Consider the following 230,517-nt stretch of genomic DNA (forward strand, 5'->3'; position numbering starts at 1 on the left):
TGCGCCGTTCGGCGAGGCGGTCGCGCAGGTCGCCGCGCATGTGGTGGTCGGCCAGGTCGCTGTCGGCCCGGGGGTGCGGGCGGACCAGCACCGTGGGGGGGGCGGGGGGGGGGGTCGGGGGGGGGGGGGGGGGGGGGGGGGGGCCGGGGCCCGGGGGGGGGGGGGGGGGGGGGGGGGGGGGGGGGGGGGGGGCGGCCGCCCCCCCCCCCCCCCCCGCCCGTACGGAGAATCAGTGGGTGCTGATGCAGCAGATCGAGCTCTGGTTGCTTGACAGCTCTGCCGCGGGCGCTTCCATCTGCAGGTCCTGCAGGTCGAGGATGGCCTTCATGTCGTTCACCTCCGTTCGCTCACTCACAGGCGACGCACGGTTCCGGGTGCGAGGGCGGTCCGGCGAGCGCCGGCACCGCCGCTCGCGCCGGTGAACCGGTCAGGCGGTGTGGATGCAGCAGATGGAGCTCTTGTTGCTGGACAGCTCCCCCGCGGGCGCCTCCGTCTGCAGGTCCTGCAGGTCGAGGATGGCCTTCATGTCGTTCACCTCCGTTCGGTTTCGAGCTGGAGCACGGCGGTCGCCGGATGCCCGGCGGTCATGAACGGCAGCGGTCCGCCGGGCCTCCCCTCGACCGCCGTGTGGATGGCGAGCAGGACCCCTGCGGATCCCGTCGCCAGGTCTGTGGAGAGCCGCAACATGCCCTCGCCCGGGAAGAACAGCGAGCCCCGGCGTTCGACGAAGTGCCAGAACATGCGGCGCAGGTGAAGGTCGACGCCGGGGTCCTGGCCCTCGCCGAGGTGGCGCAGGCAGGTCATGAGCCCCGTACGCCCGGAGAACAGGCCGGGCAGCACGACGAACTCGGCGCGGCAGGTGGCGTGGATCAGGTCGCGCACTCGCGCGAACTCCGGATCCGCGCGATGGCGGAGGTACTCGTGCAGCGCGACGCCCACGCCGCCGCTGCCGTTGTCCAGGTACGGGAGGATGCGCGACGGTTCGCGCACGTAGAGGCCGCCCAGAGACTCCTTGCACTCCTCCAGGTCGCGCCGCAGCGCCGTGGCGGCGAGGTCGAGCCAGCCGTCGTCGCCGGTGGCCTCGAAGAGCCGTACGAAGAACAGCGCGACCCCGCTGAACCCGTACATCAGGCCGGGACGTTCGGACGGAGCGAGGTGCTCCCCGTCCCCGGCGACGGCGCGGGAGAGCCGCTCGGCGTACTCCAGCGACAGGTCGACCAGGGAGCGGTCACCGGTCCGGCCGGCGAAGTAGAGGACGTTGAGCCCGGCCCCCGCCAGGCCGCCGAACAGGCCGGGCGTGCGCAACGTGCCGCCCATGTCCAGCGCCCGCTCGAAGACGGGCAGCGCCTCGTCCCGGCGCCCTATCCGGTCCAGGGCGAAGGCGATCCCGTGCAGCCCGTTGTAGAAACCCGCGTACGGGAGCGCCGTGCCCCGGCAGGAGCGCACCAGCCACCCCACGTGGTCGGGGAACTCCGGGTAGGAGGCCCGGCCGATCTCCGACAGGGCGTACAGGACTCCGGCGGCGCCGTACGCGAGGTTCGAGCCGCCGGAGCGGAACTGCTGGATGTCGCCCGGGAAGAGCCGGTCCCGGCGTCCGGGCGTCGCGCTCGCGAGAACGCCGGTCACCGCCGAGTCGAACAGGGCGTCCCAGTCGGGGGGCTCGTCGTGCCGTCGCCGGGGGACGTACGGGTCGTTCATGAAGAGCCCGCGGGTGACGGTCCCGGCGAAGTCCGCCGGCACCGGGAACCGGTCGACGATGACGTCGAGCAGGTCGTGCGCCTTGCGCGGATCCCACTGCATCATCGAGGTCAGGGGCAGGAAGACCGCGAGCCGGAGGCACGCCAGCGCGTACTCGTCGACGTCGAAGCCGGTGAGTGAGTCCGGCCCGGCGAAGCCGGTCGCGGCGAGCCCTGGCGTGTAGTCCTCGGAGACGCCGGAGGAGGACTCGAAGTCGACCAGCGCGATGGTGTCGTCGGGGCGGACGATCACGTTCGACGAGTGCAGGTCCCCGTACACCAGGCCCGCGTCGTGCATGTCGCGCAGGGCCGCCTCGACCTGGGCGACGATGTGCAGCACCCACTCGGTGTACTCCGCGATCTCCCGCGCGTCCGGGCTGTGCGAGATCAGCGGATCGCGCAGCCCGCTCGCGCGGAACAGCGTCTCTCCCTCGACGTACTCCATGGCGAGGAAGCTGTGCTCCCAGTACCGCGCGGACTCGACCAGCCGGGGTACGAACGGGCGGCCGGCGAGGAGCCGGAGCGCGCGCTCCTCCCGCGCCATGCGGGTGACCGCGTCATGGCCGTTGCGGTCGAGCCCCGCGTGCGGCCGTGCCTCCTTGAGGACGACACGGTCCCCGGAGCGCAGGTCGTCCGCCAGGTAGACGCCGCCCGCGTTGGAGAAGTGCAGGGCCTCCTCGACGCGGTAGGGGAACTCCTCATCCGACGCGTCGTCGGCCGCCTGCTGCGCCGCGATGAAGCCGGGCACCGTCACCCAGGAGGGGACGCGGAACGACGGCTGCCGCTCGTCGGGGACCAGCCGTCCGTCCGGGTCCTCCACGGCCGGCAGCAGCTCGCCGTCCTCGGAGAGGCAGTAGCGCAGGGTGAAACCGCCGTACCGCACGTGCAGCGGCCCGTCACGCCACCGGAGGTCGCTGAGGATGTACGGCCCGGAGAACCGCGCGAGCTTGCGGCCGAGCTCCTCCAGCGTCGTCCGCAGCTCGTTCTCGTCGCGCGGATAAATGGCGACCAGCTTGCCGCTGGAGCCGCGGTGCGCGTATTTGAAATTGGACATGAGTGTCATCGCGCGGCTGCGCAGGAATTTGAAGGCGACGCCATGGGACACGCAGTGGTCCCAGATGATGTCGATGACCTCCGCCGCCTCGTCGAAGCGCGCGCTGGCGTGGATCTTCCATCCCTGGTCCGGCAGCCGCGCGTCCCGTGGCCGCAGGTAGATCCACTCCCGAAGCCCCTCCCGTACCCAGCCCTCCGGCACGGGGCGGCTCGCCGCCTCGAACAGCATCTTCCCGTCCGGGAGTTTCTCCAGGCTGTCGTAGAAATCGAGATCGGCGAACGTATACAGGGTGTGCGACATGCTTCCCCCGGGACAGTGGCGCGAATTCCGTGTTAATTGGAGATTAGAAGTCGCGCCGGTTCCGGAGCATCGGTCGTTTCATGTAGTTCTGACGCAGAGGGATGGGTCGTTCTACCCACGCGGCGGCGTGGCGAGCCCCCGTTCGAAGGCGTACGCCGCCGCGGCGGTGCGCGACGACAGCCCGAGCTTGGTGAAGATGTTCGACAGGTGCCGGGCGACCGTCTTCTCGCTCAGGCACAGAGCGGTCGCCACCTGGCGGTTGCTGTGCCCGGCGGCGACGTGCCGGAGCACCTCGGCCTCGCGTCCGGTCAGCCCGGCGGGCAGCGGCGCCCGCTCCGCCGCCGCCGGGCGCCCCGCGCCCAGCCGGTCCAACGCGTCGCGCGCCGCGTCCCGTTCCAGGTCCGCCGCGTCGTCGTCACCGAGCGCCTGGTACGCCTCGGCGAGCAGCAGCCGGGTCCGCGCGACGCCGTACGGCGCGTCGAGCTCCTGCCACGACCGCCGCGCGGTCCGCAGGACGGCCAGCGCCTCCTCGGCCTCCCCGCCCGCGAGCAGGACCGCTCCGTGCGCCTGCTCCGCCTCCGCGCGCAGGCCGGAGCTGTCGTAGGCCGCGGCCACCGCCCGCAGCTCCGTACAGGCGGTACGGGCGGTGTTCAGGTCGCCCGTGGCGAGCGCGATCTCCACCTGGGCGACGTGGAGGCGGGCGCGGGCGAGCCGGTCGCGGTTCTCGGCGAGGAGCGCCGCGCGGATCGACGCCGCCGCCGCGTCGGGCCGGCCCTGGTCGAGGCGGAGCAGCGCCAGGCCCGGCTGCGGGTCGCGGCCGTGCTCGTGCGCCCGCCGGAAGGACTCCTCCGCGTCGGCCGGCCGGCCGAGGAGCCGCTGGACCTCACCGGCCTCATAGTGCGCCTCGGCGACCACGCCGACGTGGACGTGCGCCAGGGCGGCCGCCGCGTGGGCCGCCGCGCGCTCGGCCGGCTCCCACGCCCCCTGGAGGCGGAGCACCTGCGCCCGGTGGACGCGGCAGATGCCGCGGTACATCACGGCCTCCGACAGGCTGTCGCACCACCGGCTCGCGGCGCGCGTCCACTCGGCGGCCCGCCGCAGGTCGAACATCTCGTGGCAGGCGTCCATCAGGTTGCAGTAGACCGCTCCGGTCCACAGCGGGTGCAGGTCGTCCGACAGCGCCGTGAGCATCGCCTCGTCGAGCAACGGGAGCCCCTCGCCCGCGCGGCCCTGCTTCACCAGGGCGCGCCCCTCGCCCAGCGTGCCGACCGCGAGCAGGTTCGGATCGCCGAACCGGCGGCCGAGGTCCTGCATCCGCCGGGCGTGCGTGATCGCCTCGTCGTTGCATCCGCGCACCATCGCCGAGGAGATCTCGAAGTAGAGCGGGTAGCCGTGCTCGGCGCACTCCGCCTCGTCGCGCAGCAGGCGGTGCGCCCGGCTCATCCAGCCCGAGCCGATCGCCCCGTCCCCGCGCTCGGTGTGGTGCACCGCCAGGTACATCGCCGACATCGCGGCGCTTCGCCGCCGCGCCTCGCGGCGGTACATCCGGTACGCCTCCGCGAACGCCTCCAGCGACGCGTCGATGTCGCCGATCCACCACGCCGACTCGGCGAGCGCCTGATGGTCGTCGGCCGTCAGCGTGTCACGCGCGCGGGCACGGATGAACCCGTCGCGCGCGTCGGTCCAGGCGCGGCGCCCGAAGGCGGACCGTGCCGCCTCCAGCTCGCCGGCCGCCTCGACCACGACCGCGCCGCCGATCGCCGCGACGCGCGTCCCCCGCAGACGCGCCACGCGAGCCGACCCATTTGACCCCGTTGTCATCTGATCCCCTTGTCCCGGTGATTCGTCCCCTATTCCTTGTGGCGTGACATGCCGCAGGAGAGGTGTGCCACGGCGTGGCACATCGGCGGATCGCGCCGGGTCCTGTCCGCTTGCGGCCAGCACGTACGCGGGCCGGCCGGCGTCGTCCCCGGACCTTGAATGGCACCATGACGGCATGTCGGGGGATGCTCGTCACCTGGTCGGCCGGGTGAGGGAACTCCGCCTGCTCGATGACGTGCTGACCGCGGCCCGCCGTGGCGAAGGCCAGCTGGTCGTGGTCGCCGGGCAGGCGGGAATCGGCAAGACCCGCCTGTGCCGGGAGATCGTCTCCCGCGCCGGGAACGCGGGTTTCGCCGTCGGATGGGGGACCTGCTGGCCCGAGGGCGGAGCTCCGCCGCTGTGGCCGTGGCAGGCCGTCCTCGCCGACCTCGGGCGCGGCGCGGCGGTGGACCTGCTCGGCGACGACCGCGGCGGACCGGTGATCGACCCCGAGCGGTTCGCCCGTTTCGCGGCGATCGGTGCGGAGCTCGCCCGGGCCTGCGACGACTCACCGGTGCTGGTCGTCATCGACGACGTCCACGTCGCGGACCCGGGGGCGGTGCTCCTCGCCCGGTTCCTCGCCCGCGACCTCGCCCGGCGTCCCCTCGTCCTCGTCTTCACCCGCCGTCAGGAGGAGAACGGCCGGCCCTCGACCGCGGGGCTGCTGACCGAACTCGAGGACCAGGCCAGGTCGCTGACCGTACGACCCCTGGACGCCGAGGAGACCGAGCTGTTCCTGCGGTCCCGCGGCTACCGCGACGTCGATCCGGACCTGCGGCACACGCTGTGGCGGCTGACCGGCGGAAACCCGCTGTTCCTCCATCGCGTGATCGCGCTCGGCCCCGCCACGGGCGGCCGGCTGCCTCCCGCCGACGTACGGGAGGCGATCGCCCAGGCCCTGGACCGCCTGGGGGAGAGGGCACGGAGCATCCTCAGCCGGTCGTCGGTACTCGGCTCCTCGCCCCTGGTCGCGCGTGCCGCCGCCGTCGCGGACTGCACGCCGGCGGAGCTGGGCGAGGCGTTGGCCGAGTCCGAGCGCGCGGGCCTGGTCGGCGTCGGCGGGCAGGGCGAGTTCACCTTCACCCACGAGCTCGTACGCGAGGCGCTGCAGGACCTGCTGACCGTCGCCGAGCGGTGCGCGGCGCACGCCAGGGCGGCCGACGTCCTCGCGGGCCCGGCCCAGCACGCCCCTGACCGGCCGTACGGCGCCGCGGGCCGCCGGCAGCTCACGCGCTACGCCCACCACGCGCTGAAGGCGGCGCCCCGTTCGCCCGAGGACGGGCGCCGCGCGATCACGGCCTGCCGGGCCGCCGCGACGGCCATGGTCGGCGGCTTCGACTACGAGCAGGCCGCCGCGCTGCTCGAGTCGGCCGCGGGCGTCCACGAGGAGGCGGGGCTGCCCGATCCGGTCGCGGAGCTGCTGGTCGAGTGGGCGCAGACGCTGCTCCTGTCCGGCCTGCTGACCGACGCCCGGGTGCTGTTCGGCCGGGCGGCCGAAGCCGCGACGGCCGAAGGGGACCCGATCACACTGGGCCGCGCGGCACTGGGCCTCGGCGGCGTCTGGGTGAACGAACACCGCTCCCGGCCCGACCGGGAACGCGTCGCCGCCCTCCAGCGCCGCGCGCTGGCCGGGCTGCCCGCCGAGGAGCGCGAGCTGCGATGCCGTTTCGCCATACGGCTGGCGGCCGAGGCCGTCTACCAGGGCGGGCCGGTCGAACCCGTCCTCGACGCCCTCGCGGAGGCACGGCGGCTCGGCGACGGCGACGTCCTGGCCGAGGCCCTGTCGCTGTGCCACCACGCGCTGCTCACGCCCCGGTACACGCGTACCCGGATGAGGCTGGCCGACGAGCTGATCGCGGTCGCCTCACCGGCGGGCGCGGGCATGCTCGTGCTCATGGGCCTGTGCTGGCGGGCCGTCGACCTGTTCCAGCTCGGCGACCCCCGGGCCTTATCGGCGCTCGCCGAGCTGCGTGAGCGAGCCGACATCCTCAACTGCCGCAGCGTCCTCTACATCGCCGAGGTCATGGGGACGATGCTGCTCATCCGCGCCGGGCGGCTCGACGACGCGGAGAAGAAGGCCGTCGAGTGCTTCGAGCTCGGCAGTGAGGTCGGCGACGCCGACGCGATCGGCTACCTGGGCGCGCACCTGGTCACCATCCGCTGGCTCCAGCAGCGCGACGCGGAGATGCTGAGCGCGATCGAGGACATCGCCGCGTCGCCGACGCTGGTCCCGGCGGAGTTCGCCTTCCGGGCGACCGCGGCCGTCCTCGCCGCCCGCGCGGGCGAGCGTGACAAGGCCCGGCGCATCCTCGACCAGCTCACCGCCTCGGGACTCGCCGCACTGCCGGTGTCGAACACCTGGCTCACCGGGATGCTGACGATCGTGGAGACCGCCTTCCTCCTCGGTGACGCCGCCGTGGCGCGGGAGGGCTATGACCTCCTCACGCCGTACGCGGATCTGCCGGTGATGCCATCGCTGGCGGTGACCTGCTTCGGCTCGGCCGAACGCCCCCTGGGGCTGGCCGCCCTCACCTTCGGCCGCCCGGACCGCGCCGTCGAGCACCTCGAACGCGCGGTGGCCGCCGACCGCCTGCTCGGCAACCGCCCGCTGACCGCGATCGCCCTGGGCGACCTCGCCGAGGCGCTGCTGCGGCGCGCCGGGCCGCGCGACCGCGAGCGGGCCGCCGACCTCCTCACGCAGGCACGGCTCGAGGCCGAGGCGCTCGGGATGACGGCACGCGCGGGTGACTTCGCGACGCGTCTCCGCCGGCTCGGCGAACGCCACGCCACGATCCGGCGGCAGGGGCGCATGTGGGTGCTCTCGCTCGGGGAGCACCAGGCGGTCGTTCCGCACCGCCGCGGCGTCGGTTACCTCGCGCGCCTGCTCACCAGCCCGCACCGGCCCGTCTCCGCGCTCGAACTGGTCGTCGCCGCCGGCGACGCCACCGTCGTCGGGCCGACGCGGCAGCCGATGCTGGACGAGCGGGCGCGGAGGGAATATCGGAGACAGGTGGAGGAGCTGACCCGGCGGATCGCCGAGGCCGGGCCCGCCTCGGCCCAGGAGTCGCGCGCCGAGCTCGACGCGCTGCTCGCCGAGTTGAACCGCACCGCCGCGAAGGGCGGCCGTACCCGGGCGTTCCCCGACCCCCGCGAACGTGCCCGGACCGCCGTACGCAAAGCGATCAAGCGCGCGATCGACGACATCTCCGCCGCGGACGCCACGATCGGCGGCATCCTCCGGTCCTCCATCACGACCGGCGCGGAGTGCTGCTACGCCCCGGACGCCGAACAGCCGCTCACCTGGTCGCCCGGCGACGCCCGTACGCCCTGAGCCCTAAAGGCCGACCAGGACGCTGCTGCTCGGGGTGTGGTCGCCGCCCCGCCAGGTCTCCCACACGTTCTTGCCGGCGGCGGTGTAGAGCTGGGTGAACACGCCGTTCTTGGACACGTCGATGGCCCTGATGCCGCCCTGGGAGATGGTGATCAGCGTGCTGCCGCCGCTGCCTCCGGAGTTCCACCAGTACTGCTGGACGTGGTCGCCGGTCGCCCCGTACAGCTGGTCCGTGCCGTCGCTGTCGACGAACTTCTTCACGACGACGCCGCCGGGAAGGTTGTCCTGCTGCATCGCGCCGGCGCTCCCGCCCCAGCGGTTCTCCCAGATGCCGGCCGAGGTGATGGTGTAGAGCTCGTTGGTGCCGTCGCTCTTGATGATCTTGTCGATGTTCTGGATGTCGTTCTGGCTGATGCCGATGATCACACCGGTCTGCGGCGCCGTCTGACCCGGCTTCCACGCGGTCTCGAAGACCGCGCCGGCCGTGGCCGTGTAGACCTGGTAGATGCCGTCCGCCTGGACGGTCCGCGCGAAGGCGATCGGGTCGTTGATGTTGCTCAACCGGGACGAGTGGATGCCGTCGCCGCCGTCACGCCACCAGTACTCATAGGGGCCGTCGGCGGCCAGCACATAGACGAGATGGGTGAGATGGCCGCCGCCGTCGGTCGACTGGGCGGCGATGACCTTGCGGACGCCGGACAGCCCGCCGATGATCTTGGCGCTGTGCGGGCCGTCGCCGGAGCGCCACCACGTCTCCCAGACGCCGTCGGACACCGCCGTGTACAGGCTCTGCGTGCCGTCGGGGAGCACGATCTTGTCGGCGTCCCTGATGTCGTTCTGCGCGATGGTGATGAGATCGCCGGTGTGCACGCCGTCGCCGCCGTCGTGCCACCAGCTCTCGAGCACGTCCGAGGACGTCACCGAGTACACCTGCTGGGTGCCGTCGCTCTGCGCCGTCTTCTTGACCGTGATGATGGTCTTGCTGTGCACCGGGTCACCGCCGGGCGGTGTGACGCCGGGCGGAATCAGCCAGCCGAGATACGGATAGTTCTGGCGATCGCCGATGGCGAAAACGTGGATGTCGTAATGATTGCGCTCTTCGCTGGAAATGACACTGCCGTCCCCGCGCGAAATGGCCACATGGCCGTCCGGGTTGCCGCTGGTCGCTCCCCAGAACGCGAGCGCACCTTTGGGAGGGTTGGCGTCCCCATCGTGGTGGCCGCCCGTGGAGTTCCAGTACGCCACGGCCGAAGGCGACGAACCCAGGCTCACGCCGGCGCTGGCGTAGGCGTCGGCGACGAACTGCAGGCACTGCCCCTGATAGCTGGACTGCCCGACCTCGGACTGTGCCCAGGCCACCGCGTCCGACGGAACGTCCGCGCGCGCCGGGCCGGCCATGATCGTCACGCCTAAGGCGGCAACGATCAAGGCGACGAGCGCATGGACCGTACGACGAGGCTTCGCGCCTCGCCGATGCGACTGCGACATGTATCCACCCCGGCGACGGACAACAAGGATGTCCACGTGCCCAGACCTTCGCGACCACTCGATCCGGACGCCGGGCCGGCGCAGGCGCTGGCGGCCGAACTGCGGAAGCTGCGTGAAGAGGCGGGGAGCCCGAAGTACCTGCAGATGGCCCGCAGGACCGGGAAGTCCCGTACGGCGCTGGCCGAGGCCGCCGGCGGGGACCACCTGCCGACCTGGGAGACGGTCGCGGCGTTCGTGACCGCCTGCGACGGGGATCCGAACGCCTGGCGCGAAAGGTGGGAGTGGACCCGCGACCACCTCCGCGCGCCGGCGGGCCAGGCCGGCTCCGCTCCGCCCGAGGCTCCGGAACCCGAGGTACGCGAACCGGCCGGCGAAGACGGCGCCGGCCGGCCGGCGGGAAGCCGGGTCGGGCACGCGGTGCCCTATGCCGCGACGGCCGTCGCCGGCGCGGCGATCGCCGCCGCCATGACGGTCGTCGTCGACGGCACGGTGACGCGCCAGACCTCGGCGGCGGTGGAGCGTCCGCCCGGCGCCGTGGTCGTCACGGTGCAGAACAAGGTGGCGCTCGGAAGGAACCGTCTGATCGAGGACACGACACCGGCCTATCTGTCGGCCAGGCCCGTGCCGTCCTGCGCTCGCAACGGGTGCAAGGTCGCCGGCACCGACGTCGGCAGCGGGGCCATGCTGGTCGCCGTCTGCCGTACGCGCGGCACGGAGATGTTCAACTACAACCTTGACTCATCGGAGTCCAGGGAAAATCCGCACCGCGCGGACTCTGCGTTCTGGCACAAGGCCGTCTTCCCCGATGGCCGTTCCGGTTTCCTCTCCGAGGTCTACGTCGCGCCCGCGGACCGAGGAGGAAAGGGGCTCGCGCGATGCGCGGCCTGAGTGCGCCTCTCAGGTGCCGGTCCATTCCGGGCGCCGGCGCTCGACGAACGCGCGGGCGCCCTCCCGGGCGTCGGCCGATGAGCGTACGGCCTCGGTAATCGGCTGCTGGCGGTCGAACGCCTCCGACATCGGCCAGTCGCCGGACTCGTGGATGATCCGCTTGGTCGCCTTCGTCGCCAGCGGGCCGTTGGCGGCGATCGCGCCGGCCAGCTCCAGCGCCGCCGGCAGGGTCTCGCCCGCCGGTACGAGCCGGTTGACCAGCCGTACCTCGTGTGCCTCCGCCGCCGGGATCCGCGCCCCGGTGAGCGCCCATTCCACGGCGAGGTTGAACGGGACGCGGCGGTGCAGCCGCAGCAGGCCGCCGCCCGCGGCGGTCAGGCCCCGGGTCACCTCGGGCAGGCCGAAGACGGCGTCCTCGGCGGCGACGACCAGGTCGCAGGCCAGGACGATCTCGAAGCCGCCACCCAGCGCGTACCCCTCCACGGCCGCGATGATCGGCTTCACCGGAGGCCGGCGGACGATGCCCGCGAAGCCGCGGCCGTCGATCGAGGGCCGCTGGCCGGCGAGGAACGCCTTGAGGTCCATGCCGGCGCAGAACGTCCCGCCGGCGCCGGTGATGACACCGGCGTGAACGTCGTCGCGCGCGTCGAGTTCGTCGAGCGCCCCGGCCACGGCCAGCGCGGTCGGAAGGTCGATCGCGTTGCGCGCCTGGGGGCGGTCGATGGTGATGACGAAGGTCCGGTCGACCTGTTCGGTCCTGACGGGCATCGGGGTTCCTCTCCTGGTCAGCGGGGCTGCATGCGGATCGAGCCGTCCAGCCGGATCGTCTCGCCGTTGAGCATCGGGTTCTCGATGACGTGCGCGGCCAGGGCCGCGAACTCCTGCGGCCGTCCCAGCCGGGAGGGGTTCGGAATCGACTCGGCCAGGCTCCGCCGCACGTCGTCGCCGAGCCGGTTGAGGATCGGGGTGTCGAACAGCCCGGGGGCGATGGTGCACACCCGGATGTGCCGGCTCGCGAGGTCGCGTGCCGCCACGATCGTCATGCCGACCACCCCCGCCTTGGCGGAGGCGTACGGGATCTGGCCGATCTGGCCTTCGTAGGCCGCCACCGAGGCGGTCAGCACGCAGACTCCGCGCTCGCCCTCGACCTCGTCGCCTGCCGCCATGCGCGCGGCGGCGAGGCGGAGCGTGTTGAACGTGCCGATCAGGTTGACCCGGACGATCTCGGTGTAGGTCTCGAGGGAGCCCGGGGTGCCGTCACGGCTCACCAGGCGTAGGGGCCCGCCGCGCCCGGCGCAGTGGACGAGGGCGCGCAGCGGGCCGCGGGCCTCCGCGGTGTCGAGCGCGGCCTCCATCGCCGCGGGGTCGGTCACGTCGGCCGGCGCGAAGGCGGCTCGGGCGCCGAGCCTGTCGGCCACCTCGGCGCCCGCCGACGCCGGCAGGTCGACGAGGACGACGTGGGCCCCCGTTTCGAGCAGGCGTTCCGCCGTCGCCAGGCCGAGCCCGGAGGCACCGCCGGTGACCAGCGCGCTTCCACCGTCGAGTCGCATTCGTCGTCTCCTTCTCGTACCGGAAGCGGGGTCAGCCGAGACGCTCGATGACGGTGGCGTTGGCCATGCCACCGGCCTCGCACATCGTCTGCAGCCCGTAGCGGCCGCCGGTCGCCTCGAGCTGGTTGATCAGGGTGGTCATCAGCCGGCAGCCCGAGGCGCCGAGCGGATGCCCGAGCGCGATGGCGCCACCGCGCGGGTTGAGCCGGTCCTCGTCCACGCCGAACTCCGCCTGCCACGCGAGCGGTACGGAGGCGAAGGCCTCGTTCACCTCGATCGCGTCCATCTGGTCCAGGCTCATCCCGGTCCGCCCCAGCACCTTGCGCGTCGCGGGGATCGGCGCGGTGAGCATGAGCACCGGATCGTCGGCGCACACCGCCGAACCGACGATCCGGGCCCGCGGGCGCAGTCCCAGCGACTCCGCGCGGCCGGCCTCCATGAGCAGCAGGGCGGCGGCGCCGTCGGTGATCTGCGAGGCGTTGCCGGCGGTGACCGTCCAGCGCGCCTCGGGATGGCGGGCGCGCAGCTCCTCGGTCTCGAAGGCCGCGCGCAGACCGGCGAGCCTCTCCAGGGTCGTGTCGGGGCGGATCGTCTCGTCCTCGGTGACCGCACGGCCGTCGGCCGCGGTCACCGCGACGATCTCCGTCGCGAAGCCGCCGCCGGCCGCGGTGGCGTGGGCCCGCTGGTGGGAGCGCAGGGAATACTCGTCCTGGCGTTCGCGGCCGATGTTCCACTTGGCGGCGATCAGCTCCGCCGAGACGCCCTGGGGGACCAGGCCGGGGAACCGCGCCGCGGCGAACTCGCCGAACGGGTCGGAGGACAGCCGCCCCGACCCCATCGGCACGCGGCTCATCGACTCGACCCCCGCGGCCACGCAGACGTCGTACGCCCCGGCGGCGATGCCCTGGGCGGCGAACTCGATCGCCTGCTGGCCGGAGCCGCACTTGCGCTCGATGGTGGTCGAGGGGACGTGCACGGGCAGCCCCGCGCCGAGCCAGGCGAACCGCCCGGGTGTGGCCGACTGCTCGCCGACCTGGCTGACGCAGCCGACCAGCACGTCGTCCACCTGGCCGGGGTCGATGCCGGTGCGCTCCATGAGCCGCAGGAAGACCTGGGCGAGCAGGTCGACGGGGTGCACCGAGGACAGTGCGCCGCCGGCCTTGCCGCGGCCCATCGGCGTGCGGATCGCCTCGACGATGACGATGTCTCTCATGATCGCTCCCTCTGGTCGAAGCGGCGGCCGACGAGCTCGGAGGCGATCCGGATGCGCTGGATCGCGGGGGTGCCGCCGGCGATGGCCCAGCCGTGCGCGTCGCGGTGCAGGCGCTCCAGGCCGTACTCCTCGGTGTAGCCGTTCCCGCCGTGCAGCTGCATGGCCTGGTCGGTGACGCGTTTGGCCATCTCGTTGGCGGCGCACTTGGCGACGGAGACGTCCAGAGTGTCGGGCGCGCCGTCGTCGACGTTCCGCGCGGCGTGTTCGAGGAGCAGGCGGGCGGACCGTACCTGGATGAGCATGTCGGACAGGGTGAGCTGGACGGCCTGGAAGTCGATGATCGGCCGGCCGAACTGGCGCCGCTCCCGGACGTAGTCCACGGTCCGGTCCAGCGCGGCCTGGCCGATCGCCAGGCTCATGGTGGTGTTGCCGAGCCGTTCGATGGAGAAGCAGCCGAACAGGTCGCGGAACCGGCCGGCCCCGACGAGCACGTCCTCCGCGGGCACCGCGACGTCGTCGAAGGCGATGTCGGCGGACGGGATGCCGCGGAAGCCCATCAGCTTCTCCTGCGCGCCGAAGGACACGCCGGGGGCGTCGCGGCCGACGATGACGGCGCCGATGCCCTTGGAGCCGGGCGCGTCGCCCAGCCGGGCGTACACGAGATAGAGCTCGGCCTCACCGCCGCCGGAGATCCAGCGTTTGGTGCCGTTCACCCGATAGCCGCCCTCGTACTCGGTGGCGCGGGTGGCCAGGTCGGTCGCCGCGGAGCCGGCGTCGGGCTCGGAGATCGCCACCGCCATGGTCGTGTCACCGCGGATGATCGAGGGCAGGTAGCGCTCGCACTGCTCCTCGGTGCCGAGCCGGCTCAGGGCCTGGGCCGCGCCGACGTTGGCCTCGAAGACCTGGAAGGCCGCGGGCCGGCAGACCTTCGCGAGCTCCTCGATGACGACGAGGGCGTCACGGACCGACGCGCCGGCGCCGCCGAACCGTTCGGGCAGCGCGATGCCGAGGTAGCCCAGCTCACCGAGGAAACGGCGCTCGTCCACCGGGAAGGGCACCCGGCCGGCATCCCACTCGTCGGCGCGTCCGGCGTACCGCTCGGCCGCGACCTGCGCCGCGACGCGGCGGAGCTCGTCACGCCGCTCCTCCTCCTCGGTACGGGCTGGGGTGCTCATGAGGCCTCCTCATCACGGTGACGGCAGCGGTCAGCGGCCGATCGTAGCCCGAGATTCGGCCAAGCGGAAGATAATTTCACTCAATCGAAAAAGCTGATGGCGTCCGGCGACTAGCAGGCACTTCGTATAAAAATTTAACTGAGTAAAAAAGACTTCCGATTATCTGAACTATCCATTACCGTGACGTTTCGTGCCGAGGTCAGCGTCACGAAAGGGACAAGATGCACGGTCTTGTGTGGGATGGTGACGCGCTGAGCGCCGTCGACGATCTCGAGGTACGCGAGCCTCTCGCCGGAGAGGTGGCCGTGGAGATCGAGGCCGCGGGCCTGTGCCACAGCGATCTGAAGCCGCTCGACGGCGACATCCCCCAGGCGCTCCCGGTCGTGCTCGGCCACGAGGCGTCCGGCGTCGTCGTCGCCTGCGGCCCCGGCGTGGACCTGCCTCCAGGGCAGCGGGTCGTGCTGACGGTGCTCCGCACCTGCGGCGTCTGCCCCGCCTGCCGGTCCGGGCGGCCGACGCTCTGCCGCCGCGACCCGGGCGGTGACACCACCCCGTTCCTCCGCCACGGCGCCCCCGTGCACCAGTTCGTCCGGCTGGGCGCCTTCGCGCGGCGCACCGTCGTCGGCGCGCGGCAGGTGATCCCGGTCCCCGACACGATCCCGGCGGCCACCGCCGCCCTGCTGGGCTGCGCGGCCGTCACCGCCTTCGGCGCCGTCGAGGAACGCGCCAGGGTCACACGCGGGGAGTCGGTCCTGGTGATCGGGGCCGGCGGCATCGGCCTGAGCGTCGTCCAGGCGGCCCGCGCGGCCGGCGCGGGACGGATCGTCGTCGCCGACCAGAACCCGCGCAAGGAGGACATCGCGCTGCGGCTCGGGGCCACCGACTTCTGGGTCACCGGCACCGCCGCCGAGCTCGCGGCCCTCGCCGGGCGGCTCTCCCCGGACGGTTTCGACGCGGTCTTGGAGTGCGTGGGCCGCGCGGACCTGCTGGCGGCCGCCGTCGAGGCGCTGGCGTGGGGCGGCCGTGCCGTGATCGTCGGACTGCCGCCCACCGGCACCCAGGTGACCTTCGGCGTCCGCTCGCTCTTCCACGACCAGACCCTGCTCGGCTGCCGCATGGGCTCGGTCGACCCGCACACGGCCATACCCCGGCTGGCCGAGCGCTACCTCGCCGGTGAGCTGCCCCTCGACCGGCTCGTCACCAAGGTCGTGCCGCTGTCGGAGGGGGCCGAGCTGGTCGCCGCGCTGCGGGCGGGTGAGCTGGACCGTGGTGTCTTCAGCCTGGAAGGGGCGCTGTGATGATCGCCGAGGCGACCGCGTTGATCGCGGGTGAGCCGTACGCGCCGGGTCCCCGGTACGAGACCGTCGACCCGACGACCGAACGCGTCATCGCGACCGTCGCGGACTGCTCCGTGGAGGACGCCGACGTCGCGATACGCGCCGCCGCCGGCGCGGCGCCCGCCTGGGCCGCCCTGCCGCTGGACCGGCGCCGCGAGGCGCTCGGGACGGCCGCGGAACACCTGGACGCGCGCCGCGAGGAACTGGTCGCCCTGGCCGTCGCCGACACGGGCGCACGCCCGCCGGTCGCCCGCGAGACCCAGGTCGGCGCGGCGATCGAACGGCTGAGGTCCTGGTCGCGGATGCCGGCGGAGACGCTGGCGATGGACGGGCCAGGGGAACGCGGCGGCGTCGGCGCCCGGCTGCGCCGCGCCCCGGTGGGCGTCGTGGCGTGCATCAGCCCGTACAACTTCCCGCTGCTGGCGATGGTCGGCAAGGTCGCGCCGGCGCTGTTCGCCGGCAACACGGTGGTCATGAAGCCCGCGCCGCAGGACCCCCTCCTGGTCGTCGCGCTGGCGGAGGCGCTGCGCGACGGGCTCGCCGCCGTGGGCGCGCCCGCCGCCGCGGCCTGCCTGCTGACCGGCGCGAGCGCCGAGCTCGGTGCCGCCCTCGTCCGCCACGACCTCGTACGCGCCGTCTCCTTCACCGGCAGCACGGCCGTCGGCACGCAGATCCACCGGGACGCCGCGCCCGGCATGAAACGCCTCCTGCTCGAACTCGGCGGGAAGGGCGCCTGCCTCGTACGCGAGGACGCGGACCTGGACGCGGTGATCGAGGCGGTCACCCGGACCTGGACGATCCAGTCCGGGCAGGTGTGCCTCACCACGTCCCGGGTCATCGCGGCCGACGGCGTCCACGACGCGCTGGTCGCACGCCTGGGGGAGCGGCTGGCCTCCCTGCGCGTCGGGGATCCGCGCGACCCGGCGACCGACGTGGGCCCGCTCATCTCCGCCGCGCAGCGAGGACGCGTGGAGTCGCTCGTCGACGGCGCCCGGGCGGAGGGCCGCCAGGTGATCCAGGGCGCCCCCGGACCGGACACCGGCTACTTCACCGCCCCCACCCTCGTCCTGGACTGCGTCCCGGAGAACCGGATCATGCAGGAGGAGGTCTTCGGTCCCGTCCTTTGCGTCATGCGCACCCACGACGACGAGGAGGCCGTGGCGGCGGTCAACAGCACCCGGTACGGGTTGTCGGACTACATCTTCTCCGCCGACGTCACCAGGGCCCGCGCCCTCGCGGAGCTGCTCGACTCCGCCCAGGTCGGCATCAACACCGTCCGACGGCACGCCGGCGCCCCGTTCGGCGGCAACCGCGCGAGCGGCGTGGGCCGGTCCGGCGGCCGGTACGCCCTCGACGCGTACACCGACATCCAGACGATCAACGAACCGGCGAGCGGGAGCGATGCGATGGCAGACGGGAACCGCCGTGCTTGAGGTACGCGGCCTCACCGTCGACTTCGGCGGGGTACGGGCCCTGGACGGGGCGACGCTGACCGTGGAGTGCGGCTCGGTCACCGCGCTGATCGGCCCGAACGGCGCCGGCAAGACCACCTTCTTCAACTGCGTCACGGGCCTGTACCCGACCCACGGCGGCAGCGCCACGTGGCGCGGGAAGGAGCTGATCGGGCTGCCCCCGCACGGGATCGCCCGTACCGGCCTGAGCCGTACGTTCCAGAACCTGGCCCTGTTCCCCTCGATGACGGTGCTGGAGAACGTGCTCGTGGGCGCGCACCTGCTCGGCCGCGCCGGTTTCCTGCGCGGCACGCTGCGACCGCCGGGCGTCCGCGCCGAGGAGCGGCGCACGCGGCGCGCGGTCGAGGAGGTCATCGAGGAGATCGGCCTGTCGGAGGTGCGCGACGAGCCGGTCGCCGGCCTGCCGTACGGGACGATGAAGCGGGTCGAGATGGCCCGCGCGCTCGCCTCCGGCCCCGAGCTCCTCCTGCTGGACGAGCCCGCGGCCGGCCTGTCGGACTCGGAGGTGGAGGACCTCCGGCGGCTGATCCTCGGCGTCAGTGAGCGCCGCGACCTCACCGTCCTCCTGGTCGAGCACCACATGGGCCTGGTCATGAGCATGTGCGGGCACGTCGCGGTGATGAACTTCGGCCGGACCATCGCCGAGGGCGCCCCGGCCGAGGTGCAGGCCGATCCCGCCGTCGTCGAGGCCTACCTCGGGGAGTCGGCATGAGCTACCTGAGCGTGTGCGGCCTGACCGCCGGATACGGCCCGGTACGGGTGCTGCGCGAGGTCTCCCTCGATGTCGAGCGCGGGGCCGTCGTCGCCGTCCTCGGCGCCAACGGCGCGGGCAAGACCACCCTGCTGCGGGCGCTGTCGGGCCTGCTTCCCGGCTGCCGAGGCGAGATCACCTTCGACGGGACCTCCCTCATCGGCCGCCGGCCCGAGCGGATCGCCCGGCTCGGCCTGTCCCACGTCCCGGAGGGGCGGGGCACCTTCCCCGAGCTCACCGTCGAGGAGAACCTCGCGGTCGGCGCCCTGCTCAGCCCCGACCGGGCCGCCGTGCGCAAGGACACCGACCGGATGTATGAGCTGTTCCCGCCGCTGGCCGAACGCCGCAGGCAGCCGGCCGGCCTGCTGTCCGGCGGCGAGCAGCAGATGCTGGCGCTCGCTCGCGCGCTGCTGTCCAAGCCGCGCCTGCTGCTGCTGGACGAGCCGTCGATGGGCCTGGCGCCCATGGTCGTACGGCAGATCTTCGAGGTGCTGCGGGTCGTCGCCGACGACGGCCTGACCTGCCTGCTGGTGGAGCAGAACGCGCGGCTGGCGCTGGAGATGGCCGGCTACGCGTACGTCCTCACCGTCGGCTCGATCACCGCGGAGGGACCGGCCGCGGAACTGGCCGGCGACGAGACCATCCGCAAGGCATACCTGGCGCTGTGAGGAGGACGAGATGCGACACCTGATCCAGACGCTCATCGACGGCGTCGCCAGCGGCATGATCTACGGCAGCCTCGCGCTCGCGCTCGTGCTGATCCACCGGGCCACCCGGATCCCCAACTTCGCCCAGGGCGAGATGGCGATGCTGTCCTCCTACATCGCCTGGGAGCTGATCGCCAACGGCGTCCCCTGGGCCGCCGCGGTCGCGATCACCCTGGTCGTGTCGATGGCCGGCGGCTACGGGCTGCAGCGGGGCCTCATCCGCTGGGTCGAGCGAGGCGCCCACCTGACCCAGGTGATGGTGACGCTGGGCGTGCTCATGGTGGTGAACGGCTCGGTCGGCCTGCTGTGGGGCTACTCGCCCAAGACGCTCGACAGCCCGTTCCCCTCCGGCGCGGTGCGGATCGGCGGGATCGTGACGTCCTGGCAGGCGATCGGCATGGTCCTGGTGACCCTCGGGATGCTCCTCCTGCTCTACCTGCTGCTGAGCCGCTCCCGGCTCGGCCTGCGGCTCCGCGCCGCGGCGCAGAACCCCACCTCGGCCCGGCTGGCCGGGATCGACGTCGGGCGCGCGTACGGGATCGGCTGGGGCCTGTCGGCGGTGGTCGGCGCCGCGGCCGGGGTGATGGTCGCCCCGCAGACCGGGCTCGACCCGAACTTCATGTTCCCCGTGCTGCTGTACGCCTTCGCGGGGGCCACGGTCGGCGGCTTCGACTCGCCCGGCGGCGCGGTCCTCGGCGGTGTCCTGGTCGGCGTCGTCGAGGCCCTGACCGCGACGTACGTCGGGTTCATCGGCACCGAGCTGTCCCTCACCGTCGCGCTGGTGACGATCGTCGCGGTGCTCCTCGTCCGCCCGCAGGGCCTGTTCGGCAGGAAAGAGGTGGCGCGGGTATGACCGGGAGCAGGAACGCACTGCTGAGAGCGGCGGCGCTCGTCGCGATGGTCGCGTGCACGTTCACCGTGAGCGACTACGAGCTGAGCCTGTTCGCCCAGGTCGCGCTGACCGCGGTCGCGCTGCTCGGGCTGAACCTCCTGGTCGGCTACTGCGGTCAGCTCTCGCTGGGCCACGGCGCGTTCTACGCCATCGGCGCGTACACGGCCGCGATCCTCATCACCCGTACGAGCGTGGGCTACCTCTGGACGCTGCCGGCCGCCGCCGTGGTCGGCTTCCTCGTCGGGCTGGTCGTCGGGATCCCGGCCGTACGGCTGCGCGGGTTCAGCCTCGCGCTCGTCACGCTGGCGCTCGCGATCGCCCTGCCACAACTGCTGAAACGCTTCGGCAGCGTGACCGGCGGCCAGCTCGGCATCACCGTGCCACGGCCCGCCCCGCCCGGCGGCCTCACGACCGACCAGTGGACCTACCTCATCGCGGTCGTCGTGGTCTTCGTCGTCTTCCTCGGCGTACGCAACCTCGTGTCGAGCCGGATCGGCTCGGCCCTGGTCGCGGTGCGCGACAACGAGCCGGCCGCCGGTGCGATGGGCATCGCGGTCGCCCGTACCAAGGTCATGACGTTCGCGGTCAGCGCCGGCCTCACCAGCCTCGCCGGCGGGCTCGCCACGCTCGTGACCGGATACGTCAGCCCGGACAGCTTCAACATGCTCCTGTCGGTCAACCTCGTCGCCGGCATCGTCCTCGGCGGGCTCGGCACCGTGTGGGGCGCGGTGATCGGCGCGGCGTTCCTGACCTTCCTGCCGCTCTACACCACCGACATCTCCCAGACCGCGCCCGGCATCGTCAACGGCCTGGTCATCATCGCCTTCCTCCTGCTGCTCCCCGACGGCGTGGCGGGCTTCCTGACACGCCACGCGCGGCGCCTCCGTTCCCGGATCGGCACGCCGCGCTCCTCATCCGTCCCAGACTCCGAACCCGACTCCGAACCCGTTCGTACCTGACCCCATCATCGGCGGACCGCGGGTGACCCTTCCGGCACCCGCGGGGGTCAGCCACACCCCGAATCAGAAGTCTCCCCAACAGAAGGGCAGTCCCATGCGCGAACACCTGCGGGTCGGGGCCATGGCCGTCGCGGCCGTCTCGGCACTGGCGCTCTCGGGCTGTGGCCGGTCCTCGGGCGGCGGCTCGGCCGACCCGGGAATCACCGACACGACCGTCAAGCTCGGCGCGTTCTCGCCGCTGTCCGGGCCCGGCGCCGTGGCCAGCACCGCGACCAAGGGCAGCCAGGCGTACTTCAAGTACCTCAACGCCGAGAAGGGTGGCGTCACGTTCGCGGACGGGAAGACCCGCAAGATCGACTACACCGTCTACGACAGCCAGAACTCGCCGGCGGTCGCCCTCCAGGAGACGCGCAAGCTCGTCGAGCGGGACAAGGTGTTCGCCACGTACGGCGACAACGGCACGGCGACGAACCTCGCGGTCCGCGACTACCTCAACCAGCAGAAGACCCCGCAGCTCTTCCTGGTCGGCGGCGCGAGCGCGTTCGGCGCCGACAGCGCGAAGTACCCCTGGACGATGCCCTGGCAGCTCGACTACCTCTCCCAGGGCAAGGCGATGGGCCAGTACCTCGTCAAGACCAAGCCGTCGGCGAAGATCGCGGTCCTCTACCAGAACGACGACTACGGCAAGGACTACGTCAAGGGCTTCAAGGAGGGGCTCGGCGCCAAGGCGAGCCAGATCGTGAAGGAGTCGAGCTATGAGCTCACCGACTCCACGGTCAACAACCAGATCTCCAACCTCAAGGACAGCGGCGCCGACACTTTCGCCGACTTCAGCATCGACAAGTTCACCACTCAGGCGATCAAGCAGTCCGCCGCGCTCGACTGGCATCCGCTGCACCTGCTCGGCAGTTCGGGCACCGCTGTCGTGCCGGCCACCGGCGCGCTCGGCAAGGGCATCATCAGCACCGCCTACCTGAAGGTCGTGACCGACCCGACGCTGGCCACCGACCCGGCCGTCACCGAGTACCGCCGGATCATCGGAAAGTACGCCGGCGCGGGCGTCCCGGCGGACGACCAGGGCGTGGTGTACGGCGTGGCCGAGGCGCAGACGCTGGAGCACGTGCTGGAGCAGACCAAGGCGCCGACCCGCACCGCGCTGATGGACGCCGCCAAGAGCATCAAGGGCTACGTCTGCCCGCTGCTGCTGAACGGCATGACGGTCGACACCTCGCCGACGGACTACTTCCCGCTCCAGCAGAGCCAGGTCCGTGAGTTCGACGGCAAGACCTGGGAGCTCAAGGGAGGCGTCATCGATGCCGCGGCCGGCTGACCTCGCCGGGCGGGTGTGCGTGGTCACCGGTGCCGGACGCGGGCTCGGCCGCGCGTACGCCGGCGACCTGGCCGCGCGCGGCGCGAGCGTCGTGGTCAACGACGTGGGCGCCGCGCTGGACGGGAGCGGCGGCGACGGCTCCCTGGCCGAGTCGGCCGCCGCGGAGATCCGGGCGGCCGGCGGCGAGGCGGTGGCCAGCACCGACGACGTCGGCGACTGGGACGGCGCCGCCGCGCTCATCGACCAGGCGGTCCGGTGCTACGGGCGGCTCGACGTGCTCGTCAACAACGCGGGGATCCTGCGGGACCGGACCATCGCGAAGATGAGCGAGGAGGAGTGGGACTCGGTGCTCCGCGTCCATCTCAAGGCCACCTACGCCACGACTCGCTGGGCGACCCGGCACTGGCGCGATCGCGCCGGTTCCGGGGCCGTCCACGGCCGCCTGATCAACACCACCTCGGTGTCCGGGCTGTTCGGCAATCCCGGGCAGGCCAACTACGCGGCGGCGAAGGCGGGCATCGCGGCGTTCACCACGGTCGCCGCGCTCGAACTGGCCCGCCTCGGCGTCACGGCCAACGCCGTCTCGCCCGGGGCCGCCACCCGCATGACGGCCACCATCCCCGGCCGGACCGGTGGGGAGCAGGACGACCGGCGCTCGCCGCGCTGGGTGGCCGCGGTGGTCGGGTGGCTGGCCTCGCGGAGCTCGGACGGTGTCACGGGGCGCGTCTTCCTCACCTCCGGTCGCCGGCTCGCGGTGGCCGAGGGCTGGCACGTGGGACCGTTCGCGGACCCGGTCGCCGAGCCCGGCGAGGTCGACACGGTGCTCCGCGGCCTGCTGTCGCGGGCCCGGCCGGAGGCCGACCTGTACGGCGGCGAACGGGCCGCGCCGGAGATGGCCGCGGACCCGGCCGGCGGCCGCACGTGACGGAGACGCGCGTCGCGACGCGGCCGTGGTCGAGCCCGCCGCCCGAGCCGGTCCCGACCCCGCAGACGGTTCCATACTGGGAGTTCACCGCGCGGGGGATCCTGGCGCTGCGGCGCTGCCGCTCGTGCGCGGCCGTCTTCCACCGGCCGGTGGGCGGCTGCCCGGAGTGCGGCGCGGAGGAGGCCGCGTGGTTCCCCGCCTCGGGGCGGGCCACGCTGTTCTCGTACGTGATCGTGCACCGGGGCGAGGGCGCCTTCGCCGACCGCGTCCCGTACGCGGTGGCACTGGTCCGGCTCGCCGAGGGCCCGGTCATGGTGACCGGCGTCGTGGACGTCGCGCAGACGCCGGAGGCGCTCCGGCTGGACATGCCGTTGCGGGTCCGCTTCGAGCCCCGGGGCGGGTACGCGCTGCCGGTGTTCGCCCCCGAACCGGAGGCGGGCCCGTGAGCGGTGTGGCGATCGTCGGCGCCGCCGAGACCGACCGGATCGGGTCGGTCCCGGACCGGTCCGCCCTGGAGCTCGCGGTCGAGGCGGGCCGCCGGGCGCTGGCCGACGCCGGCCTGGGAGCCGCCGCCATCGACGGCGTGGCCGGGGCGTCGGTTCCGCAGCAGGTCGCGTACGCCCTCGGGATCGAGCCGCGCTGGATCGACACCACCAACGTCGGCGGGTGCTCGTTCCTGGCGCACGTACGCCACGCGGCGGCGGCGATCCATGCCGGGTACGCGAGCACCGTCCTGATCACCCATGGCGAGTCGGGACGGTCGCGGGTCGGCACGCCGCCACGGCCGCCCGACCCGGCGTCGCTCACCGGGCAGTTCGAGGCGCCGTACGGCGCGCGGGCGCCCTTCACCCGCTTCACATTGCCCGCGCTGCGGTACATGAAGACGTACGGGCTGACCGGGGAGCACCTGGCGGCCGTCGCGGTCGCGCAGCGGCGGTGGGCGGCCCGCAACCCGCGGGCGATGCGGCGGGAGCCGCTCACGGTGGCCGGCGTCCTGGCCTCCCCGCTCGTCGCCTACCCCTTCCACCGCCCGGAGTGCTGCCTGGTCACCGACGGCGGCGGCGCGCTGGTGGTGTCCGCTGCGGAGCGCGCGGGAGACGCCGCGCGGGCGGTGCGGGTGCTCGGCACCGGGGAGAGCCTGGAGGCCCCGCTCGTGGCCGGCATGGCCGACTTCACCTCCTCGGCGGCGGCGCGCCGCGCGGCGGCCGACGCCTTCGGTGAGGCCGGGCTGACGCCCGCCGACGTGGACCACGTCATGTGCTACGACGCGTTCGCGCACCTGCCGATGGTGGGGCTGGAGAGCATGGGCTTCCTGGAACCGGGCGCGGCGGGGGGCTTCTACGCCGGAGGCTGCGCGAGTCCCGGCGGCACGCTGCCGGTGAACACCAACGGCGGCGGCCTGTCCTACACCCACACCGGCATGTACGGGATGTTCGCGATCCAGGAGGCGGTCCGGCAGCTGCGCGGCGAGGCCGCGGCGCAGGTGCCGGGCGTGGAGGTCAGCACCGTGCTCGGATTCGGTGGGATGTTCGCCGCCGCGGCGGTGTTGGTGCTGGCCAGATGGGGTGAGCGGCCCTCGGGCTCCCTTGACCGGGCGACGGCGGCGCGCGTACCGTGACAACCACTGAATAAAATGTGATTTCACTGACTAGAATTGAGAGTGCTCGGATGGTCGAACAGCATGTCGCGGTCGAGACCGACGGTCCGGTCGCGGTCGTCATCCTGGACCGGCCGGAGCGCCGCAACGCCTACACGCCGCTGATGGGCGGGCAGCTCGGCGCGGCGCTCGTCGAACTGGACGCCGACCCGGCGATCCGGGCGATCGTGGTGACCGGGCGGGGCGAGCACTTCAGCGTCGGCGCCGACCTGGACGTCGACTGGCGCGAGCGCGGGGCGCACGACGTCGAGTCCCTGGACGATCCCGCCACGGCGCCGTGGAACCTCGCCACGCCGATCATCGGGGCGATCAACGGCGACGCGATCGGGGTGGCGCTGACCTGGGCCATGCAGTGGGACATCCGCGTCGTCGCCGAGGACGCGCGGCTGGCGTTCTCCTTCAACCGCATCGGGATCATCCCCGACCGCAACTCCACCTGGCTGCTGCCCCGGCTGATCGGCTTCTCGGCCGCCATGGACCTGCTCCTGACCGGGCGCACGATCACCGGATCCGAGGGACACCGCCTCGGCCTGGCCACCCGCCTCGTTCCCGCCGGCGCGGTGCTGGAGGAGGCGGTGGGCATCGCCCGTGACATCGCCGTCCGCTGCGCCCCTGTGTCGGTGAGCGTGACCAAGCGGCTCATGTACGAGTTCCTGGAGGAGACCGACCGGGTGCACGCCTACAACTACGAACGCCGGACCCTCAACTGGGTGCGCACGCTCGGGGAGACCCTGCGCGGCATCGCGGCCTTCAAGTCCCGCGGCGCCCCGAAGTGGGGGACCGAAAAGTCGGTCCGCATCCCGGCGGAGCTGCGATGACGGCGGACGCCCCGGGCATCGGGAGGCTGCTCGCACCGCGCACCGTCGCGGTCCTGGGGTCGCTGTCCCGCGAGAGCGGGCTGGGCGCCCGCACGGTACGCCACCTGCGCGACTCCGGCTTCCCCGGCCGGATCATCACCGCTCGCAGCGCCGAAGAGGTGCCCGGCGAGGTCGACGTCGCCGTGGTCGCGGTGCCGGCGGCGGCCGTCCCGGAGATCGTGGACGGGCTCGACGGCCGCGCGGCCCACATCGTCGTCTACTCCTCCGGTTTCGAGGAGGCCGGCGGCGCCGCGCTGAAGGTCGCCTCGGGCCGTACCCGGATCATCGGGCCGAACTCCGTCGGCCTCTACCACGCGCCGTCCCGCGCCGTGCTCACCTTCGCGGCCGCCTTCGACGACATGACCGAGTGCCGGCACGGCAGCGGCGTGGTCCTCCTTTCCCAGAGCGGGGCCTTCGGCGCCCGGCTGGTGCGCTCGGCCCGCCGGTACGGCCTCGACCTCGACGGGTTCGTCGGCACCGGCAACGAGACCGACTACGGAGCCTGCGACATCGGCGCCGCGCTCGTGGCCGACCCTGAGCACCGGCCGCGCGTCCTGGCGCTCTACCTGGAGAGCGTGCGCGACGGCGGCGCGCTCGAACGCCTGCTGCGCACCGCGGACGAGGCCGGGGTCCCGGTGATCACGCTGCTGGGCGGCTCGTCGGCGGCCGGCGCGGACGCGGCACGCTCCCACACGGCCGCGGTCAGCCCGGACCACGCCGTCGCCACCGAACTCTGCTGCCGGTACGGCGCCGTTCCGGTCACCTCCGACCGCGAGCTGGTCGAGGCGGCGGTCGGGCTGTCGCTGCTCGGGCGGGCCCGAGGCGGGCGCGTCGGCATCATCACCGGCTCCGGCGGCGCCGGCGTCGTCGCCGCCGACATGCTGGCCGCCACCGGGCTGCGGCCGGTGGAGCTGACCGAGCCCACGAGGGACGGCCTCGGCCGGCTGCTCCCGTCGTACGCCTCCACGGCCAACCCGGTCGACGTCACCGCGCAGGTCATCGGCGACACCGCCGCCGTGGCCTCCGTGACGGGCCTGCTGGCCGCCTCCGGTGAGGTCGACTCGGTGCTCGTCATCGGCCGGGCCGAACAGGCGGCGGCCGTCGCCGAGGCCGGCGGCCCGGACGTACCGGTCGTCACCACCGTGCTGGACGGCGACGCGACGAGCGTACGGGCGAGCGTCGCGGCCGGCCTGGCGGTGCTCCCGAGCCTGTCGGCGGCGTGCGCGGCGCTGCACGCGGTCACGCCCTCCGGCGAGCGTACGGACGCCTCGTCCGCGGACGGTCGCCGGCCGCTCACGGACCTTCCCGCGCCGCCGCCCGCCGAGGTCACCGGGACCGACACCGCCGCCGGCCTGCGGTTCGTCGCCGCCGGAGGAGTGCGGGTGGCCCCCTGGCGGGAGGCGTCCGACGTCTCCGAGGCGCTCGCGGCCACGGCCGACCTCGGCGGCCCGATCGTCATGAAGGCCAACCTGCCCGCGGAGGCGCACAAGGCGGCACGCGGTGGCGTACGGCTCGACCTGCGTGCCCCGGACGTCGCGGAGGCGGCCGGGGAACTGCTGCGGCTCGCACCGTCCGTGATCGTCGCCCGGCAGCTGCGCGCGGGGCCGGAACTCATCGTCGGCGTCCGCCGCGACCCTGTCTTCGGCCTGGTCGTGGTGGCCGGGCTCGGCGGCGGCGACGTCGAGCTCATCGGACGCGTCGTGACCGTACCCGCCTCGGTCTCCGCGGACGGACTCGCCGACCGGCTCGCGGCGGAGGTGTTCGACCGGGGCGGCCCCCGCTACCGGCACCTTCCCGCGCTGCTCGCCGGGACCGCCGCCATCTTGGTCGGCCTCGCCCGGCGGTCCGGCCTCGACCTGGTCGAATGCAATCCGCTGGTCGAGATGGACAACGAACTCATCGCACTCGACGCAAGGGTGGTCTCGCCATGACCGAACAGGCCGGCAAGCTCCAGGAATCGTTCTTCGACCCCGAGCTCGACGTGTGGGACCCCGTCCCGCCGCCGGTCGAGCCCGGCGAGGACGGCTCGTGGGGGGAGCTGTCGGCGGAGCAGAGCCGGATCCGCGCACAGGCCAGGGAGGTCGCCGAGCGTGAGCTGCGGCCGTGGGCCCGGTACTGGGACGAGAACGAGGAGTTCCCGGCCCGGTCGCTGAGCGCCGTACGGGAGACCGGGCTGCTCGGCCTGTGCGTGCCGGCCGAGTACGGCGGGCGCGGAATGGGATTGTTCGAGGGCTGCCTGGTCGTGGAGGAGCTGGCACGCGCGTGCCTGTCCAGCGCGATGGCCGTCCAGCCGTTCCTGAACGGGCCGTGGCGCGCGGTGTACGTCCTGGGCGATGACGAGCAGCGCCGGCGGCTGCTGCCCGGCGTCGCCGACGGCACCCGGCACTTCGCGATCGCGATGAGCGAGCCGGGCGCCGGCACGGCAGGCACCGACCTGCGGGCGGAGCTGCGTCCCGACGGGTCGGGGTTCCGGCTGCACGGCGTGAAGAGCTGGGTCACCGGCGGCCGTGAGGCCGACACCACCATCGTGTTCTGCCGCGCGCCGGGCACGGTGGGCCCGTACGGCATCGGCGCCGTCCTCATCGAGGGCCGCCCGGAGGGAATGGCCGAGCCGCACGTCGACCCCAAGATGGGCATCCGCGGCGTGGCCGAGTGCACGCTCCGCTTCGACGGCGTGCGCATCGAGCCCGAGGACGTGCTGGTGATGCCGGAGGCGGGTGCCAAGAAGGGCGCCGAGATCCTGGTCAACCAGTTCAACCCGGAGCGGTGCGGCAACGCCGCGATGTGCACGGGCCTGGCCCAGGCGGCGCTGGAGGCCAGCGTGGGGCACCTGAAGGCGCGGCGGCAGTTCGACCGCCCGCTCGCCGACTTCCAGGGTCTCCAGTGGATGGTCGCCGACATGAGCCTGGACGTCGAGGTCTCCCGGATGCTGGTCTGGCGCGCGGCGCGGGCGAACACCTCGGGCTTCCCGCCGCAGCGCGAGACGGTCATGGCCAAGCTGTACTCCAGCGAGATGGTGCAGCGGGTCACCAACCAGGCCATCCAGATCCACGGCGCGCGGGGCTACTCCCGCCGCTGGCCGGTCGAGCGGCTCTTCCGCGACGGGCGTGGCCTGGCCATGGGCGGCGGCACGGCCGAGGTGATGCGGAACATGCTCGCCGCCATCGCCCTGGAGCGCCGCGTCAGCCAGCGGGTCCCGACCTCATGAGCGAGCGGAGCGAAGGCACGGCGCCCCCGGTCACTCCTCCGGTGAAGGAGTTCCGTGCGCTGCTGGCCGCGAAGCTGCCCGCCGAGTGGGTCGCGGCCGTGGGCGACGGCGACACCGCGCGGATCGAGGAGCTCGCCGCGTCGGAGCTCGGGCCGCCCGCCGTACGCGCGGTGGCCGCGCGCGGCTGGCTCACCCCCGAGTGGCCGGCGGAGTACGGCGGGCGCGGGCTCGCCCCGGACGAGGCCGTGGAGATCCGCCGTGAGCTGCGGCGATGGCGCGTCGGCGACGTCTCCAGCGCGATCGGCACCGCGTGGGTCGGGCCGGCGATCCTGAGGTTCGGCGACGAGCACCTCCGGCGGAGGCTGCTGCCGCGGATCGCCCGCAACGAGGCCCTGTGGTGCCAGCTCTTCAGCGAGTCCGAGGCCGGCTCCGACCTGGCCGGCGTCCGTACGCGAGGGCGCCGGGAGGGGAAGGACTGGATCCTCACCGGCGGGAAGATGTGGACGAGCCGGGCGAACCTGGCGCGCTGGGGCCTGGCGCTAGTGCGCACCGACCCGTCGGCGGCCAAGCACGCCGGCCTCACCTGCTTCTGCGTGGACATGTCCACCCCCGGCCTGTCCATCCACCCGATCCGGCAGATGACCGGGGACCACGAGTTCTTCGAGGTCCGGCTGGACGACTGCGTGGTCCCCGACGCGCTGCGGCTCGGCGCGCCCGGCCAGGGCTGGGAGGTCGTACGCGCCGTGCTCGCCTTCGAGCGGCAGGCGGGCTCGGGCGTGGGCGCCGCGCCGCCGGGATCGGTGGTCGGCCGGGGCGTCGACGAGCTGATCGAGCACGTACGCGGCACGCTCGACCCGGTGCGGGCGGACGAGGTGGTGCGGATCGCCATGGAGAGCCGCCTGGTGGAGCTGAACAACCGGCGTACGGCGACGGAGCGCGCCGCCGGCCGCACGCCGCCCGAGGGCCCGTTCAACAAGATCCTCCAGGCCGAGCACAGCAAGCGGTTGCAGCGGCTCTTCGTCGGCCTCGGCGGCATCGGCGCCGTCGCGCGCGACCCCGGCGACGCCTGGGCGGGCGCCAACAGCTGGGCGTTCCTGCGGGTCCAGGCCAAGACGATCGCCGGCGGCACCTCGGAGGTCCTGCGCGGCCAGCTCGCCGAACGCGTCCTCGGCCTTCCCCGCGACCCCGACCCGACCCGCTCCCTGCCCTGGCAGGACACGGTCTCCGGCGGCGGCACGGAGGCGGGCCGGTGAAGCTGCGCCTGTGCGTCAACTGGCTCCCGATCACGCCCGAGCTGACCCGCGGGCTCGCCCGCCGGGTCGAGCGCGCCGGCCTGTGGGGGCTCGGGATCGGCGACTCGCCGAACTACGGCGAGCTGTACACGGCCTGCGCCGACGCCCTGTCGGCGACCGACGCACTCGCCGTGCTGACCAGCGTCACCAACCCCGTGACCCGGCACGTCTCCGTGCACGTCAGCGCGGCGCGCACCTACGGCGGCCGGCTGGCCATCGGCATGGGGCGGGGCGACTCCGCGGTCCGTACCTTCGGCCTGCGCCCGGCCACGCTCCCCGAGCTCGAACGGACGCTGGAGTCCCTGCGGGAGGCCGTCCCCGAGGCCCCGCTGCTCGTGGCCGCCGGCGGGCCCGCGGCGGCGAGAGTCGCCGGCCGCGCCGCCGGCGGCGTGATCTGCGGCGCCGGGCGCGACCCCCAGGCCCTGGCCGGCCTCGCGGGCGCCGCGCGCGAGGCCGCCGGGCGGCCCGTCGACCGGTGGGCCTCCGTACGCCTGGCCGTGGCCCGCACGCCCGCCGAGGTCCCCGGGCTGCGGAGCCGGATTTTGCCCCGCGCGATCAGCGCGGCGCGGTTCAACTTCGGCCGCGACCTCGCCGGGAAGAACGTCCCGGACGCTCTCCAGGAGGTGCTCACCGCCCGGTTCGCCGCCTACGACTTCGCCTGGCACGGCCGCGCGGGCGGGACGCCCACGGCACGGATGTTCGCCGACCGGCCGGACGTCGAGGAGTACCTGCTCGACCGGTTCGCCGTCGTCGGCACCGCGCAGGACTGCCGCGACCGGCTGGCCGACCTGCACCGGCACGTGGACGGGATCTTCCTGTCCTTGCTGTTCGAGGACGTCCTCGAACAGGCCGACCGCCTCGCGGACCTGTTCACCCCCGACGAACTGGAGACGCTCGGCCGATGATGCTGAACCCGACCGGCGAGCAGCTCGCCTTCAAGGCCGAGGTGCGCCGTTTCCTCGAACGGTCCGCCCCGCTGTCCCGTACGCGCGAGTTCCTGGAGGCCTCACCCGGCTACGACACCGCCGCCTGGGACGGCCTCGGGCGCCTCGGCGCCCAGGGCCTGCTGATCCCCGAGGCGTACGGCGGGGCCGGCGCGGGCGTCGTCGAGGCCGCCCTCACGAGCGAGGAGATGGGCCGGGTCCTGTACGCCTCGCCGTACCTGTCCAGTGCCGTCCTCGCCGCGCGCCTGCTGGCGGGGCTCGGCGACGAGCGGGCGATGAAGGAGCACCTTCCCGGGATCGCCTCCGGGCGCACGGTGGCGACCGTGGCGTTCCTGGACGACCGGGGGCACTGGAACCCCTGCCGGATCGGCGTACGGGCCGAGCCCGCCGGGACCGGCTGGCGGCTCCTGGGCCGGGCGCCCTTCGTCACCGACGCGGCGGCCTCCCTCGTGCTGGTGGTGGCGGCCACGCCCGACGGCCTCGGAGTCTTCGCCGCCGACGGCGCCGGGCGCCGGGTCGAGCCGCTGGAGTGCCTGGACACGACCCAGCCGCTGAGCCGGCTCGATCTGGAGGGCGTGGCCGCCGACCGGATCGGCGCGGACGCCGACGTCGAGGCGGTCATGGACGACGTCGTGCGCGTGGCGCTGGCCTGCGTGACCGCGGCGCAGCTCGGCGGCGCGGAACGGTGCCTGGAGACGGCCGTGGCGTACGCGAAGGCGCGCGTGCAGTTCGGCCGGCCGATCGGGGCGTTCCAGGCGATCAAGCATCGGTGCGCGGACATGTACATCCGGGTGCAGTCCGCCCGCTCGGCAGTGCACCACCTGGTCGAGGCCGTGCGGACGTCGGCGCCCGAGGCCGCGGACGCCGCCCACCTGGCCAAGGCGTACTGCTCGGAGACCGCCTTCGCCTGCGCCACCGACAACGTCCAGATCCACGGCGGCATCGGCTTCACCTGGGAGCACGACGCCCACCTCTACCTCAAGCGGGCCGAGGCGTCCGGGCATCTGCTCGGCGACGCGATCCACCATCGCGGCGCGCTGGCCCGGAGCATGGGCCTCCTGGCGGAGGAGGGCGAATGAGGAGCTTCTCCGCGTACGCGGCCGGCGACCCGTCCCGCGTCGCGATCGTCGACCGCGACGGCAGCCGGATCACCTACGCCGAGCTGGCCGGGCGGGCCGACCGCCTGTCGCGGGCCATCGCCGCGGCGGGCCCGGGCCGTCCCGCGACCGTCGCGGCGCTGCTGCCGAACGCGGCGGTCATGCTGCTGGCCGAGCGGGCCACCCTGCAGCTGCCGACGTACTTCACGCCGGTCAACTGGCACCTCACCGCGGGTGAGGCGGCCTACATCATCCAGGACTCGGCCGCCGAGCTGCTGCTGACCGCGGGGGAGTTCCTGGCGACGGCGCTGGCGGCGGCCGACGAGGCCGGGCTGGCGCGCGAGCGGGTGATCGTCCTCGACGGGGCCGCGCGGGACGGGGCCCGCACGCTGGCCGAGTTCACCGCAGGGCAGCCCGCGACGCCTCCGGCGGGACGCTCCGCCGGGCAGCGCATGCTCTACACGTCGGGCACCACCGGCCGGCCCAAGGGCGTACGCCGGCGGCTGCCCGAGGTCTCGCCCGAGAAGGCGGCCGCGACGGTCCTGGCCCGCGCGGAGCTGTACGGCGCCGCGCACGAGGACGGCACCTACCTGTCGGTCGCCCCGCTCTACCACGCGGCTCCGCTGGCCTACGCGGTACAGTCCCTGGAGGCCGGGCACACCGTGGTGATGCTGCCCAGGTGGGATCCGGCCGAGGCGCTGCGCGCGATCGCCGAACACGGGGTGACCTGGACCTATCTGGTGCCGCTGATGTTCGCCGAGCTGCTGGCCCTCGAACCCGGGGCGCGCGGAGCGTACGACATCGGCTCGCTCCGGTCCGTCGTGCACACCGCGGCCCCGTGCCCCGAACCGCTCAAACGGGCGATGATCGAGTGGTTCGGCCCGATCCTGGCCGAGATCTACGGAGGCACCGAGGGCGGCGCGACCTTCATCGACTCGCGGGACTGGCTGGCCCATCCGGGCAGCGTGGGCCGGGCCAGGGCCGGCGTCCGGCTGAGCGTCCTGGACGAGGCGGGCACGGAGCTCGGCCCCGGAGAGATCGGCACGGTCTACTTCTCCGGGCCGGCCGACTTCGAGTACTGGAACGACCCGGACAAGACCGCCACGACCCGTACCGGCGGCCTGACCACGCTGGGCGACATCGGCTACCTCGACGAGGACGGCTACCTGTTCCTGCGCGACCGGGCCTCCGACGTCATCGTCTCCGGCGGCGTGAACATCTACCCGGCCGAGATCGAGCAGGTCCTCCTGCGGCACCCCGGCGTCGCCGACGTGTGCGTCGTCGGCGCCCCGGACGAGCGGTGGGGCGAACGCGTCTTCGCCGCGGTCGTCCCACGGGACGGCGTGCCGCCCTCGGACGAGCTGGCGCGGTCGATCCAGGACTTCCTGCGCGAGCGCATCGCGGGGTACAAGGTGCCCAGGGACATCGAGTTCCGGTCCTCGGTGCCCCGCTCGGAGGTCGGCAAGCTGCTGCGCCGGGGCGTGCGCGAGGCCCTGTGGCGCGACGCCGGGAGCCGGCTGTGACCCAGGGCGGGCCGGAGATCGCGGTGAACGTCGACCTGACCGCCCCCGCGGCCGCTCTGCGCGGCTACCTGCGGGACGTCGAGGCCGCCGGCGCGGACATGATCTGGGTCCCGGAGGCCTACGGCCGCGACGCGTCCACCGTGCTCGGCTACTGTGCCGCGGTGACCGGTCTCCGCCTCGGCAGCGCGGTCATGAACGTCTTCAGCCGTACGCCCGCGCTGCTCGCGCAGACGGCGGCGTCGCTGGACGAGCTGACCGGCGGGCGCTTCGAACTCGGCCTCGGCGCGTCCGGCCCGCAGGTCGTCGAGGGGTGGCACGGGCTGGCGTTCGAGCGGCCGCTCCTGCGCACCCGCGAGGTGGTCGAGGTGTGCCGGCGGGTCTGGCGCCGCGAGGTCGTCCGGTACGAGGGTGAGACCGTGCGCCTGCCGTACGGCGACGGTCTCGGCAAACCGCTCAAGCTGATGACCCGGCCGGTGCGCGAGGACATCCCGATCTGGCTGGCGGGCCTCGGCCCCCGCAACGTACGGATGATCGCGGAGATCGCGCACGGGTGGCTTCCGTCGCTCTTCATCCCCGAGCGGGCGGCCGGCGTCTGGGGCGCCGCGCTGGCCGAGGGCGGGGCCGCGCGCGACCCGGGCCTGCCGCCCCTCCAGGTCTGCGCGGGCGCCCACGTCGAGGTGACCGGGAGCGGCGCCGCGGCGGCGCTGGAGGCGCGTGACCGGGCGCGCCCGTCGCTCGCCCGCTACGTCGGCGGCATGGGCGCCGCCGCCGCGAACTTCTACAACGACCTGGTCCGCCGGTACGGCTTCGGCGACGCCGCCGAGACGGTCCAGCGCCTCTACCTCGCGGGCCGCACGGACGCCGCGGCCGACGCGCTCCCGGCCGAGCTGGTGGAGGCGCTGACCGTCTGCGGGCCGCCGTCGTACGTGCGCGACCGGCTGGCGGCCTACCGGGAGGCGGGAGTCACGATCTTCCGCGTCAACGTCAACGCGGGCTCGGACGGCGCGCGCGCCGTCGAGCGGATCCGCCGGCTGGCGGCCTGATGATCCTTCGATGTGACGAGGAGACGTCCCATGCGGCGAACCATCTACGGACCGGAGCACCTCGACTTCGCGGGCGTGCTGGACGCGTTCCTGAACAAGCACGTCGTGCCGCACATGACCGAGTGGGAGGAGGCCGGGCAGGTACCCCGGAGCCTCTACCGTGAGGCCGCCGCGCTGGGCGTCGCCGGCATCCAGGCGCCGGTGGAGTACGGCGGCGCCGGCGAGTCGACGTTCCTGTTCAACTGCGTTGTGACCGAGCGGGTCGCCTACCGGCGGGCGACGCTCGGGTCCCTCCGGGTGCACACCGACGTGGTCATGCCCTACATCGTGAAGTACGGCACCGAGGAGCAGCACCGGCGCTGGCTGCCCGGCATGGCCTCCGCCGAGAAGATGACGGCGATCGCGATGACCGAGCCGGGGACCGGCTCCGACCTGGCCGGGATGGCGACGACCGCGCGCCGGGCCGAGGGCGGCTGGGTGCTGAACGGGGCCAAGACCTTCATCACCGGCGGCAGCCAGGCCGACCTGATCGTGGTCGTGGCCCGCACGTCCGAGCCGGAGAACCGGCGCGGCGGGCTGTCGCTGCTCGTGGTCGAGGACGGCATGCCGGGCTTCGCCCGCGGACGCGCGCTCAAGAAGCTCGGCCTGCTCGCCCAGGACACCTCCGAGCTCTTCTTCGACGACGTGTTCGTGCCGGACGAGAACCTCCTCGGTGAGGAGGGGAAGGCCTTCGAGTACCTGACCGGGAACCTCGCCCAAGAGCGGCTGTCGATCGCGGTGAACGCCCAGGCGCAGGCCGTGGCGGCCATCGAGGTGACCACCGAGTACGTCGGCGGGCGCACGGTGTTCGGCCGGAGCCTGTCGGGCTTCCAGAACACGAAGTTCGTGCTGGCGGACCTGGAGACGCAGGTCAGCGCCGGGCAGACCTTCGTCGACCGGGCGATCGCCGACCACGAACGCGGCGAGCTCACCCCCGCCGACGCGGCGAAGGTGAAGCTGTTCTGCTCGGAGCTGCAGGGCCGGGTCACCGACGCGTGCCTGCAGCTGCACGGCGGCTACGGCTACGTCCGTGACTACGACATCTGCCGTCTGTACGCGGACGCCCGTGTGAGCCGCATCTACGGCGGCACCAGCGAGGTGATGAAGTCCATCATCGCCAAGTCGATGGGACTGTGAGGCTCAGCGCGCGGACGGCAGCGACGACGCCGGGACCGTCCCGCCGAACCGCTCGGTGAGGCGGCGGGCGGCCCGCGCGACCTCTTCGGCCGCCGCGTGACCGTGCTCGGGCACCGAGGTGGTCGGGATGGAGACGCCGACCGCGCCGACCGGCCGCCCCCGATGGTCGAAGACCGGGGCGGCGGCCCCCCACACGCCCGGCCAGCGGTCACCGGAGCCGCACGCGTAGCCGATCCGCGCGGTCTCGACCAGCTCTTGGTACAGCGCGCGCCGGTCGGCCGCGCTGAACGCGCGCTTCGCCTGCGTCTTGACGATCTCGTCGACCTCGTTCCTGGGCAGCCAGGCCATCACCGCGTGGCCGGTCATGGTGTCGAGCGTGGCGTAGCGTCCGCCGAGCGTGATGTGCGCGCGTACGGGCTTGTCCGGCTCGGCCTGCGCGACATAGGTGAGCCAGCCGCCCTCGAAGGCGGCGAAGACGACGGTCTCGTCGATGGCCTCGACCAGCTCCCGCAGGGTGCGCTCGGCCAGCTCGCCGGTGCCGGTCGAGTCCTTCACGGCGCATCCCAGCCGCCACATCAGCATGGTGGCCCGCCACTTGCGGTCCTCGTCCTGGGTGACGAACCCCTCGTCGCGCATCAGCCGCAGCATGCGCAGGAGCGTCGGGGGAGTGAGTCCTGTCCGGCCGGACAGCGCGGTGAGCGTCTGCGGCCCTTCCTCGCAGACCGCGATCAGCGCGCGCAGCGTCCGGTTGATCGCTCCGTCGCTCATGATCCCCATTCATTTCACTGAGCGGAGTTAGGTTTCGCTGGGTCATCCTATCGCTCGCCCTCTCTCGTGGCGAGCCGGACGCTCGTGATCGGCCCCGCCGCCGGTCCCCGTTCCACGCTCCGGCCCGGCGTGCCGGTGCCGTCCGGGCCGCGGTCGAAGTCCCCGATTGGCAGTCAGGCGTATTCTTATGTGTGCCATTTCGCGCCTTTAGTCGTTGAAATTTGCGGCGCGATAAGCCGCGTTTTGCCTGGTCGTAGCCACCGGCGTCGACTAGTGTCGGCCTTTTCTATGCCGTGGGCCTATCAAACGGACACGCATTGCGTTAAATATCTGCTTGGCGGGGCTATTGCGGCTCTGACGTTAATCGGGGAGATTCTCCAATGCAGGAACGGCTCATTGCCGCATGGGGACGATATCGCCGTAAGCGGCGCAGATTGCCGCAGCGGGTGACGGGTGGCGTGGCGGCGGTCGTTCTCGCGCTCGGCCCGGCGCAGGTCGCCGCCCGGCCCGTCGCGCACGCCGCCGCGGGCGGGCACCCGAAGCTCACGGTGTCCGCGCCGCGCACGACCCGGTCGGGCAGCGTCACGGTGCGCGGGCGTACCGCCGTCCGGAGCGTGGTCACGGTGTCCGGCGGCGTCCTCCCGGCCATGGCCGTCACCGGGCGCGACGGCACCTTCGCGGTCGAGGTCGGGCTGCGTCCCGGCCGGCGCAACCACCTGACGGTCCGGGCGTCCTCCGGCGGCCGGCGGCCGGCCAGGCGGGTGACGGTCGAGCAGCGGCCCGGCAAGGCCCGCGGACGAGCGACCGGCCGGGTGCTGGACGCCGCGACGCGCCGGCCGGTCGCCGTCGCGACGGCGAGCTACGGCACCCGGACCGCCAGGAGCGGCGGCGACGGCCGGTACACGCTCACCGGACTGCCCGACGGGCGGCTCACGATCGCCGTGCGCGCGCCCGGCCGGCTCGACGGCCTGACGGCGGCCGTGCTGTCCGGCGGCCGGGGACAGGCCGCCGACGCGTCGGTGCAGCGGCGCGCCGCGCCCGTACGGGTGGGGCCGCGCGGCGGCTCGTACTCCGGGAAGGGCTGGCGGGTGACGGTCCCGGCGGGCGCGGTCCGCAAGCGGACCGGCCTGAACCTGACGCCGCTGGCGGTCACCGGGATGAAGGACGCGTTCGGAACGGGCGTCCTCGACCTGTCACCCGACGGCCTGCGCTTCGCCAGGCCGATCACCGTGGCCGTCGATCCCGGCGCGTTCGGGCGCGACCCGGCCAGGACCGTGATCAGGGGCCTCGACTCCGGCCGCCTGACCGTGACCACACCGCGGACCAGGGTCGTCGGGAAGGAGATGGTGTTCCGGCTCGACCGGCTGGGTGGGCTCGAGGTGCGGGCCGACCTGCCGGAGACATCGTCCGGCGACGGCGCGTTCGACATCATGGTCCGCTACCGGCGGCCGCGCTGGGAGAGCGGCGACCTCAGCGGAGGCCGGGGCGGTCTAGGCGGCACGTCCGCCGCCGTCGGCTACACGAACGGCTCCGGCGAGCCGGGCACCTTCCTGGAGGTCCCCGGATCCCGTACTCCCGGGTCGTTCCTCGACACCGCGCCGAACGACCTGGCGCACACGTCGACCGGCAGTGACCAGACCGGCGTCCACGTCTATCCGATCCGGAGCTGAGACCGGGCGCGGCGCCCGGTCTCCTGAGGCCGGGCGTCGCGCCGCTACGATGGAAAAAATGCAGATCGGCGGAGGGGCTCGCCGTCATCCGCGGAGATTCCGCCAACGGTCCCTGTCTCGACGAGGCGGGCGGTGCGGGTGGGCCTGAGACTCCGTGATCTGACCGGCTCGGCGCACGAGTTGCCGTACAAATGGCCACCGCGCCGCCGTACGGCCCACGAGGAGAACCTCACCCGCCGGCGGACAGAGGCCGTCCGGCTGGTCGGCCGGCCCGGCTGCCCCGTGTGCCGCGCCCGTGGCGAGTCGCTCGGGCACTGGATGTCCGCGTTCGTCAACGAGAACCACACCGACGGCGACGTGATCGTCCGGTACCGGCGCTCGCTCGGGTTCTGCCCCGGCCACACGCGAGGGCTGCTGACCGGGCGTTCCGCCTCGTGGCTGATGCCCACCGTCCTGGAAGGGGCGCTCGCCGCGGGAGCGCGGATGCTGGCGGGCGGCCCGCGGGAGATCCTCGGCTGCCCGCTGTGCGAGAACCTCCGGCACGCCGAGGACGCCACGATCGCCACGCTCGGCCGCGCCTTTCCCGACGCCGCCGTACGCGACGCGTACGCCGAGGGCACGGGTACCTGCGCGCCGCACGCCGTACGGCTGGCCGGGATCCTGCCGTCGCGTCATCTGCCGGTGGTCGTCACGACTCTTCGCCGCAGGCTGGAGGAGCACGGGAGCGTCTCGGCCGTGGCGGGGACCGGCGCCGACGCCGCCGCCCGGCACGCCGTTCACGAGCGGGCCGCGGACGGAGTCCTGGCGGCGGAGAAGGCGGCGCTGGGGCGTTCGGCGTACGGGCTGGTCGAGACCGACATCGACACGGCCTGCTGTCCCGTCTGCCGGGCGGAGACCCGCGCCGCCTGGCGGTACCTGCGCTGGCTGCTCCGCACGGGCGACGGCGGCCCGGCGCGCGAGGACCGCGAGCTGTGCCCGCGCCACCTGCATGACGCCCGGCGGATCGATCCGGAGGGCGTACGGCCGGTGCTCGCGGCGATGACCGCGCTGTGGACCGGCCGGCTCGACCGGTCCTTGTCCGAGGCCCGGCACCGCGAGGCGCTCACGGCGATGCGCGGCCGGGCGTCGTGCCGCGCGTGCGCCGCCGCGGCCGGAGCGGGGCGACGGGCCGTACGGCTGCTGGAGATCGCCCTGGCCGACGACACGCTCGACGCGGCGTACGGGCGCTCCCACGGGGTCTGTCTTCGCCACGGCCTGACCTGGACCGGCTCGCGGGCCGGCCGCGTGCACGCGGTGCTCGGCGCCCGGCTGGAGATGGCCGTCTTCGAACTCGGCGAGAGCCGGCGCAAGTCGGACTGGAACACCCGTTTCGAGCCCCGTGGCGCCGAGATGTCGGCCTGGTCCCAGGCGCCGACGCTCCTCGACGGCCGGATCTACTGCGGCTGCACGGCCGCCGAGGCGCGTTGACCGGCGCGAGCCTCACTCGGCGGCTGGACCGGGCGTAACAGCGGAGGGACTCACCGAGCCAACCGCGGCTCGCCCGCCAACGGTCCCTCCCTGATGAGGTAGGAGGCCGCTTTCTCATGCTGGTACGAACCCTTCCGCGCCGTGCCGCTCTCCGGCAGGTGCCGGCTCGCGCGCCGACGGTGCTACGGCTCGCCGGGGAGGAGCTGGCCGACCAGGGCGTCGGCGGTCCACCGCTCCCACCGCTCGGGGCTCCAGCCCCGGCGGTGGGTGAGGTAGTGGTAGATCTCGGGGGTCTGCAGGGCGAGGGCGATGTCGGTCGCCCCGGCGGTGTCCAGGCCCTCGCGTAGCGGGCTCTTGGTCGCCAGGGCGGCGACGAACCGCTCCTGGACGGTGGCGCGCTGGGCGTTGTTGATCTCCCAGAGCTCCGCGATGTCGGGATCGGCCGACGCGGCGCTGGCGACGACCCGCAGGACGGGCGAGACGCGCTCGTAGATCTCGCGTGCCAGCCGTACCTGGGCGCGCAGCTGCTCCCTGGCGTCAGAGCCGGCGAGCACGGCGAGCGTGTCAGGGCGCTCCAACGTCGGGACGGGCTCGTCGTCGCCGGCCACCGCGACGTCGAGGATCTCCGAGAGCAGGCGCCGTTTGGTGCCGAACGTGAAATAGAGGGTCTGGACCGCCACGCCCGCCTCGTCGGCGATCGTCTGCATTGACGTGGCGGCGTACCCCTGGTCCGCGAAGAGCTCCAGCGCCGCCGCGCGCATCTTGCGCCGGTTGGCCCTTGCCTTGTCCGCCCGGGCGTTCGGCCGTGTGGCTCGGGGACTCATACCGCCGACCCTACCAGTTGACTAGTGAGACTCACTAGTGCTTGTCTCTAGTGGTATTCACTAGTGAAAGGTACGGGCGATGACACGTGCCGTGAGTCGGCCGATGGCCGCGCTGACGCTGCTGACCGTGATCGAGCTGCTGGTCTTCCTCGACACCTCGGTGGTGAATGTGGCGCTGCCGTCCATCGGGCGGGGGCTGGGGCTGTCGGTGGCGGGCCTGGCGTGGGTGGCGGGGGCGTACCAGCTCACCTTCGGCGGGTTCCAGCTGGTCGGAGGGCGTGCCGCCGACCTGCTCGGCCGGCGCCGGATGTTCGTGACCGGGCTGGCGGTGTTCACCGCGGCGTCGCTGCTGGCGGGGGCGGCGCGATGGGCGTGGCTGTTGCTGGCCGCGCGCGCCCTGCAGGGGGTCGGGGCGGCCGTGGTGGTCCCCGCCGAGATCTCGCTCCTCGCCGTGACCTTCACCGAGCCGAAGGCGTACGCGAGGGCGTTCGGGATCTGGTCGGCGATGGGCGCGGCGGGCGCGGCGATCGGCACGTCGCTCGGCGGGATCCTCACCCAGGCGCTCGGCTGGCAGTCGATCTTCCTGGTCAACCTGCCGATCGGCGCGGCGGCGCTGCTGCTCAGCGGGCGCCTGCTGCCCGCCGACGAGCCCGGCCGGAGGTGGCGCGGGCTGGACCTGCCCGGGGTGCTGACGGGGACCTCCGCGCTCCTGCTGATCGTGTACGCGATCACGACCGCCGCCGACCGCGGGCTGGACCTCGTGTCGCTTGCGACGGGTGTGACGGGGCTCTTTCTCGGCGCGGTGTTCCTCCGCGTGGAGGCGCGTACCGCGACACCGGTCCTGGCGCTCGGCCTGCTGCGCGTCCGCAACGTGACCGGCTCGGCGCTCGCCAACTTCGTGATCGGCGTCGCCCACGTGCCGGCGTTCTTCCTGCTCGCCCTCTACCTGCAGCAGGTTCTCGGCTACAGCCCGACCGCCTCGGGATTCGCCGTACTGCCGGTCGCGGCCGGTGGCCTGGTGCTCGCCCGTACGGTCCTGCCGAGGGCACTCGCCCATCACGGGCCGCGCACGGTGCTGGCGGCCGGGCTGACGCTGCTGGCCGTCGCGCTGGCCGGGTTCGCCCGGCTGCCGTTGCACGGCTCCTACCTGTGGGACGTGCTTCCCTTCGGCCTCGTGCTCGCCGCCGCCCTGCCCGCTTCGTTCGCCGGCTCGACCATCCCGGCCGTTAAGGCGGTGCCCGCGGCGGACACCGGGATCGCGTCGGGGATCGTGCAGACCGCCCAGCGGGTCGGCAGCGCCCTCGGCGCCACGGGAGCCACGGCCGTGGTCAGCGCCTGGACCGCCCACCACGCCGGTCCTCACCTCACCGTCTACGCCACGGGGCTAAGAGTCGCCTTCGCCGCGGCGGCCGGGGTCGCGCTGCTGGGAGTCGCCCTGACGTTCGCGTTGATCCGGACGGCGGATCCGGCCCGCCCCGCCGAGTCCCCGACCGAGCCCAGTCCCGCCCACCACTGATCCCGCGAGATCCTCATCACCGGCTCACGCCCCGGGCCGCCTCGGGGAGCCTGGCGAGGCCGGCCGCGCCACCACGTCGTCCTCCCCCTGGTCACACCGGTCACGGTCCTCACCGTCCTGGCCGGGGTACGGTCACTGGAGGCCACCGTCACGCCGGTGACCGGCACGCCCGGAGCACGTGCCGGGCCGGCGGACGGGACCGCGTCGCTCCGTTCCGTGGCCCTTCGGGCCTCCGCGACGGCGGCTATTTCCGCGCCGCCCGATCGACGGGCGTCACGGTCAGGAAGCGCGGCGAGAGCAGGCCGCGTGAGACGCACGCGCCGATGACCGCCGTACGAATCGGGCCCAGGTCCTCCGCCCGTACGAGCGCCAGCGCCGGGCGCCCCGGGCCGTCCCAGATCATCCGTGCGCCGAGCGCGCCGGCGCCGAGTGCCGCCGTCACGACGGTGCTCTGCTCGACACCGGGCATGCTCAGCCGGGCGTGCGCGGCGGTGAGCCAGGTCCCCAGCATCGCCGGGCCGCGGTCGCCCAGGGACGCTGCCACCTCCCTGAGCGGCGTCCACTCGGCCGCCGGCGAGGCGGACGCGCCCCGGATCCGCGTGTCGACCACCACGAGCCGCAGCCCGGCGCCCTCCACGTCGAGGGGGACGAGCGCCCCGTCCGCGCCGTCGTCGAGGTACGCCGTGCCGGAGCGGCCCAGCATCGCCGCGCGGCACCGGCCGATCTCGCTCACGCCGGTCACCCCGAAGGCGCGCAGACCCCGGTCCACCAGCGCGGGCAGCGACTCCACCGGCAGGGACGGCGCGTACATGTCGCGCAGCGCCAGCGCGACCGCGCAGGCCGCCGCCGTGGGCGCGGCGAGCCCGACGCCTTCGGGCAGGTCGACTCCGGCGAGCAGCGTGGCGCCGCCGATCGCGTGCCCGGCCTCGCGCAGCGCCCAGACCGCGCTGAGCCCGGCCGCGGCCCACGCCTCGGTGCCGCCGGGAAACAGGTCGCCGAGGTTCACGCGGACGCGGTCCGCCGGCCGGTTCATCAGCTCCAGCTCGATGACGTCGTCCTCGCGTGGGCGCGTCGCCACGATCGTGCCCCAGCGGGCCGCCATCGTCAGGCTCGCGTCGCCGTCGGAAAGCAGCGTCACGGAGCCGGGCGCCCGCCAGACGCCCGTCGCGCCGTACCCGTACGCCTCCTGGAAGGCGGCCGGGACCAGCCGGACCTCGGGCGCCAGGTCCAGCCGGCCCGCGAGGTCGGCTCCCCGCGTCGTCGTCTCAGCCATGGGCGGCGTCGTCCTTGCGGGCGAGCACGCGGTACGCGTTGCCGGTGCCGCTCCGGCGCGCCACCGTGCCGCCCGCCGTCCGGTCGAGCAGGTAGCCGAGGACCAGGGCCGGCACGCCGGCCGTCCAGACCAGGCCGCGCCACACGCGCCAGGGCGCCGTACGGGACTTCGCGGACCAGGGCAGGGAGCGGTCCGGCGCGAGCCCGGCGAACCAGAGATAGGTGGCGGTGACGAAGTCGTTGTGCTGGTGCGCGGGTGCGCGCTCCTCGGCGACCGGCGTCAGGCCGCGCTCGGCCAGGGCCTTCTTGAGGTTCCCGATCGGCATCATGTGCTGGTGCTGCGGCTGGAACCACGGCATCCAGTACCGGCCGAACAGCCGCCCGAGCCGCCACTCCGGGTCGGGCAGCTCGATCAGCAGGTGCCCGCCCGCGGGCAGGACCTTCGCCGCGGCGTCGAGTTCGAGGTACGGGTCGCGGGTGTGCTCGAGGTAGTGGTGCATGCTCACCACGTCGTACAGGCCCTGGATCTCTGCGGCCAGGTCCGGGAACATCCCCCGGTGCGCGTGGGCGATCCAGCCGCGCCGGGCGGCCTCCTCGATCTCCGCGCCCTGGTCCAGGCCGTCGAAGACGGTGTCGGGCCAGACCCGGCGGGCGGCGGCGCAGAAGTGCGCGTGCCCCGACCCCACGTCCAGCCAGCGCTTCGGCGCCCCCGCCGGCTCCAGCATCCGGGCACGGGAGAGGTAGTCGTGCGAGGAGGTCGTGAAGATGATCTCTGCGGTGGCCGCGCCGATGCCGTCGTAGAAGTCGCGGTAGTAGAAGTCCAGCCCCTCGGGGGTCAGCCGCGGGTTCTGGAACGTGTGCCCGCAGCCGCCGCACCGCTCCAGCGTGAACGTCCCCGGCTTGCGGTAGACCAGGTCAGGACTGCGCAGGAGCACCGACAGCTCGCCGGAGCCGCACCACGGGCAGGTCTCGCGCCGCGGCTCCAGGAAGCGGTCCACGCCCTCGGCCAGCTCGGTGTCGTAGTACGAACGCGCCTCCGTACGCGCCGCGGCCTGCCGCCGGTCGGTCTCCGAGGTCCACGTCCCCGTCGCGGTCCGCACCCAGACGTACGGCTCGTACAGCGGGCGCGGCAGGGCGGCCAGGTGCAGGCCGCGCGGGCGCAGCGCCGTACCGGCGAAGATCAGGTACGGCTGGAGGCAGTACACCGCGAGGCAGGCCAGGGCCAGTGGCCAGGAGAGGAACGCCTCGACGGCGATCAGCGCGTACGGGACGAGTGCCAGCGCCAGGTCGATCGCGACGATCGTCCCCGACGCACGCAGCCGTGACCGGCGGTGCGCCAGGGCGGCCGGGGCCGCCCATAGGGACGGCGCGACGGCCAGGCCGCTGCGGTCGCGGGCGTAGTGCTTCAGCCGCCGGGCCAGCACGATCAGGTCGGGCGTGGAGATCGCGCCGGGCTCGGGCACCTCGGCGCGCGCGAGCACACCGGGCACGACCAGGAGCACCGCGCCGGCGCCGAGCCCGTTGCCGGGGCCGTCGTCGCCCGGTGGGGACATGTGTCGTAGGAGGTCGCGCGCGGCCGTCACCGGCAGGTCCTGGGGGATGACGTCGAGGATGTCCTCGCCCTGCCGGTGGGCGTACGCGGCGGCGGCGCTCCAGGTCGCGTCGTCGAGGCGGACGCCGTCCGCGACGAGGGCGCGGAAGGCGTCCGCCCCGGCGTCGCCGGACAGCGTCGGAAGGGCCGCGGCGCGGGCGCGCAGGCGCAGCCCGTTCAGGAGCAGGCCCACGATGAGCAGGACGGCGAGTGCGATGCCGATCACGACAGTTTCTCCAGATGGTCTGCTGCCGTGGCGGCGCCGCCGGCGGCTGCGAAGGATTCCTGAACGCGCCGGGCGGCGGCCCGGTAGGAGGGCACGTCGAGCACCGCGAGGAGCGCGGCGCGCAGGTCGGCCGGGCGGGCCCGGCCGAAGCGCACCCGTTCGCCGGCCCCGGCCTCGACGACCTGGCCGGCGATGATCGGCTGGTCGTCCCTGATCGGGCAGACGACCAGCGGGAGCCCGTGCGCGAGGGTCTCGGCCACGGTGTTGTGCCCGCCGTGGGACACGACCGCGTCGAGATGGGGCAGCAGGGCGAGCTGGGGCACATGGCCGGTGACGAGCACGTGCGGCGGCGGATCCTCGATCGTGCCGGGAGGCGCGACGACGACCGCCCGCAGGTCGAGGCCGGCGAGCGCCTCCGTGGCGACGCGGTAGAAGCGCTCGCCCGCCGGGCCGTTCAGCGTGCCGAGCGAGACCAGCACCGCACGCCGGTCCGGGTCGAGCCAGTCCCAGGGGAAGCCGCCGCGGTCCGGACGCCCGGTCAGCGCGGGACCCGTGAAGACCCAGTGCCCGGGGAACCGCGTCTCGTCGCCGACGAGCGCCCCGGTCGTGAAGGCCAGTACCAGCCGGTCGGAGAAGCGCGGGTCGACGTGCTCGGTCAGGCCGTACGCCGTCTGGAAGCCGGTCAGCAGCGCCTCGATCCACGCTTCGACCTTGGGCATGGCCGCGAGCGGGCGCAGGAGTTCGGCGGGCGTGCTGGCCGAGGTCGCCCAGGGGATCCCGGCCCGCCGCGCGGCGACCGGCCCGGCGATGGCCTGCTGGTCGGCCACCAGCACGCCGGGCGCGAAGTCGCCGATGGCGGCCTCGACACCGGGGAGCATCGCGTGCCCGAGGGGGACGATGAACTCCTCCCACAGGAACCTCAGCACCGCCGCGCCGCGCAGGGTCATCCACTCCTCACGCGCCGCGCGCAGGCGGGCGTCCAGCGCGTCGTCGATGACCGGGAGGATCCGCGCGCCGGCGGGCAGCAGCGGCGCCAGCGTGCCCGGATGCCCGGCCCAGCCGACGGCATGCCCGCGCCGGATCAGCTCCGCACCGACGGCGGCGGTCGGGTTGATGTGGCCGGTCAGCGGCGGGACGACGAACAGGAACCGGCTCACGGGTCCTCCTTCGCCGGAGGGGTGGCCGGGGGGATGCGTGCGCCGGCGGGCAGCAGCGGCGCCAGCGTGCCCGGATGCCCGGCCTGGGCGACGGCGTGATCGCGGCGAGTCGGTTCGGCGCCGAGCGCGGTGGGCGGGCTCATCCGGCTCGTCTGGTCTCGGCGAGGATGCGGGTGCTCTGCTGGGCGAGCCAGGACAGCAGGATGTCGCGGAGCATGTCGGTGGCCTCGCGGAGGACGGTGTGCGCGAGGCCGGGCAGGATCGCGATGGTGCAGTCCGGCACGTGCCGGTCCAGTTCGGTCGCCGCCGACACCAGTTCGGACCGTTCCCCGTACACCCCGAGCACCGGACAGCGGACCGTGGCCAGCTCCGCCGGGCTCAGCGGTCGTTCCGAGGCGACGTCGTCGACCAGGCTCGTGTGGTTCAGCAGGCCGTCGACGTGGGTGACGAGCCGGGCCATCCGGCGCTGGCCGGCCTTCCTGTACTGGTCCCGCGCGCCGTCGTGTTCCAGTCGCAGCGCGGTCACGGACAGCGTGTTGGCCATGTCCTCGATCCAGGCGGCGGCGCCCGTACCCGCGCAGCTCGCCTCGATCAGCACCAGCCCGGCGACCCGGTCCGGCGCCGTGACCGCCATGCGCGCCGCGAGGATGCCGCCGTAGCTGTTCCCGGCCAGGTAGACCGGCTCCTCGACGCCGAGCGCGTCGAGGAGCGCGCACAGGTCGGCGACGCCGTCGTCGGCCGTGTAACCGGCCTCCGGCCGGTGCGAGCGGCCGTGGCCGCGCAGGTCGTACAGGATCACGCGGACGCCGGCGACGACGGCCGGGCCCGCGAGCGTGTAGTAGAAGCTGGACAGGTTGTCGGTGACGAGACCGTGGACGAACACGATGGCCGGTGCGCCCTCGGCGGGCTCCTGGGGTTCGAGGATCTGCGCGTTGAACCGCATGCCGTTCGCGTGGACGTCAGCCATGGGCCGCCTCCGAGAGTTCCAGGAACCCGGTGAGCAGGTCGGTCACCCCGCCGGTGGCACCGACGTGGACGTCGTGGCCGCCGGGCAGCAGGTGCGCGCGGACGTGCGGGCAGACGCGGCGCAGTCGCTCGACGGAGGGCGCGAACGGGGAGCGCCCTCCGCCGATGACCAGGCACGGCACCGCCGACAGCGACCGCAGGTCCTCGTCGGTCACCGGCGGCTCGGCCGCCAGGTCCTCCAGCAGGGTCGTGTCCTCGACCAGCGCGCGCACGCGGCGCGACGCGGGGCCGGTGTACAGCTCCAGTAATCTCTCGGCGGACACCGTGATCTGGTTCAGCGGCGGCTCGACCAGGGCCATCCGGCGTACGCGATCCGGCGCGGACTGCAGGAAACGCAAGGCCACCACGCAGCCGTAGCTGTGCGCGACGATCGTGAAGGGCGGCAGGTCGGCGGTGAGCGCGTCGAGGTCGGCGGCCATCGCCTGGGCGCCGTAGCCCGTACGCGTGCGCTCGCTGAGGCCGTGCCCGCGCCAGTCGAACAGCCGGACCCGGTGCCGCGCGGCGACCGCGGGCGCCGCGGTGAGGTACCAGGACGCGACGCTGCCGGTGAACAGGCCGTGCAGCATCACCACCGGCTCGCCCGTCCGGTCGGCCGCCAGTTCCACCGTGTGGAACCGCGTCTCGCGTGCGATCGTGAACGGCACCTCAGGCCCGGTTCCCCGACCGTGCGGCCGTCGTGCGCTCCTCGATGTAGGCCACGAGCGTGCCGACCTTCATCGTCATGATCTCGGTGATGTCCATGTCGGCGACGAACGCCGCGAAGTCGACGCGCCGGCCGTAGCGCTCCTGGACCTTCTCGGCGAGCGCGACGAACTCGATGCTCTCCAGGGCGAGATCGTCGCTGAACGTCGTTTCCCGGGTGATGTCGGTCTCGAGAAGGAAGTCCTCCCCGACGACTTCGACCAGCATCGTGACGACTTCGTCGAGGACCGGGTCCGTTGCGCTCACGTGGCGTCCCTTCCGTGTGTCCACGCGACGGCGTACTCCGTCGCGTCATCGGTGATCGTCGTGGTCTCGACGCGATAGGTGGTTCCGCCTGGCGCGGTCACGACCAGCGTCAGGTCCTCACCGGCCTGGACCTCGAAGGCGTGCGGCCGGCCGCCCAGCCCGGTGCCGGCGGCCTTGGCGGCCGCCTCCTTGGCGGTCCACAGCCGCGTGAACAGCGCGGCCCGCTCGCCGCCGGTCAGCCCGCCGAGCAGGGCGCGCTCGGCGGCGGTCAGCGCGATCTCCTCGGTCCCGGCGTCGCGCTCCCGTACGGCCTCGATGTCGATGCCGACCGCGCCCGGTCCGGCCAGCGCGACCGCGATCCCGGGACTCCGCCCCCTGCCCGCGCAGTGGGCGAGGGAGATGTGCGGCGCGCGGAACGCGCCCGTCGCCCGCGGCCGCCCCCGGTCGTCGTTGTCGATCCTGATCTCCGCCGGGTAGATCGGCCCGGCGCCGAGGTCCCACAGCCGGTGCCGCACCGCGTCCTTGGCCGCGATCCGGCCGAGCAGCCACGCGCGCCGGGTGTTCGGCGTCAGTTCCTCGTACCGGGGGCGCTCCGCGGCGCACAGGTAGCGGCGCATGATCAGCTCGCGGGACCCGGTGTCGGGCCAGCGTTCCCGTACGACGCACCACCCGCCCGGACGTGGCTCGGACACCGTCTCGCTCTGCGGGCGGAACTTGATCCTCCAGGTCCGGTCGTCGGTGGCGAACCGGCGGGTCGTCCAGCCCTCCATCCGGCACCAGACGCGGCCGTCGCCGTCCCGTATCTCGGCGTCGGCCCGCATCTCCGTTTCGGTGATCTCCCGGATCCAGGCGCTGCACTCCAGCCGCGCGCCGGCCGGCGGCCGGGGTCCGTAGAACCGCACCGCCCGTACGCCGGTGGGCAGCACGGTCTGGTCGGCGGTACGGCTGACCTGCATCCAGTGGCCGATGAGCTGGCCCGCGCTGTCCAGGAGCGCGCCCTCGGCGGGCAGGTTCGCAAGGATGCCCGTGATGCCGTCGTCGCCGACGCTGTCGAGCCGGGCGACTCCGGCGAACCGGGGACCGTGGAACATCCAGTCGCCGTCGTACAGCTCCGGCGCGGTGACGGGCGCGGGCCGGGGGTTCGTCAGGGCCTGCCGCGAGGGTTCCGGCGCGGGCGGGTGGCCGGTGGCGGAGAGATGGACGACGCCGCTCGCGTAGCCCTCGATCCGCACCTTCACCGTGATCTCGCCGTCCGGCCCGGCGTCGCCCCGCGCGGCGTGCACCGCCGTGGTCGTCTCGGGGGCGACGGACAGCCAGCGGGCCGCCTTGACCTGCGAGATGCCGGTCACCGTCGCCCCGGGCGCCAGCTCGGCGGCAGCGCCGGCCATCAGCTCCAGCATCGTCGTGAGGGGGACGACCGGGAACCGGTCGGTCATGTCCGGCCAGCCCGGCGCCTGGGGGAACACGCAGTGGTCGACGCAGTCCGGCATCGTCGCGAGCGAGAACACCCGGGTCCGGGTGAGGGTCCGCGGCGGCTCGGGCGCCGGCCGGGCGTGCAGGGCGTCGGTGATCGTACGGGCCGCGGCTGCGGTGTCGGCGAGCGCGGCGTTCAGCGCGGCGACGACGGGGGAGCCCCCGGCGACCTCGTACGCCCCGGCGGCCGGCACCCCCACGAGGGCGTCGAGCCCGGGCAGCCGGACCATCGGCTCGCCGAGGCGCAGCCGCACCGTGCCGCCGGCGCGTGCCGGCGCAGGCGGCGCGGGCAGGGCGCCGAAGTCCGGCGCCAGGCCCTCGGCCCACAGCGCGGCGGCGACCCGGCGCATCTGGTCGAGCCCGTCGCGGGCGGACACGGCCGTCGCGATGGCCAGGTGCTCGTGGTCGCGCAGGGTGTCCTCGGTGAAACCGACCAGGCTGCCCTGCCCGACCTGGACGAACGCCCGGATGCCCGACTCGTACAGCAGCGTGGTGAGGCGCCGGAAGCGCACCGGCTCGACGAGGTGGCGCAGCACGAGGTCGCGTACCTCGCCGGCGTTCGGGGGGAAGGGCGCGAGGGAGGTGGCCGACCAGACCGGCACGCTCGGCCGGCTCACCTCCAGCCGTCCCAGCAGCTCGCGGGCGACGTCCAGGTGGCGCGCGAACACCGGCGAGTGGAAGCCGGTGCGGAACGGCATGGTCTGCGTCATCACGCCCTGCCGGCGCAGGCGTTCGACGATCCGCCCGACGCGGCCGGCCGGGCCGCAGATCACCGACTGGTGCGGGCAGTTGTCGTGGGTGAGGTGAACGTCGTCGAAGCCGTCGAGTGCGGCGGCGACGAGGTCGGCCGGCGCGCCGAACGCCGCGTACACGACGTCGGGCACCTCGACCATCCCGGGCCGCATCGAGGCGATGAAACCGTCGACCTCCGGATAGACGCCGCCGACGACCATCGCCGTCCACTCGCCGAGGCTGTGCCCGGCCAGCGCGCCGGGGACGACGCCGAGGCGCGCCAGGGCGGCGGCGTACAGGCGGCTCACCGCGACGACGTCGATGGCGTGCTCGACGACGTCGCCCCCGCCGGACAGCCCGGGTACGGGCAGGCCGAAGTGGTGCGCGAGGCCCTCGACCCGCGGCGCGAACTCCGCCTCGAAGCCGGGGAACAGGAACGCCACCTGGCCGGGCCCGGTGAGCAGCGGCCGGGGCGTGAACCACACGTCGCTGCGGCCGCGCCAGGGGCTGCCCCGCGCGACGATCTTGCGGGCCAGCGCGAGCCGCCGCCGGTCCGGCGCGACGATCGCGAGCCGGCAGGGACCGTCGCCGGGCGGCCGTCCCGCCCGCGCGACCAGCTCCGCGTCGCCGGCGTCGAGGGCGCGGGCGATGTCCTCCGGCCCGGCCCCGGCGAGCCGCAGCACCGGCTCACCCGCCGGCCGCACTCCCGACGGGGACCGCGAGACAGTCCCTCGTGCGGGCCGCGGCGCCTCTTCCAGGACCACGTGCGCGTTGATGCCGCCGAAGCCGAACGCGTTGACCGCGGCGCGGCGCGGTGTCCCGGGCGGGCGCTCCCACGGCACGGCCTCGGCGACCGGCGTGAACCGGGTGCCGGCCAGGCCCGGGTGCGGCTCCTCGACGTGCAGGGTCGGCGGCAGCGTCTCGTGGTGCAGGGCGAGCGCCGCCTTGATCAGCCCGGCCACCCCGGCGGCGGGCATCGTGTGGCCGATCATCGACTTGACCGTGCCCAGGCCGACCGGCGGCCCGGCCGTGCCGAACACGCGCCGGAGCGTCTCCAGCTCGACCGTGTCGCCCGCCGGGGTGGCGGTGCCGTGCGCCTCGACGAGCCCGACGGCGTGCCCGCCGGCGGGATCGACGCCGGCGGCCCGCCACGCCTGCTCGACGGCCGTCACCTGGCCCTCGGAGAGGGGGTTCATCATGCTGGTGGCGCGCCCGTCGCTGGCGACGCCGACGCCGCGGATCACCGCGTACACCCGGTCGCCCGCCGCGAGCGCGTCCGCGAGCCGTTTGAGCAGCACGATCCCGGTGCCCTCCGACAGCAGGGTGCCGTCGGCGCGCGCGTCGAAGGGCCGGATCGTCTCGGTGGGGCTGAGCGCGCGGAGCTGGGTGAAGACGCTCCACAGGGTGGTGTGGTGACAGTGGTGCACGCCGCCCGCCAGCACGGCGTCGCAGCGGCCGGAGGCGAGGTCGCGTACGGCGTGGTCCACCGCCAGCAGCGACGAGGCGCACGCGGCGTCGACCGTGTACGCCGGGCCGCGCAGGTCGAAGCGGTTGGCCACGCGGGAGGCCGCGAAGTTCGGCACCAGGCCGATCGACTCCTCCGGGCCGAGGGTCTTCTGGAACGCCTCGCGCACGGCGTCGAGCCGGTCCTCGCCCAGCGCCGGGACGAGGTCGCGCAGGACGGCGGTGAGCTGGTGCGCCGTGTGGACGCGCTGGTCGAGGCGGGCCACCCCCGGGGTGAGGTAGCCGCCCCGGCCGATGATGACGCCCACGCGGGACCGGTCGGGGAGCCGGTCGTCGCCGCCGGCGTCGGCGATCGCCTCGGCCGCGGCGCGCAGGGCCAGTAACTGGTCCGGCTCGGTGCCGTCGACGGCGGCCGGCATGATGCCGAACCGCGTCGGGTCGAAGTCCGCGAGCTCGTCGACGAACCCGCCGCGACGGCAGTAGAAACGGTCCGGGGCGGCCGGCGCCTCCGGCGCGTAGTAGACGTCCTGGTCCCAGCGGCGGGCCGGCACCTCGGTCACCGAGTCCACCCCGGTGCGGATGTTGTCCCAGAAGGCCGGGGCGTCCCCGGCTCCGGGGAACACCGCGCCGATCCCGACGATCGCGACGTCCTCACTCATCGCCGAGGTCGCCGCACGCGTAGATGACCTGGGCGTCCTCGCCACAGGACAGCTCGCGCAGCAGGCACGCGAGGCCGGCGTCCGGGTCGATCAGCGTGACGCCGCGCCGCGCGTACTCGCGTTCGAGCTCGGGCGAGACCATGCCCCCGCCCGCCCAGGGTCCCCAGTCGACGGCGACGACGCGTCCGGGCAGGCGCCCGGCCCACACGCGGCTGAGCCCGTCGAGCGCGTCATTGGCCGCCGCGTAGTCGGTCTGCCCGCGGTTGCCGAACGCCCCGGACACACTGCCGAAGGCCACGACGAAACCGACGGGCGGCCGTACGGGGGGATCGGCCGGCGCGACCGCGTCGAGCAGCGCGCGGAAGCCGTCGACCTTCGTGCCGTAGACGCGGGCGAACGACTCCGGCGACTTGTCGCCGAGCAGCCGGTCCTCCAGGACGCCGGCGCCGTGGATGACGCCGTCGATCCGGCCGTGCCGCGCGTACACGTCGTCCACGAGGGCGCGTACGGCGGCGGCGTCGCGGACGTCGGCCGCGTGATGGCGGACCGAGGCCGCGAGGCCGCGCAGCTCCTCCAGGGTGGCCCGGATCTCCCGCTCGGTGAGGATCCGCCGGGCCGCCGCGTCGATCTCGGCGGGCGTTCCGGCGCCCTGACGGGCCAGGACGCCGCGGAGCGCGGTCAGGTCCGCGGCCGCCGCGGTGGCCGGGTCCTCCGGGCCCGCCGGGGCCGGGGTCCGCCCGGTCAGCTCGACGTGGCAGCCGGTGAGGCGGGCCAGGGCGAGGGCGGCACCGGCGGTGATGCCGCGCGCGCCCCCGGTCAGCAGGACCACCGAGTCACGGCCGAGACCGGGCGGCGGGGCCGCCTCCCCGGTCAGGTCGGCGCGGCGTACGCGCAGCGTGGTGCGGGTGCCGTTGCGGTACCCGGCGACCGTACGGCCGTCGCCGCCCGCCAGTTCGCGCAGCAGGTGTTCGGCGATCGCCCGGGGGTTCTCCTTGGGGTCGACGTCGACCGCGCGCGCCACGGCCCCCGGGTACTCCTGGGCGATCGCCCGGACCAGCCCGCGCAGGCCCACGTCGGCGGCGTCGGGATCGGCGCCCGTGCCCGGCCCGAAGTTCCCCGCGGTCGTCGTGGCGACGACCAGGCGGTCCGCCCCGCCGAGGACGGCGCCGCGGATGCCGGCGAACGCGGCGGGCAGCACCGGCCGGGCGCCGGGGCGCAGCGCGGCCAGGTGCACGAGGGCGCCCGCAGCGGGCCCGTCCTCGGGCGGGGTCTCGACCACGCGGGGCTCGGCGCCGCGCCGTTCGAGCAGGTCGGAGAGTTCGAGGGCGACGCCGCGCCCGTCGTCGACGATGACCACCCGGAGGCCGGCGAGCGCGTCGCCCTCGCCTTCGGGAGCCGGGACGGTGACGGTGTCGACGACGTACCGGCCGGGCGCGCCGGACGCGGCGAGCACGGCCTGCGGCGCCGGTTCGGCGGGCTCGGCGAGCTCGGCGGGCCCGGTCAGGTGGCCGCCGAGCCAGTCCGCGATGCCGCCGATGGTCTTGATCCGGGCCAGCTCGGTGACGGCCTCCTCGACGTCGGCCTCGTCGCCGCCGAGCCCCAGCCGCTCGGCCAGCTCCCCGATGATCTCGGTCCGCTTGATCGAGTCGATGGAGAGGTCGCCCTCCAGGTCCAGGTCCGTGCCCAGCATGTCGGGCGGATAGCCGGTACGCGCGCTCACCGTGGCGAGCACGACCGCGCGGATCTCCTCCGGCCCGGTCGCCGTCGCCTCGGGCCCGGGCGGTGGCGTTTCCTCCGGCGCGACCGCCGCGGCGAGCACCTGGGCGACGGGTTCCACGGCGACGGGGACCAGGGCCGGCGCCGGGGTCGTGCCGAGATAGCCGAGCAGCACGTCGCGCTGGGCGGCGACCATCTCCCGTGTCGACCGCAGGAACTCCATCACCGCCGCGTCGCGCTGCGTGCCGTCGGCCATCGTCTCTCCCGTCGGGGTCAGGTTCACCCGCGGCGCCTCGGTCGCGGGCCGCAGGCCGCCGGGCACGTACTCCCCGGCGGAGGTCCGTACGAGCTGTCCGTCGACGAGCCACCCGGGCGTACGGGCCGGCCTCTCGCCGGCCGGACGCGCCCGCCCGTCGAACAGCGGGTCGAGGTCGACCGGGACGCCGGCGACGGCCAGCCCGGCGAGCGCGTGCAGCAACCGCGTGACGCCGTTCTCACCGGAGACGTCGCAGGCCACGACGGTGTGCGGCCGGTCGCCGAGGATCTTGCGCACCAGGCCGGTCAGCACCCGGCCCGGGCCCGCCTCGACGAAGACCCGCGCGCCCGCGGCGTACATGGCCTCGACCTGCTCGACGAAGCGCACCGGCTCGGCGACCTGCCGGGCGAGCAGCGCGCGCACGAGATCGGGTGTTTCGGGGTAGGGGGCGGCGGTGCCGTTCGACCAGACAGGATGCGCGGGCGGCCGGACGTCGCGGCCGGCCAGCGCCGCGGCGAGCGTGTCCGCGGCCGGGGCGACGAGCGGGCTGTGGAACGCGCAGGCCACCGGGACCGCGCGGGCTCGCATCCGGCGTTCGCCGAGCGCGGCGACGGCCCGCTCGACCGCGGCCGTCGGGCCGGAGACGACCGCCTGCGCGGGGGCGTTGTCGTTGGCGACGATCACCTCGTCGCCGATGCCGATCTCCTCCAGGACCGCGCGCACCGCGCCGGCGGAGGCCGCGACCGCGGCCATCGTCCCCGGGTCATCCCCGGCCGCCGCCAGGATCGCGCCCGCCCGTGTCTCGCTCAGCGCGAGCAGGTCCTCCTCGCCGAACACGCCGGCCGCGCACAGCGCCACCAGCTCGCCGTAACTGTGGCCGCCGGCCATGTCGGGGCGTACGCCCAGCGAGCCGAGCAGCTCGGCCACGGCGAGCCCGGCGATGCCGAGGGCCGGCTGGGCCATGCGGGTGTCGGTGATCGCGGCCTTCTGGCGCGCGGTCTCCTCCCGCGAGAAGGCGGCGGGCGGGAACAGGACCGGGGCGTACCGGCCCTCCGCCAGCCGGAGCAGGCGCTGCAGCCGGGGGAAGGCGATGAACAGGTCGGCGAGCATCCCCGGCCGCTGGCTGCCCTGGCCGGGGAACAGGAAGGCCAGCGCGCCGGTCGCCGCCTCGTCCGGCGCCAGGTGGACGCCCTTCCCCGCCCGGCCGGCCCGCAGGTCCGCGAGCCCGGCGGCCAGGTCGCCGCGGTCCGCGGCCACGATCGCGGCGCGTACGGGACCGGCGGGCGCGCCGCGTAGGTGCTCGGCGGCCAGGTCGCGCAGCCGCAGGGGCGTCTCGAGCAGTTTCGCCAGGCGGTCGGCCTCATGCCGTACGGCGTCCTCGCCGGCGCCACGGAACACGAACAGCTCCGCGGGCCAGTCCGGCAGGCCGTGGGCGGGCTCGTCCGCGCCCCCGTACCCGCCCAGCACGGCGTGGAAGTTGGCGCCGCCGAAGCCGAACGCGCTCACCCCCGCGTACCGCCGGCCGGGCGGCGTCTCCCAGGGCGAGGCGCCGAAGACGAACGGGCTCGTCTCGGGCGACCAGTACGGGTTGGGCTCGCCGATGTGCAGGCTGCCCGGCCTCGTCCCGGTGTGCAGGGCGTACGCGGCCTTGATCAGGCCGGCCAGGCCGGCGGCGCACTTGGTGTGGCCGATCTGGGACTTCACCGAGCCGATCGTGCAGCTCCCCGGGGCCGCGCCCGCGTCGGTGAACAGGTCGGTGAGCGCGGCCAGTTCGGTACGGTCGCCGACGACGGTGCCGGTCCCGTGCGCCTCGACCAGGCCGACGTCGGCGGGGGAGATCCCGCTCGCCGCGTAGGCGCGTTCGAGCGCGCGCCGCTGGCCCTCCGGCCGCGGCGCGGTCAGGCCGAGGGAGCGGCCGTCGCTGGACCCGGCCACGCTCTTGACGAGCGCGTAGACGCGGTCGCCGTCCCGCTCGGCGTCGGCCAGCCGCTTGAGCACGACGCAGGCGACGCCCTCGCCGAGGGCGATGCCGTCGGCGGCGGAGTCGAACGTCGCGCACCGGCCCTTGGCCGACAGCGCGTGCACCGAGGCGAACAGCAGGTAGTCCTGGATGTCGTTGTGCAGGTCGGCGCCGCCGCACACGACCATGTCGCTGGTGCCGGCGGTGAGCTCCTTGCAGGCCAGGTCGAGCGCGGCGAGGCTCGACGCGCAGGCCGCGTCCACGGTGAAGTTGGACCCGCCGAGGTCGAGACGGTTGGCGATCCGCCCGGCGATCACGTTGCTCAGCACGCCGGGGAACGAGTCGTCGGTGAGCGCGGGCAGGTGCTCGTCCAGGCCGGGCGGCACCTCGCCGGCGTAGGCCGGCAGGGCCGAGCGCAGGCTGTACGCCGCCGACAGGCCGCTGCCCGCCTCGGCGCCGAAGATCACCGAGGTGCGTTCGCGGTCGAACGCGCGGTCGGCGTAGCCCGCGTCGCGCAGCGACCGCGCGGCGACCTCCAGCGCGAGTAACTGGACCGGCTCGATGCTGCCGAGCGACGCGGGCGGGATGCCGTACTCCAGCGCGTCGAAGGGCACCGGCGGGATGAAACCGCCCCACCTGGAGGGCGTACGGCCCCGCGGCTGCGTCACGGCCTCCGGGTCGTAGTACAGCCCGGTGTCCCAGCGCTCCGCCGGAACCTCGGTCACCGCGTCGACCCCGCCCACGACGTTGGACCAGAACGCGTCGAGGTCGCCGGCGCCCGGATAGACGCAGGCCATGCCCACGATCGCGATGTCGAGCGGGCCGGCGGCGGCCTCCTCGGGCGGGCGTTCGCCGGCGGCGGAGGCGAGCAGGCGGGTGGCCCCGGTCGTGACCTCCTCGTGCAGCGCCGCGACCGTCGTGATCTCCGAGCGGATCGTGGCGACCTGGCCGAGCATGTACATGCCGTCGTCGCGCTGCTCCCGCTCGCCGACGGTGGAGAGCCCCTCCCCGGTGCGCCGCAGGCCCTTCGCGGCGATGCGCAGCCGGCCGAGGTTGAGCCGCTCCAGTTCCGCCCAGGTCTCCTGGACGGTCGAGCCGGACTCGGCGAGCCGCCGCCGGGTCTCCTCGAACGCCGTGACGTAGGGGGTGTCCGCGCAGCGGGTCACGTGCCCGGGCGAGGTCTCCAGCGAGGCGGTGCGGTCGCACGCCAGCGCGGTCCGCTGGTAGTGCGGCAGGATCGCGCCCGCGCCCACCGCCTCCTCGGTGAACAGGTACGCCGTCCCCATCAGCACGCCGGTCGCGGTCCCGCGCCCGGCCAGCGGCGCGCACAGCGCCGCCACCATGGCGGCCGACCGCGCGTCGTGCACACCGCCGGCGAACAGCACGCTCACCTCGGGCAGCACCTCGGGGTGGTCGAGGAGGCACCCGATCTGGGACTCCCAGAGCGGGAAGCTCGCGCGCGGGCCGATGTGCCCGCCGCACTCCGACCCCTCGAAGACGAACTTCCGGGCCCCCTCCTTGACGAACCGCGCCAGCAGCCCGGGGGAGGGGACGTGCAGGAACGTCGAGATCCCGGCCGCCTCCAGCACGGCGGCCTGGGCCGGCCGCCCGCCGGCGATCAGCGCGTACGGCGGGCGGACCGCGTGGACGGCCTCGAGCTGCGCCGCGCGTACCTCCTCGGGGGCGAAGCCGAGGAGGCCCACGCCCCACGGCCGGTCGCCGAGCAGCCCGGCGGTCTCGGTCAGCAGCCGGCGCGTCTCGTCGCCGCTCATCAGGGCGAGCGCCAGGAACGGCAGGCCGTCGGCACCGGCCACCGCGGCGGCGAAGGCGGCCTGGTCGCTGACCCGCGTCATCGGTCCCTGCGCCACGGGACGGCGCGGGCCCCTGGGGTCGCGCGCGATGCCCGCGCCCGGCGCGAGCGGCGTCAGCTCCGCGGCCGAGGCGATGCCGTCGCCGATCGCGGCGCGGATCGCCTGGACGACCCCGCCCGCCGTCTTGTGGCGGCGCGCCAGGGATCCGGCGAAGGCGCCCTCCTGGCCGATCGGCAGAAGTCGGGTGCGCAGGTCACGGGCGCCGAAGCGGTCCGGCGCGCCGCTCTCGGCCAGCGCCGCGACCGGCAGGTCCGGACGCGTGTAGACGCGATGGCCACCGATCACCGTCGTCTCGCTGCCGTCCATCGCGGCGATCGCCGACGCGGTCGCCTTCGGCAGGCCGCCCTCGCGTACGAGCGCGAGCTGGGAGTCGATCACCACACCACGTGCGCCCCCGGCCACCGCCGCCGCGGCGGTGTTGACGCCGATGCCGCCCTGCGCCCAGACCGGGACGCCGAGCTCGGCGACCAGCCGCTGGAGCAGCACGAACGTGCTCAGTTCCCCGACACGGCCGCCGGACTCCATCCCCTTGGCGATGACGCCGGACGCGCCCCGCTCCACCGCCGTACGCGCCTGTTCGGGCGAGGTGACCTCGGCGAGCAGCCGCCGCCCGTCCTTCGCCCACGGCCGGGCGTCCGTCCCCGCGACGACGACGGTGTCGACCTCGTCCGGCAGGTCGCCGGGCGCGAGCGGGCAACCCGGCGAGACCCGTACGCCGAACGTCCCCGCCCACCGCCTCCTGACGCGAGTGAGCGCCTCACGGGCCGCCGCCGCGTCCCGGCCGAGGTCCAGGACGCCGAGCCCGCCGGCCCGTTCGACGGCCACGGCCAGCGCGGCGTTGGGCTCGGTGAAGGGTGTCAGACCGATCACCAGGTCGCGGCGGTGGAGGTCAGTCGTCATCTGCGTTTCTTCCATCCCTGATTCGAAGAATTTCCGCCTCGAAGGGCATGGCGTGCCACGGGCGACATTGACGCGTCGTGCGTGTCAAAGGAGGAGCCGAATGCGGCAGACGTGCGGGTCACACGGCGTTCCGCCTAGGCGGTAAGGGCGGTGAACTGGGACGACGCGGCACCGGGCAGAGGGGCTGGACCGACTGACGCTGCTCTTGTCGAGAGGGCACGATTACGTTAATTCCATGTGAATTCACTAATTCCACTTTGACGACGATCGCTCCCCCGTCAGAAGATCAGCGTCCCAATTGCTATCACAGCGTCCTGAGCAGTGTCGATATGCTGCTACCGGCCAGTAGGGATGGCCTACCGAAAAATGCCTAGTCAGGGGTCGTGTCAACGACTTTAATTTTCCTGATCCGGCCAGGGGTGCGCGGGAGTGCCGGGACGGTGATGGCGGTGCCCACCTGTCACGTTTCGTGTCCGGACGCTGTCACCGTGTACGTCCGGCGGGCCCGAAAGGCTCTCTCGCGAGGGTTTCGGCCCCCGTGCCGTCATCGGTCGGCCTCATCCGGAGACCGCCCGCACACGCGGCGTCACCTCGTGGCCCCCTGGGTGGCCGTGTTATCACCGGGATGACAAACGCGTGTGCGGGCGATTCGACCGGCCATTAGGCTTTCGACGGTCACGGGCCGCTTTACCGAATGAAATTCTAGTAAGACTTTCGCCTATGCGGCGGTCGCCGGGAAGGCCGCGACAATGGTCCGGCGAGCACCGTCGTTTCCGAGCAACGTGTTCACGGCGGACCGCCTGGCAGAGGCGCTCAGCCGGCGGCGGCGAGCCGCGAGGTCCGCCCGAGCGTCGCGGAGAACTCATCGACCAGGCGCCCGAGCGTCTCGTCGGCGACGGCCTCGACCACCGTCGTGCCGTCGTCGAGCGCCGTGATGTGGCGGTCGAGGACGAACCAGCCCTGGACGATGTGCGCCGCGCCCATCGAGGACAGGACCGGGCGCAGCGCGTAGTCGATGGCCAGCACGTGCGCGGTGGTCCCGCCCGTGGCCAGCGGGAGGACGGTCTTGCCCGCCAGCGCGTACTGCGGGAGCAGGTCGAGCAGGGACTTGAGCAGGCCGGAGTAGGCGGCCTTGTAGACGGGCGTGCCGATGACGACGCCGTCGGCGTGCTGGAACAGGCCGGTGGCCGCGACGATGGCGGGATGCCCGAAGTCCGCGCCGAGCAGCGCGTCGCCCGGCAGCGTGCGTACGTCCAGCGAGGTGACCTGGTGTCCCTGGGCGGCGAGCCGTTGCCCGACGTGGCCGAGGAGCCGGGCGGTACGAGAGGTGGCGGACGGGCTTCCGGAGACGGACAGGATGCTTGCCATGGTGATCTCACCCTCGTGGGTCGGAGGTCGGGAGGACGTACTGGTCGTTCGGGCCGGTCTCAGCGGGCGGTCTCCACCACCACGACGGGGGAGCGGTCCGGCGCGGAGCGCAGCCGCTCCAGCCACTGCACGATGTGGGCGGCGACGCTGCGGTGGTCGACGTCGTTGAGGACGTCGTGGCGTCCCCCGCGGACGGTCACCAGCTCGGCTCCGGGCAGCCGCCCGGCCACCGAGCGCGCGATCGCCGGCGCGGTGACCGGGTCGGCCTCGCCGTGCAGGACCAGCACGGGCAGGCCGATCCGGTCCAGCGGGAGCTCCGGGGACAGCAGCGCGGCCGGGAGCGGCCGGGACAGCGCGCCGCGGACGAACCGGGCGTCCTCGGTCAGCCGCCGCCGGTGTACGGGGCAGGCGGTACGCGCTTCGAGCTCGTCGTCCCAGGACCGCCGGGGCGGCGTCCCGGGGTCGGCGAGGCCGGCGATGATGACCCCGGCCGGCGGAGGGCCCGGCGCGGCGGCCAGGGTGAGGGCCTGGAGGGCCCCGGTGTCCGAACCGGCGAGCACGACCGGCTCGGTCGCCGGCGCGGTCGTCGCGGCCACCAGCCGGGCGAGGACCTCGGGGTCGTCGCCGGGGGTGCTGTCGACGGCGTGCACGGCGTAGCCGTCGGCGGAAAGGCGGCGGCCCAGCCGCTCGTAGACGCCGCCGTGCTCGCCACGGCCGGGGAGGAGCACGATGGTGCCGCGGTGGCGCTGTTCGGCGGCCGGGAGCCAGGAGTGGACGGCCGGCAGGGTGACGGGTTCGGTCATGGTGGGTCCCTCAGTTGTCTCGGGTGCCGCGGGCGAGTGCGCGACGGCCGGCGGCGGTGGTGATGACGTCGTCTTGGGGGGTGTGGACCCGCGAGCACAGCACGTCGCGGTAGTGCCGCTGTAGCGGGTTGTTCCTGGTCAGGCCGTTGTTGCCGACGAGTGCCACGGCCTGTTCGACCGCGGTGATCGCCGCGCGGGTGGCGAGCAGCTTCGCGACGTCGGCGCGGCCCTCGGGCAGGTCACCCTCGTCGTACCGGCGGGCCAGCGCGTCGACGAGGTCGTCCGCGCCGCTGAGCGCGGCCTCGATCTCGCCGACCGCGGTCTGGAACCGCGGCAGTGTCGCCAGGGGCGCGCCGAGCGCGGTGGGGACCCGCTCGTGCAGGAACCCCACGAGCCAGTCCCGGGCCGCCCCGGCGACGCCCAGGTAGAGGGCGGTGAGGCCGAGCGCGTTCCAGGCCCCCAGGTCGCCGCCCGCGCGCCGCCCGGGTGCGGGCTCGGCGAGGTGTGCGACGGCGTCGAGGGGGACCGGCACGTCATTGAAGATCACATCGTCGCTGCGGCTGGCCCGCAGCCCCAGGTGGTCCCAGGTCGGTTCGACGGTGATCCCCGGGCTGTCGGCGCGTACGAGGAACGAGCCGACGCGGACCGGGTCCTCGTCGGTACGGGCCCAGACGGCCATCCAGCGCAGGCCGACCGCTCCGGTCGAGAAGATCTTGTGCCCGGTGAGGGACCAGCGGCCGTCTTCGCGCCGGGCCGTCGTGGCGGGCAGGCCGCCGCGCGCCGGAGTGCCGAGGTCCGGTTCCACGCGCAGCGCGTTGACCAGGGCGGGGCCGGGCGTGGCGAGCAGCTCACGGTAGACGGGCTCGGGCCAGGCGCCGCCGCGCGTCTGCCCGGCGTGGGTGAACAGGGTCATCGCGGTGACCAGGGCGACCGACGGATCGCCCGCGCCCAGAGCGCGCAGGATCCGCACCGTGTCGGCGAGGCCGGCGCCGGCGCCGCCGTACTCGGGACCGGCGGTCGCGGTGAGGAGACCGGACGCGTGGACGGCCGCGACCCCCTCGAAGGGGAAGGAGCCGTCGCGGTCGTGGTCGCCGGCGCGGGCGGCCAGTTCGGCGGTGACGGCGGCCAGCCGCTCGGGGGCGTACGGGGGCGGTGCCGTGTCCGGCGGGGCGTTGCTGGGCATCAGAGGCTCCGGATCGAAGGGGGCCGAAGGACGGTCAGCGGGGGAGGGTCACCGGCGTACGGCTCGACCTCCACGAGCGCGTGCTGGCCGGTGCAGCCCTGGGAGAGCTGCGAGGTGGGCACGTCGGCGGTGAGGACGTTGGGGTTGCCGTGGACGCACAGTGACCCGGACGGGTCGTACCAGGCGCCCGTGGCGAGCTGGACGACGCCCGGCCGCAGCCGTTCGCTCAGCACCGCCCCGGCCAGGCAGGCGCCGCGGTCGTTGAACACCCGGACGAGGGCGCCCGCGGTGATGCCGCGCGCCGAGGCGTCATCGGGATGCAGGGTCAGTGGTTCGCGGCCGGCGACCTTGCCGGCCTGGCTGGTCTCGCCGACGTCGAGCTGGCTGTGCAGCCGGGTGGCCGGCTGGTTGGCGATCAGGTGCAGCGGATGGCGCGCGGCGGCGGGCGCGCCGAGCCACTCGCCGGGCTCCAGCCAGGCCGGGTGGCCGGGGCAGTCGGCGAGGCCGAAGCCCGCCACCGTCGCCGAGGCGATCTCGATCCGGCCGCTCGGCGTGCCGAGGGGCGCGCCCTCGGGGTCGGCGCGGAACCGTTCGAACAGCGTCAACCTGCGGGGACCTGGCGGCAGCTCCAGCTCACCGTCCGCCCAGAACCGGGCGAACGACGGCCGGCCGTCGCCGCGCCAGGAGGCGTAGAGGTGCTCGATCCACTCGCGGGCGGTCCGGCCCTCGGTGAACCGGTCGCCGAAGCCGAGCCGTACGGCGAGGGCGGCCAGGATCGCGTAGTCGTCGCGGGCCCGGCCGAGCGGCTCGACCGCGCGGTGCATGGCGATGAGGTGGCTGTCGCGCCGGCCGCTGCCGAGGTCCTCGCGCTCCAGGGTGGTGGTGACCGGCAGCACGATGTCGGCCTGGCGGGCCGTGGCCGTCCAGTACGGCTCGTGCACGACGATCGTGTCCGGACGGGCGAACGCGCGGCGCAGCCGGTTCAGGTCCTGGTGGTGGTGGAAGGGGTTGCCGCCCGCCCAGTGGACGAGCCGGATGTCGGGATAGGTACGGGTGGTGCCGTCGTAGCGGTAGGACTCGCCCGGATGGAGCAGCATGTCGGCGATCCGGGCGACGGGGATGAAGGTGCGCACCGGGTTGGGCACCGAGGGCATACGGGGGAGCCGCAGCCGCGGCCCGTCGTCGCCGACGTCGCCCATCGAGCCGTAGCCGTGGCCGAACCCGCCGCCGGGCAGGCCGATCTGGCCGAGCATCGCGGCGAGGGCCAGCCCCGCCCAGACCGGCTGCTCGCCGTGCTGGATGCGCTGCAGTGACCAGGTGACGGTGACCAGCGTCCTCGACGCGGCCATCCGGCGGGCCAGCGCCGCGATGGCGGACGCCGGGATCCCGCACAGCGCCGCCGCCCAGGCGGCGTCCTTGACCACCCCGTCCGCACGGCCGAGCAGGTAGTGCTCGAAGGTCTCGAAGCCGGTGCAGTAGCGGTCGAGGAACCTGCGGTCGTGCAGGTCCTCGGCGAGCAGCGTGTGCGCCAGGCCCAGCATCAGCGTCACGTCGGTGGCCGGGACGATGGGGTACCAGGTGGCGTCCAGCTCCTCGGGCAGGTCGTCGCGGATCGGGCTGACCAGCGCGACCCGCACCCCGGACGCGGCCAGGGCCGCCAGGCGGGACGGCGTACGGTGCCGCGTCACCCCGCCCGGCACGACGTGCACGTTCTTGGCGGGGATCCCGCCGAACGCCACGATCAGCTCGGTGGCGTCCTCGATGGTCTGCCAGGTGGAGGCGGACCGCAGCACCTCCTCGGCGTCGCCGACCAGGTGCGGCAGCAGCACCAGCGAGGTGCCGAGGCTGTAGGAGTTGCGGGATCCGGTGTAGCCGCCGAACATCGCCAGGAACCGGTGCAACTGGCTCTGCGCGTGGTGGAACCGGCCCGCGCTCGCCCAGCCGTACGAACCTCCGTAGACGGCCTCGTTGCCGTACCGGTCGCGGACCCGGGCCAGCTCGGCGGCCAGCCGGTCCAGCGCCTCGTCCCAGCCGACCTCGACGAACTCCTCGGCGCCCCGGCGGTCGCTGGGGCCTGGACCTCCTTCGAGCCAGCCGCGGCGTACCGCCGGCGCCGCCACCCGGGTCGGATGCGCGAGGGCGCCGGCGACGTTGCCGAGCAGCGGGGAGGGATCGGGGTCGTCCGGGTGCGGCAGCACGGCGACGGAACCGTCCTCGCGCCGCCGCACTCCGTACGCTCCCCAGTGCGAGGTGGTCGGCAGGGTCACCGGATCAGACCAGCGCCGGGCTGCCGGCGCGCAGCAGCGGGACCAGGCGCCGGCCCCAGTCGACGACGTCCTCGAGCGGGTCGAAACCGCGGATCAGGATGGTGTCGACGCCGACCTGCCGATAGCCGTCCAGCGCCTCCGCGACCTGCTCCGGCGTCCCGACCAGCGCGGTGGAGTTGCCGCCCGGCCCGGTCAGCGCGGTGATGCCGTACCAGAGCCGCTCGTCGTGGCGCTCGTTCTCGGCCGCCTGCCGCTGCAGCCGGTCGGAGCCGACCGAGGAGGACATGCGGTACGGGCGCGGGCGGGCCTCGTCGGTCAGCCCGGCCCGCTCGGCGGTGAGCGCGCGGATCCGCTCGGCCCGCTCCCACGCCGCGTCCTCGGTGTCGGCGATGATCGGCCGGACCGACAGGCTGAACCGCAGCGTACGGCCGTGTGCTGCGGCCGCCTCACGCAGCGCGGCGATCCGCCCGGCGATCTGATCCCGCGGCTCGCCCCACAGCATGTAGACGTCGGCGTGTTCGGCGCCGACCTGGACCGCCGGTGGAGAGGCACCGCCGAAGTACAGCGGGATGCCCGCGGGGGTGGCCGGCTTGACCGTGCTGAAGGCGCCCTCCACGCGGTAGAACTCGCCGTCGTGGTCGAACGGCCGCTCCGAGCCCCACACCCGACGCAGCAGGCCCATGAACTCGCCCGTCCGCGCGTACCGCCGGTCGTGGTCGGCGAAGTCGCCGTCGCGCTTCTGGTCGGCCTCGTCACCTCCGGTGATGTGGTGGATGGCGACCCGCCCGCCGCCGGTCAGGTGGTCGAGGGTGGCGAGCTTGCGGGCGACCAGGGTCGGGGCGACGAAGCCCGGCCGGTGCGCGATCAGCACCTTCAGCGTCGTCGTGGCGTTGAGCACGTGCGCGGCGATGGCGAAACCGTCCGCGCCGGTCGCGCCGTACCCGATGAGGACCCGGTCGAAGCCCGCGGCCTCGTGCGCCTGGGCGAACCGCGTCAGGTAGCCGGCGTCGATGTCGCCGAAGTGGTCGCCGTGGGTCTCGGACGCGTCCCGCGTCCCGACCATGCCGATGAGCTCGTTCGTCATTCGTCGGCTCCGTTCCTAGGAGTGGGCGCCGGCCAGGGCGCGTTCGCCGGTCCGGTCGCGGACCAGGCGGATGAGGTTTCCGTAGTCGGTGGCGTCGGTGAGGGGAGTGAACCCGCGGATGAGCAGCGTGCTCACGCCGAGGGAGACGTAGTCGAGCAGGGACTCGGCGACCTGCTCGTAGCTGCCGACCAGCGCGGTGGAGTTCCCGGCGGCGCCGGTCTCCTTGGCGATCGCGGTCCACAGCCTCTTGTCGTGCACCTCCGCCCGGTCGGCGAAGTCCAGCAGCCGCCGGCTGCCCTGTGCCGCGGAGCCGTCGATGTTGAGGACCTTCCTCAGCTCGCCGGCCCGTTCCTTGGTGAGGCGGAGGATCTCCTCCGCGCGCCGCCAGGCCTCGGTCTCGGTCGCGGCCGGGATGGGCCGCAGGCTGACGCTGAACCGCGGGTCGCGCCCGTGCGGGGCCGCGGCGGCCCGTACGCCGGCGATCCGCTCGGCGATGCCGGCCAGCGGCTCCCCCCAGAACGCGTACACGTCGGCGTGCCTGCCCCCGACCCGTACGGCGTCCGCGGACGCGCCGCCGAAGTAGACCGGGATCCGGCCGTCCGGGCGCACCGGGGTGAAACCGCCGCGTACCTGGTAGAACTCCCCGTCGTAGTCGAACGGCCGGGTGGACTCCCACTCCAGGCGCAGCACGTCGAGGAACTCGTCCGTACGCCGGTAGCGCGCCGGCTTGTCGCTGATGTCGCCGTCTCTGGCCTGGTCCGCGTCGTCGCCGCCGGTGATCACGTGCAGGGCGACCCGGCCGGCGTGGAAGGCGTCGAGGGTGGCGAACTTGCGCGCCGCCAGCGTGGGCGCCACGAAGCCGGGCCGGTGCGCCAGCAGCACGCCGAGCCGGTCGGTGCCGTTGAGTACCTGGTCGGCGACGATGAACCCGTCCGGGCTGGAGGAGGAGTGGGCGATCAGCACCCGGTCGAACCCCGCGTCCTCGTGCGCCCTCGCGAGCGCCCGCAGGTAGCCCGCGTCGACCGGCGGGCCCTCGGACACCTTCTCGATCTCGGTCTCCGTGTGCGCCTGGGTGGCGGCGATGCCGATGAACTCGATGCTCATGTCAGTGCTCCTGTCGTCTGTTCAACGTGGTCGGACCAGGTGCCGGCGTGGTGACAGGCCACGGTGCGGCCGTCTCCGGTCGCTTCGCGCCGCGGCTCGACGGCGCACTCGGCGGTGGCGAACGGGCACAGCGGGGCATACCGGCAGCCGTCGGCGTGGGGCCACGGCTCCCGGTCGCGGGCCGGGCGCAGGCTCGCCGCGGGCCGGCCCAGCGGACGTTCGCCGATGCTCGGGGCCGAGGCGACCAGCAGGGCGGTGTAGGGGTGGCGCGGGTCGCCGAACACCTCATCGACCGGACCCTGCTCCACCAGCCGGCCGCCGAACAGCACCGCGACCCGGTCCACCACCCCCGCCAGCGACGTCAGGTCGTGGGAGATCATGACGATCGCGACGCCGAGCTCACGGCGCAGCCGGTCCAGCAGCAGCAGGACCCGGTTGCGGCTGGAGGAGTCCAGGGCGCTGACCGGCTCGTCGCACAGCAGCAGCTTCGGGCGTACGGCGATGGCCCGCGCCAAGGCGACGCGCTGCCGTTGCCCGCCGGAGATCTGACCGGGCCGCCGGGCGCCGAGTGAGGGGTCGAGGCCGACACGGGTCAGCGCCTCGTCCACGCGTTCGGCCTGCTCGGCACGCGTGAGCCCACCGGCGATCGCCAATCCCTCGGCGACGATCGCCGCCACGGTCAGGTCCGGGTCGAGCGACCGCAGCGGATCCTGGAAGACCAGCTGGACCGCGCCCGTCCGGCGGAACCCGCGCAGCGGCCGCCCGCCCAGCGCCGTCACGTCCGTGCCGTCGAAGGTGATCCGTCCCGCGTCCGGTGAGACGAGGCCCACCACGGCGCGGACCAGCGTCGTCTTGCCCGATCCGGTCTCACCGACCACGCCGACGACCTCGCCGGGCCGTACGGTCAGGCTCACACCGGACAGGACGCGCGCCCGGCCGTAGGACACCCCGACGTCGTCGACGTCGAGCAGGGGTGCGGTCTCGCTCATGAGGGAGCCTCCTCCTCGACTCGTACGCACCGGGCGGCGCGCCCGCCGCCGGCCTGGCGCAGCGCCACCGGGCCGGCCGTGCACCGGTCACCGGCGTACGGGCACCGGTCGGCGAACCGGCAGCCGGGCGGCTGCGCGCCGACCGGCGGCGGCTGCCCGGGAAGCACCTCCACCGACCCGGGGGCGGCGAGCCGCAGCAACGCCTCGGTGTAGGGATGGGCCGGTGCCCGCAGCACCTGCTCGGTCGGGCCGGACTCCACGAGCTCGCCGGCGTAGAACACCAGGACCCGGTCGCAGGTCTCGGCCACCACGGCGAGGTCGTGGGTGACCAGCAGCAGCGACAGGCCGCGCTCGGCCCGCAACTGCGCGAGCAGGTCCAGCACCTCGGCCTGGACGACGACGTCCAGCGCGGTGGTGGCCTCGTCGGCGATCAGCAGGTCCGGCTCGCCGCCGATCGCGATCGCGATGAGGACCCGCTGCAGCATCCCGCCGGACAGCTCGTCGGGGTAGCGGTGGTAGACGTTCTCCGGGTCGCGCAGGCCGACCGAGTGGAGCAGCCCGGCCGCCCGCGTACGGGCCGTGGCTCTGGGCAGGCCCGCGGCGACCTGGAGCGACTCGGTGAGCTGGTGTCCGACCGTGATCGAGGGGTTGAGGTACGAGGCCGGGTCCTGGAAGACCGCACCGAGGGTCCGCCCGCGTACGGCGTCCCAGCCGCGGCGCGTCAGCCCGGTCAGCTCGACGCCGGCCAGGTCGATCGTCCCGGCGCTGACCTCACACCCCTTCGGCAGCACGCCCAGGATCGACCGGCAGGTCAGCGTCTTGCCGCTCCCGGACTCGCCGACCAGCCCCACCGCCTCGCCCCGGTGGACGGTGAACGAGACGTCGTGGACGGCCTCGGCGCCGCCACCGCCGACGGTGACGTGCAGGCCGCCGACGCGGAGCAGCGGCGTGAGGGGTGAGGCGATCGCGGCGGGCCGGGGTCCGGCGCGTGTCTCAGCGGACGGGGACGGTGGCATCGGGCACCTCCTGTACGGGGCCGGCCGTTCCGGCCGGGGCGGGCGAGGCGTCCAGGACGGGCAGGTCGGCGCTGTCGCTCACCGCGTCGGCGAGGGCGTTCAGCGCACCCACGGTGATCATGATGGTGAGGGCGGGGACGAGCGGGGCCCACGGCTGCTGGGCCAGGAAGCCGAGGTCGTCGGCGAGCATCCCGCCCCACGTCGGCGCGGGCGGCTGCACCCCGATCCCGAGGAAGCTCAGCGACTGCACCACGAGCAGGCACTCGGCGCTGGCCTGCGCCGCCGTGACCGCGATGGTCGGCAGGATCTTGCTCCACAGGTGGGTGCGCAGGATCCAGAGCCGGCCGCCGCCGAAGAGCTCGGCCGCCTCCACGTACTGGGCTCTCAGCAGGGTCAGCGACGCGGCCCGGCTCACCCGGAAGAAGATCGGGGAGTACAGCAGCCCGATCGCGAGCATCGACTGGGACAGGCCGTTGCCGAGCACGCCGACCACCGCGACCACGAACACGACGTACGGCAGGGTCTGGAGAGAGTCGACGAAGCGCAGCGACACCCATTCGTACCCGCGGCCCAGCCAGAGCGAGGCGACCCCGAGGACGACGCCGACGACCAGCGCCGAACCGACGGCCTCCAGCGTCGCGACGATGGATGAGGCCGTTCCGGCGACGAGCCGGCTGAGCACGTCACGGCCGAGCCCGTCGGTCCCGAGGAGGTGACCGGCGCTCGGGCCGGACAGGACATGTGCCGAGTCCTGGGCCAGCGGGTCGAGAGGGGCGAGCCGGTGCCCGAAGACCGCGGCCACCGCCACCACGATGAGCACGCCTGCCGCGAGGCGGGCCGACGGCAGCCGCAGAGCGCGGCGCAGAGTACGCACGGCTACCTCCTCGCCTGCGGGGTGAACCGGGCGAGCAGCGCGCCGAGCACCAGGTTGCAGACCAGCACGGAGGCGACGGTCATCAGCAGCGTCCCCTGGATCACCGGGACGTCGTGCCGCTCCGACGACTGAAGCGTCAGCAGCGCGACCCCCGGCAGGTTGAAGATCCGTTCGGTCGGCACCGACCCGCTGATCAGCATGGGGACCCCCACCGTGAGGAGTCCCAGCGTCGGTCCCACGGCGTTGCGCAGCGCGTGCCGCAGCAGCACCCGCCGGTGCGAGAGGCCGCGCACGGTCGCCCCCACGACGTAGTTCTCGCGCAACGTGCCGACCAGGGAGGTACGGAGCTGCCGGGCGATGCCGGCGGCCAGGGTCAGGCTCAGCGCGAAGGACGGCATGAGCAGGCAGCGCAGCCACTGGACCGGGTCGGTCGTGAAACTGACGTACCCGCCGGCCGGCAGGACCTTCAGCGTCGCGGAGAACAGGACGATCAAGACGATGCCGATGACGAAACCGGGGATGGTGCCCAGCACCGAGCAGGCCGCCGTGACGGAGCGGTCGATCCGGCCGCCGCCGTTCAGCGCCGCGGCGATGCCGGCCGTACCCCCGATCAGCACCGCGAACAGGGCGGCCAGCCCGGTGATGCCCAGGTCCACCGGCAGCGCCTGCCGGATGCTGGCGGCGACCGGGATGGAGGTGAAGTACGACGTGCCGAGATCGCCGGTGAAGGCGTGGCCCAGCCAGGTCGCGTACTGCACCAGCAGCGGCCGGTCCAGCCCGAACTGGTGGTTCATCCGGACGATGTCCGCCGGGGTCGCGGTCTCACCGAGCACGGCCGCGGCGGGGTTGCTCTCGGACAGCGAGCCGAGCGCGTACGTGCCGAACGAGGTGATCAGGAAGACGGTGGCCGTGGCGGCCGCCATCCGCAGCACCGTACGGGCCCAGCCGGCGAGCCGCAGGGCGGGGCGGGCTGCGGCCGGCCTCGGCACGGCGATCACGGCGCTCATCGGGCGTTCCGATCGGGGGCGTTCACGCGACCGTGACCCCCTCGAACCGCTGGACGACGGTGTCGTTCGGCAGCACCGACACCGACTTGGTGTGGGCCAGGATCCGCGGCGTCGTGAAGAGGAACACGTTGGGCATCGTGTGCACGGCGGCGCTGGTCGCGGCCCTGACCACCTGCGGATAGCCCGGGTCGTCCAGCGGGGTCCGCACGACCTTCTGAACGGCGGCGGTCAGCTCCGGCGTCGTGGTGCGGCCCGGGTTCAGCAGGCCCTCCGTGCCGAACAGCACCTGGAACGCCTGCGCGGTCGAGTCGCGGCCGGCGAACTGGTCCACGGCCAGCGCCCTGGAGTGCTGGATGTAGATGATCTGGGTGGACTGCGCCTCGGGGATCGTCTCGATGGTCGCCTTGAACCCGACCGCCTGGAGCTGGGCCTGGAGCTGCTGCGGGAGGTTCCCGGGGTCCGACGCGGTGATCGTGACCGGTGCTCCCGTGCCGTACCTGGAGCCGGCCAGCAGCGCGCGGGCCTTGGCGGGGTTGTAGGCGTAGACGCCCTCCAGTGCGGGGTCGTATCCCACGTAGCCCTTCGGGAAGGGCTGGTAGGAGACCTCGCCGATGCCGAACTGCTGGGTCTTCAGCAGCGCCGCGCGGTCCACGGCGAACTTCAGCGCCAGCACCACGTCGGGATCGTCGAACGGCGCCTTGGTGATGTTGATGTCCAGCACGGCGACCACCAGCGACGGGATCACCTGGACCTGGAGCCCGGCGGACTTCGCCGCGGCGACCTGGCTGCCCGGGATCTGGGCGACGTTGTAGCGCCCGGACTGCAGACCGGCGATCACGGTGGCGGCGTCCGGCAGCGGGAAGAGCTGGAAGTTCTCGACCTTGATCTCGGCGGCGTCCCAGTAGCCCGGGTTCCGCTTGAGGGTCGCCTGTGAGTTCTCGACGTAGGAGGTCAGCGTGTACGGCCCGGCGCCGGCCGGTTTGGTGGCCAGTCCCGCGGCGTTGCGCTCGAACGCCGCCGGGTTGACCACCATCCCGGTCTTTCCGGCGAACAGGCTGGGGATCTGGTAGTTCGGCGCGGTCAGGTCGAGGACCACGGTCGTGGCGTCCGGGGCGCTGACGGTCTTGATGTCGGCGAGCTGCGCGGCGATCAGCGACTTGGGGTGGTCACGTCCGCGCTCGATGCTCTTCTTCACCGCGGTCGCGTCCAGCGCCGTGCCGTCGCTGAACTTCAGGCCGGACCGCAGCTTGAAGGTGATCCGCCTGCCCTTCTCGGTGTACTTCCAGGACTCCGCGAGGGCCGGCACCGCGACGCCCTGCGCGTTCTGCTTGGTGAGCCCGGCGTACACGAGCGAGAGAGAGTGGACGTCCCAGCCGGCCGAGGAGGTCACCGGATCCCACGACGTGGGCAGGTCCCAGCCCCATTTGAGGGTGTCGGCCATGCCCCCGCCGGCGCCGGCCGTGCCGCCGGAGCCGCAGGCGGCGAGCAGGAGGGACGAGCCGGCGGCGAGGCCGAGTCCCAAGAAGGAACGCCTGCTGGGGTCGGGCGAGAGGTCTGTGTGCATGACGGGTCGAGTCCACCTTTCGGAGGAGGTCGGGGTCACCGGAGGCGTGGCAGATCGCGGCAGGCTGAGAGGCGGCGATGTCGGGCATGGGCGATCCCCGGGAACGGAACACGGCCCGGTGGGGGATCGCGGATCAGGAGACGGTGAAGGACCCGGCGTGAGGGACGCCGTGGCCGGCGGGGCTCAGAGGCCGGCGCCTACCAACAGAGGGCGCTGGAGGTACGGCGGTAGTCGACGAAGCGGCAGATCGCGCCTGGATGCGTCGAAGTCATGCCCTTATCCTCACCGCGGGACCGAATCCTGTCAATAGCTACCTAAATATGTCTTTTAGGTGGCGTGCCCGTCTGAGGTGCGGTTCAGCCGCGCGATACGGGGTGGGTGGCGGCCTCGGACGGGTGCAGGAAGACCGGCCCGTTGGCGCTGTCGACCCGGACGGCGCCCGGGGGAGGGTCGGCCGATCCGGCCAGCAGGACGAGGTCCGGTCCCGTGAGGCTGCGGTGGCGTTCCAGCAACTCGGCGGGAGTGCACCGTGGGGCCGTGACGCGCAGGCCGGGCGCCACGCGTACGGCGGCGTCGACGTACTCGCCGAGGTCCCGCCAGCCCGGCACGATCGCGTGCCCGCCGGGCCCGGTGAACACCAGGGTGGGCAGCGCGAACCGGGACCGCTCGCCGACCTGCTTCGCCCGGCCCGGATGCGGTCCCGGCCCCTCGATCGTGAAGACCTCGGGGAACGGGTCACGGGTCTCGGCCCAGTCGCGGCGGACCGCGGACCGGATGCCCTCGGAGGCCAGGTCGCGGGCGAGCCGATCGCGGTCCAGCCCGGGCACGCCGGCCACCGCCTCCAGCGCGGTCTCGGGCCGGTCGGCGGGCGTGCCGAGCAGGAACATGCTCTCCCGGAGCCGGCGCAGGACCAGGGCGGCCACCTCGCGGCCCTGCGCCTCGGCCGCCTTGGCCGCGAGCGAGGACGGCCAGCTGCTCCGCGCCACCCACCGCAGCCGCGGCGCGTACGGCGCGTCGGTGTGCGCGGCGATGTCGGTGACGTACCGGTGGTACCAGGCGGCCTCGGCGTCCGGGTCCGGCGCCGGGTCGTCGTCATCGTCGAACAGGATCCCGTAGACCCGGCGCCACTCGGCCCGGCCGTCCAGCGCGGTCCGCAGCCACCGGAACTTGGGTTCCGAGCCCCAGGCCCACGGGCAGGCAGGATCGGTGAACTCGACCACGCTCAGCCCGGCACCGGTCATGACCGGTCGACCGGCGCCCACAGACTGGGCAGGTTCACCACGACACCCTCCTGGCTGGTGCGCGAGATCACCACGACCGCCTCGGTCTCGCCGGGGTTCTCCTCGCGGTGCGGGGCGTACGGCGGCACGAAGATGAAGTCGCCCGGCTCGGTCTCCAGCCGTACCTCGGTCTCGCCGTCGGCGAAGACGAACACCGGGTTGCCGGACACGACATAGATCGAGGTCTCGGTCTCACCGTGATGGTGGTCGCCGGAGTTGGTGGCCGGTGCCACCAGGGTCTTGCCCGTCCAGAGCTTCGCCGCGCCCACGGTCTTGCCGGAGATGGCCTCCAGCCGGGTCATGCCGGAGGTCTGGCCGGTCTCGCCGGTCAGGTCCTTGGCGCGGATGTGGCGCAGCTCGCCATGCCAGTGATCCGGCTGGTCTGCCTGGTCTCTCAACAGGGGGCTCCCATCGTTCCGTCACGTGCTGAGGGCCGCGTCGCGCAACAGCGACACGGCCGGCTCGGGGGGCTCGTCCGCCAGCAGGTCGGCCAGGCTCACGCCGGCCAGGATGTCCTCGTACCGCCTCTGCAGCCCGGTCCAGAATTCCGAGAGCCGGGCGGCCGGTCCCGGGTAGCGCTGATCGCCGGGGCTCTCTCCGTGCACCGTCATCAGCTGGCCGTCGACCGCGGCGACGATGGCCGCCAGGGAGATCGACGCCGCGTCGCGGCTCAGCCAGTAACCGCCCTCGCACCCGCGCTGGCTGCGTACGAGCTCGGCTCGCCGCAGGTCGCGGAAGACCGCCTTGAGGAAACGGTGGGGGATCTCCTGGGACTGCGCGATGCCTTCACAGGTGAGCGGGCGGCTGGTGTCGACGGCGAGTTCGAGGAGAGCCCGGATCGCGTAGTCCGCTCGTGCCGAGATTCGCATGGCGACCTTCCCCTGAGGCGACCTGTGAGGCGACCTGCCCCCTTGACCTGTCGGAGCCCGCTCACGCTACCAAATTAGCTCCTTCTTGGTGTCTTTTGTGGACGGCTACTGCGCGGGGCCGACCGAGCGGCGGGCGACGAGGGCGGCGTTGATGCGGGGCAGGTCCGCGGGCCGGGCCGGGGACAGGCCGATCAGCTGCGTGATGCGGCGGATGCGGTAGTCCACCGTGTTGGGGTGGACGTGCAGCGCGGTCGCGGTGCGCCGCCGGTCGAGGTCCTGGCGCAGGTACGTCTCCAGCGTCTGCAGGAGCTCCGGCTTGGGCTCCAGGGGCCGCAGCAGGCACGCGAGGGCGGTCAGCGCCTCGCCCGGCCGGCTGAGCTGGTAGTCGAGCAGGACGTCGGCGAGCCGGTAGAGGCCCGGCGCCCGGCCCGTACGCGCCACGAGGTCGACGATCTCGGTGTTCTGCGCGACCGCGTCCGGTACGCCCGCGGGCTCGGCGACGGCCGCGGCGGCGGTGACGGGCACGTCGGCCGACCGGGCCGTACGGGTGATGAGCTCACGCAGGTCGTCCCAGGCCGGCGGGGAGTCGGCGGGCAACAGGGCGGTGCCGCCGAAGGCGTCGAGCGCGGTCAGCGCCGGTTCGCCGGCGAACCGGTCGAAGGTCGACTGCACCCGGCGGATCTTTCGCCGGGCGGCGACCCTGGCGCGCGGGCCGGGGCGGCCCTCGTCCGGATGCCGGTCCAGCGTCAGCGTCATGACCACGTAGAGCGGCGCCGGCCGCGTTCCGGCCGGATAGGCGGGGTGGTCCGGCGGGTCGCCCGCCAGCAGGGCCGTCATCAGCGAGTGCCGGTCGTGGTGCTGCTGGACGTCCAGGACCTCGCGCGTCTCCAGGTACGCGGCGGTGACCTCGGAGATCAGCCGCCGCTGGAAGGACATGAGATGGGCCAGGGCCGCCTGCAGATCCGCCAGGTCGGCCGGCCGCGCCCCCTCGGTGATCTCGTTCCAGCTCAGCTCGGTGCCGAGGTGGTAGGCGCTGAGAATCGCGTCGAGCGGCACGCCCTCCTCGGCGCGCTGTGCCGCCGACTCGCGCTGGAAGGCGAACCGGTGGTCGTCGGCGTGGCCGTGCTGCTCGATGACGTCGGCGAACAGCCGCAGGTTGTGCTGGACGATGTCGGCGATGTCGCCGGCGACCTCCTCATGGGGGAGCTCGGCGTAGACGGGGAGTTCGGTGCGGAGCCGGTCGACGACTCGCCGCGTCAGTGACGGAACCCGTGCCCGGAGGTAACCGGCCACGGGCCGGCCGGCGATTGTCAGCGGCGGCGCGGCTCCCTCGTTGTGATCTGTCACAAAGGCTCCCGCGGAAGTCTGCCTTGTTCACCAGTTAAAGGATGCCCCGCGAGTCTGCATCATGAGCGCAAAGCAATCCATGACAGCCGGGAGCCGCCATGTCCTCGCCCTCCGCCCACGGCGTCCGTCGCTTTCTCACCGGTGCTCTCGGCGCCGCCGCCGTGGTGGCGGTGAGCATCGGCGTCGCCGCCCCGCCCGCCTCCGCCGCCGGCGCGAAATACGTCGCGCTCGGCGACTCGATGGCCTCCGGGCCGCTCATCCCCGACATCACGGGGAACGTCGGCTGCGGACGTTCCACGCACAATTACGCGCACGAGCTGGCCGCGACACTGGGCGCCGCCTCGCTGCGCGACGTGACCTGCAGCGGAGCCGAGACCTCCCACATGACCGCGCCGCAGCCCCTCAGCGTGGCCGGCGTGTCCACGGGCACCGCGCCGCCGCAGTTCGACGCTCTGAGCGCCGACACGACCCTGGTGACGCTGACGATCGGCGGGAACGACGCCGGGCTCGTCGGCATCGCCGAGGACTGCGTCAACCTCGACCCGACCGCGACCCCCTGCAAGAAGCGCTACACCGCGGGCGGCGTGGACCAGGTCGCCCAGCGCGTCGACGCGGTCGGCCCCCGGCTCGCCGCCGTCCTGGACGGCATCCACGCACGCTCCCCGCAGGCGCGCGTCGTGGTGACCGGGTACGGCCTGTACATCAAGCCGCACGGCTGCTGGCCGGTCCAGCCCGTGCTCCCGGTCGACGCGGACTACCTGCAGGGCAACGTCCACCGGTTGAACAACGTGGTCGCCGCCCAGGCCGCGGCCCACAACGCGACCTACGTCGACGTGGAGGCCCCGAGCGTCGGCCACGACTCCTGCCAGTCGGCCTCGGCGCGATGGGTCGAGGGATACGTGCCGCTGAACCCGGCCGCGCCCCTGCACCCGAACCAGCGCGGCGAGGCGGCCTACGCCCGCATCATCGCCGGCCACCTCGCCTGAGCCGCCTGGCCTCTGGGCGCCGAGACGCAGGCGCCCGGGGCCGTGGCCGGAGACGGACGCCGCGCAAAGCGCTGCCTGGGGACCGGCGGGGCGATACTTGGTCGATCAGCGGAACCGGAGACTCTTGGGGTCGATCGTGGACTGGCTGACGGCACGGGTGACACGGTGATCGGGATGGCGTCCGTCCAGTCCTACCAGCCCGGCTCCTACCGTGAGGAGCACGTACGCGCCTTCGAGTGGACCGCCCGGTCCGTGGGCATCGCCCTCGGCAGCGCCCGTGACGAGATGGACGAAGCCCCGCCCGCGCGCCTCACCGTGCGCGAGCGGGAGATCGCAGGTTTGATCGCCGAGGGGCTGAGCAACGGAGAGATCGCGCATCGGCTTCACATCAGCGAGCGGGCTGTGAAGACTCATGTCACGCGGATACTGGCGAAGCTCGGCATCGTCCAGCGCGCGGCCGTGGCCGTCAAGCTCCGTCCCCCGCGCTGAACCGGTATGGCTACCCGCCGCGGACCTTGTTCGCGGCGTCGGTGGCGGTCAGCTTCCCGCTCGCAGCCAACGGCGTGACCAACTGGAGCAGCGAGCGTTCCGACCTGGGTGTGGACCGCGATGACGTAGGCGACGCCACGCTTCGGCTCGGCGTCGTCCAGCTTGACCGTGCTCGTGTGGCCGTCGTGGGCGATCGCGGCACCCGTGGGGCCGGCGGGCAGGTCGATCGCCACCGGCACCGACGCGGCGGTACCGACCTGGGTCTGGACGGTCACGGTGTGGTGGGTCGTCTCTCCCCGGGCGTCACGGGGTCCACATCTCACGCAACCTCGAGACCTGGCCCCTGGTGACGATGACGGTGAAGGGCCGGTGCGCGGCGTCCTCCGGGGAGGCCTTGACCAGCCTGGCGAGCCGATCGAGGGAGACGGTCACGTTCTCGGTGGAGGAGATGATCCCCGCGAGGATGTTGCACGTGATCCGTGAGCCGGTCGCGACCTGCAGTTCGACGGTCTTCTTGTCCCGGTTGCGGATGTAGTAGTCGTCGTCGAAATACTCGCCGTCCTCGCGCGCGGCACTCTGGCCCGCCTCTCCGGTGAGGTATTGGATCGGGTCGATGGTGACGACGCGGGCGGTGGCGTCGACGCTCTTGACGTACGCGTAGTGCGACCCGTCCGCGAGCGGTGCCGGGGTCGGGGTCGGCACCTTGACCGGGACGGCCTCGCGCGGGTTCGGGATGACCAGTCGTTTCAACGTCGCGGCGAGTTCGGCCGGGGTCCGGGCGAAGTCCGGGGCCGGGGCCTTGGCGGCCGACGCGAGCTGCGTCAGGTCGCCCTGCTCGCCCGCGGGCGTCAGATAGCCGACGAACCGGAAGTCGAGCCTGAGCCCGGCCGCGTCCACCTTCGCCTGTACCGCCCTCTTCATCGCGGTCTGGTCGCGTGTGCAGGCGTCGGCGCCGCGGCCGGTGACGACGATGATGCGGTTGCTCCTCCTGCCGCGGTACGGATAGCGGCCGGCGAAGTCGTGGATCGCGGCGAGGACGCCGCTCTCCAGAGTGGCCACGCCGGTGGGCGTGAGGCGGTGCGCGGAGGCGCTGACGCGGGCGGCGTGGCCGGTGCCCGTGCCGACGACCTGGGCGGTGTTGCGCGGGTCGCCGCACCGCCCGCCGAACCGGCGCAGGGACAGCGCGTCGCCGTCGCCGGTGTTCCGCACGGCCGCGCCCACGGCGTCGGCGACGGCGCCGGGGGACTCGGTGGCGGAGGCGTCGACGAGGAAGGCGATGCGGTAGTCCGGGACCGACTGCACCATCACGGTGACGACCGCGCCGATCGCGACCATCAGCACCGACGCCAGGGCGAGGATCCAGCGGCGCCGGTGCGTACGGGGACGCGCGACGGGCGCGGTCACGACGGGAAGGTCGCGCGGAGCCGGGCCAGCGCCTGGTTCATCGCGTTGACCTCGGTGTTGTAGCCCGTGGCGACCTGGCGGAAGGCCGTGAGCCTGGGGTCTTCGGGCGCGCCGGAACGCGCTGCGTCGAGCAGGTCACCGGCCGCGGCGACCACACGCCGCTGCCGGGAGCGTAAGCGCGCCGCCCTGGCGTGGATGTCCCGCTCCGCCGGGGTCTTCGTCCGCCCCTGGAGATCCTCGAAGGCCGTGTCGGTGTCGTCGATCGCGCCTCGCGCGCGGCCGAGGTCGCGGCTCGCGATGTCGAGACGGTCGTCCTCGATCGCCTTCACGGCGCTGTTCACCAGGTCCACGGCCGGGTTGAGGATGTCGACGATCTTCTTGGCGTTCCGCAGGACCGGCTCGACGTTGGCGAACCAGTTGAGGGTGGCGCTGAGCTTGGCGGGCGAGTCGGCGTACGCGGGCTCGGGCGCCTTCGCGCCGGTGGCGATGCGCTGCAAGGTGTCGCGCTGGTTATCGGGCACCTGGTAGCCGACCAGCCGGAACTCGATCCCGAGGTGGGCGGAGCCGATGCGCTCGCGTATCTCGTTCTCGACATAAGAGGCGTCGGAGTCACAGGCGTCGGTGCCGTGCCGCGTCACGACGATGATGCGGTTGACCTGCCGGGCGCCGAGCGAGAAGGGTTTGGAGAAGTCCTGGGCGGCCTCGACGATGCCCCGTACGAGCGTGGCCTGCCCGCCGACCCTGATCCGGCCGGTCGCCTTGGTGATCTTGGTCGCGTTTCCCGTGCCGAAGCCGACGAGCTGGGTGGTGTTGCCGTCGGTTCCGCACTCGCCGCCGAAGCTGCGCAGCGCCAGGGCGTCGTGGCTCCCGGCGTTCGCGACCACCGACTTCAGGGAGTCGGCGATCGCCGCCGGGCCGTCCACCCCGGCGCCCGCGGTGGTGTCGACGAGGAACTGCGTCTTGTAGATCGGCTTGAGCTGCGGCACCACCCACTTGACGACGATCCAGCCGCCCTCGGTGAGCAGCGCCGCGGTGGTGAGCACCACCACCGCCACCTGGATCGCCCGGGGGATCTTGAGGATGGTGTTGGTGATCGTGTTGACCGCGCCGTCCCCGGTCGAGACGATGCCGCGGTTGTCGCCGCCCACCGCCGCCGACCGGTCGCCGGTCGCGGACACCTGCGCGGGCTCACGCCGGGCCGCCCGCCGGTCGGCGAACAGGCCGTACACCGCGATGCCCAGCCCGGCGATCGCGACGAAGAGCCCCACCACGCTCGCGAGCTTGTCCGCCGCGTCCAGGCCCACCAGCCACAGGTAACCGCCCAATACGGCGACGGCCACCAGCGCCAGGGCCAGTGCGGCCAATGTCCGTACGCGCCCCCTCATGCGGCCACATTATCCACACGTGCCGAAAACGCACGGTAATCGAAATTATACCGTGATTAACGTGGCCGGAATTGGACACCCGGGGTCTGGGTATTGGTGGCGTTGTCCCCGGTGGAGATGATCCCGGAATTGTCGCCGCCGACGGCGGCCGAGCGTTCCCCCGAGGCCGTCGCGGCGGTGGGCTCGTCGCGTCGCAGCTCCCGTACCAGGCGTTCGAGCCGGTCGGCGAAGCGCGCGTCGCTCTCGGCGGCCTCGGCGATCGAGTCGGCCAGGCGCCGCAGCGTACGCTCGGTCACCCCGCCCGCCTGGGCCTGCCGGACCATGACCGCGAGCGCCGGGTCGGGCCCCAGCCGTACGCTGACCAATTCGTACAGGGCATCGGTCGACGTCCGATCTGCCCCAAAAGTCGGTTTATGTGCCAGATATTTGACCGCGTCGCGCGCGAGCGTCTCCATTCGGGCCTCCGTTCCGATAACCCCCAACCTAGTCCCCGCGGCCGGCCGCCGTTTTCGGCCATCGCGAGAACGCGGGAAAAGGGGTGCGTCAAAGGCCTGGTGGGGACGGCTCGCCGGGATTCTGGATCAGGCTCCGCATTCCGGCGATCATGATGCGGACGCCGAAGCGGAAGGACACGTCCTGGTCGTCGGGCGCGGTGCGTTCGGCCATGGCGCGGGAGACGATCGAGGGTGGGACGCCCGATCGAGATCACCGGCCGGCCCGCCTGGATGACGCGCTTCACCGACAACACCCGCCTGGCCGGCGACTACCGCGAGGGCCGGGTGCTGCTGGCCGGCGACGCGGCCCACGTCCATTCGCCGTTCGGCGGACAGGGCCTCAACCTCGGCCTCCAGGACGCCGCCAACCTCGGCTGGAAACTCGCCGCCACCCTGGCGGGCCGGGCGCCCGGGGGCCTCATCGACACCTACGCGGCCGAACGCCGCCCGGTCGCCGCCCGCGTGCTGCACAACACCCGGGCCCAGATCGCCCTCATGAACCCGGTTCCCGAGCGGACCCCGCTGTACGAGCTGTTCGCCGAGCTCATGGACCTGGACCAGGTCAACCGCTTCCTGGCCGAGATGATCTCGGGCGTGGGCGTCCACTACGGAGCCGGGCGCACACTGACCGGCCACTTCGTACCCGACCTCACCCTCGAAGGCCCGGGGAGGGTACGCGACCTGTTCGCCGCGGGCCGGCCCGTCCTCCTCGACCTCACCGACGATCCGGCCGTACGTAAGACGGCCGCGGGCTGGGCGGGCCGCCTCGACGTCGTCACCGGGAGCCCGGCCGGGACCCCCGGACCCCTCCTGGTCCGGCCCGACGGCTATGTCGCGTGGGCGGGCGAACGGAATCTGGAGGAGGCACTGACGGAGTGGTTCGGCCCGCCGTACGGCGGTGCAGGTAAATGACGGTTTTGCCCGAAACGCTTGCCGAGGCCCCGTCGCTGGGCCATCCTCTGACTGGCCGATTGACTGACAGATCGGAAGGAGCGTTCTTTCGCGTGCTGGCGTCTGTCCTGCGGACTCTTATGGGCGATGCCACCCCGGCCGCCACGGTGTCTTCCGGGGCCGGCGGGTACGGGGAGTGCGGAACAGCACGTATGCCGCCCCGTGTTTCCCCGACTCACGAGGAGCGCCCATGCGCGTCAGAGCACGTCTCGTCATCGCCGCCGTCAGTGCGGCCCTCATCGCCTGCCTGGGGCTGGTCCTGCCCTCCGAGGCGGCGACCCTCCCGGCTCCGGTCTCCTGTTCCGGCTGCTGGAAGCCGGCGCTGAACACCAGTTGGCAGTGGCAGCTCTCGTCGGTGCCGTCCGCGCCGTACCTGGACGTCACCATGTACGACATCGACGGGTTCGACGCCACCGCCGGCGACGTGTCACAGCTTCACTCCACCAAGTCCGGCCGCAAGGCGGTCTGCTACATCAGCGCCGGGACGTACGAGAACTGGCGGCCGGACGCCGGTGACTTCCCCGCCAGTGTGCTCGGCAGCGACGTCGACGGCTGGGCCGGCGAGCGCTGGCTCGACGTACGGCAGTACACCGGAACGCTCGGCACGATCCTCAAGGCGCGCATGGACATGTGCGTGTCCAAGGGCTTCGACGCCGTCGAGTTCGACAACGTCGACGGGTACGACAACGATCCCGGGTTCCCGATCACCGCGAACGACCAGCTGAACTACGACGCCTGGCTGGCGAACGAGGCGCACACCCGCGGGCTGTCAGTGGGGCTCAAGAACGACATCGCCCAGCTGAAGTCGCTCCAGCCGTACTTCGACTGGGCCCTCAACGAGGAGTGCTGGAACTACGGCGAGTGCACCACCGCGCAGACCGGCTACGGCTATGACAAGTTCGTCGCCGCCGGGAAGGCCGTCTTCAACGTGGAGTACGACCTGGCCACCTCCAAGTTCTGCGACAAGGCCAACGCGCAGAACTTCAACTCCCTGAAGAAGAAGCTCGACCTGGACGCCTACCGGGTGCCCTGCCGCGGCGTCTGACCCCGGCACGGAGACCGGCGGCGGGCCACGTGCCGCCGCCGGTCTCTCCGTCCGCGTGACAACGTTGTCCCCAACGGCGACCGAGGCATTGACGCGACCTTGACCGCTGGTTAACTTCCATGAGAGCGCTCTCTCGCTCATCGAACGTGCGCCCCGCCAGCGCCCGGTTAGGGTTCAGGAGCACCTCGCCATGCCCGTACGGAGATCGATTCTTCCTGCCCTCCTCGTCCTCGTGTCGACAACGTTGTCTTCAGGTCTCGTCGCCGGTCAGGCGTCCGCCGCCACGATCTGCAACAAGTACTGCGACGCCCGCGACCCCGCGCAGAGCCCGCAGGACCGGGTGCCGGTCACCGCCGCGCTGTCCGGCCGTACGCTCACGATGCACTTCGACGACACGGACGCGATGGGCTGGGCGGCCGTCGACAACGGTGCCGCCGGCGACGTCGTGTGGCTGGACCGGTCGATGGACGGCGGCCGTACCTGGAGCGACGGCAGCCGGCTCGGCAACACGACCGTGCCGTCCGGGCAGCGGGGCTGGCGCACGCTGATGTACAACGTGGACGACTGGAACACCGAGGGCGTCGGCGCGCTGCGCGCGTGCGGCCAGGTGGCGGGCGGCTCGATCGCGTGCACGGCCTGGGCCCGTGCGACCTGGAACGCCGGCGAACGGCGCACCGCCGCGGCCACCGCCCTGATGATGTCGTTCGACCGGAACACCAAGCTGTTCGGCGGCAACGGCTGGTGGACGGCGGCCAACGCGCTGACCGCGATCATCGACAACGTCCGCGTCACCGGCATGGGCAGCTACCGGTACGCGATCGGTGAGACCTATGAGAAGAACCTCGGCGCGCAGGGCGGCAACTTCACCAACGAGTACATCGACGACACCGGCTGGTGGGGCCTGGCCTGGGTGGACGCCTACGACCTGACCGGCGACAGCCGTTACCTCACCACCGCGCGCACGGACGCGGACCACATGTTCGCGTACTGGGACGGCACGTGCGGCGGAGGCGTCTGGTGGAGCCAGAGCCGCACGTACAAGAACGCCATCACCAACGAGCTGTTCCTGCAGCTCACCGCCGCGCTGCACAACCGCATCCCCGGAGACACGACGTACCTGGGCCGGGCGCGGAACGAGTGGACCTGGTTCCAGAACAGCGGAATGATCAACGGCGATCACATGATCAACGACGGTCTGACCGGCTCCTGCGCCAACAACGGGCAGCCGACCTGGACCTACAACCAGGGTGTCGTGCTCGGCGGGCTGACCGAGCTGTCCAGGGCCACCGGCGACTCGGGGCCGCTGACCACGGCGCGGACGCTGGCCGACGCCTCCACCAGCAGGCTGCAGAGCGGCGGTGTGCTGCGCGAGCCCGGGGAGGGCGACGGCTGCACCGGCGACGGTCCCTCCTTCAAGGGCGCCTACGTACGCGGCCTGGGCCGCCTCAACGGCCAGCTGAGCGGTCACCCGTACGCCGCGACGCTCTCGAGCTGGGCGAACTCCGCGTACGCCCACGATCGGAACGCGCTCGACCAGTACGGCCCCCACTGGGCCGGCGGCAGCGGCACCAGCGACTACGGCTGCCAGCAGAGCGTGCTCGACCTCCTCAACGCGGCCGGTTGAGACGATGGCCCGCGCACGGAGGCTCACGCCCGTCTGGGTGCTGTCCCTGCTCGCCGCGCTGCTCGTCGTGGGCGCGGCCCCGGCCCGCGCCGCCACCACGTCCATCACGGTGGACGGCGCCCAGGGCGGCCGGACGTTCGACGGCGTCGGCGCGATCAGCGGCGGTGGCGGCAACTCGCGGCTGCTGACGAACTATCCCGCCGCCCAGCAGGCGCAGATCCTGGACTACCTGTTCAAACCGGGCTACGGAGCCGCCCTGCAACTGCTCAAACTGGAGATCGGCGGCGACGCCAACTCCACCGACGGCTCCGAGCCGTCGATCGAGCACACACGCGGCACGGTCGACTGTGGTGCGGGTTATGAGTTCTGGCTGGCCGAGCAGGCCAAGGCGCGCAACCCCGGCATCGGCCTGTACGGCCTGGCGTGGGCGGCACCGGGCTGGATCCAGGGCGGGTTCTGGTCCGCCGACACGATCGACTACCTGATCTCGTGGCTGGACTGCGCCAGGCAGCACGGCCTGAGCATCGGCCACCTCGGCGGCTGGAACGAGCGCGGCCACGACGCGGGCTGGTTCGTCCGGCTGCGCTCGGCGCTGGACGCGCACGGCTATTCCGGCGTACGGCTCGTCGCCGACGACACCGGCTGGGGCGTGGCCGACGACATGGCGAGCGACTCCGCGTTCGACGACGCCGTCGCCATCATCGGCACGCACTACTCGTGTGAGGGCGGCGACGGCGGCAGCGCCGACACCTGCTCCAGCACGGCCACGGCCCGCGGCAACGGCAAGCCGCTGTGGGACAGCGAGAACGGCTCGCAGGACATGAACACCGGCGCGCCCGCGTGGATCCGCGCCATCGTCCGCGGCTACACGGACGCCCGCATGACCAGCACCTTCAACTGGCCGCTGCTCGCCGCGATCTACCCGACCCTGCCGTACGCCACCGTCGGCCTGATGACCGCCGCGTCCCCCTGGTCGGGCGACTACACCGTCGGCGCGAGCACCTGGGCCACCGCGCAGGTCACGCAGTTCACCCGGCCCGGCTGGACGTTCGTCGACAGCGCGTCGGGCTACCTCGGCGGCGCGGAGTCCAACGGCGCGTACGTGACGCTGAAGTCGGGCTCGGACTACTCGACCGTTCTGGAGACCACGACCTCCGGCGCGGCGCAGACCGTGAACGTCCACGTCCAGGGCGGCCTGTCCACCGGGACCGTCCACGTCTGGGCGACGAACGTGAACGACCCGAGCGCCTCCACGTCGTTCGTCCACACCGCGGACGTCACGCCGAGCGGCGGCTCGTACTCCCTGACGCTGCAGCCCGGTTACGTCTACACCGTCAGTACCCTCGGCGGCCAGGGCAAGGGGACCGCGGCGCCGCCCGCCGCACACGCGCTCGCCCTGCCGTACACCGACGGTTTCGAGGGCGTCGCCACCGGCGGCGAGGCGAAGTACCTGTCCGACATGCAGGGCTCGTTCGAGGCGAGGCCGTGCGCGGACGGCCGTACGGGACAGTGCGTACAGCAGGTCGCGCCGGTGAGACCGATCGAGTGGCAGGACGACTCCGACGCGTTCTCCCTCGTCGGCGACACGACCTGGTCCAACTACACGGTTACGGCCGACGTCGACCTCCGGCAGGCCGGCACCGCCGAACTGCTGGGCCGCGCCAACACGCAGGCCCGTCCGCAGTCACACCAGAACCTGTACAGGTTCCGTGTCGCGGACACCGGCGCGTGGTCGATCGTGAAGAGCTACTCCAGCGGCACGACGACCACGCTGGCGTCGGGCACGATCGCCGCGCCCGGCACCGGCACCTGGCACAAGCTGGGACTCACCTTCCAGGGCCCGCAGATCACCGCGACCGTGGACGGCCGTACGACGGGGACCGTCAGCGACGGCTCGTTCGTGTCGGGTCAGGTCGGCATCGGCGTGGCCGGCTACCAGACCGACCAGTTCGACAACCTGTCGGTCACCCCGGGCAGCGGCACGGCCCAGCCGCCGCCGGGCCCGGTCACCTCGGGCATCAGCGGCAAGTGCCTCGACGACTACACCGGCTCGGCGGTGTCCGGCACGAAGGCCGACATCTGGGACTGCAACTCCACCGGGGCGCAGCGGTGGACGTTCATCGGCGGCACGCTCCAGACGAACGGGAAGTGCCTCGACGTCACCGGCGCGGGTGCCGCCAACGGCACTCTGGTGGAGATCTGGGACTGCAACAACGGCGCGAACCAGCAGTGGGAGCCCCGGAACGGGGCGCTCGTCAACCCGGTCTCCGGCCGCTGCCTCGACGACCCGGCGTTCAGCACGGCCAACGGCACCCAGGTCGACATCTGGGACTGCGACGGAGGCCTCAACCAGCAGTGGAGGCTGCCCGCCGCGCCGTGAGCCTCGTCCGCGAGCCGTCAGCAGGAACTGGTCTCCACGACCGTGAACGCCGGGAAGACGCCCGTGGTGGTGAAGGCGGGAACCGTCAGGTCGAACGGGTACGGGCGGTTGATCTGCCTCATCTGCGGACCGTCGAAATGAAGGGCCCTGCCGATGTTGTCGCCGTTGCGTTTCCTGAACTGGAAGGTCGCGTGCCACACGTCGGGGTCGGGACTGGCGGTCGTGAGCACCAGGCCGACCCACCTCATGGTGCCCTTGCGGATGTTGAGGATGATCGGCTCCTGCCGGATCAGCCGGCAGTCTCCCGCGTCGAGCTCACCGGCCGCCACGACGCCGATGTTCCCCTTCCCGTCGGAGTTGAGGCCGAACGTCGCTCGAATCGGACTCGGCGCCGCGTGCGCCGTCCCCGCGAACACCAGAGCCACCGCCGCCGCACAGGCGAGCGTTCCATAAGTGCGCTTGTACATGATTTCTCCTGACTTCGTCGGCAGAAGTCCCCCCACTTACCCGGACCTCGCTGATGAGGCGTTCCCCGCCGGTCACGCGCTGATGCCAGGCCCGTCACAGAGGCCCGGAAGGCGCCGCCCTCGGTGGAACGGCCCGGTGCCGGTCACCGTCTCCGGCGGCCTCGTCAAGCCTGATCGTGGAGGGCGAGCAGCGCCTGCCGGTCCACCTTTCCCGTGGGGGACAGCGGGAGCGACGCGCAGAGGCGGATCACCGCCGGGACCAGGTACTCCGGCAGCCGCGCGGCCAGATGGCGCCGGAGCGCGCCCGGCGTGCAGCCCTCGGTGGCCGGTACGACGAACGCGAACAGCGTCTTCTCGCCGGCCGAGGTCCGGCCGACCGTGACGTGGCTCTGTTTGACGTCCGGGTGCCCGTCGAGGTGGTGGCGGATCTCGCCGGGCTCGACGCGATAACCGTTGATCTTCACCTGGTCGTCCAGCCGGCCCTGGAAGACCACGTTCCCGTCGACGCGGAGGCGGCCGACGTCGCCGGTGCGATACAGCCGTCCGCCGGCGAGCTCGCACTCGACGAACCGCTCGCGGGTCGCCTCGGGCAGGCCGAGATAGCCCGGGGACAGCCCCGGCCCGGCCAGGCAGATCTCGCCGGTCTCCCCGGCGGCGCACAGCCGGTCGCCGTCGACCAGGTAGAGGCCGGTGTTCTGGATGGGCAGCCCGATCGGCAGGGCGGTCTCGTCCGGCGGCAACCGCCGTACGGGGTAGTAGGTGGCGAACGTCGTGCACTCCGTCGGGCCGTACACGCTGACCACCCGGTCGTCACCGTAGTGCCGCAGGGCGGCCGCCATGTGCCGCAGGGAGTGCGCCTCGCCGCCGGTGAGAATGGTGGTGACGTGCGCGAGAGTGTCCGGCGCGTCGTCGACGATGACGTTGAACAGCGCCGTCGTGAGGAACACGACCGTGATCCCGTGCTCTTCGATCACGTGCCTGAGCTCGGAGAACCGTACGTGCCGCGACGGGTAGAGCACGCAGGTGCCGCCCCGCAGCAGGGCGCCCCAGATCTCGAAGGTGGCGGCGTCGAAGGAGATCGGGGCCAGCTGCAGGAGCGTGGGGTGCTCGTCCAGGCGGGCGTACCGCGCGCCGTGGACGAGGCGGGCGACGGAGCGGTGGCGGACCGGCACGCCCTTGGGCCGGCCCGTGGAACCGGACGTGAAGTTGACGTAGGCGATGTCGTCCGGCCCGGCGCCGGACACGGGATCGGCGTCGTCGCCCGCCGGGTCGTCCGGCCGGACCGCCAGCACGCGGTGGTCCCGCAGACGCGTGGCCGGCGGCCCGGCCCGGTCGGTCACGACGACCTCGCAGCCGGCGGCGAGGAGGATTCCCCGCTGCCGCTCGCCGGGCCAGGCCGCGTCGAAGGGGAGGTACGCCGCGCCGCACTTCAGCACGGCGAGCAGCGCGACGACGAGCTCGGGGGAGCGGGCCACGCACACCCCGACCGTGTCTCCGCGTACGACGCCGGACGCACGCAGCCGGGCGGCCAGCGCGTTGGCCCGGCGGTTGAGCTCGCGGTAGCTCAGCGTGCGGCCGCGGTGGACAACGGCCGTGGCGCCGGGGCGCCGCGCGACCTGGCGCTCGAACAGCGCGGCCGTGCCGCGGTCGTCCGGGTACGGCTCCGTGGTCCGGTTGATCCGCCGGTGGATCGCCAGAGCCTCCGGGGTGGCCGTCAGCCTGAGCATGCGTACTCTCCCCTCCGGCGCCGTTAGATGTCGGCCCGGGCGGTGTTCCGCCGGATGACGGTGACGATGTCGCGGACGCTGCTGCCGTCGAACAGGGCGTCCGGCGGGAGAGAGCCCTCGCCGAACGCCGCCTCGGCCCGCTCGATCAGCCGGGCGGCGGTCAGTGACGTGCCGCCGGCGAAGAGGCCGCGCCGTACGCCGCCCTTCTCCACCTGATTGATCTTCCCGGCGTCGTACTCCATGATCTTGGACTCGTCGTAGTTCATCGTCTTGTGGGATCCGGGGATGAACTGCAGGCACCCGTTCTCGACGCCGGCCTCGGTGAACGCCGTCCAGACGGTGACGGTGCCGCCGAACTCGGCGTCCTCCGGCCAGACGATCTGCGGGTGCTTGGACTGGTTGACGCTGGAGAAGTTGTCCGCCTGGTGCCAGTCGGTGCCCTCGTCACCGGGGTACTTCGGGAAGAACTCGGTGCGCCAGCAGAGCGTGTCCGGCCCCAGGATGCTGGAGACCCGGTCGACGATCTCGGGCCGGGTGATGTGCTCGGCCAGGAAGTCGATGTCGAAATGGCGGTCGTAGCTGGCCAGGTTCGTGCTGCCGGAGATCTTGCTGTCCTGGGCGTAGATGGAGGTCGTGGAGTTGATGAGCCGGGGGCGCAGCGCGCGCCGGTTCGCCTCCATCTCCTCGGGCTCGTAGAGGTCGAACGGCCCGATGTAGCCGTCGCGGTGGAACTGCGCGAGCTCGTCGGCGGTGAGCGCGAAGCCGGTCTGTGTCACGTGTTACCTCTCCGTTGTGGGCGATGAGAAGCGGGCGGCCGTACGTCCTCCTCACATCAGCTCTCTCAGCCGCCCCAGTCCTGTCTGGACGCGGTCGGACGGGACGGCCCCGTAGCCGAGCAGCAGCCCGTGGAGCGAGTCCCGTGGTTCGGTGAAGTCGCCGAGGGAGTACAGCCACACCCCGGCCCGCCGCGCGGCACGTACCAGCGGCCACATGCCGGCCGGGGCGGTCGCGGTCACGTGGAGTCCGGCGGAGGCGGGCAGCAGGGTCAGTACGTCGGCGAAGTCCCGGCGTACGAGCCAGATCAGGGCCTTGCGTCGCGCCCGGTACTCGGCCTGGGCCTTCCGCACGTGCACGGTGAGCTCGCCGTCCGCCATGAAGCGGGCCAGCGCCGCCTGCTCGACGCTCGGTGAGAACAGGTCGGTGAAGTACTTCGCCTTCTCCATCGCGATGCGCAGGGCCGGCGGCGCGAGCAGGAAGCCGAGCCGCAGGGCGGGCAGCAGCACCTTGGAGAACGAGCCGAGATGGATGACGCGCCCGGGGTCGAGGACGTACAACGGCTCGAGCGGATCGTCGGTGAAACGGAAGTCGCTGTCGTAGTCGTCCTCGACGATCACCGCGTCGTGGCGTCCGGCCCACGCGATCAGCTCGGCCCTGCGCCGTGCCGACATCGGCATACCGAGGGGGAACTGGTGGGCCGGCGTCACGTACACGAGGCGGCAGCCGGGCGGGATCGCCTCGACGACGATGCCCTCCTCGTCCACGGGTACGCCGACCGGCCGCGCACCGAGCGCGGTGAAGACCTGGCGCGGCGGCGGGTATCCCGGGTTCTCGACCGCGACCCGGTCGCCGGGCCTGAGCAGGACCTTGGCCGCGATGTCCAGCGCCTGCTGGGATCCGCCGGTCACCAGCACGGCATCGGGCCTCACCTGGACGCCCCGGGCGAGTTCGAGCCGGCGGGCGATCTGGGTCCGCAGCCCGGCGTGCCCGCGGGGATCCTCATAGGTCAGCCGCTCGCGCGGCAGGTCCCGGAACTGCCGGGCGAGATGGTCCTGCCAGATCTCGAACGGGAACAGTCCCGCGTCCGGCACGCCCGCGCGGAAGTCGTACTCCGGCTTCGTGGTGAGGAACAGCGGCGGCCGCGAGATCGTGGACCAGACGTCACGGGCCGCGGGCGACGGCACGGCCGGTACATCCAACGTCATCGGATCGCCTCCCGGTCCCCCGGCCCGCGGTGCCGGGCCGCCGGGGAGAAACGCTACGGACGGCGGGAGCGGTGATCATCGCGCTGCGGGGGACACCTCGGGTAGCTCGCGCGGGGGACGGTCACGGGTCCGCGGGGCGAAACGCCCTAGTCTTGGCCCATGAGCGCGCAACCTCGATTCGACCGTGGGCACACCGACGACCTGGCCGCGTTCGTCGCGGCGTCTCCCTCGCCGTACCACGTGGTGGCCAACGTCGCCGAGCGGCTGGAGAAGGCCGGTTTCACCCAGGTCGCGGAGACCGACGCGTGGGAGGGAACGGCCGGCGGGCGTTACGTCATCCGCGGCGGGGCGATCGTCGCCTGGTTCGTCCCCGAGGGCGCGCCGCCGGAGACGCCGTTCCGCGTCGTCGGCGCCCACACCGACTCGCCCAACCTGCGGGTGAAGCCGCGGCCCGACTTCGGGGCATTCGGCTGGCGGCAGGTCGCCGTCGAGATCTACGGAGGCCCGCTGCTCAACAGCTGGCTCGACCGCGACCTGGGCCTGTCGGGGCGGCTCGTGCTGCGCGACGGGAGTACGCGGCTGATCGCCGTCGACCGCCCGCTGCTGCGGGTGCCGCAGCTCGCCATCCACCTGGACCGCGGCGTCAACCAGAACGGGCTCGTCCTCGACCACCAGCGCCACATGCAGCCCGTGTGGGGTCTCGGCCAGGTCGACGAGGGCGACCTGATCCGGTTCGCGGCGGAGGAGGCGGGCGTCGAGGTGACGGAGGTCGTCGGCTGGGACCTCATGGCCCACGACGTCCAGCCGCCCGCCTACCTGGGCCGGGACCGGGAGTTCCTCGCCGCCGCGCGGCTGGACGACCAGCTCTCCGTGCACGCCGGCGCCGCCGCGCTGATCGCGGCGTCCGGCGCCCCGGACCTGAACCACGCGCCGGTGCTGGCCGCCTTCGACCACGAGGAGAACGGCAGCGAGTCCGACACCGGCGCCGGCGGTCCGCTGCTCGGCCGGATCATGGAACGCTCGGTCGTCGTGCGCGGCGGATCGTATGAGGACCGGGCGCGCGCCCTCGCCGGCACCGTCTGCGTGTCCGCCGACACCGGTCACGCCGTGCACCCCAACTACCCCGAGAAGCACGACCCGACCCACCGTCCGATGCCGGGCGGCGGGCCCATCCTCAAGGTCAACGTCAACCAGCGGTACGCCACGGACGGCGTCGGCCGCCGCCTGTGGACCGAGGCGTGCGATCGGGCCGGCTTCCCGTCACAGCACTTCGTCTCCAACAACGCGATGCCGTGCGGCACGACGATCGGCCCGATCACCGCCGCCCGGCACGGCATCTCCACGGTGGACGTGGGAGTGCCGATCCTGTCCATGCACTCGGCGCGCGAGCTGTGCGGCGCGGACGACCCGTTCCTGCTGGCCGGCGCTTTGACGGCGTTTCTCGGCGGCTGAGCCGCGCGGGCGTCAGCAACGCGCGCGCACGGTGCCGTGCTGGACACGGGGCAGCCTGTCGACGGCCTTCATCGTGACGACCGAGCTGGTCTGCCACAGCGTTCCCGCCGCGAGACCGGCGTACCGCTCGCCGAGAAGGTCGCGTGAGCCGAGATAGCGGTACGTCTTCGGGTCGAAGATGAGCTGCCCGACCATCTTGATGTCGATCGCCCCCCAGGCATAGGTGAACTCGATCGCCATCCCGTGATGACCGGCCGCGTCCTCGGCGTGGCCGGCCACCGTGACCCCGGGGATCGTGCCGCCGAGGCGGAACAGGGACGCGCGCAGCCTGGCCGACGGAACGCCCATGGTCAGCATGTCGCTGATCACCTGCCACTTCGCGGCCGGGGGCTGGGCGTCGCCGAAGATCTCGCCGCGAAGCCGGTCCGGATCGGTCGGCAGGGTGGACATCCAGCGGTAGTTCGGCTCGTACGGGCTGCCGGGCTCGCACAGGGCGTTGAACTCCTCCCCGCCTCCGAGGCCCGGCATGCGGGCCGGCAGTCTCATGCCGGGCGCGAAAGGAGTCGGGTGCCCGGCGAGGTCGCGGTCGAGAATCTGCCCCTTGTCGACCACGCTCTGCCACTGTTCCGTACGCCGGTCGACGTAGTACGGCGGGTCGTCCGGGGACCACGCCGCAGGGCTTTTGACCGGGTACGGCCGCTGGAGATTCTCCAGCGGCGGTCCGGTGAGTTCCTTGCGGCGTTGCTCGATGTAGACGTACTGGTCCTTGCGGGGCCGGATGTCGGGCTCGGCGTCGGCCGCCGCCGCTGCGCGGTTCAGCAGGTTCGCGGCGGCGGCGTCGGGCGTGGCGAACGGCCCGCCGCGGTGCCCGCCGACGACCTGAACGGCCGTCACTCCCGCCGCCAGCGCGAGGACGACGGCGACCACGGCCAGCCGCAGCCCGGTACGGCGGGGAACGAACGCCCGCCCGCGGCCCGGACTCCTCGCGCCGAAGCGACCGGTCACCTGGGCACGGACGGCCGCGAGCCGCTCAGGGTCGGGGTCGGCGAGCCGGGCCCGCATCTCGCGCAGCCGGTTCAGTTCACTCATTCGCGGAGTCCTTGTCGCTGGAAGCCGATGTGTCGAGTGCCTCGCGAAGCCGCCTGCGGGCGCGGTGAAGACGGGAGCGGACGGTGCCCAGCGGGACGGCCAGGGCGGCGGCCAGTTCCTCGTAGGAGAGCCCGCCCCAGATGTGCAGGAGCAGGGCGTCGCGGTCCCGTTTCTTCAGCGACGCCAGCGCTCCGGCCAGCCGGGAGCCGTCCGAGACCGCGTCGGCGACGCTCTCCTCGTGACCCTCCACGATGAGCGGGTCGGCGCCCGACCGGGCGTACGCGCGGTACATCCGCACCTCGGCGCGCCGCCGCTGGCCGATGAGGTTGGTGGCGATGCCGTAGAGCCAGGGCGCGGCGTTCGCGCGTGTGGCGTCGTAGCTGTCCCGGCGCCGGAACGCGATGAGGAACGTGTCGGAGACGATGTCGTCGGCGGCGTCCGGGCCGAGCCGGCGGGCGGCGTAACCGCGCAGCCGGGCGGCGTGCCGGTCGAATATCGCCGCGAACTCCTCGGGCTCCTCGCGGGACCGCGCGATGACGCTCGCGTCGTCCTCACCTGGCGACGGCGGCGCGGCTCTGGAACTCGGCGCGGCGGAGGCCATACGGGACTTCCCTTCGGTCGGGCCCATCGACGAGTAACTCTGGGCGATCATCCCGTCCTTGGCCGATGCGCCCTGTCTGGTTCGTGCCACATGATCGCGTTTTGGTAACGGCGCGTGTCTCCGTGGTCGGCCGGCGGGTAAACGGAGGGCCGTAACCTCCCCTCGAGATGGCCCCTATCGGCCCGGCCGAGCCGGGCGCTTTTCCTTCTCGTATCCACGCGTGAAACTGGCGGTTGTGTCCGATGTGTCCGTTGTGTTGCGTGGCCGTGACCGTCAGATCGCCTTACTGGAAGAGCTGCTCGACCGGGCCCGCTCCGGGAGGGGCGGGGCGCTCGCCGTTCTGGCCGAGCCCGGCATGGGGAAGACCGCGCTGCTGGAGTTCGCCGTACGCCGGGCGGGGCCGGACTTCCGGACGCTCGGCATCCGGGGGATCCGCCAGGAGTCCTCGCTCGAACTCGCCGGGCTCCACCGCCTGCTCGGGCCCGTCGCGGACCGGATCGGGCGGCTGCCCGCCTGCCAGGCCGAGGCCCTCACCCGCGTCTTCGAGGGGAACGGCCCCGCCGACCCGTACACGCTCTGCACCGCGGTGCACGCCCTCCTGACCGAGACGGCGCGCGACGGACCCGTCCTGTGCTGGGGCGACGACGTGCACTGGCTCGACCGCGCGTCGCTCGACGCGATGGCGTTCACCGCGCGGCGGCTCGGCGGCGAGCCGGTGGTGATGCTGTTCGCCGCGCACAACGAGCACGTCACGACGCCGGAGCGCGACCGGCTCGCCGGGATCGCCCGGCTGCCGCTGCCCCCGCTGGAGGAGACCGCGAGCGCGGAGGTGCTCGCCGACCGGTGCCCCGTCGGCGTCGCCGAGGATCTGTCGGCGGGGCTGACCGAGCTGACCGGCGGCAACCCGCTCGCGCTGGTCGAGGTGGCCGCCGCGCTGACGCCCGGCCAGCTCTCCGGCGAGGAGCCGCCGCCGGAGACGCTGCCGCCCGGGAGCCGCCTGCGGGCGGTGTACCGGAGGCGGTTCTTCCGTCTGTCGCCCGACGCGCGCCGGCTGGCCCTGCTGGCCGTCGCCGACGACCGGCTCGACGGGCGGACCCTGACCAGGGCCGCCCTCGCCGACCGCCTCGACCTGCGCGAGCTGGAGGCCGTACGCGCCTGGGGGCTCGTGCGCGTCGACGGGGAGTCGATCAGCGTGCCGAGCCCGGTCATCCGCAGCGCCCTGTACGCCGACGCGCCCCTGTCCGAGCGCAACCTCGTGCACGAGCTGCTCGCCCAGGTCCTCGACGACGACCGGCAGCGGGCCCGGCGGGTCTGGCACCGTGCCGCGCTGGCCGGCGAGGCGGACGACGGGCTCGCCGCGGAGCTGTCCGAGGCCGCGGCCGAGGCCGCGGCGGCCGGCCGGTACACCGACTCCTCGCGCGCCTGGCAGCGGGCCTCGACGCTGACCCGCGACCGGGGCGAGCAGGCGACCATGCTGCTCGCGGCGGCGACGGACGCCTGGCTCGCCGGCCGGAGCCGGCGGTCGCGCTCCCTGATCCGGCAGCTCACACCCGCGACACGGCAGGGACGGCTCCGCGGGCGCGCCGACCTGCTGCGCGGCGAGATCGAGCTGCGCGACGGGCGGCCGGTGGCCGGGCGGCGGATGCTCCTCGACGCGGCGGACCGGCTGGCCGGCCACGACCGCCGGAGCGCGGTCACGGCACTCGCGTACGCGGGCGAGGCGAGCTGCCTGGGCGGTGACCTGCGGCGCTACCTCGCGATCGCCGAGCACGCCGCGGCGATGCGCCGGCGGCACGAGCCGCCCGACGTCGAGCTTCTCTTCTCCCACTTCGAGGGCATGGCCGCGACGTACCGCGGGCACCACCACGAGGCGGCCGAGCCGCTGCGCCGCACGGTGCGGCTGGCGGACGCCACCGACGACTCCGCCTCCAAGGTGTGGGCGAGCATGGCCGCGCTCATCCTCGGCGACGACCGGCGTACGCACGAGCTGGCCGGTGAGGCCGTACGGCTCGGCACCGGGGCGGACGCCGCCGTCAAGCCGTGGGCGCTCGCGTACCTGGCCATGGCCGATCTCTGGCTCGGCCGGTACCCGTCCGCCACCGCGCACTCCCTGGAAGGCCTGCGGCTGGCCCGCGCCGCCGGCCAGCAGAACCACGCGGTCGACCACCTCGCGACGATGGCGCTGCTCGCCGCGCTGCAGGGCGACAAGGACACCGCCCGGCTTCGCCTCGACGCGGTCTCCGACGCCGCGGCCCGGCGCGGGCTCGCCCGGCCCGGCGCGTTCACGACCTGGGCGCTCGCCTGCCTGGAGCTGATCGAGGACCGCCCGGAGGACGCCGCCGGGCGCATCCGGCTCATGGCGAGGACCTGGCACACCCACCCGGTGGTGCACGTGATGGCGACCCCGCACTTCGTGGAGGCCGCCGTGCGCTGCGACGAGAGGACGGGCGCGCGCGCTCCAGGCGCTGGAGGTCTTCGACCGGTGGGCCACGAGCACCCGCAACTCCGTGCGCCTCGCCCTGTCCCACCGCTGCCGCGCGCTGCTGGCCGACGACGAGGCCGCGGCGGACGAGCACTTCCGCGAGGCGCTGCGGCTGCACCAGCGCGGCGACTCGGCCTTCGAGATGGCGCGGACCGAGCTGCTGTACGGGCACCGGCTGCGGCGTGGGCGCAAACCGCGTGCGGCCCGCGAGCACCTGCGCAACGCCCTGCAGATCTTCGAGTACTACGACGCGGAGCACTGGACCGGCAGCGCGCGCGCCGAGCTGCGCGCGGCCGGGGAGACCGCCCCGCCCGCGGCGGCGAAGGGCACCGGGGAGCTGACCACCCAGCAGCGCGAGATCGCGCGCCTCGCCGCGGAGGGCGCCACCAACCGGGAGATCGCGGCGCGGCTCGTCCTCAGCCACCGCACCGTCGACCACCACCTGCGGAACGTCTTCGTACGGCTCGGCATCCGCTCACGGGTGGAGCTGGCGCGTTTCTTCAGCTGAGAAAGGACTGGTGATTTCGCCGATGCGCCGCGCCGGGCGCCGGATGAGACTTCGGGCATCCGTCCCCCAGACCCCAGCCAGGAGAACCCATGCGCCGTACCCTCGGCACCGTCCTCGCGGCCGCTCTCGCCGCCCTGACCTGCCTGCTCGCCGCCGGGCAGACGAGCACCGCGAACGCCGCCACGCACGTCCCCGTCGTCTTCGTCCACGGCTACACCGGCAGCTCGTCCAACTGGGCCACCGCCAAGACGGTCTTCGCGGCAGGCGGGTACACCAGCGGTGAGCTGAACGCCTTCGACTACAACTGGGCCCAGTCCAACAAGAGCAGCGCCGCCTCGCTGAAGTCCTACATCCAGCAGGTCCTGGCCCGTACGGGCGCGTCCCAGGTCGACATCGTCAACCACTCCATGGGCGGGCTGGTGAGCGACTGGTACATCCATGAGCTCGGCGGCCAGCCGTACGTGCGGCACCTCGCCTCGATCGCCGGCGCCAACCACGGCACGACCTTCGCCTCCGCGTGCACGATCTACCCCTCGTGCGTGGAGATGCTGCCGGGCTCGGCGTTCATCCAGACCGTGACCTCGGGCGACGAGACGCCGGGTGCCACGAAGTACGCGACCTGGTCCTCGCCCTGCGACGGCGTGATCGTCCCCTACACCAGCACGCGGCTGAACGGCGCCACCAACAACACCGTGGCCTGCCAGACCCACATCGGGTACCTGACCGACACCGCAACCCTGACCGCGGTGCGTTCGTTCCTCGCCACCTGACCCGCGTCGGTGAGGGCCGGGTCCCGGAGGCGCCGGGACCCGGCCCTCATCACGCGCGGGCGATCGCCGCCAGGGCGTGGACGTCCGGAGCCTCCGGGAGGGCGAACGCCAGGGCGGAGATCTTCTCGGCGGCCTCCTCGGGCAGGACACGCGCGGCGTTGAGGCGGAACTTCGTGGCCAGCTCGCCGGCCGACAGCGGATCGTCCGGTCCGCCCCGGTTGACGTCCACCCTCTCGGTCAGCTCGCTCCCGTCGTTGAGACGGACGCGCAGCACCGCCGGGAACTGGTGCGGGAAGATCTCGTCGCAGCGCGCGTCGGTGACGCACCGGACGCGTGCGGCGAGGGCCAGGCGGGTCTCGTCCGCGGCGGCCTCGTCGGTGAAGTCCTCGTGGAAGACCCCGAGCCCGCCGCCGCCGAGCAGCGCGGACGCCACGGTGTACGGGCCGCTGAACGCGGCGTGGTAGCCCGACGCGGGGCGGGCCTTGTCGTCGGCCGGCTCGGCGATGGTCCGCAGCACGGCGCCCGGCGCGCCGAGCTCGATCTCCTCGATGTCGCGCGGGTCCAGGCCGCGGGCGCGCAGGCGCAGCGCGGCGTCGATGCCCGCGTGGGTGAAGTGGTTGCACGGGTACGGCTTGAAGAAGATCCGGGGCAGCTCCCAGGACTCGCCCAGGCCGTCCGTGATCGCGGTGGTGTCGTACTGGTCGCGGCAGAACGCCTGGAGGAACCCGAACCGGCCCTCCAGCACGGTCGGCGGGCCGGTGATGCCGTGCTCGGCCATGCTCGCCGCCACCACGGCCGAGTGCGCGGCCCATCCGCAGTGCACCCGCTTGACCGTGCCGCCGGTCCTGTTGGCCTCGATGAGGCCGGCGCCCATGCTCGCCGCGATGCCCGCCGCGTGCGCGATGCCGTCCGCGTCCAGCCCGCTCAGCATCGCCGCCGCGACGGCGCCGCCGATCGTGCCGCAGATGGACGTCGCGTGCAGGCCGTGCTCGAAGAAGACCGAGTTGCCGAGCGTACGGTCATAGCCGGCCATGCCGAGCCGGACGGTGACCTCGATGCCGACCCCGGCGGCGTCGAGCAGCGCGGCGCCACTGGAGCCGCGGGCCTCCGCGACGGCGAGCGCGGCCGGGACCACCGACGAGGAGGGGTGCAGCACCGAGGGCAGGTGCGTGTCGTCGAAGTCCAGCGAGTGCGCGAGGGTGCCGTTGACCAGCGCCGCCGCCGGAGCGGGCAGCGCGAGGCCGCCGCCGATGACGCTCGACTGCGGCTCGCCGCCCCACGCGCGCGCCACGGCCGTGACCGTCTTGGCCGGCTGCTCGGTCGTGGCCGCCAGGGCGTTGCCGAGCAGATCGAGGACCCGCCGCGCGACGTCGGCGCGCAGGTCGTCGCCGAGCCCGCGCTCCCGTACGCCGGCGGCGAGCCCGGCGAGGCTCTGGACGAGGGTCGGGCCGGTCACGACGACACCGCCGCGACCGGCCGTACGGGCGATCCGGTGCCGCCGACGATGCGCAGCGGGGCGAGCATGAACACGAATTCCGTCAGTCCCTCCGCCGCGGCCTCTTCGAGGTTGAGGTGTTCGATGATGTAGATCCCGTTCTCGACGAGCAGGACGCGGTGGACCGGCAGCACGCGGTGCCCGGCGCCGGGCGGGATCCGCTCGTACGCCGTGGTGTCCGCGCCGGTCGCCCGCACCCCCCGCGCGGCGAGCCAGCGCGCGGCCTCCTCGGTCACACCGGGGACGCCCTCCTCCTGGCCCAGGTAGGCGCCGGCGTCGCCGAAGTTGCGCGCCCAGCCCGTACGGACCAGCGCCACGTCGCCCCGGCGCACCTCGGCGCCCGCGCGGCCGGCCGCGTCCTCCAGGTCGGCGACGGTCACCCCGTAGCCCGGCGGCAGCACGTCGACGCCGTGCGCCGCGGCCACGTCGAGCAGCACCCCGCGGGCCAGCATCGCGGGCGTCTCCTCGGCCCCGCCGGAGCCGAACCGCCCGCCGCGCTGCGCCTCCGCGGCGTCGACCCCGCCGTGCAGCCGCCCGTCGTGGCTGACGTGCGCGAGCGCGTCGATGTGGGTGCCGACGTGACCGCCGGTGATGATGAGCTCGTTGGCGGCCGAACCGCCGTCCGGGCGGACCATGTCGCCGTGCCGCCGGATCAGCGTCATGCGGAAGCCGGGATGGTTGGGGGAGCACGGCATGCCGGTGAAGAACGGCTGGCCGAGATCGATGAGCCGCACACCCGCCGTCACGGCGTCGAGCAGCGCATCCGAGGTGCTCATGTCTCCTCCTTGTCGTACGCGTCCCCGAGCCGGTCGGCGAGCGCGAGGGTATGGCGGGCGCCTTCGGCGACGGCCGGGTCGACGAAGCGGCCGTTCCGGTCGACGAGCGCGGATCGGCCGTCCCGCTCCGCCGCGTCGAGCGCGTCGAGGAGTTCGCGCGCCGCGGCCACCTGCCGCGGCGTCGGGGTGAACACCGCGTTGACCACGTCGACCTGGCTCGGATGGATCACCGAGCGGCCGAAGAACCCGGCGTCGCGGGCCCGTTCGGTGCTCGCGCGCAGGCCGTCGGCGTCCCGCAGGTCGGTCCACACGCTCTGCACGGGCGCCGGAAGCCCGGCGGCGCGCGCGGCGAGCAGCACGCGGAACCGGCATCCGCTCAGCGTCTCCTCCCCGACGGTCCGCAGGTCGGCGGCCAGGTCGGCCTCGCCGAGCCCGATCCCGGCCACGCGCGGATGCGCACGGGCGAGGTCGCCGGCGCGTTCGAGGCCGGCCGCCGACTCCAGGAGCAGCTGCATCGGCCTGCCGAGCCGGTAGCCCACCTGACGCACGACGGAGGGGTCCTCGCACTTGGGGAGCCGTACGCCCGTGACCGGCAACCCGTCGAGGGCGTCCAGGTCGGCCTCGCCCCACGGCCCGAGCGGGTCGTTGACCCGCACCCACACCGGCACGGGGGAGCCCGCCAGGAGCAGCTCGCGCGCCGACGCGCGGGCCTCGGCCTTGCGCGAGGGGGACACCGCGTCCTCCAGGTCGACCACGACGGCGTCGGCCCGGCCCCGTACGGCCTTGGCGAGGAGCTCGGGGCGGTCACCGGGGGCGTACAGCCACGAACGCACGGGCGTCACAGCGCGCCTCGCTCGCGCAGCCGGGCCAGCTCTGTCTCATCCACTCCGTACCGCGCGAGCACCTCGGCGGTGTCCCGGCCGAGGGGCGGCCCGGCACCGGTGATCTCGCCGGGCGTGCGGCTGAGCCGGAACAGGACGTTCTGCATGCGCAGCGGCCCGAGCTCGTCGTCCTCGACGGTGATGATGCTCTCCAGCGCGGCGAACTGCGGGTCCGCCATGACGTCGCGCACGTCATAGATCGGCGCGACCGCGGCGTTCGCCTCCTCGAAGGCGGCCACGACGTCGTCGCGGTCGCGCCCGGCGATCCAGGACCCGACGGCGGCGTCGAGCTCGTCCGCGTGCTTCGCGCGTTCGGAGCCCGTGGCGAACCAGGGCTCCTCGACGAGCTCGGGGCGTCCCACCAGCCGCATCACGCGCTCGGCGATGGACTGCGCGCTCGTGGAGACGGCGACCCAGCGGCCGTCGCGGGTCCGGTAGGTGTTGCGCGGGGCGTTGTTCGCCGACCGGTTCCCGGTGCGCGGCTGCACCTCGCCGAGCTGGTCGTACGTCGTCGGCTGCGCGCCCAGGAGGGTCAGGATCGGCTCGATGATGGCCAGGTCGACCACCTGGCCGGCGCCCGAGGTCTCGCGCTCGCGCAGCGCCGTCATCACCGCGAACGCGGTGGTCAGTGCCGCGATGCCGTCCGCGAGGCCGAACGGCGGCAGCGTGGGCGGGCCGTCCGGCTCGCCGGTGATCGCGGCGAACCCGCTCATCGCCTCCGCGAGGGTGCCGAACCCGGGGCGTCCGGCGTACGGGCCGAACTGGCCGAACCCGGTGACGCGGGCGAGCACGAGCCCGGGGTTGATCGCCGACAGCTCCTCGTAACCCAGCCCCCAGCGCTCCAGCGTGCCGGGCCGGAAGTTCTCGATGACCACGTCGGCGTCGACGACCATGCGCCGGAAGATCTCCTGGCCCTCGGGGGAGCCGAGGTAGAGCGTGACGCTCTTCTTGTTGCGCCCGATGACCTTGCCCCAGAGGCCGACGCCGTCCTTGCTCGCGCCGTGCCCGCGCACCGGATCGCCGCGCGGGTGCTCGATCTTGATGACCTCGGCGCCGTAGTCGCCCAGCATCGTCGCCGCGAGCGGCCCGGCGAACAGCGTCGCCACGTCGAGGATCCGGAGCCCGGACAGCGCGCTCATACCCGGACCTCCGTCATCCGCCGGTCCTCCGGCAGGCCGCCGCTCCAGCCGAGGGCGCGGGAGACCCGGTCGGCGGCCTCGCGGACCAGCGGCGCGTACGAGAGGCCCGCGGCCTCGTCCACGCGCGGCACCGGGCCGCAGACCGAGATCGCGCCGACGACCGCGCCGTCGAAGCCGAACACCGGGGCCGCGATCGACGCCGCGCCCGGCTGGCGCTCGCCCTGGGAGAAGGCGTGCCCGGTGGCGCGGATCTCGGCGAGCACGATGGGCAGCCGGCTCTCGTCGACGATCGTGTGGGGCGTCAGCGCCTCCAGCCCGCTCGCGATGATCTCGGCCTGCAGCCGCTCGGGCAGGAAGGCGAGGATGCACTGGCCCGAACTGCCCGCGTGCAGCGGGAAGCGCCGTCCGACCTCGACGGTCATCTTGATCTCCTGCCGGCTCTCGACCTGGTCGAGGTAGACCCGGCCGTCGCCCACGAGGGCCGAGACCGTGGTGGTCTCGCCGGTGCGCGACTGGAGCTCGCGGATGACCGGCATGGCGGCGTCGCGCAGATCGGAGTCGCGCAGCGCGCGGGCGCCGAGCGCCGCCGCGGCCGGGCCGAGCCGGTAGGCGCGCGTCTCCGGATCGGTGGTGATCAGCCCGCGGGCCGAGAGCGCCTGAAGGATGCGGTGCACCACCGCCTTGCTCAGATCGAGCCGCCGCGCGATCTCCGAGACGCCGAGCGAACCCGGCTCGTCGGTGAACGCCAGCAGCACGTCCGCCACCCGGCCGGCCACCTCGGTACCGGATCCACTGGACACACCGGCCAAATCCGCCACGTCGCCTCCCCGATACAAAAGCTCTGTTCCCGTAAGCGGAACGCCACGCAACCACATGTTCGATCGGCTGGTCAAGGCATTGGCCTTGTTCATAGGGGTTTTACACACACCCATTGACACTGCTAGGCGGGCTGAGCATCATGACTCACCACCAGTCGTTCCGTTAGCAGGAACGAGACGACGGGAGCTCCAGGAGCGATCGGATGAAGAGGATCTCTATCGCTGCCGCACTCGCCTCGGTGATCTCGCTGTCCGCCGCGGCGTGTGGCGGAACAGCGCCGGGAGGCACGGGCGGCGGTACCGGCGGAAGTGGCGCCATCAAGATCGGAACGCTTCACCCGCTCAGCGGAGCCAGCGCCGGAGACGGCGCGCAGCTCGAGAACGGCGCCAAGCTCGCGGTCGAGGCGATCAACGCGGCCGGCGGCGTCAAGGCGCTCAAGGGCGCGAAGCTCCAGCTCGCGAGCGGCGACACCCAGGGCAAGCCCGACGTCGGCCAGAGCGAGGCCCAGCGGCTGATCCAGGGCGGCGCGGTCGCGCTGGTCGGCACCTACATGAGCGCGGTCAGCGCCAACGTCGCGGCCGTCGCCGAACGCAACCAGGTGCCGTTCGTCATGGACGTCACCGGCGACGACGGCATCCTCAAGCACGGCTACAAGTACTCCTTCCGCATCCAGCCGCCGAACTCCCAGATGGGCACGGTCGGCGCGCAGAACCTCTACGACATCGCCAAGAGCGCCGGGCACCCGGTGAAGAAGGTCGCCTACCTGCACGACCAGACGGCGTTCGGCACGAGCGTGCTGGCCGGGTTCAAGGCGCAGGCGGCCAAGCTCGGCTTCCAGGTCGGCCCGGACATCAGCTACGACCCGGCGAGCGTCTCCGACCTCACGACGCAGATCACCCAGGTCAAGGCCTCCGGCGCGGACGTCCTCGCGGTGACCGGCTACTACCGGGACAGCGTCCTGGCGGCCAAGGCCGTCGCCTCGGTCAAGCCCAGGCTGAACGCGGTGTTCGGCGTCGCCGACGGCGCGTTCGACCAGCCGCAGTTCCCCGCCGACGCCGGCGCGGCCGGTAAGGGCTACTACGACAGCAACTACCGGCTCGACGCGAACAACCCCAAGGCGAGCGCGCTGGCGACGCTGTACCAGCAGCGCTTCCACACCCAGATGCGCAGCGAGGCGGCGCTCGCCTACGACGCCGTCCGCGTCATCGCCGCCGGGCTGGAGAAGTCGGGCAGCCGCGACCGCGGCAAGCTGCGCGACGCCGTCTCCGGTCTGACCCTCGACTCCACGGTCATCGGGAACGGGCCGATCAAGTTCGACCAGACCGGTCAGAACGTCAACGCCCTCCCGGTCGCGGTGCAGGTGCAGGGCACCACGACCAAGGTCGTCTACCCCGCCAAGTACGCCGAGGACGACGCCACCCCCGCCTACCCGGTGACGGGCGGCTGAGCCGGGTGAGCGCTGTCGAGACGGTGAGGAGCACCGCGCCGCGCACGCGGCGCGCGCTCATCGTCGCGCTGGTCATCGTCGCCGCGCTGCTGCTGGCGTACGTACGGGCCGACAAGCCGGTGATCGTCACGCAGGCGGTCATCACGGGGCTCCTCACCGGCGGCGTCTACGGGCTCGTCGCGATGGGGCTCACGCTGATCTTCGGCGTGCTCGACGTGGTGAACTTCGCGCACGGCGCGTTCCTCGCCCTCGCGCTGTTCCTCACGTACGGGCTCGTCCAGGTGACCGGCCTGCACCCGTACCTCGCGCTGCTGATCGCGGTGCCGGTGATGTTCTGCCTCGGCTGGGTCCTGCAGTACGCCGTGCTCAACCGCGCGATGGGCCGCCCGCTGCAGAACCAGCTGCTCATCACCCTCGGCTTCTCGCTGCTGGTGGAGAACGCGCTGCTGCTGTTCCTCGGCGGCGACCCGCGTACGGTCTCCCTGCCCGGCAACCGGGGACTGCCCGTGCTCGGCGCGGTCGCGGACCTGTCGCGGGTGCTCGCGTTCGCCGCCGCGCTGGTCCTCGCGGGCGTCCTCTATCTCCTCCTGCGGCGTACGCGGATCGGCACCGGGATCCGGGCCGTCGCGGCCAACCGCCAGGGCGCCGCGCTGGTCGGCGTGGACGTCCGCCGGATCTACGCGCTGACCTTCGCGCTCGGCACGGCGTGCGCCGGGGCCGCCGGCACGCTGGTGGCGCCGTTCACCACGGTCGAGCCGACGGCCGGCCAGCTCTTCAACATCACGGCGTTCGTCGTCGTGGTGCTGGGCGGCATGGGCAACGTCCTCGGCGCGCTCGCGGGCGGCCTGATCATCGGGCTGACCGAGCAGCTCGGCGGCATCTACCTGCCGGGGCAGAGCCCGCTGCTGCCGGTCTTCATCGTGTTCGTGCTGGTCCTGTTCCTCCGGCCGCAGGGACTGTTCGGGAGGGCCTCATGACCGTGACGTCCGCGCCGAGCCCCGCGCGCGACACCGGCCGCCCGCCGCCCGGGGGCCGCGCGTCGCTGCGCAACCTCGTCGTCCTCGCCGTGATCGTGGTCGTGCTGATCCCGCTCCCGCTGGTGCTGCCGGCGGCGCAGCAGGCCGTCGCCGTCCGCGTGCTGATCTTCGCGCTGATGGGCATCGGCTGGAACCTCATGAGCGGGTTCGGCGGGATGTTCAGCTTCGGGCACGCGGCCTACTTCGGCATCGGCGCGTACACGGGCGCGTGGCTGCTGGTCGAGCACGGCGTCTCGCCGTGGATCGGGATGCTCGCGGGCGGCGCGCTGGCCGCGCTGTTCGGGGTGATCATCGGCTTCCTGTCGTTCCGCTACAAGCTGCGTGGCGCGTACTTCGCGCTGGCGACCTTCGCCTTCGCCGAGATGCTCCGGCTCATCGCGACCGGCAGCGGCTTCGTGCACAAGGCGGTCGGGTACAACGTCCCGCTGATCCACGGCTCGTCGTTCGGCAAGCTGCAGTTCCCGCTCGGCTCGCCCGGGTACTTCTGGGTGGCGCTGGGCCTGGTGGCCGCCGCGCTCGCGGTGAACGTGGCCTTCCTGCGCTCCCGCGCCGGCCGCCTCACGCTCGCCGTACGCGACGACGAGACGGCCGCGTCGGCGCTCGGCGTCCACGCGATGCGCTACAAGCTGATGACGATCGCGCTGTCGGCGGCCATCACGGCCGTGGCCGGCGTCTTCTACGTGCAGTTCTACCTCTACATCAACCCGGACCTGGCGTTCGGCTCCGGCGTGTCGATCCAGGCGATCCTGCCGGCGGTCATCGGGGGCGTCGGCACGATCTGGGGCCCGGTGATCGGCGCGGTGATCCTCGGGCCGCTGTCGGACGTGACCGCGACCCTGCTGCGCAACCCGCCGCCGTTCCTGTCCTTCCTGCAGGGACGCGCCGGGCTCGACGTGATCCTGTACGCGGTGCTGCTCATCGTCCTGGTGCTCGCGCTGCCCCGAGGCGTGTACGGGGCCGTACGAGGGAGGTTGCGGCGATGACCGTCCTGCGGGTCCAGGGTGTGAGCAAGGCGTTCCAGGGGATCCATGCGCTCGGCGACGTCGGGTTCGAGGTCGAGGAACGCCAGATCCTCGGCATCATCGGCCCGAACGGCGCCGGCAAGACCACGCTGTTCAACGCCATCTCCGGCACGCTGCGGCCCGACAGCGGCCAGGTCGTGCTGGACGGCCACGACGTCACCGGCGATCCGCCGCACCGGATCGCCCGCGCCGGTATGGTCCGCACGTTCCAGCTCATGCGCCCGTTCCGTTCGATGACCGTGCTGGAGAACGTCTGCGTCGCGACGATGAGCCACACCGCCGCGCACCGCGAGGTCGTCTCCGGCGCGGCGGAGGTCATCGAGCGCACCGGGCTCGGCCGCTGGCGCGACACTCCGGCCGGCGAGCTGCCGACCGCGGGCCTGAAGCGGCTCGAACTGGCCCGCGCCCTCGCGATGCGGCCGAAGGTGCTGCTGCTCGACGAGGTGCTGGCCGGCCTCGTGCCCGCCGAGCGCGAACCGCTCCTGGACCTGCTCGCCGCGCTGCGCGAGGAGGAGGGCCTGACGATGCTGTTCGTCGAGCACATCATGGCCGCGGTCATGCGGCTGTCGGACCGGGTCCTCGTCCTCGACCAGGGGCGGGTGCTGACCATCGGGACGCCGGGGGAGGTGGCCCGCGACCCGCGGGTCATCGAGGCCTACCTCGGAGAGGAGCCGACCGGTGCTGAGGCTTGACGGCGTCTCCGCCGGATACGGCGGGCTGCGCATCGTGCACGAGCTGTCCATGCACGTCGACGAGGGCGAGATCGTCGCGCTCGTCGGCGCCAACGGCGCGGGCAAGACGACCACCCTGCGGGCCATCAGCGGCGTACTGCGGCCGGTCGAGGGCACGATCTCGTTCCGCGGCGAGCGCGCCGACGGGCGGCGGCCCGCGACGCTGGTCGCGGACGGCCTGGTCCACGTACCCGAGGACCGTGGCCTGTTCGGCCCGCTCACCGTCGAGGAGAACCTCACGATGGGCGCCTGGACCCGCCGCGGCCGCGCCGGCCGCGAGACCGTCGCGATGATCCACGAGCTGTTCCCGGTGCTCGCCGAGCGGCGCAGGCAGGTCGCCGAGACGCTCAGCGGCGGCCAGCAGCAGATGCTCGCCATCGGCCGGGCGCTGATGGCACGGCCACGGCTGCTCATGCTGGACGAGCCGTCCACGGGGCTGTCGCCGAAGCTGACCTGGGCGGTACTCGACGCGGTCAAGGCGATCCGGGACCAGGGCATCGCCGTACTGCTGGTCGAGCAGAACGCCGCCCAGGCCCTGGGCATCGCCGACCGCGCGTACGTGATCGAGGACGGCACCGCGGTGCTGGAGGGGCCCGGCCCGGAGCTGGCCGGCGACGACCGGGTGAAGCGCGCCTACCTCGGCCTCGGCACCGCCCCGGAAAGCACGGGCGGCTCATGACCGGCCCGCGGCGGCCGACCGCCGGGCGGGCCGGCGAGGGCCGTGCGGCGCGCTCACCTCGCGCCGGGGCTCCGCTGTGCGCTGGTTTCGTGAGCGGGGCGGCCGCCGGACCGAACTCGGAGGTCGCGGCGTCTGGCCGCGTACGCGCACGGGTTTCGCCTGGACCGGAGCCGGTCCGCGGTGGCCGGGTTGGGTGCGCTCATCTCGCGTCGGGTCCCGTCGGGGCGGGGGGCTCGTGAGCGGCGACGCGCGGCGGGCGACCGCTGAGCTGGGGGCGTGGGTCGCGGCGCTGACCTGGGCGGACGTGCCCGCCCGCGTGCAGTCGCGGCTCTCGCTCGTGCTTCTCGACGTTCTCGGCGCCTGCGCGGCCGGGGCGTGTACGCCCGAGCAGCGGGCGCTGGTCGCGGCCTGGGACCCCGCTCCCGGGCCGGTCCCGCTGATCGGCGGCGGGCGGCGTACCGGCGTGGAGGCCGCCGCCTGGCTGAACGGGACCGCCATGGTCTGCCTGGAGCTGGACGAGGGCAACAAGTACGCGCGCGGGCATCCGGCGGCGCACGGTTTCCCGGCGGTCCTCGCCCTCGCCGCGGCCTCCGACGCGGACGGCCCGGCCACGGCGGCGGCGCTGCTGGCCGCGTACGAGACGGCGGCGCGGTTCGGCCGCGCGACCACGCTGCGGGCCGGCGCCCATCCGCACGGGAGCTGGGGAGTGGCCGGCGCGGCGGCGGGCTGTGCCCGCCTGCTCGGGCTGGACGCCGGAGGCGTCGCCGCCGCGATCGACACCGGCGCCGGGCTGCCGGTCGCCGGGCACTTCGCCTCGGCGCTCGACGGCAACCCCGTACGCGACGCGTGGATGGGCGCGGCCGGCACCTCGGGCCTCGCCGCCGCCCGGATGGCCGCCGCCGGCCTCGCGCGCAACACCGGGACCGCCGCGTACTCCCTCGGCGGCCTGCTCGGCGGCTTCGACGCCGCCGAGCTGACCGCGGAGCTCGGCACGCGGTGGGACGTCGAGCTCGGCTACTTCAAACGGCACGCCTCCTGCTCCTTCACCCACCCGGCCGCCGACGCGGTGCTGGAGCTGCGGCCCGCGCTGGCCGGCCGTACCGTCGAGGAGATCACGGTCGAGACCAACGGGCTCAGCGCCGGCCTGGACCGTACGACCTGGGACGGCCGGCTCGCGGCGATGTTCTCGATCCCGTTCGTCGTGGCGTCCGCGCTGGTCCGCGGCCGGGTCGACCCGGCGGCGGCGACCGAGCCGGCCCTGCACGACCCGGAGGTCGCGGAGGCGGCACGCCGGGTCCGCGTCGAACGGGCGCCGGACCTGGACGCCCGGCTGCCCGCCGAGCGCGCGGTCCGCGTCACGGTGCGTACGGCCGACGGCGCCCGCCACGTACGCGAGCTGCCCAACCCCGTCGGGGACGTCGACCACCGCCCACTGGACGAGAACGCCCTGCTCGGCCTCCTGGACGAGCTGCTCGGCGACCGCGGCGTCACGGCGCGGCTGCACGCGTGCGCGACCCGGCTGCCGGACGCGCCCGCCGTGGGCGCCCTGCTCGGCGCGCTCGCCGAACCCTGATCCACCAACGCGAGGAGACACCGGTGCTCGTCTACGCGATCACCCCGATCCACGTCCCCGACGAGGAACTCCGCCGCCGGCAACGGCGCTATGACCACCTGAGCCCCGATGGGCTCACCGTCGAGCTGCACGACATCGGTACCGGCGCCCCACGGGCGCTGGAGACGAGCGAGCAGGTCAGGGAGTCCGAACGCCAGGTGGCGGCGGCGCTGCGGGACGTCGGACCGGCGTACGACGCGCTGCTGCCCGACTGCGTCCTCGACCCCGGCGTCGCCGCGGCGCGCGAGGCGGGCGTCGCGCGCATGGACGGGATGCTCCGCCTCTCGCTCGCCCACGCCGCCAGGGAAGGCCGGACGGTCGGGGCGGTCACCCGGAACCGGGCGATCGCCGACGAGCTGACCGCCGTCGCCGCGACGTACGGTCACCCGGTGCACGAGGTGGCCATCCTCGACCTCGGCCTCGACGCGATCGCCGACGACGCCCGCTGGGTCGCGGCCATGACCGGCGCCGTCGAGGCGCTCGCCGCGGCGGGCGCGGAAGTGGTGGTCAACGGCTGCTCCGCCGTCGACCTGGACGCGGCCGGCGGCACCCCGGTCCCGGTCATCGACCCCGCGGCGCTGGCGCTGCGGATGCTCGCCGCGGGCGAGCGGGTGTGAGCGCGACCGGGCCGGACCTCGTCGTCGCCGGGGCGGGCGGCGGGCTCGCCGGCGCGCTGCGCGCCGCCCAGCACGGCCTGGACGTACTCGTGGTCGAGGCGAGCGAGCACTTCCGGCGCGGGAACAACACCGCGATGTCGACCGCGATGGTGCCCGGCGCGGGCTCGCGCTGGCAGCGCGCCGCCGGCATCGAGGACTCGCCGGACCTCTTCGTCGCCGACGTACGGGCCAAGACCAAGGGGCAGGGCGACGAGCGGCTGGCCCGTGCGCTCGGCGAGGTCAGCGCCGGCCTCGTGGAGTGGCTGGCCGGCCACCTCGGCCTGCCGCTGTCGCTCGCCACCGACTTCCACTATCCGGGGCACTCGGTGGACCGGTGCCACACGATCCCCTCCCGCCACGGCTCCGCGCTGATCGACCATCTGGCGCGGGCGGTCCAGGCCGAGCCGCGCGTGGACCTGCTCGCGCCGGCGCGGCTGACCGACGTACGGACGAATGAGGCCGGCGCGGTCGAGGCCGCCGTGGTCCGCTTCCCCGACGGCTCGCACGAGGAGATCCCCACACGCGCGCTGCTCCTGGCCACCAACGGCTACGGCGCCGACCGGGGCCTGGTCGCCGAGCACCTGCCGGAGATCGCTGCGGCGGTGTACCACGGCAGCGAGGAGTCGCGCGGCGACGCCCTGCGGCTCGGCGGGCGGCTCGGCGCGGCCACCGCCTACCTCGACGCGTACCAGGGACACGGCGCGCTCGCGGCCAAGGGGGCGACGCTCGTCGGCTGGGCCACGATCATGCACGGCGGCGTCATGCTCGACCGTACGGGCCGCCGTTTCGGCGACGAGACCACCGGTTACTCTGAGTACGCGGCGGCGCTCGCCACCCGGCCCGGCGCGACCGGCTGGATCGTGCTCGACCGGCGCGTCCACGACCTCTGCGAGCCGTTCACCGACTTCCGCCAGACGGTCGAGTCGGGCGCGCTGCTCTGGGCCGACGACCTCACCGCGCTCGCAGACGCCATCGGCGCGCCGGACGCGGCGGGAGAGCTGGCCGAGGTCGAGCGGATCGCGCGCGGGCGGGCTCCGGACCCGTTCGGCCGCACGTTCTTCGAAGCGCCTCTCGCCCCGCCGTACGCGGCGGTGCGGGTCGTCCCGGCGCTGTTCCACACCCAGGGCGGGCTCGTGGTCGACGGGCACGCCCGCGTCACCCGTGCCGACGGCTCGCCCGTCGCGGGCCTGTACGCCTCCGGGGGCGCCGCCGCCGGAATCTCCGGCCACGGCGCCGCCGGCTACCTCGCCGGGAACGGCCTGCTGCCCGCCCTGGGCCTGGCCTACCTGGCCGCCGACCACCTGGCACACCACCTCGGAAGGGAATCCAAGTGACGTCACTGGACACGCTGGTCAAGAACGTACGAGTGGTGCGCCCCGGCGTCGCCGAACCCGAACGCCTCGACATCGGGATCTCCGGGGGCCGGTTCACCCGCATCGCGCCCGACATCCCGGCCGAGGACGCCGCGGTCGTGGTCGACGGCCGCGGCCTGCTGGCCTTCCCCGGCGTCGTCGACGCGCACCAGCACTGGGGGATCTACAACCCGCTGGAGGACGACACGGCCAGCGAGAGCCGGGCCTGCGCGCAGGGCGGCGTGACCACCGCGCTCACCTACATGCGCACCGGGCAGTACTACCTCAACCGCGGCGGAAGCTACGACGAGTTCTTCCCGGTGGTCCTGGAGAAGTCCGAGGGACGCTCCTATGTGGACTACGCCTTCCACCTGGCGCCGATGATGCGGCAGCACATCGACGAGATCCCGCTCCTCATCGAGAAGTACGGCGTCACCTCCTTCAAGATCTTCATGTTCTACGGGAGCCACGGCCTGCACGGCCGGTCCTCCGACCAGAGCTCGTTCCTCATGACGCCCGAGGGGGAGCGCTACGACCTGGCGCACTTCGAGTTCGTCATGCGCGGCATCCAGGAGGCGCGGGAGAAGCTCACCGAGCTCGCCCCGCACGTGTCGCTGTCCCTGCACTGCGAGACCGCCGAGATCATGTCCGCCTACACGCGGATGGTCGAGGAGGAGGGCACGCTGACCGGCCTGGCGGCCTACAGCGCCGCGCGCCCGCAGCACTCCGAGGGCCTCGCCGTCACCATCGCCTCCTACCTCGCGCACGAGACCGGGCTGCCCAACATCAATCTGCTCCACCTGTCCTCCCGCAAGGCCCTGGACGCCGCCGTACGGATGGCGAAGACCTTCCCGCACGTCGACTTCCGCCGCGAGGTGACGATCGGGCACCTGCTCGCCGACATCGACACCGCGTCCGGGATCGGGGCGAAGGTCAACCCGCCCATCCGCCCGCGTGAGGACGTCGAGGCGCTGTGGGAGTACGTCCTGGACGGCACCGTCGACTGGGTGGTCAGCGACCACGCCTGCTGCCGCGACGAGATGAAGTTCGGCGACCCGCGCGGGGACGTCTTCGCCGCCAAGTCCGGCTTCGGCGGGACGGAGTACCTCCTGCCCGGACTCGTCGGCGAGGGCCACCGGCGCGGCCTGTCCTACTCCCGCATCGCCGAGCTGACCTCCTGGAACCCGGCCCAGCGGTACGGCCTGCCGACCAAGGGCACGATCGCCGAGGGGTACGACGCGGACTTCTGCCTGGTCGACCCTTCCTCGTCCTGGACCGTCGAGGCCGCCGCGTCGGAGTCGACGCAGGAGTACACCCCGTTCGAGGGCTTCGAGATGTCGGCCAGGGTCACGGACACGTTCGTCCGCGGCGCGCAGGTGCTGGAGCGCGGGAACGTCGTCGGCACGCCGCGCGGCGTCTACCTGCACCGGCCCGGCGGCGCCGAGTGACACTGACCGCTCCGGACCCGGCGATCGGCCGCGCGCTGGCATCGGTCGCCGGGGCGGCGTACGCGTCGGGATCGCCGGAGTTCGGCTCGCTCGTACGGGAGGGGCCGGTACGCGCGCTCGGCCGGTGCGCCGCCCCGGCCTTGGACGCGCTGGCCCCGTTGATCGCCGTGCCCGGGGGCGGTCTGCCGCTGATCGGCACGGGCCTGCGGGCGGGTACGTACGACGCGCTGATGTGGAACACCGCGAGATGCGGCGGCACCACGGGCGTCGCGTGCCTGCTCGCGGGGCTGGCCACCGTCGGACGGGAGCCGTCGGCCGGCTCCTTCCCGGCGCTCGTGGACGACCCCGCCGCCGACCCGTTGCGGCGGGCGGTGCACGCGGGGCTGGCCGTCACGCGGGCCGCGGAGGCTCTGCCGCCCGCGACCGCCCCGGCCGAGGCGACGCTCGGCGTGCTCGGCGTGGCCACGACCTGCGCCCTTCTCGACGGCGCGGCCGTGGACGCCGTACTGGACGTCGCGGCGAGCCTGATGCTGACCTCCGCGAGCGGCGAGCGGGACGAGGACGTGTCGCTGCTACGGGCGGGCCACGCGTGCGCGGCGGGCCGTACGGCCGTGGTCGTGTGGCGCGCCGGGATCACACGGCTACCGGGAGCCGTCGCGCACACGTTGTCGGTCGTCGCGGGGGAGCCGCTGTCGTGAACCGGCCGTCCGTTCTGGTGAATCTCGCCTCTCCGGAGGCGGGGGTGGCGGCGGCGAGGGAGGCGGCCGCGGCCGGGTTCGGCGGTGTCGGGCTCGCCGACAGCCCGGCGCTCTATCCCGACTGTCTCATCGAGACCGAGCGGGTGCTCGCCGGGTCGGACGTCGCCTTCGCCGGGCCCTGTGTGCTGGCCCTCGGCCTGCGCCATCCGGTCACGGTCGCCTCGGCGCTGGCCGCCCTGGCGCGCCGGCACGGCGGGCGGCTGCTGGCGGTCGTCGGCCGGGGTGAGAGCGCGGTGCGCAACGCCGGCCTGCCCGTGCCGGGCCTGGGCGCTTACGGGGACCTGCTCGCCGGCCTCGCCGCCGCGTGCGACGAGCTCGGCGTCCCGCGCCCTGCGGGCGCCGCGTCCGGTCCCCGTACGATCGCGCTCACCGCCGCCCGGTGCGGCGAGGTACTGATCGACGCCGGGGTGCGGCCGTCCGTCGTCGCGACCGCCGTCCGCGCCGCCCGCGAGGCGAACCCGGGCGTGCGCTGCCGCCTGTTCGTCCGCGCGGTCCCGACCGCCTCGCCCGAGGAGGAACGCGCCGCCACCGACCCCATCCTCGGCTCGTGCGCCGCACGGCTCGCGGCGGCACCCTCCTGGTACGGGCTGGACCCCGGAGAGGCCGCCCCGGTCCGCGCCCTGGCGGAGTCCTACGACCACCGGCGCCACGGCCGGTCCGGCGGCCCGCCCCTCCCGGACGAGACCGCGGCGGCGGTACGTGACCGGTTCGTACTGACCGGCTCCCGCGACCGCATCGCCGAACGCGTGGCGGAGCTGACGCGGCTGGACGTCGACGGTTTCGTCCTGGCCGGCGCACTGCCCGGCGTGGGAGAGCACCTCGCCGCGCTCGGTACGGCCTTCGCCCACGGTCTCGCTGCGGCGTGAAGGGCAACGCGATGAACATCGAGGCTCCGCAACGGTTCGCCGCCGACACACCGATCTCGCCGGCAGCCGTCCGGGCCCGCGCGGGGGAGGATCCCCCCGATCATGGGCGGCCGATCTACTCGGCGGGTCGCCCTTCCCGGAGGTGGTCGCGGCGTGAGAGGAGGCGTGATGAACGTCGAGCCTCTGCGGCGGTCCGCCGCCGGCGCCCTGCTCGCCGAGGTGTCGCCGGCGTCGTCCGGCGGGTGCGGGCGGCGATCCACCTGGCCGGTCGCTTTTCCCGGAGGTGGTCGCGTGAAAGGGGACGTCATGGACATCGAGGCTCTGCGGCGGTTCGCCGCCGGTACCCGGCTCGCCGACGTGCCGGACGACGTCGTCCGGCACGCTCGGCTGCTGTTGCTCGACACGCTGGGAGCCCTCGCCGGCGGCCTGCGGTATCCCGAGGTCGCGGCGCTCGCCGGGGCGCTGGACGGTGAGGTCTCGCCGATCGTCACCCTGGGCGCCGCCGCCACCTGGCTGGACGCGGACTCCGGAGGCTCGATGCACCCGCAGGGTCATCGGCTGCCGCCGGTGCCCACCGGGCATCCCGCGCCGCACGTCCTGCCCGTCCTCCTGCTCGCCGCCTCCGATCTCGACGACGAACGCCTCCTGGAGATCTTCCTGGTCGCGGTCGAGGCCGGGCTGCGGCTCAGCGTCGTGAGCGCGTTGCGTCCCGGCTTCCACCCTCACGGGATCCACGGGCCGGCCGCCGCCGCGCTGGCCTCCGCCCTCGTCCACGACCCTCAAGGCTCCACCGCCGCGGAGGCGTTCCTGCTCGGCGCCTCGCTGCCCTTCGCCACCGCCCTCGAAGTGCCCGTACGCGGCGGGACCGTACGCAACCTCTGGACCGGCCTCGGCGCGTACTACGGCGCGCGGGCCGGCGCCTGGGCCCGCGCCGGGCTCACCGCCTCCACGCGCGGCGTCACCGCCCTGTACGACCAGGCCGTCGCGACCGGCTTCGACCGGCAGGCGCTCACCGACGGGCTCGGCGAAAGATGGGAGATCCTGCACAGCTACCTCAAGCCGTACCCCTGCGCGCGCTGGGTCCATCCCGTCCTGGACGCGCTGACCACCGCCCTCGAAGAAACGCCGGGACCGGCGGAGACGATCACCGAGCTGACCATCGAGACCTTCGCGTTCGCCGCCTCGCTCGATGACGCCGACCCCTCCTCCGACCTGCACGCCCGGTTCTCCGTGCCGTACTGCGCCGCCGCCCTCGCCTGCGACGGTGTGCTCGACGCCGGGTCCTTCCTTCCGGAAGGCCTCGCGCGGCAGGAGGTGCGCGACCTCGCGCGTACGGTCCGGATGGTCGAGGTGCCGGAGTACACCGCCGCGCTGCCGCGACGGCGGCCAGCGCGCGTCACCGTCCGCCGCGCCGACGGGACCCATGCCACGGCCGAGGTGACGAACGCGCGCGGCAACCCCGACACCCCGCTGAGCGAGGCCGAGATCGCGGAGAAGTTCCGCCGCAACGCCGGGGACCGGCTCACCGCCGAGGTCGTGACGGCCCTGACCTCCAGAAGGCCGGGCCGGGTCCTCGCCGCCGCGGCCGCGCAGCTCACCGAGAGAGGATGACCGATGGAGTTCCTGGTGCACGTCGAGATCGACTGGCCGCCGGAGGCCGACCCGGACCTGAGGGAGGAGATCTTCCAGGCCGAGCTGCGCCGCGGCCAGGAATTGGCCCGCGCCGGCCTGTGCAAGCGGCTGTGGCGCATCCCCGGCCGGTGGGCCAATTACGGCCTGTACGAGGCCCCGGACGCCACCGCCGTACACGAGGCGGTCTCCTCACTCCCGCTCTGGCCCTGGATGAACGTCCAGGTCATCCCGCTGGCCCAGCACCCCAACGACCCCAAGGCGCTCGGCATCGTCGCCGGATGACCGGCGCCAGCGTCTCCTCCACGACGACGGCGTTCTGGGACAGGTGGTCGCGCGCCTCGTCGGCGCGGGTCTGGGTCTCGTCGACCGCCACGAAGCGCAGCTCCGACGTGTAGCCGTTGCCCTGGTCGTCGGTCAGCCAGGTCTGCTCCGGAGTGGGCAGCATCTCGCTGATCGTCATCCGGGCCTCCGGCTTGTCGCGCAGCAGCCGGCGTACGGCCTTGGCGAAGATGTTGACGTAGACGGGGCTGTCGAAGTCGACGTAGAACGGCCGCGGCTCGGTGGGCGAGACCACGAACACGAACCTCGGGAGCCCCTGCGACCTGCGCCACTGCCCGGCCCGTACGTACCGCCGCGCCTCGCTCTTGTCGCCGGCGAACTCCATCGTCGCCGGGTCGAACCGCCACGTCTCCCGCGTCACCACCATGCGGTCGATGCTCACCCGCGGGAAGTGCTCGGCGTCGTCGGGAACGATCCGGAACATGTCGATGACCTGCATGGTCAGCGCCTGCGAGAAGATGTCGACCAGGTCGAACACGCTCCCGTCGGGCAGCACCGCGACGAGCCGGCCGTCGTGGTCGCGCACCGAGACGTCGGCGCTCGCGATCGTCCGCGGGCGGTGCGGGTCGGCGCTGGAGTCCGCCAGCGCGACGCAGTAGTCCTGGTCCCGTACGAGGGAGTAACGCGTACGGGCGGACAGCCGCGCGCGGTGCTCCTTGGGCTGGAGCGGCATCATCCGCGGCCGGGGGTGGTCGCGGTCGACGAGCTCGAGCAGCTCGTCGCGCGAGGCGTGCTGGTTGACGAACAGCGACGCGCCGAGCGTGTTGATCGCCGTGTGCAGTTCGCCGACGACGAGTTCGAACTCCCCGCGCCTCACCGCGTCCGCGTCGTCGGCCAGGACGAGCATGTCCGGGCAGGCGTACCGCGCCGTGGACCACCCGCCGCCGGGCGAGGCGAACAGCTCACGGACCTGGCCGGCGATCTCCGCGCCGTCCAGCCGTACGCGCCGTACGCCGGGCGCCGGGCGGATGATGCTGTGCCAGCGCTCCCAGAACTGCCGCTGGAGGTCGGCGGTGTCGGCGATCAGGTCGCTGTGCAGCATCGGGATGCACGCGAACCAGCAGGTGGCCAGGTCGACCTCCCGCTCACCGCCCGCGCTCTGCTCCTCGAAGACCTTGCGGGCGTGGGCCGAGATGCGCTCGGACATGGCGGAGGTGAGCCAGGTCGAGGAGGCCAGCAGCAGGTCCATCGGGGCCAGGGCGGACAGCAGGTCGTCGCCGACCCGGACCCGCGCGGCGCGGGTGCTGTCGGAGTAGATCAGCGACCGGCACGGGGCGGTGCCGGCGTTCTTCTGGCGCTGCGCGGCGGTCTGGGTCAGCTCGGTGAAGTCGACCTCCAGTGCCTGGAAGGCGGCCACGAGCGCCTCGGGGTCCCGGCCCGCGTCGCGGATCCGGTCCCGCCCGCGTTCGAGGACCTCCAGCTTGGCCAGCGCCCGGTCCCGTACGTCGGGGTCGCCGATCTCGGTGAGGCTGTCCCGCAGCCGTCGCTCGGGGTGGGTGTCGGCGGGCACTTTGAGCCGCCACACGATCCAGCGGCGCTTGACGAGGCCCTCCAGCACGCCGGAGACCTCGAAGCCCAGTTCGCCCTGGATGGCGCGGGCCGCGTGCGTGCCGTCGCAGAGCTCCAGCACCTGCCGCTCGGCGTCGCCGACCCGTACGGGAGGCAGGCCCGGCGTGTGGACCTCGTCGCCGGAGAGCCGTACGAACGGCATCCGCCGGGGCGCCAGCCACTCGCGGACCGCAGGGTCCTCGCTGACGCGCCGTGCCACCGCGTCGACCGCCCAGCTCGAGAAGTACACGCCCGACCCGGAGGTCAGCCCGGTGCCCGGGTCGACCTCCAGGCCCCGTACGGACGGGTCCCAGGTGCCCCAGCCCACGGGGCCGAAGAACCCGATCGTGTCGTTCTTCACGCAGAACCGCTGCCAGTAGTGGGCGACGAGCTCCTCACGCTGCCGGGCCATGCTCGGCCGCTTGCCGCCCTCCGGCGTCCACCGCAGGAACGGGCCGATCCCGGACTTCAGGACCGTGGGGTTCTGCCACGCCACGGCCGCCTGGAACATCGGCAGCCCGGCGATCTCCTGCAGCATCCCCGAGATGGACAGGGCCGTCGCCCCGAACCGCTCCTCGAACTCCTCCCACCGCGGCCCGGTCAGATCCTTCTCCGTGCCGAACCCCTCCGCGGCCGCCGACAGCTCCTCCGGCGCGAGCCGGAGCACTCCCGAGGCAGGGAAGCCCGGCCCGCGCAGGCAGAGCTGGTCCCACAACCGCCACTGACCGACGTGCGGCGCCGATGCGTCCTTCATGTTCCGGCTCTCCGTTTCAGTTGAGGTTCGTGCCACCGTCGGCCTGGCCCGCGGCCAGGTCGGTGACGGCGGCGGCGAGGTCGGCCGGCGTCGGGCAGGTGAAGACCAGCGCGACGGGGACGTCGATGTCGAAGACGGCGCGCAGCCGCGCGACGATCTGGAAGGCGGTCATGGAGTCCCCGCCCATCTCGTAGAAGTCGCTGTCGGGACCGACGTCGTCGTGGCCGAGCGTCGCCCGGTAGATGTCCACGATCAGGTCGGTGGTCGATTCCTGGATGTCGTTGGTCGTCGTCATGGTCACTGCCCTTTCGAACCGGGGTAGGAGGGGGTCAGGCGCCAGGGCCGCCGTGTACGAGCGCCGCGAGTGCGGTCCGGTCGGTCTTGCCGCTGTGGGTGGTGGGAATGTCCTCGACGCGGTGGAACAGCCGGGGCATCAGGTGCGGTGGCAGGGTCCGGGCCAGGTGCGCGCGCAGCATCGCGTCCGTGACGCCGTCGAGCGCGCCCATGACGTGGGCGATGAGGTGGACCCGGCCGCGTTCGTCGGCGGCGGAGGTGACCACCGCCGCGGTGACGGCCGGATGACCGAGGAGTGTGCCCTCGACCTCGGCCGGCTCCACGCGGTAGCCGCGGATCTTGACCTGCCGGTCGGTACGGCCGAGGAACTCCAGGACGCCGTCGGGCCGGCGCCGGCCCAGGTCACCGGTGCGGTACAGCCGTGCGCCGGGCGGGCCGTACGGGTCCGGGACGAAGCGTTCGGCGGTCAGGGCCGGCCGGCCGCTGTAGCCGCGCGCCACGCCCGTGCCGCCGATGTGGATGTCGCCGACCGTGCCGTCCGGCACGGCGCGCATGTTCCGGTCGAGCAGGCGGACCGTCACACCGTCCACCGGCGTGCCGATCAGATCGGCCTCGGTGTCCGGGCGGACGGGGACGTCGTGGCAGGTCGAGGTGATCGTGCACTCGGTCGGCCCGTAGTGGTTGATCAGCCGGCCCGCGGCCAGCCGCCGGCCGCCGGCGGCGAGGAAGGGGCGCAGCGACTCCCCGCTGCACAGGATCAGGCCGAGGCCGCCCAGCCGCCCGGCCACGCCCTCGTGCTCGGCCAGGGCGGTCAGGAAGGTCGGGGTGCTGCTCAGGATGGCGTTCGCGCCATGGTCCTCGACCGCGTCGGCGAGGGCGGGGGGACACAGCAGCGTGGAGCGCGGCAGGAGGACCAGCCGCCCCCCCGCGGCCAGCGGCGCGAAGACGTCGCGGATCGAGCCGTCGTAGCCGAACGGCGCGAGCTGCAGCGCCACCGTGTGCGGGCCCAGCCCGCAGGTGGCGACGATGAAGCGCAGGTACGCCCGCAGGCCACCGTGCTCGATCATGACCGGGTTGGGCGTCCCGGTCGTCCCGGACGTGTGGCTGACGTACGCGAGGGAACGCGGATCGACGCGGTCCGGGAGCGGCCGCCCCGGCGCGTCGCCCGAGCCGTCGATCATGATCGTCGGACCGTCGACGGGCAGGGTGAGCCGCTCGGCGAGCGCGGCGGTGGTGAGCCGGAACCGCGCGTCCGCACCGCGCACCATGGCGTGCAGGCGTGAGACGGGCTGGCCGGGGTCGAGCGTCAGGAACGCTCCGCCGGCGCGCATCACGGCCGCCATCGCGATCACGGCGTCGGTGCCCTGCTCGGCGACGATGGCGCAGCGGCTCTCCGTGCCGACCCCGGCGGTGGCCAGCGTACGGGCCAGCCGCTCGATCCGGTCGGCCAGTTCCCGGTAGCCCATCACGGACGCCGGCGTCACGAGCGCGGGGGCGTGCGGATCACGGCCGGCGTGATCGCGAATGTCGTCGACGACCGTTCCGGGAATGGCGCGATGCGCCGGAAGTGGCCTGCTCATGCCGCCGAACGTATGGCGGTAATGGCGCCCGGGGCAAACATTTCACGGGGGGCAAAAACGCCCCTCCCATCAGGGGCGGAACTGCCCACGTGGCAGGAGGAGCAGGGCCTGTCAGGCTGGCAAATGCTCGATATGAACGCAACATCCGGTGGAGATAGGCGGGCCTGATGACGAATAGCAAGGTAATCGCCGGCGGCGCTTCGATTTCATCGGAGACCGGTCGTGAACGGAGCCCGCTGTCCTTCGCCCAGCAACGTCTGTGGTTTCTCGACCAGCTGGAGCCCGGCGGAAATGAGTACCTCATCCGGGTGGCCCTGCGGCTGACCGGAGAGCTTGACGTCGCGGCGCTGGAGGAGGCGCTGACGCTGCTGGCGGAGCGGCACGAGGTGCTGCGGACCCGGTTCGCGGCCGGCGACACCGGCGAGCCGTACCCGGTCATCGACCCGCCGTCACCGGTCACGATCGAGATCGTCGACCTGGCCGGCCGGAGCCGGGCCACGGTGCAGGAACAGGTCGACGCGGCCGCCTCCGCCCCCTTCGACCTGACCGGCGGAGCCCTGCTGCGGACCGTGCTCATGCGCACGGCGCCCGCCGAGGCGATCCTGGTCATCTGCCTGCACCACATCGTCTTCGACGGCTGGTCCGAGGTGATCTTCGCGGGCGAACTCCGCGAGCTGTACACCGAGGCGATCGGCGGAGCCCCGGCCACGCTGCCCGCGCTGCCGCTGCAGTACGGCGACTACGCCGAGCGGCAGCACCGGTGGCTCACCGGCGAGCGGCTCACGGCCCAGGTGGAGTACTGGCGCACGCGCCTCGCCGGCCTGCAGCCGCTGCAACTGGCCACCGACCGGCCGCGCGGCGCGGCCCGCAGCGGCCACGGCGACGTGGTCACCTTCAGCGTTCCCGCCGAGACCCTCGTGCCCCTGCGGGCCGTCGCCGCGCGTTCGCGGGTGAGCCTGTTCATGGCGCTGCTGGCCGGGTTCCAGGTGCTGCTGTCGCGCTACAGCGGCCAGGACGACATCGCGGTCGGCACGCCCATCGCCGGTCGCCACCACGCCGACACCGAGGACCTCATCGGCCTGTTCGTCAACAGCCTCGTGCTGCGCACGGACCTGGCCGGCGACCCGACCTTCGCGGAGCTGCTGGGCCGGGTCAAGGAGACCGCCCTGGGCGCGTACGGCCACCAGGACCTGCCCTTCGAGCGGCTCGTGGAGGAGCTGGCGCCCCAGCGCGACCTGTCGCGCAACCCGCTCTTCCAGACCATGCTCGTCCTGCAGACGACCCCTGGCAGCAAGATCTGGAAGCTGCCCGGCCTCGACATCGCGCACGTCCCGCTCCAGGCCACCAACGCCCAGGTGGACCTCACCTTCGACCTCACCCAGCAGGACGACCGCAGCGCCAAGGGCTTCATCTACTACCGCAGCGACCTGTTCGACAGGGCCACCGTCGAGCGGATGGCCGACCACTTCCGCACCCTGCTCGACCACCTCGCGGCCGAGCCCACCGCGCCCCTGTCCCAGATCACCATGCTCACCGACGCCGAGCGGCGGCGGATCGTGGAGGAGTGGAACGACACCGAGGCGCCGTTCCCGGCCGGGCGTACCGTCCACGAGCTGGTGGCCGGGCAGGCCGCGGCGCGTCCGGACGAGCCCGCCGTCGTGTGCGGGGACGAGGTCCTGACCTACCGGCGGCTCGACTCCCGCGCGAACCGGCTGGCGCACCACCTGCGGGCCCGTGGCGTCGGCCCGGAGGTCCACGTCGGGGTGTTCCTGGAACGTGGCCTCGACCTGGTCGTCGCGCTGCTGGCCATCATGAAGGCCGGCGGAGCGTACGTCCCGCTCGACCCGGAGTTCCCCGCAGAGCGGCTCGCGTACATGATCGAGGACACCGCCGCGCCGCTGGTCGTCACCGAGGAGGGCCTCGCCGGGCGGCTCCCGGACCGGACGCCGCGCCTCCTGGTTGACGCGCAGTGGCCCGAGGTCGCCGCGTGCCCCGACTCCGAGCCCGAACCGCTGGCCGGGCCGCAGGACCTCGCGTACGTCATCTACACCTCCGGCTCCACCGGCAGGCCCAAGGGCGTCATGGTCGAGCACCAGGGCGTCATCGCCTATCTGTCGGGCATGCAGGACGCCTTCCCGCTCCACCCCGGCGACGGTTTCCTGCAGGCCACGCCGCTGACCTTCGACGTCTCGGCGTATGAGATCTTCTGGCCGCTGTGGCAGGGCGGCACGGTCGTCCTCGTCCCGGGGACCACCCGCCTGGACATGGCCCACGTCGGGTCGCTCATGCGCCGTCACGACATCGTCGGACTGCACTTCGTGCCGAGCCTGATGGACCTGTTCGTCGGCCAGGTCGATCCCGCGGACTGCACCGGCCTGCGGTACGCCTTCTGCAGCGGCGAGGCACTCCAGGAGGTCCTCGTACGGCGGTTCGCCGACCGCTTCGGCGGCGACCTGATCAACCTGTACGGCGCCACCGAGGTCTCGGTGGACACGACCTACTGGCGTGCCACGCCGGACGCGCCCGTTCTCGCCGGACGCCCGATGAGCAACCAGCAGGTGTACGTCCTGGACGACTCGCTGCAGCCCGTGCCCGTCGGTGCGGTGGGGGAGGTCCATCTCGGCGGCCGGTGCGTCGGCCGCGGCTACCTCAACCGGCCCGAGCTGACCTTTGAACGCTTCCGCACCGACCCGTTCACCGGCGGCCGCATGTACAAGACCGGCGACCTCGGCCGGTTCACCGCCGACGGTGAGCTCGACCTGCTCGGCCGCATCGACGGCCAGGTCAAGCTGCGCGGCGTACGGATCGAGCCGGGCGAGATCGAGGCGGTCCTGCTGGAGCACTCCGACGTCGCGGCGTGCGCCGTCGTCGCGTGGGGGGACGCCGCGCAGGACAAGCAGCTCGTCGCGTACTGCGTGCCGGCCGGCGACGAGCCGGACGTCGCCGGGCTACGGGAGCTGTGCCGCCAGACACTGCCGCCGGCCATGGTCCCCGCCGTGTTCATGACGATCCCGGCGCTGCCCCTGACCCCCAACAGCAAGGTGGACCGCAAGCGGCTGCCGGCGCCCGACCTCACGGACCTCGCGCCCGCCGCCGACCACGTCGCGCCCCGCGACGAGATCGAGCAGGCGATCGCCGGCATCTGGGCCGACCTGCTCGGCCTGGACCGCGTCGGCGTCCACGACAACTTCTTCGAGGTCGGCGGGCACTCGCTGCGGGCGGTCCAGCTGGTCAACCAGGTGGAACGGCTGACCGGCATCCGCATCAGCCTCAGGGACCTGTTCTTGTCGCCCACGATCGCCGGCATCAAGACCCAGCTGCTCGAGCTGATCGACGCCCAGGAGTGAGGAATGGTCATGGAAGATGGCTCGACGCAGGCACGTCTGCTGTCCCGTATCCGACACCACCGGTCCCGCGGCCTGCCCGTACGGGACCCCGAGATGCCGGTGCCGTTGTCGTCGGCGCAGCGGGGGTTGTGGTTCCTGGATCAGTTGGAGCCCGGTCGTGGTGATTATGTGGTGCCGATCGCGTTGCGGCTGTCGGGGGTCGTGGACGTGGCTGCGCTGGAGGAGGCGTTGTCGCGGCTGGTGGCGCGGCACGAGGTGCTGCGGACCCGTTTCGTGGCCGATGAGGCCGGTCAGCCGTACCAGGTCATCGACCCGCCGTCACCGGCCGTGGTCGAGGTCGGCGACGTTGACGAGGCCATGCTGACCGCCCGGGTCAACGCGGTCGCGGCCACGCCGTTCGACCTGGCGAACGGGCCGATGCTGCGGACGACGCTGCTGCGTACGTCGCCCGCCGAGGCGGTCCTGGTCATCTGCCTGCACCACATCGTCTTCGACGGCTGGTCCGAGGCCGTCTTCGCCCGCGAGCTGACGGCGCTCTACACCGCCGCGACCGGGGGCGCCCCCGCCACGCTGCCCGCGCTGCCCGCGCAGTACGGCGACCACGCGGCCTGGCAGGACGGGCAGCTCGACGGTGAGCGGTTCCAGGGGCACCTGGACTACTGGCGTACGCGGCTGGCCGGCCTGCAGCCGCTGCAACTGCCCACCGACCGGCCGCGCGGCCCGGTCCGCGGCGGCCACGGCGACGCGGTCACCTTCGATGTCCCGGCCGGTACGGTCACGGCCCTGCGCGGCGTCGCCACCGGCCTGAACGCCAGCCTCTTCATGGTCCTGACGGCGGCCTTCCAGGTCATGCTGTCGCGGTACACCGGCCAGACCGACATCGCCGTGGGCACCCCGGTCGCCGGTCGCAACCACAGCGAGACCGAGGACCTCATCGGCCTGTTCGTCAACAGTCTGGTGCTGCGCACGGACCTGTCCGGCGATCCCACGTTCACGGAGCTGGTGGAGCGGGTCAGGGAGACCGCCCTGGGCGCGTACGACCACCAGGACCTGCCGTTCGAGCGGCTGGTGGAGGAGCTGGCACCCCAGCGCGACCTGTCTCGCAACCCGCTGTTCCAGGCGGTGCTGGTCCTGCAGACCAGCGCCGAGACGGAGCCGTGGCGACTGCCCGGGCTGACCGTCGAGCCCGCGCCCGTCACGGGCGGCCTGGCCAAGTTCGACCTCAACCTGTCGCTGAGCGAGGTCGGCGACGGCCTGACCGGGCACTTCGACTACCCGACGGACCTGTTCGACACGACCACCGTCGAGCGGATGACCGGTCACTTCCGCACCCTGCTCGAACAGCTCGCCGGCCGTCCCGCCGCCCCGCTCTCCGAGATCCGCATGCTGACCGAGGCCGAGCGGGAGCGGATTCTCCTCGACTGGAACGACACGGACGGTCCGTTCCCCGAGGGGCGGACGATGCATGGTCTGGTGGCCGATCAGGCGGCGGCGACGCCGGGTTCGCCGGCGGTGATCTGCGGCGATCGTGTTCTGACGCATGGGGAGCTGGACGTACGGTCGAACCGGCTCGCGCACTATCTGCGTGCTCGTGGGGTGGGGCCGGATGTTCTGGTCGCGGTGTTCCTGGATCGCAGTCCGGATCTGATCGTTGCTTTGCTGGCGATCCAGAAGGCGGGTGGTGCTTTTGTTCCGCTGGATCCGGAGTATCCGGTGGAGCGGCTGGCGTACATGCTGGAGGACACCGCCGCCCCGCTCGTCATCACTCAGACCGGTCTGGCCGGTCTGCTGCCCGATGGGACCGCTCGGCTGCTGGTCGATGAGCAGTGGCCGGCCGTCGAGGAGTGCCCGGCGACCGATCCCGAGCCGCTCGCGGGTCCGCGTGACCTGGCGTACGTGATCTATACGTCCGGTTCGACCGGTAAGCCCAAGGGCGTGATGATCGAGCACGAGGGCGCCGTCAACTATCTGCACTGGTGCGACCAGGCCTACCCGCCCGTCGGTGATGCCGGGACCCTGCTGTACTCCCCGGTGGCGTTCGACCTGACCATCACCGCCCTGTTCCTGCCGCTCATGCAGGGAATGCCGGTGGTCGTGCCGGTCCCGCAGCCCGGAGAGTCGGCCTTCGCGGCGTCGGTGGAGCAGCTGCTGTCCGGGCTGTCGGTCAGCTTCCTGAAGATGACCCCCTCACACGCCGAACTCCTGGTCACCTCCGCCGAGACGACCGGGACCAGCCTCAACGTGAACACGATGGTCCTCGGCGGGGAGGAGCTGACCGCCGAGCTGGCCCGCCGGATCCTCGCCGTCTGTGAGGACACCGTCATCTACAACGAGTACGGCGCCACGGAGTGCTCGGTGGCCAACGTCATGTCCGCGACCCGCGAGGTCGGCGCCGACGCTTCCGGCGGTGTGTCGGTCGGGTCGCCGATCACCAACACCACCGCGTACGTGGTGGACGCAGGCGGCGAGCCCGTCCCGGTCGGCGTGGCGGGGGAATGCCTGCTGGGTGGCATCTGCGTCGCCCGCGGTTATCTCAACCGGCCGGAGCTCACCAGCAAGAGGTTCGTCTGGAGCGACCTCGGCAAGGGCCGCCAGCGCCTCTATCGCACCGGCGACCTGTGCCGCTGGCTGCCGAACGGCGAGCTGGAGTTCATCGGCCGCATCGACACCCAGGTCAAACTCCGCGGCTACCGTATCGAACTCGGCGAGATCGAAGCGACCCTCATCGACCACCCGGACGTCGCCTCGGCGGCGGTCATCGTCCGCGAGGACACCCCGGGAGTGCAGCGGCTCACCGCGTACCTGGTGCCCGGGGCCACCGAACCCAGCACGGAGGACCTGAGAACGCGCCTGGCCCGTACGCTGCCGTCGTACATGGTCCCGGCCGCCTTCGTCACCCTGCCGGCCCTGCCGCTGACTCCCAACGGCAAGACCGACCGCGACGCCCTGCCCGCCCCGGCCACCGCGGCTCGCGAGACCACCCCGCCCTCCACCGACACCGAACACCTCATCGCCGGCATCTGGAGCGACATCCTCGGCACGACCGACCCCGGAATACACGACAACTTCTTCGACCTCGGCGGCCACTCGCTCCTCGCCATCAAGGTCACCTCCCGCCTGCGCCGCGAGCTGGGCATCGAGGTCCCGCTGCGGGCGCTGTTCCAGGCCCCGACCATCGCCGGGCTGAGCGAGCTCCTGCCCGGCATGCACACCACCGACCAGGAGGACCGGCCGGCACCACGGGACCCCGAGATGCCGGTGCCGTTGTCGTCGGCGCAGCGGGGGTTGTGGTTCCTGGATCAGTTGGAGCCCGGTCGTGGTGATTATGTGGTGCCGATCGCGTTGCGGCTGTCGGGGGTCGTGGACGTGGCTGCGCTGGAGGAGGCGTTGTCGCGGCTGGTGGCGCGGCACGAGGTGCTGCGGACCCGTTTCGTGGCCGATGAGGCCGGTCAGCCGTACCAGGTCATCGACCCGCCGTCACCGGCCGTGGTCGAGGTCGGCGACGTTGACGAGGCCATGCTGACCGCCCGGGTCAACGCGGTCGCGGCCACGCCGTTCGACCTGGCGAACGGGCCGATGCTGCGGACGACGCTGTTGCGTACGTCGCCCGCCGAGGCGGTCCTGGTCATCTGCCTGCACCACATCGTCTTCGACGGCTGGTCCGAGGCGATCTTCGCCCGCGAGCTGCGCGAACTCTACGCCGCCGCGACCGGCGACAACGCCACCGAACCGCCCGCGCTGCCGGTGCAGTACGGCGACTTCGCCGCGTGGCAGCGCCGCCGGCTGGCCGGCGGCCGGCTCCAGGCGCAACTGGACTACTGGCGCACCCGGCTGGCCGGGCTCCAGCCGCTCCACCTGCCCACCGACCGGCCCCGGCGGCCGGCCCGCAGCACCCGCGGCGACGCGGTCACCTTCTCCGTCCCGGCCACCACCGTCACGGCCCTGCGCGCCATCGCCGCCGACGCGAACGCCAGCCTGTTCATGGCGCTGCTGGCCGGCTTCCAGGTGCTGCTGTCGCGCTACAGCGGCCAGGACGACATCGCGGTCGGCACGCCCATCGCGGGCCGCGGCCACGGCGAGACCGAGAACCTCATCGGCCTGTTCGTCAACAGCCTCGTGCTGCGCACCGACCTGTCCGGTGACCCCACCTTCGGCGACCTGCTGCACCGGGTGAAGGACACCGCCCTGGGCGCGTACGACCACCAGGACCTGCCCTTCGAGCGGCTGGTGGAGGAGCTGGCGCCCCAGCGCGACCTGTCCCGCAACCCGCTGTTCCAGGCCGTGATGGTCCTGCAGACCAGCGCCGAGACCCAGCCCTGGCACCTGTCCGGGCTGACCGTCGAGCCCGCGCCCGCCGCCGGCGGCCTGGCCAAGTTCGACCTCAACCTGTCGCTGCACGAGGTCGGCGACGGCCTGACCGGCACCTTCGACTACCCGACCGACCTGTTCGACACGACCACCGTCGAGCGGATGACCGGTCACTTCCGCACCCTGCTCGGCCATCTCGCCGGCGATCCCACGACGCCCGTGTCCGGCATCGCCATGCTGACCGGCGCCGAGCGCGACGCCCTCACGGAGTGGGGGACCGCGGTCAGGCTCCCCGCCGAGGTCGGCGACGTCCCGGCCGCGCCCGTACGGGTGGTCGACCGGCACGGGCGGCCGGTGCCGGTCGGCGTCCCCGGAGAGCTGGTGCTCGACGGCGCGACCCCGCGCCACACCGGCGACCTGGTCCGCTGGTCGCCCTCCGGCGAGCTGTCCTACGTCGGCCGCGGCGAGGACCAGGTGGTCGTGCACGGCGACCGCGTGGCGCTGGGCGAGGTCGAGGCGGCTCTCGCCGAGCACGACGCCGTGGCCGGCGCCGCGGCCGCCGTACGCGAGGAGGACCTGGTCGGCTACGTCGTGCCGGCCGGACCGGCGGCGCCGGAGGCGGGGGAGCTGCGGCAGTTCCTCAGCGAGCGGCTGCCCGGCTTCATGGTGCCGGCGGCCTACGTCACCCTGCCCGAACTGCCGCGAACGATCACGGGTGCCGTCGACCGCCAGGCCCTGCCCACCCCCGGAGAGGGCCCGGCGTCCGCGCCGCACAGCGCGGCCGAGAAGATCATCGCCGACATCTGGCGGGAGATCCTCGGCGTCCCCGACATCGGCGTGACCGACAACTTCTTCGCGCTCGGCGGGGACTCGATCATCAGCCTGCAGGTGATCGCGCGGGCCAAGAAGTTCGGGATCCAGCTCACGCCGAGGGTGTTCTTCCAGCACCAGACGGTCGCCGCCATCGCGGCGAACGCCCAGTCCACCGGCGCTATCCTGGCCGACCAGGCCAAGCTCGTGGGAGAGGTGCCGCTCACCCCGATCCAGCACTGGTTCTTCGAGCTCGGCCTGTCCGACCCGGCCCACTTCAACCAGGAGGAACTCCTCGAGACCGACGGCCTGGACGGTACGGTCCTGCGGCGCGCGCTGCTGGCGCTCGTCGACCACCACGACGCGCTGCGCCTGCGGATCGAGGAGGACGGCGGCCGGTGGCGCCAGCGCCTCGACGGCGACGCCGGCCCCGGCATCCTCACCTGCCACGACCTGTCCGCGCTGGACGAGGACGAGGTACGGCCGCGGATGGCCCGGATCGCCGACGAGGCGCAGCACGGGATGGACCTGGCCGGCGGGCCGGTCATCCGCGCCGCCCTCGTCGACCTCGGCCGGGGCCGCGGCCAGCGGCTGCTCATCGTGGTCCACCACCTGGCGGTCGACGGCGTCTCCTGGCGGATCCTGCTGGAGGACCTCGGTACGGCCTACCGGCAGGCGGCCGACGGGCGGGCCCCGCTGCTGCCGGCCAAGACCACCTCCGTACGGACGTGGGCGGACAAGCTCGTACGGCACGCCCGGTCCGCCGAGGCGCTCGCCGAACTCGACTACTGGGCCTCGCAGGGCGCGCGGCGGCCGCTCCCACGCGACCACGACGGGGAGAACACCATGCGTTCCTCCGCCGCCGTCACGGCCGCGCTGAGCGAGGACGAGACGACGGCCCTGCTGCAGGACGTGCCCAAGGCCTTCCACACCCAGATCAACGACGCGCTGCTGGCCGCGGTGGGCGCCTCCGTCCACACCTGGACCGGCGACGACGCCGTCTGCGTCAGCCTGGAGGGCCACGGGCGGGAGGACCTGTTCGCCGACGTGGACACCTCACGGACGGTGGGCTGGTTCACCAGCCTGTTCCCCCTCACCCTGCACGGCATGGCGCAGGCCGACCCGGTCATCCGCCTGAAGGACGTCGGCGAGCAACTGCGGGGCATACCGCGCCGGGGCATCGGCTACGGCATCCTGCGCCACCTCGGCGACCCCGCCGTACGGCAGGCCCTGGACCACGGGTCCCCTGAGATCAACTTCAACTACCTGGGGCAGTTCACGCCCGACGTCACGGGCCTCGGCCGGTACGCCGGCGCGGACGAGCCCCGGGGCCGCTCCATCGGCCCGGCCGGGATGCGCCGCAACGTGCTGGACATCCTGGCGGCCGTCGAACACGGCCGGCTGAGCATCGAGTTCTCCTACTCCACGGCGTTGCACGACGCGAGGACCGTCGAACGCGTCGCGGAGAACGTGATGAGCAACCTTCGCTCCCTGCTCGGCCTCGCCGCCGAGCAGAACGAGGGGATCGGCGCCGGCCCGACGCATCTCCCACTGGCAGAGCTCAACGAGGATGAGATGGCCGCGATCATGAGGAGGTTCAGCGCATGAGCACCCCCAACGTGGAAGACGTCTACGGCCTGTCGCCCATGCAGTCCGGCATGCTGTTCCACTCGCTGCGGGACGGCGAGGGCACCAACCCGTACCAGGTCCAGATGGTCGAGAAGATCACCGGTCCGTTCGACGACGAGCCCTTCCTGGACGCCTGGCAGCGCGTCGTCGACCGGCACTCCATCCTGCGCAGCGCGTTCGTGTGGGAGGACGTGTCGACCCCCGTCCAGGTCGTGCAGCGCCGGGCCGAGCTCCCGCGCGAGGCGCTCGACTGGCGCGGCGCCGGCCCGGCCGAGCAGGACGCGCGGCTGGAGCGGCTCGCCGCCGAGGACCGGGAACAGGGCTTCGACCTGTCCCGCCCCCCGCTGCTGCGGGTGCGGGTCATCCGGACCGCCGACGAGTGCCGCGTGATCCTCTGGTCGTTCCACCACATCCTGCTGGACGGCTGGAGCATCCAGCTCATCAAGAACGAGCTGTTCGCGATCTACCGCGCCGCCGTCGAGGGCAGAGAGCCCGTGCTGCCGCCGGCCATCCCGTACGTCCGGTACGCCACGTGGCTGCACGAACAGCCCTCCTCCCAGGCGCGGGAGTTCTGGCGCGGCTACCTGAAGGGGATGACCGAACCCCCCGAGCTGACCACGGCCCGCTCCGGCACGGGCACCGGCATGCGGGACCACGAGACGTCCTACGGCGCCGAACTGTCCCAGGCGGTACGGCGCTTCGCCCGGGAGCAGCGGATCACCGTCAACACCGTGGTCCAGGGCGTCTGGTCGGCCCTGCTCGCCCGCTACACCGGCCACGACGACGTGCTGTTCGGGGCCACGACCGCCGGACGGTCCGCCGCGCTGGCCGGCATCGAGTCGATGGTCGGCCTGTTCATCAACACCCTGCCCGTACGCGTCAGAGTCGACGGCGGGGCGACGGTCGCCGACTGGCTGCGGGACCTGCAGACCCAGCAGATCGACCTGCGGCAGTGGGAGTACTCCCACCTCGTCGACGTGCAGGAGTGCAGCGACGTGCCGCGCGGCAGGGCCTTGTTCCAGTCGATCCTCGTGTTCGAGAACTACCCGGACCTGCACGGCTCCGACAGCCTGCCGGAGGGCGTGGACGTCCGGCCAGTCAACTGTGTCGAGCACACCGGCTACCCCCTCACCGTGGTCGTGTCGGCCGACGACGTCCTGGACGTCAAGTTCGCCTACGACCGCGCGCTGTTCGACGCGGAGACCATCGACCGCCTCGCGCGCCACTTCCAGACCCTCCTGGAAGGATTCGTCGCCGCTCCCCGGACCCGCCTGTCCGACGTCGGCATGCTGACCGAGGCCGAGCGGGAGCGGATCCTCCTCGACTGGAACGACACGGACGGTCCGTTCCCCGAGGGGCGGACGATGCACGGGCTGGTGGCCGAGCAGGCCGCCGCGACGCCGGACGACCCTGCCGTGATCTGCGGCGATCGTGTCCTGACGCACAAGGAGCTGAACGTACGGTCGAACCGGCTCGCGCATTTCCTTCGCGGCCGTGGGGTGGGTCCGGACGTTCTGGTCGCGGTGTTCCTGGACCGGAGTCCGGAGCTGATCGTGGCTCTGCTGGCGATCCAGAAGGCCGGTGGTGCCTTCGTCCCGCTGGATCCGGAGTATCCGGTGGAGCGGCTGGCGTACATGCTGGAGGACACCGCCGCCCCGCTCGTCATCACCCAGACCGCTCTCGCCGGTCTGCTGCCCGGCGGGACCGATCGGTTCCTGATCGATGAGCAGTGGCCGGCCGTCGAGGAGTGCCCGGCCACCGATCCCGAGCCCCTTGCCGGGTCTCGCGACCTGGCGTACGTGATCTACACGTCCGGCTCGACCGGTAAGCCCAAGGGCGTGATGATCGAGCATGAGGGCGCGGTCAACTACCTGCACTGGTGCGACCAGGCGTACCCGCCGGTCGGCGACGTGGGCACGTTGCTGTACTCGCCGGTGGCGTTCGACCTGACCATCACCGCCCTGTTCCTGCCGCTCATGCAGGGAATGCCGGTCGTGGTCCCGGTGCCGCAGCCGGGGGAGTCCGCCTTCGCCGCCGCCGTCGAGCACCTGCTGTCCGGGACCTCGGTCAGCTTCCTGAAGATGACCCCCTCACACGCCGAACTCCTGGTCACCTCCGCCGAGACGACCGGGACCAGCCTCAACGTGAACACGATGGTCCTCGGCGGGGAGGAACTGACCGCCGAACTGGCCCGCCGGATCCTCGCCGTCTGTGAGGACACCGTCATCTACAACGAGTACGGCGCGACCGAGTGCTCGGTGGCCAACGTCATGTCCGCCACGCGTGAGGTCGACGTCACCGCCTCGGGGGGTGTGTCGGTCGGCTCTCCGATCACGAACACCACCGCGTACGTGGTGGACGCAGGCGGCGAGCCCGTCCCGGTCGGCGTGGCGGGGGAGTGCCTGCTGGGCGGGATCTGCGTCGCCCGCGGCTATCTCAACCGGCCGGAGCTGACCGAGGAGCGCTTCATCTGGAGCGACCTCGGCAAGGGCCCCCAGCGGCTCTACCGGACCGGGGACCTGTGCCGGTGGCTGCCGAACGGGGAGCTGGAGTTCATCGGCCGCATCGACACCCAGGTCAAACTCCGCGGCTACCGCATCGAACTCGGCGAGATCGAAGCGACCCTCATCGACCACCCCGACGTCGCCACCGCGGCCGTCATCGTCCGCGAGGACACCCCCGGAGTCCAGAGACTCACCGCCTACGTCGTCCCCGGAGCCACCGAACCCGCCGCGGAGGACCTGAAAGCCCGCCTCGCCCGCACGCTGCCGTCCTACATGGTCCCGGCCGCGTACGTGACCCTGCCCGCCCTGCCCCTGACCCCCAACGGCAAGACCGACCGCGACGCCCTGCCCGCCCCCGCCACCGCCGCCCGCGAGACCACCCCGCCCTCCACCGACACCGAACACCTCATCGCCGGCATCTGGAGCGACATCCTCGGCACCACCGAACCCGGCGTCCACGACGACTTCTTCGACCTCGGCGGCCACTCGCTCCTCGCCATCAAGGTCACCTCCCGCCTGCGCCGCGCCGGCCGCCGGACGACGCTCCAGCAGGTCATGGCCCACCCCACCATCCACGAACTGGCGAAGGCGGTCAGCGGCGCCGCCCGGGAGCAGACCGGGCTGATCTCGGAGGTACGGCGGGCGGTGGTCACGGAACTCCCGAACCTGTTCTGCATCCACCCCGGAGGCGGCCAGGTCTACTCCTACCGGACGCTGGCCGACGAACTGAAGCGGACGTTCCGCGTCCTCGGCGTCCAGGCCACCGGTCTCGCCGACGGCGAGACCCCGCTCGAAGACGTCCGCGCCATGGCCGAGCGCTACTGGAAGGAGATCGCGAACGTGCAGCCCGAGGGCCCGTACCGCCTCCTCGGCTGGTCGACCGGCGCAGTGATCCTGCACGAGATGGCCCTCATGCACCCCGAGGAGGTCAGGTCCGCGTTTCTGCTCGAACCCGCCGTTACGGGCACATTCCGCAAAGAAAGGTTCGACGGGCTGGCGGCGATCTTCGGACAGGCCGAAATGCTGTGGCGGCGCGGACAGGACGAGACCGGGCCCGCGCGGGAAAGGACGGAACGGGAACTCAAGCTCCTGGCCGGCCCGATGAACATCGGCGAGGACGCGGTCGATCTCGCCGAATGGCTGCCGTACAACGTCCTGCGCGCGGAGGCCCGCGCGCTGGCCGATTATCGCGCCACCCCGTCCCATGCTCGGGCCACGCTCGTCGTGAGCGACGAGATCCGGCGGGCGGGGCAGGAACTGATGCCGGCGGGTGACCGCGAGCGCTACGTCGCCCACTGGGCGGGGCTCTACCCGGGCGGGCTGCGCGTCATCGACCTCCCCGGAGGCCATCACGACATGATCGAGACCAAAGAGGCCGTCGCGGCGGTGACCGCGGCTCTCACCGGCTGACGGCGGCATCCCCGACGGAATCTCGGTCCACAGGTGCGGGTGGACCGAGATTCCGTCATGTAGCCGACCGGGTCATTAACGCGCCGCCGAAGGGCAGATATGCCCACGCGCGTGTGGACATAAAAAGCCAGTAATGGCCGGACGAAAATCACGCCACAATGAATGCATCGGAAACCTCCGGTCCGGCGTTGATAATTCGTCTGAAGAAAGGCCAGTGACTGGGATGTCACCACGCTGCATCACCGAGAAGCGAACAAAGCCATTTGCGGTGCTCGGCAGCACTCCATCGGACTCACATACCTGGAATCTGCTGTTCGTTCAGCTGCTGATGGAAGAGAACGGCTGGTCGGTCACCAACCTCGGCGCCTGTGTGCCCGTCGCGATGCTCCTGGACGAGTCACTGCGCCGCGTACCCGACATGATCGTGATCAGCACGGTGAACGGTCACGGCGTCCAGGACGCCCGGCAGGTGATCGAGGCCGTGCGCGCCGAGCCCTCCCTGGCCCGGGTGCCGGTCTTCCTGGGCGGCAAGATCTGCGTCGCCGAGGACCACGAACGCGACGCCGTCGACGAACTGGTCGCCGCCGGCTACGACGGCGTGCTGGTCGGCGGCACCGCCGTGCCCGAGTTCCGCTCCCGGCTCGCCCAGGTGGCCGCGGGGCACGCGGGGCGGCGGCCGTGACGCCGGCGACCCCGGGCTCGTTCCACGCCTTCATGGAGCGTGCCCGCGCGACGGGAACGCTGGTGGTCCAGCCGCGCATGGGGTTCGGCACCGCCGAGCGGATGCGCGCCGGGCTGATCGCGACGAAGAACGCGGACGCCACCACCGTCGGCACCGTGACGCTCGACAGCTACACCCGCGTCGCCGACTTCGCCGCGGCCGAACGGGCGCTGCGCGAGGGCAACGCACTCAACGGCTTTCCCATCGTGACGCACGGCCCCGAGGTCACCCGCCGCATGCTCGACGGCGTCCGCGACGGCGGTTTCCCGGTGCAGGTCCGCCACGGTTCCGCCGTGCCCGGCCCGATCTTCGACGCCCTGACGGCGGCCGGCATGGACGCCACCGAGGGCGGCCCGATCTCCTACTGCCTGCCCTACAGCAGGACCCCTGTCAACCGGTCCGTCCACGCCTGGCGGGAGGCCTCCCGGCGCTTCGCCGCCCTGGCCGAGACCGGCGCCGTACCCCACGTCGAAAGCTTCGGCGGCTGCATGCTCGGGCAGCTCTGCCCGCCCTCCCTGCTGGTCGCGATCACCGTCCTGGAAGGCATGTTCTTCGCCCAGCAGGGAATTCCGAGCATCTCCCTGAGCTACGCCCAGCAGACGCACCCCGGCCAGGACGAGGAGGCCGTACGGGCGCTGCACGACATCGCGGCGGACCTGCTGCCCTCGGTCTCCTGGCACGTGGTGATCTACACCTACATGGGCCTGTACCCGGCCACCCGTCCCGGAGCGCTGGACCTCCTGACGGCCTCGGCGCGGCTGGCCAGGCGCACCGGATCGGCCCGCCTGATCGTCAAGACCGCCGCGGAGTCCAGCCAGATCCCGTCCATCGCCGACAACGTGACGGCCCTGGAGGCCGCCGCACGCGCCGCGCGTGAGGCCGGGCGCACCACCGCCGTGCCCGAGACGACCGGCATCGAGGCGGAGGCCCGCTCGATCATCGAGGGCGTCCTCGGCCTGCACGACGACCTCGGCCGGGCGCTCACCTCCGCCTTCGCCCTGGGATACCTGGACGTCCCTTACTGCCTGCACCCGGACAACGCGGGCCGCACCCGCAGCTACATCGCCGACGACGGCCGCCTGGAGTGGGCGGCCACCGGCGGACTCCCGATCACGACCGCGGGCACCCGGCCGAAGACCGCCGGGCTGACCTCCGCCGAGCTCCTGCACGCCCTGTCCTACGTACGAGACCGCTATGACGCCGGCGCCCTCGCCCACCGGTAAGGCCGGCAAGAAAGGTGCAGAGATGACGACACAGCAGGACCTCCCCATGACCGCACCGGCGGCGCGCCTCATGCCGCTCGACCAGCCCCCCGGCCCGCGCGAGCACCTGACCTCGCCGGTGACCCAGGCCGTGATGAAGATCCAGCAGGCGCTGGTGGCCGGAGCCCGTGAGTACCTGTCCTCCGAGGGCGCCGTCGAGCTCTTCCAGCCGCTCATCGGCCCGGTGACCGATCCGGGGGCCCGCGGGGCCAAACAGGTGGACGTGGACTACTACGGCCACCGCTACAAGATGATGGCCAGCGCCATCCTCTACAAGCAGGCCTCGCTCGTGGCGTTCGACAAGGTGTTCTTCATCGCGCCGAACGTGCGCCTGGAGCCGCTGGAGACCAGCTCCACCCATCGGCACCTGACGGAGTTCCACCAGATCGACGTCGAGTTCGCCGGCGCCTCGCGCGACGACGCCATCGCCGTGGCCGAGCGGCTGGTGCGCCAGGCCGTACGGAAGGTCCTGACCACCCAGGCCGACGCGCTGCGGGTGGTCGGCCGCGACACCGCGAAGCTGGCGGCGCTCGTCGAGCGGCCGTTCGAGGTGCTGACCCACGGCGAGGTCCTCGACCGGCTCGGATACCCGCACGACGAGGGCACCGAGATCGGCTGGGAGGCCGAGGAGTTCATCTCCGGCGGCGCCCCCGCGCCGTTCTTCATCGTCGACTACCCCAAGGGCTCGCGCGGCTTCTACGACAAGGAGGACCCGTCCCGGCCCTCGACGCTGATGAGCTTCGACCTGATCGCGCCGGAGTACTGCGGGGAGATCTGCAGCGGCAGCGAGCGCGAGTCCGACTACGTCAAGATCGTCACCCGTATGCGCGAGACCGGCGAGAACCCGGCGAAGTACAGCTGGTACCTCGACATCGTGCGGCAGGGCATCCCGGGCAGCGCCGGCTTCGGCATCGGCCTGGAGCGGCTGACCCGCTGGGTGGCCGGGCTGGACTCGGTCTGGCAGGCGAGCGCCTACCCGAAGCTTCCGGGGGTGGTCTCGCCGTGAGCACCCTGCGAGCTCCGGGCTTCCCGGAGCAGGACGTACGCCGGCGGGCGCGCGAGGGCGGCGCGGCGGTGTTCCCGGCCGTGGACGAGTACGGCGCGTCGGTCTTCGGCGCGGACGCCACCGCGCCCGGCGACGGCATCGACGCCTACCGTCTCGTACCTCCCGTGTTCATGCCCCGGCGGCTGGAGAAGCTGATCGACCTGGGCCGGGAGCCGCTGTACGCCGATGTGTCCCTGCGGAGTTCGTTCGGCGGGTTCGACGCGCCGCTGCCGCTCTACCTCAGCGCCCTGGGGTCGACGCGCGTGGCCGCCGCCGGCTCCGCCCTCGCCCGGCAGGCCGGCCGGCTCGGCCTGCCGATGGTGATCGGCGAGAACGTCGCCCCGGTGCGCGGGTTCCGCTCCGGCGGGGAGCACCACGCCCTGCTCGCGCGGATCGGCGCCTACACCGAGACGGTGCCGGACGGCACCGGGGGAGTGGTCGTCCAGCAGAGCACCGAGGACGCCAATGCCGAGGTCTGGAACAACGTCTACACCGACCCCTCGGTGCTGGGCCTCATGGACACCGGGCGCCTGGCCTTCGAGCTGAAGGTCGGCCAGGGCGCCAAACCGGGGCTGGGCGGGCTGACCATGGTGGACGAGGAGACGTCCCGGCGTCTCGACGGCCAGTACGCCATGGAACGGCTCCTGCCCGGCGGCCCGGTGCTGCGCTGCAGCAGCCCGGGCACGTTCACGGCCGAGATCCTGCGCCAGCAGGTCCACCTGATGCGCAACAACTACCCGCGGGCCCGCTGCTGGGTGAAACTGCCGCCCGGCCGCGACGTCGCCGAGGCCGCGGCCGTGGCGTGGCGCGCGGGCGCCGACGCCGTCACGGTCGACGGCGCCGAAGGGGGCACGGGCTGGGCGCCGAGCGCCTTCCTCGGCCAGGTGGGGCTGCCGCTGCGCGAGTGCCTGCGGCGGATCGGCACCCCCCAGGGCGCCCTGCTCGCCAGCGGCCGGGTGCACGACGGCGTACGGGCGCTCAAGGTGCTGGCGCTGGGCGCCAGCGCGGCCGGCCTCGGCCGGGCCGCCCTGGTCGCCGTCGACGAGGACGCCGAGAACGGGCTGGTACGGCTCGTGGAGTCCATCGCCCTGGAGATGCGGTTCCTGGTCAGCGCCCTCGGCAAGTACACCGTCGGCGAGGCGGGCCCGGAGGACCTCTGGGACCCGTACGAGTCCGGCCCCGCGGTAACCGATCACGCCCCCAGCGGGGCCGGCGGGTCCGCGATCCGCCATGGCGAGCGAGAGGTCTACGCGTGATATACGCCCATGCCCACGATGTCATCACCGATGACGTGTTCGTCGCCCTGCCCTATCTGTCGCGGCGGGCCGACGTCTACCTGAAGATCGAAGGATTCAACCCGGCCGGCTCCATCAAGCTCAAGACCGCCCTCGGACTGGTCGAGGACGCCGAGCGCCGCGGCACCGTGTCCGTCGGCGTCCCGGTGATCGAGTCGTCGTCGGGCAACCTCGGCATCGCGCTGAGCTCCATCTGCGCGGCCAAGGGATACCCGTTCACGTGCGTGGTCGACCCGAACACCTCACAGCCGGCCATCGCCCACATGCGGGCGCTGGGCGCCGAGGTCGTCACCGTACGGAAGACCGACTCCAACGGCGGCTACCTGCACTCGCGCATCGCCTACATCCAGGAGCGTCTCCAGCGCCAGCCGGAGATGGTCTGGCTCAACCAGTACGCCAACCCCGCCAACGCGGCCGCGCACTACGACAGGACGGCCAAGAACCTGCTCGCCGGGCTGGGCCACATCGACCAGCTCTTCGTCGGCACCGGCTCGACGGGCACCTTCGTCGGCTGCGCGCGCTACCTGCGCGAACACTCGCCGCACACCCGGATCATCGCGGTGGACTCGCTGGGGTCGGTGACGTTCGGCGCCGAGCCGGGCCGCCGCTGGATCCCCGGGCTCGGGGCCAGCCGCCGTCCCGAGCTGTGCCGGCCCGAACTGGCCCACGAGATCGTGCACGTCGCGGAGGAGGACGCGATCAGGGAGTGCCGCCGCGTGGCGCGCAACACCGGGCTGCTCGTCGGCGGCTCGACCGGATCGGTGCTGGCGGCGGTCGCCGCACGTGAGGAGGGTTTCCGCGACCGCCCGCGCGTCGCCGTCATCTCACCCGACCTCGGCGACCGTTACCTGAAGACCGTGTACGACGACGAATGGGTGAACGACCGGTTCGGCGACGTCCTCGCCGGCGAGGCGCCCGACCTCGTGGGCGTACCGGCCGGCGGATGAACCCGCGATGCGAAGGCCCGGCGCCGCGGACCGCGGCGCCGGGCCCGTACGTTCCCGGGCGGCAGGGGGCGCATGAGAACCGGCCGGACGCGAGGCGTCCGGCCGGAGAACGTCGTCGGTTCAGAGGATCTCCGCGGGGTCGATGAGCCTCTTGGCGATGGCCACCGCGCCGAGCTGGAAACGGCTGGTCGTGCCGAGACGCTCGGTCAGCCGGTCCGAGAGCCGGCGGATGGTGCGCAGGGAGACCTCCATCCGGCGGGCGGCCGAGGCGTCGGTGTGTCCCTGCGCCCACAGCTTCAGGATGTGCACCTCCCGCGGCGACAGCTTGTCGCCGCGGCGCGGCCGGCAGTCTCCCAGCGGCTCGGCCTCCGCCCACAGCTTCGAGAACAGCGTGACGAACGAGTGCACGACGGCCTCGGAGCTGACGACGAGCGCGCCGTCCATCCCGGTGAGGTTGCTGACGGAGACGACCGCGTAGCGCCGGTCGAAGACCCGCACCCGGGCGGGCAGGGTCGGCAGCGTACGGACGTCCGCGCCCGCCCCCATCTCCCACCGCAGGCACGCCATGGCGGGCCGGTCGTTGCGCACGCTGTCCAAGACGATCGACCGCGACTCGATCCCGCGGGCCAGCACGTCCTCGTCGACGGTGCGGGCGTCGTCGAACGCCGGCGACTGGCCGGGCCGCAGCGACAGGTACTCCTCCTGGCACTCGGCGGCCAGCCGGGCCGTACGCGCCCGTACCTCGGGAGCCCCGACGATCCACTCGACCCCGGCGGGGTCCTGGGGCCGGCGCTGGCTGCAGGTCGCCAGCAGGCGCGCGGCCGTCAGCCGGCTGTCCTCCACCTGCTGCTGGTGCCGTGCCAGCTCGGCCTGCTGGCGGGCCAGCAGGGCGGCCAGGCCGGTCTCCGGCTCGACCGCGGTCCAGCCGTCGTCGCCCGCGCCGCAGGCGACCAGTTCCAGCCGGGCGAGGTGTTCGAGGGCGAACTGCACGGTCACCTCGCTGAGCGCCATGAGCTCGGCGAGCTTCTCCGTGCTGACGCCCGGATTCTCAAGAACGCTCTGGTAGACCGACTCGGCGGTCGCGTCGAGTTCGAGGTTCGGTCTTCCGTCGTAGGACCATGCGCTGAACGACTCGGGACCCATCGGGCGCGATAGCAACTCAGGCAACACGGACATTTTTGGCGCCTTTCTCTTGCTCTTGATCCGTGAGGGAAGCCGGGGCGTCGGGCGCCGCCGGTGTCCCGCGCAGCTCCGACCACTCGGGCCGCAGCCCGGGGACGACGGTGGCGACCAGGTAGCAGGCGCCGACGATGATCATGGCGCCGGTCAGCCCCGACACCGCGATGGCCGCCGCGGCGAACAGGCCGCCGAAGGGGATGCCGGCCCAGGCCAGCCCGTTGGTGAGCGTCCGTACCCGGCCGAGCAGCCGCGTCGGGATGCGGTCGAAGCTGACGGCGGCGAGGATCGGGTTGACGAACCCCGAGCCGAGACCGCCGACGGCGAAGACCGCCAGCACGACCCACAGCGGGATGCTGAGGGCCAGGGCCGCGAAGCGCGGGACCCCGCCGATCACGAAGCCGACGAGGTAGACGGCGTGGCGGGGCAGCCGGCTGCCGAACGTCGCGGCGGCGAGCGAGGCCACGATCGAGGTGGCCGCGAAGACGCTGACCACCAGGCCGACCGTCTCGGCTCCGTATCCCGCGTGCCGGGCCCACGACGGCAGCAGCACCGACATGAACGCCTGGTCGAGCAGGTTGGTCACGACCAGCATCCCGGCGATGGCGCACAGCAGGCCGTCCCCGCGGAGGAACGCGGCGCCCTGCCGGAGCTGGGCGAAGTACCCGGTCACCTCCGTGGTGGAGGGCTCGACGGGCTCGGGTTCCGGGTCGGAGAGCGTGGTCGCCACGACCAGCGCGGCCGCCCCGAACAGAGCCGCGGAGAGCCACAGCGCCTGGGCGCCGCCGAACATGGCCACCAGGAACCCGGCGCCGGTCGGCCCGGCCACCGTCGCGGTGCGTTCGATCGTCGTGACCAGCCCGGTGCCGCGCTCGATGGGCGCGCGGGCCGCCCGCGTGACCGAGGGGATGAAGACCGCCTTGGCGGTGATCGCCGGCCCGTCGGCGGTGCCCGTCAGCGCCATGAGCGCCATCAGCACCCACAGGTGCAGCGCGCCGGCCTCGTACAGCAGGGGCGCGGTCACCATGGCGGCCATCGAGACCAGGTCGCCGGCGATGGCGATGCGGCGGGGGCCGATCCGGTCGATGAGCGGCCCGGCGAGCGCCTGCGAGATGACGTACGGGGTGATCTGGCAGAAGGCGATGAGACCGGTCTTGGCCGCGCTCCCGGTCGTCGTGAGCACGAACCACGGCACCGCGATGGACAACAGGCGGTTCGCCGAGAGGGCGGCGAAGTCCGCGCCGAGCAGCCCGTACAGGCCGCGCAACGAGCGTGGTCGATCCGTGCCGTCACCGTGGTCCATAGGATTCCTCCTCAGGTCATGCGCTCAAGGGCTGAGAAGAACGCTGCCCGGCGTGGCGGCCCCTCGGTAGGGAAGGAACCGCACGGGTCGGCCGCCGCTGTTGCTGCGCGTTTGTCTCTGCCGCGGTCCCGGGCCCGGCGGGCACGCTTGCCAGACCGCCACCTCCGGCGGCCAGCGCAGAAGGGAACCGCCGATGACCGACTCCGTCGAAGAGGGCGTCCACCGCGTCGTGCGCAACGACGACGACCAGTACTCGACCTGGCCGGCGGACCAGGAGCCACCGCCCGGCTGGCACGCCGAGGGCACCGAGGGCTCGCACCTCGAATGCCTCGACCACATCGGGGTGGTGTGGACCGACATGCGGCCCGCCGGCCTGCGCCGCGACATGAGCCGAACGATCCTGCGATAAGCCATGCTGATACTCGGAAACGCTGACGTCCGGCGACTGCTCGACGGCCAGCACACGCAGATAGTCGCCGCGGTACGCCACGCGTACCTGGAGCACGCACGCGGCGAGACGACCGTGCCGGAATCGGTGTTCCTGCGCTTCCCGCACAACGCCCGCGACCGCATCATCACCCTCCCGGCCTACCTCGGCGGCGACGAACCGGTCGTCGGGGTGAAGTGGATCGCCTCGTTCCCCGGGAACGTGGCGGCCGGCAGGGAACGCGCGTCGGCCGTGATCGTCCTGAACTCGCCGGCCACCGGTCAGCCGCTGTGCATGATGGAGGGCTCGGTGGTCTCCTCCCGGCGTACGGCCGCGAGCGCCGCCCTCGCGTCGGCGACCCTGCCGGGCGCCGAGCCCGTCGAGGGGGTCTCGGTGATCGGGTGCGGCGTCATCAACGCCGAGATCCTGAGATTTCTCAGGGCCGTGCATCCGGAGCTGCGCAGGGTCACCATCTTCGACCTCGACGCGGAGCGGGCGCAGGCGTTCGCACGGCGCTGCGCGGCGGAGCTGAAGGTGACGGCGTCGGTGGTGGCGGACGCGGACGAGGCACTCGCCGCACACCCGCTGGTCAGTCTCGCGACGACGGCCGCCACCCCGCACATCGACCTGCACGCCTGCCGTCCCGGGACGCTGGTCCTGCACGTCTCACTGCGGGACGTCACGATCGGCGGGGTGCTGGACGCGGTGAACATCGTCGACGACCGCGACCACGTCCTGCGCGCCGCGACCTCGGTGCACCTGGCCGAGCAGCACGTCGGCCACCGCGGGTTCATCCAGGCCACCATCGGGGACCTGCTGCAGAAGGGCCCGACGCATCCGCGCGACGCGCAGCGCGTGACACTGTTCTCCCCGTTCGGGCTGGGGGTGCTCGATCTCGCGGTCGCGGACATGGTGCTGCGCACCGCCCGCGAACAGGGACTCGGCGTGGACCTGCCGGACTTCCTGCCCGCATGAACGCGGGCCGCCCGGGTGCGCGAAGGGCCGCCCGGGCGGCCCGCCAGCCGGGGGAGTGTCTAGACCAGGCCTTTGCGGACCGCGCGCGCCACGGCGTGGGCGCGGTTGCGGACCTGCAGGCGGGCGGTCAGGTCGTAGATGACGTTCTTGACCGTGTGCTCCGAGCAGCAGAGCACCTCGGCGATGTCGGCGTTCCCGAGGCCGTCGGCCATCAGCGCGAGCACCGCGCTCTGCCGGACCGTCAGCGACGGTGCCGGGCCGGCCGGGCGCGGGCGTGCCGGCGCCGGAGACGGTGTGCCGAGCAGCCGGACCAGCACCTCGTGGGGCATGCGGCCGTCGCCGTCGTGCGCCGACCGTACCGCCGCGCCGAGCTGCGCCGACGTCGCGTCGGCGGCGCGCAGCATGGTGCGGACGCCCGCGCGTACGGCCCGCCGTACGCCGGGCGGGGAGAACGTGTCGGCGACGAGCAGCAGCGACCGCTCGCCGGACAGGCAGGTCACCGGCGACGCCTCCAGCGCCTCGTCCACCGTGGCGGCCGCGGCGATGACGACCGTGTCCGCGGACCCGTCGGGCTCGGCGGCCAGCGCGAAGCCGCACGGCCGGAGCAGCGAGAGCACCCGGGTCTGCGCCGCCGCGTCGCTGGCGTTGACGTGCACGCGGGGGCGCGCGGCCGCCCCGTTCACAGCAGTCCCGTCCGGAGCGCGTACGCCACGGCGTGCGCGCGGTTGCGCAGCCGGAAGCGGTGCGTGATGTCGTGCACCACGCCGACGACCGTACGCGCCGAGTAGCAGAGCTCGCGTGCGATCTCATCGGTCTCGCGGCCGTCCGCGATGAGCGCGAGAACGGCGTGCTCACGTTTGCTCAGGCCCGCGCCCGGCCACTGGCTCCGGGAGGCCGGGCCCTCCTCATGGTCGAGCAGCAGGCTGAGCATGTCCGGCGGAACGGTGCAGTCGCCGCACGCCGCGGCGGACACCGCGCGTCCCAGCCGCTCCGCGTCGGCCTCGCAGCGGCGTACGAGCCCACGCGCGCCCGTCGCGATCGCGTGCAGCGCCTCGGCGGGGGTGAAGTCCGTGGCGATCAGCACCACCTCGGGCCGGTCGGCCAGGCCCCGCTGCGCGTGCAGCAGGTCGAAGACCTGATCCCCGATCCCGTCGACGACGACGACCGAGACCTCGGCCGCCTCCTGCGGCGGCACGACGACGACGTCGGGGCTGCCGAGCAACGCGCTCGTCGCACCCGCCTGAAGCATGGGATCCAGCGCGACGACGCTGACCCGCACCGGGTCACCCATCGGACCTCCTCGGCCGTACATGAAAACCTTTCGGTACTTAACATGCGCCATGAGGGGGCCCGTCCGAATGGGGTCCGATCCCCCAGATTCTCCGCGCGGCCCCCACCCGGCCGCATACCAGCGCGTTGTCCCAGCGTGCGCCGTGGTGATCGCCGCGCCGTGACACCCCAGGCCACCGGCCGACTACCCACCGCGTACGGGGGACTGGGTAGGCGCGGGAGAAACTTGGGTGCCGTCTACCCATTCCCGCGAACCGGGGCTGTGGCAACTTCACTGGTATGACGCAACCGGCGAGACAAGGCGAGCGCACCGCCGCTCGGCTGCCCGGCCCCGACTGGTGGGTACGGGCGCTGGCGCGGCATGAGCGGCCGGACACCGCGGCACCGGACGCCGGCCTCGCCCGCCCGGCCTGGTGCGACTTCGCCGAGCAGGCGGTCGCGGCGGCCCTGCCGCCCGAGAAGCTGCCGGACACGGACGCGTGGGACGAGGCGTTCGCCGTCCCGTTCCGGCCCTTCCTCGCCCTGGTGCGCGACCGGCTCACCACCGCCGCCGGGCCTCTCACCCCGGACGCCGTCGACGTCCCGGCCATGACGCAGGCGTTCACCGACATACTCGGCCGCGACCTCGCCGGGATCGCCCTGCGCACCCTGATGGCGGAGCTGAGCGCGGCCCGCGCGGACGGACGGCTGAGCGGGGCCGACGACCGGGAGCGGTTCGCGGACTTCCTGCGCGGCCGGTGCACCTCCGCCGGGCTGGCCGCGCTCTTCGCGGAGTACCCGGTGCTGGCCCGGATGCTGGCCACCGCCGCGATGTCGGCCGCAGAGGCGGGCGCCGAGCTGCTGGCCCGCCTCACCGCCGACCGCGCGGCCCTGGTCGAGACCCTCCTCGAGGGCGTCGACCCGGGGCCGGTCACCGCGATCGAGCCCGGACTCGGCGACACGCACCAGCAGGGCCGATCGGTCGGCCTCGTCCGCTTCGCCGACGGCCGCACCGTGGTCTACAAGCCGCGCAGCCTCGCCGCGCACGAGCGGTTCGGCGCGATCGTCGGCTGGTTCAACCAGCGGCTCTTCGACTGCGAGCTGCGCACCGCCCGTACGCTCGCCCGGCCGGGGTACGGCTGGGTGGAGTTCGTCGAGGCGCTGCCGCTGCGGAGCCCCGAGGACGCGCGGCGCTTCTACCGGCGCGCCGGCGCGCTGCTCGCCGTCCTGCACGTCCTGCACGCGACCGACATGCACTGCGAGAACCTCATCGCCTCCGGCGACCAGCCGGTGCTGATCGACGTCGAGACCGTCCTCCACCCCGACCTGCCCCGGCCGGACACGGTGACCATCGCCGACCCGGCCGCCCACGCGCTGGCCGTCTCGGTGCAGCGCACCGCGCTCCTGCCGTACGTCACCGTCGGGGAGAACGGCCTGCTCGACCAGTCGGGCATGGGCGGCGACCCGGGGACGACCTGCCCCGAGAGCGCCCTGGACTGGGAACCGCCGGCCAGCGCCGCGTCGCGCCTCGTCCGGCGGCCGGTGCCCTACGTCGGCGCCCGCAATCGCCCCGGCCTCGACGGGCGGCTCCTGGAGCCGGCCGACTACCAGTTCGAGGTGCTGGAGGGCTTCCGGCGCGGGTACGACGCGGCCGTACGGAACCGGGCGGAGCTCGTCCGGTTCCTCGAGGCCCTCTCCGAGGTCCAGACCCGCGTCGTCGTACGGCCGAGCCGGGGTTACGAGCACCTGATGGACGAGTCCACCGCCCCCGGCCTGCTGCGGGACGCACTCGACCGGGACGAGGCACTGGACCTGCTCGACGACGCGTCGCGCCGCCACCACCTGTGGCAGCGGCTGGCGCCGCACGAGCGCACCGCGCTGTGGGCCGGCGACATCCCGCTGATCAGCGGCCGGCCGGCCACCCGTGACCTGTGGACCTGCACCGGAGCGCACCTGCCCGGGCTGCTGGAGCGCTCCGGCCTGGAGTGCGCGCTGGAGAAGCTCGCGGCGATGGGGGAGATCGACCGGGGCGAGCAGGAGTGGCTGATCCGCGCCAGCCTGGCCGCCCGCCGGCCGGTCGAGGGCCACCGCAGCACCCGCCCGGGCACCGGGAGGAGCCGGGCGAACGCCGACCCCGGCCGGCTGCTGGCCACCGCGGCCGGGCTGGCCGACGAGATCGTCGCGCGCAGCGAGACCCTGCGCGAGGAGGACGACGGGGACCGGATCAACTGGCTCGGCCTGCAGCTCGTCGACGAGGAGCGCTGGATGGTGCTCCCGATGGGCGCCAGCCTGGGCGACGGCTACCTCGGGGTGGCGCTGTTCCTCGCCCAGCTCACGCAGCTCACCGGCATCTCCCGGTACGGCGAGGCGGCGCGGCGGGCGCTGGGCCCGGTCCCGGAGCTGCTGGAGACCCTCGCCGGCCGGCCCGACCTGCTCGGCGCGATCGGCTGCGGCAGCGGCGCGGGGCTCGGCGGGATGAGCTACGCGCTGGCCCGCCTGGCCACTCTGCTCGGCGACCGCGAGCTCCGCGACTGGGCCGAGACGAGCGTCGGACTGACCGCCCGCGCCGTCGAGGTGAACGGGCCGGCCGGGCCGCACGGCTGGATGTACGGCACCGCCGGATGCCTGGCCGCCATGACCGCCGTGCACCGCGAGATCGGCTCCCGGGCCGCCGGGAGCCTCGCCGTCGTGTGCGCCGACCTCCTCGCGGACCTCATCGAGCGCGCCGAGCGGCGCGGAGAGCCCGTTGAGGACCTGCCCGGCTTCGCCGCCGGCGCCGCCGGGATGGGCTGGGCGCTCCACCGGTTCGCCGCGGACGCGCCGGAGTCACGCCACTTCGAGGCGGCCGGCCGCGCGCTGCGGCGGGCCGCCGGTGAGACCGACTTCGGAGACGGCTGGTGCTGCGGCACCGCGGGCCGGCTCATCGCCCGCGCCTGCCTGACCGGCGAGGGCGAGGCGGCCGAGACCGAGACCGAGATCGCCCTGCGCGCGCTGGCCGAGCGGCCGGTGCTCGGCGACCTCAGCCTCTGCCACGGCGAACTCGGCATCGCCGACGCCGCCCTCGTCCTGACCGCCATCGACCCCGGCCGGGCCTGGCGCCGCCGCGCCGAACTCATTCTCGACGCGGTCCAGCGGCACGGCCCCACCTGCGCGACGCCCGGCGGAATCGTAACCCCCGGATTGTTGCATGGCCTCGCAGGCATCGGGTACGGGCTGCTGCGAATCGGGTTCGCCCCTACCATTCCGTCCCTGTTGCTCCTCGAACCCACTCCGCCGACCAGCACTCCGATCTCCGGCCGGCGCCCCGCGGCGCCCGGCCGGCGAGAGAGCACCACCTTCACGACCGCAGGATGAACGCACCCCGAGGAAAGGCTGAGAAAGTGACGATCAAGTCCGAAACCCAGACCGACCCCCGCGACGGCGCACAGGAATCCACCCCCGAGAACACTCCCCGGCTGCGTCGGCCCGCAGGGCAGTTCGGCCTGCGGATGGCGGTGCTCGCCGGCGTCATCGTGGCGAGTGGCGGGACGACGACCGGCCTGGGCAGCGCGGTGAACACCGTCGCCGGTCCGGCGGACACCACCTGCTGCGGCGGCAGCAACTCGTCCATCAGCAGAACGGTTTGACCCCGCCGCCGGACGCCGATGGGCATCGACGGTCCGGTGGCCGAGGATGAGCGGCGTGGCGTGGCACCTGGTTTCTCCGCACAACCGGGTGCCGCCCGCCCTTTCCACTCTCGTATCCGTCTTCGCGGAGCCGTTTTCGCGGCGACCCTGTACGCACTTGCGGCGCGACATCCCGCGTCACCGTCTAAACCCTTACTCCGGTCGCGCGTCCGTCCGATGGATAAAGGCCGTCGAATCAGGATCCCAGACGCTAACTCGGCGATTGAGCGCGTGCGGCCGAGAATTGCGGAAGCCGGGCCGTAGACGAATTTGACGTGGCTTACTAACTTAAAGATCGTGCTTCGCATACCGGCTGTCGTTTGTCGTGACGACGAACTCCGCACGATCGAGCAGGCGCTGGCCGGAGCGAGAGCGGGCCAGGGTGGTGCTCTGTTCGTCGTCGGCGAGGGCGGGATCGGCAAGTCGCGGCTGTCCGCGGCGGCCGCCGACCTCGGCTCGGCGGCCGACATGTGCACCCTCCGCGGCAGGGCCAGCCCGATCGGCCCGACCGCGCCGTTCCGCCTGCTGACCGAGGCGCTGATGTCCCTGCAGCGGTCCGGTGAGCCGCTCGACGTCACCGAGCTCGGCCCCTACCGCCCGGTCCTCGCCCGGCTGGTGCCCGACTGGGGCGCCCCGGCGCCCGCGCAGGAGGCCGGGTCGCTGGTGATCCTCGCCGAGGCGGTGCTGCGGCTGACCGCCCTCGCCGGACGTGAGCGCGGCTGCCTGATGATCCTCGATGACCTGCAGAACTCCGACGCCGAGAGCCTCGCCGTCGTCGACTACCTCGTCGAGAACCTCGCCGGGCAGCCCGCGATGCTGCTCGGCGCGGCCTCCAGCGACCCGTGCCCGGCCCTCGACCTGGCCCGCTCGGCCGCGCAGCGCGGCTCCGCCGGCCTGCTCGAACTCCGCCGGCTCGACCGCGACGAGATACGCCGGCTCGCCGGGTCCTACCTGGAGTGCGACGCGCCCGAGGTCCCGGAGGAACTGGCCGAGCAACTGTGGGCCGACAGCGGCGGCGTCCCGCTGATGGTCGAGGAGATGCTCGGCGCGATGCTGCACGACGGCCTCGTGGCGCGCGACCGCGACGGTGGGGGCTGGCACATCACCGGCAAGCTCCACACCAGGGTGACCGGTTCGCTCACCCGCACCATGGCCGCGCGGCTCGACAAGATCGGGCCGCAGGGCCGGGACCTGCTGTCGGTCGCGGCGATCCTGGGCCCGCGGTTCCCGGTGTCGGTGCTGCAGGCGGCCACCGGCCTGGGCTACCGCGAGCTGCTCCGGCAACTGCACGCCGAACTGACCGCCGAGGTCGTCGTCCCCGACGACGAGACCCCCGACTGGTACGCCTTCCAGCACCCGCTCGTCGTCGAGGCGCTGCTCACCCTGCTGACCCCGGACGAGCGGAGCGAGTACGCCCGGCGCGTCGCCGACGCGATGGAGTCCGTGTTCGAGGGACTGCCGGGCGACTGGTGCCAGGCGTCGGCCGCCCTGCGGCTGCAGGCGGGCGACACCGCCGCCGCCGGACGGCTGTTCACGGAGGCGGGCCGCAGGGCGCTGGCCGAGGGCGCGGCCGACACGGCGGTCAACCTGCTGGACAGGGCCCTCGAACAACTCGACACGGGTACCGACGCGCAGGCGCGGGCCGACGCGCTCTCCTCGCTGCTCCTGGCGCTCGCCGAGGCGGGACTGGTGGAGCGGGCGGTCACCGCGGCCGCCGAGCTCGATGAGTTCACCGGCCTGCTCGACCGCGACGCACGCGCCAAGCTCCACACCCGCCTGGCGTGGGCCGCCGCGGTGGCCGGCCGGTCCGACGACGGGCTCGCCCAGGTGGAGATCGCGCGCCGCCTCCTGGGCCCGGACGCCACCGACCGCGACACCGCGCCGGTCGACGTCGTCGCCGCGCACCTCATGCTCGACCTGCCCGGGCCGGACCAGGTGCGCCTGGCCGAGAGTCTCGCGCGGCGCGCGGCCGACGTGGCCGAGAGCGCCGAACTCCCGATGGTCGCGTGCCAGGCGTGGCAGCTGCTGGGGGCGCTGAGCCGCCGGCGCGACCCGCAGGAGGCGACGGCGTGCCTCGAACACGCGCGGAGCCTCGCCGTCCAGTACGAACTGCCCATCGAGGAGATTCACGCGCTCATCCGGCTCGGCAACGACGAGGCGCTGCGCGACGGTGTCATCGGCCGGCTGGAGCACGTACGGCAGGAGGCGTCCGACGCCGGTGCGGTGACGGCCCGGTTTCAGGCCGAGACCTGTCTCATCCTCCAGTCGATCCTGTTCGGCGACTTCGAGGACGCCGGCCGCCTGCTCGACCAGGTGCTGGAGTCGACCGCGCGCCTGCGGCTCATGGAGACGCTCCGGTACGGTCTGCTGCTGCGGGTCATCCTGGCCGCGCACCAGGGGCGGCGGCGCGAGATGGACCTCGCCTTCACCGAGCTGCGCCGCGAGACGCCCGAGCACGCGCAGCTCACGCCGCGCGAGCACGGCCTGGCGCGGGCCTGGTGCGCCCTGCTGGAGGAGGACCGTGAGCTGGCGCTCGAAGAACAGGGCCGCGCGATGGCCGCCGAGGAGGACAGTCCCAGCGTATTCCCGCTGACCGGCCGCTACGGCATGCGCCTGCTCCTGCAGGCCCTCGACGGAAAGCTGGACTGGCCGGAGTACGAGGCGACGGTCGCGGCCCCGGCCAGCCGGCTGCGCTGGGACCGGCAGTTCGCGCTGTTCGCGAGCGCGGTCCTCTACGGCCGCGCGGGCCGCGGCGACGACGCCGCGGAGGCGGTCGAGCAGGCGGTCCAGGCCGGCGAGCCGTACGCCACGGGCCGCAACCTGGGGCTGCGCCTGGTGGCCGAGGCGGCGATCGCCGACGACTGGGGCAACCCGGTCGAGTGGCTGCGGGGCGCCGAGGAGTACTTCCACTCCTGCGGGGTGAGCGCGGTGGCCGGCGCGTGCCGGGCGCTGATGCGCCAGGCCGGCGTCCGCGTCACCCAGCGCCGCCCCGGCTTCGACGAGATCCCCTCCACCCTGCGGGCGGTGGGCGTCACCGTGCGCGAGTACGAGGTCTTCCAGCTGCTGGCGCGGCGCCTCGGAAACCGGGAGATCGCGACGCGGCTGCACCTGTCGCCGCGCACCGTCGAGAAGCACGTCGCGTCCCTGCTCGCCAAGACGGGCCTGCCCAAGCGGACCGCCCTCAGCGACCTGGCGGAGCGGACGCTGCTGTCCTGACCTTCCCTGATGAGGGCGTTGACGCGCGATCAAGGGTGAAGCTACATTCGCACCGAATGAACGTTGATTCATTCGTGGTGGAGATCCATTCACCTGAGAGGTGGTGGCCGTGGCCGCCCGCGGAGAGGCGCGCAACGCCGAGGAGGCGGTTCGCGCGGTCCGCACGGAGTGGCGGACCCGGCAGCTCCTCCGCGCCGCCGCCCGGCTGATGGAGCGGGAGGGCTTCCACGGGGTCTCCATGCAGGCGCTCGCCGACGAGGCGGAGGTCAGCGTCGGCCTGATCTACCGCTACTTCGGCGGCAAGGAGGACGTCCTCCTCGCCGTGATCGTCGACGTGCTGAACGCCTTCGGCGAGCGCGTCCCCCAGGCGATCGCCGCTGCGGGCGACGACCCCGTCGAGCGGATCACCGCGGGGTTCCGCGCGTACTGCGAGGTGATCAACGATCACCGGCACGCCGCGGTCCTCACCTACAGGGAGAGCAAGACGCTCGGCGAGGCGGGCCGGGAGCAGATCAAGCGGCTGGAGGTCCAGACCGGCGAACCGCTCCGTACGGCGATCCGGGAGGCGATGGAGTCCGGCGCCCTGGTCGGCACGGACCCGGATCTTCTCGCGTACGACCTGCTCCTGCTGGCGCACGCGTGGGCGCTCAAACACTGGTACTTCGAGCGCACGCTCGACTTCGACGGCTACGTCGCCCGGCAGGCCGCCCTGGTGCTACGCGGTGCGATCGCCCCGCGCCGCCGCGCGCGGTACCGCCACCTGCTCGAACCGGCCGTCACCTCTGAGGAAAGGCACATCGAATGACCGGATACGAGGACATCCGTTACGAGGTCGAGGACACGACCGCGATCGTCACCATCGACCGCCCGCACCGTTACAACGCGTTCCGCGGGCGTACGGTCGAGGAACTGATCTCGGCGTTCCGCGCCGCCTGGGCGGACAGCCGCGTCCGCGTCGTGATCCTCACCGCCGTGGGCGAGAAGGCCTTCTGCACCGGCGGCGACGTGAAGCAGCGGGCCGAGACCGGCGACTACGGCCCGACCGAGAGCGGCCTGTTCGAGATCGACTACCTGCACCGGCTGATCCGCGACGTGCCCAAACCGGTGATCGCGGCGGTCAACGGGCTGGCGATCGGCGGCGGGCACGTCCTCCACGTCCTGTGCGACCTCACGATCGCCAGCGCGACCGCGCGGTTCGGCCAGGCGGGGCCGAGGGTCGCCTCCTTCGACGGCGGGTTCGGCACCACGTACCTCGCCCGCGTCGTCGGCGAGAAGCGCGCGCGGGAGATCTGGTACCTGTGCCGCCAGTACGACGCCGAGACCGCGGAGCGCTGGGGGCTGGTCAACGCGGTGGTGCCGCCGGAGGAACTGCTGGACGAGGCCAAGCGCTGGGCCGCGGAGATCGCCGAGAAGAGCCCGACCGCGATCCGGTTCCTCAAGCACTCGTTCAACACCGACACCGAGCACCAGGCGGGCCTGGCGAACATGGCCACGGCAGCGCTGGGCCTGCTGGTCGACTCGGAGGAGGGGCGCGAGGGCGCGGCGGCCTTCGCCGAGAAGCGCCGTCCCGACTTCGGCCGGTTCGCCTAGCCTCGTGGACTTCGCCGTCGGTCCGGAGCACGACCACTACCGCCGAGGGGCACCTCGTTCGGCACTACGCCGCCGACGACCGGGCCGCGCGGATGCGCCCGGAGCTTCCCGCCCAGCCGGCCGGGACGGGGCTGACCGATCGGCACCTTCCAGAGGCTTGTCGTTCCCGCTGGTAGAGCAGGCGACCTCCCTCGGGGCCGCCCGGCACCTCTGCTACGAGGCCTCTCCGGCGCAAGGACAACGAACATGGTCAAAGTGGCGGGCGCCCAAGCCGGCCACCGAGGTCGTTCACCAGGCGCTGCCGGCCTTCGGCCGCACCGGTTACGCGACCGAGAGCCCGCAGGGGCAGCGGCTGCGTGACGTGGTCGGGCTCGAGATCGGCGACCATACCGCCCGGATCGCCAGGCTCGTGGTGGCCCGCCGCCTCCTCGGCCGTGAGTACGCCCCCTGACCAAAGGAGTCCTTCATGACGATCGCAGTGGTCACCGGCGCGGGGTCGGGCATCGGCCGGGCCGTCGCGCTGGGCCTGGCCGAGACCGGCGCACGGGTGGTCGCGGCCGACCTGGACCTGGCGGCGGCCGAGGTGACGGCCGCCGAGGCATCCGGATCGGTCACCGCCCACCCGGTGGACGTCGCCGATCCGGACGCGGTAGAGGCGCTCCGCGACGCGGTGTGCGGCGGCGTGGGCGCGCCCGACGTCCTCGTCAACGCGGCCGGCTGGGACATCACCGCCCCGTTTCTCGACACCGATGCGGACTTCGCCCGCAAGGTCGTCGACATCAACTACCTCGGGCCGGTCCACCTGTGCCGCGCCTTCCTCCCGCCGATGATCGAGGCTGGCGGCGGCGGCCGGGTCGTGAACATCGCGAGCGACGCGGGCCGGGTCGGCAGCTCGGGGGAGAGCGTGTACGCCGGGGCCAAGGGCGGCGTCATCGCGCTCAGCAAGTCGCTGGCCCGCGAGATGGCGCGGTACCGGATCAGGGTCAACTGCGTGTGCCCGGGGCCGACGGACACACCGCTGTTCCGCTCGTTGCCGGACGATCTGCAGGCCGCGCTGATCAAGGCGATCCCGTTCCGCCGGCCGGCCCGGCCGGAGGAGGTCGCCGCGGCGGTGCTGTTCTTCGCCTCCGACGCGGCGTCCTTCATCACCGGCCAGGTGCTCAGCGTCAGCGGCGGCCTCACGATGGCCGGCTGACCCTCGCGACGAGGAGGCCAGCGCCCATGACCGAGCGAAGCGAGAGCACGGCCGCTCCGGCCCCATGACCTACATCCGGCGGCGTACCGGCGGCTCTTCGAGCGCGAGTTCACCCGCCTGGCCGGCCTCCGCCACAACGTGCACCGGTACGCCGGGAGGGCGGCCGTGCACGCTCTGGACCGACCCGGCACGAGGACCTCTACTACGGGGGTCGCCGCCGTGACGCACACCCTCAGCACGGCGGCCGACGACCCGCTCAAGAAGCCGATCCTGACCGGCTCCGGCGGCGAGGACCTGCTACCGCTCATGCCAGTGGTCTCACCCTGACCTACGCCGAGCCGGGCGACCGGGTCGAACGGCCTGGCCGACACCGATGCCGGTCCGGTCGACGTGGTCGTCCACCGGCTTCAACGGCCCGGAGTTCGCCCAGCTCTACCTGGCGACCAGGCGTGCGGCGGGGCCGACTTCCGGCCAGCGCTCCTGGCGGCCGTCGGCGGGGGAGAGCCGTTACCCGGGGCGCTCCGCTTCGAGAACCTGTCCGCGGACGCCGCGCGCCCCGGCCGCCGATGTGTACGAGGAGACCACACGCCTCTACACCTCCGGCACCACCGGAGTGCCCAAGGGCGCGCCGCCGACCGGCGGCGTCCCGAACGAGCGGTGGGGGCGGCTCGTCGTGGCCGACGTCGTACGCGCTGATCCGTCCCTGACGGCGGCCGGCTGCGAGCGGCACTGCGGGGAGCACCCGATGCTCGCGGCGCGCAGGCGGCCCCGGGTCTACCGGTTCGTCGACGGCCTCCCGCTCGCCGCGACCGGTAAGGAGATCCACTATCGGGCGCGGGGTACGCCCAGGGGGGCTGTTCGGGACCGTGTCGTGAGGCGGGGCCCGCGTCCGGCCGGGGCCGGACGCGGACCGGCGTGCTCTATCCGACGTCGACGGTCAGGCGCTGCGGGTTTCCGTCGGCGGCGGCGCCCGAGACGTCCGGCTGCCCGTCGGGACAGACGTCGTCGTACGGGAAGGCGTAACCGATCGGGGTGTGGGCGTGCACGATGCGCGCCCAGTGGTTGGTGGTCGTGGCCTTGTAGTAGTCCGACTCCAGGGTGCCGTTCGGCTGGTCGGCGCTGCTCAGGATCGTGCTGCGGTTGAACGCCGCGGCGATGCGCGCGAGCAGCCCCTTCTTGCTGTCGGAGTCGGCGGGGTTGTTGGCGAACGGCCCGTCGTTGCAGGTGAAGATGTCCTTGGCGGCCGGCCGCGCGAACGTGCTTCCGTCGTCGAACGTGAGCACGCCGCCGCTGACGCGCCCGGTGCGGACACCGCGCCCGCCCTGCAGGTCGACCCTGAGGTCGGTGCCGGCGTACTTGTCCCAGACCTGTCCGACATAGCCGTCCCAGTACGAGGCGAAGGCGCCGGAGTCGCTCGCCATGTGGTCCTGCGGCGCGATGACCCGCAGGACGCCGCCGCCGTCGCGGATGACGAGCTTGTCCCAGGGCCGGCCGTCCGCCTGGCTCTGCGCGACGAGCGCGTCGGCGACGGCGTCGACCGCGCCGGCGGGGGCGGCCGCGACGGTGTGCGTGGAGTCGCCGACGAGGGCCAGCCCGATCGGCAGGGCGGTCAGCAGGTCGACGTAGGAGATGTTGGCGAAGAGCTGTGAGGTGTTGTAGGTGAACTCGGCGAACGACCACGTCCTGCCGTAGTTCGCGTCGGAGGGATTGGCGAACGCCGGCTCGACCAGCCCCGGGCCCGGGTTGACGTAGAAGTCGAGCTTGTCGTTCTTCACGAAGTAGAGGCGCGCCGCGTACATCTGCCTGAGCGTGAGGTTCGCCTCGCCGCCGGCGCCGACCGGGATCGAGCAGTCGACGGGCAGCGGGGTCTGCGGGGCGGAGGGGTTCTCCAGGTAGTACGGCGTGCTGTCGGCGCGCAGCAGCATCAGCCGGCCGGTGCCCTGCTCGCGGCCGGTGATGTAGGCGTTCACCGGGGTGGGCCCGTGGTTGGCGAGGGTGAGCCCGCACGTGGCGGGCGTGGCGGAGGCGGGCTTGCCGAGCAGGTCGTGCCCGAAGGGGACGGTGAGTGCGGCCGCTCCGGCCGCAGCGAGAAACGATCGACGGGTGACCAACGGAACTCTCCTGGCGGGGTCGGTTCGGTTGCCGTTGTCCTGACGGGAAGGTCACGAAAACGTTACGACGGTAAGGTTCCGGATCCGGCCTCTACTGTCAAGAGTCCTTCCAATAAACACATGAGACGTCCGGGCGCGGCTCCTGACGTCAGGCCCGCCCCGGACGCGAGGCCTCGATCGAGCGTTCGGGCGGCCCGCACGGTGCCCCACCCGGCGCCGGCCCGCGCAGCGGCTGACCGGCGACCGTGCGAGGCGCGGGGGTGAGAGCAGGCGCCATGGCCCGCGACGGACGCGGTTCGCATTGGCCGGGCGGGCCGGCCCGCGCGAGCGGCTCGTACCCCGCTGAGTCCCGATGCCCGGGCGGGACCACCGGCCGTGGCGGTCCGCGCACGCTCGCTCCGGCACGCCCGGGACGTGAAGGCGTGTGCGGAGGTCGTCTTCGGCGGGCGGTGGATCGGGTGCGGGCGGTCTTGACCGGGTGACGGCCGCGTGACTTACTCCTCCTAACGAAGCCAGTGGATCATGGGTCCGCGAGCGTGACGGGCCCGTGGCCGGCGTCCCCGAGGGCTTCGTCGAGGAGGGCGGGCCGGTGTCGACTCCCCACGCCTCACGCCGCCGCTCACCCGTGCCGGCCGCCGCCCGTACCCACCCGGCGAGGCGTCTCCCGCCCACCGGGTCGAAGGGATGACCATGCGCCTTTCCCCCAGCAGGACCCTGGCCGCGATCGGTGCCCTGACCGTCGGCCTGTCGCTCGCGGCGGCCGGTACCGGCGCCGCCTCGCCCCGTAGGGGCGGCTCGCCCCCCATCGCCGCGAACGCGCCGTGGACCGCGACCGTGACGTGGCTCGTCGGGCAGCTCACCGTGGACGAGAAGCTGCTGCTCGTCCACGCCGGCACCGACGCCGACCCGCACGGTGAGGCCGGCTACATCACCGGCGTGCCGCGGCTGGGCGTGCCCGACGTACGTCACGCCGACGCGCAGGGCGTCAACGTCTTCAAGGACGCCACCGCCTACCCCACCAGGCTGGGGCTGGCCGCCTCGTTCGACCGCGACGCGCTGAGCCGGTTCGGCCGCGTCGTCGGCGACGAGGGCCGCGCGCTCGACGTGGACGTGCTGTACGGGCCACAGGTCGACCTCGCGCGGCTGCCGACCTGGGGCCGCAACATGACGACGTACGGCGAGGACCCCTACCTCGCCTCCGAGCTGGTCGGCCGCGAGATCAACGGGATCCAGTCGCAGGGCCTGCTGTCGCAGGTCAAGCACTTCACGCTGTACAACGGGCAGAACCAGGCCGTGCCCTCGATCGTGGACGAGCAGACCGCGCACGAGCTGTACCTGCGGCCCAGCGAGGCAGCCGTCAAGGACGGCGGCGTCAGCTCGGCCATGTGCTCGTACGCGACCTTCCAGATCACGCCGATGGAGTCCAAGCCCGACTACGCCTGCTCCAACGGCGGCGCGCTGAACGGAGTCCTGAAGGGCCAGTGGAGATTCAAGGGCTGGGTGACCTCCGACTACGGCGCCTCGAAGGCCACGAGCGACCTGCTGGCGGGCATGGACCAGGAGTTCGTCACCTCGAACCTGACCTCCGCCAGGCTCAAGCCGCTCGTCGACCCGGCCTCCGCCACGTACGACAGGGCGTACGCGACCGCGCTCGACGCGTCGGTCGCACGGATCCTCTACCAGTACCAGCGGTTCGGGCTGCTGGACGACTCCAAATACCCCAGGCAGGCCAAGACGGGCGTCAGGCCGATCCCCAAGCCTCCCGCCGCGGTGGACAAGAAGGCCGGCATCGCCACCAGCCGTGAGCTGGCCGGGCAGGCGGCGGTCCTGCTGAAGAACGACGGTGCCCTCCCGCTCACGGGCAAGGACACCGTCGCGCTGATCGGCCCCACGGCCGGCCTCCTGCCCGCCGCCCCCGGCGGCGAGCGCGCGCGCGGCTACGGCGACCGCAACATGATCAGCCCGTACGACGCCGTGAAGCAGATCGCCGGCGGCCGGGCCACCCTCACCCCCGGCCTGGACCGCGTCGGCACGACCGTACCGGCCGCCGCCCTGACCACCGCGGACGGAAGGCCGGGCCTGACCCGTACGGAGAAGGACCCGGCGGGCACCGTGATCGGCACGAAGGTCGACGCCTCGCTGGCCGGACGGCAGTCCGACCTGACGCGCGGCAACGCCTACACCTGGGACGGCTACCTCGACGTGCCCAAGGCCGACGCGTACGACCTGTGGCTGCAGCGGCCGATCGGCACCGCCTCCGGCAACACCTCCGGGTACAACAAGGGGATCAACCCCGGTCTCGCGCAGGGGCCCGGCACCGGGGCGACCGGCACGGCGTCGCTGGTCGTCGACGGGACGGCGCAGACGCTCACCCAGCCGTCCACGATCCTGCCCAACACCTATCCGAACGGGCCGAGCGTCAACGGGCAGTACCTCGGGCTGACCAACGTCGGCACCAAGCTGCAGCTCGCCCCCGGCAAGCACCGGATCAGCATCGCCTACACGCCCGCGCCCGAGACCGCCGCCACGCCGACGTTCCGGTTCTCCTGGGCGCCCGTCCAGGCCGGGATCACCGCCGCGGCCACGGCGGCGGCAAAGGCCAGGACCGCCGTGGTCTTCGTCGACGACGCCAACACGACCACCACGGCGGGCGACGTCGGGAGCCTCGGCGCCGACCAGGACGCGCTCGTCCAGGCCGTCGCCGCCGCCAACCGCGACACGGTCGTGGTGCTGAACACCGGCGGCCCGGTCAAGCTGCCCTGGCTGAACAGCGTGAAGGGCGTCGTGGAGATGTGGTACCCGGGCCAAGAGGGCGGTACGGCGACGGCCGACGTGCTGTACGGCCGCGTGGACCCGGCCGGCAGGCTGCCCATCACGTTCCCCGCCGACGCGACCCCGTTCACGGGCCACCCCGAGCGGTCCGTCGGCGAGGGCGGCAAGATCACCTGGTCGGAGGGGCTCGAGTCGGGCTACCGGTGGTACACCGACCAGGGCGTCGCGCCGCGGTTCCCGTTCGGGTACGGCCTGTCCTATACCACGTTCGGCTACTCCGGCCTGACGGCGACCGCCGCCCGTGACGGAGGGCTGGACGTACGGCTCACCGTCCGCAACACCGGGCGCCGTACGGGCGCGGCCGTGCCGCAGGTCTACCTGGGGCCCTCGCCCGGCCTGCCCGCGAGCATCCAGCAGGTCGAGCGGAAGCTGGTGCAGTTCGACCGGGTCGAGCTACGGCCGGGCGCGGCGCGTACGGTCTCCCTCCACGTGGCCTCCCGCGAACTGGACGCGTGGTCGGTCTCCGGCGAGCGCTGGGTGCGCGGCACGGGCGGCCGGACGGTGTACGCGGGTTCCTCCGCCACCGACCTGCCGCTTACCGCCGTCGTACGGGTCCGCTGACCGCGCCCGGGAGGCCTTCCGGTCTCCCGGGCCGGGCTCGGTCAGAGGCGGTTCCACGCGTAGGTGGGCAGGCCGTGGGTGTTCGCGATCGGCCTCCAGAGCCCGACCACCAGGCGCTTGGCGGGGCCGGCCTTGCCGTTGGCCGTGATGGCGTTCCTGTAGTGCGCCGTGAGCGGTGCGATCCGGCCGCCGCAGTTCCGCGCCTGTACCTCCTGCGCCCACGCGAGGTAGGCCTGGTCGGCGTTGAGGGAGTTCTGGTACGCGGAGATCATCGACCGGCGCAGGCGGGTGCCGTTCTTCAGCTGGTCGACCGTGAGCTGCTTGGACTGGGAGAGCTCCTGCTGCCGGTCCTTGACGACCTGCTGGAACCCTGACACGCCCGTGGACACGTCGTTGCAGGTCCGCAGGCGGCCGGGCAGGTGACCGCGCGCCGTCCTGCCGGACTTCAGGATCCGGTTGACGGCGGCGGCCTGCTGCGCGGCGCCCCCGGCGGCCGGTTTCCCGCCGGGCGTCTGCGCCGTGGAGTCCGAGCCCTGCGTCAGGGCGTAGACGAGACCGCCGCCGCCGAGCACGACCACGGCCGCGATGCCGACGATCAGCAGCGGCACCTTGCGGTTCTTCTCCGTACGGTCACTCGCGCCGGGCAACGGGGAAAGGTCCCGGTCCCACTCTCCGATGTCCTGCGCGGGCGGCGGGTCCGGCCACGAGGTGCCGAGGTTCTGGGTGGCCGGGTCCCCGGCCGGGGGGCTCGACCCCCAGGCCGGTGGGTCGCCGGCCGGCGGGCGCGACCAGGGGTTGCCGAGATGCCGGGTGGAGTTGTCCGCGGCGGAGCCGGCCGCGCTCCAGCCGCCGGGCTCCTGTACGGGCGGAACGTCCGGCCACGGGGCGCCGAGCTGCTGGTTCGCGGGGTCGGGCGTGTCCGAGGGCGGCGGGCTCGACCACGTGGGGGCCTGCGCGGAGGAGTCGCCTCCGGTGGTGTTCGGCTCCCAGATGGATGGAGGCTTCTCGGGCGGGCTCGGCCACGGGGCGCGGGATGAGGAGTCCGCGCCCGCGGTGCTCGATCCCCAGGCGGGCGGGTCGCTTTCCGGCGGGCTGGACCACGTGGAGGACTGCGCGGGGGAGCCGGTTCCCGTGGTGCCCGACCCCCAGGCGGGCGGGTCGTTCTCCGGCGGCTTCGGCCAGGAGCTGTCGGGGGACTGGGCGGCGAAGTCGACCGGGTCCGGCGCGTCCAGGTCCCACCGGGACCAGGGGCGCTCATGCGACGGTGGTTCGGCCTGGTCCGGGGCGGCGGCCTCCCCTTCGAGCGGCCGGGGGCGCGGGGGCGGAGTGCCGAAGTTCTGGGGCGCGGGGCCGGGGTCGGACGGCGCGGCGTCCGCCTCCGGCGCCGTGTACCGGTCCGGCGGCACGTCCCAGGACCGTTCCGCGCTCGTACTCCAGTGCTGTTCCCCGGCCGTGGCCCAGGGCTGATCCGCGCCCGGCCGGCCACCGGGGGACTGTTCCGCGTCTCCGTCCCAGGAAGGGGCGGCGGCCGGAGGCTGTTGCGGGCTCGCCTGCCAGGGGCGCTCCCCGGTCGTGCCCGAGGGGTGTTCGTCGTCCTCGTCCCAGACGGGGATCGGGAGCGGCTCGGTCTTCGGGTTCTGCGGGCCGGCCTGCGGGCCCATCGGCGAGCCGGCGGCGAAGGGCGACTCGGGACCGGGCCGTTCTCCCGCAGACGGGAGCGGTGTACCGCACTGTGCGCAGGCGGACCGGCCTGAGGGGACGTCGTTCTCGCACGCCGGGCACTTCATGCACGGTCCTTTCTCGTCGGCCGTTCGTCATCAGACGGGGAACATTGTGCCGTCCGCCGAGAGTGAGAGCCCCACCCCCGGGTTACTGGAGGGAGTCCAGGGACGGGTGATATGGCCCGTCAGACCATGGCGTACGGTCGATACCCTCCGTCTTCCGATTATTCAAACATCGATCTACCATTCGGAACGCCATGGACACGACCTCGCCCGTACGGCAGAACCCCGCGGACCGGCTCGTCGGTGCCGACCGGGTGCTGGCGATCCTGGCCGAGCTCGCCCGCCATCCCGAAGGCATCGGGCTGGACGAGATGGCCCGGGCGGTGGCGAGCCCGAAACCGACCGTGCACCGCGCGCTGGCCTCGCTGCGCCGGGCGGGCTTCGCCGGCCAGGACGGCCGGGGCCGCTACGTCCTGGGGGAGGAGTTCCTGCGGCTGGCGTTCGCCCACCACGAGGCGCGGCCCGACCACGTACGGATCCATCCGGCGCTGCGGGCGCTGGCCGCGCGCTACGGCGAGACCGCACACTACGCCGTGCTCGACGGCGGCACGGTCGTCTACCGGTCCAAGGCCGACCCGCCGAGCGGCGCGGTCCGCCTCACCTCCACGGTCGGCGGGCGGAACCCGGCGCACTGCACGGGCGTCGGCAAGCTGCTGTTGTCCTACGCCCTGCCCGGCGACCTCGCCACCGTGCGCGCGTGGGCGGGTCTCTGGGAGCTCCGGCGCCGTACGCCCAGCACCCTGACCAGCGCCGAAGCGCTCCATGAGGAGTTGTGCTCGATCCGGGAGCGGGGTTACGCCACCGACGACCAGGAGAACGAACCCGGCATCGTCTGCGTCGCCGTCCCCGTCTTCCTCACCTCACCGACCGTGCCGTCGGGCGCGGTGAGCGTGTCCGCGCCGGCGTACCGCACGCCCCTGGCCCGGCTCGTGGAGGACGTCGCGGTGATGGGCGAACTCGTGGTGAGGGCGTACGAGGGGTGAGCATGCGCGCGTTCGTCATCACCGGGCCCGGGGCGGCCGAGGTCCTCGACGTCGCCCCGCCCGAACCCGGCGCGGGTGAGGTCGTGGTCCAGGTCGAGCGCGCCGGGGTCTGCGGTACGGACGCCGAGTTCTTCGCCGGCACGATGGCCTACCTCCACAGTGGCCAGGCCGCGTACCCGATCCGCATCGGCCACGAATGGAGCGGCGTCGTGGCCGAGACCGGTGCGGGCGTCGACCCCTCCTGGCTCGGCCGCCGCGTGACCGGCGACACGATGCTCGGCTGCGGTGCCTGCGCACGCTGCGCCGGCGGGCGCGGGTACCTCTGCGCGGACCGGCACGAGATCGGGATCCGTAGCGGCCGGCCCGGCGCGCTCGCCGAACGGCTCCCGGTGCCCGTCGGCGCCCTGCAGCCGCTCCCGGACACGGTCGACGCGGAGCTCGGCGCGCTCGTCGAACCCGGCGGGAACGCGCTGCGTGCCGTACGCGGCGCCCGGCTCTCCCCCGGCGAGCGGCTGCTCGTACTCGGCCCCGGCACGATCGGGCTCCTCGTCGCGCGGATCGCCGCCGCCCAGGGCGCCGAGGTGCACCTGCTCGGGCTGCCCGGCCCGGCGCTGGACTTCGCGCGCTCGCTCGGCCTCGGCCACGCCTGGACGGCCCGTACGCTCCCCGGCCTGCGCTTCGACGCGGTCGTCGACGCCTCCAACGCCGCCGACCTGCCCGCGCTCGCGCTCGACCTCGTCGAGCCGGGCGGCCGCGTCGTCTACATCGGTCTCGCCGGCGAGCCGAGCCTCGTGGACACCCGTACGCTCGCGCTGAAGGACGTGACCGCCGTCGGCGTCCTCAGCGCCTCGGGCGCGCTGGCCGGCACCGTCGAGATGTACGCCTCGGGGGCGGTCGACCCGCGCCCGCTCGTCGCCGCCACCGTCGGGCTGGAGGGCGCGGCCGCCGTCCTCGCCGGGGAGCGGCGCCCCGAGTGGGGCCACGCCCCGAAGATCCACATCGATCCGCGCCGCTGACCCGAGGAGGAACCGATGCGCGCACTGGTGTTCCACGGACCGTGGGACCTGACCGTCGAGGACCGGCCCGAGCCGGAGCCCGGCCCCGGCGACGTCCTCCTCGACATCCTCACGACCGGCATCTGCGGCTCGGACCTGCACGGCTACACCGGCGCGACCGGCCGGCGGCACCCCGGCCAGGTCATGGGCCACGAGACCGTCGCCCGCGTGCTGGAGGACCGTACGGGGACCCATCCCGCAGGCGGCCTCCTCACCGTCAACCCGGTACTCGGATGCCGGCGGTGCCCGGCCTGCGACGCCGGAACCCCGCAGCGGTGCCCGGACCGGCGCGTCATCGGCGTCCAGCCGGAGATCAGCGCGGCGTTCGCCGAGCGGATGGTGGCCCCGGCGCACAACGTCGTACCGCTCCCGCCCGGCACGCCGCCGGACGTCGGCAGCCTCGTCGAGCCGCTGGCCGTCGGCTACCATGCGGTCCAGCGCGCCGGCCTGACCGCCGGGGACACCGTCCTGGTCATCGGCGGCGGCCCGATCGGCCAGGCCGCGGCCCTGGCCGCCCGCCGCCTGGGCGCCGCCGCCATCACGATCCTGGAGCTGGACGCCACACGCCGCGCGCTCGCCGCCCGGCTGGGATTCACGGCCGCCGCCCCGGCGGACCGTACGCCCCTTGCGACCGTGGTCGTGGACGCCGCAGGCACGTCGGCGTCGCTGGAGAGCGCCCTCGGCCGCGCGGCGCAGGGCGCCCGGATCGTCCTCGTCGGCATGGGCGCCCCCCGCGTCGAAATGTCCGCGTACGCGATCAGCACGGAGGAGCGCAGCCTGCTCGGCAGCTTCTCCTACGACGAGGCGGCCTTCCGCGACACCGCCGCCTGGGCGGCCGGACACGCCGCCGAACTCGAGACGCTGGTCGACGCCCGCGTCGGCCTCGCCGAGGCACCCGCGACCTTCCGGGCGCTCGCCGACCAGACCCTGAAGGCGGCCAAGGTGCTCGTCTCCCTTTCCTGAAAGGCCTTTATAGGCGGTATCCGACGCCCGTAACCGTGGCGATCACTGGAGGGTCGCCGAGTTTCCTTCTCAGGGTGGCCATGGCCACGCGTACGATATTGCTGAATGGGTCGATGTTGTCGTCCCAGGCCTTGTCCAGCAAATGCTCGGCGCTGACCACGCCGCCGTCCGCCCGCAGGAGTTCTTCCAAGACGGTGAACTCCTTTTTGGTCAGGGCTATCGGCCGGCCGTCGCGTGTCACCGTACGGCCGCCCGGGTCGAGCCGGACGCCCGACCGCTCCAGCACGGGCGGGACCGGCGGCGCCGTACGGCGGCCCAGGGCGCGGACCCGGGCCACCAGCTCGTCGAAGACGAACGGCTTGGCCAGGTAGTCGTCGGCGCCGAGGGACAGGCCGTCGACCTTCTGGGACACCTCGTGCGCCGCCGTGAGCATGAGGATGCGGCTCAGGGAGCGGCTCGCCACGAGTTCGCGGCAGACGTCGTCGCCGTGGACCTCGGGCAGGTCGCGGTCGAGGACGATCACGTCGTAGTCGGTGTAGCCCGCACGGTAGAGCGCGTCCGCGCCGTCGTACACGACGTCGACGGCCATGGCCTCCTCGCGCAGCCCGTCCGCGATGGTGTCCGCGAGGATCTCCTCGTCCTCGACGACGAGCACGCGCATGAGGCCCCCTCCGTCCGGCTCTCTCCATATTAGGGCCGGCAATGGCAGGTGGCGGCTAATGCGGTTTTAATCCCCGGGACGGTGGAGTGGGTCCTGCCGGGGGCACGGTGCCCGCGGCATGGAGGTCACCATGAGAAATCGCGGAATGGCGCTGATCGTCGTATTTCCCGCCCTATTGGGCCTTGTCGCGTGCGGAGGCAAGAAGGACGGCGACGGCGTGGCGAGCGCGGGCGGCTCGGCGTCGGCCTCGGCGAGCGCGACGGCCGACGCGACGGACGCCCAGCTCAAGTTCGCCCAGTGCATGCGGGAGAACGGCGTCAACGTCCCCGACCCCTCCTCCGGCAAGGGCGTACGTCTCCAGGACACCGGCGCCGACCCGGCCAAGGTCGAGGCGGCGACCAAGAAGTGCCAGCCGCTCCTGCAAGGAGGCGGGCAGATCGCGCCCCCGAACGACCCGAAGGCCCAGGACCAGATGCTCAAGTTCGCCCAGTGCATGCGCGAGCACGGCGTGAAGATCAAGGACCCGAAGCCCGGCTCGGGCGGCGGCATGCTGCAGGGCGGGGAGGGCGGCTCGCCGGAGAAGCTCCAGGCGGCGCAGAAGGCGTGTCAGAGCCTCCTCCCCGGCGGCGGCCCGAAGTGAGCGCGACGAGCGACTTCCAGGAGACGGATACCCGGCCCGCCGACGAGGTGGGCGGTAAGCGCGGCAGGCGCGGGTACGTCGTGGCGGCGGGTGTGCTCGCCGTCGCCGTCGGCGGCGGCACGACGGTCTTCCTGGTGTTCCAGGGCGGTGACTCCAAAGCGTCCGCGCAGCGGAACGCGCTGCCCGCCGCGACCGCCTCGATCGCCCGCGGGGACGTCGTCGACACCGAGTCGGTCGACGGGAAGCTGACCTACTCCGGCGAGCGGTCCCTGTCGACCGGCGCCTCCGGCGTCGTCACCTGGGCGCCGGAGGAGGGCGCCACGATCCGGCGCGGCAAGTCGCTGATCAAGGTCGGGGACAAGCCCGTCGCGCTCATGTACGGGTCCCTGCCGCTCTACCGGACGCTGAGTGAGGGCGTCGGCGACGGCCGTGACGTGAAGCAGCTCGAGAAGAATCTCAAGGCCCTCGGTTACGGCGACGGCATGACCGTCGACGACGAGTTCACGGACGTGACCGCCGAGGCGGTCGAGGACTGGCAGGACGACATGGGCCTGTCCGAGACGGGCAGCGTCGACGCGAGCCAGGTGGTCTTCGAGCCCGGAGCCGTACGGGTCAACGAGGTGAAGGCCGAGGTCGGCGACCGGCTCGGCGCGGGGCGTCCGGCGCTGACGGTGACCGGTACCGAACGCGTCGTGCACGTGGACCTGGACGCCACCAAGCAGCGGCTGGCCGAGAAGGGCGCCGCGGCCACCGTCGAGATGCCCGACGGCGAACAGGTCCAGGGACGTATCGAGAAGGTCGGCACGGTCGCGAAGGCGAGCGGGTCGGCTGACCAGAACAACGACAAGTCCACCATCGACGTGGACATCAGCATCCCCGCCGAGGGCGCCGGCGGTCTCGACCAGGCGCCCGTGACGGTCGACCTGCGACGCGATCGCAGCAAGAACGTGCTGTCGGTACCGGTCGAGGCGCTGCTCGCACTCCGCGAGGGCGGCTTCGGCGTCGAGGTCGTCGAGGGCGGCACCAGCCGGATCGTGGCGGTACGGACGGGCACGTTCGGCGCCGGGCGCGTGGAGATCACGGGCGCCGGCCTGCGCGAGGGCATGAAGGTCGGGGTGGCCGGCTCATGAGCATCGTCGAGCTCTCCGGCGTGACCAAGATCTACCCGGGGAACGTCAAGGCGCTGCGCGGGGTCGACCTCGTGATCGAACCGGGGGAGCTCACCGCCATCGTCGGGCCGTCCGGATCGGGCAAGAGCACCCTGCTGCACCTGATCGGCACGCTCGACCTGCCGTCGGCGGGGACCGTGAAGATCGCCGGGTACGACGTCGGGAGGCTGTCGGACCGGGAGCTGTCCGCGCTGCGGGCCCGGCATCTCGGCTTCGTCTTCCAGCAGTTCCACCTCGCCGACGGCGTCACCGCACTCGACAACGTCGCCGACGGGCTGCTGTACGGCGGGCTGCCGCTCCAGCAGCGGCGGGAACGAGCGCGCGCCGCCCTCGACCGCGTCGGCCTGGGCCACCGCGTAGGGCACCGGCCGAACCAGCTCTCCGGCGGCGAGCAGCAGCGGGTCGCCGTCGCGCGGGCCGTGGTCGGCGAACCCGACCTGCTGCTCGCCGACGAGCCGACCGGCAACCTCGACTCCGCGGCCGGTGCGGACGTGCTCGGTGTGCTACGCGACCTGCACGAGGCCGGGACCACGATCGCCGTCATCACGCACGACTTGGAGGTGGCGGGGTGGGCGCCCCGGCGGGTGCGGGTGCGAGACGGCCGGATCGTCGATGACGACGACGGCTTGGCCGGTGCTTCGGCGGCGAAGGGGGAGCGTGGTGAGTAGCCTCTACGACGGCCGGCGGCTGTCCCCGGCGCGGCTCGGCCCGCGAGACGTCTTCCGCGTCGGCCTCTCCGGGCTCCGCGCCCGCCCGACCCGGGTCGTCCTGTCCGCCCTGGGCATCGCGATCGGCATCGCCACGATGGTCGCCGTCATCGGTATCTCCTCCTCCAGCAAGGAGCGCCTGCTGAGCCAGCTCGACACGCTCGGCACCAACCTGCTGACCGTGGAGCCCGGCCAGACGCTCTTCGGCACGGACGCCAAGCTCCCCGAGACGTCGGTGGCCATGGCCCGGCGCATCGGCTCGGTGACGACGGCCTCCGCGGTCGGAAAGGCCGACACCTCCGTACGGCGCACCGACCTGATCCCCGTGGAGGACACCAGCGGGATCGCGGTCCAGGCCGCCACCGGTGAGCTGCTCACGACGCTGGACGGGACGGTACGGACCGGGAGCTGGCTGAGCGCGGCCACCGAGCGCTACCCGGCGGTGGTGCTGGGCTGGGAGAGCGCGCGCAGGCTCGGGGTGACCCGCGTCGGCGCGCAGGTGTGGATCTCGGACCGGTGGTTCACCGTGGTCGGGATCCTGAACTCCCTGCCCCTGGCCCCGGAGATCGACCGCTCGGCGCTGGTCGGCTGGGACGCGGCCACCCGGTACCTCGGCTTCGACGGCCACCCCACGACGCTCTACGAGCGGTCCAAGGATGAGGCGGTGGAGGCCGTACGCGACGTGCTGCCCCGTACGGTCAGCCCGGAGAACCCCGAAGAGGTGAAGGTGAGCCGTCCTTCCGACGCCCTCGCGGCGAAGGCCGCGGCCGCCGGGGCGTTCACCAACCTGCTGCTCGGCCTGGGCGCCGTGGCGCTGCTCGTGGGCGGCGTCGGCGTCGCCAACACGATGGTGATCTCGGTCCTCGAACGGCGCCGCGAGATCGGCCTGCGGCGCTCGCTGGGGGCGACGCGGGGGCAGGTACGCACGCAGTTCCTGTCCGAGTCGCTGCTGCTGTCGGCGCTGGGCGGCGTCGCCGGGGCCCTGCTGGGGTCGCTGTTCACGGTCGCCTTCGCGGCGTACCGCGGCTGGCCTCCGGTCGTACCGTCGTGGGCACTGGCCGGCGGCGTGGCCGCGACCTTGGTCATCGGCACGATCGCGGGCATCTACCCGGCCATGCGCGCCGCCCGACTGTCCCCCACCGTGGCCCTGACGACCACCTGACGCCGAGCGCCCGTCCGGAACCCCGTGGCCTCGGGGCCAGGGGGTCGCCGGCGGCCGGGCGACCGATGCCGCCGCCGTCCGGCGGCGACGCACGCGGCCGGCCGGCTTGTCGGCGGGTGTGGCACGGCCTGGCGGGGTGCGCGGCACGCGGATCGGGTGGCCGGCTTGGAGGCGCGCGGCTCGGGCCCGGTGGTGCGAGCTGGTCGTCCGGATCGACCACCTGGGCGCACCTTGCCTGCGGGCCGGGCCCGGCGTCCGCGCGGCGCAGGTTCACCAGCGGGATCCGCGCGAGACCGGGACCGAGGCCGACCGGCCGGCGGCGTGATGCCGTGGGCCGCCCATCCGGTCCGCCGGCTCGACTAGAGGCGTGGTGCCTCGCTGTCGGCGCGTGGCTTCGCAGGCCGCTTCTCCGCCATAGCGCGACCGGCACCGCCGGGCTCGCGCTTCTCGCAGGCGCCGGACTCGCCGCCGCTCATACTCGACCACCCACTCACACATCGGCCACCTACACGTTGGGCCTCGTTGGGCCTCGTTGGGCGCGGTCAGCGTCCGCGCCCGGTCCGCGCCGGGGCGGCGCGGCGCTCTCCGCCAGGGCCACCCGCACGGCCCGGAGACGCTGCGCTCAGACGAAAGGCCCGACCCTAGGCGGGCAGTCCACCCAGCATCGACTGCCCACACGCTGGGTGCCTTCAGCGCCCGCGCCCGGCCCGCCTCAAAGGGCGTCGCGGCGCCTCCATCGAGGCCACCCGTACGGCCCGGGGACGGCCGAAAGGCCCCGACCCCGGGCGGCGGTCCATCCAGCACCGCTGGGAACACCGGTCACAGATCCGGACGCGTCCCGCCGGCGGGACAGGGCGGTCGCCCCGGGGGGTGTCCCGCCGGCGGGACACCCCTTACCCGGTTCGCTGGAGGGCCTGCGCGGGGCGTAGGCGGGCCGCGCGCCAGCCGCCGAAGGAGCCCGCGATCAGGCCTCCGGCCACCGCCAGGGCCACCGCCAGGGCGATCGTCGTCAAGGTCACCGGGGCGGTCAGGTGGACGGCGATCGTGTGGGTGCTGCCCGGGGCGATCTGGCGGTGCATGCCCGTCTCGTTGATCGAGACGTTCTGCGGCGGCGTCGAGCCCGGGTTCGTGGCGACCGTGGCCGACAGGTCCGGTGCCAGGGCCCGTACGAGGGCCGCGCCCGCGAACCCGATCCCGACACCCAGAGCCGCGCCGATGAAACCGGTGACCACGGCCTCGGCCATCAACTGTGCCACGATCCGCCTGCTGCGCCAGCCCATCGCCTTGAGTGTGCCGAACTCCCGTACGCGGCGGGTGACGGCGGCCACGGTCAGCAGGCTGGCCACCGCGAACGCCGCGGCCAGCGAGGCGATCGCCAGCCACCTCCCGAGCTCCTTCGCGAGCCGGGCGGCGCTCGACAGGGAGCCGCTCACCGCGTCGGCCAGGCTCGCCGACGACGTCACGGTCGCCGCCGGCAGCAGCGCCGCGATCTCCTTGCGCACCGTCCCGATGGAGGAGGCGTCGGAGGCCTTCACATAGACGGCGTCGACGTGGCCGTTCAGGTTCGGCAGCCCCTGGAACGCCGCCAGGGCCTGGGCGCGCGCCAGCGGGACGTACACGTCGGCGGCGCCGCCGCCCTGCGGCTGACGGCAGATACCGATGACCGTGAAGCGCTTCTTGCTGATGACGACGGCCGATCCGACGCCGATGTGCTCGGCCGCCGCGTAGCCCGCGTCCACCACCGCGACGTCCGACGCGGCGTCCGACGCGGCGAAGGTGCGCCCCGAGCCGATCGCGGCGGAGGCGTACGGGCCGAGCCCGGTGTGGCCCAGGTCGACGCCGTCGACGGTCGAGGTGGTCGGGATGGCGCTCGCGGGCGGTTTGCCGTCCGGCCCCAGCTCCTTGAGCGAGGGGACGACCAGCTTGGTGTTCATCAGGGTCAGGCCTCCCGCCGCGGACTCCACGCCGTCCAGGCGCGCCACCTGGGCGGCCGACGACGCGTCCAGCACGCCGAGGCCCGGAGGGAGCCCGAGGAGGTCCTGGCTCCGGCTCACGGCGCCGGGGGTGAAGGCGTACTTGGCGGCGTCCGGGGTGCCGAGTTTGGGCGGCTTGGGCGGTGCCACGGTCACGGTGACGTCCGTGCCGATCCCGTACAGCGCGTGCAGCACCTTCTCCTGGGCCCTCTGCACACCGCCGGACGCGGCGACGACGCTGATGACCAGGCCGATGCCGACGGCCGGCCCCAGCGAGATGACGATCGCCTGGCGCATCCGCCGTACCAGCTCGTGCCGCAGGAACGTCAGGAAGAACACGTGGGCACCTCTCCGCCGGCCGGGACGGTCACGATCCGCCGCCCGGGACCGACGCCTTCCCGGAGTCGACCCACGCGGGCGGGGCGAGTGACTTGCAGGGCCCGTCCAGCGCGTCGCGGAACCTGGCGGAGCCCGGGTCGATGCCGCTGGAGGGGCCGAGCTGGCCGGCGCGGCCGTTCGGGTCGGGGAACTTCGGTATGCCGTGGGCGCGCATGCATTTCGCGAACGCGACCGTGTACGTGCCCACGGAGCCGCCCTGGCCACCGCCGCCGGAGGAGTTTCCGCCGCCGCCCTTGCCCGCCGTCGTCCCGCCGCTGTGCGAGGAGGACGAGCCGGCGCCATTGGGCGTACGGCTCGCGGCGACGGAAGGAGGGCTCGCGCTGGGCGGGTCCGCGGCGTCGGAAGTGCCGGAACAGGCGGAGGCCGCCAGGAGGATTCCCGCGAACGGCGCCGCGGTCAGGCAGGCCCGCCATAACGCGGTTCGGCGCAGGGGGGGCCTCGATATCTTCTGCATCGCTTCGTCCTTCGAATTCGGTGGTTTCCCCGTCGAGGACAAAGCTATGGAAGCGGCGATACCAGCGCGGTAACGGCCCATGGGGATGGGCATTTACGAAGAAAGAGACTGGTCCCGAACATACGTATGGCCCGGTTCCGTGGAACCGGGCCATACGCGACGACAGAGAAGGCTCAGTGAAGATCGCCGAGCCTTACCGCGCCGGCCATGATCTCGAAACCGGCGTCGTTCAGGTGCAGATGGTCACCCGCGTCGTAGACGGCGAGGATCCGCTGCGGATCGGCCGGATCCCGTACGGCCTTGTCGAAGTCGGCGACGGCGTCGAACCGGTGGCCGGTCCTGATCCAGGCGTTCACGGTCGCGCGGATCTGCTCGGTGTCCGCCGAGGAGAAACCGGAACCGCCGATCGGGGTCAGCGTCCCGCCGATCACGCGTACGCCGCGGGCGTGGGCGGCGGAGATGAGCCGCCTGTACGCGCCGATGATGTCCGACGCGGTGACCGACCGGCTCGGCAGGCCACAGGGGGTCGCGGGCAGCGCGGCGAAGCCGAAGTCGTTCATGCCCTCCTGCACGATCACGGCGTCCACGCCGGTCTGGCGCAGGGCGTCGTCGCGCAGCCGCGTAAGACCGGCGGCGCCGAAGCAGGGCGAGTCGGACAGGATCCGGTTGCCGTTGACCCCCGCGTTGAGCACCCCGGTCGCGCGGCCCGTCTGCTGCAGCCGGCGCGCGAGGGCGTCGGGCCAGCGGGTGTTGGCGTTCGGGCTGGACAGGAACCCGTCGGTCGCGTCATCGCCGAACGTCACGACCGAACGCGCGTCCCTGGCGGTCGTCCGCACGTCCACTCCGGACAGGAAGAACCAGTGGCCGAACGACTGGGCGAACGCCTCGCCGCCGGTCGCCGAGGAGAAGTCGCCGGGGCCGGAGACGTAGTTGACCTGGTCGGAGAAGCTGTGGTTCGTGGCCGGCCCGGTGGCCTCGGGAAGGGCGATGCTGACGCTCAGGTTCGTCAGCGGCGCCACCCGCAGCGGGATCGGGTCGCTCACCGCCTCCGATCCGGCGGGGACGCGGGCGCCGTGCCGCCCGTGAAAGGTGACCGGGACCGGGGCGGCGGTCAGTTCGGCGTCGGTCTTCTGGACGCCCACCGTCGCGTTGCCGAGCACCAGGGTCTGCGTGCCGTACGCATTGGAGACGTGGATGCGTAAGTCCGTTCCGCCGACGCTCGTATGGACGATCTGGCGGAGGGTCTGACCGGTGAATCCCCTCAGGTCCGGGTTGCCCGGGCTGCCCAGGCCGGCCGGTCTCGGCTGCTGCGGGCTGGCCGCCCAGGTGCCCACCCACTTTCCGGGCCGGCCCCGCTGATGCGCCGACGCGCCGGCCGGGCCGGCGAAAATCATGACCGACGCCAGTGCGAACAACGGCACCGTAATACCGGCGACGTTACGACGTGAAACATGCGACATGTGCTCCCCCTGTCCATAACGATCAACTCATCAATTTCTTGCTCGACCGGAGCACGCCAAGTACTGTCGCACCGGGAGCGCTGCCGACGATAGATCAGACGGCCGACGATTACCACAATGCCGTTAGGCCAGTAGTGCATGAAATTGCCGGGGGAGCAGACGGAGCAATGGTCTTACCGCAGATTGCCATTCCGAATCTCGTCGATCCGAGGACCTACGCCGACCACGACATGACCGAGGTCTGGCGCCGGCTGAGGTCGACCGACCCCGTCCACCGGCATCCCGCGACGCCGCAGGGGCCGGAGTTCTGGGTGGTGAGCCGGTACGAGGACGTCGTGCGGGTGCTCCGCGACGACGGCGACTTCACCTCCGAGGACGGCAACGTCCTCACGACGATGTTGCTGGGCGGCGACACCGGCGCGCGGCGGATGCTCGCGGTCACCGACGGGCCGCACCACACCGAGCTGCGCAAACTCCTGCTCAAGGCCTTCGCGCCGCGCGCGCTGGCCGACGTGGCCGTTCGGGTCCGCCGGCTGATCCGCCGCCTGCTGGAGGAGTCGGTCGAACGCGGCGGCTGCGACTTCGCCCGCGACGTCGCGTCGGTGATCCCGCTGGAGACCATCTGCGACCTGCTCGACGTGCCGGTCGCAGACCGGCCGGAGGTGCTGCGGCTCACCAAGTCGGCGCTCGCGTCGGACTACGAGACGCCCGGCGCGGACGTCGACCGGATCGCGCGCGGCGAGATCCTGCTGTACTTCAGCGACCTCGTGACCGAGCGCCGGAAGCGGCCGGGCACGGACCCCATCAGCCTGATGGCGACGGCCGAGGTCGGCGGCAGGCGCCTCGACGACGAGGACATCATCCTCAACTGCTACAGCCTCATCATGGGCGGAGACGAGACCAGCCGCCTGTCGATGATCGGGGCGGTGGAGGCCTTCGCAGCGCACCCCGGCCAGTGGGCGGCGCTGCGGAACGGCGACGTGACCGTCGAGAGCGCGGGCGAGGAGATCCTGCGCTGGACGACGCCCACGATGCACTTCGGCCGTACCGCGCGCGCGGACGTGCGGCTGGGTGACCGGTCGATCGCGGCGGGGGACCTCGTCACGCTGTGGTTCACCTCGGCCAACCGCGACGAGACGGTGTTCCCCGACCCTGATCGTTTCGATCTCGGCCGCTCGCCGAACAAACACCTGTCGCTCGGTTATGGCCGGCACTTCTGCCTGGGCGCCTACCTCGGCCGCGTGGAGATCAACGCCATGCTGGACGGCCTGCGTACCTTTGTGCAAGACATCGAACAGGCCGGACCCGGCCGCCGGATCTTCTCCAACTTCCTGTCGGGCATGAGCAGCCTGCCGGTGCGCCTAAAGGGCGACCCCGCCGGGCCGTCCAACTGGAAAGAATGAGCTGTGGTCCCGCGCAAACACGTCTGTTAGCCTGCCGACGGCGAGCGGGGGGAATATCGCCGCGTGGGCGGATATCTTCGCGTCCCATTCATCAATGTATCTGTCACCGACCCGCATGATTTTTCCATGCGCAGGAGGTTCTCGTCGTTATGCTCGGATCTCCAGGCCCCATGACGATGCGTGCACTCGGCGATCCTTCGGTGACCCGTCAGCGCATCAGACCGGGAACCGTTCGAAAGATCTTTCCCTATGCGAAGCCCTATCGCTGGGGAATCGCGCTCCTGATGCTCGTCAGCGTGTTCGACGCGGTCATCACCGCGTCGAGTCCATTACTTCTTAAGATCATTATCGACAACGGCATCGTCAAACGCGACACCGGTCTGGTCATCATGCTCGCCGTCATCGTGGCCGGCCTCGCCGTGCTCGACGCCGTCGTGGTGCTCGCCCAGCGGTTCTACTCCTCGCGGATCGGCGAGGGCCTCATCTACGACCTGCGCACGAAGGTGTTCCGGCACATTCAGCAGCAGCCGATCGCGTTCTTCACCCGCACGCAGACGGGATCCCTGGTCAGCCGGTTGAACACCGACGTGATCGAGGCCCAGCAGGCGATCTCGTCGCTGCTGACGATGGTCGTCTCCAGCCTGCTCTCGCTGGTCCTCGTGCTCCTCGCGATGTTCTACCTGTCCTGGCAGGTGACGGTCATCGCGCTGATCCTCATCCCGCTCTTCCTGCTGCCGGCCCGGCTGATCGGGCGCGGCCTCCAGCGGTTCACGCGAGAGTCGATGCAGCTCAACGCCGAGATGGGCTCGTTGATGAACGAGCGGTTCAACGTCGCGGGCGCAATGCTCGTCAAGCTGTACGGGCGGCCCAGGGACGAGTCGGACCTGTTCGGCAACCGGGCCGCGCGGGTCCGCGACATCAACGTGGTGACGGCGGTGTACGGCAGGGTGTTCTTCATCGCCATGACGCTGGTCGCCTCGCTGGCGACCGCGCTGGTGTACGGCCTCGGCGGCAGCCTCGTCATCGACGGGACCTTCCAGATCGGCACGCTCGTGGCGCTCGCCGCCCTGCTGACCCGCCTGTACGGCCCGATCAACCAGCTGTCTACCGTGCAGATCAGCGTGCTGACCGCGCTGGTCAGCTTCGACCGGGTCTTCGAGGTCCTGGACCTGAAGCCGCTGATCGCCGAGAGCCCCGAGGCCGTCGCGCTGCCGGCGGGCGAGCCGGGCCGGGCCGCCCCGGAGATCGAGTTCGACAAGGTGGCGTTCCGGTACCCCAAGGCCAGCGAGATCTCGCTGGCCTCGCTGGAGTCGATCGCGCTGCCGACCGCCGAACGCTCCGGGGACCAGGCCGTGGTCCTGCGCGACGTCAGCTTCTCCGCGCCGGCCGGAAGGCTCACGGCGCTGGTCGGCCCGTCCGGGGCGGGCAAGACGACCATCACCCACCTCGTGTCGCGGCTCTATGACCCCGGCTCCGGAACCGTACGGATCGACGGGCACGACCTGCGGGACCTCACGCTGGACTCGCTGCACGACACGATCGGCGTGGTCACCCAGGACGCCCACATGTTCCACGACACGATCCGCGGCAACCTGATCTTCGCCCGCCCGAACGCGACCGAGGACGAGGTCGTCGAGGCTTGCCGGGCGGCCCAGATCTGGGACCTGATCTCCTCGCTTCCGAACGGGCTCGACACCGTGGTCGGCGACCGCGGCTACCGGCTCTCCGGCGGGGAGAAGCAGCGGGTGGCGCTGGCCAGGCTGCTGCTCAAGGCGCCGTCGGTCGTGGTGCTGGACGAGGCGACCGCGCACCTGGACTCAGAGTCGGAGGCCGCCGTGCAGCGCGCGCTCGAGACCGCGCTCGCCGGGCGGACCTCCCTCGTCATCGCGCACCGGCTGTCGACCATCCGCGAGGCCGACCAGATCCTCGTCATCGACGACGGCCGGGTCCGCGAACGCGGCACGCACGACGAGCTCCTGTCACGCGGCGGCCTCTATGCCGAGCTCTACCACACGCAGTTCGCGCGGCAGTCGGAGAACGGCTCCGGCCCCGCGGCGCCCCCTCCTCCCGAGCCCCCGGCCGAGCCGGCGCCGATGGGACCGACCAGGAAAAGACTGGGCGGCGGCGGTTTCTCCGGGACCCGGGGTTCCATGCCGCATTTCCCCGGCGGCGATATCTGACGTTGTTCGATCCACGCCCCCGCCACTGACAACGAGATCTGGTGGCGGGGCTTGTGGCGCGCCATTGTTCCGCCATTGTCTGTTCAGTTGGACAGAAACAGATTTCGGTAATATCCAGCACCGCACCCTGTCATATGGCGAGCGTTTATTCACCCCAGATCATGAAGGAGAGGGGAGCCCGGTGGCTCAACCGCGCGTGGAGGATCTGTGGCCGCTGTCGCCGTTGCAGGAAGGGCTTCTCTTCCATGCTCTTTATGACGAGCGGGCCACCGACGTATATGCGCTCCAGGCGGTCCTGGACATCGAGGGACCGCTCGACGCCGCGACGGTGCGGGCGTCCGGGCAGGCGCTGCTGGACCGGCACGCCAACCTGCGGGCCGGCTTCCGCCAGCCCGCGGCGCTGGACCAGCCCGTCCAGGTGATCGCGGGCCGGGCCGAGCTGCCCTGGCGGGAGGCCGGGATCTCCGCGCCGTCCGGCGACGCGGCGGAGGCCGAGGCGGCGTGCCTGGCGGCCGACGAGCTGGAGCGGCGATTCGACCCGGCGGTGCCGCCGCTGCTGCGTTTCCTGCTGATCCGCTTCGCCGCGGAGCGCCATCGCCTGGTGATCACCAGCCATCACATCCTCATGGACGGCTGGTCCCTGCCGGTGCTGACGCGTGAGCTGTTCACCGTGTACCGGGCGGGTGGCGACGCGAGCGTGCTGCCGCCGGTGGCGCCCTACCGCGACTACCTGGCCTGGCTCGGCCGCCAGGACCGCGAGCGGGCACGGGCGGCGTGGCGGACGGAGCTGGCGGGCACGGACGAGCCGACCCTGGTCGCGGCGGCCGAGCCGGTGCACACCGACGGCGCGGTGGTGCCCGAGCGCGTACGCGTGGCGGTGGGCGCGGAGCTGACCGCCACGCTGCGGACGCTGGCGCGCGACCGCGGCCTGACCCTGAACACGGTCGTCCAGGGCGCCTGGTCGATGCTCGTCAGCCGTCTGGTCGGCCGCTCCGACGTGGTGTTCGGCACGATGGTGGCGGGCCGTCCCCCGGAGCTGCCCGGCATCGAGAACATGCTCGGCCTGTTCGTCAACACCGTGCCCGTACGCGTGCGGCTGGATCCGGCGCAGCCGGTCACCGACCTGCTCGCGGACCTGCAGGCGCGCCAGTCGGCGCTGATGGACCACCAGTACCTCGGCCTCGCCGAGATCCAGAAGCTGGCCGGGCCGGGCGCCGCGTTCGACACGCTGATCGCCTACGAGAGCTACCCCGTCGACCCGGCGGGACTGCCGGCCGCGGCGGACGGCCTGCGCGTCACCCCCGCCATCGGCGGCCTCGAGGCGACCCACTACCCGCTCAGCCTGACCGTGCTGCCGGGTGAGGAGCTGCGGCTGCGCCTGACCTACCGCCCCGACCTGTTCGACGAGCGGACCGCCGAGCGGCTGGCGGACCGCCTCGTACGGGTCCTGGAGGTGGTGGCGGCCGATCCGGAGGCGCCTGTCAGCCGGGTGGGCGTGCTGGACGCGGCCGAGTACGGGCAGGTGGTCGAGGAGTGGAACCAAACGACGGTGCCGGTCGCCGGCCGGTCGGTGCCGGAGGTGTTCGCGGCGCGGGCGGCGGAGCGCCCGGACGCGGTCGCGGTCGTCTCGGGCGGCGAGGCGCTGAGCTACGCGAGCCTGGACGCGGCGGCGAACCGGGTCGCGGCGCGGCTCACGGAGGCCGGGGTCACCCGGGGCCGCCGGGTCGGCGTCGTCGCGGACCGGTCGGCGCTGCTCGTCGCGGTGCTGCTCGGCGCGATGAAGGCGGGCGCGGCGTACGTGCCGCTGGACCCGGCGTGGCCGGCGGCCCGCGTCCGGCAGGTCCTGGCCGAGGCCGGGGTCGGCGCGCTGGTGACCGTGGACGGCGCCTGGCCGGAGGGTCTCGCGACGCGGGACTCGCTCGCGGTGCTGCCGGTGGACGCCGGGCTGCTGGATGAGCCCGCGAACCCGCCGGCGGCCGTCGCGGCAGGCCCGGACGACGTGGCGTACGTGATGTACACGTCGGGTTCGACGGGGGTGCCGAAGGGTGTGGCGGTCACGCATCGCGGCGTGGTCGGCCTGGCGGCGGACCGGTCGTGGTCGGGCCGTCACGAGCACGTTCTGCTGCACGCGCCGTTCACGTTCGACGCGTCGACGTGGGAGCTGTGGGTGCCGCTGCTGGCCGGCGGCCGGATCACGGTGGCTCCTCCTGGCCGGATGGACGCTGCCACGCTGCGCGAGCTGATCGCGGGCGGTGACCTGAGCGCCGTGCATGTCACGGCCGGGTTGTTCGCGGTGATGGCGGAGGAGTCGCCGGAGTGTTTCGCCGGGTTGGCCGAGGTCGTGACGGGTGGGGATGCTGTGAGTGTGGCGGCGGTGGCCAGGGTCGCCGATGCCTGCCCGGACACCGCGGTGCGTCAGATGTACGGCCCGACGGAGGTCACCGTCTGTGCGACCGTGTACGCGGTCGAGCCGGGGGTGGAGGTCCCGGCGGTGCTGCCGATCGGCTCGCCGTTGGACAACACCCGTGTCTACGTTCTGGACGGTTTCTTACAGCCGGTGCCGCCGGGTGTGACGGGCGAGTTGTACGTCGCGGGGACCGGGCTGGCGCGCGGCTACTGGGATCGGCCGGGCCTGACCGGCGAGCGGTTCGTGGCCTGTCCGTTCGATGCCGGTGGGCGTATGTACCGGACCGGTGACCTGGCCCGCTGGACCCCGGACGGGCAACTTGTCTTCGCCGGCCGCGCGGACGCTCAGGTGAAGATCCGTGGTTTCCGGATCGAGCCGGGTGAGGTCGAGACGGTTCTGTCCGGCCACGAGAGCGTTGGACAGGTCGCCGTCATCGCCAGAGAAGACGAGCCGGGCCAGAAACGGCTGGTCGCCTACGTCGTCCCCGCCACGGTGGACGGCGGAGAGCTACGGGAGTTCGCCGCCGGCCTCCTTCCCGACTACATGGTCCCGGCGGCGGTGGTCCCGCTGGAGGCGCTGCCGCTCACGCCGAGCGGCAAGGTCGACCGTGCCGCGCTGCCCGCGCCCGACTTCGCGGGAACCGTCGAGGGACGCGCCCCGCGTACGCCGGTGGAAGAGGCCCTCTGCGAGCTGTTCGCCGACGTCCTGAACCTGGAGAGGGCCGGCGCGGAGGACAGCTTCTTCGACCTCGGCGGCGACTCCATCATGTCCATGCAGCTCGTCGCCCGCGCCCGCCGCGCCGGCGTGGTCATCACCGCCCAGGACGTCTTCGAGCACCGGACCCCCGCCGGAATCGCCGCCGTCGCCGAGAGCGACCTGGCCGCGAGCCCGCGAGAGGAGGAGGCCGGCGACGAGGCGGGCCGGGTACCGCTGACCCCGGTCATCCGCAGGCGGGCCGAACGAGGCGGCGTGGCCGGCCTCGTGGGCCGGTTCTCGCAGTCGATGCTGGTCAGGGCGCCGGCCGGGCTGGACGCCGACCGGCTGACGGCGGCGGTCCAGGCCGTGGTGGACCGCCACGACGTCCTGCGGGCACGCCTGGTCTGCCCCGACGAGAGGGATCCGGCGTCATGGCGGCTGGAGTTCGGTTCACCCGCCGCCGACGCGACGCTCGTGAAGCGCGTCGAGGCGGACGCGGACGTACGGCAACTGGGCCGCGAGGCCGCGGACCGGCTGGACCCGCGCGCGGGCGTGATGCTCCAGGTCGTCTGGCTGGACCGCGGTTCGGACGAGGCGGGCCGGCTGCTGATCGTGGCCCATCACGCGGTCGTGGACGGGGTGTCGTGGCGGGTGCTGCTGCCGGACCTGGCGGCGGCGTACGCCGGCGCGGAGCCGGAGCCGGCCGGGACCTCGTTCGCGCGGTGGGCGCGGTCGCTGGCCGCGTCGGCCGGGGAGCGGGCGGCGGAACTCCCGCTCTGGGAGGCGGTCCTGCGGGACGGCGAGCCGGCGCTCACGCACCGGCCCCTGGACCCCGCCCGTGACACGGCGGAGAGCATGCGGCGGCTGTCGCTCTCGCTGCCGCCGGAGGTGACCGAGGCGCTGCTCACGAGCGTTCCCGCGGCGTACCACGCCGGGATCGACGACGTACTGCTGGCCGGGCTCACCGGCGCGGTCACCGAGTGGCGCGGCCCCGGGCCGGTGCTGGTGGACGTGGAGGGTCACGGCCGCGAGCCGCTGACACCCGGCATGGACCTGTCCCGTACGGTCGGCTGGTTCACCAGCGTCCATCCGGTCCGGCTGGAGGCGGGGACGGGCCAGGCCGCCGGCTCGCTGATCAAGCGGGTCAAGGAGCAGCTGCGCGCGGTCCCCGGCGACGGCCTCGGCTACGGGCTCCTGCGCTACCTCACCGGGGCCGGCGCCCTGGCCACGCTGCCGGCGCCGCAGATCGGCTTCAACTACCTCGGCCGGTTCGGCGGCGGGTCGGACGACGCGGAGGACTGGGCCCCCGTCGGCACGGACGTGCTGGCCGGAGAGGTGGACGCGACCATGCCGGCCGCGCACGCGCTGGAGGCCGGTGGGCTGGTCCGTGACGGTGCGGACGGTCCGGAGTTGAGCCTGTCGCTGTCGTGGCCGGGGGAGTTGTTCGAGGAGGTGTCGGTTCGCGCGCTGGGGGAGGCGTGGGCGGCGATGCTGGCCGGTCTGGCCGTGCATGGTGGTGGTGGGTTCACGCCGTCGGACTTCCCGCTCGTCGCGCTGGAGCAGGCGCAGGTGGAGGAGCTGGAGTCGATGCAGCCGGGGCTGGCCGAGATCTGGCCGCTCTCGCCGCTGCAGGAGGGACTGCTGTTCCACGCCGTCTACGACGAGGACGCCGTGGACGTCTACTCCGGCCAGGGCGTCCTGGACCTGACCGGCCCGCTGGACGCAGGGGCGCTGCGGGCGTCGGGGCAGGCGCTGCTGGACCGGCACGCGAATCTGCGGGCGGGGTTCCACCAGGTCGCGGGGCCGGCTCAGCCGGTCCAGGTGATCCCGGCCGGGGTCGAGCTGCCCTGGCGCGAGGCCGACCTGTCGGGCCTGTCCGCGGACGCGGCACTGGCCGAGGCCGAGCGCCTGGCGGCGGAGGAGCTGGGCCGCCGGTTCGATCCGGCGGTGCCGCCGTTGTTGCGGTTCCTGCTGATCCGTTTCGGTGCGGAGCATCACCGGCTGGTGATGACGAACCATCACATCTTGATGGACGGGTGGTCGCTGCCGGTGCTGATGCGTGAGCTGTCGGCGGTCTACGGCACCGGCGGCGACCACTCCGGCCTGCCTCCGGCGGCCCCGTACCGCGACTACCTGGCCTGGCTCGGCCGTCAGGACCGCGAGGCCGCGCGTACGGCCTGGCGCGAAGAGCTCGCCGGGCTGGACGAGGCCACGCTCGTCGCCGAGGCCAAGACGGCGCGCAGCCCCGTCGTGCCCGAATGGGTCGAGGCCGAGACGAGCCGCGAGCTCACCGCCGCGCTCCGGACGCTGGCGCGCGAACGCGACCTGACCGTCAACACGCTCGTCCAGGCCGCCTGGGCGCTCCTCGTCGGGCGGCTCACCGGCCGCGACGACGTCGTCTTCGGCGCGGTGGTGGCCGGCCGCCCGCCCGAGCTGCCCGGCATCGAGGACATGCTCGGCCTCTTCATCAACACCGTGCCCGTACGGGTGCGGCTGGACCCCGCGCAGCCCGTACGCCGGATGCTGACCGACCTGCAGGCCCGGCAGGCGGCGCTGATGGCCCACCAGCACCTCGGTCTCCCCGAGATCCAGCGGCTGGCCGGGGCCGGCGCGTCGTTCGACACGCTCGTCGCGTACGAGAGCTACCCGTTCGACCCGGCGGGCGTCTCGTCGTCCGCTGGCGGACGCAGCCTGCAGATCACCCCGGCGGGCGGCCGTGACGCGACCCACTACCCGCTCACGCTGGCCGTGGGGCCCGGCGAGGACCACCTGCTGCTCCGGCTGGCGTACCGCCCCGACGAGTCCGACCGGCCCAGTGCCGAGCGCCTCGTGGAACGCCTGCTGCGCGTGCTGGAGACCGTGGCGGACGACCCCGACATACGGGTGGGCCGGGTGGAGATCCTCGACGACGCCGAACGGCGGCTGGTCGTGGAGGAGTGGAACCGGACCGCGGTGGAGGTCGCGTCGCGGACGATGCCGGAGCTGTTCGAGGCGCGGGCGGCCGCGACCCCGGACGCCGTCGCGGTGACGTTCGAGGACCAGGCGCTGACCTACGCGGAGCTGGAGGCGGCGGCGAACCGGCTGGCCTGGTACCTGACCGGACGGGGCGTCGGGCCGGAGCTGACGGTGGCGGTGGCGCTGCCGCGCTCGGCCGAGCTGGTGGTGGCGCTGCTGGCGGTGGCCAAGACGGGCGCGGCGTACGTGCCGATCGATCCGGACTATCCGGCGGCGCGGGTGGAGTTCATGCTCGCCGACGCGGCCCCGGTCTGCCTCGTGACGACGGTGGCCCTCGCCGTACGCCTGCCGGGCCGGGTCCCGCCGGTGGCGCTGGACGACCCGGCGACGGCCGAGGCGCTGGCGCTCTTCCCGGAGCGGGCGCTGCGGGACGGCGACCGGCCGGCCCCGCTGCGTCCCGCGCATCCGGCGTACGTGATCTACACCTCCGGTTCGACCGGGACGCCGAAGGGCGTGCTGGTCCCGCATCGGAACGTGGTGAGCCTGGTCGAGTCGGCCGGACGGCGGTTCGACCTCGGCGCCGGTGACGTGTGGAGCCTGTTCCACTCCTACGCGTTCGACTTCTCGGTCTGGGAGCTGTGGGGCGCGCTGCTGCTCGGCGGCCGCGTCGTGGTGGTGCCGCACGCGGTGAGCCGGTCGCCACGGGAGTTCCTCGGGCTGCTGGCACAGGAGAACGTGACGGTCCTCAGCCAGACGCCGTCGGCGTTCTACCAGCTCATGCAGGCCGACGAGGAGAGCCCCGCCGAGGCGGCGCTGCGGTACGTGGTGTTCGGCGGTGAGGCCCTGGAGCCGGCCCGGCTCCGCGAGTGGTACGAGCGGCACCCGGCTCCGGTGCTGGTCAACATGTACGGCATCACCGAGACCACCGTGCACGTCACGTACGTGCCGCTGGACCGCGACGACGTCGGCAGCGTGGTGGGACGGCCGCTGCCCAACACGAAGGTCTTCGTCCTGGACGCCTCCCTGCGGCCGGTGCCTCCAGGCGTGGTCGGGGAGATGTACGTGGCCGGGGCCGGGCTCGCGCGCGGCTACGGCAACCGGCGTGCCCTGACGGGGGAGCGGTTCGTCGCCTGCCCGTTCGGCGCCGGTGAGCGGATGTACCGTACCGGCGACCTGGCGCGCTGGAACGACGACGGCGAACTCGTCTTCGCGGGCCGTGCCGACGCGCAGGTGAAGATCCGCGGGTTCCGGGTCGAGCCCGGCGAGGTCGAGGCCGCCCTGGCGGGCCACCCGAGTGTCGGGCAGGTCGCGGTCATCGCCCGGCCGGACCGGCGGCAACTCGTCGCCTACGTCGTCCCGGCCGCCGGCGCGGAACCGGACCCGGCGGTGCTGCGGAACTTCGCGGCACGGCTGCTGCCCGAGTACATGGTCCCGGCCGCGTTCGTGCCGCTGCCGGAGCTGCCGCGCACGCCGAGCGGCAAGCTCGACCGGGCCGCGCTCCCGGCCCCCGACTTCGCCGGTCTCGCGACGGACCGCGAGCCCCGTACGCCGGTCGAGGCCCTGCTGTGCGAGATGTTCGCCGAGGTGCTGAACCTGCGGCGGGTCGGCGCCGAGGACGGTTTCTTCGACCTCGGCGGCGACTCGATCATGTCGATGCAGCTCGTCGCCCGCGCCCGCGGGGCCGGCGTCGTCATCACGCCGCGGCAGGTGTTCGAGCGGAAGACGCCCGCCGCCCTGGCGGCCGTGGCGGGCGGCGAGCCGGCGTCCACGCCGGCCGAAGAGACGGACGGCGGTGGCGGGCCGGTGCCGCTGCTTCCGGTGATGCGCTGGATGGCCGACCGCGCCGGCGTCGCCGGGCTGTCGGGCCGGTTCTCCCAGTCGATGGTGGTGTCCGCGCCGGCCGGGCTGGACGCCTACCGGCTGACCTCGGCGATCCAGACCCTGGTCGACCACCACGACGTCCTGCGGGCACGGCTGGTCTGCCCCGACGAGAGCGACCCCTCTTCATGGCGGCTCGACCTCGGTACCGCCGGCGTCGACGCGGCCGGCCTGATCCGGCGCGTGGACACGGAGGAGGCGCCGGAGTGGCGCGAGGCCGCGGACCGGCTGGACCCGCGCGCCAGGGTCATGCTCCAGGTGGTCTGGCTGGATCGCGGACCGGACGAGGCGGGCCGGCTGCTGATCGCGGTGCACCACCTGGCGGTGGACGGGGTGTCGTGGCGGGTGCTGCTGCCGGACCTGGCGGCGGCGTACGCCGGGGCGGAGCTTGAACCGGTCGGGACCTCGTTCGGCCGGTGGGCGCGGTCGCTCGCCGCCCAGGCCGGGGAGCGGGCGGTGGAGCTGCCGCTCTGGGAGCGCATCCTCCAGGACGACGAACCGGCGCTCGCGGACCGTCCGCTGGACCCGGCGCGGGACACGGCGGCGAGCATGCGGCCGGTCTCGGTACCGGTGCCGCCGGAGGTGACCGAGGCGCTGCTGACGAGCGTTCCCGCGGCGTTCCACGCCGGGATCGACGACGTGCTGCTGGCCGGGCTGGCCGCGGCGGTGGCCGAGTGGCGCGGCCCCGGACCGGTGCTCGTGGACGTCGAAGGCCACGGCCGCGAGCCGCTGACGCCCGGCATGGACCTGTCACGTACGGCCGGCTGGTTCACGAGCATCCACCCGGTCCGGCTGGACCCGGGAGCGGCCGACCCCGCGCTCGTACGGTCCGGCGAGGCGGCCGGACACCTGATCAAGAGGGTCAAGGAGCAGGTGCGCGCCGTCCCTGGCGACGGGCTGGGTTACGGGCTGTTGCGTTACCTCAACCCGGCCACGGCTCCCGCGCTCGCGGCGCTGCCGGCGCCGCAGATCGGCTTCAACTACCTCGGCCGGTTCACCACGGCCGGCGACGACCGGCCGGGGGACTGGGAGCAGATCCGGCTCGGCGGCGACGGCGACGCCGGCCTGCCGGTCGCACACGTCCTCGAGGCGAGCGGCATCGTACGCGACGGCGCGAACGGCCTGGAGCTCACCGTGTCACTGGCCGCGCCCGCACACCTCCTCGACGAGGCCACGGTCCGTGGGCTGGCCGAGGCGTGGGCGGCGATGCTCGCCGGGCTGGCGGCGCACGGCGCGGGTGGGTTCACTCCGTCGGACTTCGGGTTGGTGGCGCTGGACCAGACGCAGGTGGAGGAGCTGGAGTCGGCGCAGCCCGGGCTGGCCGATGTGTGGCCGCTGTCGCCGTTGCAGGAAGGGCTGCTCTTCCACGCCGTCTACGACGAGGACGCCGTCGACGCGTACGTCGTCCAGCACGCCCTCGACCTGGACGGACCGCTCGACATCGGGCTGCTGAAGGCCGCCGGGCAGGCCATCCTGGACCGCCACCCCAACCTGCGCGCCGGATACCAGCAGGTCGCCGGCCTGGAACAGCCGGTCCAGGTGATCCCCGCGCGGGTCACGCTCCCCTGGCGGGAGGTCGACGCCTCCGGCGGGGAGGCCGAGGCCGTACGGCTCACCGCCGAGGAGCTGCGACGGCGCTTCGATCCGGCGGTACCGCCGCTCTTGCGGTTCCTGCTGATCCGCTTCGGCGCGGAACGCCACCGCCTGGTGATCACGAACTACCACATCCTGATGGACGGCTGGTCGCTGCCCGTGCTCATGCGCGAGCTGTTCACCGTCTACCGCGCCGGCGGCGACGCGAGCGGGCTGCCGCCGGCGGCGCCGTACCGCGACTACCTGGCCTGGCTCGTGCGCCAGGACCCGGAGCGGGCACGCGCCGCGTGGCGGGAGGAACTCGCCGGAGCCGACGAGCCGACCCTCGTCGCGGCGGCCGACGACGGCCGCACGCCCGTGGTGCCCGAACGGGTACGGGCGGCGCTCGGCGCCGACCTGACCGCCGCCCTGCGGACGCTCGCCCGCGAGCGCGACCTGACGGTCAACACCGTGATCCAGGGCGCGTGGGCGATGCTGGTCAGCCGCCTCGCCGGCCGGTCCGACGTCGTGTTCGGCGCGGTCGTCGCGGGCCGCCCGCCGGAGCTGCCGGGCATCGAGGACATGCTCGGCCTGTTCGTCAACACCGTGCCGGTACGGGTACGACTGGACCCGTACCGGCCGGTCACGCAGGTGCTGACCGACCTGCAGTCCCGCCAGTCGGCACTGATGGACCACCAGTACCTCGGGCTCGCCGAGGTCCAGAGACTGGCCGGGCCGGGCGCGGTCTTCGACACGATGATCGCGTACGAGAACTACCCGGGTGACCCGGCCGGAGTGCCGGCGCCCGAGGACGGCCGCGGCCTGAGGATCACGCCGGCGGGCGGCCGCGAGGCGACCCACTACCCGCTGACGCTCGCGGTCGGGCCGGACGGCGACCGGCTGCGCCTCCGGCTCACGTACCGGCCCGACGTGTTCGACCAGGAGACCGCCGAGCGGCTGGTCGAGCGGCTCATCCGGGTGCTCGACGCGATCGCGGCCGAGCCCGGCGTACCCGTCGGCCACGTGGGCGTACTGGACGCGGCCGAACACCGGCGGGTGGTCGAGGAGTGGAATCGTACGGCGGTGCCGGTTTCTGGTCGGTCGGTGCCGGAGGTGTTCGCGGCGCGGGTCGCGGAGTCTCCCGGGGCTCCGGCGTTGGTCTTCGGGGATTCGGTGCTGAGTTTCGCCGGGCTGGACGTGGTGTCGGGCCGGGTCGCCGGTGCTTTGGCCGATGCCGGGGTACGGCGCGGTGACCGGGTTGGTGTGTTGCTGGAGCGGTCGGTCGAGCTTCCGGTCGTGCTGCTCGGTGTGGTGAAGGCCGGGGCTGCGTACGTGCCGGTGGATCCGGAGTGGCCCGCCGAGCGGGTACGGCTGGTGCTGGCCGGTGTCGACCTGGTCGTGGCGGACCGCGAGCTCCCGGAGACGCGGGTCCTTCCGGTCGCGGACGTGCTGGACGGCACGCCGCGTGAGACCGTCCCGGTGGGGCCGGACGACGTGGCGTACGTGATGTACACCTCGGGTTCGACCGGGGTGCCGAAGGGCGTCGCGGTCACGCATCGCGGCGTGATCGGGCTCGCCGCCGACCGCTCGTGGTCCGCGCGTCATGAGCGGGTGCTGTTCCACGCGCCGTACGCCTTCGACGCGTCGACGTGGGAGCTGTGGGTGCCGTTGCTGGCGGGTGGCCGGGTGACGATCGCCCCGCCCGGTCAGATGGACGCGGCGAAACTGCGCGAGCTGATGGCGGGCGGTGACCTGAGCGCCGTGCACGTGACGGCCGGGCTGTTCGCCGTGATGGCGGAGGAGTCGCCCGAGTGTTTCGCCGGGCTGGCCGAGGTGGTCACGGGCGGGGATGCGGTGAGTGTGGCGGCGGTGGCCAGGGTCGCCGAGGCCTGTCCCGAGACCGCGGTGCGTCAGATGTACGGCCCGACGGAGATCACGGTGGCCGCGACGACGTACGCGGTCGAGCCCGGACGCCAGGTCCCGGCGGTGCTGCCGATCGGCCCGCCACTGGACAACACCCGTGTCTACGTTCTGGACGGTTTCTTACAGCCGGTGCCGCCGGGTGTGACGGGCGAGTTGTACGTCGCGGGTACGGGCCTGGCCCGCGGTTATGCCGACCGTCCGGCGCTTACTGGCGAGCGGTTCGTGGCCTGTCCGTTCGACACGGCTGAGCGTATGTACCGGACCGGTGACCTGGCCCGCTGGACCCCGGACGGGCACCTGGTCTTCGCCGGTCGTGCGGACGTGCAGGTGAAGATCCGCGGGTTCCGGATCGAGCCGGGTGAGATCGAGACGGTTCTGTCGGGTCACGAGAGCGTCGGCCAGGTCGCCGTCATCGCCAGAGAAGACGAGCCGGGACAGAAACAGCTCGTCGCCTACGTCGTCCCCGCCGCCGACGGCGCGGTCGACGGAGCCGTGCTGCGGGAGTTCGCCGCGAGTCTGCTGCCCGACCACATGGTCCCGGCGGCGGTCGTGCCGATGGAGGCGCTGCCGCTCACGCCCAGCGCCAAGCTGGACCGCGCCGCGCTCCCCGCCCCCGACTTCGCCGGCCTGGCCGGCGAACGCGAGCCGCGTACGCCGGTGGAGGAGGCGCTGTGTGAGCTGTTCGCCGAGGTGTTGAAGCTGGAGAAGGTCGGCGCTGACGGCAACTTCTTCGACCTCGGCGGTGACTCCATCATGTCGATGCAGCTCGTCGCCCGTGCCCGCCGCGTCGGCGTGGTCATCAGCGCTCAGGACGTCTTCGAGCACAAGACCCCCGCCGACCTGGCCACCGTCGCCGGTGGCGAACTGGCGGCGGCGGCCGGGTCGGACGCGGTCAGCGAGGCGCCGCTGCTCCCCGCGATGCGCTGGGTCGCCGACCGTACGGGCCCGGCCGGGCTGTCCGGCCGGTTCTCGCAGTCGGCCCTCGTCTCGACGCCTCCCGGGCTGGAGACCGGACGGCTCGCCGCCGCGCTCCAGGCCGTCGTCGACCACCATGGAGTGCTGCGCGCCCGCCTGGACTGCCCCGACGAGCGGGACCCGGCGTCGTGGCGGCTGCGCCCGGCCGCGGCCGGCGTCAAGGTCGACGGGGCGGTACGCCGGGTCGACGCGAGCGGCCTGGACGACGAGGCCCTGACCGCCCTGGTACGGCTCCAGGGCCGCGAGGCCGCGGATCGGCTGAACGCGCGCGGGGGCGTGATGGTCCAGGTGGTCTGGCTGGACCGGGGCCCGGATGAGGCGGGGCGGCTGCTGGTGGTGGCGCACCACCTGGTCGTGGACGGCGTGTCGTGGCGCGTGCTGGTCCCGGACCTCGCCGCGGCGTACGCGACGCTGTCGGACGGGCGGCCCGTGAAGCTGGAGCCGGTCGGCACCTCGTTCGGCTGGTGGGCCCGGCTGCTCGCCACGCAGGCCGAGGACCCGAACCGCGTGGCGGAGCTCCCGCTCTGGGAGCGGACGCTGGCCGGCGGCGACGCGCCGCTGGCGGACCGGCCGCTGGACCCGGCGCGCGACACCGCCGCGAGCATGCGGCGAATCTCGTTGGCCGTACCCGCCGGCCTCACCGAGGCGCTGCTGACCGGCGTCCCGTCCGTCTTCCACGCCGGGATCGGCGACGTGCTGCTCGCCGGCCTGGCCGCGGCCGTGGCCGGGTGGCGCGGCGCGCCGGGACCGGTGCTGGTGGACGTCGAGGGGCACGGCCGTGAGCCGCTCGCCGCCGACGTCGACCTGTCCCGTACGGTCGGCTGGTTCACCAGCGTGTACCCGGTCCGGCTCGACCCGGGCGACGCGCCGTTCGATCAGGTGAGCGCGGGCGGCGCGGCGGCGGGCGCGCTGATCGGGCGGACCAAGGAGCAGCTCCGCGCGGTCCCCGCCGACGGCCTGGGCTACGGCATGCTGCGCTACCTCAACGCCGCGACCGCGCCCGCCCTGGCGGCCCTGGCCACGCCGCAGATCGGCTTCAACTACCTGGGCCGGTTCGGCGGCGGGCCCCACACCGGAACCCGGACCGGCGCCCGGCCGGCCGAGTGGCGGCAGCTCGGCCTGGGCGGCGACGGCGACGAGGACATGCCGGCCACGCACGTCATCGAGGCCGGCGGGGTCGTACGGGACGGCCCGGACGGTCCCGAGCTGAGCGTGTCGCTGTCGTGGCCGAGGCACCTCCTCGACGAGACCTCCGTACGCGACCTGGCCGATCGCTGGCTGGCGGTGCTCACCGGCCTGGCCGGGCACGCCGCCGAACCCGACGCCGGCGGTCACACGCCCTCCGACTTCCCGCTGCTGGCGCTGGACCAGGACCACATCGAGGAGTTCGAGCAGATGGCGACGGAGATCGAGAAGGGCGAGCAGGTATGAGGCGCTCGGCACTGACAGAGGTCTGGCCGCTGTCGCCGCTGCAGGAAGGGTTGCTCTTCCACGCCCTGTTCGACGAGGAGGCCCCGGACGTCTACGCCTCGCAGCGCGTCCTGAAGCTGGAGGGGCCGCTGGACGCGGCCGTCCTGCGGGCGTCGGCCCAGGCGCTGCTGGACCGGCACCCCAACCTGCGCGCCGGGTTCCGCCAGCCCGCCGGGATGGACCAGCCCGTCCAGGTGATCGCCGGGCGCGTCGTAGTGCCCTGGCAGGAAGCGGACGTGTCCGGCCTGGCGGAGGAGGAGGCCGCGGACGAGGCGGCGCGGCTCGCCGTGGGCGAGCTGGAGCGGCGGTTCGATCCGGCCGCGCCGCCGCTGCTGCGGTTCCTGCTGATCCGCTTCGGCGCGGAGCATCACCGCCTCGTGATCAGCAGCCATCACATCCTGATGGACGGCTGGTCGCTGCCGATCCTGACGCGCGAACTCTCGGCCGTCTACGCGGCCGGGGGGCAGGCCGGCGGGCTGCCGACGGTCGCGCCGTACCGCGACTACCTGTCCTGGCTGGGCCGCCAGGACAGGGAGGCCGCCCGCGCCGCGTGGAGGGACGAGCTCGCCGGCGCGGCGGAGCCGACCCTCGTCGCGGCCCCCGACCCGACGCGGGCGCCGATGGTGCCGGACCGGATGCGGCTGATCCTGACCGACCGGCTGACGACGGACCTGCGGGCGCTGGCGCGCGAGCGTGACCTGACGCTGAACACGGTGGTCCAGTGCGCGTGGGCGATGCTGGTGGGCCAGCTCGCGGGACGCTCGGACGTGGTCTTCGGCGCGGTCGTGGCGGGCCGCCCGCCGGAGCTGCCCGGCGTCGAGCGCATGCTCGGGCTCTTCGCGAACACGGTGCCCGTACGCGTGCGGCTGGACCCGGCGCGGCCGGTCATCGAGGTGCTGGCGGAGCTCCAGGCCCGCCAGGCCGCGCTGATGCACCATCAGTACCTCGGGCTGGCGGAGATCCAGCGGCTGGCCGGTCCGGGCGCGGTCTTCGACACCCTGCTGGCGTATGAGAACTACCCCCGCGACCCGGCGACGATGGCCGCGCCCGACGGGGACGAGCTGCGGATCAGCCCGGCGGGCAGCCGGGACTCCGGCCACTATCCGCTGAACCTCGTCGTCGGCCCCGGCGGCGACCGGCTGCGGCTGCTCCTCGGCCACCGGCCGGACGTGCTCGACCGGCCCGCGGCCGAGCGGTTGCTCAAGCGTCTGGTACGGCTGCTGGAGAGCCTGGTCGCCGACCCGGCGATCCCGGTCGGCCGGGTGAACCTTCTGGACGGAGACGAGCGCCGGCTCGTGGTCGGCGACTTCAACCGGACGTACGCCCCGCGCCCCGGGCGGACGCTGCCGGAGCTGTTCGAGGCGCGCGTGGCCGGGAGCCCGGACGCGGTCGCGCTCGTCGCGGAGGACACGGCCCTGACGTACGCGGAGCTGGACGCGGCGGCGAACCGGCTGGCCTGGCACCTCATCGAGCGCGGCGTGGGCCCGGAACGGCTGGTCGCGGTCGCGGTGCCGCGCTCCGCCGCGATGGTCGTGGCGGTGCTGGCCGTGCTGAAGGCGGGGGCGGGGTTCGTCCCGGTGGACCCGGAGTACCCGGCGCCGCGGGTCGCCTTCATGCTGGCCGACTCGGATCCGGCCTGTGTGCTCACCACGGCCGGGACCGCGCCGTCCCTGCCGGAGGACGAGGTGCCGCGGGTCCTGCTGGACGACCCGGCGACCGTGCGGGCGCTGGCGGAAGGTCCGGACCGCGCTCCGGGCGACGGTGACCGGACGGTGCCGCTGACCGCGCGGCACCCGGCGTATGTGATCTACACCTCGGGCTCGACCGGGACGCCGAAGGGCGTCGTCGTCGGCCACGGAGGCGTGGAGAACCTGGTGTCCGGGCAGAGCGCCGGTTTCGGCGTGGGGCCGGGTGCGCGGGTGCTGCAGTTCGCCTCGCTCAGCTTCGACGCCGCCGTGTCCGAACTATGCGTGACGCTGCTGTCCGGGGCGGCCCTGGTCGTGGTGGGCGCGGAGCGCCGGGAGGCACTGGCCGGGGTGGTCGGGGAGTTCGGCGTCTCGCACGTGACGCTGCCCCCGGCGGTGCTCGCCGTGCTCCCCGAGGGTGAGCTGGACGGCGTGGGCACGGTCGTGGTGGCGGGCGAGGTCTGCCCGCCGGCGCTCGTCGGGCGCTGGTCGACGGGGCGGTGGCTGATCAACGCGTACGGCCCGACCGAGGCGACGGTGTGCGCGGCGATGACCGGCCCGCTCGGCGACCGTGACCTCGCGGGCGGGGCGGTGCCGATCGGCCGCCCGCTGGCAGGCGTCCAGGCGTTCGTCCTGGACGGCTTCTTACGGCCGGTGCCTCCTGAGGTGACGGGTGAGCTGTACGTGTCCGGGGAGGGTCTGGCGCGCGGCTACCGTGACCGGCCGGGGCTGACCGGTGAGCGTTTCGTCGCCTCGCCGTTCGGTCATCCGGGCGAGCGCATGTACCGGACCGGCGACCTGGCCCGGTGGACGGCCGACGGGCGGCTGGTCTTCGCCGGGCGCGCCGACGGCCAGGTCAAGGTGCGCGGGTTCCGCGTGGAGCCGGGGGAGATCGAGGCGGTGCTGGCCACTCATCCCACGGTCGAGCAGGTCGCGGTCGTCGCCCGGGAGGACCAGCCCGGGCAGAGGCGGCTCGTCGCCTACGTCGTCCCCGCCGGCGGCGCCGTCGACGGCGCGGTGCTGCGGGAGTTCACCGCCGGGTTGCTGCCCGAGTACATGGTGCCCGCCGCCGTCGTCTCCCTGATGACGCTTCCGCTGACCCCCAGCGGGAAGCTGGACCGGGCCGCCCTGCCCGCCCCCGACCTCGCCGGTCCGTCCGCCGGGCGGGAGGCGCGCACGCCCGTGGAGGAGGTGCTCTGCGGGCTGTTCGCCGAGGTCCTGGGCCTGGACCGCGTCGGGCCCGACGACGGTTTCTTCGACCTCGGCGGCGACTCGCTGCTGGGCATGCGGCTGATCGCCCGGATCCGGGCGGTCCTCGACACCGAGACGAGCATCCGCGCGCTGTTCGCGGCCGCGACGCCGGCGGGCGTGGCGCGCCTGGTGGGTGGCGGCGGCAAGCCGCGCGCGGCGCTGGTCCCGGCGGTCCGTCCCGGTGTGGTGCCGCTGTCGTTCGGGCAGTCGCGCATGTGGTTCCTCAACCGTCTCGACGGCGGCCAGGCCGCGTACAACGTGCCGCTGGCCCTGCGGCTCGGCGGCGCGCTGGACCGCGAGGCGCTCGGCGCGGCGCTGGCGGACGTCGCGCGGCGGCACGAGAGCCTGCGCACGATCTACCCCGACACCGACGGCGTGCCGCGCCAGGAGATCGTGGACGCGGCGCCGGAACTGGTCGTCGTCGACACCGACGAGGAGCACCTGGCCGGGCTGGTCGCGGCCGAGTCCGGCCGCGGTTTCGACGTGAGCCGCGAACTCCCGCTGCGCGCCCGGCTCTTCGCCCTCGGGCCGGATGAGCACGTCCTCATGGTCGTCGCGCACCACATCGCGGCGGACGGCTGGTCGATGGGCGTGTTCACCCGCGACCTGTCGGCGGCGTACGAGGCCCGGCAGGCGGGACGGTCCCCGGAGCAGGCGCCGCCGCGGGTCCAGTACGCCGACTTCGCGATCTGGCAGCGGGAGATCCTGGGCCGCGAGGAGGACGCCGGCAGCCTGATCAGCGCCCAGCTCGCCCATTGGCGGCAGGCCTTGGCGGAGCTCCCCGCCGAGCTGACGCTTCCGGTGGACCGCCCGCGCCCGGCGGTGGCGACCTTCACGGGCGGATCCGTGCCGGTACGCGTGGGCGCGGACGTGCACGCCGGGCTGGCCGGCATCGCCCGTGCGCAGCGGGCGACCCTGTTCATGGTGGTGCAGGCGGCGATCGGTGCGTTGTTGTCGCGGCTGGGTGCGGGTGAGGATGTTCCGATCGGTACCGCGATCGCGGGTCGTGGTGACGCGGCGCTGGATGATCTGGTGGGGTTCTTCGTGAACACGCTGGTGCTGCGCACGGACGTGTCCGGGGATCCCTCGTTCGCCGACCTGGTGGCGCGGGTCCGCGAGACCGACCTGGCCGCGTACGCCCACCAGGACGTGCCGTTCGAACGGCTGGTCGACGAGCTCGGCCCCGAGCGGTCCCTGGCCCGCCACCCGCTGTTCCAGGTCAATCTCACCTTCCAGAACGCACCGAAGGGGCCGGCGTGGGAGCTGCCCGGCCTGACCGTACGGCCGGAGCGCGGGGGCACCCGCGCGGCGAAGTTCGACCTGTCCTTCGACCTGGCCGAACGCCGCGACGGCGACGGAACGCCCGGGGGCATCGACGGCGTCATCGGCTACGCCGCCGACCTGTTCGACCGCGCGACCGCCGAGCGCCTCGCCGAACGGCTCGTGCGGGTCCTGGAGGCGGTGACGGCCGACCCGAGGATCACCGTCAGCCAGGTCGGCGTCCTCGACGACACCGAGCGGCGCCAGGTCGTCCAGGAGTGGAACCGCACGCGGACGCCCGTCTCCTCCCGCACGATGCCGGAGCTCTTCGAGGCGCGCGCGGCGGAGCGCCCGGACGCGCCGGCGCTGACGTTCGAGGACACGACGCTCACCTACGCGGAGCTGGACGCGGCGGCGAACCGCCTGGCCCGGCACCTCATCGAACGGGGAGCGGGGCCGGAACGCCTGGTCGCGGTGGCGCTGCCGCGCTCGGCGGAGCTGGTCGTCGCGCTGCTGGCGGTCCTCAAGTCCGGCGCGGGCTACCTGCCGATCGACCCGGACTATCCGGCGGCGCGGGTGGAGTTCATGCTCGCCGACGCGCGTCCGGCATGCGTCGTCACCACGGCGGAGGTGGCGGGGGCGCTGCCGGACGGAGTGGCGCGCGTGACGCTCGACGACCCGGCGCTCGCACAGACGCCCTCCGGCCACGCGCCCGCCGACGCGGGCCGGACCGTCCCGCTGAACGGCGCCCACCCGGCGTACGTCATCTACACCTCGGGCTCGACCGGGACGCCCAAGGGCGTCGTCGTCCCGCACCGCAACGTCGTGAGCCTCATCGAGTCGGCCGGGCGGAGGTTCGGCCTCGGGACCGGCGACGTGTGGAGCCTCTTCCACTCCTGCGCCTTCGACTTCTCGGTCTGGGAGCTGTGGGGCGCGCTGCTCCTGGGCGGCCGCGTCGTCGTGGTCCCGCAGGCGGTGAGCCGCTCCCCGCAGGAATTCCTGGCCCTGCTCGCCGAGGCCCGGGTGACGGTCGCGAGCCAGACGCCGTCGGCGTTCTACCAGCTCATGCAGGCCGACAAGGACGCTCCGGCGGACCTGGCGCTGCGCTACGTGGTCTTCGGCGGCGAGGCGCTGGAGCCGGCCCGCCTGGCCGGCTGGCACGGCCGCCACACCGCCGTGCCGGTCAACATGTACGGGATCACCGAGACCACCGTGCACGTGACGCACGTGTCGCTCGGCCCCGGGCACACCGACGGCGGCAGCCTCGTGGGCGCTCCGCTGGGCAACACCCAGGTGTTCGTCCTGGACCGGTTCCTCCAGCCGGTGCCGCCCGGCGTGGTCGGGGAGATGTACGTGGCCGGGGCCGGGCTGGCACGCGGGTACGGGAACCGGCCGGCCCTCACGGGCGAGCGGTTCGTGGCCGGCCCGTTCGGCGGGCCCGGCGAGCGGATGTACCGTACGGGCGACCTGGCCCGCTGGACCTCCGGAGGCGAGCTCGTCTTCGCCGGCCGCGCCGACGCGCAGGTGAAGATCCGCGGCTTCCGCATCGAGCCGGGGGAGATCGAGGCGGCCCTCGCCGCTCACCCCGCCGTCGACCAGGTCGCGGTCGTCGTACGGGAGGACCGGCCCGGCCGGCGGCGGCTCGTCGCCTACGTGGTCCCGGCCTCCGGCGCGCCGGTCGACGCGGCGGAGCTGCGGAGCCACGCGGCCGGGGCGCTGCCGGAGTACATGGTCCCGGCCGCCGTGGTGCCGATGCCGGTGCTTCCGCTGACGCCCAGCGGCAAGCTCGACCGCGCGGCGCTGCCCGCGCCCGACTTCGCCGGCCTGGCGACGGGGCGCGAGCCGCGTACGCCGGTGGAGGCCGTGCTGTGCGCGCTGTTCGCCGAGGTGCTGGGCCTGGAGAAGGTCGGGGTCGACGACGGCTTCTTCGACCTGGGCGGCGACTCGATCATGTCGATGCAACTGGTCGCGCGGGCGCGCCGCGCCGGCGTGGTCATCACGCCGCGCCAGGTGTTCGAGCGCAAGACGCCCGCCGGTCTCGCGCTCGTCGCCGACGGCGACCCGGCCGGCGACGGCCCGGTGGGCTCGGCTCCCGTCGTGGGCGCGGTGCCGCTGCTCCCGGTGATGCGCTGGGTGGCCGAGCGGGCCGGGCTGACGGGCCGGTACTCTCAATCGCTGCTGGCCTCGGCCCCGGCCGGGATGGACCTCGGCCGGCTGACCGCGGCGGTCCAGGCCCTGACGGACCACCACCAGGCGCTCCAGGCCCGGCTGACCCGCCCCGACGAACAGGACACCGCCTCCTGGCGGCTGGAGCTCGGGACCGCGGGCGCCGGCGCGGCGGACCTGGTCCGGCGCGTGGACGCGGCGGACGCGGACGAGCAGGCGCTGGCCGGCCTGGTCTCGGCGCAGAAGCAGGCGGCGGCGGACCGGCTGGACCCCCCCGCCGGAGTGATGCTGCAGGTCGTGTGGCTGGACCGGGGCCCGGACGAGCCGGGCCGCGTGCTGATCGTGGCGCATCACCTGGTCGTGGACGGGGTGTCGTGGCGGGTGCTGCTGCCGGACCTTGCGGCGGCGTACGCCGGGGCGGAGCTGGAACCGGTCGGGACCTCGTTCGGCTGGTGGGCGCGTTCCCTCGCCGAACGCGCGGCGGACCCCGGCCTGACCTCCGAACTGCCGCTGTGGGAGCGGATGACGCGCGACGGAGGGCTCCCGCTCGCGGACCGCCCCCTGGACCCGGCGCGCGACACCGCCGCCGCGATGCGGCGCGTCTCGGTGACCGTGCCGCCGCGCGTGACCGAGAGGCTGCTCACCGGGGTCCCGGCGGCGTTCCACGCCGGGGCCGACGACGTGCTGCTGGCCGGGCTCGCCGCGGCGGTGACCGAGTGGCGCGGCCCCGGACCGGTGCTGGTCGACGTGGAGGGCCACGGCCGCGAGCCGTTCACGCCGGGCGTGGACCTGTCCCGTACGGTCGGCTGGTTCACCAGCGTGTACCCGATCCGGCTGGACACCGGCGAGACCGACCTCGCGCTCGTCCGGTCCGGCGAGGCGGCCGGGCATCTGATCAAGAGGGTCAAGGAGCAGGTGCGCGCGGTCCCCGGTGACGGGCTGGGTTACGGGCTGTTGCGTTACCTCAACCCGGCCACGGCTCCCGCGCTCGCGGCGCTGCCGGCGCCGCAGATCGGTTTCAACTACCTCGGCCGCGTCACCGCGGGCCGGTCCGGCGGCGGCTGGCGGCAGGTCGGGTTCGGCGGCGACGAGGAGTCCACCGTCGCGGTCCCGCACGCGATCGAGGCGATCGGGATCGCACGCGACGGCGCGGACGGCCTGGAGCTGAACCTGTCCCTGTCGTGGCCGGGCGAGCTGTTCGACGAGGCCACGGTCCGTGGGCTGGCCGAGGCGTGGGCGGCGATGCTCGCCGGGCTGGCGGCGCACGGCGCGGGTGGGTTCACTCCGTCGGACTTCGGGTTGGTGGCGCTGGATCAGACGCAGGTGGAGGAGCTGGAGTCGGCGCAGCCCGGGCTGGCGGACGTGTGGCCGCTGTCGCCGTTGCAGGAAGGGCTGCTCTTCCACGCCGTCTACGACGAGGAGGCGGCGGACGCGTACATGGTCCAGCGGTCCCTCGACCTGAACGGGCCGCTGGACCCCGCCGCGCTCCGCGCGGCCGGGCAGGCGCTGCTGGACCGGCACGCCAACCTGCGTGCGGGCTTCCAGCAGCTCGCCGGCCTCGACCAGCCGGTCCAGGTGATCCCCGGGCGGGTCGACCTGCCCTGGCGGGAGGCCGGCGCGGGCGGGGAGGCCGAGGCCGTACGGCTGGCCGCCGGCGAGCTGGAGCGCCGCTTCGACCCGGCGGTGCCGCCGCTGCTGCGGTTCCTGCTGATCCGCTTCGGCGCGGAACGCCACCGCCTGGTGATCACCATCCACCACATCCTGACCGACGGCTGGTCGCTGCCCGTGCTGATGCGCGAGCTGTTCGCCATCCTCCAGGCCGGCGGCGATCCGTCCGGGCTGCCGCCCGCCGCCCCGTACCGCGACTACCTGGCCTGGCTGGTGAGCCGGGGCCGCGAGACCGCGCGCGCGGCCTGGCGCGGCGAACTCGCCGGCGCGGACGAGCCGACCCTGGTCACGGTGCCCGACCCGGCACGCAGCCCCGTCGTGCCCGAGTATGTCGAGGTCGCGGCCGATGAGGACCTCACGGCGGCGCTGCGGGTGCTGGCGCGCGAGCGCGACCTGACGCTGAACACGGTCGTCCAGGGCGCCTGGGCGATGCTGGTCGGGCAGCTCGCCGGGCGCTCGGACGTCGTCTTCGGCGCCGTGGTCGCGGGCCGCCCGCCGGAGCTGCCGGGCATCGAGCAGATGCTCGGGCTGTTCGCCAACACGGTGCCCGTCCGCGTGCGGCTGGACCCGGCGCGGCCGGTCGCCGAGGTGCTGGCGGAGTCGCAGGCCCGCCAGGCCGCGCTGATGGACCACCAGTATCTCGGGCTGGCGGAGATCCAGCGGCTGGCCGGTCCGGGCGCGGTCTTCGACACGATCCTGGCGTACGAGAACTACCCCCGCGAGCCCGCCACGGTGGCCGCGCCGCGCGGGAACGACCTCGAGGTCAGCCGGGCCGGCAGCCGCGAGGCGGCCCACTACCCGCTCAGCCTCGCGGTCCTGCCCGGCCAGCGGCTGCGGCTCCGCTTGGACTTCCGCCCGGACCTGTACGACCGGCAGGCCGCCGAACGGCTGGCGCGGCGTCTCGTACGGGTCCTGGCGACCGTGGCCGCCGACCCGGGGATCCCGGCCGGCAAGGTGGACCTCCTCGACGAGGACGAGCGCCGGCGCGTCCTCGACGAGCGGGACCCCGCGCCGGTCTCCGCGCGGACGCTGCCCGAGCTGTTCGAGGCGCGCGTGGCCGGGAGCCCGGACGCGGTCGCGCTCGTCGCGGAGGACACGGCCCTGACGTACGCGGAGCTGGACGCGGCGGCGAACCGGCTGGCCTGGCACCTCATCGAGCGCGGCGTGGGCCCGGAACGGCTGGTCGCGGTCGCGGTGCCCCGCTCACCCGACATGGTGGTGGCGGTGCTGGCGGTGGCCAAGACCGGGGCCGGGTTCGTGCCCGTGGACCCGGACTACCCGGCCGCGCGGGTGGCGTTCATGCTGGCCGACGCCCGCCCGGCCTGCGTGGTCACCACCGCCGGGACCGCGCCGTCGCTGCCGGAGGACGGGGTGCCCCACGTGCTCCTGGACGACCCGGCCACCGCGTGGGCCCTGGCGGCACGCCCGGACCACGCCCCGGGCGACGGTGACCGGACGGTGCCGCTGACCGCGCGGCACCCGGCGTACGTGATCTACACCTCGGGCTCGACCGGGACGCCGAAGGGCGTCGTCGTGAGCCACCGGGGGATCGAGAGCCTGGTCACGAGCCAGAGCGCGGGTTTCGAGGTGGGGCCGGGTGCGCGGGTGCTGCAGTTCGCCTCCCTCAGCTTCGACGCCGCGGTCTCGGAGCTGTGCGTGACGCTGCTGTCCGGGGCGGCCCTGGTCGTGGTCGGCGCGGACCGGCAGGGGTCGCTGGCCGGGGTGGTCGGGGAGTTCGGCGTCTCACACGTGACGCTGCCGCCCGCCGTGCTCGCCGTACTGCCCGAAGGCGCCCTGGAGGGGGTCGGCACGGTCGTGGTCGCGGGCGAGGCCTGCCCACCGGCGCTCGTCGAGCGCTGGTCGCCCGGCCGCCGTCTCCTCAACGCCTACGGCCCGACCGAGGCGACCGTGTGCGTCGCCATGACCGGGCCGCTCGGGCCCGGCGGCGTCGTGCCGATCGGCCGCCCCATCGCGGGCACCCGCGCGTTCGTCCTGGACGGCTTCTTGCGTCCGGTGCCTCCTGAGGTGACGGGTGAGCTGTACGTGTCCGGGGAGGGTCTGGCGCGCGGCTACCGTGACCGGCCGGGGCTGACCGGTGAGCGTTTCGTCGCCTCGCCGTTCGGTCATCCGGGCGAGCGCATGTACCGGACCGGCGACCTGGCCCGGTGGACGTCGGACGGGCAACTGGTCTTCGCGGGACGCGCCGACGGCCAGGTGAAGATCCGCGGGTTCCGGGTCGAGCCGGGGGAGATCGAGGCGGTGCTGGCCACTCATCCCACGGTCGAGCAGGTCGCGGTCGTCGCCCGGGAGGACCAGCCCGGCCAGAAACAGCTCGTCGCCTACGTCGTCCCGGCCGTCGACGGCGCGGTGGACGGGACGGTGCTGCGGGAGTTCACCGCCGGGCTCCTGCCCGAGTACATGGTGCCGGCGGCGGTCGTGCCGATGGCCGCGCTTCCGCTGACCCCCAGCGGGAAGCTGGATCGGGTCGCGCTCCCGGCGCCCGACTTCGCCGGCCTGGTGACCGGCCGCGAGCCGCGTACGCCGGTGGAGGCCGTGCTGTGCGTGCTGTTCGCCGAGGTGCTGGGCCTGGAGAAGGTCGGGGTCGACGACGGCTTCTTCGACCTGGGCGGCGACTCGATCATGTCGATGCAGCTCGTGACGCGGGCCCGGCGCAAGGGCGTCGTCCTGACGCCGCGGCAGGTGTTCGAGCACAAGACGCCCGCGGGACTGGCCGCGCTGGCCGGCGGGCCGGCCGAGGCCACCGAGGCCGATGGGTCGGGCCCCGTCGTGGGCGACGTGCCGCTGATCCCGATCATGCGCTGGGTGGCCGACCGCGCCGGAGCGGCCGGGCTGTCGGGCCGGTTCTCGCAGTCGGCGCTGATGTCGGTGCCGGCCGGGTTGGACGACACCCTGCTCCGGTCCGCCGTACGGGCCGTGGCCGGCCACCACGAGGTGCTGCGGGCCCGGCTCGTCTGCCCCGACGAGGACGACACCGACTCCTGGCGGTTGAAGATCGCCGCCGACGCGGCGGACACCGGTCGCCTCGTACGCGGCGTGGACGCGGCGGGCCTGGACGACGACGCGCTGGCCGCGCTCGTCGCCGCCGAGGGCCGGGACGCGGCCGGCCGGCTCGACCCCCGGGACGGCGTGATGTTCCAGGTGGTCCGGCTGGACCGCGGCCCGGACCAGACGGGCCGGCTGCTGGTCGTCGTGCACCACCTCGCCGTGGACGGGGTCTCGTGGCGGGTGCTGCTGCCGGACCTGGCGGCGGCGTACGCCGGGACGGACCCGGAACCGGTCGGGACCTCGTTCGGCTGGTGGGCGCGGGCGCTCGCGGCGCAGGCCGAGAGCCCGGCACGCGTGGACGAGCTCCCGGACTGGGAGCGGATCGTCCGGGACGAGGAACCGCTCCTGGCGGACCGGCCGCTGGACCCGCGCCGTGACGTCGCGGCCGGCGCGCGCCGGATCCAGCTCTCCGTCCCGCCGCAGGTGACGACCGAACTGCTGATCAGCGTGCCGGCCGCGTTCCACGCCGGGATCAACGACGTGCTGCTCGCCGGGCTGGCCGCCGCGGTGGCCGAGTGGCGCGGTGGCCGGGGGCCGGTTCTCGTGGACGTGGAGACCCACGGGCGCGAGCCGCTGACCTCTGCCATGGACCTGTCCCGTACGGTCGGCTGGTTCACGAGCGTGCACCCGGTCCGGCTGGACCCCGGCACGGCCCGGTACGGGCAGATACGGTCGGGCGGCCCGGCAGCCGGTCACCTGGTCAAACAGGTCAAGGAACAGCTCCGCGCCGTCCCCGGCGACGGTCTCGGGTACGGGCTGCTGCGCTACCTCAACCCGGCCACCGCGCCCGTCCTGGCCGCGCTGCCCACACCCCAGATCGGCTTCAACTACCTCGGCCGGTTCGACATGGCGGGCGACCGGACCGCCCGCTCCGGGACACCGCCCGCGTGGCGGCAGATCGGCCTCGGCGGAGACGTCGACGCGGACATGCCGGCCGCGCACGTGCTCGACGTCAGCGGAGTCGTACGCGACGGACCCGAAGGCCCGGAGCTGAACGTCTCGCTGGCCTGGCCGGAACACCTCCTCGACGAGGCCTCCGTGCGCCGGCTCGCGGACGGGTGGCTGGCCATCCTCGCGGGCCTGGCCGCCCATGTCACCCGGCCCGGCGTCGGCGGCCACACCCCGTCCGACTTCCCGCTCACCGCGATCAGCCAGGACGAACTCGGCGAACTGGAAACCCGATGGAGAGACCGATGAGCAAGCCCGAATTCGCCGACGTCTGGCCGCTCTCGCCGCTGCAGGAGGGACTGCTCTTCCACTCCCTCTACGACGAGGACGCCCCGGCGACCTACGTCGTGCAGCACTCGCTCGACCTGGACGGGCCGCTCGACGCCGCCACGCTCCAGGCCTCCGGGCAGGCCATGCTCGACCGGCACGCCAGCCTGCGCGCGTCCTTCTGGCAGCTCGGCTCCGGCCGTACCGCCCAGGTGATCGCCGTACGGGCCGAGCTGCCCTGGTCCGAGGCGGACCTGTCCGGCCTGGCGGCGGAGGAGGCGCGCGCCCAGGCGTCCCGGCTGGCGGCCCGCGAGCTGGAGCGGCGCTTCGACCTCACCGAGCCGCCGCTGCTGAGGTTCCTGCTCATCCGGTTCGGCGAGGAGCGGCACCGCCTGGTCCTCACGATCCAGCACCTGCTGATGGACGGCTGGTCGATGCCGATCCTGGTGCGCGAGCTGGTCACCGTGTACCGGGCGGGCGGCGACGCCGGCGTGCTGCCGCCGGTGGCGCCGTACCGGGAGTACCTGTCCTGGCTGACGCGCCAGGACCGGGAGGCCGCGCGTACGGCGTGGCGGGAGGAGCTCGCCGGAGCCGGCGAGCCGACGCTGGTCGCCGAGCCCGACCCGGCGCGGGCGCCGGTCGCGCCGGAGCGGATACGGATGCGCGTCGGCGCCGGGCTGATGACCGCGCTGCGGACGCTGGCGCGCGACCGCGGCCTGACCCTGAACACCGTGGTCCAGGCCGCGTGGGCGCTGCTGCTGAGCCGGCTCGCCGGGCGGTCGGACGTGGTGTTCGGCGCGGTCGTGGCCGGCCGCCCGCACGAGCTGCCCGGCATCGAGCGGATGCTCGGCCTGTTCATCAACACGGTGCCCGTACGGGTGCGGCTGGACCCGGCCCGGCCGGTGAGCGCGCTGCTGACCGAGCTGCAGGCCCGCCAGGCGGCGCTGATGGACCACCAGTACCTCGGTCTCGCCGAGATCCAGCAGTTCGCCGGGCCGGGCGCGGTCTTCGACACGCTGCTCGCGTACGAGAACTACCCGGTGGACCCGGCCGGGCCCGCCGCGGCCGCGAACGGCCTGCGCGTCAGACCGGCCGGCGGCCACGACACGACGCACTACCCGCTGACGTTGACCGCGATGCCCACGGACGGGCTGACGCTGCTGCTGGACTACCGGCCCGACCTGTTCGACCGGCCGGCGGCCGAGCGGCTCGCGGCCCGCCTGGAGCGGGTCCTGACGGCCATGACGGCAGGCCCGGACGGGCTCGTGGGCCGCCTGGACGTCCTCGCCGAGGGCGAGCTGCGCTCGGTGGTCGAGGAGTGGAACCGTACGGCCGTCCCGGCCGACGCCAGGTCGGTGCCGCACGTCTTCGCCGACCGGGCCGCGCTCCACCCCGACGCTCCGGCGCTGACCTGCGGGGACGCGCGGCTCACCTACGCGGAGCTGGACGCCGCGGCCGGCCGGGTGGCGGGTGCCCTCGCCGACGCCGGCGTACGGCGCGGCGACCGGGTCGGCGTGCTCCTGGAGCGGTCTCTGGAGCTTCCGGTGGTCCTGCTCGGCGTGCTCAAGGCCGGGGCGGCGTACGTGCCGGTCGATCCGGGCTGGCCGGTGGAGCGCGTACGGCGGGTGCTGGCCGGCGCCGGCCTGCTGGTGGCCGACCGCGACTTTCCGGAGGCGAGAGTGCTTCCGGTCGCCGACGCGCTGGAGGGCACGCCGCGTGAGAGCGTCCCCGTCGGCCCGGACGATCTGGCGTACGTGATGTACACGTCGGGTTCGACCGGGGTGCCGAAGGGCGTGGCCGTCACACACGGCGGCGTCGTGGCGCTCGCGGGCGACCGGTCGTGGTCGGCGCGTCACGGGCGGGTGCTGTTTCACGCGCCGTTCGCGTTCGACGCGTCGACGTGGGAGTTGTGGGTGCCGTTGCTGGCCGGTGGGCGGGTGACGGTCGCGCCGGCGGGGCCGGTGGACGCGGGGACGCTGCGCGGGTTGATCGCCGGTGCGGATTTGTCGGCGGTGCACGTGACGGCGGGGCTGTTCGCGGTGCTGGCGGAGGAGTCCCCCGGATGCTTCGCCGGTCTGGGGGAGGTGCTGACCGGCGGTGACGCGGTGAGCGTGGCGGCGGTCTCGAAGGTGGCGGAGGCGTGTCCGGACACGGCGGTGCGCCAGCTCTACGGCCCGACCGAGATCACGATGTGCGCGACGGCGTTCGCCGTGGAGCCGGGGGAGCCGGTCCCGGAGGTGCTGCCGATCGGTTCGCCGCTGGACAACACCCGCGCGTTCGTCCTGGACGGCTTCTTACGGCCCGCCGCTCCCGGGACGACGGGCGAGTTGTACATCGCCGGGACCGGGCTGGCGCGGGGTTACTGGGATCGGCCGGGGCTGACGGGTGAGCGGTTCGTGGCGTGCCCGTTCACCGGTCGCGGTGAGCGTATGTACCGGACCGGTGACCTCGCCCGCTGGGCGCCGGACGGGCGGCTGGTCTTCGGCGGGCGCGCCGACGACCAGGTCAAGATCCGGGGGTTCCGGGTCGAGCCGGGGGAGATCGAGACGGTGCTGTCCGGCCATCCCTCGGCGGGCCGGGTCGCGGTGGTCTCCCGGGAGGACCAGCCGGGGCAGCGGCGGCTGGTCGCGTACGTCGTCCCCGCCGGCGACGTCGTCGACGGCGCGGTGCTGCGGGAGTTCGCCGCCGGGCTGCTGCCCGAGTACATGGTGCCCGCCGCCGTCGTGCCGCTGAAGGAGCTCCCGCTCACGCCGAGCGGCAAGCTCGACCGCGCGGCGCTCCCGGTGCCCGACTTCGGCGGCCTCGCCGGCGGGCGCGAGCCGCGTACGCCCGTGGAGGAGGTGCTCTGCGGGCTGTTCGCGGAGGTCCTGGGGCTGGAGCGGGTCGGTCCCGATGACGGGTTCTTCGCGCTCGGTGGCGACTCGCTGCTGGGCATGCGGCTGATCGCCCGGATCCGGGCGGTGCTCGACACCGAGATGAACATCCGCAGCCTGTTCGCCGCGCCCACACCGGCCGGCGCGGCACGGCTGGTGGGTAGCGGCGGCAAGCCCCGTGCGGCGCTCGTCCCCGCCGCCCGCCCCGACGTGGTGCCGCTGTCGTTCGGGCAGACCCGCATGTGGTTCCTCAACCGCCTCGACGGCGGCCAGGCCGCGTACAACATGCCGTTGTCACTGCGCCTCGGCGGCACGCTGGACCGGGACGCGCTGCGGGCCGCGCTGGCGGACGTGGTCCGGCGGCACGAGAGCCTGCGCACGATCTACCCCGACGACGACGGGACGCCGCGCCAGGAGATCATGGACGCGACGCCCGAACTCGTCGTCGCCGACACCGACGAGGAGCACCTGGCCGGGCTGCTGCGGGCGGAGGCGGGACGCGGTTTCGACATCGGGACCGAGCTGCCGATCCGGTCCCGGCTGTTCGCGCTCGCGCCGGAGGAGCACGTCCTGATGGTCGTGGTGCACCACATCGCGGCCGACGGCTGGTCGATGGGCGCGCTGACCCGCGACCTCGCGGCGGCCTACGCCGCCCGGCACGCCGGTGAGGCGCCGGAGTGGGCGCCGCTGCCGGTGCAGTACGCCGACTTCGCGGTCTGGCAGCGCGAGGTGCTCGGCGGCGAGGACGACCCCGGCAGCCTCATCAACGCCCAGCTCGCGCACTGGCGCCAGGCCCTCGCCGAACTCCCCGCCGAGCTGACCCTCCCGGCGGACCGCCCGCGCCCGGCCGTCGCGACCTTCACGGGCGGCTCGGTGCCCTTCCGGATCGGTGCCGACGTCCACGCCCGCCTCGCCGAGACCGCGCGCACCGAGCGGGCGACGCTCTTCATGGTGGTGCAGGCCGGGATCGCCGTGCTGCTGTCGCGGCTCGGCGCGGGGGAGGACATCCCGATCGGCGTGCCGGTCGCGGGCCGCGGCGACGCCGCGCTGAACGACCTCGTCGGCTTCTTCGTCAACACCCTGGTGCTGCGGACGGACGTCTCCGGCGACCCCACGTTCACCGACCTGATCGCACGGGTCCGCGAGACGAGCCTGGCCGCGTACGCGAACCAGGACGTGCCCTTCGAACGGCTCGTCGACGAGCTGAGCCCGGAGCGGTCCCTCGCGCGCCACCCGCTGTTCCAGGTCTCGCTGACCTTCCAGAACGCGCCCCAGGGACCGGCGTGGGACCTGCCCGGCCTGACCGTACGGCCCTACCAGGTCGCCGCGTCGGCCGCCGCCGCGAAGTTCGACCTGTCCTTCAGCCTGGGCGAGCGCCGGGACGCCGACGGTGCGCCGGCCGGCATCCACGCCGTCCTGGACTACTCGTCCGACCTGTTCGACCGGCGGAGCGCCGAGCACCTGGCGGAACGGCTCGTACGGGTCCTGGAGACCGTGGCCGCCGAGCCGCGGATCCCGGTCGGCCGCGTGAACGTGCTGGACGAGGCCGAGCGGCGGCTCGTGGTCGACGGCTGGAACGCGACGGCCGCCCCGCCGGCCGAGGGCACGCTGCCGGAGCTGTTCGAGGCGCGCGTGGCCGGGAGCCCGGACGCGGTGGCGCTCGTCGCGGAGGACACGACGCTGACGTACGCGGAGCTGGACGCGGCGGCGAACCGGCTGGCCTGGCACCTCATCGAGCGCGGCGTGGGCCCGGAGCGGCCGGTCGCGATCGCGGTGCCCCGCTCGGCCGCGATGGTGGTGGCGGTGCTCGCGGTGGCCAAGGCGGGAGCCCCGTACGTCCCGCTGGACCCGGACCAGCCGGCGGCGCGGATGGCGTTCCTGCTGGGCGACGCCCGCCCGGTCTGCCTGGTCACGACCGCCGCCGTACGTCCCGAAAAGACCGAGGTCCCGCTCGTGGTGCTGGACGACCCCGCCGTGACGGCGGAGCTGGCAGGCCGCCCGGACACGGCGCCGGGCGACCACGACCGGGCAGTGCCGCTGACCGGCGCGCACCCGGTCTACGTGATCTACACGTCGGGGTCCACCGGGACGCCGAAGGGCGTGGTGATCACCCACGGCGCGCTGCTGAACTACCTGACCTACGCCGTGGCCGCCTACCCCAGCGTCCGCGCCAACGCCCTGCTCCACTCCCCGATCTCGTTCGACCTGCCGGTCACCGCGTTCCTCGCGCCGCTGACCGCGGGCGGGCGCGTGCACGTCGGCGACCTGATGGACGACCGGGCGCCCGTGGCCGCCGGCACCGCCCTGCCGCTGTTCGTCAAGGTCACCCCCAGCCACCTGCACCTGCTCGACCGGCTGCCCTCCGCCATCTCCGGCGGCGAGCTGGTCGTCGGCGGCGAGCAGCTCACCGGCGAGATGCTCGCGGAGTGGCGCCGCCGTCATCCGCTGACCGCGATCGTCAACGAGTACGGCCCGACCGAGGCGACGGTCGGCTGCGTCGAGTACCGGATCGCGCCGGGCGAGGCCCTGCCCGCCGGAGTGGTGGCGATCGGGCGGCCGATCCGCGAGACCCGGGCGTACGTGCTGGACGGCTTCCTGCGGCCCGTGCCGCCGGGGGTGCTGGGAGAGCTGTACGTGGCCGGCGCCGGACTGGCCCGCGGGTACTGGGACCGGTCCGCCCTGACCGGCGAGCGGTTCGTCGCCTGCCCGTTCGGCGGGCCGGGCGAGCGGATGTACCGGACCGGTGACCTGGCCCGATGGACTCCCGACGGGCAGCTCGTCTACGCGGGGCGTGCCGACGGGCAGGTGAAGGTCCGCGGGTTCCGGATCGAGCCGGGAGAGATCGAGACGGTGCTCGCCTCCCACTCCGTGGTCGAGCAGGCCGCGGTCGTCGTACGGGAGGACGTGCCCGGCCAGCGGCAGCTGGTCGCCTACGTCGTACCGGCCACCGCGGACGAGGCCGAGCTGCGGGAGTTCGCGGCCGGCGCGCTGCCGGAGTACATGGTGCCGGTGGCGGTGCTGCCCGTGCCGGTGCTGCCGCTCACACCGAGCGGAAAGCTCGACCGCGCGGCGCTGCCGGCGCCCGACTTCGCCGGCCGGGTGACGGACCGCGAGCCGCGCACGCCGGTGGAGGCGGCGCTGTGCGCGCTGTTCGCCGAGGTACTCCGGCTGGAGCGGGTCGGCGCCGAGGACGGCTTCTTCGACCTGGGCGGCGACTCGATCATGTCGATGCAGCTCGTCGCCCGCGCCCGCCGGGCCGGGCTGGTGATCACGCCGCGCCAGGTGTTCGAGCGGAAGACGCCCGCGGGCCTGGCGGCGGTGGCGGGAGGGGACCTGGCCGGCGGCGCGCCGGATGCCGGGCCGGTCGGGACCGAGCCCGTGGCCGGTGAGGTCCCGCTGCTCCCGGTGGCGCGCTGGACCGCCGACCGCGCCGGCGTCGCGGGGCTGACGGGCCGTTTCACCCAATCGGTGCTGGTCACGGCCCCGGCCGGGCTGGACGCCGGCCGGCTGACGGCGGCGGTGCGCGCTCTCGTCGACCACCACGCGGCGCTGGGGGCACGCCTGGTCTGCCCCGACGAGCACGACACGAGCACGTGGCGGCTGGACCTCGGCGCGGCCGGGCCGGACGTGGCGTCACTGGTGCGCAGGGTGGACGCGGCGGGCGTGGACGACACGGGGCTCGCCGCGCTGGTGGAGGCGCACGGCAGGGAGGCCGCGGACCGGCTGGACCCGTGCGCGGGCGTGATGCTCCATGTCGTGTGGCTGGACCGGGGCCCGGACGAGCCGGGCCGCGCGCTGGTCGTGGTGCACCACCTGGTCGTGGACGGGGTGTCGTGGCGGGTGCTGCTGCCGGACCTGGTGGCGGCGTACGCGGCGGTCTCCTCGGGCCGGCCGGTGGAGCTGGAGCCGGTGGGGACCTCGTTCGGCTGGTGGGCGCGGTCGCTGGCCGCGTCGGCCGGGGAGCGGGCGGCGGAGCTGCCGCTCTGGGAGGCGGTCCTGCGGGACGGCGAGCCGGCGCTCGCACACCGGCCGCTGGACCCCGCCCGTGACACGGCGGCGAGCATGCGGCGGCTGTCGCTCTCGCTGCCGCCGGAGGTGACCGAGGCGCTGCTGACGAGCGTTCCCGCGGCGTACCACGGCGGGATCGACGACGTACTGCTGGCCGGGCTGGCCGCGGCGGTGGCCGAGTGGCGCGGCCCGGGGCCGGTGCTGGTGAACGTGGAAGGCCACGGGCGCGAGTCGACGGCCGCCGAGGTGGACCTGTCGCGGACGGTGGGCTGGTTCACCGGCGTCCACCCGGTCCGGCTGGACGCGGGAGCGGTCGACCTCGCCCAGGTACGCGCGGGCGAGGCCGCCGCCGGCCGGCTGGTCAAGCGGGTCAAGGAGCAGCTGCGCGCGGTCCCCGGCGACGGCCTCGGCTACGGGCTGCTGCGTTACCTCAACGCCGCCACGGCCCCCGCGCTCGCGGCGCTGCCGGCGCCGCAGATCGGCTTCAACTACCTCGGCCGGTTCGGGAGCGGGCCGCGCGGCGACGGGCCGGGCGACTGGCGGCCCGCCGGCGGCGGCCCGCTGGACGACGACCCGAGGATGCCGGCCGCGCACGCGCTGGAGGCCGGTGGGCTGGTCCGTGACGGTGCGGACGGTCCGGAGCTGAGCCTGTCGCTGTCGTGGCCGGGGGAGTTGTTCGAGGAGGTGTCGGCTCGCGCGCTGGGGGAGGCGTGGGCGGCGATGCTGGCCGGTCTGGCCGTGCATGGTGGTGGTGGGTTCACGCCGTCGGACTTCCCGCTCGTCGCCTTGGAGCAGGCGCAGGTGGAGGAGCTGGAGTCGGCGCAGGCGGGGCTGGCCGAGATCTGGCCGCTCTCGCCGCTGCAGGAAGGGCTCCTGTTCCACGCCGTCTACGACGAGCAGGCGCCGGACGTCTACTCGAGCCAGTCGGCGTTCGACTTCGAGGGCCCGCTGGACGTCGCGGCGCTGCGGGCGTCGGGGCAGGCGCTGCTGGACCGGCACGCGAATCTGCGGGCGGGGTTCCACCAGGTCGCGGGGCTGGCTCAGCCGGTCCAGGTGATCCCGGCCGGGGTCGACCTGCCCTGGCGGGAGGTGGACGCCGCCGGGGAGGAGGAGGCCCTGCGCCTGGCGGCGGAGGAACTGGAGCGGCGGTTCGATCCGGCGGTGCCGCCGTTGTTGCGGTTCCTGCTGATCCGTTTCGGTGCGGAACATCACCGGCTGGTGATGACGAACCACCACATCTTGATGGACGGGTGGTCGCTGCCGGTGCTGATGCGTGAGCTGTCGGCGGTCTACGGCACCGGCGGCGACCACTCCGGCCTGCCTCCGGCGGCCCCGTACCGCGACTACCTGGCCTGGCTCGGCCGTCAGGACCGCGAGGCCGCGCGTACGGCCTGGCGGGACGAGCTCGCCGGGGCCGACCAGCCGACCTTCGTCGCCACGCGTGAGCGGTCCGCGGCCCCGGAGCAGGCGGAGCCGGAGCGCGTACGGGTCGCGGTGAGCGCCGAGCTGACCGCCGCGCTGCGCGCCCTCGCCCGCGAGCGCGACCTCACCGTGAACACCGTCGTCCAGGGCGCGTGGGCGATGCTGGTCAGCCGCCTCGCCGGCCGGTCCGACGTGGTGTTCGGCACGATGGTGGCGGGCCGGCCGCCGGAGCTGCCGGGCATCGAGGACATGCTCGGCCTGTTCGTCAACACCGTGCCCGTACGGGTCGGGCTCGACCCGGCGCGGCCGGTGAGCGACGTCCTGGCGGAACTGCAGTCCCGCCAGGTCGCGCTCATGGACCACCAGTACCTCGGGCTGGCCGAGATCCAGCGCCTCGCCGGTCCCGGGGCGCTGTTCGACACCCTGATCGCGTACGAGAACTACCCCCTCGACATGGAGGAGGCGCCCGCCCGCAAGAACGGCTCTCAGCCCGGTGGCCGGGGCCTGAAGTTCGCCCGCGCCACGGGCCGGGAGGCCACGCACTTCCCGCTGAGCCTGGTCGTCGGCCCCGGCGACGACCGGCTGCGGCTGCGGATGACCTACCGCCCGGACCTGTTCGACCGGGACACCGCCGAGGGCTTGGCCGGCCGCCTCGTACGGATCCTCGAAGCGGTCGCCGCCGACCCTGGCGTCCGCGTCGGCCGGATGACCGTCCTGGACGAGGCCGAGTACCGGCGGGTGGTCGAGGAGTGGAACCGAACGACGGTGCCGGTCGCGGGCCGGTCGGTGCCGGAGGTGTTCGCGGCGCGCGTCGCGGAGTCGCCCGACGCGCCGGCGCTGGTGTCCGGTGACTCGGTGCTCGGTTTCGCCGAGCTGGACGCGGCGTCGGGCCGGGTCGCGGGTGCCCTGGTCTATGCCGGTGTGCGGCGTGGCGGCCGGGTGGGTGTGCTGCTGGACCGGTCGGCCGGCCTTCCGATCGTGCTGCTCGGGGTGCTGAAGGCCGGGGCGGCGTACGTGCCGGTGGACCCGGACTGGCCCGCCGACCGGGTACGGCTGGTGCTGGCCGGTGCCGACCTGGTCGTGGCGGACCGTGCGTTCCCGGAGGCGCTTCTCGTCGCCGACGCTCTGAACGGCACGGCGCGTGAGAGCGTTCCGGTTGGTCCGGACGACGTGGCGTACGTGATGTACACCTCGGGTTCGACCGGCGTGCCGAAGGGCGTCGCGGTCACGCACGGCGGTGTGGTGGGATTGGCCGCCGACCGTTCGTGGTCGCGTCACGAACGGGTGCTGTTCCACGCGCCGCACGCCTTCGACGCCTCGACGTGGGAGCTGTGGGTTCCGCTGCTGACGGGCGGCCGGGTGACGATCGCCCCGCCCGGTCAGACGGACGCGGCGAAACTCCGCGAACTCATCGCCGAGGGTGACCTGAGCGCCGTGCACGTCACGGCCGGGCTGTTCGCGGTGATGGCCGAGGAGTCACCCGAGTGCTTCGCCGGACTCGCTGAGGTCGTGACCGGCGGTGACGCGGTGAGTGTGGCGGCGGTTTCGAAGGTCGCCGAGGCCTGTCCCGAGACCGCCGTACGTCAGATGTACGGCCCCACAGAGGTCACGGTGGCCGCGACGACGTACGCGGTCGAGCCGGGACGCCAGGTCCCGCCGGTGCTGCCGATCGGCCCGCCGCTGGACAACACCCGCGTCTATGTCCTCGACGGCTTCTTACAACCGGTGCCGCCGGGTGTGACGGGCGAGCTGTACGTCGCCGGCACGGGTCTCGCGCGCGGTTACGCCGACCGCCCGGCCCTGACCGGCGAACGTTTCGTGGCCTGCCCGTTCGGCGCAGGTGAGCGCATGTACCGCACCGGCGACCTGACCCGCTGGACCCAAGACGGACATCTCATCTTCGCCGGACGCGCCGACACCCAGGTGAAGATCCGTGGCTTCCGGATCGAGCCGGGTGAGATCGAGAGCGTCCTGTCCGGTCACGAGAGCGTCGGCCAGGTCGCCGTCATCGCCAGGGAGGACGAGCCGGGACAGAAACGGCTGGTCGCCTACGTCGTCCCCGCCACCGTCGACGGGGCCGCGCTGCGCGAGTACGCCGCGAGCCTGCTGCCCGACCACATGGTGCCGGCGGCGGTCGTGGCCCTGGAGGCGCTGCCGCTCACGCCGAGCGGGAAGCTGAACCGCGCCGCGCTCCCCGCCCCCGACTTCGTCACCGGCGGACGCGAGCCGCGCACCCCGGTCGAGGCGGCGCTGTGCGACCTGTTCGCCGGCGTCCTGAACCTGGAGAAGGTCGGCGCCGAGGACGGCTTCTTCGACCTCGGCGGCGACTCCATCATGTCCATGCAGCTCGTCGCCCGCGCCCGCCGCGCCGGCGTGCTGATCAGCGCCCAGGACGTCTTCGAGCACAAGAGCCCCGCCGAGCTGGCCACGGTCGCCAAGGGCGACCTGGCGGACGGCCTGACGGGCGGCGGGACCGACCAGGTGCCGCTGACCCCGGCCATGCGCGAACGGGCCGAGCGGGCCGGTCTGGCCGGGCTCACGAGCGGACCCGCCCGGTCCGCGCTGCTGTCCGTCCCCGCCGGGCTGGACGCGGAGAGCCTCGCCGGCGCCGTGCGGGCGCTCACCGAACACCACGAGGCGCTCCGCGCCCGCCTCGTCTGCCCCGACGAACGCGACCGCGAGACCTGGCACCTGGAGATACCAGCGGACCCGGACCCGGCGGACCGGCTGCGTCACGTGGACGCGGCGGACACGGACGAGACCGGGCTCGTCGCCGCCCAGCGCCGGGAGGCGGCCGGGCGGCTGGACCCCCGCGCCGGGGCGATGCTGCAGGTCGTCCGGCTCGATCGCGGGACGGACCGGCCGGGCCACGTCCTCCTCGTGGCGCACCACCTGGCGGTGGACGAGGCGTCGTGGCGGACGCTGCTTCCCGACTTGGCCGCCGCCTACACCGCGCTCGCGGCCGGGCGCCCGGCCGGGCTCCCGCCGGTCGAGACCTCCTTCGGGCGGTGGGCGCGCACGCTGGCCGCCCAGGACCGGAAGGCGGAACTGCCGGGCTGGGAGCGGATCCTCCGCACCGGCGAACCGGCCCTCGCCGAACGGCCCCTGGACCCGGCGCGCGACACCGCCGCGACCACGCGGCGCATGTCGCTCCCCGTGCCCACCGGCGTCGCGGAGGCGCTGCTGACCCGGGTGCCGGCGGCGTTCCACGCCGAGCCGGGCGACGTGCTGCTCGCCGGGCTCGCCGCGGCGGTGGCCGAGTGGCGCGGCCCCGGCCCGGTGCTGGTGGACGTGGCCGACCAGGGCCGTACGCCGCTCACGACCGGCCTTGATCCCTCGCGCACGGTCGGCTCGCTGACGACCGCCCACCCGGTGCGCCTCGACACGGGGCCGGTGGACCTCCCGCGGGTACGGGTGGCCGGGCCGGCCGCCGGGCAGCTGGTCAGGCAGGTCAAGGAACAGCTGCGCGCCGTCCCGGGCGACGGCCGGGGGTACGGCCTGCTGCGGTACGCCGACGCCGGCGCCGGCGCGGCGCCCGCCCTCGCGGCGCTCGCCACGCCCTGGATCGGTTTCGCCCACGTGGACCGGACCGGTATCGAGATCGGCGGCTGGACACACGCCGGGACACCCCTCGACGAGGAGGACCCGGCGACGCCCGTCGCGCACGCGCTGGAGGCGGCGGCGGTCGTGCAAGACGGTCTCGGCCTGTCGCTTTCGTGGCCGGACGGGCTGTGGAGCGAGGCCGCGGTACGGGAGCTGGCGGACGGGTGGCTCGCGACGCTCACCGGGCTGGCCGCCCACGCCGCCGAGGACGGCGGCCACACCCCGTCCGACTTCCCCCTGCTGGCCGCGATCAGCGACGACGAGATCGGAGAGTTGGAGAACCGATGGAGGGCCCAGAATGAGCAGTCCTGAGTTTGCCGATGTGTGGCCCCTGTCGCCGTTGCAGGAAGGCCTGCTGTTCCACTCCCTGTACGACGAGGAGGCACCGGACGTCTACACGGGACAGCACGTCCTGGACCTCAAGGGCCCACTGGACCCCGCCGTCCTGCGCGCGTCCGGGCAGGCCATGCTCGACCGGCACGCCAACCTGCGGGCGTGCTTCTGGCAGCTCGACTCGGGCCGTACGGCCCAGGTGATCGCCGACCGGGTGGACCTTCCCTGGCACACCGAGGACGTGTCCGGCCTGGCGGACGACGCGGCGCGGGCCGAGGCCGCCCGGCTCGCCGCCACGGAGTACGGGCGCAGGTTCGACCCGGCCGTGCCGCCGCTGATCCGGTTCCTGCTGGTCCGGCTGGGGGAGGAACACCACCGCCTGGTCATCACCAGCCACCACATCCTGATGGACGGCTGGTCGCTCCCGGTCCTGCTGCGCGAGCTGTTCACGGTCTGCCGCGCCGGCGGCGACGCGAGCGGCCTGCCGCCGGTGACCCCGTACCGGGACTACCTCGCCTGGCTGGGCCGCCAGGACCGGGAGGCCGCGCGCACGGCGTGGCGGGAGGAGCTCGCCGGGGCCGAGGAGCCGACCCTCATCGCGACGGCGGACCCGGCGCGGGCGCCGATCGTGCCCGAGCAGCTCGAGACGCGGACCGACCCGGACCTGACGGCCGGGCTCCAGGCGCTGGCGCGCGAGCACGACCTGACGCTGAACACGATCGTGCAGGGCGCCTGGGCGATGCTCGTCGGGCGGCTGCTCGGCCGCGCGGACGTGGTCTTCGGCGCCGTGGTGGCGGGCCGCCCGCCGGAGCTGCCGGGCGTCGAGCGGATGCTCGGCCTGTTCGTCAACACGGTGCCGGTGCGCGTACGGCTGGACCCGGCCCAGCCGGTGACCGGAATGCTCACGGCCCTGCAGGCCCGCCAGTCCGCGCTGATGGCACGCCAGTACCTCGGCCTGCCCGAGATCCAGCAGGCGGCCGGGCCCGGCGCGGTCTTCGACAGCCTCATGGTCTACGAGGGCCAGCCCCGCGACACCGCCCCGGCCCCGGCGGCGGAGGGGCGCGCTGCGCGGCACGACCTCCGGGTCGCGCCGGCCGGCAGCCGGGAGGGGACGCACTACCCCCTCACCCTGGCCGCCGGGCAGCTCGGCGAGGAGTTCCTGCTGCGCCTGGACTACCGGCCCGACCTGTTCGACCGCGCGGCCGCCGAGGGCCTGCTCGAACGGCTGGTGCGGATCCTGCGGGCGACGGTCGCCGATCCGGGGCTGCGGGTCGGCCGGGCCGACCCCCTGGACGAGGCCGACCGGCGGCTCGTGGTCGAGGAGTGGAACCGTACGGCGGCCCCGCTGCCGCGCATCACCCTGCCGGAGATGTTCGCGGCGGTGGCGGCCGAGCGCCCGGACGCCGTCGCGCTCGTGCACGGCGAGGCCCAGTGGACGTACGCCGAGCTGAACGCGCGGGCCAACCGCCTGGCCCGCGACCTGATCGAGCGCGGCGCCGGGCCGGGAAGCGCGGTCGGCATCCTCATGGAACGGTCGGCCGCGCTGGTCGTGGCGGTGCTGGCCGTGGTGAAGGCGTCCGCGGCGTACGTACCGCTGGACGGCGCCCACCCGGTGGAGCGGCTGCGCGCGATGACGGCCGAGTCCGGAGTGTCGCTGCTCGTCGTCGACGAGACCGGCGCCGCCCACCCCCTCCTGGACGCCCTCGGATCCGTCGAGGTCGTCCCGCTGCCGGCCGAGGGCCCGGACCCGGGCGACCCGGTCGTACGGACCTCACCCGACGGCCTCGCGTACGTGATGTACACCTCGGGGTCGACCGGCGCACCCAAGGGCGTCGCGGTCACGCACGCCAACGTCGTCGCGTTCGCCCTGGACCGGGCCTGGGAGGACGAGATGGTCGCCCGGACGCTGATGGTGGCCAACCACGCGTTCGACGCCTCGACGTACGAGCTGTGGGCGCCCCTCGCGCACGGCGGCCGACTGGTGATCGTTCCGGCGGGCGAGCCCGACGCCGCCGAATGGGGCCGGCTGATCGCCGAGCACCGGGTCACCAACGTGCACGCCACCGCCGGGCTGCTCCGCGTGCTGGCCGAGCAGTCGGCGCAGATCTTCGCCGGGGTGCACGAGGTGGCCTCCGGCGGCGACGTGGTGTCGGCGAGCGCGGTCCGCGCCCTGCTGGAGGCGCATCCCGGGCTGGTCGTGCGGACGACGTACGGCCCGACCGAGACGACGGCCTTCGCCACGCACCTGCCCTTCGTGGACGCCGGGAGCGTCCCGGCGTCGGTGCCGATCGGCGTCCCGCTCGACAACACCCGGATCTACGTCCTGGACGGCTTCTTACGGCCGGTCGCCCCGGGCGTGGCCGGCGAGCTCTACATCGCGGGCGCGGGCCTGGCCCGCGGCTACGTGGGCCGGTCCGCGCTCACAGCCGCGCGGTTCGTCGCCTGCCCCTTCGCCGGACCCGAAGGGCACGGCGGCCGGATGTACCGGACCGGGGACCTGGCGCGGTGGGGCGGCGACGGGGTGCTCGCGTTCCTCGGGCGGGCCGACGACCAGGTGAAGATCAGAGGCTTCCGGGTGGAGCCGGGGGAGATCGAGGCGGTGCTGGCCGGCCACGACGCGGTCGCCCAGGTCGCGGTGGTCGCCCGCGAGGACCAGCCGGGCCAGAAGCAGCTCGTCGCCTACGTCGTCCCCGCCGGCGACGGCGCGGTCGACGTCCTGCGGGACTTCGCGGCGGCCGTCCTGCCCGACTACATGGTGCCCGCCGCGGTGCTGCCGGTCCCGTCGCTGCCGCTCACACCGAACGGGAAGCTCGACCGCGCGGCCCTCCCGGTACCCGACTTCGCCGGCCTGGCGAGGGGGCGCGCGCCGCGCACGCCGCTGGAAGAGGTGCTCTGCGGGCTGTTCGCCGAGGTCCTGAGCCTGGACCGGGTCGGCGCCGACGACGGCTTCTTCGACCTCGGCGGTGACTCGCTGCTCGGCATGCGGCTGATCGCGCGGATCCGCGCGGTGCTCGACAGCGAGCTGAGCATCCGCCGGCTGTTCTCCGCGCCGACGCCGGCGGGCGTGGCGCGGCTGGTCGGCGACGGCGGCAAGCCGCGCGCGGCGCTGGTCCCCGCCGTACGCCCCGAGGTGGTGCCGCTGTCGTTCGGGCAGACGCGCATGTGGTTCCTCAACCGGCTGCAGGACGGCAAGGGCGTCTACAACATGCCGATGGCGCTGCGGCTCTCCGGCGACCTGGACCGGGAGGCCCTGCGGGCGGCGCTCGGCGACGTCACGCGGCGGCACGAGAGCCTGCGCACGATCTTCCCCGACACCGACGGGGTGCCGCGCCAGCAGGTGACCGAGACCGGCGCGGAGCTCACGATCGTGAGCAGCGGCGAGGACGAGCTGGCCGGACTGCTGCGCGAGGAGGGGAGCCGCGGTTTCGACGTCGGCCGGGAACCGCCGCTGCGCGCCCGGCTCTTCGCGCTCGCGCCCGGCGAGCACGTCCTGATGATCGTGGCGCACCACATCGCGGCGGACGGCTGGTCGCTGGGCGTGCTGACCCGCGACCTCGCGGCGGCGTACACGGCCCGGCACGCGGGACACGCGCCCGAGTGGGCGCCGCTGCCGGTGCAGTACGCCGACTTCGCTCTCTGGCAGCGCGAGGTCCTCGGCGGCGAGGACGACGCCGGCAGCCTGATCAGCGCGCAGCTCGCGTACTGGCGGCAGGCCCTGGCCGAACTCCCCGCCGAGCTCACGCTCCCGGCGGACCGTCCCCGCCCGGCGGTGGCCGGCTTCACGGGCGGCTCGGTGCCGCTGTGGGTCGGCCCGGAGACGCACGCCGCGCTGACCGGCGTCGTCCGCAAGCAGCGGGCCACGCTGTTCATGGTGGCGCAGGCCGCGATCGCGGTGCTGCTGTCGCGGCTGGGCGCGGGCACGGACATCCCGATCGGGACCGTGACCGCGGGCCGCGGCGACGCGGCGCTGGACGACATGGTCGGCTTCTTCGTGAACACGCTCGTGCTGCGCACGGACCTGTCCGGCGACCCGGCGTTCGCGGACCTGGTCGGGCGGGTCCGCGAGGTGAGCCTGGCGGCGTACGGGCACCAGGACGTGCCGTTCGAGCGGCTGGTCGAGGAGCTCAGCCCGGACCGGTCCCTGTCCCGCCACCCGCTGTTCCAGGTCTCGCTGGGCCTGCAGAACGTCTCGCAGGGCGAGTCCTGGAAACTGCCCGGCCTGACCGTACGGCCGGCCGGGTCGGGGACCGACGCGGCCCGGTTCGACCTGTCCTTCAACCTGCGCGAGCGCCGGAGCCCCGAGGGCGAGCCCGCGGGCATCGAGGGCGTGCTCCAGTACTCGGCCGACCTGTTCGACCGGTCCACCGCCGGACTCCTGGCGGAGCGGCTCGTACGGGTCCTCGAGACGGTGGCCGCCGACCCGAGGCGCCGCGTCAGCCAGATCGGCGTCGTGGACGCGGCCGAACGGCGGCGCGTCGTCGAGGAGTGGAACCGTACGGCGGTGCCGGTTGCGGGCCGGTCGGTGCCGGAGGTGTTCGCGGCGCGGGTCGCGGAGTCGCCGGAGGCTCCTGCGTTGGTGTCGGGGGATTCGGTGTTGAGTTTCGCCGAGTTGGACGTGGTGTCGGGCCGGGTCGCCGGTGCTCTGGTCGAGGCCGGTGTTCGGCGTGGTGGCCGGGTGGGTGTGCTGCTGGAGCGGTCTTCGGAGCTTCCGACGGTGCTACTCGGGACTTTGAAGGCCGGGGCTGCGTATGTGCCGGTGGACCCGGACTGGCCCGCCGAGCGGGTACGGCTGGTGCTGGCGGGTGTCGATCTGCTGGTGGCGGACCGCGACTTCCCGGAGACGCGGGTCCTCCCGGTCGCCGACGTCTTGAAGGGCACGCCGCGGAAGAGCGTCCCGGTGGGGCCGGACGACGTCGCCTATGTGATGTACACCTCGGGTTCGACCGGGGTGCCGAAGGGTGTGGCGGTCACGCATCGCGGCGTGATCGGGCTCGCCGCCGACCGTTCGTGGTCGCGTCATGAGCGGGTGCTGTTCCACGCTCCCTGTGCGTTCGACGCCTCGACGTGGGAGTTGTGGGTCCCGTTGCTGGCGGGTGGCCGGGTGACGGTCGCCCCGCCGGGGCGGATGGACGCGGCGAAGCTGCGCGAGCTGATCGTGGGCGGTGACCTCAGCGCCGTGCATGTCACGGCCGGGTTGTTCGCGGTGATGGCGGAGGAGTCGCCGGAGTGTTTCGCCGGGTTGGCCGAGGTTGTGACGGGTGGGGATGCTGTGAGTGTGGCGGCGGTGGCCAGGGTCGCCGAGGCCTGTCCCGAGACCGCGGTACGCCAGATGTACGGCCCGACCGAGGTCACGGTGGCCGCGACGACGTACGCGGTCGAGCCGGGGGAGCAGGTCCCGGCGGTGCTGCCGATCGGCTCGCCGTTGGACAACACCCGGGTCTACGTTCTGGACGGTTTCTTACAGCCGGTGCCGCCGGGTGTGACGGGCGAGTTGTACGTCGCGGGGACCGGGCTGGCGCGCGGCTACTGGGATCGGCCGGGCCTGACCGGCGAGCGGTTCGTGGCCTGCCCGTTCGATGCCGGTGGGCGTATGTACCGGACCGGTGACCTGGCCCGCTGGACCCCGGACGGACAGCTGGTCTTCGCCGGGCGCGCCGACGCTCAGGTGAAGATCCGCGGGTTCCGGATCGAGCCGGGCGAGGTCGAGACCGTGCTGTCGGGTCACGAGAGCGTCGGCCAGGTGGCGGTCATCGCCCGCGAGGACGAGGGCCAGAAGCGGCTGGTCGCCTACGTCGTCCCGGCGACCGTGGACGGGACCGCGCTGCGGGAGTTCGCCGCGAGCCTGCTGCCCGACCACATGGTCCCGGCGGCGGTCGTGCCGATGGCGGCGCTGCCGCTCACGCCCAGCGCCAAGCTGGACCGCAAGGCGCTCCCGCCCCCCGGCTTCGCCTCCGGCGGCCGCGAGCCGCGCACGCCGGTGGAGGAGGCGCTGTGTGAGCTGTTCGCCGAGGTGTTGAAGCTGGAGAAGGTCGGCGCCGACGGCAACTTCTTCGACCTCGGCGGTGACTCCATCATGTCCATGCAGCTCGTCGCCCGCGCCCGCCGCGCCGGCGTGGTCATCAGCGCTCAGGACGTCTTCGAGCACAAGACCCCCGCCGACCTGGCGGCGGTCGTCGGCGAGAAGCCCGCCGAGGCGGAGGCCGAGCCCGAGACCGTGGTCGGCGAGGTGCCCCTGCCGCCGGTCATGCGCGGGCTCGGCGAGCGCGCCGGGCTGGAGCGGCTGACGAACCGGTTCTCCCAGTCCACCCTGCTCTCCGTACCCGCCGGCCTCGACACCGGCCCGCTCACCGCCGCCGTCCGGGCCCTCGTCTCCCACCACGACGTGCTCGGGGCGAAGCTGGTCTGCCCCGACGAGCGGGACCCGGCCTCGTGGCGGTTCGAACTCGGCGCCGAGGCCCCCGAGACGGACCTGGTGCGGCGCGTGGATGCGGCGGGACTGCCGGACAAGGAGCTCCCGGGGCTGGTCGCGGCCGAGGACCGGCGGGCGGCGGAGCGGCTGGACCCGCGCGCGGGCGTGATGGTCCAGGCGGTCTGGCTGGACCGGGGCCCGGATGAGGCGGGGCGGCTGCTCCTGGTCGCCCACCACCTGGTCGTGGACGGGGTGTCGTGGCGGGTGCTGGTCCCGGACCTCGTGTCCGCGTACGCGACGCTCGCGGACGGGCGGCCGGTGGAGCCGGCGCCGGCCGGCACCTCGTTCGGGCGGTGGGCGCGGACGCTGGCCGCCCAGGCCGAGCGCGCGGACCGGCTCGCGGAGCTCCCGGTCTGGCAGGGCATCCTCGCGGGCGAGGAGCCGCTCCTGGGCGAGGAGCCGCTGGACCCGGTCCGGGACACCGCGGCCGGCGTACGGCGGATGTCCGTCTCGGTGCCGGCGGAGGTCACCGGCGCGCTGCTCACCACGGTCCCGGCCGCGTTCAACGCCGGCGTCGACGACGTGCTGCTCGCCGGGCTCGCGGCGGCGGTCGCCGAGTGGCGGGCGCGGCGCGGCGACGGCGCCGGGCCCGTGCTCGTCGACGTGGAGGGGCACGGCCGCGAGCCGCTGACACCCGGCATGGACCTGTCCCGTACGGTCGGCTGGTTCACCAGCGTGCATCCGGTCCGGCTGGACCCCGGGCCGGGGGACCACGCCCAGATGCGGGCGGGCGGTCCCGCCGCGGGACGGCTGATCAAACGTGTGAAGGAACAACGGCGCCAGGTGCCCGGCGACGGCCTCGGCTACGGGCTGCTCCGCCACCTCAACGCCGCCACGGGTCCCGTACTGGCGGCGCTTCCCACGCCCCAGATCGGGTTCAACTACCTCGGCCGGTTCGACGCCGGAGCTCCCGCCCAGAACGGCCGGCCGGCCAAGGACGTCCGGCCGGCCGGCTGGCGGCAGGTCGGCATGGGCGGAGACGAGGACGAGGACATGCCGGTGGCGCACGTGCTGGAGGCCGGCGGGATCGTACGGGACGGGCCGGAGGGACCAGGGCTGAGCCTGTCGCTGAGCTGGCCCGAACGCCTCCTCGACGAGACCGGCGTCCGTGAGCTGGCGGAGGGCTGGGCGGCCATGCTGACCGGCCTGGCCGCGCACGCCGCCGGGACGGAGGCGGGCGGGCACACGCCATCGGACTTCCCGATGCTTGAGCTGGCCCAGGACCAGGTCGATGAGTTCGAGGCGATGGCCGCAGAGATCGAGAAGGGGTTGTCCTCATGAAGCGCTCGGCACTCGAGGTGTGGCCGCTGTCGCCGCTGCAGGAGGGGCTGCTGTTCCACGCCCTCTACGACGAACAGGGCCCGGACGTCTACGCCGGGCAGCACGTCCTGGACCTGGACGGGACGCTCGACGCGGCGGCGCTGCGGGCGGCCGGGCAGGCCATGCTGGACCGGCACGCCAACCTGCGCGCGGGGTTCCGTCAGGTCGCGGGCATGGACCGGCCGGTCCAGGTGATCCCCGCCCGGGTGGCCCTGCCCTGGCGGGAGGCCGACGCCTCCTCCGCCGAGGACCCGGCGGCCGAGGCCGCGCGGATCGCCGGTGGCGAGCTGGAGAAACGCTTCGACCCGGCGGTGCCGCCGCTGATCCGGTTCCTGCTGATCCGGCTCGGCCCGGACCTGCACCGCCTCGTCATCACCAACCATCACATCCTCATGGACGGCTGGTCGCTGCCCGTGCTGATGCGCGAGCTGTTCACGGTGTACCGGGCCGGCGGCGACGCGAGCGGCCTTCCGCCGGTGGCGCCGTACCGCGACTACCTGCGCTGGCTCGAACGCCAGGACCGTGAGACCGCGCGTACGGCCTGGCGGGACGAACTGGCCGGCACCGAGGAGCCGACTCTCGTGGCGGCGCCCGACCCCGGACGAGCGCCGATCATGACCGAGCAGATCCAGGAGACGGCCGACGCCGGCCTCACCGCCGCGCTGCGGGCGCTGGCGCGCGAGCACGACCTGACGCTGAACACCGTCGTCCAGGCCGCCTGGGCGACCCAGGTCGGCCGGCTGGCCGGGCGCGCCGACGTCGTGTTCGGCGCGGTCGTGGCGGGCCGCCCGCCGGAGCTGCCCGGCATCGAGCAGATGCTGGGCCTGTTCGTCAACACCGTGCCCGTCCGGGTCTCGCTCGACCCGGCGGAGCCGGTCGCCGGGCTGCTGACCAGGCTGCAGGCGCGGCAGACGGCCCTGATGGCCCACCAGTACCTCGGCCTGCCCGAGGTCCAGCGGCTCGCCGGGCCGGGCGCGGTGTTCGACACGCTGATGGTCTTCGAGAGCTACCCGTCGGACCCGGCGCGGGCGCAGGGCGCGGGCGGAGGAGGCCGCGGCCGTGGCGGCCTGCGGATCAGCTCGGGCGGAGGCCGGGAGGCCGCCCACTATCCGCTGACGCTGGCCGTCGCCCCGGGTGGCGACCGGCTGCGGCTGCGCCTGGAGTACCGGCCGGACGTCTTCGACCGGGAGACCGCCGGGCTCGTGCTCGACGGCCTCGTACGGACCCTGGAGACCATGGCGGCCGACCCCGGACGCGGCGTGAGCCGGCTCGGCGCGCTCGGCGACGCCGAGTGGTCCCGGGTCGTGGAGGAGTGGAACCGTACGGCCGCACCGGTGCCGGCGGACACGCTGACGAAGGTCTTCGGCGCGCGGGTGGCCGAGACGCCGGACGCGCCGGCGCTGACGTCGGAGGGCACGACGCTGACCTACGCGGAGCTGGACGCGGCGGCCGGCCGGGTGGCGGGCGCGCTGGCCGACGCGGGCGTCGGCCGCGGTGCCCGGGTGGGCGTGGTCATGGACCGGTCGGCGGAACTCGTCGCGGCGCTCCTGGGCGTGGTGAAGGCGGGGGCGGCGTACGTGCCGGTGGACCCGGCGTGGCCTGCGGCGCGGGCGCGGCTCGTGCTGAAAGAGGCCCGGCCGGCCGCCGTGATCGCCCGGCGTGACCTGTGGGAGGGGCTCGGCCCGGACGGCCGCCCCGTGGTGTTCACCGACGGCGGCTGGGTGCTGGACGGCCCGCCGCGCGAGGACCCGGGCGTGGAGGTGGGTCCGGACGACCTGGCGTACGTGATGTACACGTCGGGTTCGACGGGTGTGCCGAAGGGCGTGGCGGTCACGCATCGTGGCGTGGTCGGGCTGGCCGCCGACCGGTCGTGGTCGGCGCGTCATCGGCGGGTGCTGTTTCACGCGCCGTTCGCGTTCGACGCCTCGACGTGGGAGTTGTGGGTGCCGTTGCTGGCCGGTGGGCGGGTGACGGTCGCGCCGGCGGGACCGGTGGACGCGGACGTGCTGCGCGGCCTGATCGCCGCGACGGACCTGTCGGCGGTGCACGTGACGGCGGGGCTGTTCGCGGTGCTGGCGGAGGAGTCCCCGGAGTGCTTCGCGGGCCTGGCCGAGGTGCTGACCGGCGGTGACGCGGTGAGCGTGGCGGCGGTCTCGAAGGTGGCGGAGGCGTGTCCGGACACGGCGGTGCGCCAGTTGTACGGCCCGACCGAGATCACGATGTGCGCCACGGCCCACACGGTCGAGGCGGGGGAGCCGGTCTCTGGGGTGCTGCCGATCGGGTCGCCGCTGGACAACACGCAGGTGTTCGTGCTGGACGGCTTCTTACGGCCGGTGCCGCCCGGGGTCACGGGTGAGCTCTACATCGCCGGGACAGGGCTCGCGCGCGGGTACTGGGACCGGCCCGGCCTGACGGGCGAGCGGTTCGTGGCGTGCCCCTTCACCGGTCGCGGCGAGCGCATGTACCGGACCGGTGACCTCGCCCGCTGGACGCCGGACGGGAGGCTGGTCTTCGGCGGGCGCGCCGACGACCAGGTCAAGATCCGCGGTTTCCGGATCGAGCCCGGGGAGATCGAGAGGGTCCTGTCCGACCACGCGGCCGTGGGCCGGGTCGCGGTCGTCGCCCGCGAGGACCAGCCGGGACAGAAGCAGCTGGTCGCGTACGTCGTCCCCGCCGGCGACGTCATCGACGGCACCGCCCTGCGCGAGTTCGCCGCCGGGCTGCTGCCCGAGTACATGGTGCCCGCCGCCGTCGTGCCGCTGGAGACCCTGCCCCTCACCGCGAGCGGCAAGCTCGACCGGGCCGCCCTGCCCGCCCCCGACTTCGCCGGGCTGACCGGCGACCGGGACCCGCGCACGCCCGTCGAGGAGGTGCTCTGCGGGCTGTTCGCGGAGGTCCTGGGGCTGGAGCGGGTCGGTCCCGACGATGGTTTCTTCGAGCTCGGTGGCGACTCGCTGCTGGGCATGCGGCTGATCGCCCGGATCCGGGCGGTCCTGGACACCGAGATGAACATCCGCAGCCTGTTCGCCGCGCCGACGCCCGCGGGGGTCGCCCGGCTGGTCGGCAGCGGCGGCAAGCCGCGCGCGGCGCTGGTCCCGGCGGTCCGCCCGGACCCCGTGCCGCTGTCGTTCGGGCAGACCCGCATGTGGTTCCTCAACCGCCTCGACGGCGGCCAGGCCGCGTACAACATGCCGCTCGCCCTGCGGCTGAACGGCGCGCTGAACAGGGACGCGCTGCGCGCCGCCCTCGCCGACGTGGTCCGGCGGCACGAGAGCCTGCGCACGATCTACCCCGAGGACGACGGGACGCCGCGCCAGGAGATCGTCGACGAGACGCCCGAACTCGTCGTGGTCGACACCGACGAGGACCACCTGGGCGCGCTGGTCGCGGCCGAGTCCCGGCGCGGCTTCGACGTCGGCCGCGAACTCCCGCTGCGCGCCCGGCTGTTCGCCCTCGCGCCCGAGGTGCACGTGCTCACGGTCATCGCCCACCACATCGCGGCGGACGGCTGGTCGATGGGCGTGCTGACCCGCGACCTGTCCGCGGCGTACGCGGCCCGGCACGCCGGTGAGGCGCCGGACTGGGCGCCGCTGAAGGTCCAGTACGCCGACTTCGCCGTCTGGCAGCGCGAGATCCTGGGCAGCGAGGACGACCCGGACAGCCTCATCAACGCCCAGCTCACCCACTGGCGCCAGGCCCTCGCCGAACTCCCCGCCGAGCTGACACTGCCCGCGGACCGCCCGCGCCCGGCCGTCGCGAGTTTCATGGGCGGCATCGTCCCCCTGCGGCTCGGCGCCGAGGTCCACGCCGGGCTGGCCGACATCGCCCGCGCCCAGCGCGCGACCCTGTTCATGGTCGTCCAGGCCGCCGTCGCGGTGCTCCTGACACGCGTGGGCGCGGGCCCGGACATCCCGGTCGGCACCCCGGTCGCCGGTCGCGGCGACGCCGCCCTGGACGACCTGATCGGCTTCTTCGTCAACACGCTCGTGCTGCGCACCGACGTGTCCGGCGACCCCTCCTTCGCCGACCTCGTCAAGCGGGTCCGCGAGACCGACCTGGCCGCGTACGCCAACCAGGACGTGCCGTTCGAGCGGCTCGTCGAGGAGCTGAGCCCGGCCCGGTCGCTCGCCCGCCACCCGCTGTTCCAGGTCATGCTCACCTTCCAGAACGCCCCCCAGGGGTCGACGCGGGAGCTGCCCGGCCTGACCGTACGGCCGGAGAGGTCGGGCGGGAACGCCGCCAAGTTCGACCTGTCGTTCACCGTGGGCGAGCGCCGCGACGCCGACGGCGCCCCGGCCGGCATCGACGCCTCGATCGGCTACGCCACCGACCTGTTCGACCGCGCGACCGCCGAGCACCTCGCCGAACGCCTGGCCCGCGTGCTGGAGACCGTCGCCGCCGAGCCCGCCGTACGGGTCAGCCAGGTCGGCATCCTCGACGTCCCCGAACGGCGGCGCATCGTCCAGGAGTGGAACCGCACCGCCGCCCCCGTACGCGCGAAGACGCTGACGGAGCTGCTCGAAGCCCAGGCCGCCGCGACGCCGGACGCGCCGGCGCTGCGGTTCGAGGACACGACGCTGACCTACGCGGAGCTGGACGCGGCGGCGAGCCGCCTGGCCTGGCACCTGATCAGACGGGGCGTCGGGCCGGAGCGGGTGGTGGCCGTGGCGGTGCCGCGGTCGGCCGAACTGGTCGTCGCGCTGCTGGCGGTGCTGAAGGCCGGAGCGGCGTACCTGCCACTCGACCCGGAGTACCCGCCGGCGCGGGTGGCCCTCATGCTGGCCGACGCGCGCCCGGCGTGCGTCCTGACCACCCCCGAGGCCGCCGCGTCGCTGCCTCCCGAGGACGCGGAGACGCCGCGGGTGCTCGTGGGCGGTCTCCTGGACGGTCCGGGCGGTGCCCCGGCCGACGAGGACCGGACCGCGCCGCTGACCGGCGCACACCCGGCGTACATGATCTACACCTCGGGCTCGACCGGGATGCCCAAGGGCGTGGTCGTCCCGCACGCGGGGATCGTCAACCGGCTGCTGTGGACGCAGGCGGAGTACGGCCTCACGGCCGATGACCGGGTGCTGCAGAAGACCCCGTCCGGGTTCGACGTCTCGGTGTGGGAGTTCTTCTGGCCCCTGGTCACCGGCGCGTGCCTGGTGGTGGCGCGCCCGGGCGGGCACCGGGACGCCGCGTACCTGGCCGGGCTGATCGAGCGCGAGCGCGTGACGACGGTGCACTTCGTGCCGTCGATGCTGCGGATGTTCCTGGAGGAGCCGGCGGCGAGGCGGTGCACGACGCTGCGGCGGGTGCTGTGCAGCGGCGAGGCGCTGCCGGCCGAGCTCGCCACGCGTTACCACGGCACGCTGGCCGCCCCGCTGCACAACCTGTACGGGCCGACGGAGGCGTCGGTCGACGTGACGTCCTGGCCGTGCCCCGCGGACGTGGCGGACGGTGTCGTGCCCATCGGCCGGCCGATCTGGAACACCCGGGTCTTCGTGCTCGACGCGTACCTGCAGCCGGTGCCGTCCGGCATCACCGGCGAGCTGTACCTCGCCGGCACGGGACTGGCCCGCGGCTACGCGAACCGGTACCCACTGACCGCCGAGCGGTTCGTGGCGTGCCCGTTCGGCGGGCGCGGCGAGCGCATGTACCGCACCGGGGACCTGGCCCGGTGGACCGGCGACGGCGCGCTGGTCTTCGTCGGCCGCGCCGACGGCCAGGTGAAGGTCCGCGGGCTCCGCGTGGAGCTCGGCGAGATCGAGGCCGTGCTGGCCGGCCACGCAGGCGTCGGCCGGGTCGCGGTGGTCGCCCGCGAGGACGAGCCCGGACGGCAGCGCCTGGTGGCCTACGTCGTCCCCGCCGCGGACGCCGCGCTCGACACCGGCGCGCTGCGCGACCACGCCGCCGCCGCGCTTCCCGCGTACATGGTCCCGGCGACGCTGGTGGAGCTCGCCGAGCTGCCGCTGACCCCCAGCGGGAAGCTCGACCGCGCCGCGCTCCCGGCCCCCGACTTCGGCGCGCTCGCCGCCGGACGTGAGCCTCGTACGCCGGTGGAACAGCTCCTGTGCGAGCTGTTCGCCGACGTTCTGAAGCTGGACCGCGTCGGCGCCGAGGACGGCTTCTTCGACCTCGGCGGCGACTCGCTGCTCGCGATGCGGCTGATCGCCCGTGTGCGGAACGCGCTCGACGCCGAGGTGAGCATCGGCGCGCTGTTCGCCGACCCGACCCCGGCCGGGGTCGCCCGGCTCGTACGGGACGGCGGCGGACGCGCGCGGACGGCGCTGGTGCCCGGCCCCCGGCCGGACGTGGTGCCGCTGTCGTTCGGCCAGACGCGCATGTGGTTCCTCAACCGCCTGGAAGGCGGCGCGACGGCCTACAGCATCCCGTTCAGCGTGCGGCTGAGCGGCGACCTCGACCGCGCGGCCCTGCAGGCGGCGATCGCGGACGTGGCGGGGCGGCACGAGACGCTGCGCACGATCTTCCCCGACGACGGGGGCGTGCCGCGCCAGCAGGTCCTGGACGACGCGCCGGAGCTGGTGGTCGCCGCGACCGGCGAGTCCGAGCTCGCCGGGCTGCTGGCGCAGGAGGTACGCCGCGGGTTCGACGTCGGCCGCGAGCCGCCGCTGCGGGCCAGGCTCTTCGCGCTGGCCGCCGACGAGCACGTCCTCATGCTGGTGATGCACCACATCGCGGCCGACGGCTGGTCGATCGGCGTGCTGGCCCGCGACCTGTCGGCGGCCTACACCGCCCGCCGCGCCGGCCAGGCGCCGGACTGGGCGCCACTGCCGGTGCAGTACGCCGACTTCGCCGTCTGGCAGCGCGAGGTGCTGGGCCGCGAGGAGGACGCCGGCAGCCTGATCAGCGGGCAGCTCGCCTATTGGCGGCAGGCCTTGGCGGAGCTCCCCGCCGAGCTGACGCTTCCGGTGGACCGCCCGCGCCCGGCGGTGGCGACCTTCACGGGCGGATCCGTGCCGGTACGCGTGGGCGCGGACGTGCACGCCGG

General features: G+C 73.6%; 140 protein-coding genes and 1 pseudogene. 79 read left to right on the plus strand and 62 right to left on the minus strand.

Features of this window, described 5'->3' with window-relative positions; all coding sequences use genetic code 11:
- Nucleotides 1-229: 229 nt before the first annotated feature.
- The 3 genes from QWU11_RS27390 to QWU11_RS27400 all read right to left on the minus strand — a co-directional run bounded on the left by QWU11_RS27390 (nt 230) and on the right by QWU11_RS27400 (nt 4,881).
- Nucleotides 230-355: a hypothetical protein gene (locus tag QWU11_RS27390; protein WP_290117304.1), complete on the minus strand. Its 126-nt coding sequence runs from the start codon at nt 353-355 to the stop codon at nt 230-232.
- A gap of 176 nt (nt 356-531) precedes the next feature.
- On the minus strand, nt 532-3,090 hold the full coding sequence (gene lanKC / locus QWU11_RS27395; protein WP_290117305.1) for a class III lanthionine synthetase LanKC: 2,559 nt from the start codon (nt 3,088-3,090) through the stop codon (nt 532-534).
- A gap of 111 nt (nt 3,091-3,201) precedes the next feature.
- Nucleotides 3,202-4,881 (minus strand): helix-turn-helix transcriptional regulator, encoded by a 1,680-nt coding sequence (locus QWU11_RS27400; RefSeq protein WP_290117306.1) that lies wholly within the window; start codon nt 4,879-4,881, stop codon nt 3,202-3,204.
- Between the two features lie 205 nt (nt 4,882-5,086).
- Between QWU11_RS27400 and QWU11_RS27405 the strand changes: the two genes are divergently transcribed.
- Complete coding sequence (locus QWU11_RS27405; protein ID WP_290117307.1) at nt 5,087-8,281, plus strand: AAA family ATPase; 3,195 nt, start codon at nt 5,087-5,089, stop codon at nt 8,279-8,281.
- Nucleotides 8,282-8,284: 3 nt separating this feature from the next.
- Here the strand turns inward: QWU11_RS27405 and QWU11_RS27410 are convergent, their stop codons facing one another.
- Entirely contained in the window at nt 8,285-9,709 is a 1,425-nt protein-coding gene (locus QWU11_RS27410) for a CHAP domain-containing protein (protein WP_290117308.1), read from the minus strand.
- Nucleotides 9,710-9,805: 96 nt separating this feature from the next.
- Between QWU11_RS27410 and QWU11_RS27415 the strand changes: the two genes are divergently transcribed.
- The gene (locus tag QWU11_RS27415) at nt 9,806-10,657 is read left to right on the plus strand and encodes a helix-turn-helix transcriptional regulator (RefSeq protein WP_290117309.1); all 852 of its coding nucleotides are present in this window, start codon (nt 9,806-9,808) and stop codon (nt 10,655-10,657) included.
- Between the two features lie 9 nt (nt 10,658-10,666).
- Here the strand turns inward: QWU11_RS27415 and QWU11_RS27420 are convergent, their stop codons facing one another.
- From QWU11_RS27420 to QWU11_RS27435, 4 genes are read right to left on the minus strand one after another with little or no spacing between them, the layout of a single operon-like run.
- On the minus strand, nt 10,667-11,425 hold the full coding sequence (locus QWU11_RS27420) for a crotonase/enoyl-CoA hydratase family protein (protein WP_290117310.1): 759 nt from the start codon (nt 11,423-11,425) through the stop codon (nt 10,667-10,669).
- A gap of 17 nt (nt 11,426-11,442) precedes the next feature.
- Nucleotides 11,443-12,207, minus strand: coding sequence for an SDR family NAD(P)-dependent oxidoreductase (locus tag QWU11_RS27425; RefSeq protein WP_290117311.1), 765 nt, complete (start codon nt 12,205-12,207; stop codon nt 11,443-11,445).
- Nucleotides 12,208-12,238: 31 nt separating this feature from the next.
- A complete protein-coding gene (locus QWU11_RS27430) occupies nt 12,239-13,420 on the minus strand; it encodes a thiolase family protein (protein WP_290117312.1) in 1,182 nt (393 codons plus the stop codon).
- Nucleotides 13,417-14,595, minus strand: coding sequence for an acyl-CoA dehydrogenase family protein (locus QWU11_RS27435; RefSeq protein WP_290117313.1), 1,179 nt, complete (start codon nt 14,593-14,595; stop codon nt 13,417-13,419). The genes QWU11_RS27430 and QWU11_RS27435 overlap by 4 nt, the downstream gene beginning before the upstream one ends.
- Nucleotides 14,596-14,816: 221 nt before the next feature.
- Here QWU11_RS27435 and QWU11_RS27440 point away from each other — a divergent pair, with 221 nt between their 5' ends.
- From QWU11_RS27440 to QWU11_RS27530, 19 genes are all read left to right on the plus strand, one after another.
- Nucleotides 14,817-15,893 (plus strand): alcohol dehydrogenase catalytic domain-containing protein, encoded by a 1,077-nt coding sequence (locus QWU11_RS27440; RefSeq protein ID WP_290117314.1) that lies wholly within the window; start codon nt 14,817-14,819, stop codon nt 15,891-15,893.
- Nucleotides 15,893-17,365, plus strand: coding sequence for an aldehyde dehydrogenase family protein (locus tag QWU11_RS27445; protein WP_290117315.1), 1,473 nt, complete (start codon nt 15,893-15,895; stop codon nt 17,363-17,365). The genes QWU11_RS27440 and QWU11_RS27445 overlap by 1 nt, the downstream gene beginning before the upstream one ends.
- Nucleotides 17,358-18,116 (plus strand): ABC transporter ATP-binding protein, encoded by a 759-nt coding sequence (locus QWU11_RS27450; protein WP_290117316.1) that lies wholly within the window; start codon nt 17,358-17,360, stop codon nt 18,114-18,116. The genes QWU11_RS27445 and QWU11_RS27450 overlap by 8 nt, the downstream gene beginning before the upstream one ends.
- Nucleotides 18,113-18,823, plus strand: coding sequence for an ABC transporter ATP-binding protein (locus QWU11_RS27455; protein WP_290117317.1), 711 nt, complete (start codon nt 18,113-18,115; stop codon nt 18,821-18,823). Before QWU11_RS27450 ends, QWU11_RS27455 begins: the two co-directional genes overlap by 4 nt.
- Before the next feature lie 10 nt (nt 18,824-18,833).
- Complete coding sequence (locus tag QWU11_RS27460) at nt 18,834-19,715, plus strand: branched-chain amino acid ABC transporter permease (protein ID WP_290117318.1); 882 nt, start codon at nt 18,834-18,836, stop codon at nt 19,713-19,715.
- Nucleotides 19,712-20,713, plus strand: coding sequence for a branched-chain amino acid ABC transporter permease (locus QWU11_RS27465; protein WP_290117319.1), 1,002 nt, complete (start codon nt 19,712-19,714; stop codon nt 20,711-20,713). Before QWU11_RS27460 ends, QWU11_RS27465 begins: the two co-directional genes overlap by 4 nt.
- Before the next feature lie 94 nt (nt 20,714-20,807).
- Nucleotides 20,808-22,043 (plus strand): ABC transporter substrate-binding protein, encoded by a 1,236-nt coding sequence (locus QWU11_RS27470; RefSeq protein WP_290117320.1) that lies wholly within the window; start codon nt 20,808-20,810, stop codon nt 22,041-22,043.
- Entirely contained in the window at nt 22,027-22,968 is a 942-nt protein-coding gene (locus tag QWU11_RS27475; RefSeq protein ID WP_290117321.1) for an SDR family NAD(P)-dependent oxidoreductase, read from the plus strand. Before QWU11_RS27470 ends, QWU11_RS27475 begins: the two co-directional genes overlap by 17 nt.
- Nucleotides 22,965-23,414, plus strand: a complete 450-nt coding sequence (locus tag QWU11_RS27480) for an OB-fold domain-containing protein (RefSeq protein WP_290117322.1) — start codon at nt 22,965-22,967, stop codon at nt 23,412-23,414. The genes QWU11_RS27475 and QWU11_RS27480 overlap by 4 nt, the downstream gene beginning before the upstream one ends.
- Complete coding sequence (locus tag QWU11_RS27485) at nt 23,411-24,586, plus strand: thiolase (RefSeq protein WP_290117323.1); 1,176 nt, start codon at nt 23,411-23,413, stop codon at nt 24,584-24,586. The genes QWU11_RS27480 and QWU11_RS27485 overlap by 4 nt, the downstream gene beginning before the upstream one ends.
- Before the next feature lie 50 nt (nt 24,587-24,636).
- Complete coding sequence (locus tag QWU11_RS27490; RefSeq protein ID WP_290117324.1) at nt 24,637-25,443, plus strand: enoyl-CoA hydratase-related protein; 807 nt, start codon at nt 24,637-24,639, stop codon at nt 25,441-25,443.
- Nucleotides 25,440-27,413, plus strand: a complete 1,974-nt coding sequence (locus QWU11_RS27495) for an acetate--CoA ligase family protein (protein ID WP_290117325.1) — start codon at nt 25,440-25,442, stop codon at nt 27,411-27,413. Before QWU11_RS27490 ends, QWU11_RS27495 begins: the two co-directional genes overlap by 4 nt.
- Nucleotides 27,410-28,690, plus strand: a complete 1,281-nt coding sequence (locus QWU11_RS27500; RefSeq protein ID WP_290117326.1) for an acyl-CoA dehydrogenase family protein — start codon at nt 27,410-27,412, stop codon at nt 28,688-28,690. Before QWU11_RS27495 ends, QWU11_RS27500 begins: the two co-directional genes overlap by 4 nt.
- The gene (locus QWU11_RS27505) at nt 28,687-29,943 is read left to right on the plus strand and encodes an acyl-CoA dehydrogenase family protein (protein WP_290117327.1); all 1,257 of its coding nucleotides are present in this window, start codon (nt 28,687-28,689) and stop codon (nt 29,941-29,943) included. The genes QWU11_RS27500 and QWU11_RS27505 overlap by 4 nt, the downstream gene beginning before the upstream one ends.
- Nucleotides 29,940-30,887 (plus strand): LLM class flavin-dependent oxidoreductase, encoded by a 948-nt coding sequence (locus QWU11_RS27510; RefSeq protein WP_290117328.1) that lies wholly within the window; start codon nt 29,940-29,942, stop codon nt 30,885-30,887. The genes QWU11_RS27505 and QWU11_RS27510 overlap by 4 nt, the downstream gene beginning before the upstream one ends.
- Nucleotides 30,884-32,005, plus strand: a complete 1,122-nt coding sequence (locus QWU11_RS27515) for an acyl-CoA dehydrogenase family protein (protein ID WP_290117329.1) — start codon at nt 30,884-30,886, stop codon at nt 32,003-32,005. Before QWU11_RS27510 ends, QWU11_RS27515 begins: the two co-directional genes overlap by 4 nt.
- Nucleotides 32,002-33,546: an AMP-binding protein gene (locus tag QWU11_RS27520; protein ID WP_290117330.1), complete on the plus strand. Its 1,545-nt coding sequence runs from the start codon at nt 32,002-32,004 to the stop codon at nt 33,544-33,546. Before QWU11_RS27515 ends, QWU11_RS27520 begins: the two co-directional genes overlap by 4 nt.
- Nucleotides 33,543-34,589 carry an LLM class F420-dependent oxidoreductase gene (locus QWU11_RS27525; protein WP_290117331.1) on the plus strand — a complete coding sequence of 349 codons (1,047 nt, stop codon included), beginning with the start codon at nt 33,543-33,545 and terminating at the stop codon, nt 34,587-34,589. Before QWU11_RS27520 ends, QWU11_RS27525 begins: the two co-directional genes overlap by 4 nt.
- A gap of 30 nt (nt 34,590-34,619) precedes the next feature.
- Nucleotides 34,620-35,765, plus strand: coding sequence for an acyl-CoA dehydrogenase family protein (locus tag QWU11_RS27530; protein WP_290117332.1), 1,146 nt, complete (start codon nt 34,620-34,622; stop codon nt 35,763-35,765).
- A 3-nt stretch (nt 35,766-35,768) separates the two neighbouring features.
- Here the strand turns inward: QWU11_RS27530 and QWU11_RS27535 are convergent, their stop codons facing one another.
- Nucleotides 35,769-36,533: an IclR family transcriptional regulator gene (locus QWU11_RS27535; RefSeq protein ID WP_290117333.1), complete on the minus strand. Its 765-nt coding sequence runs from the start codon at nt 36,531-36,533 to the stop codon at nt 35,769-35,771.
- Nucleotides 36,534-36,991: 458 nt separating this feature from the next.
- Here QWU11_RS27535 and QWU11_RS27540 point away from each other — a divergent pair, with 458 nt between their 5' ends.
- Nucleotides 36,992-38,203, plus strand: coding sequence for a hypothetical protein (locus QWU11_RS27540; protein WP_290117334.1), 1,212 nt, complete (start codon nt 36,992-36,994; stop codon nt 38,201-38,203).
- Nucleotides 38,204-38,341: 138 nt separating this feature from the next.
- A complete protein-coding gene (locus tag QWU11_RS27545) occupies nt 38,342-39,670 on the plus strand; it encodes a hypothetical protein (RefSeq protein ID WP_290117335.1) in 1,329 nt (442 codons plus the stop codon).
- A 182-nt stretch (nt 39,671-39,852) separates the two neighbouring features.
- Here QWU11_RS27545 and QWU11_RS27550 read toward each other — a convergent pair whose 3' ends face one another.
- Complete coding sequence (locus QWU11_RS27550) at nt 39,853-40,494, minus strand: TetR/AcrR family transcriptional regulator (RefSeq protein WP_290117336.1); 642 nt, start codon at nt 40,492-40,494, stop codon at nt 39,853-39,855.
- A gap of 79 nt (nt 40,495-40,573) precedes the next feature.
- Here QWU11_RS27550 and QWU11_RS27555 point away from each other — a divergent pair, with 79 nt between their 5' ends.
- On the plus strand, nt 40,574-42,010 hold the full coding sequence (locus QWU11_RS27555; RefSeq protein WP_290117337.1) for an MFS transporter: 1,437 nt from the start codon (nt 40,574-40,576) through the stop codon (nt 42,008-42,010).
- Between the two features lie 244 nt (nt 42,011-42,254).
- On the opposite strand, the gene QWU11_RS27560 is transcribed toward QWU11_RS27555, so the two are convergent.
- The 24 genes from QWU11_RS27560 to QWU11_RS27675 form a co-directional block, all read right to left on the minus strand.
- On the minus strand, nt 42,255-43,283 hold the full coding sequence (locus QWU11_RS27560; protein WP_290117338.1) for a hypothetical protein: 1,029 nt from the start codon (nt 43,281-43,283) through the stop codon (nt 42,255-42,257).
- Nucleotides 43,276-45,099 carry a class I SAM-dependent methyltransferase gene (locus QWU11_RS27565; RefSeq protein WP_290117339.1) on the minus strand — a complete coding sequence of 608 codons (1,824 nt, stop codon included), beginning with the start codon at nt 45,097-45,099 and terminating at the stop codon, nt 43,276-43,278. Before QWU11_RS27565 ends, QWU11_RS27560 begins: the two co-directional genes overlap by 8 nt.
- Nucleotides 45,096-46,256 carry a glycosyltransferase gene (locus QWU11_RS27570; protein WP_290117340.1) on the minus strand — a complete coding sequence of 387 codons (1,161 nt, stop codon included), beginning with the start codon at nt 46,254-46,256 and terminating at the stop codon, nt 45,096-45,098. The genes QWU11_RS27565 and QWU11_RS27570 overlap by 4 nt, the downstream gene beginning before the upstream one ends.
- Entirely contained in the window at nt 46,253-46,399 is a 147-nt protein-coding gene (locus QWU11_RS27575; RefSeq protein WP_290117341.1) for a hypothetical protein, read from the minus strand. Before QWU11_RS27575 ends, QWU11_RS27570 begins: the two co-directional genes overlap by 4 nt.
- Nucleotides 46,396-47,223 carry an alpha/beta hydrolase gene (locus QWU11_RS27580; RefSeq protein WP_290117342.1) on the minus strand — a complete coding sequence of 276 codons (828 nt, stop codon included), beginning with the start codon at nt 47,221-47,223 and terminating at the stop codon, nt 46,396-46,398. Before QWU11_RS27580 ends, QWU11_RS27575 begins: the two co-directional genes overlap by 4 nt.
- The gene (locus QWU11_RS27585; protein ID WP_290117343.1) at nt 47,216-47,926 is read right to left on the minus strand and encodes an alpha/beta hydrolase; all 711 of its coding nucleotides are present in this window, start codon (nt 47,924-47,926) and stop codon (nt 47,216-47,218) included. The genes QWU11_RS27580 and QWU11_RS27585 overlap by 8 nt, the downstream gene beginning before the upstream one ends.
- 1 nt (nt 47,927) lies before the next feature.
- Nucleotides 47,928-48,230 carry an acyl carrier protein gene (locus QWU11_RS27590; protein ID WP_290117344.1) on the minus strand — a complete coding sequence of 101 codons (303 nt, stop codon included), beginning with the start codon at nt 48,228-48,230 and terminating at the stop codon, nt 47,928-47,930.
- Nucleotides 48,227-52,558, minus strand: coding sequence for a beta-ketoacyl synthase N-terminal-like domain-containing protein (locus QWU11_RS27595; RefSeq protein WP_290117345.1), 4,332 nt, complete (start codon nt 52,556-52,558; stop codon nt 48,227-48,229). Before QWU11_RS27595 ends, QWU11_RS27590 begins: the two co-directional genes overlap by 4 nt.
- On the minus strand, nt 52,551-59,261 hold the full coding sequence (locus QWU11_RS27600) for a type I polyketide synthase (protein ID WP_290117346.1): 6,711 nt from the start codon (nt 59,259-59,261) through the stop codon (nt 52,551-52,553). The genes QWU11_RS27595 and QWU11_RS27600 overlap by 8 nt, the downstream gene beginning before the upstream one ends.
- 813 nt (nt 59,262-60,074) lie before the next feature.
- Nucleotides 60,075-60,629 (minus strand): NADPH-dependent FMN reductase, encoded by a 555-nt coding sequence (ssuE, locus tag QWU11_RS27605; protein ID WP_290117347.1) that lies wholly within the window; start codon nt 60,627-60,629, stop codon nt 60,075-60,077.
- Between the two features lie 59 nt (nt 60,630-60,688).
- A complete protein-coding gene (locus QWU11_RS27610) occupies nt 60,689-61,432 on the minus strand; it encodes an alpha/beta fold hydrolase (RefSeq protein ID WP_290117348.1) in 744 nt (247 codons plus the stop codon).
- A 10-nt stretch (nt 61,433-61,442) separates the two neighbouring features.
- The gene (locus QWU11_RS27615; protein ID WP_290117349.1) at nt 61,443-62,615 is read right to left on the minus strand and encodes an acyl-CoA dehydrogenase family protein; all 1,173 of its coding nucleotides are present in this window, start codon (nt 62,613-62,615) and stop codon (nt 61,443-61,445) included.
- Nucleotides 62,615-64,882 carry a molybdopterin-dependent oxidoreductase gene (locus QWU11_RS27620; protein WP_290117350.1) on the minus strand — a complete coding sequence of 756 codons (2,268 nt, stop codon included), beginning with the start codon at nt 64,880-64,882 and terminating at the stop codon, nt 62,615-62,617. The genes QWU11_RS27615 and QWU11_RS27620 overlap by 1 nt, the downstream gene beginning before the upstream one ends.
- Nucleotides 64,883-64,886: 4 nt before the next feature.
- Nucleotides 64,887-65,966: an LLM class flavin-dependent oxidoreductase gene (locus QWU11_RS27625; protein ID WP_290117351.1), complete on the minus strand. Its 1,080-nt coding sequence runs from the start codon at nt 65,964-65,966 to the stop codon at nt 64,887-64,889.
- A 15-nt stretch (nt 65,967-65,981) separates the two neighbouring features.
- Entirely contained in the window at nt 65,982-67,070 is a 1,089-nt protein-coding gene (locus QWU11_RS27630; RefSeq protein ID WP_290117352.1) for an LLM class flavin-dependent oxidoreductase, read from the minus strand.
- A complete protein-coding gene (locus tag QWU11_RS27635) occupies nt 67,067-68,059 on the minus strand; it encodes an ABC transporter ATP-binding protein (protein ID WP_290117353.1) in 993 nt (330 codons plus the stop codon). The genes QWU11_RS27630 and QWU11_RS27635 overlap by 4 nt, the downstream gene beginning before the upstream one ends.
- Nucleotides 68,056-69,075 carry an ABC transporter ATP-binding protein gene (locus QWU11_RS27640; RefSeq protein ID WP_290117354.1) on the minus strand — a complete coding sequence of 340 codons (1,020 nt, stop codon included), beginning with the start codon at nt 69,073-69,075 and terminating at the stop codon, nt 68,056-68,058. The genes QWU11_RS27635 and QWU11_RS27640 overlap by 4 nt, the downstream gene beginning before the upstream one ends.
- Entirely contained in the window at nt 69,053-69,949 is an 897-nt protein-coding gene (locus QWU11_RS27645; protein WP_290117355.1) for an ABC transporter permease, read from the minus strand. The genes QWU11_RS27640 and QWU11_RS27645 overlap by 23 nt, the downstream gene beginning before the upstream one ends.
- A gap of 2 nt (nt 69,950-69,951) precedes the next feature.
- Nucleotides 69,952-70,956, minus strand: a complete 1,005-nt coding sequence (locus QWU11_RS27650) for an ABC transporter permease (RefSeq protein ID WP_290117356.1) — start codon at nt 70,954-70,956, stop codon at nt 69,952-69,954.
- A 22-nt stretch (nt 70,957-70,978) separates the two neighbouring features.
- Nucleotides 70,979-72,520, minus strand: a complete 1,542-nt coding sequence (locus tag QWU11_RS27655) for an ABC transporter substrate-binding protein (RefSeq protein WP_290117357.1) — start codon at nt 72,518-72,520, stop codon at nt 70,979-70,981.
- Between the two features lie 356 nt (nt 72,521-72,876).
- Nucleotides 72,877-73,761, minus strand: a complete 885-nt coding sequence (locus QWU11_RS27660; RefSeq protein WP_290117358.1) for a DsbA family protein — start codon at nt 73,759-73,761, stop codon at nt 72,877-72,879.
- Nucleotides 73,758-74,198 carry a cupin domain-containing protein gene (locus tag QWU11_RS27665; RefSeq protein WP_290117359.1) on the minus strand — a complete coding sequence of 147 codons (441 nt, stop codon included), beginning with the start codon at nt 74,196-74,198 and terminating at the stop codon, nt 73,758-73,760. Before QWU11_RS27665 ends, QWU11_RS27660 begins: the two co-directional genes overlap by 4 nt.
- A gap of 21 nt (nt 74,199-74,219) precedes the next feature.
- A complete protein-coding gene (locus QWU11_RS27670) occupies nt 74,220-74,669 on the minus strand; it encodes an Rrf2 family transcriptional regulator (RefSeq protein ID WP_290117360.1) in 450 nt (149 codons plus the stop codon).
- 105 nt (nt 74,670-74,774) lie between these two features.
- Entirely contained in the window at nt 74,775-76,016 is a 1,242-nt protein-coding gene (locus QWU11_RS27675; RefSeq protein ID WP_290117361.1) for a helix-turn-helix domain-containing protein, read from the minus strand.
- A 98-nt stretch (nt 76,017-76,114) separates the two neighbouring features.
- Here QWU11_RS27675 and QWU11_RS27680 point away from each other — a divergent pair, with 98 nt between their 5' ends.
- Together QWU11_RS27680 and QWU11_RS27685 are read left to right on the plus strand one after the other, a co-directional pair.
- Complete coding sequence (locus QWU11_RS27680; protein ID WP_290117362.1) at nt 76,115-77,002, plus strand: SGNH/GDSL hydrolase family protein; 888 nt, start codon at nt 76,115-76,117, stop codon at nt 77,000-77,002.
- A gap of 174 nt (nt 77,003-77,176) precedes the next feature.
- Nucleotides 77,177-77,491 (plus strand): LuxR family transcriptional regulator, encoded by a 315-nt coding sequence (locus QWU11_RS27685; RefSeq protein ID WP_290117363.1) that lies wholly within the window; start codon nt 77,177-77,179, stop codon nt 77,489-77,491.
- 303 nt (nt 77,492-77,794) lie between these two features.
- Here the strand turns inward: QWU11_RS27685 and QWU11_RS27690 are convergent, their stop codons facing one another.
- The 4 genes from QWU11_RS27690 to QWU11_RS27705 all read right to left on the minus strand — a co-directional run bounded on the left by QWU11_RS27690 (nt 77,795) and on the right by QWU11_RS27705 (nt 80,946).
- Entirely contained in the window at nt 77,795-78,895 is a 1,101-nt protein-coding gene (locus tag QWU11_RS27690) for a hypothetical protein (RefSeq protein WP_290117364.1), read from the minus strand.
- Nucleotides 78,892-80,280 carry a hypothetical protein gene (locus QWU11_RS27695; protein WP_290117365.1) on the minus strand — a complete coding sequence of 463 codons (1,389 nt, stop codon included), beginning with the start codon at nt 80,278-80,280 and terminating at the stop codon, nt 78,892-78,894. The genes QWU11_RS27690 and QWU11_RS27695 overlap by 4 nt, the downstream gene beginning before the upstream one ends.
- Before the next feature lie 56 nt (nt 80,281-80,336).
- Complete coding sequence (locus tag QWU11_RS27700) at nt 80,337-80,735, minus strand: hypothetical protein (protein ID WP_290117366.1); 399 nt, start codon at nt 80,733-80,735, stop codon at nt 80,337-80,339.
- Nucleotides 80,736-80,823: 88 nt separating this feature from the next.
- The gene (locus QWU11_RS27705) at nt 80,824-80,946 is read right to left on the minus strand and encodes a hypothetical protein (protein WP_290117367.1); all 123 of its coding nucleotides are present in this window, start codon (nt 80,944-80,946) and stop codon (nt 80,824-80,826) included.
- A gap of 20 nt (nt 80,947-80,966) precedes the next feature.
- On the opposite strand from QWU11_RS27705, the gene QWU11_RS27710 reads away from it, so the two are divergent.
- The 4 genes from QWU11_RS27710 to QWU11_RS27725 all read left to right on the plus strand — a co-directional run bounded on the left by QWU11_RS27710 (nt 80,967) and on the right by QWU11_RS27725 (nt 86,774).
- Entirely contained in the window at nt 80,967-81,686 is a 720-nt protein-coding gene (locus QWU11_RS27710; RefSeq protein ID WP_290117368.1) for an FAD-dependent monooxygenase, read from the plus strand.
- Nucleotides 81,687-81,915: 229 nt separating this feature from the next.
- Nucleotides 81,916-82,770: an endo alpha-1,4 polygalactosaminidase gene (locus QWU11_RS27715; RefSeq protein WP_290117369.1), complete on the plus strand. Its 855-nt coding sequence runs from the start codon at nt 81,916-81,918 to the stop codon at nt 82,768-82,770.
- 232 nt (nt 82,771-83,002) lie between these two features.
- Nucleotides 83,003-84,394 (plus strand): glycoside hydrolase family 76 protein, encoded by a 1,392-nt coding sequence (locus QWU11_RS27720; protein ID WP_290117370.1) that lies wholly within the window; start codon nt 83,003-83,005, stop codon nt 84,392-84,394.
- 4 nt (nt 84,395-84,398) lie between these two features.
- Nucleotides 84,399-86,774 carry a ricin-type beta-trefoil lectin domain protein gene (locus QWU11_RS27725; RefSeq protein ID WP_290117371.1) on the plus strand — a complete coding sequence of 792 codons (2,376 nt, stop codon included), beginning with the start codon at nt 84,399-84,401 and terminating at the stop codon, nt 86,772-86,774.
- A 17-nt stretch (nt 86,775-86,791) separates the two neighbouring features.
- Here QWU11_RS27725 and QWU11_RS27730 read toward each other — a convergent pair whose 3' ends face one another.
- The 4 genes from QWU11_RS27730 to QWU11_RS27745 form a co-directional block, all read right to left on the minus strand.
- Nucleotides 86,792-87,241 carry a hypothetical protein gene (locus QWU11_RS27730; protein WP_290117372.1) on the minus strand — a complete coding sequence of 150 codons (450 nt, stop codon included), beginning with the start codon at nt 87,239-87,241 and terminating at the stop codon, nt 86,792-86,794.
- Nucleotides 87,242-87,405: 164 nt separating this feature from the next.
- Nucleotides 87,406-88,968, minus strand: a complete 1,563-nt coding sequence (locus QWU11_RS27735; RefSeq protein WP_290117373.1) for an amino acid adenylation domain-containing protein — start codon at nt 88,966-88,968, stop codon at nt 87,406-87,408.
- A 23-nt stretch (nt 88,969-88,991) separates the two neighbouring features.
- Nucleotides 88,992-89,744 carry a chlorinating enzyme gene (locus QWU11_RS27740; protein ID WP_290117374.1) on the minus strand — a complete coding sequence of 251 codons (753 nt, stop codon included), beginning with the start codon at nt 89,742-89,744 and terminating at the stop codon, nt 88,992-88,994.
- A 51-nt stretch (nt 89,745-89,795) separates the two neighbouring features.
- The gene (locus QWU11_RS27745) at nt 89,796-90,950 is read right to left on the minus strand and encodes a PLP-dependent aminotransferase family protein (protein ID WP_290117375.1); all 1,155 of its coding nucleotides are present in this window, start codon (nt 90,948-90,950) and stop codon (nt 89,796-89,798) included.
- A gap of 159 nt (nt 90,951-91,109) precedes the next feature.
- On the opposite strand from QWU11_RS27745, the gene QWU11_RS27750 reads away from it, so the two are divergent.
- A complete protein-coding gene (locus QWU11_RS27750; protein ID WP_290117376.1) occupies nt 91,110-92,402 on the plus strand; it encodes a M18 family aminopeptidase in 1,293 nt (430 codons plus the stop codon).
- Between the two features lie 12 nt (nt 92,403-92,414).
- On the opposite strand, the gene QWU11_RS27755 is transcribed toward QWU11_RS27750, so the two are convergent.
- A complete protein-coding gene (locus QWU11_RS27755; RefSeq protein WP_290117377.1) occupies nt 92,415-93,491 on the minus strand; it encodes a CU044_5270 family protein in 1,077 nt (358 codons plus the stop codon).
- Nucleotides 93,484-94,143, minus strand: coding sequence for an RNA polymerase sigma factor (locus QWU11_RS27760; protein ID WP_354670908.1), 660 nt, complete (start codon nt 94,141-94,143; stop codon nt 93,484-93,486). The genes QWU11_RS27755 and QWU11_RS27760 overlap by 8 nt, the downstream gene beginning before the upstream one ends.
- Nucleotides 94,144-94,345: 202 nt before the next feature.
- Here QWU11_RS27760 and QWU11_RS47465 point away from each other — a divergent pair.
- The 3 genes and pseudogenes from QWU11_RS47465 to QWU11_RS27770 all read left to right on the plus strand — a co-directional run.
- Nucleotides 94,346-94,801: pseudogene (locus tag QWU11_RS47465) on the plus strand (ATP-binding protein); the annotation flags it as partial.
- Nucleotides 94,802-96,716: 1,915 nt separating this feature from the next.
- The gene (locus QWU11_RS47470; protein ID WP_354670909.1) at nt 96,717-97,082 is read left to right on the plus strand and encodes a LuxR C-terminal-related transcriptional regulator; all 366 of its coding nucleotides are present in this window, start codon (nt 96,717-96,719) and stop codon (nt 97,080-97,082) included.
- A gap of 89 nt (nt 97,083-97,171) precedes the next feature.
- Nucleotides 97,172-97,852, plus strand: coding sequence for a triacylglycerol lipase (locus QWU11_RS27770; RefSeq protein ID WP_290117379.1), 681 nt, complete (start codon nt 97,172-97,174; stop codon nt 97,850-97,852).
- A 49-nt stretch (nt 97,853-97,901) separates the two neighbouring features.
- On the opposite strand, the gene QWU11_RS27775 is transcribed toward QWU11_RS27770, so the two are convergent.
- From QWU11_RS27775 to QWU11_RS27795, 5 genes are read right to left on the minus strand one after another with little or no spacing between them, the layout of a single operon-like run.
- The gene (locus tag QWU11_RS27775) at nt 97,902-99,308 is read right to left on the minus strand and encodes an MmgE/PrpD family protein (protein ID WP_290117380.1); all 1,407 of its coding nucleotides are present in this window, start codon (nt 99,306-99,308) and stop codon (nt 97,902-97,904) included.
- Nucleotides 99,305-100,123: a cyclase family protein gene (locus tag QWU11_RS27780; RefSeq protein WP_290117381.1), complete on the minus strand. Its 819-nt coding sequence runs from the start codon at nt 100,121-100,123 to the stop codon at nt 99,305-99,307. The genes QWU11_RS27775 and QWU11_RS27780 overlap by 4 nt, the downstream gene beginning before the upstream one ends.
- Nucleotides 100,120-100,965: a CoA ester lyase gene (locus QWU11_RS27785; RefSeq protein WP_290117382.1), complete on the minus strand. Its 846-nt coding sequence runs from the start codon at nt 100,963-100,965 to the stop codon at nt 100,120-100,122. Before QWU11_RS27785 ends, QWU11_RS27780 begins: the two co-directional genes overlap by 4 nt.
- Complete coding sequence (locus QWU11_RS27790) at nt 100,962-102,143, minus strand: CoA transferase (RefSeq protein WP_290117383.1); 1,182 nt, start codon at nt 102,141-102,143, stop codon at nt 100,962-100,964. Before QWU11_RS27790 ends, QWU11_RS27785 begins: the two co-directional genes overlap by 4 nt.
- Nucleotides 102,140-102,961 (minus strand): IclR family transcriptional regulator, encoded by an 822-nt coding sequence (locus tag QWU11_RS27795; RefSeq protein WP_290117384.1) that lies wholly within the window; start codon nt 102,959-102,961, stop codon nt 102,140-102,142. The genes QWU11_RS27790 and QWU11_RS27795 overlap by 4 nt, the downstream gene beginning before the upstream one ends.
- 203 nt (nt 102,962-103,164) lie before the next feature.
- Between QWU11_RS27795 and QWU11_RS27800 the strand changes: the two genes are divergently transcribed.
- The 13 genes from QWU11_RS27800 (at nt 103,165) to QWU11_RS27860 (ending at nt 116,484) form a co-directional block, all read left to right on the plus strand.
- Nucleotides 103,165-104,409 carry an ABC transporter substrate-binding protein gene (locus tag QWU11_RS27800; protein WP_290117385.1) on the plus strand — a complete coding sequence of 415 codons (1,245 nt, stop codon included), beginning with the start codon at nt 103,165-103,167 and terminating at the stop codon, nt 104,407-104,409.
- Nucleotides 104,410-104,414: 5 nt separating this feature from the next.
- Nucleotides 104,415-105,386: a branched-chain amino acid ABC transporter permease gene (locus QWU11_RS27805; protein ID WP_290117386.1), complete on the plus strand. Its 972-nt coding sequence runs from the start codon at nt 104,415-104,417 to the stop codon at nt 105,384-105,386.
- Entirely contained in the window at nt 105,383-106,429 is a 1,047-nt protein-coding gene (locus QWU11_RS27810) for a branched-chain amino acid ABC transporter permease (RefSeq protein WP_290117387.1), read from the plus strand. Before QWU11_RS27805 ends, QWU11_RS27810 begins: the two co-directional genes overlap by 4 nt.
- A complete protein-coding gene (locus QWU11_RS27815; RefSeq protein WP_290117388.1) occupies nt 106,426-107,160 on the plus strand; it encodes an ABC transporter ATP-binding protein in 735 nt (244 codons plus the stop codon). The genes QWU11_RS27810 and QWU11_RS27815 overlap by 4 nt, the downstream gene beginning before the upstream one ends.
- Complete coding sequence (locus tag QWU11_RS27820) at nt 107,147-107,878, plus strand: ABC transporter ATP-binding protein (RefSeq protein ID WP_290117389.1); 732 nt, start codon at nt 107,147-107,149, stop codon at nt 107,876-107,878. The genes QWU11_RS27815 and QWU11_RS27820 overlap by 14 nt, the downstream gene beginning before the upstream one ends.
- Before the next feature lie 235 nt (nt 107,879-108,113).
- Nucleotides 108,114-109,451: an MmgE/PrpD family protein gene (locus QWU11_RS27825; RefSeq protein WP_290117390.1), complete on the plus strand. Its 1,338-nt coding sequence runs from the start codon at nt 108,114-108,116 to the stop codon at nt 109,449-109,451.
- Nucleotides 109,452-109,474: 23 nt separating this feature from the next.
- Nucleotides 109,475-110,107 (plus strand): aspartate/glutamate racemase family protein, encoded by a 633-nt coding sequence (locus QWU11_RS27830; protein ID WP_290117391.1) that lies wholly within the window; start codon nt 109,475-109,477, stop codon nt 110,105-110,107.
- Nucleotides 110,104-111,480 (plus strand): FAD-binding protein, encoded by a 1,377-nt coding sequence (locus QWU11_RS27835; protein WP_290117392.1) that lies wholly within the window; start codon nt 110,104-110,106, stop codon nt 111,478-111,480. Before QWU11_RS27830 ends, QWU11_RS27835 begins: the two co-directional genes overlap by 4 nt.
- Complete coding sequence (locus tag QWU11_RS27840) at nt 111,477-112,946, plus strand: dihydroorotase family protein (RefSeq protein WP_290117393.1); 1,470 nt, start codon at nt 111,477-111,479, stop codon at nt 112,944-112,946. Before QWU11_RS27835 ends, QWU11_RS27840 begins: the two co-directional genes overlap by 4 nt.
- Nucleotides 112,943-113,644: a hypothetical protein gene (locus tag QWU11_RS27845; protein WP_290117394.1), complete on the plus strand. Its 702-nt coding sequence runs from the start codon at nt 112,943-112,945 to the stop codon at nt 113,642-113,644. Before QWU11_RS27840 ends, QWU11_RS27845 begins: the two co-directional genes overlap by 4 nt.
- Nucleotides 113,641-114,570, plus strand: a complete 930-nt coding sequence (locus tag QWU11_RS27850; protein WP_290117395.1) for a hypothetical protein — start codon at nt 113,641-113,643, stop codon at nt 114,568-114,570. Before QWU11_RS27845 ends, QWU11_RS27850 begins: the two co-directional genes overlap by 4 nt.
- 168 nt (nt 114,571-114,738) lie before the next feature.
- Nucleotides 114,739-116,181: an MmgE/PrpD family protein gene (locus QWU11_RS27855; RefSeq protein ID WP_290117396.1), complete on the plus strand. Its 1,443-nt coding sequence runs from the start codon at nt 114,739-114,741 to the stop codon at nt 116,179-116,181.
- 3 nt (nt 116,182-116,184) lie between these two features.
- Nucleotides 116,185-116,484 (plus strand): muconolactone Delta-isomerase family protein, encoded by a 300-nt coding sequence (locus QWU11_RS27860; protein ID WP_290117397.1) that lies wholly within the window; start codon nt 116,185-116,187, stop codon nt 116,482-116,484.
- Here QWU11_RS27860 and QWU11_RS27865 read toward each other — a convergent pair.
- Genes QWU11_RS27865 through QWU11_RS27875 form a run of 3 tightly spaced genes read right to left on the minus strand, consistent with a single transcriptional unit; the run spans nt 116,426 to nt 120,717 of the window.
- Nucleotides 116,426-118,843, minus strand: a complete 2,418-nt coding sequence (locus QWU11_RS27865; RefSeq protein ID WP_290117398.1) for a lantibiotic dehydratase — start codon at nt 118,841-118,843, stop codon at nt 116,426-116,428. The two genes, QWU11_RS27860 and QWU11_RS27865, sit on opposite strands and share 59 nt — an antisense overlap.
- A 16-nt stretch (nt 118,844-118,859) precedes the next feature.
- Nucleotides 118,860-119,138, minus strand: coding sequence for an acyl carrier protein (locus tag QWU11_RS27870; RefSeq protein ID WP_290117399.1), 279 nt, complete (start codon nt 119,136-119,138; stop codon nt 118,860-118,862).
- A gap of 34 nt (nt 119,139-119,172) precedes the next feature.
- The gene (locus QWU11_RS27875; RefSeq protein WP_290117400.1) at nt 119,173-120,717 is read right to left on the minus strand and encodes an amino acid adenylation domain-containing protein; all 1,545 of its coding nucleotides are present in this window, start codon (nt 120,715-120,717) and stop codon (nt 119,173-119,175) included.
- Nucleotides 120,718-120,884: 167 nt separating this feature from the next.
- Between QWU11_RS27875 and QWU11_RS27880 the strand changes: the two genes are divergently transcribed.
- The 8 genes from QWU11_RS27880 to sbnA all read left to right on the plus strand — a co-directional run bounded on the left by QWU11_RS27880 (nt 120,885) and on the right by sbnA (nt 139,995).
- Nucleotides 120,885-124,064: an amino acid adenylation domain-containing protein gene (locus QWU11_RS27880; protein ID WP_290117401.1), complete on the plus strand. Its 3,180-nt coding sequence runs from the start codon at nt 120,885-120,887 to the stop codon at nt 124,062-124,064.
- Between the two features lie 3 nt (nt 124,065-124,067).
- Nucleotides 124,068-130,790, plus strand: coding sequence for a non-ribosomal peptide synthetase (locus tag QWU11_RS27885; protein ID WP_290117402.1), 6,723 nt, complete (start codon nt 124,068-124,070; stop codon nt 130,788-130,790).
- Nucleotides 130,787-134,725: an amino acid adenylation domain-containing protein gene (locus QWU11_RS27890; protein ID WP_290117403.1), complete on the plus strand. Its 3,939-nt coding sequence runs from the start codon at nt 130,787-130,789 to the stop codon at nt 134,723-134,725. The genes QWU11_RS27885 and QWU11_RS27890 overlap by 4 nt, the downstream gene beginning before the upstream one ends.
- 268 nt (nt 134,726-134,993) lie before the next feature.
- Nucleotides 134,994-135,407 carry a cobalamin-dependent protein gene (locus QWU11_RS27895; RefSeq protein ID WP_290117404.1) on the plus strand — a complete coding sequence of 138 codons (414 nt, stop codon included), beginning with the start codon at nt 134,994-134,996 and terminating at the stop codon, nt 135,405-135,407.
- Nucleotides 135,404-136,669 (plus strand): methylaspartate mutase, encoded by a 1,266-nt coding sequence (locus tag QWU11_RS27900; RefSeq protein WP_290117405.1) that lies wholly within the window; start codon nt 135,404-135,406, stop codon nt 136,667-136,669. The genes QWU11_RS27895 and QWU11_RS27900 overlap by 4 nt, the downstream gene beginning before the upstream one ends.
- A gap of 22 nt (nt 136,670-136,691) precedes the next feature.
- Nucleotides 136,692-137,714: an asparagine synthetase A gene (locus QWU11_RS27905; protein ID WP_290117406.1), complete on the plus strand. Its 1,023-nt coding sequence runs from the start codon at nt 136,692-136,694 to the stop codon at nt 137,712-137,714.
- Nucleotides 137,711-139,009 carry a glutamate synthase-related protein gene (locus tag QWU11_RS27910; RefSeq protein ID WP_290117407.1) on the plus strand — a complete coding sequence of 433 codons (1,299 nt, stop codon included), beginning with the start codon at nt 137,711-137,713 and terminating at the stop codon, nt 139,007-139,009. The genes QWU11_RS27905 and QWU11_RS27910 overlap by 4 nt, the downstream gene beginning before the upstream one ends.
- Nucleotides 139,006-139,995 (plus strand): 2,3-diaminopropionate biosynthesis protein SbnA, encoded by a 990-nt coding sequence (gene sbnA, locus QWU11_RS27915; RefSeq protein ID WP_290117408.1) that lies wholly within the window; start codon nt 139,006-139,008, stop codon nt 139,993-139,995. Before QWU11_RS27910 ends, sbnA begins: the two co-directional genes overlap by 4 nt.
- Before the next feature lie 120 nt (nt 139,996-140,115).
- On the opposite strand, the gene QWU11_RS27920 is transcribed toward sbnA, so the two are convergent.
- Nucleotides 140,116-141,138 carry a LuxR C-terminal-related transcriptional regulator gene (locus tag QWU11_RS27920; RefSeq protein WP_290117409.1) on the minus strand — a complete coding sequence of 341 codons (1,023 nt, stop codon included), beginning with the start codon at nt 141,136-141,138 and terminating at the stop codon, nt 140,116-140,118.
- Nucleotides 141,139-141,154: 16 nt separating this feature from the next.
- Nucleotides 141,155-142,474 (minus strand): MFS transporter, encoded by a 1,320-nt coding sequence (locus tag QWU11_RS27925; RefSeq protein ID WP_290117410.1) that lies wholly within the window; start codon nt 142,472-142,474, stop codon nt 141,155-141,157.
- 193 nt (nt 142,475-142,667) lie between these two features.
- Here QWU11_RS27925 and QWU11_RS27930 point away from each other — a divergent pair, with 193 nt between their 5' ends.
- The gene (locus tag QWU11_RS27930; RefSeq protein ID WP_290117411.1) at nt 142,668-142,883 is read left to right on the plus strand and encodes an MbtH family NRPS accessory protein; all 216 of its coding nucleotides are present in this window, start codon (nt 142,668-142,670) and stop codon (nt 142,881-142,883) included.
- Nucleotides 142,884-142,886: 3 nt separating this feature from the next.
- Entirely contained in the window at nt 142,887-143,876 is a 990-nt protein-coding gene (gene sbnB, locus QWU11_RS27935) for a 2,3-diaminopropionate biosynthesis protein SbnB (protein WP_290117412.1), read from the plus strand.
- Nucleotides 143,877-143,935: 59 nt separating this feature from the next.
- Here sbnB and QWU11_RS27940 read toward each other — a convergent pair whose 3' ends face one another.
- Nucleotides 143,936-144,559: a LuxR C-terminal-related transcriptional regulator gene (locus QWU11_RS27940; RefSeq protein ID WP_290117413.1), complete on the minus strand. Its 624-nt coding sequence runs from the start codon at nt 144,557-144,559 to the stop codon at nt 143,936-143,938.
- Nucleotides 144,556-145,167, minus strand: coding sequence for a LuxR C-terminal-related transcriptional regulator (locus QWU11_RS27945; RefSeq protein ID WP_290117414.1), 612 nt, complete (start codon nt 145,165-145,167; stop codon nt 144,556-144,558). Before QWU11_RS27945 ends, QWU11_RS27940 begins: the two co-directional genes overlap by 4 nt.
- Before the next feature lie 278 nt (nt 145,168-145,445).
- On the opposite strand from QWU11_RS27945, the gene QWU11_RS27950 reads away from it, so the two are divergent.
- The 7 genes from QWU11_RS27950 to QWU11_RS27980 all read left to right on the plus strand — a co-directional run bounded on the left by QWU11_RS27950 (nt 145,446) and on the right by QWU11_RS27980 (nt 154,811).
- Nucleotides 145,446-148,499: a type 2 lanthipeptide synthetase LanM family protein gene (locus tag QWU11_RS27950; protein ID WP_290117415.1), complete on the plus strand. Its 3,054-nt coding sequence runs from the start codon at nt 145,446-145,448 to the stop codon at nt 148,497-148,499.
- Nucleotides 148,500-148,525: 26 nt separating this feature from the next.
- Nucleotides 148,526-148,771, plus strand: a complete 246-nt coding sequence (locus QWU11_RS27955) for a hypothetical protein (protein WP_290117416.1) — start codon at nt 148,526-148,528, stop codon at nt 148,769-148,771.
- Nucleotides 148,772-149,107: 336 nt separating this feature from the next.
- A complete protein-coding gene (locus tag QWU11_RS27960) occupies nt 149,108-152,026 on the plus strand; it encodes a LuxR family transcriptional regulator (protein WP_290117417.1) in 2,919 nt (972 codons plus the stop codon).
- 109 nt (nt 152,027-152,135) lie between these two features.
- Complete coding sequence (locus QWU11_RS27965) at nt 152,136-152,831, plus strand: TetR/AcrR family transcriptional regulator (protein ID WP_290117418.1); 696 nt, start codon at nt 152,136-152,138, stop codon at nt 152,829-152,831.
- Nucleotides 152,828-153,616 carry an enoyl-CoA hydratase-related protein gene (locus tag QWU11_RS27970; RefSeq protein WP_290117419.1) on the plus strand — a complete coding sequence of 263 codons (789 nt, stop codon included), beginning with the start codon at nt 152,828-152,830 and terminating at the stop codon, nt 153,614-153,616. The genes QWU11_RS27965 and QWU11_RS27970 overlap by 4 nt, the downstream gene beginning before the upstream one ends.
- Before the next feature lie 157 nt (nt 153,617-153,773).
- Nucleotides 153,774-154,067, plus strand: a complete 294-nt coding sequence (locus QWU11_RS27975; RefSeq protein WP_290117420.1) for an acyl-CoA dehydrogenase family protein — start codon at nt 153,774-153,776, stop codon at nt 154,065-154,067.
- A 15-nt stretch (nt 154,068-154,082) separates the two neighbouring features.
- Nucleotides 154,083-154,811, plus strand: coding sequence for an SDR family NAD(P)-dependent oxidoreductase (locus QWU11_RS27980; RefSeq protein ID WP_290117421.1), 729 nt, complete (start codon nt 154,083-154,085; stop codon nt 154,809-154,811).
- A 920-nt stretch (nt 154,812-155,731) separates the two neighbouring features.
- Here the strand turns inward: QWU11_RS27980 and QWU11_RS27985 are convergent.
- Nucleotides 155,732-156,922: a beta-1,3-glucanase family protein gene (locus tag QWU11_RS27985; RefSeq protein ID WP_290117422.1), complete on the minus strand. Its 1,191-nt coding sequence runs from the start codon at nt 156,920-156,922 to the stop codon at nt 155,732-155,734.
- Nucleotides 156,923-157,612: 690 nt separating this feature from the next.
- Here QWU11_RS27985 and QWU11_RS27990 point away from each other — a divergent pair.
- Nucleotides 157,613-160,315 (plus strand): glycoside hydrolase family 3 C-terminal domain-containing protein, encoded by a 2,703-nt coding sequence (locus QWU11_RS27990; RefSeq protein WP_290117423.1) that lies wholly within the window; start codon nt 157,613-157,615, stop codon nt 160,313-160,315.
- A 41-nt stretch (nt 160,316-160,356) separates the two neighbouring features.
- On the opposite strand, the gene QWU11_RS27995 is transcribed toward QWU11_RS27990, so the two are convergent.
- Nucleotides 160,357-162,102 (minus strand): hypothetical protein, encoded by a 1,746-nt coding sequence (locus QWU11_RS27995; protein WP_290117424.1) that lies wholly within the window; start codon nt 162,100-162,102, stop codon nt 160,357-160,359.
- A 191-nt stretch (nt 162,103-162,293) separates the two neighbouring features.
- Here QWU11_RS27995 and QWU11_RS28000 point away from each other — a divergent pair, with 191 nt between their 5' ends.
- From QWU11_RS28000 to QWU11_RS28010, 3 genes are read left to right on the plus strand one after another with little or no spacing between them, the layout of a single operon-like run.
- Nucleotides 162,294-163,082, plus strand: coding sequence for an IclR family transcriptional regulator (locus QWU11_RS28000; RefSeq protein WP_290117425.1), 789 nt, complete (start codon nt 162,294-162,296; stop codon nt 163,080-163,082).
- Between the two features lie 2 nt (nt 163,083-163,084).
- Nucleotides 163,085-164,098, plus strand: a complete 1,014-nt coding sequence (locus QWU11_RS28005) for an alcohol dehydrogenase catalytic domain-containing protein (RefSeq protein WP_290117426.1) — start codon at nt 163,085-163,087, stop codon at nt 164,096-164,098.
- Between the two features lie 15 nt (nt 164,099-164,113).
- The gene (locus QWU11_RS28010) at nt 164,114-165,100 is read left to right on the plus strand and encodes an alcohol dehydrogenase catalytic domain-containing protein (RefSeq protein WP_290117427.1); all 987 of its coding nucleotides are present in this window, start codon (nt 164,114-164,116) and stop codon (nt 165,098-165,100) included.
- A 7-nt stretch (nt 165,101-165,107) separates the two neighbouring features.
- Here QWU11_RS28010 and QWU11_RS28015 read toward each other — a convergent pair whose 3' ends face one another.
- The gene (locus tag QWU11_RS28015; RefSeq protein ID WP_290117428.1) at nt 165,108-165,761 is read right to left on the minus strand and encodes a response regulator transcription factor; all 654 of its coding nucleotides are present in this window, start codon (nt 165,759-165,761) and stop codon (nt 165,108-165,110) included.
- A 130-nt stretch (nt 165,762-165,891) separates the two neighbouring features.
- Here QWU11_RS28015 and QWU11_RS28020 point away from each other — a divergent pair, with 130 nt between their 5' ends.
- From QWU11_RS28020 to QWU11_RS28035, 4 genes are read left to right on the plus strand one after another with little or no spacing between them, the layout of a single operon-like run.
- Complete coding sequence (locus tag QWU11_RS28020) at nt 165,892-166,401, plus strand: hypothetical protein (RefSeq protein ID WP_290117429.1); 510 nt, start codon at nt 165,892-165,894, stop codon at nt 166,399-166,401.
- A complete protein-coding gene (locus tag QWU11_RS28025) occupies nt 166,398-167,531 on the plus strand; it encodes a peptidoglycan-binding protein (RefSeq protein WP_290117430.1) in 1,134 nt (377 codons plus the stop codon). Before QWU11_RS28020 ends, QWU11_RS28025 begins: the two co-directional genes overlap by 4 nt.
- Nucleotides 167,528-168,238, plus strand: coding sequence for an ABC transporter ATP-binding protein (locus tag QWU11_RS28030; protein ID WP_290117431.1), 711 nt, complete (start codon nt 167,528-167,530; stop codon nt 168,236-168,238). Before QWU11_RS28025 ends, QWU11_RS28030 begins: the two co-directional genes overlap by 4 nt.
- Nucleotides 168,231-169,439 (plus strand): ABC transporter permease, encoded by a 1,209-nt coding sequence (locus tag QWU11_RS28035; RefSeq protein WP_290117432.1) that lies wholly within the window; start codon nt 168,231-168,233, stop codon nt 169,437-169,439. Before QWU11_RS28030 ends, QWU11_RS28035 begins: the two co-directional genes overlap by 8 nt.
- A gap of 893 nt (nt 169,440-170,332) precedes the next feature.
- Here QWU11_RS28035 and QWU11_RS28040 read toward each other — a convergent pair.
- The 3 genes from QWU11_RS28040 to QWU11_RS28050 form a co-directional block, all read right to left on the minus strand.
- Entirely contained in the window at nt 170,333-171,751 is a 1,419-nt protein-coding gene (locus QWU11_RS28040; RefSeq protein WP_290117433.1) for an ABC transporter permease, read from the minus strand.
- A 28-nt stretch (nt 171,752-171,779) separates the two neighbouring features.
- Entirely contained in the window at nt 171,780-172,265 is a 486-nt protein-coding gene (locus QWU11_RS28045; protein ID WP_290117434.1) for a hypothetical protein, read from the minus strand.
- Nucleotides 172,266-172,438: 173 nt separating this feature from the next.
- The gene (locus QWU11_RS28050; RefSeq protein WP_290117435.1) at nt 172,439-173,680 is read right to left on the minus strand and encodes an SGNH/GDSL hydrolase family protein; all 1,242 of its coding nucleotides are present in this window, start codon (nt 173,678-173,680) and stop codon (nt 172,439-172,441) included.
- Nucleotides 173,681-173,955: 275 nt separating this feature from the next.
- Here QWU11_RS28050 and QWU11_RS28055 point away from each other — a divergent pair, with 275 nt between their 5' ends.
- The 7 genes from QWU11_RS28055 to QWU11_RS28085 form a co-directional block, all read left to right on the plus strand.
- Nucleotides 173,956-175,128 carry a cytochrome P450 gene (locus QWU11_RS28055; protein WP_290117436.1) on the plus strand — a complete coding sequence of 391 codons (1,173 nt, stop codon included), beginning with the start codon at nt 173,956-173,958 and terminating at the stop codon, nt 175,126-175,128.
- 149 nt (nt 175,129-175,277) lie between these two features.
- Entirely contained in the window at nt 175,278-177,308 is a 2,031-nt protein-coding gene (locus QWU11_RS28060; RefSeq protein WP_290117437.1) for an ABC transporter ATP-binding protein, read from the plus strand.
- A 181-nt stretch (nt 177,309-177,489) separates the two neighbouring features.
- Nucleotides 177,490-191,145 (plus strand): non-ribosomal peptide synthetase, encoded by a 13,656-nt coding sequence (locus QWU11_RS28065; protein WP_290117438.1) that lies wholly within the window; start codon nt 177,490-177,492, stop codon nt 191,143-191,145.
- Entirely contained in the window at nt 191,142-203,477 is a 12,336-nt protein-coding gene (locus QWU11_RS28070) for a non-ribosomal peptide synthetase (protein ID WP_290117439.1), read from the plus strand. The genes QWU11_RS28065 and QWU11_RS28070 overlap by 4 nt, the downstream gene beginning before the upstream one ends.
- Nucleotides 203,474-215,713, plus strand: a complete 12,240-nt coding sequence (locus QWU11_RS28075) for a non-ribosomal peptide synthetase (RefSeq protein ID WP_290117440.1) — start codon at nt 203,474-203,476, stop codon at nt 215,711-215,713. The genes QWU11_RS28070 and QWU11_RS28075 overlap by 4 nt, the downstream gene beginning before the upstream one ends.
- Nucleotides 215,700-223,484, plus strand: coding sequence for a non-ribosomal peptide synthetase (locus QWU11_RS28080; RefSeq protein WP_290117441.1), 7,785 nt, complete (start codon nt 215,700-215,702; stop codon nt 223,482-223,484). Before QWU11_RS28075 ends, QWU11_RS28080 begins: the two co-directional genes overlap by 14 nt.
- Nucleotides 223,481-230,517, plus strand: a 7,037-nt coding sequence (locus tag QWU11_RS28085) for a non-ribosomal peptide synthetase (RefSeq protein WP_290117442.1), incomplete at its 3' end; no start/stop codon positions are given. The genes QWU11_RS28080 and QWU11_RS28085, both read left to right, overlap by 4 nt.

Origin of the sequence: Actinomadura sp. DC4 (genome assembly GCF_030406325.1) — a bacterium.
Classification (GTDB): Bacteria; Actinomycetota; Actinomycetes; order Streptosporangiales; family Streptosporangiaceae; genus Actinoallomurus.

Excerpts from the sequence above, each read along its gene's own strand:
- lanKC (WP_290117305.1), bottom strand. The coding sequence starts at position 3,090 with ATGTCGCACACCCTGTATACGTTCGCCGATCTCGATTTCTACGACAGC.
- QWU11_RS27405 (WP_290117307.1), top strand. The coding sequence starts at position 5,087 with ATGTCGGGGGATGCTCGTCACCTGGTCGGCCGGGTGAGGGAACTCCGC.
- QWU11_RS27420 (WP_290117310.1), bottom strand. The coding sequence starts at position 11,425 with ATGCCCGTCAGGACCGAACAGGTCGACCGGACCTTCGTCATCACCATC.
- QWU11_RS27425 (WP_290117311.1), bottom strand. The coding sequence starts at position 12,207 with ATGCGACTCGACGGTGGAAGCGCGCTGGTCACCGGCGGTGCCTCCGGG.
- QWU11_RS27430 (WP_290117312.1), bottom strand. The coding sequence starts at position 13,420 with ATGAGAGACATCGTCATCGTCGAGGCGATCCGCACGCCGATGGGCCGC.
- QWU11_RS27435 (WP_290117313.1), bottom strand. The coding sequence starts at position 14,595 with ATGAGCACCCCAGCCCGTACCGAGGAGGAGGAGCGGCGTGACGAGCTC.
- QWU11_RS27440 (WP_290117314.1), top strand. The coding sequence starts at position 14,817 with ATGCACGGTCTTGTGTGGGATGGTGACGCGCTGAGCGCCGTCGACGAT.
- QWU11_RS27445 (WP_290117315.1), top strand. The coding sequence starts at position 15,893 with ATGATCGCCGAGGCGACCGCGTTGATCGCGGGTGAGCCGTACGCGCCG.
- QWU11_RS27455 (WP_290117317.1), top strand. The coding sequence starts at position 18,113 with ATGAGCTACCTGAGCGTGTGCGGCCTGACCGCCGGATACGGCCCGGTA.
- QWU11_RS27460 (WP_290117318.1), top strand. The coding sequence starts at position 18,834 with ATGCGACACCTGATCCAGACGCTCATCGACGGCGTCGCCAGCGGCATG.
- QWU11_RS27465 (WP_290117319.1), top strand. The coding sequence starts at position 19,712 with ATGACCGGGAGCAGGAACGCACTGCTGAGAGCGGCGGCGCTCGTCGCG.
- QWU11_RS27470 (WP_290117320.1), top strand. The coding sequence starts at position 20,808 with ATGCGCGAACACCTGCGGGTCGGGGCCATGGCCGTCGCGGCCGTCTCG.
- QWU11_RS27475 (WP_290117321.1), top strand. The coding sequence starts at position 22,027 with ATGCCGCGGCCGGCTGACCTCGCCGGGCGGGTGTGCGTGGTCACCGGT.
- QWU11_RS27490 (WP_290117324.1), top strand. The coding sequence starts at position 24,637 with ATGGTCGAACAGCATGTCGCGGTCGAGACCGACGGTCCGGTCGCGGTC.
- QWU11_RS27495 (WP_290117325.1), top strand. The coding sequence starts at position 25,440 with ATGACGGCGGACGCCCCGGGCATCGGGAGGCTGCTCGCACCGCGCACC.
- QWU11_RS27500 (WP_290117326.1), top strand. The coding sequence starts at position 27,410 with ATGACCGAACAGGCCGGCAAGCTCCAGGAATCGTTCTTCGACCCCGAG.
- QWU11_RS27505 (WP_290117327.1), top strand. The coding sequence starts at position 28,687 with ATGAGCGAGCGGAGCGAAGGCACGGCGCCCCCGGTCACTCCTCCGGTG.
- QWU11_RS27515 (WP_290117329.1), top strand. The coding sequence starts at position 30,884 with ATGATGCTGAACCCGACCGGCGAGCAGCTCGCCTTCAAGGCCGAGGTG.
- QWU11_RS27520 (WP_290117330.1), top strand. The coding sequence starts at position 32,002 with ATGAGGAGCTTCTCCGCGTACGCGGCCGGCGACCCGTCCCGCGTCGCG.
- QWU11_RS27530 (WP_290117332.1), top strand. The coding sequence starts at position 34,620 with ATGCGGCGAACCATCTACGGACCGGAGCACCTCGACTTCGCGGGCGTG.
- QWU11_RS27535 (WP_290117333.1), bottom strand. The coding sequence starts at position 36,533 with ATGAGCGACGGAGCGATCAACCGGACGCTGCGCGCGCTGATCGCGGTC.
- QWU11_RS27550 (WP_290117336.1), bottom strand. The coding sequence starts at position 40,494 with ATGAGTCCCCGAGCCACACGGCCGAACGCCCGGGCGGACAAGGCAAGG.
- QWU11_RS27555 (WP_290117337.1), top strand. The coding sequence starts at position 40,574 with ATGACACGTGCCGTGAGTCGGCCGATGGCCGCGCTGACGCTGCTGACC.
- QWU11_RS27560 (WP_290117338.1), bottom strand. The coding sequence starts at position 43,283 with ATGGCTGAGACGACGACGCGGGGAGCCGACCTCGCGGGCCGGCTGGAC.
- QWU11_RS27575 (WP_290117341.1), bottom strand. The coding sequence starts at position 46,399 with ATGAGCCCGCCCACCGCGCTCGGCGCCGAACCGACTCGCCGCGATCAC.
- QWU11_RS27580 (WP_290117342.1), bottom strand. The coding sequence starts at position 47,223 with ATGGCTGACGTCCACGCGAACGGCATGCGGTTCAACGCGCAGATCCTC.
- QWU11_RS27595 (WP_290117345.1), bottom strand. The coding sequence starts at position 52,558 with ATGAGTGAGGACGTCGCGATCGTCGGGATCGGCGCGGTGTTCCCCGGA.
- QWU11_RS27600 (WP_290117346.1), bottom strand. The coding sequence starts at position 59,261 with ATGACGACTGACCTCCACCGCCGCGACCTGGTGATCGGTCTGACACCC.
- ssuE (WP_290117347.1), bottom strand. The coding sequence starts at position 60,629 with ATGGCAAGCATCCTGTCCGTCTCCGGAAGCCCGTCCGCCACCTCTCGT.
- QWU11_RS27610 (WP_290117348.1), bottom strand. The coding sequence starts at position 61,432 with ATGACCGAACCCGTCACCCTGCCGGCCGTCCACTCCTGGCTCCCGGCC.
- QWU11_RS27615 (WP_290117349.1), bottom strand. The coding sequence starts at position 62,615 with ATGCCCAGCAACGCCCCGCCGGACACGGCACCGCCCCCGTACGCCCCC.
- QWU11_RS27625 (WP_290117351.1), bottom strand. The coding sequence starts at position 65,966 with ATGACGAACGAGCTCATCGGCATGGTCGGGACGCGGGACGCGTCCGAG.
- QWU11_RS27630 (WP_290117352.1), bottom strand. The coding sequence starts at position 67,070 with ATGAGCATCGAGTTCATCGGCATCGCCGCCACCCAGGCGCACACGGAG.
- QWU11_RS27635 (WP_290117353.1), bottom strand. The coding sequence starts at position 68,059 with ATGAGCGAGACCGCACCCCTGCTCGACGTCGACGACGTCGGGGTGTCC.
- QWU11_RS27640 (WP_290117354.1), bottom strand. The coding sequence starts at position 69,075 with ATGCCACCGTCCCCGTCCGCTGAGACACGCGCCGGACCCCGGCCCGCC.
- QWU11_RS27650 (WP_290117356.1), bottom strand. The coding sequence starts at position 70,956 with ATGAGCGCCGTGATCGCCGTGCCGAGGCCGGCCGCAGCCCGCCCCGCC.
- QWU11_RS27655 (WP_290117357.1), bottom strand. The coding sequence starts at position 72,520 with ATGCACACAGACCTCTCGCCCGACCCCAGCAGGCGTTCCTTCTTGGGA.
- QWU11_RS27660 (WP_290117358.1), bottom strand. The coding sequence starts at position 73,761 with ATGACCGGTGCCGGGCTGAGCGTGGTCGAGTTCACCGATCCTGCCTGC.
- QWU11_RS27670 (WP_290117360.1), bottom strand. The coding sequence starts at position 74,669 with ATGCGAATCTCGGCACGAGCGGACTACGCGATCCGGGCTCTCCTCGAA.
- QWU11_RS27680 (WP_290117362.1), top strand. The coding sequence starts at position 76,115 with ATGTCCTCGCCCTCCGCCCACGGCGTCCGTCGCTTTCTCACCGGTGCT.
- QWU11_RS27685 (WP_290117363.1), top strand. The coding sequence starts at position 77,177 with ATGGCGTCCGTCCAGTCCTACCAGCCCGGCTCCTACCGTGAGGAGCAC.
- QWU11_RS27695 (WP_290117365.1), bottom strand. The coding sequence starts at position 80,280 with ATGAGGGGGCGCGTACGGACATTGGCCGCACTGGCCCTGGCGCTGGTG.
- QWU11_RS27700 (WP_290117366.1), bottom strand. The coding sequence starts at position 80,735 with ATGGAGACGCTCGCGCGCGACGCGGTCAAATATCTGGCACATAAACCG.
- QWU11_RS27705 (WP_290117367.1), bottom strand. The coding sequence starts at position 80,946 with ATGGCCGAACGCACCGCGCCCGACGACCAGGACGTGTCCTTCCGCTTC.
- QWU11_RS27715 (WP_290117369.1), top strand. The coding sequence starts at position 81,916 with ATGCGCGTCAGAGCACGTCTCGTCATCGCCGCCGTCAGTGCGGCCCTC.
- QWU11_RS27725 (WP_290117371.1), top strand. The coding sequence starts at position 84,399 with ATGGCCCGCGCACGGAGGCTCACGCCCGTCTGGGTGCTGTCCCTGCTC.
- QWU11_RS27730 (WP_290117372.1), bottom strand. The coding sequence starts at position 87,241 with ATGTACAAGCGCACTTATGGAACGCTCGCCTGTGCGGCGGCGGTGGCT.
- QWU11_RS27735 (WP_290117373.1), bottom strand. The coding sequence starts at position 88,968 with ATGCTCAGGCTGACGGCCACCCCGGAGGCTCTGGCGATCCACCGGCGG.
- QWU11_RS27745 (WP_290117375.1), bottom strand. The coding sequence starts at position 90,950 with ATGACGTTGGATGTACCGGCCGTGCCGTCGCCCGCGGCCCGTGACGTC.
- QWU11_RS27750 (WP_290117376.1), top strand. The coding sequence starts at position 91,110 with ATGAGCGCGCAACCTCGATTCGACCGTGGGCACACCGACGACCTGGCC.
- QWU11_RS27755 (WP_290117377.1), bottom strand. The coding sequence starts at position 93,491 with ATGAGTGAACTGAACCGGCTGCGCGAGATGCGGGCCCGGCTCGCCGAC.
- QWU11_RS27760 (WP_354670908.1), bottom strand. The coding sequence starts at position 94,143 with ATGATCGCCCAGAGTTACTCGTCGATGGGCCCGACCGAAGGGAAGTCC.
- QWU11_RS47470 (WP_354670909.1), top strand. The coding sequence starts at position 96,717 with ATGGCGCGGACCGAGCTGCTGTACGGGCACCGGCTGCGGCGTGGGCGC.
- QWU11_RS27770 (WP_290117379.1), top strand. The coding sequence starts at position 97,172 with ATGCGCCGTACCCTCGGCACCGTCCTCGCGGCCGCTCTCGCCGCCCTG.
- QWU11_RS27780 (WP_290117381.1), bottom strand. The coding sequence starts at position 100,123 with ATGAGCACCTCGGATGCGCTGCTCGACGCCGTGACGGCGGGTGTGCGG.
- QWU11_RS27790 (WP_290117383.1), bottom strand. The coding sequence starts at position 102,143 with ATGAGCGCGCTGTCCGGGCTCCGGATCCTCGACGTGGCGACGCTGTTC.
- QWU11_RS27800 (WP_290117385.1), top strand. The coding sequence starts at position 103,165 with ATGAAGAGGATCTCTATCGCTGCCGCACTCGCCTCGGTGATCTCGCTG.
- QWU11_RS27810 (WP_290117387.1), top strand. The coding sequence starts at position 105,383 with ATGACCGTGACGTCCGCGCCGAGCCCCGCGCGCGACACCGGCCGCCCG.
- QWU11_RS27815 (WP_290117388.1), top strand. The coding sequence starts at position 106,426 with ATGACCGTCCTGCGGGTCCAGGGTGTGAGCAAGGCGTTCCAGGGGATC.
- QWU11_RS27855 (WP_290117396.1), top strand. The coding sequence starts at position 114,739 with ATGAACGTCGAGCCTCTGCGGCGGTCCGCCGCCGGCGCCCTGCTCGCC.
- QWU11_RS27860 (WP_290117397.1), top strand. The coding sequence starts at position 116,185 with ATGGAGTTCCTGGTGCACGTCGAGATCGACTGGCCGCCGGAGGCCGAC.
- QWU11_RS27865 (WP_290117398.1), bottom strand. The coding sequence starts at position 118,843 with ATGAAGGACGCATCGGCGCCGCACGTCGGTCAGTGGCGGTTGTGGGAC.
- QWU11_RS27870 (WP_290117399.1), bottom strand. The coding sequence starts at position 119,138 with ATGACGACGACCAACGACATCCAGGAATCGACCACCGACCTGATCGTG.
- QWU11_RS27875 (WP_290117400.1), bottom strand. The coding sequence starts at position 120,717 with ATGAGCAGGCCACTTCCGGCGCATCGCGCCATTCCCGGAACGGTCGTC.
- QWU11_RS27880 (WP_290117401.1), top strand. The coding sequence starts at position 120,885 with ATGACGAATAGCAAGGTAATCGCCGGCGGCGCTTCGATTTCATCGGAG.
- QWU11_RS27885 (WP_290117402.1), top strand. The coding sequence starts at position 124,068 with ATGGTCATGGAAGATGGCTCGACGCAGGCACGTCTGCTGTCCCGTATC.
- QWU11_RS27890 (WP_290117403.1), top strand. The coding sequence starts at position 130,787 with ATGAGCACCCCCAACGTGGAAGACGTCTACGGCCTGTCGCCCATGCAG.
- QWU11_RS27905 (WP_290117406.1), top strand. The coding sequence starts at position 136,692 with ATGACGACACAGCAGGACCTCCCCATGACCGCACCGGCGGCGCGCCTC.
- QWU11_RS27920 (WP_290117409.1), bottom strand. The coding sequence starts at position 141,138 with ATGGGTCCCGAGTCGTTCAGCGCATGGTCCTACGACGGAAGACCGAAC.
- QWU11_RS27925 (WP_290117410.1), bottom strand. The coding sequence starts at position 142,474 with ATGGACCACGGTGACGGCACGGATCGACCACGCTCGTTGCGCGGCCTG.
- QWU11_RS27930 (WP_290117411.1), top strand. The coding sequence starts at position 142,668 with ATGACCGACTCCGTCGAAGAGGGCGTCCACCGCGTCGTGCGCAACGAC.
- sbnB (WP_290117412.1), top strand. The coding sequence starts at position 142,887 with ATGCTGATACTCGGAAACGCTGACGTCCGGCGACTGCTCGACGGCCAG.
- QWU11_RS27945 (WP_290117414.1), bottom strand. The coding sequence starts at position 145,167 with ATGGGTGACCCGGTGCGGGTCAGCGTCGTCGCGCTGGATCCCATGCTT.
- QWU11_RS27950 (WP_290117415.1), top strand. The coding sequence starts at position 145,446 with ATGACGCAACCGGCGAGACAAGGCGAGCGCACCGCCGCTCGGCTGCCC.
- QWU11_RS27970 (WP_290117419.1), top strand. The coding sequence starts at position 152,828 with ATGACCGGATACGAGGACATCCGTTACGAGGTCGAGGACACGACCGCG.
- QWU11_RS27980 (WP_290117421.1), top strand. The coding sequence starts at position 154,083 with ATGACGATCGCAGTGGTCACCGGCGCGGGGTCGGGCATCGGCCGGGCC.
- QWU11_RS27990 (WP_290117423.1), top strand. The coding sequence starts at position 157,613 with ATGCGCCTTTCCCCCAGCAGGACCCTGGCCGCGATCGGTGCCCTGACC.
- QWU11_RS27995 (WP_290117424.1), bottom strand. The coding sequence starts at position 162,102 with ATGAAGTGCCCGGCGTGCGAGAACGACGTCCCCTCAGGCCGGTCCGCC.
- QWU11_RS28000 (WP_290117425.1), top strand. The coding sequence starts at position 162,294 with ATGGACACGACCTCGCCCGTACGGCAGAACCCCGCGGACCGGCTCGTC.
- QWU11_RS28005 (WP_290117426.1), top strand. The coding sequence starts at position 163,085 with ATGCGCGCGTTCGTCATCACCGGGCCCGGGGCGGCCGAGGTCCTCGAC.
- QWU11_RS28010 (WP_290117427.1), top strand. The coding sequence starts at position 164,114 with ATGCGCGCACTGGTGTTCCACGGACCGTGGGACCTGACCGTCGAGGAC.
- QWU11_RS28015 (WP_290117428.1), bottom strand. The coding sequence starts at position 165,761 with ATGCGCGTGCTCGTCGTCGAGGACGAGGAGATCCTCGCGGACACCATC.
- QWU11_RS28020 (WP_290117429.1), top strand. The coding sequence starts at position 165,892 with ATGAGAAATCGCGGAATGGCGCTGATCGTCGTATTTCCCGCCCTATTG.
- QWU11_RS28030 (WP_290117431.1), top strand. The coding sequence starts at position 167,528 with ATGAGCATCGTCGAGCTCTCCGGCGTGACCAAGATCTACCCGGGGAAC.
- QWU11_RS28045 (WP_290117434.1), bottom strand. The coding sequence starts at position 172,265 with ATGCAGAAGATATCGAGGCCCCCCCTGCGCCGAACCGCGTTATGGCGG.
- QWU11_RS28055 (WP_290117436.1), top strand. The coding sequence starts at position 173,956 with ATGACCGAGGTCTGGCGCCGGCTGAGGTCGACCGACCCCGTCCACCGG.
- QWU11_RS28060 (WP_290117437.1), top strand. The coding sequence starts at position 175,278 with ATGCTCGGATCTCCAGGCCCCATGACGATGCGTGCACTCGGCGATCCT.
- QWU11_RS28070 (WP_290117439.1), top strand. The coding sequence starts at position 191,142 with ATGAGGCGCTCGGCACTGACAGAGGTCTGGCCGCTGTCGCCGCTGCAG.
- QWU11_RS28075 (WP_290117440.1), top strand. The coding sequence starts at position 203,474 with ATGAGCAAGCCCGAATTCGCCGACGTCTGGCCGCTCTCGCCGCTGCAG.
- QWU11_RS28080 (WP_290117441.1), top strand. The coding sequence starts at position 215,700 with ATGAGCAGTCCTGAGTTTGCCGATGTGTGGCCCCTGTCGCCGTTGCAG.